This is a genomic window from Arthrobacter sp. R3-55, assembly GCF_054161505.1.
The window spans coordinates 1,478,872-1,709,557 of the sequence record NZ_CP096423.1 but is presented as its reverse complement, the minus strand read 5'-3'; the positions used below and the strand labels follow the sequence as shown (position 1 = coordinate 1,709,557).

The following is a 230,686-nucleotide window of genomic DNA, read 5'->3' as shown; positions in this document are numbered from 1 at the left end:
ATGGGCGGCGCGCAAAGTCTCCAGCACCGACTCAGGGATTTCCTGGTCCCGGCCGAATGGCGCCATGATGACGAGGTCTGCATCGGCAGCTGCGTCGAGGCCGAGGTTCACATGGAGGGAGAGGCCGGACTTCATGCGGATATCGCCGGGTTCCGGTGCAACCACCCGGAAGTCGAAAGCCGGAACGCCGGCACCCCTGTCCGTCCGGTCGATGCCGAAGACTTCGAAAGCCGTGCCGAATTCGAAGACCGAGAAGTTGGGAACCACGATCACCGCCACTGATTTCAACATATCTCCAGTGTGGCAGAAAATTATCTAAATGGGGCATTTCTGCCACTGTTTCTTGGCCTTCCACAGGAGCAGGCTTGAGGCATGGAAATCTTCGGAATCATCCTCTTCATCGTCCTTATCACCGCCGTCGCAGCCACCGTCTCAGCCTTGTTGAAGGACGGCCGCGGCCACAACCCGCCTATTGAATCCAAGGAAGCGTGGACCGCTTTCGACGCTCCCAGCACCCCGTACTGGAACCCCCGCATCTACTAGGAGATGCCAGGCAACTGCATCGCTTCGATGACCCATCACCCACCCAACGCCCGCCGTTCCCGGAATTCTGCGCAGATTCCCCGAACGGCGGGTGTTCCTTCGCCGGCCCACGCGGCGGGGGTTCACCATCCTGCATATGGACTAGATTCACTTGCATGATCCAAACCTCTGCCCGCCTCCTCCAGCTCTTGTCTCTGTTGCAGGTACGCAGGGAATGGACGGGTCCGGCCCTCGCGGAGCGCATGGGCGTGACCGAGAGGACCGTGCGGCGCGATATCGACAAGCTGCGAAACCTGGGATATCCCATCCATGCATCCCCGGGGATAGCAGGCGGTTACCAACTGGGGGCGGGAGCACAACTGCCACCATTGCTACTGGACGACAACGAAGCCCTGGCGGTTGCACTGGGTTTGAATTCCGTGGCCGCGGGGCCGGTGGCCGGGATTGGCGAGGCCTCTGTACGCGCCTTGGCAAAACTGGAACAGGTCCTGCCATCAAGGCTGCGCCCCAAGTTCGCCATGCTGAAAGCAGCGGTGACCACCTTGCCCAGCAATGCGGCCACGGTTGATCCGCAACAGCTGACGGTGGTTTCAGCGGCGATCTCGGACCGGCGCCAAATCTCCTTTGACTACGTCACCTCCGAAGGCGAGGCTGCGCGTCGGCTCGTGGAACCCTACAGATTGGTGGACACCGGCAGGCGCTGGTATCTGGTGGCCTGGGATGTGGAACGGGAGGACTGGCGGACCTTCCGCGCCGACCGCTTCGCGTCCCTGCCCTCTGAACGGAAGAAATTCACGGCGCGCACCTTGCCGGCCGAGGACCTGGCAGCGTATGTACAGCAATCCATCACCCGCTCCCCTTATAGGTTCGACGTCGTGGTGCGGCTCCGCGAGCCGCTCGCGGAAGTGGCCGCCGTCGTCAGCTCGCAGTACGCAACCCTGACCGCCGATGGTCCGGCAGCAACCATCCTGCGCTCCGGATGGGACAACCTCGCTGCCCCGGCGGCGTATCTTGCCGCCCTCGATATGGACTTTGAGATCCTGGAACCGGAAGAATTCAGGTCCTTTGCCCGGCACCTGTCCCGCCGGCTATCGGCGGCAGCGGGGACTGTGACGGAGGTAGCGGACGAGGAACCGCAGCCACAGTAGACTGGCACCAGCCATGACACTTCATATTTCCTACCCCGCCGAGCTGCCCGTCTCCGAGCGCCGCGAGGATCTGATGGCGGCCATAGCCGCAAACCAGGTGACCATCATCGCCGGCGAGACCGGCTCGGGCAAGACCACCCAAATCCCCAAGATGTGCCTCGAACTAGGCCTTGGAGACCAGGGCCTGATCGGGCATACCCAACCGCGCCGCCTCGCGGCCCGCACTGTCGCAGAACGCATTGCCTCGGAACTGGACGTTGAGATCGGCCAGGAAGTGGGCTTCCAGGTCCGCTTCACCGGTGAGGTCAGCGCGGCCACCAAGATCAAACTGATGACCGACGGCATCCTCCTGGCTGAGATCCAGCGGGACAAGCTGTTGCGCAAATACAGCACCATCATCATCGACGAGGCGCACGAACGCAGCCTCAACATCGATTTCATCCTGGGCTACCTCAAGCGCATCCTCCCCCAGCGCCCGGACCTGAAGATCATCATCACCTCGGCCACCATCGATCCCCAGCGCTTCGCCAAGCACTTCGGGAGCGAAGAAGAGCCTGCCCCCATTATCGAAGTCTCCGGACGCACCTATCCGGTGGAAATCCGCTACCGGCCCTTGTCCCAGCCCGCCGGCGGGGACGAGGACACCTCGGATGATGAACTGGAAGAGGACCGGGATCCCCTGGATGCGGTGTGCGACGCCGTGGACGAACTCGCCAAGGAAGCTCCCGGCGATATCCTCATCTTCTTCTCCGGTGAACGCGAAATCCGCGACGCCGCGGAGGCTATCAACGGGCGAATCCAAAGCAACCGTCGTCTCGCCGGCACCGAAGTCCTGCCACTCTTTGCACGGCTCAGCCTGCAGGAACAACACAGGGTCTTCAACCCGGGCGGCAAACGGCGCATCATTCTGGCAACCAACGTTGCCGAGACGTCGTTGACCGTCCCGGGTATCAAATACGTGATCGACACCGGCACCGCACGTATTTCGCGCTATTCCCACCGGACCAAGGTCCAACGGCTGCCGATCGAACGGGTTTCCCAAGCCTCCGCCAACCAACGTTCGGGCCGTTGCGGGCGCGTGTCCGAGGGCATCGCCATCCGCTTGTACTCCGAGGAGGACTTCGAGTCACGTCCGCAGTTCACGGACCCGGAAATCCTGCGGACCAACCTCGCCGCGGTCATCCTCCAGATGACCGCCATGGGTGTTGCCCGCAGTCCCAAGGACGTGGAGAACTTCCCCTTTGTGGAGCCACCGGACTCCAGGGCCATCAACGACGGCGTCACCCTCCTGCGCGAACTCGGCGCGTTGAGTCCGCCCACGTCGGGGGACGGAGCACGAGGCGGTCGCAGCGGCAGCGGCCTCACCGCCGTCGGGCAGAAACTTGCCCAACTGCCGGTGGACCCCCGGCTTGGCCGCATGATTGTTGAAGCAGGCAAACGCGGCTGCGTCCGCGAAGTCATGATCCTGGCGGCTGCCCTCACCATCCAGGACCCCCGTGAACGGCCAACCGACAAGCAACAGCTTGCCTCGGAAAAGCACGCGCGTTTCCGCGACGAGATCTCGGATTTCACCGGCTTCCTCAACTTGTGGAACTACATCCAGGAGAAGCAGCGCGAGCTGTCCTCCACCCAGTTCCGGAAGCTGTGCCGTAACGAGTTCATCAATTATCTGCGGGTGCGGGAGTGGCAGGACCTGTTCACGCAGCTCAGGCAATTGGCGAAGCCCTTGGGCATCGCGCTGGACAACAAACGCGAAGCCGATCCCGTGGGCAACTACGAGGGTATCCACATCAGCCTGCTCTCGGGGCTGCTGAGCCACATAGGGCTCCTGGATGAGCGCAAGCGTGAATACGCCGGCGCGCGTGGCAGCCGTTTCGCCATCTTCCCGGGCTCGGCGTTGTTCAAGAAGTCGCCGGCTTTCGTCATGGCAGCCGAACTGGTGGAAACCAGCAGGCTGTGGGCCAGGGTGGCCGCCAAGTTCGATCCCCTGTGGGCAGAGCAGGTAGCTCCAGACCTGGTCAAGCGGTCCTACAGCGAACCCCATTGGTCCTCGCGGCAAGGTGCCGTCATGGCCCATGAGAAGGTCACCCTCTATGGCGTCCCGATCATTCCGAACCGCCGGGTCAACTACGGGCGGGTGGATCCTGAGCTCTCGCGCGAACTGTTCATCCGCCATGCCCTGGTGGAAGGCGAGTGGAAGACCCACCACAAGTTCTTCCACCGCAACCGTGCCCTGCTTCAGGAGATTGAAGAACTCGAGACCCGCATGCGGCGCAGGGACATCCTGGTGGACGATCAAACGCTGTTCGAGTTCTACGACGCACGCGTGGGCAGGGACGTCGTGTCCGAGAGGCACTTTGACAAGTGGTGGAAGGACGCCCGCCAGGCTGATCCCACGCTCTTGGACTTCGACCAGTCCCTGCTGATCAGCGAAGACGCCGAGGCCCTTGACGACTCCGCCTATCCGAAAACCTGGCTGCACAAGGGCTTCGAACTCCCCTTGAGCTACGAATTCCATCCTGTGGCGCCGGGTTCGGCCCCCAACCCCTCGGACGGCGTCACTGCCGAAGTTCCCGTGCTGTTCCTCAACCAGCTGGACGATGCCCCGTTCCGTTGGCAAATTCCGGGCCAGCGGGTGGAACTGGTTACGGCGTTGATCAAGTCGCTGCCCAAACAGGTGCGGAAGAACTTTGTCCCTGCCCCTGATGTAGCCCGTCAGGCAACTGCGGCCCTTGAAGCGGACTTTGACCCGGCCACCGATGAGTTGGAACCCTCGTTGGAGTTGGTGCTCCGAAGGCTCCGCGGGCATGTTATTCCCCCCGGTTCCTGGAACTGGGATGCTGTGCCCTCGCATCTGCGGGTGAGTTTCAAAGTAGTTGACAGCAAGGGCAAAGTCCTGGATGAAGGCAAGAACCTGGCCGAACTCCAGGAAAAGCTTGCCCCTGCCACTCGGCGTGCCATCGCCGAATCACTCGGTGCCACCCCTGCCACCACAGCACCCGCCAAGACCGGTAAGGCCGCCGGAGCGGCGGGCACATCAACCGATCCGGCCTCCGGCATCTCTGCGGTGTCCGGCGGCGGGGCTGATGCTGCAGTGGCCGAACGCAGCGGTATCACCGATTGGGACTTCGGGACTGTGGAGCGGCAGGTGACACGCACTGTCAAGGGCCACGCCGTCACCGGCTTCCCGGCGGTGGTTGATGAAGGAAAGTCAGTTGCCCTCCGGGTATTCCAAACCAAGGCTGAACAAGAAGCTGCCATGCGCGGGGGCGTCATCAGGCTGCTGGCACTGCGGATTCCACCTCCTGACCGTTATGTGCTCGAACACCTCAGCAATATGGAGAAGCTGACCTTCAGCCAGAACCCGCATGGATCAGTCAGCGCCCTGATCGCGGACTGCGCGCTGGCTGCCATCGACAAGCTGACACCGCAGGAGCTGCCGTGGGACAGGAAGTCTTTCGATGCCTTGTATGAAGTAGTCCGCGCGGAACTGATCGATACCGTCTTTACGGTGACTGCCGTCGTCGAACGCGTTTTGGCCAGTACGCGGCGCATCCAGAAGGCCCTGAAGTCCAACGCCAGCCTGCCGCTCATCAGCGCCCTGAACGACATGAAATCACAGTTGGAGCAACTGGTGTTCCCCGGCTTTGTGGCACAGACGGGCTATGCCCAGCTCAGCCAGTTGCCGCGGTACTTGCAGGCGATCGAGAAGCGGTTGGAGAAGCTTCCGGGCAATGTGCAGCGGGATGCCTTGAATATGGCGATCGTGCAGGGGCTGGAGGATGATTACGACGACGCCGTATCCGCACTTCTCCCGGGGCGGCGTGCCGGCACTGAGTTAACCCGGGTGCGCTGGATGATCGAAGAGCTGCGGGTAAGCCTCTTCGCCGTAGAACTGGGAACCGCTTACTCGGTCTCGGAAAAGCGTATCCGAACGGTCCTGAACCAGGCCTTGGCTCCTGCCTAGGAGCAACAAAAGACCCGGCGGTGCTGATTCAGCACCGCCGGGTTAAATGTTCGTTGAAGGCTTCAGTCCTGCGGAACAACGTCTCCATGCCCGGCCGAGCGCAAGGCAGCACGAAGCTTCACGGCAGTAGCGTCCATCACTGCCGGATCCGGATTGTGGTCCACGTTGTGGATTTCAAAGTCCGCCGTTGAGTACGCCGGCCACACATGGACATGCAGGTGGTCCACTTCAAAGCCTTCCATCAGGACGCCCACTCGCTTGGCATCGAACAGCTCTTCCTGGACCTTACCGATGCTCTGGGCAACATCCATGACCTTGGCCAGCAGTTGCGGGCTCGCGTGCGTCCATGAATCCACCTCTTCACGAGGCACCACCAGCGCATGCCCCTGGGTGATGGGAGCGATGGTCAGGAACGCCACCACGTCCTCGTCCTTCCAGACAAACCGCCCCGGAATCTCCCCGTTGATGATCTTGGTGAACAGTGTGCTCATGCGTCTGCCCTTTCGGATGGTTCCTGAAGTGTCGAAGTGTCCAGCACAAAACGGTACTTCACATCGCCGGCCACCATGCGGTCATAAGCCTCGTTAAGCTGTTCGGCACCCACAATTTCGATGTCGCTGGCAACTCCATGTTCAGCACAGAAGTCCAGCATTTCCTGTGTTTCCTCAATGCCCCCGATCAAAGAGCCCGCGTAGGCAAGCCGGCGGCGGATGAGCAATCCCGGGCTGACAGGGGGCATGTCATCGGCGGGGAGACCCAGCTGGAAAAGGGCCCCGTCCAGGCGAAGCGTGCGGAAATAGGGGTTGAGGTCATGCGGTGCCGCGACAGTGTCAATGATGACGTCAATGCTCCGGTTGGCGGCTTCCATGGCATCGGCGTCCTTGGACAGGACCACGTGATCGGCCCCCAACTCCCTGGCAGCGTCAAACTTGGACTCAGAGGTAGTGAAAACCGTGACCTCGGCTCCCATGGCCTTGGCAATCTTGACTGCCATATGCCCCAAGCCGCCCAAGCCCACCACGCCCACGGAATCACCTTCTTCAACATCGAAATACCGCAGCGGCGAATAGGTGGTGATCCCGGCGCACAGCAAAGGCGCCGCCGCTGCGGGGTCGAGTTTTTCCGGGACACGCAGCACGAAGCGCTTGTCCACCACAATCGACGTCGAGTAACCGCCCTGGGTGATGGTGTCACCTTGCCGCGGGTCCGGGGCCCCGTAGGTGCCTATGTTGCCCCGTTCGCAGTACTGCTCCAAGCCCTCCAAACAGCTCTCGCATTCACGGCAGGAGTCCACCATGCATCCGACTCCCACGTGGTCGCCGGGGGCGAACTCTTGGACGTTGGAGCCCACGCGGGTCACGCGGCCGACGATTTCATGGCCTGGAACCAGCGGGTAGGGAGGAACGCGCCATTCTCCCCGCGTCGCATGGACGTCGGAATGGCACAGTCCGCAAAACTCAATGGCGATCTCTACGTCATCCGCCGTGGGTTCCCGCCGGGCAAGGGTCAGGGGCACCAAGCCGCTGTCCGGGGACGTGGCACCGTACGCAGCGGCGAGAGTGGCACTTCCGGCCGTACCGGTATCCAGGGTGATCGGTTTGGCCAGGGGCGGGGGTACAGGGCGTCCGGGAGTCATGATCCGACGCTACTCCCGGTGACGGTGCTTGTGCCACTTGGTCCGCCGCCGTCACCATCCGCGGGCTCCTCCAACGGCTCAGCGCCCACAGCCACAGGGTTATCAGGGTTGTTGGACCACTGCGAGAAGGATCCGGGGTACAAAGCCGCTGTGAAACCTGCAATGTGCAGGGCAGCAATTTCATGGCTCGCCGTCACACCGGATCCGCAATAGACAGCCACAGTCGAGGCCTCGTCCAAGCCCAATGCTTCAAAGCGGCGACGAAGTTCTTCGGCGGGCAGGAACGTTCCATCGGCAGAGACGTTCTGAGTGGTGGGCGCGCTGACAGCACCGGGAATATGACCCGCCCTGGGGTCGATCGGCTCCACCTCACCCCGGTAGCGCTCCCCCGCCCTGGCATCGAGCAGTATGCCCTGGTGGTGCCACCGCGCGGCTTGGCCCTCGTTGATGGCCGGCATGCCACCCTCTCCGAGGAAAACATTTCCGACGACGGGCCTTACCTCGCCCGTCTCTACGGGGTAACCGGCCGCAGCCCAGGCGGCCAGGCCGCCGTCGAGCAGGTACACGGAGTCCACGCCGGCATTCCGCAGCATCCACCAAACACGGGCGGCTGCCATGCTCCCGCTGTTGTCGTAGGCAACTACGGTGTCGCCGTCGTTGATCCCCCATTGCCGCGCAGCATCCTGGAACCGTTCCCGCGATGGCAAAGGGTGCCGGCCGAGCCCGGCCTGTGCGTGGTCGGCAAGCTCGGTGGGAAGGTCCACGAACACGGCGCCGGGAAGGTGCGCGGCCAGGTACTCACTATGTCCATCGGTCCGGCCGAGGACCCAGCGGACATCCAGGAGCCCAGTGCGCTCCCCGGAATCGAGGCGATTGCGCAGTTCAGGGACACTTATCAGCGTGGCCATCTTCTCTCCTTCGTTCCTGCGCCAGGGGCTCCTTTGCTGCCGATGCCCGGTTTCCAGCCTAGGCTTATCCGGTGAGCAATTCGTGCATTCAGGACAGGGCATGGGCCAGCGAGGCCATCCGTAAAATCGAGGCTGAGAACAACCGTTCGGCTGACACGCACCTTTATGCGGTGCCACTGCCCGAACATTGGGGCGTCCAGTTGTACTTGAAAGACGAATCAACGCACCGCTCCGGGAGCCTCAAGCACCGGCTGGCGCGGTCCTTGTTCCTCTACGGCCTGGTCAACGGCTGGATCACCAAGGGAACCACCATCGTTGAGGCCTCGAGCGGCAGCACGGCCGTCTCCGAAGCCTATTTCGCCAGGCTCATCGGTTTGCCCTTCATCGCGGTGATGACAAAAACCACCAGCCCCGAAAAGATCGCCCTGATTGAGGAGTTCGGGGGCGCGTGCCTGCTGGTGGACCATGCCTCAGAGGTCTACGCGGTGGCCGAAGAGACCGCAAAAACTTCCGGCGGTTACTACATGGACCAGTTCACTCACGCCGAACGCGCCACCGATTGGCGGGGCAACAACAACATCGCGGAATCCATCTTCGACCAGCTCTCCCTTGAGGAACACCCCATCCCGGAGTGGATCGTGGTGGGGGCGGGCACCGGTGGAACCAGTGCAACCATCGGCCGCTACCTGCGATACAACCGCCACTCAACCCGACTCGCAGTGGTAGACCCTGAAAACTCGGCCTTCTACCCCGCATGGCGCGATGGCGATGCCGCGGCAGCAACCGGCTTGCCGTCACGGATCGAGGGCATTGGCCGGCCGCGATCCGAGCCAAGCTTTGTGCCGGCGGTCATCGACCACATGATCCAAGTTCCGGACGCCGCGTCCGTGGCAGCCATGCGCCACCTCCGCAAACTCACCGGGCTGCACGCAGGGCCCTCCACGGGCACCAACCTGTGGGGCGTCTGGCAGGTGGTGGCCGGGATGGTGGCTGAGGGGCGCCAGGGCAGCATCGTGTCGCTGATGTGCGACGGCGGCGACCGTTACGCGGGCAGCTACTACGACGCCGGGTGGCTGGCTGCGAAGGGCCTGGACCCCGCGCCGCACGAGGCAGTCCTGGAACAGTTCCAGCGCTCAGGGGTGTGGACGGGCTAAACCTCCACCGAATCCCGTGGAGCAAGGCGCTCATAGCGGGTCCCATAGCGGGCCCCGATGCGGGTCACGTGGCCTTCAACAATGCCACGCCCCGATTCGTTAAGCAGGGCATCGTGGACCGGGAACGCCCGGGGTGCCCGGACCGAAATGACGAAGTCAATAACCTCCCCCACCTTGGACCATGGAGCATGGATGGGCACCAGGAGCGTTTTGACATCGATTCCGTCCGGGACCACAAAGGAGTCCCCGGGGTGAAACACATTCTCATCCACGAGGTAGCCGATGTTGGCCACAACCGGGATCTGCGCATGGATCACCGCGTGCTGGCCGCCGAACGTACGCACACTGAATCCCGCGGCTTCGAAGTCGACGCCCGGTTCAGCTGTGTGGACTCGGGCGGCGACCTCGTTATCCTCCCTGAGGGTCCCGGCTACCCCTTCGGGGGCGTGGACCTCCAGCCCGGGGTTGTTCCGAAGCGCGGCGAGCAGGGCGGGCCGGTCGATGTGGTCATTGTGCTCGTGAGTAATGAGGACAGCCTGGGCATCGGCCAAAGCCTCCCCGGATTCAGAGAAGGTCCCGGGATCGATCACCAGGACATTTCCGTCTTTCTCCAAACGGACACAGGCGTGGGTGTATTTGGTGAGCAACATGACCAAAGCCTAGGACCATCGGCTGACAGTTTCCAAGCCTGCCCTGCTGGTAAAATTGGGGTTTGCCAGCATCCCCAGGGAAGTGAGTCCTTCAATGCCACACGGCACCAATTCCGCCACGACCGGCCCTTCGGCGCCGGCCACCAGCGGCGTTAAGGAGCAGCGCGTCACCAAGCAGCGCTTGGCCGTCAGCGCAGCACTGGACGAACTCGATGACTTCGTCAGCACCCAGGAACTGTACCGCCTGCTGCAGAACAAGGGCATTTCAGTGTCCCTTGCCACCGCATACCGCATCCTTCAATCGTTGGCCGACGACGGCCTCATTGACGTCCTCCGCAACGGTGAAGGCGAAGCGGTCTACCGGAGGTGCAACGTCACGGGTCACCACCATCACCTGCTGTGCCGCAACTGCGGCAAGGCCGTTGAAGTGGAGGCGCCCGCCGTCGAGACCTGGGCGGCACGAACTGCCGCCGAACACGGCTTCACTGAAGTGGCCCACACGGTGGAAATCTTCGGGCTGTGCCCGGAGTGCACAGCCAAGAAGGCAACCGGAAGTCTCTAGAGCGCCCCTGCGGGTTGGTCCCGGGATACCCTGCCGTTGAGGCCTTTGTTCGCCCTGACCCGCCCAATCACTCGGCAGAGAACGTAGATCAGGAATGACAACGTGGTGACGTACGGGCTGATGGGGATCCTGCTGCCGAGCGCCAGCAGGATGCCGCCCACGGTAGCCGTCATCGCGAAGACCACGCTCAGCAACACCACCAACCGCGGCGAGGTAGTGACCCGCAGAGCTGCTGCAGCAGGGGTAATCAAGAGCGCAAGTACCAGCAGTGCGCCAACAATTTGGATGGACAGCGCCACGCTGACACCGAGCAGAACCATGAACCCTATGGCCAGCCCACGGACCGGAACTCCCCTGGCCTCCGCCATTTCGGGGTCCACACTGGCAAAGCTCAGGGGTCGCCAGATGGCCGCCAAAGCAATCATTACCAACACTGCGGTTCCGGCAAGGACCTGCAACTGCACCGAGTCAACTGAAACAATCTGTCCGGTCAGCAATCCGAACTTGTTGGCTGCCCGGCCCTCATAGAGGGCCAGGAAAAGGATGCCAAGGCCCAGTCCGAACGGCATGATCACACCGATGATGGAGTTCTTGTCGCGCGCCCGGACGCCCATGAAGCCCAGCAGCACAGCGGCGGCCACAGAGCCGATCAAGGAGCCAAAGATGATGTCTGCTCCCACCAGCAAGGCAAACGCAGCACCGGCAAAGGACAGTTCGGAAATGCCGTGGACGGCAAATGCAAGGTCCCGCTTCATCACGAATGTGCCCACCAGGCCGCCCAGCAGTCCCAGCACGGCTCCTGCCCAGATGGAGTTCTGGACGAGTACCAGTAGCTCGCCGTAGTTCTCGAAGTTGAAAATGGTCTGCAGAATGCTCTCGAGGTCCATCTAGAATTCCTCTCCGGCGGCTGCGTGGGCATCGTCATGGAAGTGCGTGGTTGCATCCGGAAGACCGACGACGACGATCCTTCCGTTGGTGTGGATGACCTCCACATGGCTGTCGTAAAGCTCGGAAAGGACTTCGGTGGTCATGACTTCCCGGGGCGTCCCTACCCGGAACTGGCCGCCGGCAAGGTAGAGGACACGGTCAACATAATCGATCACAGGATTGATCTCGTGGGTCACAAAAACCACGGCGCTGTTCCGCTCATGGCATTGCTTGTTGATCAGCGAGCTGACTCCCTGCTGGTGATGCAGGTCCAGGGACAGGAGCGGCTCATCGCACAGGAGCACCTGGGGTTCGGTGGCCAGTGCTTGGGCCACCCTGAGCCGTTGCTGCTCACCGCCGGACAGTTGGCCAACAGGGACCTTTGCGTAATCGGAGGCCCCCACCTGCTCCATCAACTCCTCGATCCTCTGGTTCACCTTTCCGCCGGAGAACCGCATGCCCCATCGATGCCCGTCAATGCCGAGGCCCACCAGATCCCGCGCCCGCAAGGGCGTGTCCGGTGCAAACGACTTCTGTTGCGGGATGTAGCCGATCCGCTTGCTGCCCCGTTCCACGGGATGCCCGCCCAGGGAAACAGTCCCTGAATGCAGTTCCTGCAGGCCAAGAAGAACTTTCAGGAAGCTGGTCTTACCACTGCCGTTGGGGCCCAGGACAGCGAAAAACTCGCCGGGGTTGATGTCGAGGTCGAGATCCCGCCAGAGCGTCCTTTTGCCGAACTGAAGGCTCGCTCCGCGGAGGCTCACTACCGGTGTCAAAAGTTGTCCTCAATCCATGCGCTGCTGGGAACGCATTCAGTTGTGCCGCTGGTATTGGCGGCCGTGCTGGTGGCAGGCAAAAGGCCCCGCAGCCATCCTGAATATCTTAGGACGTTGGCAGGGCCCTTCACCGCATACCTGGTTCCAGGAAACGCTACTTCTTTAGTGCGGACGAGACTGATTCCACGTTGTCAGACATCCACTGAAGGTAATCCTTGCCATCAGGCAGTGTCTCAGTGAAGTTCACCACCGGCACGCCGGCAGCCTCCGCGGCCCTCTTGACGGATTCTGTTTGAGGCCCTTCGGTTTGCTCGTTATAGGCGAGGAAACGAACTGATTTGGCGCTCACGAGGTCCGTGGTTTCCTTCAGCACAGCGGCCGGAACATCAGTTTCTTCTTCAATGGCAGCGCTGTAAGCCTCAGGGGTCTTGTTTTCCAGGCCGGCAGCTTCCAGGAGATACAAAGGCACGGGCTCCGTCACAGCCACCGGGGCGTGATCGTTGGCGGCCTTGAGGGCGTCGAGCTTGCCAGTGAGGTCGGCGAGTTTGGCTTTGAAGGCCTCGGCGTTGGCCGTGAACGTGCCGGCTGATCCTGCGTCCAATCCGCCCAGCTTGGTGGCAACCGCATCGGCAAGCTTGCCCATGGCGTCCAGGCTGTACCAGACATGCTCATTGAATTCACCGTGCTCGTGGGCGTGCTCATCCTCGCCGGCTGTTGCCTGGCTCTCCTCCCCGTGGCCCTCTTCCTCCGGGGCGAGCCCGGAGATTTCCACGGCGCTGATCATGTTCTCGTGACCGACCTTGGTCTCATCAGCAATTTTGTGGAGGAAATCGTCGTAGCCTCCGCCATTTTCCACTACGAGCTTTGCCTTGGAAATGGTCAGCTTGTCCTGGGCACTCGCCTCATAGGAATGCGGGTCCTGGCTGGTCTTTGTGATGATGGCATTGACGTTGACTTTGTCCCCGCCAATGGCCTTCACGACGTCACCATAGACGTTGGTGGAGGTGACTACCTCTATGGCACCCGATGACGACGCCGGGCTCTCCGCGCCGGCGGTACCGGCACAAGAAGAAAGCAGCAGGGCAGCAAGACCTGCGGAGGCGGCGATGGACAGGCGGGCGGCGGATCGACGCACGGGAACCTCGGATCTAGTCAAAATGAGAATCAAACACAATTACTCATCCCAGTGTATCCCTTGATGGGAATGATTCCTATTTAGGAAGGGCGGCACACATCGGAGGAGATGCGTGCCGGCCCCTTCCTCGCGTTACTTCGCTTGCTGGTCTCCATAGCGGCGAATACCTGTGGCCTGCGTGGCGTCGCGGATCTCCCCCACCAACTGCTCAATGACGTCCTCCAGGAACAGGACACCCTGGGTCTCTCCGCCGGCGCCGATCACGCGGGCCAGATGCGAGCCGGTACGCTGCATCACTGACATGGCCTGCTCAATCTCATCATCAGGGGCAAGGTTGGCAAAGGAACGGATGCGGCCTTCGGCGATGGGATGCTTACGGCCCTCATCCGGGATGGAGAGGATGTCCTTCACATGCAGGTAACCGGCGAGTTCGCCGTCGTCGTCCACCATCGGGAAACGGGAGAATCCCGTGCGGCTGACCGCTTTCTCCAGGTCCACCGGAGTGGACGCGGTTTTCAGCACTACCAGCTTGTCCAAGGGAACCATGATGTGCGATGCCGTATGCTCCGAGAACTCCAAGGCGCCGCTCAACAAGCCCGCCTCATCATCCACCAAGCCGTGTCGCGTGGATTCCTGCACGATCGATTGCACCTCCTCCAGCGTGAACGAGGAAGACACTTCATCCTTGGGCTCAATCTTCATTAGCCGCAGGATGTGGTTGGCCAGCCAGTTCAGCGTCCAGATGATCGGATTGACCAACCGCGCAATAAACATCAACGGTGGCGCCAGCAGGAGCGCAGCCTTATCCGCTACGGAAACCGAAATGTTCTTGGGAACCATCTCACCAAAGGTGACATGCAGGAACGTGACGAACAGCAAGGCAATCGCAAACGCAATAATGTCCGCCAGTTCCACGGGAACACCCACCAGCTCGAGGGGTTCCGCGAGTAAATGGTGGATGGCCGGCTCGGCCACCTGCAGTATCAGGAGCGAGCAAACCGTGATGCCCAGTTGAGCACAGGCAAGCATGAGCGAAACATTCTCCATGGCCCGCAGTGTGGTCTGCGCGCGCTTGGATCCAGCTTCGGCCAAGGGCTCTATCTGACTGCGGCGTGCCGACATGACGGCGAACTCGGCTCCAACGAAGAAGGCGTTACCTATCAGGAGAACGACGAGCCAGACAATACCTACCCAGTCGCTCATACCGCACCCGCTTCATGACGCGGATTCGCGTCCTCGGGAGAGGTTTCGCCGAGCTCCACATGATGGAAACATATCCGGTCGATCCTTCGACCATCCATCCGTGTCACCGTGAGCGTTCCGCCTGGCGTCTCCACGACGTCTCCTGTCCTGGCAATCCGCCCAAGCTGGCTCATGACGTAACCGCCCACCGTTTCATAGGCGGATTCATCAGGAACGGTGAGGTTGGGTATCTGCTCGGATACTTCATCCGGCCTCAGGAGTCCGGGGAAGTACCAGTCGCCGGACGCGCTCTGCAGCACTCCCGGGCGGACTTTGTCGTGCTCGTCAGCTACCTCGCCGACGATCTCTTCCACCAGGTCCTCCAGGGTGGCGATGCCCGCCGTTCCCCCGTACTCATCCAGCACGACCGCCAGCTGAAGGTTGCCCTCACGCAATTCAGAAAGAAGTGCATCAAGGTGGATGGTCTCAGGCACCTGCAGGACGTCGGTCATGATGGCCCCGGCCTCCAGTTTGGCCCGCCGCTCAGCCGGGACGGCCACGGCCTTCTTGACGTGCACGACGCCCCGGATATCGTCCGTGGAATCACCAATCACAGGGAACCGCGAATATCCGGTGCGCCGGGCGGCGTCGAGGATATCCGATACCGGTTGGTCCGCATCGATGGTTTCCATACGGATACGCGGTGTCATGACATCAGCCGCCGTACGCCCTGAGAAGTTCAACGTACGGGCAACAAAGTTGGCGGTTCCGGCATCCAAGGTACCCAGCTCGGCGGAGCGCCTCACCAGGGAAGCAAGCTCTGCGGGGGTTCTCGCCCCGGAAATCTCTTCCTTGGCTTCAAGACCGAAAAGATTCAATACCTTGTTCGAGAACCCGTTCAGCACCACGATCGCCGGCTTGAAGACGGCCGTAAACATCAGCTGCGGGCGGGCCAGCCGCTTACCCAGGGGGAAGGCCAGGGCAATGGCCATGTTCTTGGGTACCAGTTCACCGATCAGCATCGACAACAGGGTGGCAACGGCCATCGCCAGTATCAACGCCACCGAATGTGCGGCCTCGGAGCTCAGGCCCAGAGACGCAAGCGGACCCCCAAGAAGCTGCCCCAGTGAGGGCTCCATGACGAAGCCCGTCAGCAGCGTGGTCAGCGTAATGCCGAGTTGGCAACTTGAAAGCTGTGTGGACAGCGACTTGAGGCATTTCAGCAGTGGCGCGGCAGCGTGGTCACCGTTATCAACGGCGCGCTGAACACTCGCTTGGTCCAAGGCAACCAGGGAAAACTCAACTGCTACAAAGAAGCCGGTGCCCAGAATCAGGGCAAATCCGGCGAGAAGAAGAATCCATTCCACTTAGCGCATCACTCCATGAGTGGTGGTGTGCAGAAGGGCGGGGGCCTTCAGCAGGGGGATTCGCCCCGGCGGAGGCTGGTCGGGTCCAGCGGACGCAGGGTCCGAGGGACCACCGGCGCTAAGCGCCGGCGCGTGATGGGCATGTGAACGGGTATTGCCGGCTCGACGGGCGCGCTGTGCGGAGTTGCCAGGTTGGCTCCCCCGACAGTTCCCAGGCCGGCACCTAGATTTACTGTCCATAAGAGTTCCAGTCTACAGTCCAGCCCGGAGGCGGCTCCAACGGCGGGCTTGGATACGCGACTAAAAAGCAGGGGCACCACACTAAGTCAGCCGCAACATGATTTAGGTCACCACTATTGGCAGTTAACCAACGATCCTAACTAGACTGTCAGGGGTCTGAGTTCGCGGGACCCGGACCCTGTCCCATCGTTGCGGAAAAGCAACTTTGGCCAGCGGGAAAACAACACTCATGGAAGAGGCGTATTTCAAGTGCCAGAGCAGCCCAGCCACCGTCTACCAGAGGAATTTGGCGGAAACGAGTGGCTCGTTGACGAACTGTACGAGCGGTACCAACAGGACAAGAATTCGGTCGACACCAAGTGGTGGCCGCTCTTTGAATCCTTTGCTTCTGCTGACGGCACTTCTTCCAACGGAACCTCCGCAGCGCCTTCAGCTGCCAATCCCCCTACCCAAGTACTTCCCGTGGTAGCTCCGGCTGCAGCGGCTCCGGCACCGGCGCCGGCCGCTCCTGCCGCTGCCCCGGAAGCAGCTGCACCGGCGGCACCGGCCCCGGCCAAGAAAGCACCGGCCACTGTTGCCCGGGACGGAGCAAAGAAGCCCGCAGCCGGAACCACGGCCCAGCCCATTCCTGCCCAGCTGCCCAAGAGCACCAAGGCGCCCACAGCACCTGAGGAAGATGTAGTTTCCGTCCTCCGGGGACCGGCCAAGGCCATTGCCACCAACATGGTGACCAGCCTTGAAGTACCTACCGCCACCAGTGTCCGCGCTGTTCCCGCCAAGCTGCTCATCGACAACCGGGTGGTTATCAACTCCAACCTTGCCCGAGCCCGCGGTGGCAAGGTCTCCTTCACGCACCTCATCGGCTACGCCGTTGTCCGCGCGTTGTCCCAGTTCCCGTCGATGAACGTTTACTACGACGAAATCGATGGCAAGCCCAGTGCCGTGCAGCCCGCACACGTCAACTTCGGCATCGCCATTGACATGCCCAAGCCCGATGGCACGCGCCTCCTGATGGTTCCCAACATCAAGAAGGCCGAGACCATGGACTTCGCCGAGTTCTGGCACACCTACGAGGACCTGATCAAGCGTGCCCGCAATGGCAAGCTCACGGCAGACGACCACGCCGGCACCACGGTCTCCCTGACCAATCCCGGTGGCATCGGCACGGTGCACTCCGTTCCTCGCCTTTCCAAGGGGCAGGCCGCCATCATCGGCGTCGGCGCCCTTGACTACCCCGCTGAATTCCAGGGCGCCAGCGAGAAGATCATCGCCCAGAATGCCATCAGCAAGATCCTCACGCTGACATCGACCTATGACCACCGGGTCATCCAGGGTGCAGGCAGCGGCGAGTTCCTCAAGCTGGTCCACCAGCTCCTGCTGGGTGCGCAGAACTTCTACGACGAAATCTTCGAAGCCCTGCGTATCCCGTACGAGCCCGTGCGTTGGAGCCCGGACCTTCAGGTGGATCCTGCCGATGAGATCAACAAGGTTGCCCGCATCCAGCAGCTGATCCACTCCTACCGGGTGCGCGGACACTTGATGGCGGACACCGATCCCCTGGAGTACGTCCAGCGCAAGCACCCGGACCTGGACGTCCTGACCTATGGCCTGACCCTGTGGGACCTGGACCGCGAATGGCCCACCGGCGGATTCGGCGGCAAGCCGCAGCTCAAGTTCCGTGACATCCTCGGAGTCCTGCGTGACGCGTACTGCCGCACCACCGGCATCGAATACATGCACATCCAGGAACCTGCAGAACGCAAATGGTTCCAGGACCAGTTGGAGCACCCGTACTCCAAGCCGAGCCGTGAAGAGCAGCTCCGCATCGTCTCCAAGCTCAACGCCGCAGAGGCATTCGAAACATTCCTGCAGACCAAGTTCGTGGGCCAGAAGCGCTTCTCCCTTGAAGGCGGCGAGTCGCTGATTCCGCTCCTCGACGCCGTCATCTCCGACGCGGCCGACGACGGACTGGACGAGGTTGCCATCGGCATGGCACACCGCGGCCGCCTCAATGTGCTGACCAACATCGCCGGTAAGACCTACGCACAGGTCTTCCGCGAATTCGAAGGTACCCAGGACCCCCGTTCGGTCCAGGGCTCCGGCGACGTCAAGTACCACCTCGGCACCGAAGGCACCTTCACTTCGGACAACGGCAAGCAGACCAAGGTCTACCTCGCAGCCAACCCGTCCCACCTCGAAGCCGTGGACTCCGTGCTGGAGGGCATTGTCCGTGCCAAGCAGGACAGGCTGGATCAGGGCGAATCGTTCCCGGTCCTGCCCATCATGGTTCACGGTGACGCCGCATTTGCCGGCCAGGGTGTTGTGGCTGAAACCCTCAACCTCTCGCAGCTGCGTGGTTACCGCACCGGCGGCACCATCCACGTCATTGTCAACAACCAGGTTGGCTTCACCACCGCGCCGTCGTCATCGCGTTCGTCCACGTACTCCACGGACGTTGCCAAGATGATCCAGGCACCGGTGTTCCACGTGAACGGTGACGACCCCGAGGCCGTAGTGCGTGTTGCACAGCTCGCCTACGAGTTCCGCCAGCGTTTCCACAAGGACGTTGTCATCGACATGGTCTGCTACCGCCGCCGCGGCCACAACGAGGGCGACGACCCCTCGATGACGCAGCCGCTCATGTACAACCTGATCGAAGCCAAGCGCTCCGTCCGCAAGCTGTACACCGAGTCGCTCATCGGCCGTGGAGACATCACCGAAGAAGAAGCAGAGCAGTTGCTCCGCGACTACCAGGAACGCCTCGAGCGCGTCTTCGCAGAAACGCACGCCGCGCAGACCTCGCCGATCCCCATCATCACGGCGGACTCCGCGGCCGTCTCGGACATCGAGCGTCCCATCGCCCAGCAGTCCGATTTCGGCACTAACTCCCCGGCATCCACTGCAATTTCCGCTGAGACCCTTGCCCGCATCGGCAAGGCACACCTGGAAATTCCGGATGGCTTCACCGTCCACTCCAAGCTCAAGCAGCTCTTGGAGAAGCGTGAGCAGATGTCCCGTGAAGGCGGCATTGACTGGGGCTTCGGCGAGATCGCAGCCTTCGGCTCGCTGATCATGGAGGGTGTACCGGTTCGTTTGGCCGGCCAGGACTCCCGCCGCGGCACGTTCGTGCAGCGTCACGCCGTCTTCCACGACCGCGCCAACGGCAACGAGTGGCTGCCCCTGGGCAACCTCTCCGATGACCAGGCCAAGCTGTGGATCTACGATTCCCTGCTGTCCGAATACGCAGCCATGGGCTTCGAATACGGTTACTCGGTAGAGCGCCCGGATGCCCTGGTCCTGTGGGAAGCCCAGTTTGGCGACTTCGTCAACGGTGCGCAGACCATCATTGACGAGTTCATTTCCTCGGCAGAACAGAAGTGGGGTCAGCGTTCCTCACTGGTACTCATGCTTCCCCACGGCTATGAAGGCCAGGGACCGGACCATTCCTCGGCCCGCATTGAGCGCTTCCTGCAGATGTGCGCCGAGGACAACATGATCGTGGCCAACCCCACCACTGCGGCCTCGCACTTCCACCTGTTGCGCCGCCAGGCTTACAGCCGTCCGCGCAAGCCGTTGATCATCTTCACGCCGAAGCAGCTGCTCCGCCTCAAGGGCGCCGCATCCGCCGTCGAAGACTTCACTACGGGTGGTTTCCGGCCGGTCATTGCCGATCCTGAGGTCGAGCCTGCCAACGTGGACCGCGTCATCCTGGTCTCGGGTCGCCTGTACTACGACCTCCTGTCCAACCGACAGAAGTCCGGGGACACCTCCACCGCCATCATCCGCGTTGAGCAGCTGTACCCGCTGCCCAAGGCCGAGATTGACGCCGAGCTGGCCAAGTACCCGAACGCTGACATCGTTTGGGCACAGGACGAGCCCGCCAACCAGGGTCCGTGGCCGTTCATGGGCTTGAACCTGGCGCCTGAGCTTGACCGCAAGCTCCGCCTGGTCTCACGTCCGGCGTCGGCCTCCACGGCTGCCGGTTCCATGAAGCGCCACGCCGCTGAACAGGATGCCCTGATCAAGCAGGCGTTCGAACGCAAGTAAGCGAAACTGCCCGGTCTGAGGAGCGAATGCGCCCCTCAGGCCGGGCAGTTCTGTTTAATGGGACAGGTATCAGGTTCCAGAACCGGCAAACCGTGCAAGGACCGTAACGAGTGTGAAGAGGTAACCGTGGAAGACAGGAAGCTGCGTATCGCAGCTGTAGGAGATGAACTGCTCGCGGGCCTGGGGGATCCCCGCGCATTGGGTTGGCTCGGAAGAGTCCTGGCCCGTACGCCCCAGGACTCCGTCGTGGTGGAGAGTTTCCCGCTCCCCTGCCCCATGGAAGGCACGGAGGGCTTGGCCGCGCGGTGGCAGGACGAGGCCGGGAGGCGCTTCAGCGACACCCACGAGAACCGCCTGGTGATCGGGCTTTCGGGCCGCGACCTCGAGTTCGGATTGTCCACGGCGCGAAGCCGGCTGAACCTGGCCAATATCCTCGATGGCGCTTCGCACAGCAGTGTAGAGGTCTTCGTGGTCGGTCCGCCCCCTACCTTGGATCCGGTCAGGAACAAGCGGCTCGCAGAACTGAACACTGCCTTTGCCGACGTCACCACCAGGCGCAACCACCACTATGTGGACACGTTCTCTCCTTTGCTCAACCATGAGCAGTGGAGGACGGATCTGGCGGCCAATGGGGGAACACCGGGCCAGGCCGGCTACGGATTGATTGCGTGGCTGGTCCTGCACCGCGGCTGGTTCCAGTGGCTCAATATCGCCCAACCGGAGTAGCTGGACCGGCTTCACCACACATCCCCGCCAAAAGTCCTTGCTTCGGGATGATTCGCGATATATCGTGAACTCATCGACGCGATATATCGCATTTGGAGGGGTTATGTCTGAGGAACTTTGGACCGTGACGGGTCCCCAAACCATCGAAGTGGACGGCGTCCGTTCCCTCAAGCTGGGAATCGTCAAAGGCCGCTTTGATGTCATGACCCATGACGAGGCGTTCGTCAGCATCGAAATCAGCGAAATCACGGGCGATCCCCTGACGGTGACGCTGGTGGACGGGCGCCTGGAGGTCCGCCATCAGCTGCAAGGCCCGCAGGGCTGGTTCCGCAACCTGATGGGGACCGTCAATAACACCAGCGCCAACTCAGTGGTTGTCGGCATCGCCCTCCCGCCCGGCGTCGACGTGGAGGCCGGAACGGTCAGCGGCGACGGTTTGGTCTCCGGAATTAGCGGCCGGACGCGCCTGAACACCGTCTCCGGCTCCGTCATGGCAGACGGCACCAGCGGCGAACTGCATGTAAACACCGTCAGCGGTGAAGTCATCGCCAGAAACCACGACGGCGTCCTGACCGCCAAGAGCGTCTCAGGCGAGGTCACCGCTTCGGGCACGTTCAAGAACGTCCGGGCCAGCACCGTCAGCGGCGACCTTAGTTTCGATCTTCAGGACTACACCAACGACCTCGGCGCCAACTCCGTCTCCGGCGACCTGACCATCAGGCTGCCACACGACGTAGGCCTGGACATCGTGGCGAAATCCGCCAGCGGAACTGTGGTGATCGACGACCAACTTTATGCCCAGCCCGGCAGTAACGTGCACACGATCGTAGGCCCTGACGAGAAGCTCATGTTGGTGCGCACCAACACGGTCTCCGGCAAGACGTACATCATGCACGGCTCGGCCCCTGAACCGGAGAACAACCACCAGGTCCCCGGGGAAGCGGGCCTCTGATGCCTCCCGTCTTTGCCCATGGAGCGCTACGCCTCTACCTGCTGGCCCTACTCGAGGCCGGCCCCAAACACGGATACGAACTGATCAAGGCTCTCAGCGACCGGTTCGGAGGCACCTACTCCCCCAGCGCCGGAACCATCTACCCGCGCCTGAGCAAGCTCGAAGAAGAGGGGCTGGTGGCCACCGGAACGGAGGGGCGCCGGACGAAGTACTTCATCACCGATGCGGGCCGCGCTGAACTTGATGGACGGCGGGAGGAACTGGCGGGCGTCGAGGACACCATCTCGGCTTCGGTCAGGCGGCTCGCCGACAACCTTCGGGAAGACATCAGGACCAATATGCGTGGCCTGCGGGCAGACCTGGCTGCCACCGCGGAGGCGGCGCGCACCAATGCGACCTCCGCCGCTTTCCGTAGCCGTGCCTCCGGCTACACTCCGGAGGGCCAGCGCATGTTGAAGGAAGCCGAGCTGATGGTTCAGGCTTTCAGGGATGACATACGTGTCGAGCTGCGCCAACACGGGGCCACACATCCATTGACGCCGGTGGCACTCGAAACGGTGCGCACGGTGCTGGATCAGGCCCGCATCTCGATCAGGAATTCGTTGCAGAACTGATCTCCAGCCGGACCGGATCTACGCAGAGCCGTTCCCGGTTCGCGAGCCGGCACCCTGATGTGCGAAACTGGAGGGCAGCTCTATTGAGTATCAATCATTGAAGGAGGCCAGCTATGAGCAAGCGTGCACGTAAGCGTCGTGACCGTAAGCGCGGCGGCGCGAACCACGGCAAGCGTCCCAACACCTAAGCCAGCGGCTTAGTGTCACAGGCTTAAGAGCGAGGGCCCCGGAAACCATGCGGTTTCCGGGGCCCTTGGCGTTTCACGCCCATTTTTGCCCAGCGGTTTTGATCAGGCTTCTACCGGCTTGATGGAGTGGATCCTGTCCAGAATTGAGTTCTTAAGGTTCTCCGGCGCTGATTCAGTGCACGAGCGCTTCACCATGGTACGGATGAGGCATTCAAGGTCATACTGCTCTGAGCATTCCTCGCAAGTATCCAAGTGCTGCTTGATCTCGCCGAGGTCCTCGCGGGTCAACGCGCCGTCGAGGTACTCGTAGATCCGCTGCATTCGCGTATCGTCGCAATCGCCCAATCCCTGGCAGTCGCTCATTTCTCTTTCTCCTGATTGTTGCTTCCGGCCGCGGCCTGATCTTCGGTTTGGGCCCTGAAGCCCCGTTCGGTGGCGTAGTCCGCCAGCATGTCCCGCAGCATCTTCCTGCCGCGGTGCAACCGTGACATGACCGTGCCGATGGGAGTATTCATGATTTCTGATATCTGCTTATACGCATAGCCCTCGACGTCCGCGAAATAAACAGCCAGCCGGAATTCCTCCGGAATGGACTGCAAGGCGTTTTTGACATCAGAGTCCGGCAAGTGGTCCAGCGCCTCGGTTTCCGCGGACCTCAGGCCAGCGGAAGTGTGGGACTCCGCCTTGGCCAGCTGCCAATCCTCGATCGTGTCCGAGTTGGACTGCAACGGCTCGCGCTGCCGCTTCCGATAAAGGTTGATATAGGTGTTGGTCAGAATGCGGTACAGCCATGCTTTGAGGTTGGTTCCCGGCTTGTATTGATGGAAAGCCGAAAATGCCTTGGTGTACGCCTCCTGGACCAGGTCCTCCGCATCGGAAGGGTTCCGGGCCATTCTCATGGCTGCCGAATACAACTGGTCCACATACTGCATGGCGTCGCGCTCGAAACGCGCCCGCCGTTGCTCGGGACTCTCCGAAGCGACGTCGACGTCGGGTGCGGCGGCTGCGTCTTCCGCGCCGGCCGCCTGGTGCATGGCCGCTGCGGCCGGTTCCGTGGTGCTCATCGTTGCCAAGTCTACTGTCAGCTGCGGGGAATCCGGCTGCGTGCCGTACCCGTGCTCCGGTAGAACCACACGGTCCTTAACCAAAGTCAAAAAATCAACTCCGTTCACCAAGCGGCAACACCTTGCCGCGGCACGGTCTCCACCGCACCACTAGTTCACAACGGCCGCCGCTGGGTAAATATTCCGCAAAGGTGCAAGACTAGAGCAGACTGCACCCGCTGAACCCAAAACTCACTGACATAGTGTGGCAAGCCATCCAGGAGGCAAGACATGTCTGTTATCCGTTTTCTCGCGCGGCCCATGCTCGCGTCCAGCTTCGTCGTAGCAGGTCTGGACAAGCTCAGGAACGCGGACGACACCGCAAGGCAGCTTTCGCCCGTCCTTCGCCGGGCCTCGGAATCACTGCCTTTCAAGACCGATGAGAAGACCCTGGCGCGGGTCATCGGCGGCGCCCAGCTGGGGGCCGGCGCATTGCTCGGCCTGGGAAAGCTCTCCCGTTTCGCCGCAACGGTCCTGGCTATCACCTCCGCCCTGAACTCCTACGTCGAGTGGCGCTCCGCGGACATCAGTTCCAAGGAAGGCCGCAGCGCCCGCAAGGCCCAGCTGCTGAAGAACATTTCGCTGACGGGCGGAGTCCTGCTTGCCGCAGTTGACACCGCCGGACGTCCCAGCATTGCCTGGCGCGCAGAACACCTGGCCGCGGATGCCAAAAAGGTGACGGGCAAGCAGATCAAGCGGGCAGATAAAGCAGTACGCAAGGCCGTAGACAACGCAGTTGGAGCATAAGGAAGCATGACAGGTACCACCGCCGAAAACACCGGATCAACCGAGGCCACCGCACTGCCACTCTGGCCGGCCCCCTACGCCAGCGGGCCCGTGGACGCCACGGTGACGGTACCTGGTTCAAAGTCGCTGACCAACCGGTTCCTGGTGTTGGCCGCTTTGGCGGATGGTCCCTCACGGCTTCGGGCTCCCCTGCATTCCCGTGACTCCGCACTCATGATCCAAGCCTTGCGGCAGCTGGGCGCCACGGTCAGCGAAGTCCCCGGCGACGGCGACTACGGCCCCGACCTTCACATCGCACCGATGGACCCCGGTGCAACAGGGGCCGAAACGGCCATTGATTGCGGCTTGGCCGGCACCGTCATGCGGTTCGTTCCTCCGCTGGCTGCACTGCGGAATGGAACTACGGTCTTCGACGGAGACCCGCATGCACGCAACAGGCCCATGGGAACCATCATCGAGGCGTTGATCGCCCTCGGCGTTCCGGTGGCGGCAGAAGGCGGCAGGACGCCGTCGGCCCTTCCTTTTGCTGTGGACGGTACGGGCGAAGTCCGGGGCGGCCACCTGGTGATCGATGCCAGTGCTTCATCGCAGTTTGTATCCGCCCTGCTGTTGGTGGGTGCGCGGTTCGCCGAAGGACTCCATCTGGAGCACGTCGGCAAGCCCGTCCCCAGCCTGGACCACATCACCATGACCGTGGAGGTACTCCGCAGTGTGGGTGTCCAGGTGGACGACTCCGTGCCCAATCACTGGGTGGTCTCTCCCGGCCCCATCCGGGCCTTTGACCAGAGGATTGAGCAGGACCTTTCCAACGCCGGGCCCTTCCTGGCCGCCGCCCTGGCAACACAAGGCACAGTGCGGGTCACCAATTGGCCGGCGGGCACCACGCAGGTTGGCGATATGTGGCGGACCATCCTCGCCACCATGGGGGCCACGGTTACCTTGGAGGAAGGGACACTCTCGGTAACCGGCGGGCCCGTCATCAAGGGCGCCGACTTCGACGAAACCAGCGAACTCGCACCCACGGTGGCAGCCTTGTGCGCTCTGGCTGACAGCCCGTCCCGACTCACCGGAATTGCCCATCTCCGGGGTCATGAGACAGACCGGCTCGCGGCACTTGTCCATGAAATCAACTCGCTGGGAGGCGACGCCGAGGAGACTGCCGACGGCCTCATCATCCGCCCCGCCGCCCTGCGTGCAGGGGTGGTCCACAGCTACGCCGACCACCGGATGGCCACTGCCGGGGCCATCCTGGGCCTCGCCGTCAAAGGCGTCCAGGTCGAAGACATCGCCACCACTTCCAAGACCATGCCTGAGTTCCCTGAAATGTGGGCCCGAATGGTGGGAACCATCTCCAACACGGACGGGGCAAACAACTGACCATGGGCCGTGACGCACGCTCCTGGGACGAATCCGACGTCCGGATACGACCCAACAAAAAAGGTTCCAGGCCGAGGACCAAGGACAGGCCCAGCCATGATGACGCCGTCATCGGCCGGATCATCACCGTGGACCGAGGACGCTACAGGGCAATTGTGGATGAGGATTTCTCGAACGCCCGTGTTGTCATCGCTGCACGTGCCCGCGAACTGCGGCGAAACCCGGTAGTCCCCGGGGACTTCGTGGCGCTGGTGGGGGACGTCACCGGCTCACCGGACACGCTGGCACGGCTGGTGCGGGTGGAAGAGCGGCGAACCCTCCTGCGCCGCAGTGCCGACGATACCGACCCCATCGAACGGGTAGTGGTAGCCAACGCCGATCAGTTGGTCATTGTTGTTGCCGCCGCCAACCCTGAACCCCGCACCGGATTCATCGACCGCGCCCTTGTGGCAGCCTACGACGCCGGCATTGAGCCGTTGCTGCTCATCACCAAGGCGGACGTCAAGGATCCGGCGGAACTCCTCGCCAACTACCTCAGCCTGGACTTCCCGGTGATCATCAGCCGCACGGCGGACTCCGAAGCAGGTGGCATCGACGCCCGCTCGGATGACGGGCTGTCGGCACGTTTGGACAGGGACGCCGTAGCCCAGTTGCGCTCCCACCTCGGCGGCAAGGTCACCGTGATGCTCGGCCACTCGGGCGTGGGCAAGTCCACCATGGTCAATGCCCTGACAGGGGCAGAGCGGGCAACCGGCGGAGTCAACGCCGTGACGGGTCGGGGACGGCATACGTCCTCCTCCGCTTTGGCCTTGAAACTTGCCGACGCCCCGGCCGGCAGTTGGATCATCGACACCCCGGGCATCAGGTCCTTTGGCCTCGCCCACGTGGATCCGGATCGGATTCTGCATTCTTTCCCTGATCTTGAGCCCGGAACTCAAGCCTGCGAACGCGGCTGCAAGCACGACGCCACTGCCATCAACTGCGGGCTGGATCCCTGGGTGAACGAAGGTCACGCCGGACCTTCAGGAGTGGCCCGGCTGGCTTCGCTGCGCCGGCTGCTCGGCGCAGACCCGCGGCTGGAAGCCAAAGAGGCCAAGGAACTGGGCACTGTCAACTGATCGCTGCGGCTTCACCTCCCCACTGCAGGGAATGTTTCAGGATAGTTTGGTGCCATGACCCATCCCGTTTCCACCTACAACGATGACCTGCGCCTGGCCCATGTCCTCGCTGATTCCGTCGATGCCCAGACCATGGATCGCTTCAAGGCCCTGGACCTCAAGATCGAAACCAAGCCCGACCTCACTCCCGTCACGGACGCTGACAAGGCTGCGGAGGAAGCCATCCGCGGCCAACTCTCACGCTCGCGGCCCAGGGACGCTGTTCTTGGCGAGGAATTTGGCAGCAGCGGACACGGCTCACGCCGTTGGATCATCGATCCCATCGATGGAACCAAGAACTTCGTCCGGGGTGTACCGGTGTGGGCGACGCTGATCGCACTGGTTGACGAGGGTGAACCTGTAGTAGGCGTCGTCAGCGCCCCCGCTTTGGGCAAACGCTGGTGGGCGGCCAAGGACATGGGCGCCTACATGGGGCGGTCCCTTGCCGCTGCTACCCGCTTGAAGGTCTCCAACGTCACCAATCTGGCCGATGCCTCGCTGTCTTACTCCAGCCTGTCCGGGTGGAAGGAACGCGGGAACCTGGACGAGTTCCTGGGACTGACCGAGGACGTTTGGCGGACCCGGGCCTATGGCGACTTTTGGTCCTACTGCCTGGTGGCAGAAGGGGCAGTGGACATCGCTTGCGAGCCTGAGTTGAACTTGTACGACATGGCTGCACTGGTCCCGATCGTGACGGAGGCCGGTGGCCGCTTTACTTCGCTGGAAGGCGACGACGGACCCTTCGGCGGCAATGCCTTGGCCACTAACTCGATCCTCCACTCAGAGGTGCTCAAGCGCCTCAACCCAGGCTTGGACGATCTCCTTTAGTTCCGGCCTCCTCCAGCTCCGGGCCCGTGGGACCAGGGCGATTTAGCGAATATTCGACGGCGGTTGCCTCCTTTTGGAGGCAGCTGCCGTCTTTTATTCGCCAAACTCCCGCTTTACAAGCCTGACGTAACAAAGCGCTTAACAAAGCGCAGTGACTTTGGAGTGGCCGCTGGAGGTGCCCTAACCTTTTTTACAGGTCACGAGTGCCAGCGCTAAACCCCGGTTTGCTGGCCGGCAACCCTCCATTCGCGGTGGGGTGCCCCGGGTGACGACCCGGCCGGTCCGGAACGGATGCGGCAAGCGCGGATCCCCCCCATGGGGGTCCCTCTTGAATGAGGTCCCATGAGTACTGTCACGTTCGATTCAAACGCCATTCCTTCTTTTGTCGAAGAAACCCCTGCACAGGCAGCTGCAGCAGCCCGGCCCCTCGCCGCAGTGACTGGTGCCGAACTGCAGGCCCCACTGATTCAGGGCGGCCACGTCCGCTACGCCAATCTGGACTATGGAGCTTCGGCTCCGGCGCTGACCATCGTCTCGGCCTATCTCAACGAGGTCCTGCCCTACTACGCCAGCGTCCACCGCGGTGCCGGATATGCCTCACAGATCAGCACCTCCGTCTATGAGAATTCACGGAACATCGTGCGTGACTTCGTCGGTGGGCGCCCGGATGATTCCGTCATTTTCACGCGAAACACCACGGACTCCTTGAACCTCCTGGCCGGTTGCCTTCCCCAGGCCGAGGGCCGGTTCTCCGGTGAAGTCCTTTACCTGGACATCGAACACCACGCCAACCTGCTCCCCTGGCAAGGAGTCCCGCACCGCAGCGTCGTGGCAGCCTCCACCCTCGCCGCGACGTTCGACAAACTCCGCGATGAGTTGGCCCAGGGCGGGGTCAGCCTGCTCGCGATCACCGGTGCCTCGAACGTTACTGGTGAAATCCTGCCGATCGCCGAGCTCGCTTCATTGGCTCACGAATTCGGTGCCAGGATCGTGGTGGATGCAGCCCAGCTCGCACCCCACCGTAGGATCAACATCACCGAAGCTGACGTGGATTACGTTGTCTTCTCCGGGCACAAGCTCTACGCGCCTTTCGGTGCCGGCGTAGTGGTGGGCCGTCCGGACTGGCTCGACGCCGGGATTCCACACCTGGCTGGTGGCGGCGCCGTCCGGGAAGCCCGTTTGGACTCCGTCAGCTGGGCAACCGGTCCCGCCCGCCACGAGGGCGGCTCCCCCAACGTCCTTGGCGCAGCCACCCTCGCCCGCGCTACTCAAGTTCTCGCTGCACTGGACCAGGAGGCCTGGCACAACCACGAGGCGTCGATCCGCTCCTACCTGGTGGACGGCTTGGAGGCCATCGACGGCGTGACAGTCCACCGGATCTTCTCCGACTCCGAAGACACCATCGGTGTGGTCAATTTCTCCGTAGAAGGATTCGACGCCGGATTGGTGGCAGCGTACCTGGCCGCCGAGCACGGCGTTGGCCTCCGGGATGGCCGCTTCTGCGCACACCCACTGCTCAAGCGGCTAGGACTCCCCTCGGGCTCCTTGCGTGCAAGTTTTGGCGTCGGCTCCCGGTTGGAGGACGCCACGAGGCTGCTGGCAGGCATTGAGGGCCTCAAGCGCAACGGCCTTGGCTGGGACTACGTAGTGGATGAGGGCCGCTGGGTACCTGCCAACGACCACCGCACCTACCCCGAGTGGGCTCCCAATACTCCGGGCACGGCGGGCGCAGCCCCCTGCACTGTGGACTAATACCGGGTCTCGGTTTCCGGCCGCTGGGGTAAATTCGTAGTGTATCTCTTTTGCCGACCCTGGAAGGAGTCCTTGGTGGCGATGCGTTCTCAGGCTGCCTCAAGTGGACAGCCAGCCATCCCCGGACCTGCCGGACCACGCGGGCCCAAGCTCCACGCTGACCTCCGCAGTGAGTTCGGCCAGAGTTTCCAGGACGGCGGAGAGCACTATGATCGGGTGCGCCCCGGTTATCCCTTGGACTCTGTGGAATGGCTGGTCCCGGAAGGGACCCGGATAGCTGCGGACCTGGGCGCAGGGACCGGCAAGTTCACGGCGCGCCTCGTCCAGTACGGGCTGGACGTGACCGCCGTCGATCCTTCCGTGGACATGCTTGATCAGCTGCGGAAGTCCCACCCACAAGTCCTCGCGCTGGAGGGAACTGCCGAAGCAACTGGACTGACGGACTCAGCATTCGACGTCGTCAGTGTCGCCCAGGCCTGGCATTGGTGCGACCCACTCGCGGCGAGCACCGAGATAGCTCGTATCCTGCGGCCGCAGGGGACCCTGGGTTTGATCTGGAACCAGTTGGATACCGCGGTGCCCTGGGTTCACAGGTTATCGCGCATCATGCATGCCGGAGACGTCCACAAGCCAGGCTTCCGGCCAGTGATCGGTCCGGAATTCACCCGCTTGGAAAGCCACTTCACCCGGTGGGAGGACGCCTTGACGCCGGGAGACATCATGGAACTGACCAAGTCCCGCAGCTACTACCTCCGTGCCAACGACGCCACCAGGGCCAAAGTCATGGGAAACCTGGAATGGTACCTCCATGAGCACCTCGGGTACGAGCCAGGCGATACCGTTCACGTGCCGTACGTGACGCAGACGTGGCGGGCAGTCAAAGTCCACAACACCGGGCCACGGTAGGCTTGGAGTGTGAAGACCAGTACGCCCTCCTCCTCGATTGAGGACTACGTCAAGGTCATCTACTCCTACACGGAGTGGCAGGACAAACCCATTACGTCCTCCCAACTGGCCATGCGCCTGGGAGTGGCCAATTCTTCGGTGTCCGAGATGGTGCGCAAACTCAAGGACCAGGGCCTGGTTGACCACCAACCGTACAGCGCCATCAGGCTGACCCCCCAGGGCATGCGGCTTGCGCTGTCCATGGTGCGGCGTCACCGCCTCATTGAGACTTACCTGGTGGAAGAACTCGGGTACAGCTGGGACGAGGTCCACGACGAAGCCGAGATGCTGGAACATGCGGTGTCCGATACCTTCATTGAACGCATGTCCGCCAAGCTGGGGCATCCCGTCCGGGACCCTCACGGCGATCCCATTCCCTCGGCCGATGGCTCCGTCCAGTTGCCGCACGCGTACCGCATGATTGAACTGGATCAAGGCCACTCAGGCCGCATCACCAGGATCAGTGACGAGAACCCTGACCTCCTCCGGTATCTGGCTGCCGAAGAAATCGCACTTGATGCCCCGGTTGAAGTAGTAGGACGCAAACCGTTCGGCGGAGCTTTGGTAGTCCGGATCGGCACCGGAGCCCAAGGCCGCGAATTTGATCTCGCCGATGAAGTAACTTCTGCGTTGTGGGTTCAAAGCGCGGGAATTCACGAGGGCTGTGTTCTTCCGGCCCGCTGACCCAGGCCCGGAGTAAGGTCAGTCGCGCTGCCCGGCCGCTTCGTCGTCGTCGGACGCCGCCTCTGTTTTCCCGCCTTCGGCGGCCACCGTCTCCTTTGCGGGGTTCCGGATCCCGACGGCGGAAGCCACCGCCCCTGTCAGGAACAGTGCCGCCGTGACCAATAGGGCGTTGTACAAGCCCTCCCGGCTGAAGACCGGTCCTACAATCAACCCGGCAAAGGCGATGGTGATCAGCCCTGCAATGCGGGCTACGGCGTTGTTCACCGCCGAACCGATGCCCGCTTCCTCGGGCGGGACTGCGCCGAGGATGGCGGCCGTCAGCGGCGCCACAAGAATGGCCAATCCCAGTCCGAAGACAATTTGACCCGGAAGCACCTGAGTCCAGTAATTCAGCGGCTCCTGGATGGCCAGAGACATCAGAAAACCGACAGCACACAACAGCGGGCCTGCAGTCATGAACCATCGGGGACCGTATTTGCCCGCCAGTCCACCAAAATACGACGCACTGAGCATCAGGATTACCGTGCCAGGGAGCAAAGCAATGCCAGCTATGGTTGCCACCATGCCGCCCACCTGTTGAAGATAGATTCCCAGGACAAAGAAGCCAAGGGAAATTCCGCCGTAAATGGCAAGCGTTGCAAGGTTGCCCCACCCAAAATTGCGGATCGCGAACAACCTCAGGGGCAGCATGGGCTCAGCAGTTCTTGACTCATGAACCAGGAACAGTGCCATGGCTGCAATGCCCGCCATCAAAGGCACCCACACTTGCGCGCTCCCCCACCCCATGCGGCCCTGCTCGATGAACGCAAACACCGGGCCGCCCAGGCCAACCATGGCCAGGAACGCCCCGAGGTAGTCGATCCGCTTGCTTTTGTCCCTCGCGGCGTCGGATGCCCGGAGCCCGGCCAGCATGGGCCAAATGGCAACAGCGGGAATGACGTTGATAAAGAAGATGACACGCCAGGAGAGCAGGTCTACAGCCAGGCCGCCGATCAGCGGGCCAACGATCGCCGCCGCGCTGGTCCAGCCCGACCATTGGCCTATGGCCTTGGATTGGGCCGGTCCGCTAAACGACGTGATGATCATGGCCAGGGAGCTTGGAACCAACAGGGCGCCGGCAATTCCCTGGAGTGCCCGCGCGACCACCAGGACTTCCCCCGTCCAGGCCAGGCCACACAAGACCGAGGTCACGGCAAAACCTGCCAGCCCCCATTCCAGTATTCGTGCCCTGCCGAAATGATCTGACAAGGAGCCCGCCACCAGGATCAAGGCGCCCAGTGTCAGGAGGTAAGCATCCACCACCCATTGCTGGATGACCAGGCCGCCGCCCAGTTCCCGCCCGATGGCAGGGAGTGCGAGATTCACCACAAATCCGTCAAGGATGGCGATGAATGACGCCACAATAGCCACCGCCAACACGCGCTTTTGGAGCGGAGTACTGGGTAGCAAGGCCGCTGCGTCAGTCATGAGCACAGCCTACGCCGGGTAAGTCCCGTATCGTTGAATGGTGATTAGCAGACGTGATGCCGCATTGGCCCTTGATATTTCGATGGAAATGGCCCAACGTCACGGTATTCCGTCCCGGCTCTCCGAGGCCGAACTCCGCGATATGCAGGACAATCCGCCGGCTTGGCTGGTACAGTCCCGGGCCAACCGCACCGGTAAACGCCCTGTCTGGGTACACCTGACCTGTGCTGTTTGCGGCTATTCCGAGGCCATTCGCCCGAAAAAGTGGTGGCCGGACTTTTCCTTCGTGTACTGCGGCACCCACCGGAACAGTGACCTCCCCAAGCTCTTCCTGGGCGAAGTACGCAGTGAATACGAAGGCGTCGGCAGCCGCTTCGTTGGCGTCGTTGATGTTCCGGAGAGCAAAGCCTAGCCTCAGGCCTACTGCTGCTGTTCCATTTCCGACGGCACCGCTAGGAGCTCAACGGCCCGGCCATCCCGAAGGACCGTCAGCGGGAACGGATCCCCGATTGCTTCCTCGAAAAGCAGCTTCTGGAGACTCTCTGCGCTCGATACTGCCCGGCCGTTGGCGCGAAGCACTATGTCGCCGGGCTCTAGTCCTGAAAGCTCGGCCGGCGACCTCGGAAGCACCTCCACCACGCGCAACCCTTCCTTTTGCCCGGTCCGGACCACCGCACTGGCGTCCAGCGGGATGGGAGTACTCACCAACCCCAAGTACGCACGATGCACCCGGCCATCCCTCAGCAAGGAGGCGATGATGCGCCGGGTGGTGGTATTGATGGGGACCGCCAAGCCGAGTCCCAGTCCTGCCACGGCGGTGTTGATGCCTACGATGTGTCCGCGCGTATCCGCCAACGCTCCACCGGAATTCCCCGGATTGAGAGCGGCGTCGGTTTGGATCACATCTTCAATGACGCTCCGGTGATCCCCTGCCCTGACGGGAATGGACCTGCCCAGACCGCTGACCACGCCTGCAGTGACCGAGCCTGCCAAACCAAGCGGGTTGCCCACGGCGATCACCAACTGGCCCACCCGCAAGGTATCGGCATTGCCTAAAACTGCCGGTGGTGGCGCTGACTTCAGGCCGCGGATTACAGCGAGGTCGGACAAAGGATCGGCGCCCACCAACTCCACGTCGGAGTGCTTGCCATCGGCGAACACAGCCCTTCCGGTCCTAATGCCGGACACCACATGGGCGTTGGTGAGCATGTATCCCTCGGCAGTAAAGACCACGGCAGACCCGCTGCCCCTCAGGATCCGGCCACGACGGCCGGTGCTGGTCATCTCAATGGCTGCAACATGGGGTGTCACCGACTCCGCAACGTCGATCACAATCTTTGAGTAGGCATCCAGTGCAGGCACGTCGTCAGAGTTGATGGGTTCAAATTCAGGCCCAGTGCTCACCGCATGCCTCCTGCCACCGCTGCTCCCGGTTTGGGCGCTTACCCACTTCAACTGTGAATTCTCTGCCGGTAGTCCTCAGCGCAGTACGCCGTGGGTGAACGGGGTCACGGGGACCCTGCAGGGTCGGCAGCGGACCCGGCTTTTCCCGCCGGGCTTTCCCGGACATAAAAAGCTCCGGACATGGGAAAACCCCCGGATCACGAGGATCCGAGGGCTTTCCTGGGGTGGAGATGGGGGGAATTGAACCCCCGTCCGATGTCGTTTTGTCAGGGCTTCTCCGGGCGCAGTTCGCGTCGGATTTTCTCGGCCCCAGCCATCCTGCGAACAGGTGGCTGATCCGGGCCCAGTCATCTAAAAGTCCCGTTTACCTCAATGACGAAGGCAAACAGCAGTGGCTATCTAAATGACGCCAGGAACCGGGGCGATAGCAACCCCGGGCTGACGGACTGTCTTACTGCTTAGGCAGCGAGAGCGAAGTCAGTGCGCTTAGATTCGGCACTTATTGGTTTGCAGACAGCGTTTACGAGATAATTCTGCATCCTCGGCCCGCTTCACCTGTCGCGACTAACATCGTCGAAACCGATCATCCCCGTATTTTGTTACCAAACCCGATGGGAGCCTCGATTACTTCGAGTTCCCTTCGGACTATCCATCATAACGCATTCAAACGGTGGAACATTCCCTACCGGCGGTTGCGTTCCCGCAGCTCACGCAACGATTCACGCTTGTCCTGCTGTTCACGCAGGGTTTGACGTTTGTCGTAGTCCTTCTTGCCGCGGGCAATGGCGATTTCCACCTTGGCCCGGCCGTCCAGGAAGTAAAGCTGGAGCGGCACCACGGTGAAACCGGACTCGCGGATCTTCTGCGAGATTTTGTCCAGTTCCTCGCGATGCAGCAAGAGCTTACGACGGCGGCGCGCGGCGTGGTTGGTCCAGCTCCCTTGGTGGTACTCAGGGATATGGATGCCTTCCATCCACAACTCGTCGTTGTAGAAGGTGCAAAAACCGTCCACCATGGAAGCGTGCCCCTCGCGGAGGGACTTCACCTCGGTTCCCATGAGGGCGATGCCGGCCTCATAGGTGTCCAAGACATGGTAGTTATGCCGGGCCTTCCGATTGGTGGCCACTACCTTACGGCCACTTTCCTTGGGCACGGTAGAACTCCTTGTTAGATGCGGATTTCAACTAGTGTACGCCAGCGACGGGGCAGTCCCGCGCCGTTGCGCGCCTTAGAGAAGGTTCATGGGATCCACGGCGGAACCGTTCAGCCACGTTTCGAAGTGGGCGTGGCATCCTGTCGAGTTACCGGTGCTTCCCGAATAGGCGATCAGTTGGCCGGCCGAGACGCGCTGGCCGTTCGAAACCACAATGCTGCTGTTGTGGTAATAAATGGTGGTCAGCGAATTTCCCTGAACCACGCCATGGGAAAGTTTCACTCGCCATCCACCGCCATCGGCGGAGTTCCATCCTGAGTTGAAGACCTCCCCTGCAGCCGCTGCGTAAACCGGAGTGCCACAGGCCGCTCCGAAGTCGATGCCAGTGTGCATGTAGCCACCCGTGCCGTAGAAGTCGATGGTTCCAGGCGGCGTTGCGCGCCACCCGAATCCGGACGTGATGGGAACGTAACTGGCAAAGGGATGACGCAGTCCGAAGGCGGACGGGGAACCTGCCGCCGGCGGAACATACGGCTGTTCCGGCGGCGCGGGACGGCCTTGGGCTGCAGCCGCAGCCGCCGCGGCAGCAGCAGCTTCTTCAGCGAGGCGGCGCTGCTCGGCTTCCCATGCTTCCCTGAGTTTCCGGTCGCGCTCTACGATCTCAGCGGCAACGGTGTTCTGCTCAGCCTTCACCCGGGCCAGGTTGGCCTCGATACCGGGCTTGGCTGCCTGAAGTTGCCCGTTAAGCCGGGTAGTGTCTTCGATGAGTTTGTCGACTTCGGCTTTCTTGTTCGCAGCCTCGTCCCTTGCCGATTTCTCCCGCTCAAGCGCAGCGTCCGCTTTCGCTTTGAGGTCCTGGATCTCTTCCTCGACGGCTACGAGCCTCGCCTGGGAATTCACATTGGTGGCGTTCTGCTGCGTCAGCTTGGTCATGGCGGCGTTCTGGCTGCGCATGGCTTGGTCCGCCAGGTCCATGGACTCGGTCAGGTTGCCTGATTCGCTGGACCCGAACAGAAGGGCGATATTTGTGGGGACGCCTCCCGACTTGTACGCCTGGGACGCTATCTGGCCGATCAGTTTCTTGGTGTCCGTGATCTTTTGCTTATCACTTTCCAACTGCTCGGTGATCTTGGCCTTGTTCTGCTGGGCAAGTTCAACCCTGGCCGACAAAGCTTCAACTTCCTTGACCGCGCTTGCAACGCGCCCCTGCGCCTCAAGCAGTGCCTGCTGGGCGCCAGGAAGGCGGCCTTGGTAGATGACGAGGTCGCCGGCAGCTTTGGCGATGTTGGCATCGACAAATTCGAGGGAAGCCTGAACCCTGGCGGCTTCAGCTTCAAGCGCGGCTTGCTGGTCTTCAAGGTTGTCGGCCCGGGCAGCGGGAGCGCCCGACAGGAGACTGATTGCCAGACCCACTGCGAGCACGGCACCCATGATCCGAGCATTGCCCGACGCGAGTCGCCGGCGCAGGGAGATTGGGTCCAACGCGGTCATCAGGAGTCCTTTTCGATTGTCAGCATGAAGGGTGATCGGGCTTTAGCGGTCATCGCTAAACCTTCAAGTATCGCCGGAGGGTCAAGAGCGAGGATATCCCGGCCAGGCCCGCACCCAAGGCAATCAGCACCGGCGCTATTACCAGTACTTGGGCAGAGGAAATAAAGGGCGTGTTGAGGAACTGTGTCGAGAGTTCACCGTTGAGCCAGAAGTGCGCCATCAACCAGAGCGTCACCGAAGCCAGGACTGCCCCCACCACGGCAGCGATAACGCCCTCCAGGATGAAGGGCAGTTGGATCACTGTCTTGGAAGCACCGACAAGCCGCATGATCCCGGTTTCCCGCCGTCGGCTGAAGGCAGAGAGCCGGATGGTTGTGGTGATCAGCAGGACCGCGCAGAATATCATCACCACTGCTACGCCCATCGCAGCCACAGACGCACCGTTCATCCAGGAGAAGATGCGTTCCAGAACCTGCCGTTGGTCGCTCACCGTCTCGACGCCGGGCTGTGAGGAGAACGTCTCACTGATGATCTGGTACTTTTCCGGGTTCTTCATGTTGATGCGGAACGAGGCCGGCAGTTGGTCCTCGGAAACTGAATCAACAATCGGGGAATTGGAGAACTGTTCCTTGAAGTGTGTGTAGGCCTCAGCCTGGGATTCAAACTGGAAATCGTTGATGTATTGCTTGACGGCCGGGGATTCGAGCATTGCCTGCAGGTTCTCCTGCTGCTCCTTGGTCGCCGGACCGGAAGCGCAGCCGACCGCCGTCGAACCGTCGTTACAGAGGAAAACAGCCACCTGGACTTTGTCGTACCAGTAGCCCTTCATCTGGTTGATCTGCATCTGCAGCATTCCCGCAGCGCCTACGAACGTGAGGGAAACAAAAGTCACCAACACTACGGAGATGACCATGGAAAGGTTTCGGCGCAGTCCACTGCCGATTTCCCCGAGGATAAACAGGAGCCTCACAGCTGCGCCCCCTGAGCACGGTTGAGTTCCTCGCCGCTGGCATCGCGCAGGCGGCGTGATTCACCAACCACCGGAATCATGGAGGTGTAGAGCGCCTTGGCTTCGTCTCTGATGACCTTGCCGTTCTTGAGCTCAACTACGCGACGGCGCATTTCATTGACGATGTCGTCGTCGTGGGTTGCCATGACTACTGTGGTGCCATTCTGATTGATCTTGTCCAGGACCCCCATGATGCCCATCGAGGTAATGGGGTCCAGGTTGCCGGTGGGTTCGTCGGCCAGCAGGATGCCGGGACGGTTCACGACGGCGCGGGCGATCGCCACGCGCTGCTGCTCACCACCTGACAACTCATGGGGCATGCGGCGTTCCTTGCCCTCCAGTCCCACGGTCTTCAGCACTTCGGGAACGGTTTCGCGGATGATCGAGCGGCTCTTGCCAATGACCTGCATCGCGAAGGCAACGTTGGCAAAAACATTCTTCTGCGGGAGCAAGCGGAAATCCTGGAAGACAACGCCGATGCCACGACGAAGTTTGGGTACACGCCAGCTCGAAATGTTCGCAACGTTCTGTCCGGCAACATAGACAGATCCGGACGAGGCTTTGTCTTCCTTCAGGATCAAGCGAAGAAAAGTGGACTTACCCGAGCCCGACGCACCTACGAGGAAGGTGAATTCGCCGCGGTTGATCTCAAGGCTGACAGAGTCGAGCGCCGGTCGGGCATTCTGCTCGTAGACCTTGGTGACATTCTCAAATCTGATCATGGCCCTTTAGAACCCCGCCGGACATGACGTAGTCGCCCAGTCCAACAGCCGGAGCGCGGGCTTTCGATGGGGGAAGTGAGAGCACCGGCCACTCGACTATACGCACGCGCAGGCTGGGTTTAGCTGGCTTTGGCGGGCGTGTCGCAGAATCCGGTTGGTTGCCGGGGTCCTAGTTGGCGGCCGCGTTGCGGTTGCCGGTGCGCCAGCGGATCCCTGCGTCGATGAAGTCGTCGATGTCGCCATCGAGCACAGCTGACGTGTTGCCCACTTCGTGTTCCGTTCGCAGATCCTTGACCATCTGGTATGGGTTCAGGACGTAGGAACGCATCTGGTCTCCCCAAGAAGCTTTGACGTCCCCGGCCAAGGCCTTCTTTTCGGCGTCCTGTTGTTCCTTCTTGACCAGGAGAAGGCGTGACTGAAGTACGCGCATGGCGGCCGCCCGGTTCTGCAGCTGCGATTTTTCATTCTGCATCGAGACCACAATGCCCGTGGGGATATGGGTCAGGCGCACCGCGGAGTCAGTGGTGTTGACCGACTGCCCGCCCGGCCCTGAGGATCGGAAGACATCTACGCGAATTTCGTTGTCCGGGATTTCGATGGAGTCCGTCTGTTCGATCAGCGGAATAACCTCGACTGCCGCGAAGGACGTTTGCCGACGCCCCTGGTTATCGAAGGGGCTGATGCGGACCAAGCGGTGGGTTCCTGCCTCGACGCTCAACGTGCCGAACGCGTACGGCGCCTTGACCTCGAATGTGGCGGATTTAAGTCCAGCCTCCTCGGCATAGGACGTATCCATCACGGTGGTCGGGTACCCGTGGCGTTCGGCCCAGCGCAGGTACATCCGCATCAGCATTTCGGCGAAATCTGCTGCATCCACACCCCCGGCGCCCGCCCGGATGGTCACCACGGCTTCGCGTTCGTCGTACTCGCCTGACAACAGCGTGGTGATTTCGAGTTCCGCCAGTGCTTTGCGTATGGACGACAATTCCTTTGCAGCTTCCGCCATGGAGTCGTCGTCGCCCTCGTCCTGGCCCAGTTCCACCAGGACTTCGAGATCATCGATCCGGGAAGCGAGCTTGGAAAGACGCTCAACTTCGGACTGGCGGTGCGACAACCGCGAGGTGATCACTTGGGCGGAAGCCGGATCGTCCCAAAGGTCCGGGGCTCCGGCTTGCTCGCTCAGTTCAGCGATCTCAGCTTTAAGTGCTTCAACATCGGTGACATTCTCGATGGAGCTGTAAGTTGCGCGAAGTGCGCGGATTTCTGCGGGAAAATCTATCTCAGCCATGGTCATCCCAGCGTACGCTATGGATCACGCTCCCCCGACGGCCCCCTTCTTTCATGCCGGACCATGACCCGGACCGTTACTGGGTCAAGGTGGACCGGGCTACCGAACGGGCCTCCACCAGGATTCCGTCAGGTAAGAGGAAACTGATCACCGGAGGATGGGCCACCGCGGATAGGACCACCACGGCCGTACCTCCGGTTTCACTGCCCGTACCGGCTGCCAAGGTGAGCCGATCGTGTTGTGAATAGGCGCCACTGCCTGCGAGGTAGGACGCTGCCCCGATGTGCACACGCTCATCCACCAATGCAGGACGCGGCTGGCTCCCGCCCCCGATATCGCCCACCAAGAAGGTGTCGGCAGCGGCCAGTGCTGCTCCGTCTGCCAAGGACAACAGTTTCTTGTGCTCAAGGTAAACCGCCGAGGCCGCCATGACCACAGTTGCCAGGAGAAGCGCAAGGACAACGAAGCCAATAATGAGAACGGCGATCTGGCCCTCTTCGCGTGCCTGACCACAGGGACGCGACTGTGTCACAGGAAGCGTCCTACGACTTGAGTTGCCGAAGCGCTCAACCGTGCGGCGGTCAAACCCGGCGAGTTCCCAGAGGGCATCAAGGGCAAATGAACATCCAAGGAGACCGTGACCGTCACCTTGGATCCTGCCGACAAGCAATCGGCTCTGTCACACGCCACCTCCACCGTGGCTTGTTCCGGAACGTGGCCGTAGTCCCCCAGTGCAAGGAGGACAGCCCGCTCGGCCGCAGCCCTGGCACCGGAAACATCATTCCCGGCTACGAAAACCTTGGCGGCTTGGTCGGCGGCCCCGACGACGGCAAAGGACCCACCTTGGATTTGACCGACGGTCACCACGAAATACACCACCGGAACCATGAGCAGTACGGCCAGGAAGGTAAATTCCACCACAGCGCTGCCTTTCTCGCTCTCCGCACCGTTGGGCCTTCGTTCGCATCCTCCGGCCGGACCTCCGGCAGCAGGTTCCGTCGCGAGGCACAAGGCCTCCCGAGTCCGTTGCCATACGGCAAACAGCAATTGGGGAAGCGGCCTAGAGTGCGGCATGCCCCTTCACCTCCAGCAACCCGCCAGGGCCAATCAGTCCCACCACGGGCAAGGGGGCCTTCACCGTCACTTCCAAGGTGCGGGCCCCATCCACCACGACGTCGCTACATACGATGTCCCGGGCGAAGTCGCTGTTCAACGCAGAGTGGATCAACTCCTCAGTACGGGCACGTGCATCCGCCGGAGTGCGGTCCGCCAAGGCTCCATAACGCGCACCGGAGGCGGCAGCATCAATCAAGGTATTCCGTACATGCAGCACCAACGTGAGCTGAACGATCGCCATAAAGAAGAGCGTCAACAGCGCACCAATCAGGACAAAGTCAACGACGGCGGAGCCACATTCTTCTGAGCCGCTGCGTCGTTGATTGTGACGGGAATTTGGAACAACGGCGCCGAGTTCCGGCCGCATCCCCTACTGGCCCACGTTCTCTATCGCCTGATCGAACAGGCCCTCCAGCGCAGGGGTGGCCATGGCGAGGAGGCCGGCAACCAGCACAGCCGACATCAACGTGATCATGACCCAGCCAGGTACATCACCACGCTCACGATCCTCGGCACGGGACTGCCTCCTCAACGGGACCGTGATCCACGTGATGCTGACAAGGATCAGGAAAATTGCGGCTGACAGTTTGCTTGCAATACGGTTCATGGTTCTCCCCAGGATGAATAGTTCGGTGTACGACCGTGGCGTGAAGTGCAAGATGTTGCGATGGACCGGCTTGCTGCCACGGCATGGTTGGTTTGGACGGACTGGTTGGCTTGGACGGACTGGTTGGCTTGGACGGACTGGTTGGTTTGGACGGACTGGTTGGTTTGGACGGACTGGTTGGTTTGGGACCGGCCGGGCTGCTCCATGGTTGGAGCGGCCCAGCGGCAGTAGGTGCTGCAGGACTACAGGCTGATTTGCAACGCGGCCATCGCAGGGAAGGCGGCAAAGATGACAGTCAGCGGAAGCACTCCGAAAACGAGCGGCACCATCATGGCAATCTCCTTCCTGCCGGCAGACTCCATGAGCTCGCGTTTTGCGGCGTCCCTGACATCTGCAGCCTGTGCCCGGAGGACATCGGCCAAAGGTGTCCCCCGCTCAACTGCGACCACCAACCCGTCAAAGAACCTGATTAAGGGAGGAAGATCGGATCTGGCAGCAAAAGCTTGGAGTGCCTCGGACAGTGACTTGCCGGACCGGGCGTCGGCCAGGACCAGGGCAAATTCTGCAGACAGCTCGCCGCTTGAACTGCGGCTCACCCTGTCCATGGCGCCCATGGCACTTTCGCCCGCAGCAACGGCGAGCGCCATCAGCTCTGCGAGGCTCGGAAATTCGGACAGCATCGCGGACTCCCGCTTCTTGATCCGTTGGCCCAGCACATAGTCGCGCAGCAGGTAACCTCCCGCTGCCCCCGAGATGACACAAACCACAAGGAAAGCCGGGCTGAACTGCCCGGCGGTGGCACCGATCACGACGACGAGAACTGCCGCTATGAAACCGCCACCTGCCCAGAGGAGTTGCTCGGCACGGAAATCCAAGGTGGTCTTGGAAGAGCCAGCACGTGCCAGCCTCTTCCCCAGTGCGGCAGATCCGACTTTAAACCGGGAGAGGTAGGTGATGGCGTCACCAATGATGGGGCGCAATATCCGCTCCAGTGGTCCGAACGGCGTGAGGTTGTGGGTTGGTGTACGCAGAAGCCGCGATTCCAGGTTTCGGGATCTGAGCTGGGCTTCGATGCGGTCCGAGAACGTGTTCCCGCGCATGAACGGCAGGCGCACCAGGATCAACCAGCAGCCCGCCCCAAGAAGCAGGCCGCAGAGCACAGCGAGCGCAGTAGCAGGTGTCATCGAAGCACCCGCTGATCCTCGGGCAAAGCACCAACCCGCAACATCACCGAATAACTGAGAACGGACACTAGCAGCCCACCGAGCAGGACCATGGCACCTGTACCCGTGTTGTAGGCCAGCATCGCTTCAGGCCGGCCCGCCATGACGACCAGCACGATCCAGGGCGCGGCTACAGCCAGCCGTGCTGCGTTGATGGTCCATGACTGGCGGGCTTCGAGCTCACTCCGCGTGCGGGCGCTGTCCCTCAGGAATTCCGCGAGAGTGCCCAGCATTCGGCCAAGGTCCGAGCCGCCTACCTCCCGGGTCATTCTGAGTGCCTCGATAATGCGGTCTGCCACGGGATCAGCCAGCCGTGCTTTGAGCCTGTTCAAGGCGGCCTCGAACTGTCCGCCGGATCTGTAATCCGCCCCAAAATCCAGGAAGAGTGTGCGAAGTTCTTCAGGTCCCTTGTATCCCAATTGAATGAGTGCCTCCGGCAAGGCGAGACCAGCGCGTATGGCGGAGCGCAGGTGGTCCACGACATCCGGCCACAGTTGTCGAAGTGCGGCCCGCCGCTTGTGCGCACGCCAACGGACAGCTGCGAAGGGAACCCAAGCACCAAAGAGGGAAAAGCAGGCGGCCACCGGTGGCGATCCTGTCACAACGAAGAACACCAGCAGTGCGAAAAGGCCGAAACCTGCACATGTAAGGAGCAGGCCCCCGCCCGTCACTTTTTCAATACCCGCTGAGGTAAGAAGGAGGTCCAGGCGCCCGGGGCGCGGTTCCTTTGCTTCTGCATCAGGCTGGACCCAGGCCGACCACCAGATGAGGAAGACCCCCAAGCCGCAGAGTATGCCGAGGAGGGCCACCATCAGTTCAGTTCCAATAGTGCGGCGACGTCAAAACCTGCCCGGGCAAACTTCTCCGCAGCGGGCATGGAGTTGGCCCGTGGCAGCAACTGAGTACCTACCATGCCAAAGACACTTGAGGACTCGATGATTCCGTTTTCGACCCTCCGTCCGAGAGACAGGATTTCGGTCACTTGCCTTTGTCCCGTCGAGTGGCGGCTGCAGTGAACTACGAGGTCGATGCAGGATGCGACGGTGGGTACCACGAAAGAACTGGAGATATTGGCCCCTGCCAGGAGCGGGAGCGTGCAGATCTTGGTCACGGCGTCATGCGCGGAATTGGCATGGACAGTGCACATACCGGGCAGGCCCGAATTCAGCGCTATCAACATGTCGAGGCTCTCGGCTTCGCGCACTTCTCCCACCACCAGCCGGTCCGGCCTCATCCTTAATGCTTCCTTGACCAACCGTCGCAACGGAATTTCGCCTTCTCCTTCAAGGTTGGGTTGTCTGCACTGCAATCCGACGACGTCGCGTAGCGGGAGTTGCAGTTCGAAGATCTCTTCCACCGTGATGACACGTTCACGGGAACCAATGTGCGCTGCGAGGCAATTCAACATGGTTGTCTTCCCTGCTTGGGTGGCCCCGGAAACGAGGACATTGAGACCACTGGCCACAGCTGCTCCCAGGAAACGCGCAGCCTGTGGAGTAAGGGTGCCAAGCTCGACCAAATGTTCGAGGCGGCTCGCGCGGGCGATGAACTTCCGGATGTTGACTGCCCAGTGTTTTCGGGTGATGTCCGGGATGGCCACGTGCAACCTTGAACCGTCCGGAAGCGCAGCGTCGACGAACGGGGACGAAAGGTCCAGCCTGCGCCCCGAACTCTTGAGCATTCGTTCCACCAGGTCCCGGACCTGTTGTTCAGTTAGGCTGATGGCCGTCAGTTCCGATTCACCATTGCGGGCAACGTAAATTTGGTTCGGCGCATTGATCCAGACCTCTTCAATGGCGGCATCGTCCAGGAGCGGTTGCAGCGGTCCGAAGCCCGCCACGGCATCAAAGATGTGCCGTCGGGCGGTCTCAAGGTGGCCGAGGGCGGGAAGTGGACCGAGGAGCGCGCGCTCATCGTAGTCATTCACTGCTGCTTCCACCAGGAGCCTGACGTCCGAAGCTTGCTCGAGTGGATCCAGTCCCCGTCGGCGAATAAGCTCCCTGACTTCTCCTTCGACGATCCTTACAGCTTCCACTTCTTCCCCAACCAACCATGAATTCGGTAAACGAGAGGAATATCTCGCCTTATTCACGCTAGGCGAGCACCAACACCCCATCAAGCCGCTGGAAACGCCATGTGGATAACCGGGAATCACTAGTCACGTCAGCAACCTCATTCCCACTAGTCACTCCAGTTTCAGGATGTTAGGGTAAAGCCCGTTAGGAGCTGGCCTTTGGTCTCATGCGCAGGCGCCCGCCCCGGAGCTTGTCCGCAAGCCACCCATGCGCCGCTGAGCCGCGGTACAGGGCCGGAAATGAAGATGAATAGACGTTCAAGTGCACCGTCCCGCCGCACGCCGCTGGCTCGGGTCGGGCTAGCGTTGACGATCGCCTTGGTAGCAGGCTCTTGCCTGGGATCGACTGCCTGGGCAGAGACAGAAGGACCACGTCCAGCTCCATCTCCGGCGGCTCAATCGGGAAGTCCCGCGCAGGGGCCGCAACCCGCACCTGATGAGGCCCCCGCCACCACTCCGGGCAGTGAACCTCCCGCCATCCAGCAGGCGCCGGAGCAGCAACAGCCGCTGCCCGCCGTCGAACCCTCACCCGCGGCCGGTTCCGGCAGCGTTTCCGGGGAGCAGCCGGCCAGGAAACAGGCCATGCCTGGCAACGCCCCTGATGCTGAGGCCATGAAGGCAGCGATGCGGGCTGCCATCCCTGCCGGCGGCGCGGAAATGGGGCAAAGGTCTCCCCGTGTCCTGGCAGCAAAGCAGGGCAAAGAGGCATCGGGGGCCTCGGGCTCGCGGGCGGCGGGGTCCGCAATCGGCACCGCCGTGCCCATGGCGGCCGACCCCAGCCACTGGCGGCCTACCATCGGGGTCGCCGGCCAGGATGTCAGCGCCCACCAAGGAAACGTGAACTGGCAAAGCCAGTGGAACCAGGGGTCGCGCTGGGCATACGTTAAGGCATCCGAAGGCAATTACTACCTCAACGAGAATTACACCCAGCAGTACAACGGTTCCCGCAACGTGGGTATGGTGCGCGGCGCGTATCACTTCGCCATCCCCAACTGGTCATCAGGTGCGGACCAAGCCCGCTATTTCGTCGCCAACGGTGGAGGATGGACGGATGACGGCTATACCCTCCCGCCCGTCCTGGACATCGAATACAACCCCTACGCGGGGCGAACCATCAACGGGTTCTATTTCGGCAATACCTGCTATGACATGTCGAAAGCACAGTTGGGCCAATGGGCAGCCGACTTTGGCAATACCGTCAAGGCCCTGACCGGCCGCTTCCCTGTCATCTACAGCACCACTGACTGGTGGAACACCTGCGTTGGCAACACGACGTTCGGCAGTTATCCCCTCTGGATCGCCTCATATTGGAACAACCCCACCAACTCACCTGGCTCCATGCCGGTCAGTTGGGGCAACTACACCATGTGGCAGTACAGCAGCACCGGCCCCTTTGAGGGCGATTCCAACATTTTCAACGGCAGCTACGACCAGCTGCGGACCTTCGCCCGAGGAGTTTCCACCCCTTCAAACCCCTCCATCAAATCGGCTGCCGACATCCTGACCACCAGCGCGGCAGGGCGTTTGGACGCCTTCCCGGCGAACGGGGCCGGCAGGATCACCGGACCTGTCAACATAGGCTCAGGATGGGCCGGCGCGAAGGCACTCTACGTGGTGGACTGGAACCAGGACGGCGTCCAGGACATCCTCTCCCAATGGTCCGATGGAACGCTGAAGGTCTTCCGTGGCGCTCCCGGCGGCTCCTTCTACCCACCCATCCAAGTCGGCTCCGGATGGCAGGAAATGTCCCTCACCGTAGGTTGGTGGAACTTCAAGGATTCCTATCCCGGTGTGATCGGACAGGACTACCGCGGGAACCTCTACAGATACTCGAACAGCGGTGGCGGCGGACTAGGTAGCGGCGTCCTGATAGGAACCGGATTCAGCGGCCACCAACTGAACCAGATCGACTTCGACGGCGACGGCAACCAGGACATCGTCACACGCACCACCGACGGCACCCTACGATTGTTCCGATCCAATGGCGTGGGCAGCTTCATCAGTGAGCCGGGCCGGGTCATTGGTTCCGGTTGGGGTGGCATGACAGCAGTGAGCTCCTCAGTTAATTTCAAGGGAGCTGACTCACAAGGACTTCATGCCAGGGCATCCAACGGCGACCTCTACTACTACCCGGCCGGTTCCGGAACATGGGGCACCCGCAGCCTCGTCGGGGTGGGGTGGAACGACGCGAGCCTCATCAGCGGAGCGCCACTGGACGTCGAGTCCACCCTTGGCATCGACCAAGAGGACATCCTGGCAGTCCGGCCCGATGCAAACCTCTACCGATACCCTGGCACCGGCACCACTGCGTTGTTGCCGGAAGACCTGATCGGAACGGGTTGGGCAGGCTTGAAGGCAGGCTTCGTCACAGACTGGAACGGGGACGGCGCCCTGGACATCGTGGCGCAATGGTCTGACGGCCGCTTGAACGTCTACCCCGGCAGGAACGGCAGTGGCTTTGGAGCCGCGATCTCCCTCGGAAGCAACTGGAAGAGCTGGACCCTGAGTGTCGGCACCTGGAAGAAGGCAGACGCACATCCCGGAATCGTTGGATATGACTCCACCGGCCGGTTGTACTACTTCAACAACCCCAGCGGAAAAACAGTTTCCACCGGCGTAGCCATCGGTGCCGGCTGGACGGGGCTGGAGATTACGCAGGTGGACTTCGATAAGGACTCAAACGCCGATCTCCTCGTCAAGACGGACACCGGCGATCTCAAGCTGTACCGTTCGAACGGCACGGGCAACTTCGTTCAGGAAACAGCTTCCGTTGTGGGCACGGGGTGGAACGTGATTACGGGGTTCGGAGCGGTCCGTGGTTTCGCTGGTGCCGGTTCATTGGGCATCGTCGCACGGACCACCGGCGGTGAACTGCGGTATTACCCCGTCGGCTCCAACCGATCATGGGGAACACCGTCAAGGATCGGCACGGGCTGGAGCAACCTGACAATTTTGTCGCCGGCTGCCAAGTAACAGCCGGCGCCGTCAGTGCGGCCGGTCCGAGGAGTCCCTGGGCCGGCCTGCACCAGCAACCCACCAATCCCCTTAGGCAAGCAGGGCATTCATGGCATTGACCAGAGTTGTCTCCACACCGTTGGTGCCCGCCTTGAAATGAGCCAAATGGCCATACACCGTCATTGAACCACCGGCAATTCCCGGGAAATCCGGTTCCCACCCGCCCTCGTAGCTGCCAAGCGGCATGAAAGGCGGAAAGAATTCATTGCTGGGGATGTAACAGCATGATTCATTGGCGTACCCGCCAACAATAATTCCATTGTTCCCGCCATTCCTCCCGCGGAAATAGGCCGCATATCCGCTGACGAGTTCGCCGCCGATCATCGCGATTTTCAATTGGGGGCTTCCGTTGAATTTCCAGACCTGGAAGGGCGCCGGCACCGCCGTCTCAAAACTGTTGCTGTCGATCCGTCCGATCATGACCTGGGCATGCCGCTGATACCACTGGGGCTGGCCGTTGGGGTTTCCCAGACGGGCTACGTAGGCGGCACGCACGGCAGCGAGGTTGCCCGCCGTCGGGGTGATATCCAAAGGCAACTGGACCTCCTGGTAGCGCGTGACCATAGGGCCGCTGAGGGCACGCCCGGCTGACTGCATGGACGAGTGCACCGTGGCACCCAGCGCATCCCCGTGCCTGTCCCTCAATTCCCAGCCGCGGACTCCACCGGGGTCCTGGTCACCGGCCGGGCCCTGGACGAACATGGCAAAACAGTTCGGGTTCCGGTTTTCAATGTAATTGCAGGCCCCTGCTGCGAAATCTCCGTCAAAAAGTGTCCTCAAGCCGGCACTGATCGGGTGACAGCCGTAGCTGAAAATCACTGCCGCCGGCGTCCCATTGCCCCGCCTGGCCACAAGAATCGGCACGGCCGTTTCGGTGTAAGGCAGCCCTACACGGTTGGCTGAAAAGTTCTGGGTTGAAACCTTGTAGTCGAAGGTCACCGCCGTTTCGTCGGCATCAAGTGCTTCCTGCGCAAGGTTCACAATGGTGTCTTCGAGATCGTCACTGTAGGAACGCACCAAACCCAGATCTGCGAGCCCGTACGCCATGAAGGGATGAAGGGTGTCAATCAGTGCGGGACCATTATGAGTATGTGTGGCCTGAATCAGAATGTCGCTGCTGGACCACGCAGCTAGGCCGATGATCCTGTTACGGATCCTTTGATGCATGGCCCGAGGCAGGGCCAGGACATCCAAACTGATGATGATATGGGGGTGGGCGTCTTCCCAGATAAGAATCGCCCGTGCATACAACGGTTCAAATGGCGAACTGCTGGTGGCCTCGCGTCCACCGTCGGTTGAACCATATCCTGCCATGTAGGGATTGGTGCTCAGCGACGGCGTTATGTCAGCGCTTGCAGTTCCAATTCTGAACGCCATGAAGATCACTCCTTGATTGTGCGCAACGGGTAATGCTTGTTTTATTTCAACAAATTTCTTTTTCCCGCTTACGCTGAACAGCCAATACGTGAGACCACTTTCATTAGACCATGTGATCCCGCAGTTTTGTGTGGTTGAAAGGGACCGATATGAGCAGCCCCGGGGTCGGACTACAGGGCTATTGAGGCACTGCGGTCTTAAGCCATCTGGTGAGCTGTGCAGCCTGCGGAGCCAAGGGCGCCAAAGTCAAAGCACCCTTGACTACGGGTATCCCGTAAGCCGCAAGTGATGTAGCAAGCGTCCTGTGGTCCGTTCGGGTGCACGCCCTGATAATGAGCAGGCACAATGCGGAGTCCTGTCCGGAAGCCGCTCCGGCCGCAATGGCCGCGTTGACAGCTGCCCGTTCTTCGGGAGTCAGAAGGTGCGGGCCGTTTCCCACGTAGGCCACCTGGCAGTCAGTGACATGCATGTAGCGGGTGGAAGCCCAGACTTCTTCAAGGCTCGAGAACTTTCCAATGAGGCTGCCAACGGCAGCTGTACACGTGAACTGATACCGGATCAGAGGCTCCGGCCGTTCAATGGGGACCTTGTCATCGTTTGCGATCACAGGAGCCATGTCGAGTCCGGCTGGTTGGGACGTATCTACTTTGGTTCCTGAACAACCGGCCAGGGCAAGACCTGCCACACCGAGTTGAAGAACACTGCGCCTGCGCATGTTCACCGAGGGATCCCCACTTCATTCGGATGCTCCCCAGCTCCGCATGCATTGGTTATTCGCCCCAAGCCGTTTCCGGCTGCGTCTTAGTACATCTTCCCCCAAATTCCGCATTTGTCACTAGTGAGCTTTTGTCCCGGCTTCAGTTCGATCCTGTTGCCGGCCTCGGCGAACCCTCCGCCGGCAACCAAGGAGCCGTCCTGGCCGGTGACGGACCAGCTGCATCCGCCCGCCCCGTCCGCCGGTTTGACCAACTGCAATCCCCCTGGTTCCAGGTCTTCGCCCGCCACGTGGGTGCCATCCCCCACCCGGGTGCCTTCGGCCCATGCCGCGATGATCCTTCCCTGTGGAGCCTCCGGACAGAACTCCGCAGCCGCCAGCAAAGTCTCCTTGCCGGCTTCGGCAAATCCCCCTGGCCCCGCTTCATCGCTGATTCTTGTGCAGAGGCGAAGGATCTCCAGCATGGTCGGCAGCTGATCAGCAGCTGCGACTCCTTGCGGCGCGGCTGTTGAAATGGCCTCAGCTTCACGAGGCGTGGGCTCAAACGGCTCTTCCCCTGCAAAAACGACGTCACAAGAATCCAGGCGTGTGTAATTGGTAGCTGCCCAGACTTCGGCCAAACTCGACAACTGGACGTCGGGCGACGCGTCAAGGCTCGTGCAAGAGTAAGAAAAGCGGCCCGGTTCGTAGTCGCCTGCAGGGGCCTCGCCGCGGGGTTCCCTGCCACTTGAAGCAGGTTCGCTGCCACCCGGCGCGGACGACGTCGGCTGGCCGGGTCCGGCAGTAGCGCCGGCACTGCTGGTGGGCGGCGCACTGCTTCCGTTGGCGGGCCCGGTGGACGGCACGGGTGACGGCACAGTGCACGCGGCCAGCACCATCATCATCGGCACTGCCATCAGGTACAGTCTGCGCATTGTGGCCTCCACCTCAATCGTGCGGTGCAACAGTTGTGTGGTCAAGATGGGCCGGTCACGAGCTTCCATCGGTACTTCTTCAGGCCTTTAGTAGTGACAAATGTGAAAATTGGTGGAAGATGTACGTAGACGCAGCCGGAAACGGCTTGGGGCGAATAACCAATGCATGCGGAGCTGGGGAGCATCCGAATGAAGTGGGGATCCCTCGGTGGACACGCGCAATCGCAGTGTTCTTCAGCTTGGTTTGGCATGTCTTGCCTTCGCCGGTCGCTCAAGAACCTCTCATAAGAATCCCCGCCACCTTGCACCAGGCAAGGCGGCCGGAAGCCGGCAACGCCACAAATTCACTGCTGTCCTGGCTACTGCCAGCCTGGCAACGGCAGCGCTTACGGGCGTGCTGACAGCCGGCCCCGCTTTTGCAGACCAAGCCCGGCAAACCGTGGCTACTGGTCTCACCAAAGCTGCGGGCACAGTGGTGGACCCGGACGGGCGGCTGTGGGTTTCCGATGCGCGCGCAGGATTCTGTCGAGTAACCGAGGCCTCCGGCGCAACGGCGGGTGGCTTGGAAACAAACACGTGCCTGGGCGGGACCCTGCCCGGACACGGTAGCGGTCCGGCTCTGGCCGGTACGCCGGCCATGATCGATCCCTCGCCTGCCAGCCACGGCGATGGTGACGAAATCGCGTTCATTCCGGATGCCGCCGTCGGAAGTTCCGACGTCGTACGCGCTTTGTGGAACCCCGGCAGCGGTGTCTTCGAATACGACGGTGCCCTGACCATTCTCGACGGAGACCTGCGGCCCAATGCAGTCAGCGACGGCCCGGACGGCAACATCTATCTGTCGTTTGCCAACGCGAGGTCAATCATCAAGATTGTGAACCCCACAGCCCTCCATCCGAGCATCGAGTCCATCGCCTCTGTCAACTCCAGTTCGCTCAGCCTTGCCGCGACGCACCGCAACAGTGCTGGCAGGGTAGTGGTGTACGTGGCCGAGACCTCCGGCCTCACCGTTTTTACGGCCCCCGAGGACGGTGTCTTGGCCAACGTGGTCCCGGCACCCCTCTATAACGTCGGCAAGCCGACGGCCATCTACTACGACTGGCAGTCGCCCATGGTCCTCTACACAGGAACCGGAGGCGGAACCACCACAGCCGACACCGGCAAGGACACCATCACCAGGATTGACCTGAGCACAGACACCGTCAACAACCAATGGGCCCTTGGCTTCAGCAAGATCGGCGGCCTGGCTATGCGCGACGGCAAACTCCTGGTCGCCGAAGACCCCGGCCAACTGGATCCCGCCAAGCCCACCCAGCGCGGAAGGCTGCTCACCCTGGGAGGGGTTGTTCCCTCCATCGTCAGCGGTCCGACGGCGGCAAACGGAACCCAGGCAACCAACCCGGCCTTCACCAACGATTCCACTCCGACCTTCACGGTTGCCTCGACGCCGCCGGGCGGCGCCCTTGAGTGCAGTCTTCAACTGAGCACTGCGACGCCGGTTTGGCAAGTGTGCACCGGCGGAACCTTCACCCCGTCTACGGCCTTGGCCAACGGCGCCTACACGTTCTCCGTCAGGGCGGCACCAACAGGTCTCCCCGTTTCACGGGCCTTCACCATCGATATCACGGCACCCGCGGCCCCGGTCATCACATCACCCGCTGCCGGCGCAACCGTCAACGGCTCCCCTGTCCTGGGCGTCACGTCAGATCCCGGCTCAACCCTGTCCTGCTCGGTGGACTCCACCACCACGTTTACAAGCTGCTCCAATGGACAAGTGCTCAATCTGACAACCGCAGGGCAACACGTACTGCGGGTCCGGGCTACGGACATGGCCGGCAACGTCAGCCCGGTCGCTTCGGTTACGGTAACCGCCGATCTGACAGCACCACAGGTATCCATCAGTTCGCCGGCAGAAGGAGCTACCGTAGGCATCTCGCCGTCGTTTACCTTCGCATCAACGGCCACGGATATCGCAGGTTTCCGGTGCAAGCTCGGCTCCAACGCCTACACAGCATGCACCTCCCCCAAGGCTTACACGAACGTTCCCAGTGGTCCCGTCACTTTCACTGTGGAAGCAAGGGACAACGCAGGAAACACCTCTACTGCCACACGGAGCGTGACGGTTTTCGCCCCTGACACGGCTCCTCCGGTAGTCTCGGTGGACCCGGCGGCAGGCACGTACGGGCCCGGCAAGTCCGTTGCGTTGTCAGTCAATGAAGCAGCCACGGTTTACGTCACCACCGATGGCACGGCGCCCACGGCGTCAAGCCCGGTGTACTCAGGCCCGATTCCCTTGACGTCGATGACCTTGAAGTACTTCGCCCGGGATGCGGCAGGAAATTCATCTGCTGTAGCGACGCAGACCTACGTACTGGACAACACTGCCCCGACTCTTACCGTGGCGCCCGCTGCGGGAGGATATGCCTCGGGACAGCTGGTCACCATGTCTGCGAGTGAACCAGGCAGCATCTTCTACACCACCGATGGCACCACCCCAGCCACCAGTGCCACGGGAAGCACCAAAGCCTACACAGCTGCCTTTGCACTCACCGGCAACACCACTGTGAAGACCATTGCTGTTGACGCTTACGGAAACGCCTCCACCGTCATCACGCGGGCCTACACCGTATTGGACTCAACACCTCCAGTGGTCACCGTGACTCCGCCTGCGGGCAGCTATCCGGCCAACCAGCAGATCACGCTGACGGCCAATGAGGTGGGTGCCAGCATCTACTTCACCACCAACGGCACCAATCCAACAGCTACAGCCGCCAACAAGTACTCCACGGCCATCACCCTGACCGCTGCCATGACACTGAAGTACTTTGCAGTGGACACGTCCAACAACAGTTCGGCCATCGTCACCCAGACCTACACCGTGACAGCACCGCCGTCGAACACTTGGAAGGACTACACCGGTGATGCGAAGAACGACGTCGTGGCACGCGACAACGCCGGAACGCTATGGCTTTACCCCGGAAATGGAAGTGGAGCCTGGTTGACCCAACGCTCGCTCGGCGCCGGCTGGAACTCGCTAAATGCCATCGTCCCCACCAAGGACTTCAACGGAGACGGACGCAGCGACATCCTGGCACGTGATACCAACGGCGTACTGTGGCTTTACCCCGGAAACGGATCCGGCGGCCTCCAAACCCGTGTCCAGGCCGGCACGGCTTGGTCCAGCATGACGCTGATCCTGGCACCGGGCGACTTCAGCGGTGACGGCAAAGCAGATGTCCTGGCAAGGGACTCCGCCGGGGTCCTGTGGCTCTACAGGGGCAACGGCACTGGAGGGTTCATCTCAAGCGTCCAAGTGGGTACTGGTTGGAACTCCATGAATGCCATCCTGAGCACCGGGGATTTCAACGGCGACGCCAAGACCGATGTCCTGGCCAGGGACACGTCAGGCATCCTCTGGCTCTATCCCGGCAACGGCACGGGAGGCTGGCTCAGCCGGGTCCAGGTGGGAAGCGGTTGGAGTGGAATGACCGCCATCCTCGGGCCGGGCGACTTCAACGGCGACGGGAAGAACGACGTCCTTGCCCGGGACTCCGGTGGCAACCTGTTCCTGTATCCCGGCAACGGAACTTCCGGATGGCTCTCCCGGAGCCAGGTCGGTTGGGGCTGGGGAGGGTTCACTTCCCTGCCATAACGAGGTGAAACAGCGGAGGGGCCCGGACGCCAATGCGTCCGGGCCCCTCCGCTGTTCAGCACGTGCTAGGTGCGTTCCTTCATGGGATGCATGGTGGGCCTGTTCGGGCTCGCCTGAATATCCAACTGCAGGGATACCAGCAGCATCTGGACGCCCAGGACAAAGGGAACCACAGCGAGCATCACCGAACCCGCCGTCGGTGATCCGACGCTTGCGGCCAGTACCCAGATCCCGGCCACCAAGCCCATGACAATCAGGGCGATGCCTGCGATCAGCAAGAGGGCAACAGCTGAGAAGGACCACACCATGTACTTCCACCAGACACGGCGCCAGAAGCCTCCAAAGAGCATCGCAAGCAGCTCAGGAATGACCTTGCGAAGCTTGATGCTGGAAACCTCATTGCCGTACACAGCTGGAATCGGCACATCAACAATCGGAACATCAAGAATGTTGAGGTGGATCAGGAGGTCGTTTTCGAAGCTGTATCGTGCAGCGACCTTGTTCATGGGAAGGCGGCGGAGTACCTCCGTGCGAATGGCCGTATAACCGTTCTGCGGATCGAAGATGTGCCAGTATCCGGAGGCAAGCTTGGTCATGAAGGACAACACAATGTTGCCGAAGATCCTGTAACCGGGCATGCCCGCGAACGACTCACCCGAAAAGAAGCGGTTGGCCTTGGCAAACCCGTAGCCATCAACCACCGGATCAAGAAGCTGCGGCAGGTAGTCAGGATCCATCTGGGCATCGCCCGCCATGACCACATTGATGTCCGAGCCCAGTTCCATCGCGGCTTTGTGGGCCGTCAGGACTGCGCCTCCCACGCCTTGGTTGACTTCATGCCGGATCAAGGTGACCCTGCCGTCGTCGGCACGACGCGCCGCCCCCGACGTGTCATCCGGGCTGCAGTCGTCAACAATGACAATGTCATCAACAAAATCAGGCATCGTTTCAATGACCTGTGCGATGTGGTTTTCTTCTTTGTAGGCCGGTACTACCGCGGCAATTCGAACGCCTCGATACATCGATTATCCTTCGCTGCTGTTTGGTGTGAGTTTCTGTGTTGGCGTGTCGGTGCCCGACTGGCCATCTGACTGTTCGTTGCCGCTGTCCGGTTGCTTCTTTTGCGGGAAGACCCAGTGCTTGTAAATGAAGTAGTTCCATCCCATGGTCACAATGGTCGCAACCACTTTACCTACCACGTAGCCGGCACCGATGAACTGGAATAGCTCAACAATGCCCATCACGGCCAGCGTGTTGAAAACCAGGAGACCTGAATAGCGGAGGACGCCACCCAATGCGGTGCCACCGCCGTTGAACGCAAAGTGGCGCTGCAGGAAGTAGTTGAAGAAGAAGCTGCCCCAAAAGCCCGCACCGGTCGCCAGCCACAACGGCCATCCGAAGACCTGGAAGCACAGGGCCAACAGACCGAGGTCCAACAGGAAGCTCAGGCCGCCGATCAGCAGGAACTTGAACAAACTGGACGCCAGGAACTTGGAGATAAATGCCTTCATGATCAGCAGATCCTTCCTAGCGGTGCTATGCCATCGGGATTCCGGTTTTCAAGGATTCCGGATACGCCGTCCAATTGGACCCGGTCCTTGGCAGCAGCATCGAATGCTTCCTTGCCTCCCGGAAGCTGCGACCAGTCGATCTTGTACAGCGCAGCATTTCCTTCCCGCACCACCAGCTGGAGGTAGGGAATGGAGTCAGGCTGGGTCAGCCCGGCCTTGGGCTCGTCCCACGCCCGGATTCGACCATCAGCGATGTAGACCCATTCAATGCCCAGTTCAGCAGCAGCCTCACGCACCTCGGTATCCGTGGCAAGCTCCGGGAGTTTTTGGAGGACCAACAACTGACGGTTCGTTGGAAGAATTTCAAAATGCCGGATCATGGGCATGCGGTTGCCCAGTGCATACATCCAGACTGAACCGTCGCAGGAGTCATTGAGGACAGTGGCGTCCTGGGGCACGTACTGATCAATCTTGCTGAGGAGCCCAACTTCGGACGCGCTCAACGTGGCACCGTCAACTTTGGTATTGATGTTGATGCGCTGGGCATTTTGCTTGAAGTACGGGATGGCCGCAATACCGCTGACCAGGAGCACCGCGGCGGCTGCGACTGCAGTCACCACATGGCTGGGCCGGCGGCCGGTTTTCGTTTCGTCCGTCGTGGAGTCCTCGGACTTGCTCCGTATCTTTGCCACCAGCCAGGCGATGCCTTCGGCCAACTGTGCCACTCCCAAGCCCGCCAGCGGTACCAGAAGCATCACCAGGATGCCGAATATACGCCACTGGTCATCGTAAAACGGGGCCGTCAAAGTCATGAAGCGCGGGTTGTCGGTACCCATGGTGTAAACCGAGAGGAAGGCGAAGGCGAGGACCGGACCGAAGTACCACCACATCCGGATCCTCAGGACTACGGCCAGGCAGCCAAGCGCTACAAGGGCCGTCAGAATCGGCATTGCCATGGACCCGTGATTCAGGAAAATGATGTTCTGGATTGCGCCATTGCGGTCAGTGTCCGCGGCCCAGACCTGCTTGGAGACCCGCTCGGATTCCTTCAGCATCTGGGCGATGATCGGCCAGCCCAGGACCACGGCCAGAGCACCTGAGACTGCAAGGTAAACGGTGATTCCGAGGATCCTGCCCTTGCGGCGGACCAGCGCGGAAAGCAGCCAGAAGATCAGCACAGGAAGCACCACGAAGGCCAGCGAGGGATGGACGGCAATCAGTCCTACCGCACCAAAGGCAATGCCTGGAATCCAAAACTTCTGCCGCTCCACCGCACCCTTCACTGCAAGCAGGGCGAAGGGGCCCACCAGGAGCATGCCGGCGAAGAATGGAATCAGCGGGCCACGCCACAGGAGATCGTAGGGGTAGACCGTGAACCATCCGGCAACCGCCGCAGCAGCAGCCAAAGCAATCGGACGACGCGTCACCAGCATGGTCAAAGCCATAGTGCTCAACGGCAGCTGAACGGCCATCATCACCAGGACAAAGACGTTAAGGAACACCGGGATGCTGACACCGCTCATCGGCCAGAACAGCGACAACACCGCGTGGAAGGCAATGGGGTAACTCCGGATGGGAGCTTCTGGAATGGTGGTGTCGTAGTAGGCAAAGTTGCCTGCGATGCTCGGATCCCACTCGTGGTTAACGGAGATCAGCCGGATCATGTTGGCGTGCCAAGGTATGTCCCAGTCCTGGTTGATCCCTTGGAGCCCTTCGGTCCCCACGATCCACGAAACGGCCGCAACGGCTCCGCCTGCCACGAGTCCGGCCAGGAGGATCCACCATGAGCCGGCAAACCGCTGCTTGCCGAAGACGGGCGGCTGTTCAGCGGCCCCGAACTTGTCCGGGAAATAACGCCGAAGAGCAAGCCGCAGCGCAAAAAGGAGTGCGCACAGCACCAAAAGGACAGCCGTCACCGGGAGCAACTGCCAGCTCAGGCCCAGTGCATTTCCCATGACGCCGATGACGGTCAGGACGCCCATTCCAAGCAGCGGGGCCACAACAGGCAGCAGAACCCGGCGAACGCCCAAGGCTTCTCCCAGGATCCAGCCCGGGCCCCACCACAACACAACGATCAGGAGTACACACAACAGCAGCGGGCCGATACCCATTCCTACGATCGCCTTTCTTAGATGCTTCCACCAGCCATCCGTTGACAGACGACTCTTTGCAATTGTGCGGGTTAGTTACGTTCCCGCAGCCACGCCACAGCTTGGTCAGCCGGGCCCTCGAACTGGACCGTGCCCGAAGACAACACCACTCCCCGATCGCAAATCCGCGAAATCATATCGAGGTCATGACTGACAACCACCAAGGTCCGGCCCTCGTCAGAGAGCTGCTTGATTTTGGCCAGGCACTTCCTCTGGAACGGCTCATCGCCCACCGCGAGGATCTCATCCACGAGGAAAATATCCGGTTGGGTGTGGACCGCCACTGCAAAGGCCAGCCGAAGGAACATACCCGAGGAGTAGAACTTCACCTCAGTGTCAATAAACTGTTCGATTTCGGAGAAGGCGACGATGTCGTCGAACTTTTCCTGGATCTCCTGCTCGGTCATCCCAAGGATGGCCGCATTCAGGTAGACGTTCTCGCGGCCGGACAAGTCCGGGTGGAAGCCTGCCCCGACCTCGATCAGGCCTGCAACCCGCCCTTTGGTGCGAACGGTCCCTTGATCCGGCAGGATGACGCCCGAGATCAGCTTCAGAAGCGTGGACTTGCCTGAGCCGTTGAAGCCCAGCAATGCCACGGTTTCCCCTGGCTGGATCTCAAAGCTGACGTCATGCAAGGCATCGAACTTCTTGGTGAGATCCCCTTTTCGCCCTTTGGCGAGCCACACCAGCGTTTCTTTCATGGAATGCGAGTGGCGGAGATTGAAGGTTTTCTTCAGGCCTTTGACGATTACTGCTGCACCCATTTAGACCTCCTGCGCAAAGTGGCCCTCGAGCCGTCGGAAGACGATCTGGCCAATAACAAGGAACAGCGCTGCCATGCCCAGTCCGATAAAGCCTGTCACCAGGAGGTGCGGGGGCAACTCGACAGGCTGGTTGACCGTTGGATACCAAAATGCCCAGTGGAACAGTTCCACCGCAACCGTAATGGGGTTGAGCTGGTAGATAGTCAAAACCCAAGGCGCAGCCAAGCGGCGAATCATGGTCCAGTCGTACAGGACCGGCGAGGTCCATGTCACGATCATCATCAACATGTCCACGATGTTTTCGGCGTCGCGGAAGAACACGTTGATAGCGCCGGCCAGCAGGCCAAGACCCGTTGCCGTTACGGCCACAATGACGAAACCTAGAAGGGCACCGAAAAGCTGCATGATGTCCGGATGCCAACCGCTCAGCAAAGCCGCGGCCAGCAGGACAATCAATTGCGGGAGGAAGTGGACTGCAGCCACCCATACGGAGGCCACCGGGAACAGCTCACGCGGAAGATAGATCTTCTTGACCAACGCCGCATTGGAGACGATGGATCGGGTGGCATTCGAGAACGCCTCCGAGAAGAAGTTGATGACAATAACGCCGGAGAACATGTACAGCGCGTAGTTGGGAATTTGATCGCCAACCCTTAGCACTATGCCCAACGCGAAGAACAGGACCACGTACTGGACCAGCGGTTTGACGTAGGACCACGCCAAACCCAGTACCGAACCCCGGTAGCGGACCCGGAGTTCCTTGCGGACAATCAGCTTAAGGAGGTACCGCCGGCGGTAGACGTCCAGGAGTCCGGCGCCCACCCCCGGAACAGCATACGTATCAGTGGAGTTCGACATCGCTACTTGCTGGGCTCCGATGCTTCAAAGGTTTCCCGCCAGGAGTCCATCGAAGTGATTTCGGGAAGGGCTTCACGATACTGGGCCCGCAGGGTCTCCCAGTTGGAGAAGAGCTGGGCGTGCAGCTTTGCCGATTCCACCACGAGCTGGCGGGCCAGCTTGGGGTCACGCAAGTGCCAGGAAGCTCCTGTGCCATCGGCGTTGGAGACGACGGCGCTGTCCAAATGCGCAAGGCTCCACCATTTGCCATCCTGGTGTGCCACCTGCGCCTCGGGGTTCGCCTTTGCAGAGTCACGTACCGGCGCCAACGTTTGCTTCAGGACGGTCTTTACAGCCCAGGGAAGCAGGCCCAGAGCACCGGGCTGCTTGTAGGACTGGGGCTTCTTGGGCGGCCGCTTACGGAAGACCTCCGGGAAGGCTCCGGGATCCGTCTTGACCTGGGAGTCCTGGAATTCCTCGCGCATGGCCCGGAGCTTGGGCATCGTGGTGGGCAGTTGCTGATGCAGTTTGCCCGGCCCCTCAAGGACATCACGAAGGGCCATGATCCGGGCCTGCTCCGGGTAGTACTGCATGGACACCAAGTGCTTGACGTCCGTGTTCAGGCTTTCGCGCAGGATGCGCCCGCCCTTGGGGAACGGCGAATGCAGGAGCGTCGCGATAAGCCTGTTGCGCTCGTGGTAGTAGGCCTGCCAGTCGACGGAGTCATCCTTGTCGGCCCATGAGACATGCCATACTGCTGCCCCGGGAAGAGTGACCGTAGGGAAGCCGGCTGCACGGGCGCGCAGTGAATACTCTGCGTCATCCCACTTGATGAACACAGGAAGGGAAAGACCAATGGTCTCCACCACGGACTTCGGGATGAGGCACATCCACCAGCCGTTGTAGTCAGCATCCCAACGCCTGTGCAGCTGTGGGGTGGACCGCAGTCCCGCAGAGGAGAAGTCATGGTTGCCCAGGCCTTCCACGGGTCCCCACAGGAAACGGTAGAAGTTGACGACCTCCGAGTAAGCATGGAGAACGGACTTGTTGTACATGTCAAACATGTGCCCGCCAACAATGGTGGGTTTGCGGCAGAGGTCAGCAAACGCCACTGCGCGCATGACGCCCTCGGTCTCAAGCTCGATATCGTCGTCCAGCAGCATGACGTAGTCACTCTTGTCGGAAACGACCATCTCATACATGTTGCGGGCGAAGCCGCCCGAGCCGCCCAGGTTTCCCTGGTCGATGACGCGCAACTGCTCACCCATCGACTCTGCGACTACATCAAATCCGGCTTCGTCGGCAACCTTCTTGTTTCCCTGGTCCACAATGATCAGCTCGGCAAGAATCTCCCTCAGGCCGGCATCGGCGTCGATCGACTTGATCGTCTCGAGGCAGTAGTCTGCACGGTTGAACGTGGTGACGCCCAGCGTCACGCGGCCTTGGGGGCGTCCCTCATCCGGAACCGACCAGTGGGCACTGTTCAGTGTCATGCCATCACCGCCGGCGATGAGGTCGAACCAGTACCAGCCGCCGTCACCGAAGGGCGCGAGGGTCAACTCAAAGTCGTTGCTGGCCGTGCCCTCAACGAGGATGGAGTCAACACGCTGCGAGGCGCCGCGTGCGTTGGAGCGGTAAACAATGACCGTTCCCTCGCCCTCTGTTTCAAGGTGCAGGACTGTCTTGGTGGCAACGGTCCATTTCCGCCAGTAACTGGCCGGAAAAGCGTTGAAATAGGAGCCGAAGGAGAGCCGCTCGCCTCGGCGGACCTGCACGGAACCACGGCCGAGGATGTCCTCTGGGTGCAGCTTCCGCGTCATGCCAACGGCCTGCACGACGGCGCTGCTGTCGCCGTCGTCCTTTTTCACCTTGCTGGTGTCCGGGTCGACATACAGGGGAAGGGTGTCGAGGTCGCGGTTGGCAGGGAAAACAACACGCTGAACTATGCGCAGGTTTTCCTTGGCCGGTGCCAGGTCATCCGTGGTGGTCATCGCAGTCTTCTGACTTTCGTTCGTAGTAGCCGTCATGCGTCCACTCCCCCGCTTTCAAGCTTGGCGCCGCCAGTGAAGTGCGGCTTGATCTTGTTGTCGTACATGGAAAGGGCAGAGCCAATGGCCATGTGCATGTCGAGGTACTTGTAGGTTCCCAAGCGGCCGCCGAAGAGGACGGACTTCTCACCACGGGCAAGGTCACGGTAGGCGAGCAGCTTCTGGCGGTCATCAGAGGTGTTGACCGGGTAGTACGGCTCATCGCCCTTTTCAGCGAAGCGTGAGAACTCGCGCATGATGACCGTTGCGTCCTTGGTGTAGTCACGCTCAGGGTGGAAGTGGCGGAACTCGTGGATGCGAGTGAAAGCTGCATCGGCGTCCGGGTAGTTCATCACAGAACAGCCTTGGAAGTCCTCAATAGGAAGTACTTCTTCTTCGAGGTCGATGGTGCGCCACGACAGATCGCCCTCGACGTAGTCGAAGTAGCGGTCCACCGGCCCGGTGTAAATGACCGGCACCTGGCCAAGAACGGAAGACCGGCCATATTCGCCGTCGTCGAAGAAGTCCGTGTTCAGGACAACCTCGATGTTGGGGTGGTCCGCCATCCGCTCAATCCAAGCTGTGTAACCGTCAACCGGCAGACCTTCATAGGCATCGTTGAAGTACCGGTTGTCATAGTTGTACCGCACAGGGAGCCGGGAGATGATCTCGGCCGGCAGGTCCTTGGGATCCGTCTGCCACTGCTTGCCTGTGTAGTGCTTGATGAAGGCCTCGTACAAGGGGCGGCCAATCAACTGGATGCCCTTGTCGTTGAGGTTCTGCGGATCGGTCCCGGCCAGTTCACCGGCCTGTTCGGCAATGAGCGCCTTCGCTTCGGTGGGGCTCATGGCCGAGCGGAAGAACTGGTTGATGGTGCCCAGGTTGATGGGCATCGGGTACACCTCACCCTTATGGCTGGTGTACACCTTGTGCTGGTAGCTCGTGAACTTGGTGAAGCGGTTCACATATTCCCAAACGCGTTCGTTCGACGTGTGGAAGAGGTGGGCACCGTAGCGGTGTACCTCGATTCCCGTCTGCGCTTCGTTCTCGCTGTAGGCGTTTCCTCCAATATGGTGGCGGCGATCAAGCACCGCGACCTTCAGCCCCAACTCGGTAGCGGCGCGTTCTGCAATGGTCAGGCCAAAGAAACCCGAGCCGACGACGACGAGATCAGCGTTCACAAACTCTCCTGTGTATTGGCGTGCGGGCACAGAAATGCCCACGTCTACTGGTCAAGGCTACCCGACATGACGCGGGTTCCCCGTATCCGGGGCGGCGCACGGTAGTGACGGGCCGCCGCGGGAAACGGCAAGGGGAGGGTGGCCAGTGGCCAGCCTCCCCTTGGTGCCTTGCTTGATCTGAAGTGCTCAGAGAGTGATGACCGAGCCCGATTTCGCGGAATCCAAAACAGCCTCAGCGACCCTCAGTGTCTCGAGCCCCTCTGCCATGGTGACGATGGTCAGTGACTTTCCGAGAACTGCATCCCTGAAAGCCTCATGCTCCATCTTGAGGGGTTCACGCTTTGCCAAGGCAAAGCGCGTCGATGACCCCTCGGAAACACCGCGGAACGCCGCCACGGAATCCCAGTCGGTCTGGAACGTTCCGTTCTCAACAAAGGTGAGGTCGGCGGAGATGGTGTCAGCGATGAACGCCCCTCGTTCGCCGAGGACCACGGTGGTCCGTTCCTTCATAGGTGACAACCAGTTGACGATGTGATTTGTCACAACGCCGCTCTTGAGATGTCCGATGGCTGTGACCATATCCTCATGCTCACGGCCACTGCGGGACGTGGTGTGGGCAACGACATTGACGAAGTTGCTCTGGGCCAACCAGGCCGTGAGGTCAATGTCATGCGTTGCCAGGTCCTTGACCACCCCGACGTCGGCAATGCGGGCCGGGAACGGCCCCTGCCGCCTCGTGCTGATCTGGTATACCTCGCCCAGGTCACCGTTCTCCAACCGATCCCGCAGGCTCTGCAACGAGGGGTTGAACCGTTCAATGTGCCCGACGGCGCCGATGAGCCCCTTCGATTCAAAGGCTTGGGCGATGCGTCGGCCGGATTCGGAATCATTGGCGATCGGCTTCTCGACCAGGCAGTGGACTCCAGCCTCGGCGAGCTGCAGTGCCACTTCCTCATGCAGGATGGTAGGAACTGCCGCCACAGCCATGTCGATGCCCTGCGCGATGAGTTCTTCCACCGTGTTGAAAACAGTCAGGCCGTCGGCAACGTTGTGTGGGTCGCCGAACGAATCGGCAACAGCAACCAGATCAACGCCTTCAAGCTCACGGATGACGCGGGCATGGTGGCGCCCCATCATTCCCAGTCCGATGAGGCCTGCTCGAAGATTTGCCACTAGCTACCCGCCTTGGCGACGGCATTGACAGCTGCAACAATGCGGTCAAGGTCATCCTGGCTCAGTGACGGGTGCACGGGAAGCGAAAGCACGCTTGCTGCAGCCTCTTCCGTAACGGGAAGGTCATCGGAAGTCTGGAAAGGCGCAAGACGGTGGTTGGGGATCGGGTAGTAGACCCCGCAGCCAACGTTGTATTCTTCGCGCAGTGCCTTGGCGAAACCATCACGGTCCTCAGCAATGCGGATCGTGTACTGGTGGTAAACGTGCTCATAGCCTTCGGCGACCTTCGGCGTGACAACGCCTTCGATGTTCGCATCAAAGAAGGCAGCGTTTTCCTGGCGGGTCTTCGTCCAACCATTCACCTTGGTCAGCTGGACGCGCCCAATGGCTGCGTGGATGTTGGTCATGCGGCAGTTAAAGCCGACCAACTCGTTTTCATACTGGCGTTCCATACCCTGGTTGCGGAGCAACCGGAGGCGACGCTCCACATCGGCCAGACCGGTGCTGACCATGCCACCCTCACCAGAGGTCATGTTCTTGGTGGGGTACAGGCTGAACATGGCAAAGTCGCCGAAGGTGCCAACCTTGCGTCCGTTGACTGCTGCGCCATGGGCCTGTGCCGCGTCCTCGAAGACCTTGACGCCATGCTTGGAGGCAAGCGCGCCGATCGCATCGACGTTGAACGGGTGTCCGTAAAGGTGCACCGGCATGATGGCCGCGGTACGGTCCGTAATTTTCGCTTCGACGGAAGCCGGGTCCAACGTGTAGTGGTCAGGATCAACGTCAGCGAATACGGGAGTAGCACCCGTCAAAGCCACGGAGTTGGCTGTAGCCGCGAAGGTAAACGAAGGAACAATGACCTCGTCTCCGGCGCCGATGCCGGCAGCCAACAGACCCAGGTGCAGGCCCGAGGTTCCGGAGTTCACGGCGACGGCGGCCCTGCCATCAAGTAGGACCTGGGAGAACTCCTGCTCGAAAGAGGCTACCTCCGTGCCCTGGGCGAGCTGGCCGGAAGCCAACACGGCATCAACGGCCTTGCGCTCTTCATCGCCGATGATGGGTTTGGCGGGGGGAATGAATTCGGGGCTCATGCCTCTACCTCTCGAAGGGTCTCGTTCTGTTCAACATACGTTGCGCCGGTTTCCGGACACACCCAGTTCTCTCCGCTGCGCTGCAGCGGGAAACCAGCTTTGCCGACCCACCCGTGACGCTTGGCCGGAACTCCGACCATCAGGGCAAAATCCGGGACATCTTTAGCCACGACCGCTCCGGCGGCAACTGTGGCCCACCGGCCTATGGTCACGGGCGCAACGCATACGGCGCGGGCACCGATTGATGCGCCCTCGCGAATGGTGACGCCTACAGGCTCCCAATCGTGGGCACTCTTCAAGCTTCCATCAGGGCCGACAGCACGGGGGTAGGTGTCGTTGGTCAGCACAACTGCCGGGCCAATGAACACACCGGCTTCAAGTTCCGCGGGCTCGTAGACAAGTGCATAGTTCTGGACTTTGCAGTTGTCTCCCATCTTTACCCCGGTGCCGATATAGGCACCTCGTCCCACGATGCAATTAACGCCCAACTCGGCCTGCTCGCGGACTTGGGCAAGATGCCAAATCTTTGATCCATCACCAATTACCGCCTTGTCTGACACATCGGCGCTCTCCGCAACCACTATCACCGGTGAAGGTCCTTCCTCATTGAGCACACGCGACAACGAGATTCATCTTAGCTGAGACACCATGCCGCAGCGTCAAGGGCTGTCCGCGAAGATCGCCTCCGGTTTGTCCACATACGCCTGACCGGGCGCTGCGGTACCTCGCGAACGCCTCTAGCGTCAGGTGTAGCCGGACACCATGAAGAGCCGGCGCGTTACAGAACACGGGAAAGACGGAAGCCATGACTTTGGAGTGCACCTTGGTAAGGGGGCCGGCAGCCGCGCAGTTTTCGGCACCGGAGGAACTGACCATCAAGGTATCCCCGGGGACGTCCGGAGCCCATCTACAGTCGATTCTTAGGCAAGAGCGCGGGACTGGATTATTGGCGGTGGACGGGCAGAACATAACAGCTCTAACCGTCGGCAGCCCTCCACTGGTGGCCGGCGCTGTCATCGTCGATGGGCCCGCCCCGCACCATGTCTCTGATCCGGAGCCAGCGCCACTCATGCTGCTCACTCATTCGGGTCCCGGCGCCGGCTTGGTTTACCGTGTTCATCGAGGCCGGTTCCGGCTAGGCCGCGGAAAAGTTGAGGTTTCCATCCCGGATCCCGGTATGTCCAGGGAGCACGCTGTACTGGATGTTTCCAGCACGGCCATGACCCTGACCGGCGTCGGGGCCGGCAACCCGGTCCTGGTCGATGGACGGCCGGCCCGAAGAGCGTCCGTGACCTCGGCATCAAGAATTCTTTGCGGCAACAGTGTGTTCTCCGTGGTCACGGAGCGGGGTCCAGTTCCGGAAATTTCGCGGGATGCCGGTCGTTCTGTGGAAGAACCCCTAGAGGTGCCGCACGCTGGGCGGCAAGGAAACCGTGCGGCGATCATCCTGACCGCCGGGCTGCCGTTGATTGCCGGCGTCGGATTGGCCCTTGCCACGGGGATGTGGATGTACCTGGGTTTCACCGTCATTTCTGCGGTCAGCCTCCTGGTCCCCTTTATGACCGGACGCAAGAGCCGCCGCGAACGGGGATTGGCCGTGGCACACGCCGTCAAGGAAGACCTGATCCGCCGCCAACGATGCTCTCCCTCAGCTGCAGAACTGGCTGTGGCTGCGTCCGGCAGATCAGTAGCGCTGGCCCGCTACTCAGCACAGGGTCAATCCGATTTGCCTTCTTCCCAATCTCTTGGAGGTTTACCCGGCGGAACCGTCACCGAAGCTTCCAGCAGCTGGATCCGGCTGGGCACGGCGAATGCGTCGGCAAACATCCGGCTGGTACCCGATGACCCGATATTCCGTGCACCGGAGATCGGATCAGTGGCAGTGGCTTTAGACCCGCAACTTCCTGTGGTGGCCCTTGGCGGGCCTCCAGACCACGTTGATTCCTTGCTGCGTTTCGTGATGATGCAAATGGCCGCCTTCCCATGCGCCGTGCAGACACACGTCGTCGTAGTCGGGAGCGTCGGAAGGTTGCCTTTAAGTGCCAGGTTCCTCCCGAGGGTAACTCTTGCGGCGACGCACAGGGCGGCCATCACAGCCATTGGCCAATTGAGCGGCAGTGTCCATGGGAGGCTGCTCATCGTCGATGAACCGGCGGGTGAAGACGAGGGCGCCTTGTCGTTGACTCTGGACGCCGCACACCACAGTGGGTGGCAGGTGCTTCAATGCGGCACGCCTGCTGAACAATCCGGCCCCTCGATCGAACTTTCCCAGTCAGGAACTACAGGAACACTGAACGTGCACGGCCAGCGCAGGATTTTTGTGCCGGACCTCGTCCCGGTCAGCGTTTTCGACGCATTCTGCCGGTCCATGGCGCAAACCCACCAAGTCGGCGCCGAAAAACAGCAATCTGTTCCTGAACAGTGCGCACTGAATGCACTGCTTCCGTATGGGACACGAAGGGTTGCCCTCCGCTGGGAGGAGACTGCCAAGGTGCTCGGGCTCAGGGCGGTTTTGGGCCAGGGTCCGCAGGGAGCCGTGGTCTTCGACTTCAAGCGCGACGGCCCGCATCTCCTGGTGGCCGGTACCACGGGCTCTGGAAAGTCGGAGCTCCTGAGGACCCTCGTTGCTTCCATGGCCTTGACGTACTCCCCGGAGCAAGCAATCTTTCTCTTCGTTGATTTCAAAGGCGGCTCGGGTTTACGGCCGCTAGCAGGCCTGCCCCACTGCGTCGGCCTCCTGACCGACCTTGGCGGGCACCACTTGGATCGCGCTCTGGCATCGCTCCGGGGCGAGATCAGGTACCGCGAGGAGCTTTTCGCTGCTGCTGACGCGACGGATCTGGACGAATACCACCGCGCTGCATCGAGGACGTATCCGGCAGTTCCACACTTGGTGTTGGTCATCGACGAGTTCCGAATGCTCATTGACGAGGCTCCCGGCGCCCTTCGTGAGCTCATGAGGATCGCCACCATCGGCCGCTCACTGGGAATCCACCTCGTGATGGCGACACAGAGGCCTCAAGGGGCATTGACTGCCGACATCCGGGCAAACGTTGCCTCCAGTATCGCCCTGAGGGTGCAATCTGCAGCAGAATCAGTGGATATCATCAATTCCAAGGTGGCTGCCTCCATACGTCCGGATACCCCGGGAAGAGCCTTTCTGGTCCGGGCCCCAAGCGAACCGGAGGAATTCCAGGCCGCGTCCTTGACGATATCCAATGATCCCAATGCCATTGATGGCCCTGCCGTCGGCTCCCCGCAGCTCGTCCTGGGCACCACCCAGGCACTGACCACCGGTTCAAGCCATCAGGGCTCGCCGCCCCACGAGATGGCCAAACAACAGGTTGCCCACCGCGATGACGGTGTCAGGCGACTTGTTATGGCTGTACAGGATGCCTGGCAGCGGCAGGGCAGCCATCTCCCCCGCTACCCCGTGGCCCCTCCCCTGCCGTCCGCAATTCCCTGGACCACCGGACTTTTTCCGCTGGACGCCCCTTCCCCCGTCACTGGAACAGCGGCATGGAGTGTTGGACCGCTGGCATTGGCCGACAAACCCACGCGGCAAACCGTAGAGAACCTGCAATGGGTGCCGGCAGAACAAGGACACCTTGCCATGATCGGCAGCGCTTCGAGCGGCATGCACTCCTGCTTCCGGGCAGTTTCGGCCATGCTGGCGGCCCAAGGTCCCCAGCCTCATCCCTACGTCCTGGACGCGGCCGGAATACTGGGCGATCTCGCAGGACACGAAAGGATGGGAGCCCTCGTCGGCCTGCACCAATTGCCCCTTGCGGCGCGTGTCTTGAAACGCCTTGCCGAGGAGATGGATCGGCGACGCACCAGCAGCGACGCTGCCAACGCCGCTGAACCCCTGGCTTTGATCATTACAGGGTGGTGCTCCTGGGCGACGTCCTTCCGCGCAGGGCCCCTGGGCTGGGCAGAAAGCCTCGTGCAGGACATCGTGCGGGATGGCCGGTCGCTCGGCATCGCGGTTTTGATCTGCGGCGGGCGGGAATTGGTCAGTTCGCGCTTCTTTGCCGCGATTCAGAACCGGGCCTATTTTCCTGCAGGCTCTACGGACGAGGCCCGGTTCCATTGGCCGCGTCTTCCGGAGGTGGAAGCCATTGCAGGGCGCGCCGTCGCCACAGGGAACTTCGTCGGCGGAGATGTTGTGGTCACGCAGTTCCGCGCAGCGCCCGAAACGGGACGCTGGCCTTTCGTGCCCTTCCCACTCCGAAAACCGCCTTTCAGCCTGCGACCCCTGCCTGATCGGCTGGATGAACAGGAATTCAGCAAGGGACTCATGTCATCGTCGGTGACGGAAGCTGCCCGACAGCAAGCAGGCGGCCCTCTCTGGGTCGGTGTTGGAGGGGATGAAGCGCAGCCTGTTTCGCTGCCCCTCCAACTTCACGGTGCCAGCATCATCCTCGGCAGCCATCGATCCGGAAAGAGTGCCGCTTTGGCATCACTCCGCCGCCTGAATCCTTCTGTTTCCTGGGTTTTCCCGCCAGCTGGAACGTCTGCGGACCGTTTCTGGTCCTCGGCTGCGCAGGATGCAGGAGATCTGGACCCGGAGAGCGTCCTGCTGGTGGACGACGCTGATTCGCTGGAGGCCCCGGGGCGCCAAGCACTCACTGCATTGCTTGGAAGGGTCCGGGGCGTCGTCATGACAGCCACTCCCGGTCCGGCGCTGATCCAGCAATTGCCGCTGGCACGGGAAGTCCAGACTTCAAGGATGGGCTTGATCCTGGCACCGGGAACACCGCACGATGGCGATCTCCTCGGAGTGCGCCTGGAAACAGAGCGCCCAACGCGCCCCGGGCGCGGCTATCTGATAGACGGAGGAGAAGTTCTGCCTTTTCAAGCGGTTCTCACAACGGGGATCCCTGCCCGTGATGACCTCAGTTCCGCGTCAGAGCCCGACAGTTCCCCTTTAGAGGCCGACTAGAGTACCCCGGTGGTGCCGCCCGTGCGTGAGGCGTAAGCAATGACGTCCTTGTGGAAAAGGAAAACGATCGCCGCAACGGCAGGGATGATCATTGCCAGGCCCGGCAGTACAAGCCCGCCCGTCATCGTCGGAAAGCCGATGGTCAAAACGAATAACTGCGCCACCAACGCAGCCGCCCGGGTCCATCTGTATCCGCGGAACAGGTAATGCCCCACCGCGAACAACCACAGTGAGAATGCCAGGAGCAGCCCCAGCGTGAAAACGGCGCCCCAGAAGGTCAGCACCGGCGCACCGGTAAGCAACTGGTACGCGTACCAGGCAGCGGCCGCCATCAGCGCGAGGGCTTCGAGCAGGACAACAGCCGAAATCACGGCGACACCTCGGGGCCTGCGATCGCCGGCAGTGCCACTGGTTTCCTTGTGCGCCTGCGCGTCGGATTCTTCTCCCCGCTCCGGTCCGGAGGCGGGTTGGGCTGGGTTTACGGGAGGTCTTGACACACTGGCACACTACCGGACATAGTCATCTAGCAGTGAGGGCACTGGCGGCTGATGTGATGCATCGCTCACGGATTCCGGGCATTTCGACCACTAACACCCCTTGTTTACAAGGCGTTAACATGAAACGCTTGACTCAGACGACCAAGGGGGCCCATGCGGGCCCCTTTCCTTTGGAGCCTCTCGTGAATGTTTTCACAAAAGGCCCTATCTAGTTCTCACGAATGGAGTGACTGATCAGCATGGATTGGCGTAATCGCGCAGCCTGCCTCGACAAGGACCCGGAGCTCTTCTTCCCAGTCGGCAATACGGGACCAGCACTTCTGCAAATCGAGGAAGCAAAGAGCGTCTGCCGCCGCTGCCCCGTAGTGGACACTTGCCTGCAGTGGGCTTTGGAGTCCGGGCAAGACGCCGGCGTGTGGGGCGGTATGAGTGAAGACGAGCGTCGGGCTCTCAAGCGTCGCGCTGCCCGCGCACGCCGCGCTTCCTAGTTCTCGGAATTAAAGAAGGCCGCAGACCAATTGGTCTGCGGCCTTCTTTGTTAAGCCATGGATTGTGGCGCTCTCCCCGGCCCCACCCGGTCAAGCACAGCGAACGCCTAAGCGCGGGCCAGGTTCAGCACAATTTCGACGGCGGTTCCCCCTCCGTCGCGGGGGCTCCACTGAATTGATCCTCCGAGCTCGCTCGTCACCAGCGTGCGGACAATCTGCAAGCCCAAGCCTTCGGTGTACTGACCATCCGGCAGGCCAACGCCGTCATCAGCAATGGTGACCGTCAGGAATTCGTCGTTTCCGTCTCCGTCGGCCCGGTCGGCCAACAGCCAGACAGTTCCAGTCCGTCCCTCGAGGCCGTGCTCCACGGCGTTGGTCACCAATTCGTTGATGACCAAGGCCAAGGGTGTGGCGAAATCACTGGGCAACTCGCCGAACAACCCTGAACGTTCTGTTCGCACTTGTTGGGACGGCGACGCCACCTCGGCAGAGAGCCGGAACTGCCGTCCGATCAGCTCGTCAAAATCAACGCTCTGCGTCAGCCCTTGGGACAGGGTTTCATGGACGAGTGCGATGGTTGCCACGCGCCGCATGGCTTGTTCCAAGCCCTGCTTCGCTTCGTCACTGACCATTCGGCGCGACTGCATCCGCAGCAGCGCCGCCACAGTTTGAAGGTTGTTCTTCACCCGGTGATGGATCTCCCGGATGGTGGCATCCTTGGTGACGAGTTCCATTTCCCGGCGGCGTAGTTCCGAGACGTCCCGGCATAGGACCAGGGCACCGAAACGGTGTTGCTCGTCGCGCAAGGGGATCGCTCGGAGGGAAAGGCTGACGCCCCGTGACTCAATCTCGCTACGCCACGGCATTCGTCCTGTGACCACCAGAGGCAGTGTCTCGTCCACCATGCGGCGGTCCTTGAGGAGACCGGCCGTCACCTCCGCCAAGGACCTGCCCTCCAGCGATTCGACTTCGCCGAGGCGCCTGAAGGCTGACACGCCGTTGGGGCTCGCATATTGAACGATGCCTTCGGCATCGAGCCTGATAAGTCCGTCCCCCACACGCGGTGCTCCGCGGCGTGATCCCGTGGGGGAAGCGAAGTCGGGCCACAGTCCCAGGGTTCCCATACGCAGGAGGTCGTAGGCACATTGTCGATACGTCAGTTCCAGCCTGGAGGGCATGCGGGAGCTGGAGAGATCCATGTGGGACGTTACTACGGCCAGCGTCCTGCCGTTCCGAACCATGGGCACAGCTTCCACCCGCAGCGCCATCTCGCTGCTCCAGCTCGTTTCGCTGGATCGTTCGATCGAGCGGCTGTTCCATGCCTTATCCACCAGCGGACGAAGATCGGAACGGATGCCCTCCCCCACGAAGTCCGCGTGAAACACCGTATGTGATGTCGACGGACGGACGTGGGCGAGGGCGATATAACCGAACTCCGGATGCGGGAACCAAAGAGCGAGGTCCGCGAATGCCAAGTCGGCGACCATCTGCCAGTCACCGACGAGGAGGTGCAGCCATTCGGCATCTCCAGGCCCGAAATCAGCGTGTTCCCTGATGGGGTCTGTAAAGATTGCCACTGCACCTCCATTTGCGACGCCGGGATTGCCCCTAGCGTCGAACGATTGACCTCAAGAGCCTTAATGCTACCGACAGTGAAGCCATGTCGTCGGCTTCAAGCGCGTTGACCTCGTCAAACATGGTCTTGGCCCTGCCCAATTGCTCGGCATTCTGCCCTTCCCAGGCCTTCAGGCGATCTTCCGCCGAGGTTCCGGACTCCGTCGACTCCAACACCGACGTCGTCATATCCGCAACGGTTGAATAGAGGTCATCGCGAAGGGCAGCCCTGGCCAATGCCTGCCACCGATCATCACGCGGGAGGGAACTGATCCGCTCCAGCAGCGAATCGACGTGGAAGCGGTTGAACACCGTGTAGTAGACGTGTGCAACCTCTTCGACGCTGCCGCCGCCGGTCTGGGCAATCCTCGCGATATCCAACAGCGCGTAACTTTCGAACAGTTCCGCCCACCTGTGGGCAAGGTGCTCCGGCAGTTCCCAGCTGCGCGCCTTCTCAAGCCAGCCTGAGATGCGGGTCTTGTCCTCGCCACGGAGGTAATCCAACAGCTTGGCCCGCAAGGGTGCCATCATCGGCTTGAACGATTCCACCACCGCGGAAATCGGCTGCGACGCCATCCCTTGCCCCAGGACCCAACGCACAGCCCTGTCGAGCAACCGGCGGATGTCCAGGTGGACTTCACTCCAGTGTTCCGTCGGGAACGACGCAGGGAGTGCGTTCAACTCCTCCACCATGGGGTCGAGGTCGTATATTTCGCGCAAGGCCACGAAAGCTTTGGCAACCGCCACCTCATTTGCCGAGGTTTCTTCGATTGCCCGGAAGGCAAAGGTGATACCACCAAGGTTGATGATGTCGTTGGCCACTACCGTGGCGATGATTTCGCGCCGCAGCGGGTGTGTGTCGAGTTCGGCGTCGAATTTCTCGCGCAACTGCTTCGGGAAGTAGTTGCGGATGGTGTCGGCAAACCAAGGATCGTCTGCCAGGTTGCTCTCACGCAGCGCCGCACCAAGTTCGATCTTGGCGTAGGCCGCCAGCACTGCGAGCTCCGGCGACGTCAAACCCTGGCCCTGCTCCAGCCTTGCCCGAAGTGTCTCCGTGGTGGGCAAGGCTTCGAGATCACGCTTGAGGTCGGCGGACTTCTCCAACCAATCCATCAGTCTTTCGTAGCTTGGGCTCCATTCCGCCACCCGCGTCCGATCATTCAGGAGCAGGATATTCTGGTCGATGTTGTCCTGGAGGACGAGTCGCCCCACCTCATCGGTCATAGCGGCCAGGAAATCGGCCCGCTCTGCTGACTCAAGCTTGCCGGCAGCCACCATTCGATCCACGAAGATCTTGATGTTCACCTCATGGTCGGAACAGTCCACCCCGGCCGAGTTGTCGATCGCATCGGTATTGAGGATGACGCCTTGGAGGGCGGCTTCGATGCGCCCACGCTGCGTCAAACCGAGGTTCCCGCCTTCGCCCACAACCTTGACCCGCAGGTCCCGTCCGTCCACACGGATGGCATCGTTTGCCTTATCGCCAACAGCTGCGTGGGTCTCGGTGCTGGCCTTGACGTAGGTGCCGATACCGCCGTTGTAAAGGAGGTCGGCCGGAGCCAGCAAAATGGCACGAAGGAGTTCCGGCGGGCTCAACTGCGTGGTGCCCTCTGGCAGGCCCAGCGCCTTACGGACTTGGTCGGAGACCGGGATGGTCTTCGCTTGGCGCGCGTAGACGCCTCCACCTTCACTGATGAGTGACCGGTCGTAGTCATCCCAGGAGGACCGGGGCAGCTCGAAAAGCCGCTGCCGTTCCGTGAAGGATGCCGCGGCATCAGGTGCCGGATCGAGGAAGATGTGGCGGTGGTCGAACGCGGCCAGGAGTCGGATGTGCCGGGAGAGCAGCATTCCGTTGCCAAAGACGTCGCCGGACATGTCGCCCACGCCAACTACGGTGAACTCTTCGGTCTGCGTGTCCAGATCAAGTTCGCTGAAGTGCCTCTTGACCGATTCCCACGCTCCTCGGGCCGTAATGCCCATCGCTTTGTGGTCGTAGCCCACGGAACCACCGGAGGCAAAGGCATCGCCCAACCAGAAACCGTACTCGGCCGCGAGCCCGTTGGCGGTGTCGGAGAACGTGGCTGTTCCCTTGTCGGCTGCCACCACCAAGTAGGAATCATCACCGTCGTGACGGACAACGTCCGACGGCGGGACCAGCCTTTCGCCGTCCGCTGAGGTCACGAGGTTGTCCGTGATATCCAGCAGGCCCCTGATAAAGGTCTTGTAGCTCTCGATGCCTTCGGCCATCCACGCTGCACGGTCAACTGCCGGGTTGGGCAACTTCTTCGCGAAGAACCCACCCTTGGCACCTGTCGGCACGATCACGGCGTTCTTGACTGTCTGGGCCTTGACCAGTCCAAGGATTTCAGTGCGGAAGTCCTCCCGGCGGTCGGACCAGCGCAGACCGCCTCGGGCTACCTTTCCGAAGCGCAGATGTACGCCTTCAACCCTGGGTGAGTAGACCCAGATCTCGTACATCGGGCGGGGGAAGGGCAGCCCGTCGATCGAGGTTGGATCCAGCTTGAAGCTGAGGTATTCCTTGTTCTGGAAGTAGTTGGTCCGCAGGGTGGACTCAATCAGGTTCACGAAGGTACGCAGCACACGGTCAGCGTCCAACGTTGCCACCTGTTCGATGGACTCGGCCAGGTTTGCCCTCGCCGCAGCCTGCCGTTCGGGCCGAAGATCCTCCGGCACAGCGGGATCAAAGCGCGCAGAGAAAAGTGCATTCAGGCCACGAGCGACATCGGGGTTGCCCAGAAGGGTGTCAGCGATGAAACCAAACGAGTTGGTATTGCCCATTTGCCGCATGTATTTGGCGTAAGCCCTGAGGACCACTACCTGGCGCCAGTGCATGCCTTCACGCAGTACAAGCCGGTCAAAGTTATCCGACTCCACGGCTCCGGTGACGGCGGCTCCGAAGGAATCACTCAGGAGTTCCCCCGTAGCAAGGGGGTCCACGCCGGCAGGGTATTTGAGCCCGAGGTCGTAGAGGAAGAAGTCACGGTGATCGGAGGTTTCGATCTCGAAGGGGCGTTCGTCCAAAACCTCGAGACCAAGATTGTGGAAGTACGGGAGGATCTGGCTCAAGCTCTTGGGCTCCATGAGGTAGAGCTTGACCCGAGCGTCCTCCTCGAGAGCCTCACCGGCACCTTCAGGAAGATATACGTGAACCCCGGGCTTGACCTGCTTGGTTGTTTCCCCGGCCCTCTCAGCCTGGGCCCCGTACTTTTCGAAACGTTCGATGTCCTCCAGGGCGTCTTCGACCTCATAGTCCACCCGATACCCGGCCGGGAATGCCTCAGCCCACAACGCCGACAAGACATCGGCACTTCCTGCCGGGCGGTGCTCGCGGAGGACCTCAGCAACCCCTTCGCTCCAGGAGCGCGACGCCCTCATGAGCCGGTGTTCAAGTTCGGCAACGTTGACTTCTGCCAGCTCAGCCGTACGCGGAAGCCGGATCCTGAAGAAAACACGGGCCAAGGCAGATTCAGTGATCCGAGCCTCGTAATCAATGCTCTCGGCCTGAAAGGTCTCCCGAAGTTCCTGTTCGATCCGGAGGCGGACGCTGGTGGTGTAACGGTCGCGGGGCAAGTACACCACGGCCGACATGAAGCGGCCGTAAATGTCGGGCCGCAGGAACAACTTTGTACGGCGTCGTTCCTGGAGACGTTGGATCCCGGTTGCGGTAGCGGCAAGGTCCGGAATCTCGATTTGGAACAGCTCGTCGCGAGGATACGTCTCGAGGATACCCAGGAGGTCCTTACCGGAGTGGGAATCGATCGGGAATCCCGCGTTCCGCAGCACGGCGTCCACTTTGTCGCGAACAATGGGAATGTTGCGCACAGAACCGGTGTAGGCACTCGTTGCGAACAGCCCGATGAAACGCCGTTCCCCATTGACGTTGCCCTGGGCGTCGAAGCTCTTGACGCCGATGTAGTCGAGGTAGGCCGGCCGGTGCACTGTCGACCGGGAGTTGGCTTTGGTGATGACCAAGGCCCGCTTTTCACGGGCGCGCTTACGCCCGGCGTCTGTGAGGTGCTGCACCTGACGTGTCGTATCCCCTGCCCGCAAAAGGCCCAGGCCGCTGTCTTCGCGTAGTTGGAGGACGTCCTCGCCGTCCTGCTCCACGAGGTCGTACTCGCGGTATCCGAGGAAAGTGAAGTTGCCGTTGTCCAGCCAGCGCAGAAGATCCTGTGCTTGCCGGAGTTCGGCAATTTGCTCGGGATGGGAGATGCCGCCAAGGGCTTCCGCCAGTTCCAATGCTTTGCTGCGCATCTTGGGCCAGTCCTCGACTGCTGCCCTGACATCGCCGAGGACGCGTTGCAGTCCCTCGATCAGTTCCGCGCGGGCGTCATCGTTCACGCGGTCGATTTCAACAGCTATCCACGACTCCATGTGCGAGGAGTTGTTATCGTCGCCCAGGAGGTGGGCCACGCTTGGCAGCGCAGCGGTATCACCGCTGGATATCCCGACGTTGGAAGGAACCCTGGAAATATTCCGCAGTTCCCCGGACACGCGGTCGCGGGTGATGACGAACAAGGGGTGCATGACCAGCCGGATGGCACAGTTCTGGCGAACGAGTTCGGCGTTGACCGAGTCCACAAGGAACGGCATGTCGTCCGTGACAATGTAAACGACGCTTCGGTCCGTTTCGCCTGCAATTTCGACGACGGCATTTCCGGGCGTGCGGGATTGCGCGACTTTCTTGTGATTCGTTGCCCGCGATATCAGCAGCTCGGGCGAATATGCGCGGGCGTCCTCCTCTGCGAGGTGTTCATAGTAGTCACCGAAGAACCCTTCACGGACAACTGTTGCTTCGGACCGATCCTCCACGCTGGATCCTGACGACATCTACAAACGCCTCCATCACATGTTGATTGCTGCGACTCTGCAGCCCACATTTTGAGCCTAGCGCTTAAGCAGGCGTGCGGCTCTGGTGTTTCGGCCAAAGGATTTCCTTTTTTGCTGGTCAGGCGCACAGACCAGATTGGCGATGGCGAGCCGCAGTGCGGACTCGGGCGCAATTTCCAGGAGGACTGAGCCGGAAAGCAAGGCAGCATCGCATGCCACTGGGTCGGCAGGAAGGTAGGCATCGATCCTCAGGCCCGGGCCGAACCGATCCCAGGCTTCTGCCAGTTGCTGCTCGGGCGCATGGCCGATGGCAGCCCGCTTGACCTTATTGAGCACCACACGAAGGGACGCTCCTGGAACAACGGCTTCAATCTCAGCCAAGCCCCTTATCAGCCGGGGTATTCCCACTGCATCGGCTGCTCCCACAGCGAAGACAACGTCAGCCATTTCCAAGCTCCTCAGAGTTGCTGCGTTCCGCCTTGGAGCCATGGTGTCGAAGCTCAACTCCTCATCGGATTCGAGGCAGAATCCGGTATCGATCACCACGACATCGGTCACTTCTTTGGCTCGCTCAAGAACGTGCGAGAGCGCAGCCGCCCTCAATTCCGTCCATCGATCGGCGCGGGTGGTCCCACTGAGCACCCGAAAGGAGCCGTCTTTGGTAAAGACGGGGGTCGCCGCAGCCTTCAGGGCGTTGGTATCAAGCATCCCTTGGTCCGCAAGCCTGCAGGCCTGGGCCAGTCCTGCAGCTTCGTCCAACAGCCCAAGCACAGCAGATACGCTGGCACCATAGCTGTCGGCATCCACCAGGATGACGGATTTACCCTCCGCTGCCAGTTCAGCAGCTATGTTGACCGCCAGTAGAGTCCTGCCGGGCGAACCAATAGGCCCCCATACGGCATAAACCTGGCCCAAATCTACCGGAGAAGGGTCCGCCGGAGGTTCGGGAAGATGGACTAAAAGCCCACCACCTCCAACGTCAGCGAAACCTGCGTCCTGGCCCGCGCCGAGGCGGCCGCGCGCGTCCTCACGACCTACAGCCTCGGATATTTTTGTCGCGAGGGCGGACGGCTCTATCCCGGAAGCCGCCACAACCACTCCGATGGAGTGCAGCCGTACCGCTTCGGACGGGTCATCCGTCAGGGCCACGATCGAGACCCCTACTGCGCCAAGGCGATCCACCAAAGTTGTGGTCAGTTCCTCACAGCCCTCCGCCACAACGGCCGCCATGGCAAGACCGCTTTGGCAGGCGGCCATCAGCTCAGCAAGTTCTGAACAGCGGCGAACCACCGTCACCGGCCCGTGCAGGCCCTCAAGCCCACCCACTACAGCCTCCTGCGCAGGGCCCACGGTAACTACGGGAATGCTCATGGGTTACGGCCCGCAGGATTCCACACGACGGAGATATTGGCCTTATTCGCTTGAGCACCCAGCAACTTGGGCATCTGCTCATCGGTGACGAGCACCAGTACCTGAGTTGTCTTGGAGGCCCCCAAAGCCGCCGAGCCCGCAACTACCTCGGCAATTTCCGCGCCAGGCAACAACAATTGCGGCTCATCAAAAGCACTGCTGGTACCCGGTAAGGCAACCCAGACATCGACGCGCGCACCACCGACAGCCTGGGCAGGGAGTTCTCCTTCCATGGAAATGGCGACCGGCTTCCTGTTCAGGGCATCAGCTTTTCCCAGGCTTCCCTTGGGAACGAGCTCGCTTTTCGCCACCCGCTGCAGGGCGACCTGATCTTCGTCCAGCCCACCCTCTACGGTGATGTATCCGGACTCAATATCATCCAGGCGCACATTGACAATCGAGACGTCAGCTTCGGTAACTACCTGGCCAACGGCAATGTCTTCGCGCGCACTATAGACCTGCGTAGTTCTGTCCGCCGACCCAACCAAGGCCACGACGCCGCCAATGGACACAAACATCAGCAGCATCCCAATGAGAAGCCGTGGGTCCTTCCACGATGGCTTCTTCAATCTGGCTGCAGCAACCGCTGCCACTTGATCCATGTTCCTGCTACCCCCGGTGAGCTCAAGGCATGGTCGTCGGACCCGCCCCCTTATTCTTACCGTCCGCTCGCATTCGACAAAGGCCAACTACCTCAAACTGACTAAAACTGTGGATAAACGCACCAAAAGACGCCAGCGGTGGCAAAATGGTGCCATGCCCCGATTCCTGACTCTGGCGGATGTCGCCGAACAACTCCAAATCAATTCACCGCAGGCTTATGCCTTGGTGCGTAGCGGGGAGTTGAAAGCCATTCAGGTCGGCGGACGCGGCCAATGGCGCATCGAGGAGACAATGCTGGAACAGTACATCCAGGAGCGTTACGCCGAAGCGAACCGCATGATTCAGGAAGCAAAAACCAAGGCGAACCAACCGGCTGCTGCTGAATAACTACTGCCCTGCTGCTGAACATAGGGCTGCAACAGCACTGAACGGGAGTGTCATGACTGAGGCTACGTTGCCCGCCCGCCTCACTTCGCCGTCCCGGACCACAGCCAGATCGAAATGGTCCCGGCCGACCCTGTCTATGACGCCCGCGATCTTCATGCCGTTGCCGGACCGCGTGCTGAGATAAACAACAAGGGGGGCCCGGTCCCTCGCAAGCGCCCTTAATGCTGAGGCGATCCCTGGCAGTTGCATGAGCGTCGATGCAGGCTTGAGGGCCAGCCTCCCCAAACCTTCGAAGCTGAGCACTGCCGCGAAAGGCACCAGCCACTGCCGCGGGCCCTCCGACAACACCAACCATTCGGTGCCTACACGCCCCACGAGGCCTTGAACGATGCTGCTGTCCACCAGAACGAGCTTGACCACAGAGCCGGCTGCACCTCGGAGCCGATCCCCCAGAGCCACGCCGGCAAGCTCCACCCTGGAGCGCTCGGCGATCTCGGATTCCGCTTCCAGAGCACGTTCAGCAGAAAATTGTGCTTCCAAGTCGTCAAAGAGAGAGTCCCATCTCATGTGAGAAGACTAGGCTGCAAGATGTAGGCACGGCGAATAAGGCGCCACCATGTATCCCGGATTGGACAGAAAGCCCCAGACGTGACCACAATGGGCCTAACGATGCCAAAACGCATCAAACTGCATCAATCTAAGCTTGGGGGCTTTGATGGCAAGACAATTACGCAGCGACGCATGTCTCGCTGCAACGATCCTGGGCCTTGGGCTGCTGCTGGTTTTCGTTGGCACCAAGCTCCTGGAGCAATGGCGGTCAGCGGGCCATCATCACCAGAGCTTTTCGTTTGAGAACCTGCTCGGTCTTCTAGCGACCGGTTCCGGCTTGGCATTGGTGGCGTGGTGGAGCCTCTCGTTGCTGCTCGCCTTTTTAGCATCCCTGCTACACCTGGGCGGACGCAAAAGAGGGGCCAAGGCCCTCGCCAAATTCAGCCCTGCCTTTATGCTGCGGCTCGCTGTAGCCATGGTGGGCTTGAATCTCTTGGGTGGCCCCATGGCGCAAGCAGCGCCTCCTACGCCCGACCCGGGTTGGGGAACCGCGATGGCGAATGTTGCGCCGTCTCCTCACCCGGCCTGGACCCCAACGTCCGTTGCGGGGCCTGCGCCGGCATCACCGAGGTCCATGGCCGAGACGCCGCCGGAAGCGCGCGACCCACGCTGGAAGCCGAAATCGCCTTCGACCGATCCCGGGCTTCTAAGCCGGCCATCGACCAGGCAAGAGAACTCTCCGAAGGAAAACGGCGTCGTCGTGAAGGTGGGAGACTCCCTTTGGTCTATTGCAGCAGCGAGGCTGGGGCCCCTTGCCACGGACGTAGATGTCGCATTGATGTGGCCCAAGTGGTACGCCGCAAACCGCTCAGCCATCGGTGTGGATCCTTCAGTGTTGATCCCGGGCCAGATCCTGCGGCCACCCCTACCCGGCTAACAGTCCAGGGGTAGGCAACCCCCAATTATTTGGCCCACTCAGGGGCCGTATCTGCCACATAAGCAGCAAGTTCAGCGTCATCCCAGCAGAAGCCACCAGAACAGGTCGTCCCCACGACCCCGTTCATGCAGTGAATGCCTGAGGTATGACCATGACCGTTGTCACCGCTAGCCGGCCCACCGGCCGACCAAGCACCCAACGAACTTTTGCGGGCCACGGTTCGAGCAGTAGGGACATCGACGTTCGGTTGGTTGCCCGCAGTATTGCGCAAGCAGCGCTGGAGGTCCTGGCCGGCACACGCGCCATCAGCCAGCTCTCCCGTTCCTTGGACCCTGACTGCTACACATCACTGCAACACAGGGCAGCACTCACCCGCAAACACGCCGCAAGGGTCCGTGGAAACCAGCATCCACACAGCAGCCCCATGGTCCGCTCTGTTAGAACCTGCTCTATTTCCGACGACATTTGTGAGGCAAGCATTGTTGTCGCGGAAGAACAACGATGCCGCGCGGTGGCCATGAGGTTGGAGCGCCTGGATGGCGTCTGGAAGGTTACGGCATTGGAGATCGGATAGCCCGAACCCACCAATCGCAGGCAAACGCCCAGAGGGCAGCAAAAAGGGCGAACCCCGGAGCTTGAATCCGGGGTTCGCCCTTTTGACTGAACACTGTCAGTACTTGGCCCGCCAGCCGATCAGGCTATAGACCTGACGGGCAGTACTGAATCAGCGACGCTTCTTCTTTGCCGGCTTTCGCTGTTCTTGGCCTGCAGCCTTGGCCGGGTTGCCGGACCGACCGGAAGCACGGCCCTCAATACGCGTTTGGGTTGCACCATCTTCACCTGGAGCGGTGTACTGCAACTGCGCCGGCTTCTCCGGTGCCTGCAGACCCGCAGCCCGGATCTGCGGTTCATGATGTTCAGTGTGCGTGCCCTCGGGGGTGTCGTCCGTAACCACTACATCTTCGGCGGGTGTGACCTCAACCTCAAGGTTGTACAGGAATCCGATGCTCTCCTCGCGGATGGCTTCCATCATCGACTGGAACATCACGAAGCCTTCACGCTGGTACTCCACCAGGGGATCGCGCTGAGCCATCGCCCGAAGACCGATGCCTTCCTTGAGGTAGTCCATCTCGTAGAGATGTTCCTGCCACTTACGCCCAAGGACGGAGAGGACAACACGGCGCTCGAGCTCGCGCATGCTCTCAGAGCCGATAGCCTCTTCGCGGGCTTGATAGACAAGTCTGGCATCCGAGAGGATCTCATCCTTCAGGAAGTCAGCGGTGACCCTGGACCTGCCACCTGCTTCCTCGATGATCTCGTCAGCGGTAACAGTTGCGGGATAGAGGGTCTTCAGGTTGGTCCACAGTTGGTTGAAGTCCCAATCGTCACCAGTTCCCTCAGCAGTGGCCGCGTCGATGAGTGCATTGATGGTGTCTTCCAGGAAGTACTGGACCTTTTCGTGAAGGTCATCACCTTCAAGAATCCGGCGACGGTCCCCGTAGATAGCTTCGCGTTGGCGGTTAAGGACGTCATCGTACTTGAGGACGTTCTTTCGCTGCTCGGCGTTGCGGCCCTCCACTTGGCCCTGGGCCGATGCGATGGCGCGCGAGACGAGCTTGGATTCAAGGGCAACGTCGTCCGGTACGGAGCTGTTCATGAGGCGTTCGGCAGCACCTGAGTTGAACAACCTCATGAGGTCATCCGTCAGGGAAAGATAGAAGCGGGATTCGCCGGGGTCGCCTTGACGTCCTGAACGGCCTCGCAGCTGGTTATCGATCCGACGGGATTCGTGGCGCTCGGTACCCAGGACGTACAGTCCGCCGAGGTCCAGAACCTCTTCGTGTTCGTCTTTGACCGCTTGCTTTGCCGCAGAAAGCGCCTCGGGCCAAGCTGCCTCGTACTCTTTGGAGTTCTCCTCGGGATCGAGCCCGCGCTTTGCCAGCTCTGCGATGGCAGTAAATTCCGCGTTGCCGCCGAGCATGATGTCAGTACCGCGGCCGGCCATGTTCGTGGCAACGGTAACGGCGCCTTTTCGTCCAGCCTGGGCCACGATGGATGCTTCACGTGCATGGTTCTTGGCGTTAAGAACCTCGTGCCGGATGCCTTCCTTGGCAAGCAGCTTCGAGAGGTACTCGCTCTTTTCAACACTGGTGGTGCCCACCAACACCGGCTGGCCTTTCTCGTGCCGCTCGGCGATGTCCTGGACGACGGCGTCGAACTTTACGACTTCGTTTTTGTAGACGAGGTCCGGCTGGTCGATCCGCTGCATGTCGCGGTTGGTGGGGATGGGGACGACACCCAGCTTGTAGGTGCTCATGAACTCTGCGGCCTCAGTCTCGGCCGTACCGGTCATGCCGGCGAGCTTCGAGTACATGCGGAAGTAGTTCTGCAGGGTCACCGTGGCCAGGGTCTGGTTCTCGGCCTTGATCTCGACATTTTCCTTGGCCTCAATGGCCTGGTGCATGCCTTCGTTGTACCGGCGTCCGGCCAGGATACGGCCGGTGTGCTCATCAACAATCAGGACCTCGCCATCGAGGATGACGTAATCTTTGTCCCGCTTGAACAGTTCTTTGGCTTTGATGGCGTTGTTAAGGAATCCGATCAACGGCGTGTTTGCCGATTCGTAGAGATTTTGGATTCCGAGGTAGTCCTCGACCTTTTCAATGCCGGCTTCAAGGACGCCTACGGTGCGCTTCTTTTCATCGACCTCGTAGTCGACTTCAGGCTGCAGGCGCACTACGACCTTCGCGAATTCGCTGTACCAGCGGTTGGTGTCTCCCTGAGCGGGACCGGAAATGATGAGCGGCGTACGGGCTTCATCGATCAGGATGGAGTCGACCTCATCCACGATCGCGAAGTTGTGGCCGCGCTGAACAAGTTCACTGGCGTCCCAGGCCATGTTGTCACGCAGGTAATCGAAGCCGAACTCGTTGTTGGTTCCGTACGTGATGTCTGCAGCGTACTGCTGGCGCCGGACTGCGGGATCCTGGTTGGACAGGATGCAACCGCTGGTCAGTCCCAGGAACCTGTAAACGCGGCCCATCAATTCGGACTGGTATTCCGCGAGATAGTCATTGACCGTCACAACGTGGACACCCTTGCCGGCCAGCGCGTTCAAATACGCCGGGGCGGTTGCCACGAGGGTCTTGCCTTCACCAGTTTTCATTTCCGCAATGTTGCCCAGGTGGAGGGCTGCGCCGCCCATCAACTGGACATCGAAGTGGCGCATGCCCAAGGTGCGGGAAGAAGCCTCCCGCACAGCGGCGAATGCTTCGGGGAGGAGCGCTTCCAGGGTCTCGCCGTCCTGGTGACGAGTCCGGAGATGGTCCGTCTCCTCGCGGAGTTCGGCGTCCGTGAAGGACTTGAAGGAGTCTTCCAGGGCATTGATGGAATCGGCATAGTTCCGCAATTGCTTGAGTGTCTTTTTGTCACCCGTGCGGAGAAGTTTTTCGATTAGTGATGCCACGTGAAATTGCTCCCAGTCTCATGCTGCCGAATTCTGGCTGTTTCAGTCTACGGGAGAGACCAGTGCCACGTTGCCGCGTTCACCTATCAGCGGACTGTCCGGCTGCAGCAATCCATCACGGCCCTCAGCACGATCCGCCACGGCTTCGGCGAGGACCCCGGCGAGATCCCCCACCGGCCACACCACGACGTCCTGCAACTTGAGCCACGAGGCCATAAGTTCCAGTTCGGCGGCAAGTTCGACGGCGGTATCTGCCGGAGCTCCGAGCTCAGCGAACGCCGAGCGCACCAGGAGCCGGCCGGACGCCCGATCGGCTTTCAGGTCCACCCTGGCCACGATTCCGTCCCTCAGAAGGAACGGCAGGACGTAATAGCCGTACTGGCGCTTGGCCGCTGGCGTATAAATCTCTATCCGGTAATGGAAGCCAAAGAGTTCCTCGAGGCGCCGCCTCTCAAAGACCAGTGAATCGAACGGGCTCAGCAGGGCACGGCCCTCCGCCTTTCGTGGCACCGTGGCAGTGACATGCCGGTAGGTTTCCCTCTCCCAACCCTTCACTGTCACTGGAAGAAGGCGCCCCGCGCGGACCAATCGCCGAACAGACTCCGCGCCGGCTTTGAGGGGTGTGCGGAAGTAGTCGGAAAAGCAGCGGGCAGTTCCTACCCCATGCGCCTGGGCGGCAGCATCCATCAGGCGGTCAAGCGAGTCTTCGGGCGTGCCCCCTGGCTGTGTCACGAAAGGAACCACCCTGGAGGTCAACGTGTACTTTCGCTCGAATTGCTGTGTCCGTGAGGCGGCGGAAATCCGTCCTTCTTCAAACAGGTGTTCCAGGACCCGTTTGACGATGTTCCAGTTCCATCCCCAGTTGCCTCGGTCAGCTTCTTCGTCATGTCCGAGCTCTGCCGTAAGTTCCGAAGCCGTCATGGGTTGTCCCGCTGTGAGTGCGGTAAGAATACGCTCTTCCATATCCTGGCGGACATGGGGTTCCAAGTGGTGGGCGCCAACCCAAGCCCGCTTTTGCCACACCATGAGGTCTTGAAAGTGCTCAGGGCGGATAAAGCTTGCCTCGTGTGCCCAATACTCCATCATGCGGCGCGGTTTCCGTCCGGCCATCGTGTGAAGGATATGGGGGTCGTAACTACCAAGCCGGGAAAAGAACGGAAGGTAATGGCTTCGTGCCACCACGTTCACGGAATCGATCTGGACAAGCTGGAGTTGGGCAAAGGTCCGGCCCACCGCCCGTGCTGTCACGGGGCCGGCGGGCCGGGTCCTTGCCAATCCTTGAGCTGCCAATGCGATCCGCCGTGCCTGTGAGAGGCTCAGCGAAGCGGTCATGGAAGTCCCTTCATGCAGGAGATGTTGCCTTACTTGGCTGTGGACGCCTGATCATCGGAACGGTAGGCGTGTATTTTCTCTTCCACAGCTTCCTCGCCGGGTTCGCAGCTGGAGTCGAGCGTGATCACGCCATAAGTCCAGCCGTTGCGACGATAGACGACTGACGGCGCATTGGTTTCCTTGTCCAGGAAGAGATAGAAGTTGTGGCCCACAAGCTCCATATTGTCCACGGCGTCATCCAGCGTCAGTGAGGCTGCCGGGAAGACTTTCCGACGGATCAGGACAGGTGAATCACCTGCGGGAATGTCGTTCTCGATCTCGTAGGGAGAACGCTCGTCTACCGGTGGGGCAGCTTCCTGGTGGTTGCCGGCCTCGACGTAGAGCGGTTCGCTCGCACTGGCTGGCTCGAGTGTTGCTGTGGCCTCCCGCACGGCTTTCGGCGTGTGGCGTCCGTGGTGCACCTTTTTCCGGTCCTTTGCACGGCGAAGCCTCTCCAGAAGCTTGCTGTACGCGAGATCGAAGGCAGCGAATTTGTCAGCGGCTGTAGCCTCGGCACGGATGACGGGGCCGCGGCCCAGGACTGTCACTTCAACGGTGAGCTGGCCCGGTGTCTGCCGAGGGTTGGTTTCCTTCGAAACCTTGGCGTCGACTCGCTGGACCTTATCCCCCAGCGACTCAATCTTAGAGATTTTCTCGCCGGCGTATTCGCGAAAGCGGTCAGAAACTGTGAGATTTCGTCCGCTGATCATGAACTCCATGGTGCCCTCCAAATAACTCAGGTGACACGACAACGACTCTGTTGGGGGCTTGTCTGACGGACAGTCGAGCCCCTTTCCGAGCCGCTATCGACAGGTACATCTGTTCTTGGTACCCACAACCGACGTTAGTTCATCGCCACGCGTTATTCATCCTTTAGTCACTTATTTTTTGATTGAGTCTCGAGGACTTCATAGGGATCGCCCTCGACCGGGTGGGAAGCGTAGGCTGGTGGCCTCGTGGCCGCAAGAACAACGGCGCCGCAGACCACACCTCCCGCTGCTTCCACGGCACGCATAGCTTCGGCAAGGGTGGCGCCGGTAGTGAGGACGTCATCGACGAGAATGCATTTCCTGCCCTTGATTTCCCTAAGTCTCCGGCTTCTTACGCGCATGGATCCGCGGACTCTTTTAGCCCGGGCGCCCCGCCCCAATCCTTTTTGCCCCGCGCCGGATGCCCATATCCCATCACCGACAAACAGATCGGCTGCCCTGTCCAAAAGACTCCCGGGTGATTGCCAGCTGATACGGGTGGGACCGCGTCTTTTCTCCAGCGCATCAATGGTTGGGCACGCCGGCACCATGCCTCGCATCCGCACGACGAAGAGCAAAAGATGTACCGGACTGAATCCCCTCTTCCGGTAAGCCCGGCCGCTTGTCGGGATTGGCACCAGGCAGAAACCCGGCTCACCCCCAATGGCACGTTCCACCGCTTTGCCCAGGCACGATGCCAGCACCCCGGCCAAGCGCCATTGGCCAAAGCGCTTGAAGGACAAGAGGCACTGTGCAAGTTCATCCCGGTATGGACCCGCGGCTACCACCCCCAGCTTCACTGTGCCGTCCGTCAGAACCAACCCGGGGGACTCCTGTTCTGCCCGGAAAGGTTGCCTGCAGAGTTGGCGAACGTGCTTGGCGCAGTTTCCGCACAACACTGTGTCCTCCGCTGAACAGCAAACGCACTCCACCGGAACCAGCATTCCAAGGAGGTCGAGCACCGTTCCCTGGAGCACCGCAAGAAGCCGGCCGAGGCGCCGTTTATCCGGACCACGACGACGACCGCGGACCGGATCAATCGGTTGGAGGTCTGGGTCCCGGCCCCTGAGGCGCCTGTGGGTACCAACATCAGTGACACGAATCCTGCCTGGGGCAGTGCCTGTGCCGACGGCGCACCGGACCCCGCTGGGAGCGGCGGTCCCAGGAGGAACTGCGGTGCTAATAAGAGCTGCGGTGCCTGTGACAGGTGCAGTGCCACTAAGGAGTGCTGTCCCGATGCCTGGTGGTGAAGTCTGCCCGACTGCTGCGATCATGGTGCCAGCCTGGACGGGTACGGGCGTCATTGGAAGGCACGCTCAAAGCTATGTGGACAATCGGTAGATCCCGACCGGCGCTCAGCCGGGGAATGCCGGCTCCGTGGGTCCCTTGAGCTGGAGTTCCCACCCGTTGCCGACCCGTTGGAACACACCGGCCTCGGATTGCCCGTAAATCTGTTCCGAACCGTTTCCGGCACTCAGGCTGGTCAGGCCGTCCCAGGGAGCCAACTGTTGCGGCTCACCGGATTCGAGGGACAGCAACTCAGGCACCACGGTTCCTGTGGGCGATCCGGACATCACCGCCACTGTTGAACTGTTAACCCAGACTCCCTGGTCAGCCGAACCGGTACTGACCAGCGTGATGGGCGCGGTGAGATCTTTGGGAACGCCATCTGCGTTGCGCACTATTCCGGTGATCTGCGCCGTTGACTTACCGTTGGCTACAGAAATGACCAGCGCCCTGGTCCCCTCCCTGGAAACCCTGAAGTCCTTGACGGTTCGTCCGGATAGCCAGGAGGGCGTCATGGTGACACTGGGGATGGCCATACCCGGAGCGACGCCAGTAGGTTTGAACGCCACCACTTCGGCAGCGCCGTTGGCGCCCGGCCCTGCAGTCCATACCCAGTCGTGCGGACTGAATGAAGGACCGGTGAGCGTGCTCCTGGTAGTCAGCTGGCGTGCGGGCTGCCCGGGTTCAATGGCATACAGAGTTGTCTTGTCACCGTTGAGGAATGCGGCCGTTTGGGAAACCGGCGACTCAGCCGGCGCATGGGGTCCCAAACCGGACACGGACTGTATGTCCGGAAGCGGAGTCACCCGGTTGTTCTCGTACCTCACCAAATCGCCGTTGCTCACGGCAATCTGGCGGGCCGGAACGCTCTTATCCACCACGGGTGGCAGTACCGTCCCGTTGTCCTCAACCCTTACCAGGTCCTGGTCAGCCCGCAGTTGGACATTGATGACATCAGGTTGGTCCCTGAAGGTCAAAGCCAACTGGTTTTGCATCCGCTGGCGGTCCTCCGCCGAGGCATCAAACAGTTCTTTGGCAGACAGGTCCACCTGCGCGGAGCCGGACACAACCGGCACGGACTCCCGTGCAAGTTTCATGCCGGACGGGAAGGCGCTAACCACTGCACCACGAAGATAAGGTGCCGGCCCGGCCAGCACGGCGGACGTCATGGACTTGACCGTGTTCTTCTTGATGAACCAACGGTAGTCGGGCACGGCATAGGTAAACGTAGGGTCATAGAAATATATGGGGAATGCCCCGTATATGACCTTGAACGTCTCCTCCGGTATGGCCGTGCCATCAGGCACTTTGGAAATGCGCCATTGGCCTTCCACTTGCTCAAGGGTCAGCGGAATCGTCTCTTTGGTGCCAGGCGGAAACTGTGTAGCCACACCATCGGCGTCCACCGAATAGGCGAGGTCCAGTTCGTAAAGGTATTCGTTCTCCCCCGCTGCCTTGACTACCTGCGCTTCACGGAAAACGATGGCCCGTTTGTCTGGCTTCCAGGTAACGGACTGGGCCTGCGTGAGGTACTGGCGTGCCACAGGGTAATCATCCTCATAGCCGCTGCCGGCCATGTAGAAATCCTCAATCACGGTCTCCGGGCTTGAGCCAGCGCGCGGTGCTGCCGGAAAGAAGACCGGCGCGTTGGGGTTTCCGGCGCCCTCATCCTTGCTTTTACCAACCGGGCCGGATCGTGGAATTTGCGCACAGGAGGCCAGCAGCACCATCAGGACGGCCATCACCGCCACGATCGCACGTGATCTCCGGAAGCGCGCCATGGTCATGCTCCCCGTCCTGTTTCAGTGTCAGGCGCCGGTTTGCCGGCTCCGGGATGGGAGCGCTGTTGGCCCGTCCCGGACTCTGTGCCCAGGATGAGCATGCGCCGGTCACCCACCGCCCCGGGGAACTCAATGTCCGCTGGCTCAAGCTGAAGCGGAGATTTCACGATAGTGCCTCCCTGCCGAAGGGGAAGTGTCAACCGGAAATTGGAACCGGATCCCTTGCTGCCCCACGCCTGAAGCCAACCGTTGTGCAGTTTGGTGTCTTCCGCTGCGATGGACAGGCCAAGACCACTGCCACCAGTGGTCCGGGCGCGGGCAGGATCTGCACGCCAGAATCGATCGAACACCCTGGCCGCTTCTGCCTGGCTCATCCCGATGCCGTGGTCCCTGACCGAAACAGCAACAGCTTCATGGTTGGCTGCTACTGAAATATGGATCGGCTTTCCTTCTCCATGCTCCAAGGCATTGAGCAGCAAATTGCGGAGGATCCGGTCGATCCGCCGGGAGTCCATCTCCACCACGATGCTCTTCTGCCGGGCGTTGAGGCGGACCTCTGAGCCGTATTCAGCTGCAACAGGTGCTGCACCCTCCATGACATGGGAGATTACTTGGAAAATGTCTTGGGGTTCTGCATCCAGAACGGCTGCGCCGGCGTCGAAGCGGGAGATCTCCAACAAATCAGAGAGCAGAGACTGGAAACGCTCTACCTGGTGGTACAGCAGTTCGGCGGACCTCTTATTCATGGGATCAAAGTCTTCACGGGCGTCGAAGAGGACCTCGGCGGCCATTCGGACCGTGGTCAGCGGGGTGCGAAGCTCATGGGATACATCGGAAACGAATCGTTGCTGCATTTGCGACAAAGTAGCCAGCTGGGTGATTTGTTCCTGGAGGCTCGCCGCCATGTGGTTGAACGAAGCACCGAGTCGTGCCACCTCATCCTCGCCCTTAACCACCATGCGCTCCTGCAGTTGACCGGCCGCAAGCTTTTCCGAGACCACGGCAGCATGGCTGACAGGACTGACTACGTTGCGCGTCACATACCAGGCAATGGCCCCGATCATAAGGACCAGGGCAGCTCCACCCGCCCAGAGGACGTTCTGAATTTCGTCCAACGTTTGCTGGGCAGTATTGAGGTCGTAAATCAGGTACAGCTCATAGGACGTGCCATTGAACGTGACCATGTTTCCCACGGCGATGCCTGGGCGGTCCTCATTTCCGACAGGAAATTGTGTGGAAGCCCAGAATTGCTGCTTGCCGCCTTCCTGAACAGCCTTCCGGAGCTCCGGCGGTATCACCCGGACCGTCAACTGATCGGAGGCCCTCGACTCAACCCAGCGGTTGCGCGGCTTGGTCTGCTCAGGCTTCGCCTCGAAAACATAGCGGCGTTGGATCACCGAGCCACGGCCCTCCACGGCCGTCAGGGTGTCATAGACCAACGTGATGACGCTGGACTGATCGGTGACCTGAGCGCCGTCGAACGTGTCCTGGACCTGCTTGACGTTATAGCGCGACTCGGACTCGGCCTGGGCCAGACGCTCCTGGAAAAGGTTATTGGCTATCTGATTGGACAAGTAAGCGCCCACAATGGCAAAGGATGTCACTGCCAGCAACAGGGTGGTGAGAACTGTCCGGAATTCCAGGGAACGCCGCCAGCGCTTCAACAATGAGCGCCAAAGATGACGCAGCCCCGGTCTGATCTGCCGCACGCCAAGGGACACCAGACGCGAAACCCGCAGCACCAGGATAAGTCCGCGCCGTGTCCAGATTCGCGCCCGGGAAAGGAGCCATGGCACTGTCCGAGTGTTCTGCCGCGGTTGGGCTGCAGTTGACGGTAAAGACTCCCCGGGGGATGAATCAGAAGTGGTGCCGGGGGTCGCTGACGAAGCCGGGGTCACTTGCTGGACACCGGCCGCCTCCGGACCTTGGGGCCTAAGGTCACCTTCGGCCGCGCCGGCTTTACCGGCCGGAGACTCAGGAACCTGCTTTATATCCGACACCACGCACCGTCAGAACGACCTCGGGCGCCTCAGGGTCGCGTTCGATCTTGGACCGCAGACGCTGGACGTGGACGTTGACCAAACGTGTATCCGCGGCGTGACGGTAGCCCCAGACCTGCTCGAGGAGCAGCTCGCGGGTGAAGACCTGCCAGGGTTTGCGTGCCAGCGCCACCAGGAGATCGAACTCCAAAGGGGTCAATGAAATGCGGTCACCGCCACGGGTGACCAAGTGGCCCGCGACGTCGATGGTCACGTCAGCGATGCGCAGGGTTTCGGGGGCCTTTTGGTCCCCTGGACGGAGTCGGGCACGAACGCGTGCCACGAGCTCGGCGGGTTTGAAGGGCTTCGGCACGTAATCGTCCGCGCCGGATTCCAGGCCGCGGACCACATCGGAGGTGTCCGACTTTGCCGTCAGCATGACGATCGGCACATCGGATTCGCCGCGGATCTGCCGGCAGACCTCGATGCCGTCGGACCCAGGCAGCATCAGGTCCAACAAGACCAGATCCGGCTTGGACGAACGGAAGATCTCCAAGGCCTTGCCGCCATCTGCGCAGAACACCGGCTCGAAACCATCATTGCGCAGGACGATGCCAATCATCTCTGCGAGCGCTTCGTCGTCGTCAACTACCAGAATGCGTGCCTTCATAGTTATATATTCCCTTATCACCAAGTCTTTGTCCCGTTGGGCACAGCGCACGGCATGGCGCCCCAAGGGCAGTTCCACCGTACTGCACAACTGCGCGAGCCTGCCTGCTGCGGCTGCCCGGGCGTCGGGCTATGAGGGACGACGGCGGGACTATAGGCTGGGTGCCAAGGTCCGTTTGGGGGACGTCGAAGGTCGGCGGGCCGGGTCTTATGGGGAGGATAACGTGTCACAACCAGAGCACGGCCGGGAACCACAACCGGGCAACCAACCCGCGTGGGGCAACCAACCACAACCGGGCAACCAACCCGCGTGGGGCAACCAACCACAATGGGGCGGTCCTTCTGCGTGGGCGCCCCCGCAAGGCGGCGGGCAGTATGGCCAACCGTCTCCGGGTTGGCCACCCGGCCCACCCTACGGGCAGCCCCTTTACGTCGCTCCCCCGAAGCCGGGAGTCATCCCGCTGCGGCCTTTGCAGTTCGGCGAGATCCTGGACGGATCATTCCAGACGATCCGTCGCAACGCTGCTTCCATGTTCGGTTCTGCACTCATAGTGCAGGCCATCGGCGCAATCTTCATCGGCATTGTCACGGTGGGAATGTTCCAACTGACCGCCTCTTTTGAATCGGTCAACTCTGAAGCGGATTTCAATGAAGCCATGGGTCCCTTCCTCGCCATTATGGCAAGTACTTTGGGTGTCTCGGTGCTGATCGGTTTTCTGGGCTCGGTCCTTCAAGGCGTCCTGGTGGTGCCGGTGGCGCGGTCGGTCCTTAACCGGCGTACGGGTTTCAAGCAGATGTGGAAGTTGGCCGGCAGAAGGATCTGGCCGCTGCTGGGCGTCGCGGTTCTGCTGACTATCGGCGGGCTGCTGGCAGCCGCGGCAGTGGTGGGTGTTGCCGTTCTGCTCTTTACCGCCATCGGGCCCGGGGCGTTGTTGCTTGTCCTGCCCCTGGGGCTTGGTTCGGCGGTGCTTTTTGTCTGGATCGGGTTGAAGTTGATGCTGGCGCCGGCCGCGATCGTCGTTGAGCGGACAGGTGTTTACGACGGACTCCTGAGGTCCTGGCAGCTGACCAGGAACAACTGGTGGCGCATCTTCGGCATTACGTTGGTGGTTGCGATCATGGTGGGCGTCATTGCCCAGATCGTCCAGATCCCCGCGTCCTTGGCGGCTACTGCCATTGGCGGAGTGGTTACTCCCCACCCTGATGCGGAGTCTGTTACTTCCACCCTGGTTGTCACCACGATCATTTCTTCAGTGATCGGGGCTTTGGTGGGGTCGGTAACGTTCGCCTTTCAGGCCTCCGTGTTTGGCTTGATCTACATGGACCTGCGCATGCGCCGTGATGGCCTGGACGTGGAGCTGATGCGGCTGATGGAAACGGGTGCCGATCCCGATGGAGTGCCCGGCAGCCCCTCGACTCCAAGCCCGGATGCTTCACTCCAAGCTCCAAACCAGCCGCCGCAAGGCGGACAGTTTCCGGCTTCGCCTCCCGGGCCACGGCCTCCGGCATGACGGTCATCCCCTTGGATGCAGCCACCACGTTGGCGGCCATGGAGCCGCCGGTAACCCCGGACCGCGAAGAGGCGCGGCGCTGGGCGGCTGAAGAACTTTCCAATCCCCGGTATCCTGATGCCCAACCCGGCTGGCTGGACCAATTGTGGCGTGACTTTCTCGACTGGTTGTCGTCGCTGGAGGGTGAGGGATTGGGCCAAGGACCGGACCTTGGAATTCCGTTGATGATAGCTGTGGCCCTTGCGCTCATTGTCGCCGCGGTGATTGTGGTCCGGCCCCGGCTGAACGCGCGTCGTAAAGCTGCTGGAGTCGATATCTACGGCGACGACGCCAGTGTCGATTCCGAGGGCTACAGGAAGCGCGCGGCAACCGCAGCCGACGACGGCGACTGGCCATCCGCCGTCGTCGATCAGTTCAGGGCACTTGTCCGCTCCGCGGAAGAGCGCGACATCATCGACGTGCGTGCAGGGCGGACAGCCGATGAAGTGGCGAATCAGTTGGGGCAGGTATTTGGTTCAGCACAGGCCCGGCTGGATGCGGCAGCCCGCCTTTTCGATGCCGTGCGCTACGGCGAACAGGGGGCAACTGCCTCGGACTACGAGTCCATTCGCTTGCTTGATACAGATCTCCTGGACATGAAGCCTGACTTCGCTGGACAGGCACACGCCGGATTCGCGGTGCCCGGATGACAACCCCCACGCTCAAAGAGAACACGGTCCAAGGTGAAGCTGATTCAAAGACGCCATCCGGTGGGAGTACTTTCCGCACCTGGTTCCGAAAGCACCTGGCCTGGATCATGATCGGCGCCCTCCTGGCTGGTTTGGTGGCCTATCTGGCAGTCTCCAGTGTCTCGGGCGCCAAGGATCCCCGGCCACTGTCTTCCCGCAACCCGGCCCCGGACGGCGCAATGGCTGCAGCTGAAATCCTCGGGCGTCACGGTGTCTCGGTCACACCGACCGATACGTTGGCAGACACCATGGATGCCTTGGCCGAATCTAACGAGACCACTGTTCTCATCTACGACCCCCGTGGCTTCCTCGACCGGACGCAGCTCGAAGACATAACGGACACCGCAAACCACGTAGTGCTGGTCAATCCGCGACTGAGGACCCTCAATGCGCTGGAGCAGGAATTCCGCCCCGGGGGCGTGGTTCCTGATGGAACAAAGGTTCTTGAACCCCGATGCGAGCTGGAAGACGCCCTCGTGGCAGGCAAAATCTCCGCCCAGGGCTTTATCTATTCGGGCCCTGTGGTGTGCTACCCGGCAACAGGTCAGGGGTCCGGCCTCTACGCGGCATCGGCGGACGGCCGGGTGGTGGTCATGGGCAGCACGGATTTGCTGAACAACCAGCATCTGGCTTCCGAGGGAAATGCAGCCCTCGCGCTCCGCACCTTGGGCAAGGACCGGAAACTGGTCTGGTACCTGCCCGGAGCAGGAGACCTCGCCGCAACCGACTCAACACCTACTCTCAATGAACTGGCACCCCGCTGGCTCGCTTTCGTGGGACCGTGGCTCGCAATCGTGGTGCTCCTGGCAATCGCCTGGCGCGGCCGACGCATGGGGCCCCTGGTCTTCGAGCCGCTTCCAGTGGTGGTGAAAGCTGCCGAAACGGCCGAAGGCAGGGCAAGGCTCTACCAGGACTCGCGGGCAGTGGACCGTGCGGCGGAGAACTTGCGGGCAGGCACGCTGGCCCGTTTGGCGCGGCACTTCAACCTTGGGATGGACGCCACCCCGGAGGCAATCGTGGACGCCTCTTCCAGACACGTGGAGCGGCCGGTTACGGATCTCAGATCGGTGCTCCTCGACTTCAGGCCTGACAACGAAGGACAACTGGTGCAATGGGCACAACAGATCGAACGAATCGAACAGGAGGCGACCACCCGATGAGCAGCCAGCCGAACAGCTACACGGAGAGCACCAGCCAGCAGACCGGTGGTGTCCCGCCTCAACAGAATGTTCCCCAACCGGATGTCGCGCCTCAGGCCATGCCTCAGCAATACGCGCCGCAAGGAGGGGATCCCTCCGGAAACGGCCACCGTTCCGCAAACGAAGACCCTGCCCGGCAGTCCCTGCTGAATGTCCGAACTGAGGTGGGCAAAGCCGTTGTGGGGCAGGATCCCACCGTCACGGGCATGCTTATCGCCTTGCTCTGCGGGGGTCACGTCCTGTTGGAAGGGGTGCCCGGAGTGGCCAAGACCCTGCTGGTGAGGGCACTGTCCACCGCTTTGAGCCTGGACACCAAACGTGTCCAGTTCACCCCTGACCTCATGCCCGGTGATGTCACCGGCTCACTGGTCTATGACTCCCATTCCTCGGAGTTCACCTTCCGCGAAGGCCCGGTGTTCACCAACATCATGCTCGCGGACGAAATCAACCGCACTCCGCCCAAGACCCAGGCATCGCTCTTGGAAGCTATGGAAGAACGCCAGGTTTCCGTCGACGGCGTCTCCCGCCCGCTGCCGAGCCCGTTCATCGTAGCCGCAACGCAGAACCCGGTGGAGTATGAGGGCACGTATCCCCTCCCCGAGGCCCAGCTGGACCGGTTCCTCCTCAAACTGACCATGCCTTTGCCGGGCCGTGCCGAGGAAATCGAGGTCATCCGGCGCCATGCCAGCGGCTTCGATCCGAGGGACCTCGCTGCAGCAGGCGTGCGTCCAGTGGCCGGCGCGGCAGAACTCGCAGCCGCCCAGGCCGCAGTAGCCCACGTAGCGGTGGCCCCGGAAATCCTTGCGTACATCGTTGACGTTGTCCGTGCCACCCGGTCTGCGCCGTCGTTCCAGCTGGGAGTCTCTCCGCGCGGTGCAACGGCGCTGCTCAATACTTCCAAGGCCTGGGCCTGGCTGTCCGGACGGACCTTTGTGACACCGGACGATGTCAAGGCGTTGTCTTTGCCGTGCCTGCGGCATCGTGTGGGGCTTCGGCCCGAAGCCCAAATGGACGGCATCCAGGTGGACGATGTCCTGGGCAGCATTCTGGCGTCCGTTCCGGTGCCGCGGTGACTTCCCGTACTGCCTTGTATTCCAGTACCGCGGCGGCTTCCAGTACCGGGGCGACGTCCAGTACCGCGGCGATTTGCGGGGCCCCCGTAACGTCCGCCCCGGTGAGTTCCGACCCGCAAACCCGCTCCGCTGCGACCTGGCTAAGGCGGCCTGAATGGCGGTGACGGGTCGTTTCGTGCTGCTTGCACTGGCCGGGTTGGTCCCGCTGGTGCTGATTCCGGAATGGAGCACCGTCCTGTTTGTCGCCTTGGGCCTGTTGCTGTTACTGGTTTTGGACCTGCTCCTGGCTGCTTCGCCCGCACGCCTTGGTTTGGCCCGCCAGCACCCGGGAAACGTGACGCTGGAGGGCCGGGCGGAGACTGTGGTGGCGGTTGCCAATCCCACCCGGCGGACGGTGCGGGCAACCATCAGGGATGCGTGGCAGCCTTCGGCCGGAGCCATCGAGAACATCCAGTCGTTGACTGTGCCCCCGGGTGAGCGTCGACGCATGAGGGTGGCGTTGGTCCCCCGGCGCCGTGGTGACCTGGAAAGTCCGCACATCACCATCCGGTCCAAGGGTCCGCTTGGCCTGGCAGCCAGGCAACGGACGCGGGTGCTCCCCGGGCAGCTGAGGGTCCTGCCTCCCTTCCACTCAAAACGGCACCTGCCGTCCAAGCTTCGCAAGCTCCGGGAACTTGATGGCAGGGCCGCCGTGCAGATCCGCGGGGCAGGCACGGAATTCGATTCCCTCCGCGATTACGTACGCGGTGATGACGTCCGCTCCATCGATTGGCGGGCCACGGCACGCCGCTCTTCCGTGGTGGTCCGGACCTGGCGCCCGGAACGCGACAGGCGCGTGGTCATCGTCCTGGATACCTCCCGCACGGCCGCCGCCAGGATCGAGGACGAGCCGCGCCTCGATACAGGAATTGAAGCGGCGCTGCTGCTCTCGGTCCTTGCAGAGCGCGGCGGGGACCGGGTTGACTTCCTCGCTTACGACCGCAGGTTGCGTGCCCGGGTGGAGTCTGCATCCAAAGGGAACATGCTGGGCCAGTTGGTCCAGGCGATGGCCCCGCTGGAGGCAGAGCTGATCGAGCTGGATTGGCAGCAAATCCCGGGACAGGTCAGGGCCGTATCAGCGCACCGGTCGCTGGTGGTGCTATTGACAGCGCTCGACGGCGGCGCCCCCGAAGAGGGCCTGTTGCCCACCGTGGCGCAGTTGTCGCGTCAACACGTAGTGGTGGTGGCCTCAGTCAGGGATCCGCTTCTGGCAGCCATGAAGGAGGAAAGGACCACCGCGAGCCAGGTGTTCCGCGCCGCAGCCGCCGAACGCGCCCTGTTGGAACGCGCCGCGGTGACGGCCCAACTACGGCAACTCGGCGCCGAAGTGGTGGACGCCGAACCGCTTGACGTCCCACCCCTGCTTGCGGACACCTACATCCGGCTCAAAGCGGCCGGACGACTCTAGATCCCGGTTCTTGAAAGGACTGCCATGAATTCCCCCATATACCAGCTGGCACTCGGCGATGACTTCACCAAGCTGACTCCCGAACTTCAGGAGTACTTTTCATTGGCAGCCGGTTCGGGCTCCTATGGCATAGGCGAAGGCGTCTTTGACGTGGTGGGCTGCCGGCAGAAATGGCTGCGTCCCCTGCTCGCCCTCACCGGCAGCGAGGAAGCCTTCTTCCCTGAATACGGTGAAGGTATCCGGTTCAGGATCGAGAACCACGCGCACGTGGATCCGTTCGGGCGTCCGGCATTGACAGCCCGGCGGGAAATCTATTTCCCCACGGGTACCAGGCTGTTTCACGACACCACGAGTGCCATTGTTCCGGGTCCCGGCGCGGGTGGCGGGAATAACCGTGCGCGCCTGGTTGACCATGTGGGCCGGTATCGGCGGCTGGTGACGGACCTGGATGTCAGCGTTACTGCGGAGGGGCGGCTTCGTGGTGTCTCCAATGCGAGCCGGCTGTTGCTGGGGCCCCTACGCATACCCCTGCCGGCTGCCTTGGACGCTAGAGCCTACGCTGAGCAGTGGTGGGACAGCGCCGAAGGCAAACATCGTATTCAGGTCAAGGTCATCCAGCCGCAGATTGGATTGGTTCTGGTCTATGCAGGACGCTTCGATTACCGGCTGGCACCGTATTTGCCGGGAACAGCACCGGGCACGGCGCTTCCCCGATATGCAGAACCGGATCGTTGGGAACAACGAGTCTGACACGACCGACGGGCACTGGTGTCCCGTTCGGCCCGCTTCCCGGCAGTTCTCCTCAGCCTTGGGCCAACTGGTCCAGCCCGTCAGCTACCTGGGTGAGCTTTGCCAGCACCGATGTGGCCGCCGCGGGCTTGTAGCCGGCGAGTCCTGTCGCGGGAGTGACCCGGAGACCTGCCAGACCCGATGCCGGCAGCCCAAGCTGGCGCCATGGCTTCCAAATGCTCTCCACGATCTCCGAGGTGCGCGGCAGTTCCGCCCGTGGATCGTAGGTGGGGACGGCGCCGGCCCAGACGCGCTTTCCGTTTTCCACGGCACCTGCCAACTCCTCCCATTGACGGGTTGTAAGAGCCCTCAGGGGAAGTGCTATGCCGTCCGCCCCTGCCGCAAGGACCCGCTCGATCGGTGCTTCGATCTCCGGTACGGACACCACGGTCTCAACCACACCGGAGGCTTTGAGTGCCTCAACCAGCAACCGCCAGGACCCTGTAATTTCTTCACCGGAGACCGACCTCAGCGTCCTGTACCCACTGGCTGTCGGGATGGTTCCGGCCATCACCGAAGCGATGTCCGGTTCGTCCACCTGGACCACAATGCCTGCCCCGGGTGCTGCAGCAGAGACCCGGCGGATGTGCTCGGCGACACCGGCAGCCAAAGATTCGGCGATGTCGCGGCGGGCACCGTAGTCCAGGAGCGCGCGTTCCCCGTTGTGCAGGTAGAGGTTGGCGGCAAGGCTTAGGGGGCCAACCAAGTGAATCTTCAGTTCTGTTGCCGAAACGTCTTCGGTGCCGGCGATATCGGCCAGGACGTTGATATCGGTGGACATTGCAGAGCGGGCCCGCTGGGCATCTTTCCCCGGCCTGTCCACCAACCGCCAACCATGCGGCTGAACATCGAGGGCCAGGTCCACCAGCAAGGAACCGGAACGGCCCACGGCATCCGAACCCACGCCGCGGTCCGGAAGTTCGGGAAGGAACGGAAGATGGGGATCGCCCAGTTCCCCCCGGATAATCCGGGTGGCCTCGGCGGGGTCGGTGCCCGGCCACGGTCCCAAGGCGGTTGCGCTGGCCCGCGAGTCATTCACTGACGGCATCGTTTATGCCTGCTGGCTTGAAATCTGGTGATCTTCTGCGATTGCCTCGTGATGGCGGATCACTTCGCTGATGATGAAGTTCAGGAACTTCTCTGCAAACGCCGGATCCAGGTGCGCGTCTTCGGCGAGCCTGCGCAGGCGTGCAATCTGGGCTGATTCACGGCCCGGGTCTCCGGCGGGAAGCTTGTGGGTGGCCTTGAGGATTCCTACCTTTTGGGTGGCTTTGAAGCGCTCAGCGAGCAGGAAGACCAAGGTTGCGTCGATGTTGTCAATGCTGGACCGGATGGACAGCAACTCATCCATGACGGCACGGTCCACTTGGCCGGCCAGGGAACTCGCTGCCGGGTTGAAGGAATCGGCGGCATCGGGAAGGGCGTTGTTCTGCTCGGTCATGCATCCCAGTCTATGGTGCCCAAAGGTGCCGACGCGGGTGTTACCTTTGCCCCCGGAATGAGGGAAAGGCACGCACCGTGCAACGGCGCGTGCCTTTCCCCGACCTCCACGTTCTCCGGAGCTAGCCGCCCAAGAGGGCGCGGTGGGCTTCCCGCCGTCGTGCTTGTTCGTCAGGGTCGGGCACAGGCAAGGAGGCGATGAGCCGTTTTGTGTAGTCGTGCTGCGGTGAGCCCATCACGTGGTTGCCGATTCCCTGCTCCACGAGTTGCCCTTTGTACAGCACTCCCACCCAGTGGGACAACATGTCCACCACTGCGAGGTCGTGGCTGATGAAGAGGGCGGCAAAACCAAACTGTTCCTGGATGTCCTTGAACAGGTCCAGGACCTTGGCCTGGACCGAAACATCCAGTGCGGACGTCGGCTCGTCGGCAATCAGGAGGCGGGGGTTGAGCGCCAGCGACCTCGCCAGGGACGCACGCTGCCGCTGTCCGCCGGAGAGTTCGTGCGGGTACCGTTGCGCGTACGACGCCGGCAGCTGGACTGACTCGAGCAACTCGCCGACCTTTTTACGCGCCTCAGCCGCGCTCGGTTTGGTGTGGATGATCAACGGTTCGGCGACGCATTCCCCGATGGTGAGGTGGGGGTTGAACGAGGCCGCCGGATCCTGGAAGACGAAACCGATCTCCTTGCGGAGCGGACGGAAGGTGCGCTCCTTGAAGTCCAGCATCTCGTAGCCAAGCACCTTCAGGCTGCCGCCCGTGGTCCGGTTCAAGCCCGCGATGGCCCGCCCGATAGTGGACTTCCCCGAGCCGGACTCACCGACGAGCCCAAAAACCTCATTCTCCGAGACAGTAAAGCTGACGTTGTCCACGGCCTTGAAGCCATTCCGGCCAAAGCGGCCGGGGTACTCGATGGTGAGGTTCTTCGCTTCCACCAGGATTTCGCCGTCCTGATGGAGTCGGCCACGGGCACCTTCGGAGGCCGAATGACGTCCCAGGTGCGGAACGGCCGCCAGCAGTTTCTTGGTGTACTCCATCTTTGGCTCAGCGAAGAGGACCCGGGAAGAAGCCTCCTCCACTACATCGCCCTGGTACATGACCACTACCCGGTCCGCCAGATCGGCCACCACACCCATGTTGTGGGTGATGAGGACAATCGAGGTGCCGTAGTTATCCCTCAGGTCCCGCAGGAGCTGCAGGATTTCGGCTTGGACCGTGACATCCAAGGCAGTGGTGGGCTCATCTGCCACGATGAGGCCCGGATTCAAGGCAAGGGCAGCTGCGATGACAACGCGTTGTTTCTGGCCGCCGGAAAACTGGTGCGGGTAGTAGTTGACCCGTGTTTCGGGATCAGGAATACCCACCTTGCGGAGGGCATCAGTAGCCCGCAGCTTGGCCTCTTTGGCCGAGACACGCCTACCGTCCGTGGCGTGAGCCCGGATTCCTTCCGCGATTTGCCAGCCCACGGTAAATACCGGGTTCAAGGCGGTGGAGGGCTCTTGGAACACCATGGCAACATCACGGCCACGGATCTTGCGCAGCGTGGATTTGCTGACGCTGATCACATTGTTGCCATTGATCAGCACGGCACCGGAACTGATGGCCGTTTCAGGGAGCAGGCCCAGGATGGTCTTGGCGGTGACGGTCTTTCCCGATCCCGACTCCCCCACGATCGCAACCACCTCGCCGGATTTCACGTCGAGGCTGACATCCTTAACTGCGTGAACATCCCCGCCGTCGGTGGCGAACGTTACTTGGAGCCGATCAATGCTGAGGACAGGTTCAGCGTTGCCGGCGCGGTCTGAGATATGTCCAAGGTTGGTGGTCATGGCTTCCCTGCCTCTTCGGGCTCTGAGGCCGCCGTTGTTGGTACTGCCGGGGTTGTTGGCGCTGTGGGTGCGCCTGCCCGCTTGCGTCCGCGGATTCGGGGGTCGTTGAGATCGTTGATGCTCTCCCCTACCAAGGTCAGGCCCAGGACGGTGAGCACGATGGCGATGCCCGGGAAGACACCGGTCCACCAAATACCGGACGAGGTATCGGCCAGTGCCTTGTTCAGGTCAAAACCCCACTCCGCAGCGGAAGTAGGTTCAATACCGAACCCCAGGAAGCCCAGCCCCGCGAGAGTGAGGATCGCCTCTGAGGCGTTGAGGGTGAACATCAGTGGCAGGGTCCGTGTGGCGTTCTTGAAGATGTGGCGCCCAATGATGCGCATGCTGGAGGCGCCCAGAACCTTGGCCGATTCGACGAACGGTTCTGCTTTGAGCCGGATGGTCTCGGCGCGGATGACCCGAAAGTACTGTGGCACGAAGACCACGGTGATGGAGAACGCGCAAGAGAAGATTCCGCCCCAGAAACTGGATTGGCCTTTGCTGATGACGATCGAGATGACGATGGCCAGGAGCAAGGTGGGGAAAGCGTAGATGGCGTCAGCCACGACCACCAGGATCCGGTCCAGCCAGCCGCCGAAGTAGCCGCTCAGGAGGCCCAGCGCGACGCCGAGGAAAATTGACATGGCCACGGACACGACGATGACCGTCACCGCCGTCTGCGATCCCCAGATGACCCGGGACAGTACGTCATAACCGCTGACGGTGGTTCCCAGCAGATGCTTGGCGCCAGGGGCTTCCTGGGTGGGGAAGGAACCTGAGGCGTCGCTGAGTTGCGAGTAGCCGTAGGGGGCAAGCAGTGGAGCGAAGATACTGGTCAGGATCAGTAGGCCGGTGAGAACCAGGCCCACCATCAACATGCCGCGTTGGAGGCCAACACTTTTCTTGAAGTGGGACACTACGGGCAACCGGGAGAACAACGGCTGTTTGGGTGCGGTCAGCGCAGGTGTGCTCATGGTCAGTACCTCACTCGGGGATCGATGAGCGCGGCAATAATGTCCACGATGAAGTTGGTGACGGCAACAATAATGGCCAGCAATACGACGATTCCTTGGACGGCCACAAAGTCACGGGCGTTCAGATACTGCACCAGCTGATACCCCAGCCCTTTCCATTCGAACGTGGTTTCCGTCAGGATTGCGCCGCCGAGCATCAGGGCAATCTGCAGGCCCATAACGGTGATGATGGGGATCAATGCCGGCTTGTAGGCGTGTTTGGTCACCAACCGGAACTCGCTGACGCCTCTGGAACGTCCCGCCTCTACGTAGTCTTTTCCCAACGTGCCGATGACGTTGGTACGCACCAAGCGAAGGAAGACGCCGGCCGTCAGCAGGCCCAGGGCAAGGGCCGGGAGGACTGCATGGGAAGCGATATCCCCCAGGGCATTGAAGTTGCCGCTGCGGAGCGCATCGAGCCAATAGATCCCTGAAGGCGCCGCCAGGCCGCTCATGGTCAGCTCCGTCCGGGTGGAGGCGCGCCCGGCAACCGGGAACCATCCCAGCCACACGGAGAATGTCAGTTTGAGGAGCAAGCCCGCGAAAAAGACGGGCGTGGCGTAGCAGAGGATTGCAAAGAACCTCAGCAGGGCATCCGGTGTCTTGTCCCGGTGCCGGGCAGCGATAAGGCCGAAGGGGATGCCTACCAGCAGGGCGACGATCAGTGCATTGATGGACAGTTCAAGGGTGGCTGCCCCAAAGGTGGTAAGCACTTCCACCACTGGACGCCGGTCCGTGATGGTGGTTCCGAAGTTGCCCGTGAGCAGTTGGCCGAGGTATTCGAAGTATTGGATAAGGATGGGGCGGTCGTAGCCGGCATCGTGGATGCGCTGGGCCAGGACGTCCGGAGGGAGCCGGCCGCCTTGTGATGCCGTAATGGGATCTCCAATGACCCTCATCAGGAAGAACACCAGCGTCACCAAAATGAAGACGGTGGGAATGATCAGGAAGAACCTGATGACGATGTATCTGCCAAGCCCTCCCCCGGCTTTGGACTTGCTCTTGGGAGCAACGATCCCGGGCTCGGCCTCGGGTACCTCTATAAGTGTTGTCATTATTACCTGTATTTCCTGCCCGTGGATTGCGCAGATTGGGCTCATGCGTGCCGGCCAATGTGGTGGTCAGCAAAGGAGGCGGGACACCGGATCAGTGTCCCGCCTGCCTTCTGGTCACAATGGTGCGGTTACTTGGAAATGACTCCAAGACGGAACTTGAAGGACGGATCCAGCGTCTTGTCCACACCGTTCACGCCGCTTCCGACCACCGCGACCTGCGCACCCTGGAGCAGCGGCAACGTAGAGATGTCCTTGGCAAGCGCGTTCTGGACATCCTTGATGGCCGACTCCCGGCTGGTCTTGTCTGCATCAACAAGTTGCTTGGCGATCAGTTCGTTCACGGCAGGGTTGTTGTAGTGGTTCTTCAGGAAGCCGCCCTCCGGGAAGAACGGAGTGAGGTAGTTGTCGGCGTCGCTGAAGTCGGGGAACCAGCCAAACTGGAACAACGGGTATTCATCGGCGCGGCTGGCCTTGCTGTAGGTGACCCACTCGGTGGACTGCAGGTTTACCGTGAAGAGGCCGGACTTCTCCAACTGTTCCTTGACCATGGCGTACTCGTCTCCGGAGGATCCGCCGTAGTGGTCAGGATTGTACTGCAGGTTCAGGGCTACGGGCCCCGTGATCCCGGCGTCGGCCAGGACCTTCTTGGCCTTGTCCAGGCTCGGCTTTCCGTCATCGCCGTAGGCGTCCTTGAAGGACTCATTGGCACCGAGGAATCCGCTCGGAACGTTCGAGTACAGAGGGAGGTAGGTGCCCTTGTAGACCTGATCGGCAATGGCCTGGCGGTCAACGAGGTTGGCCACGGCCTGGCGTACTGCCAGTGCCTTGGCCGGGTCCGCGCCCTCAGCCTTGGTCCCGTATGGCATGGTGTCGAAGTTGAATGTGATGTAGCGGATCTCGCCACCTGGTCCGGTAAGGACTTTAACCTTGGAGTCCTTGCGGAGGTCGTCGATGTCCGTGGCGCTCAGGCTGCGGAAGGCAACGTCAATAGCCCCCTGCTGTATTTCCAATTTCAGGTTGGTGGGGCTGGCGTAGTACTTGATGGTGGCCGCGTCGTTGGCGGGCTTGCCCAGAACGCCCTGGTAGTCCGCGAAAGCCTTGAAGCTGACAAGTTCGTTCTTCTTGTAGCTGTCAATCGTGTACTGGCCATGGAATGCGTTGGCCTTGATGATCTCGTCGTCGGAAAGCACTTTGTCTGCCGGGAAGACTTCATCGTCCACGATCGGAGCGGCAGGGCTGCTGAGGATCTGGCTGAATGTTTGATCGTTGGCGTTCTTGAGCTTGAACACCACAGTGGTGGCGTCCGGGGCCGTGACGCTTTCGATGTTGGTCAGCAAGGATGCCGGACCGGCGGGATCGTTAATGGCTACCTGGCGGTCGAAGGAGAACTTGACGTCCTTCGAATCCAAGGTGTGGCCGTTGGCCCACTTCAGTCCGGACTTGAGCTTGACTGTGTACTCCGACGGCGAGGTGAACGACGACGATTCCGCGAGGTCGGGCACGGGCTCCGCGCCACCGGGCTTGGAGTTCAAGAGGAAGGAGTAGATCTGGTTCATCACCATGAATGAACCGTTGTCATAGGATCCGGCAGGGTCAAGCGATGTGACCTTGTCTGTGGTGCCGTAGGCGATGGGGCCGGCGGCAGCCGGGGCGGACGAGGAGCCGCCGCCGGAGGGTCCCGTGCATGCCGTCAAGGCGAGCGCGGAGATGCCCGCCAGCGCGATAGCGCCGTGGAGGGCCTTCTTGTTCAGTGCCATCTGGTGAACCTTCTGTTCGATGGATTCGGCGCGCCGCCGTGGGATATTTGTGACGGCGCACACTCTTAGTGCCTCGATTCAACCAGACTTCGCAGGTCATAAAGCGTCATTTTAGTGATTTGAGACACAAAATTTACTTTCCAGTAGCTTTGATCGCGTTCCTTGGGCCATTGCTCCGTGAGATGTGCCGGAATATCGTTGTTTCGGAGTCTCACTCACTGAAGGACCGCCCAAAGGACAAAGCAGATGAGCAAGGCAGCACTCTGTGTAGGGATCAACAAGTTCAAGTTTCTCCCCCAGGCCAGTTGGCTTAACGGCTGCGTCAACGATGCCGAAGACCTTGCTTCGCTGCTTGAAAAACAGTATGGCTTCGACGGTTCCAGCATTACCGTCCTGCGGGATGCCAAGGCAGTGAAGAAAACGGTCATGGCAGCGCTCAACGCACTGGTCGACGCCGCAGTTGCGGGCACCGCCACCCACATCGTCTTCACCTTTTCGAGCCACGGCACGCAAGTGCCGGACACCAGTGGGGATGAAAGCGACCGCCTGGATGAGGCTTTTGCCTGCTACGACATCAATAACTCGGGTGAAGATTGGGATGTGGACACGGTAATCACCGACGACGAGCTGGCCACCCTGTTCGCACGCCTGCCTGAGGGCGTCTTGATGGATGTTGTGCTGGACACCTGCCACAGCGGAACGGGGCTGAAGTCCTTGGACCTCCTTCCGGGACGCCGCCCCCGTTTCCTTCCGGCTCCAACGCCCCGGGCGGTGATTGCCAATGAATCCAAGGACATCCGCAGCCTGCGGGACATGGTTAAGACAGCCAGGCTCTCCGCACCGGTACTGATGGCGGCCTGCCGCTCCGACCAGACGGCTGCCGATGCCTTCATCGAGGGCCGGTACAACGGTGCGTTCACCTACAACTTTGTGAAGTCCCTCCAGGGTGACGGCACCGTGGGGCGGGCCGAGATCCTCAAAAAGGTCAGTAAAGGCCTCAAGGCCGGGGGCTTCGATCAGATCGCCCAACTGGAAGGCACGACGGCGGCACGCAAGGCGGCGTGGGGCGCCTGAACCCTGTGGAGCACCTGGCTGCTCCCCGCGGAGTGATCCGCCGCGGAGTGATCCGGCGCGGAGTGATCCGGTCAGTCCCCGGTGCCATGGAACTTATCCCGGACACCCGATGACGCGGCCTCTTCGGCGTCATGATGCTGGTCCGAGCCAAACATCTGCCCTTGCCGGTCCCTGTCCATCACCGGTTTGAGCGCTGCGTACACGAGCCGGCCGCCGGCATCAAAGCGCAACAGCCCTCCCCCACGGATGTCCACGAAGTCCCTGCGGGTTTTCAAGCCCAAGCGGACATAAGCCTCCCGCCGGCTCATCCGGACCGTCTGGATGAATGAAGCACCAATCTCGGAGATGACGAATCCGTCCGGGGATACACGTTCGGAAGTACGGACCCGGGTGGAACTGAGGGGCGTGCGGCGCTCCAGCCTGGCAGCTTCCAGGAGCCGGGGGTTCTCCCAGACAAAACGCTGCACCTCCTGGGGATCGGAGCCCAGGGCTGAAAGCCGGACGGGATAACGAAGCCCCTGGTAATTGTCCACCCCGCTGATGTTGTTCATGGAAACCCGACGGATTCCGATGGCGGAAAACTCTGCTTGGAGGGCCTCGCGGTATCCGTAGTTGTCTTCGGGAACCATGTCCAGGTCAGCGGCGATGATGCCTCTGAGCAGATCCCGCCACGAAACATCGACCGGGGGCATATAGGAGAGTCCACGGATCACCATCCTTAGGACCCGAAGAGCCACGATTGAGCCGGACTCGGCCTTCTGTTGCAGGCTCTGGCCGTCCCCGAACCGTGCGTTCCGCTCCGACCACAGCCTCTGGACGGACCGAAGCACGGCCCCCACCACCACGGCTCCCCGCGCATGGGGCTCCGGCAGCGACTGCCAGTCTTCGGGCACCTTGCCAACGAAAGGCTCCCGCAGTGGGCCGCGAGCGAAGAGGTCACGTGCAAAATCGAAGAGGGAACGCATCAGGACCGCATCATCGACCACTTGGCCGGCCTCAAAGCCACCGGCGGCGGCGTCAAGTTGCCGCGCCACGACGTCGCGGGAAGAAAACACGGACAGGATGGCAACAATGTCGGCCAACGCCTCGTGCATGGCCAACTGTTCCATGGTGGCCATCTGGTCAGCCCATGCCGGCCGGAACCCGTCCAGGATCGCATGTGTCACTTCGTGGGCCACGATGTCCCGGTAGAGGGCCGTGGGGACTTTGTATCCCATCCGATCCACCGAACCGAAGCGGATGATGTTGGTGCCGCGCTCGTAGCCGGTGTCCGTGGCGGTGATCAGGTCACGGGCCTTGAGGACCACTCGGCCTTCCGGATTCCATGGCATGCGTCTGCCAAGGGTCGTTTCAAAGATGTCCAGAGTGTTCATTGCCACGCCATAGACGTGTTGGGCCAGGAACCGGGTGTCATCGAGGAGTTCACGCAAACCGGCCGGCGGAGGTTCGGAGATCAGCTGCCAGGGATCCCCTTGCTGCGTCAGGGTGACCGGGGAGACTGTGGTGCCGCGCCACTTCCTGATATGGATCGCGTAGCGGTGCCCCGTAGGACCTCGTCTGAGGCGTTCCACCGGGATGCGGACCTGTGTTGTCAGTGGAGGTGCCCCCGCAGTGCCAAGGGGACCCTCCGCCAGAACGGTAACGGAGACCATCTGCCCGGCTTTGATGTCTCCAGGGCTCTTTTTTGGAAATGCCACAGCCATCGCCATCCCGAATGCGGACCCCAAACACCGCAGCGGAAGCGCTGCTTAGCCCAGTATGGAGGCGCAACATTGCCGAGGCAATGGCTCGTGGAGGGATTGGCGCCAGAGGCGACGGACCTTAGAGTGCCACGCGCTGGAGCGAACGGGCGGCGTCGATGGTGGCCTGCCCCAGAACCCGGCTGCCCTGGTAGAGGACTACCGTCTGCCCCGGAGCCACTCCGCGGAGCGGATCGGTCAGGGTGACTACGAGTTCGTCCCGCTCCACACCGGAATCGTCCTGGACGGATTCCACGTGTGCACGCGCCGGAACGGGATCCCCGTGTGCCCGTACTTGGGCATGGCAGTCAAACTCTGCACCGGTAGCAACTTCGGCGATGGGCAGGCCTGCCCATGAAACCTTGATGCCGCGGATTTCGTCGATGGCAAGCAGTGCTTCGGGGCCCACTACCACTTTGTTTTCCTTGGGACGGATCTCCAGGACAAAGCGCGGCTTGCCGTCAGCGGCAGGGGTTCCCAGCTTCAGTCCGCGGCGCTGTCCCACCGTGAACGCGTTGGCGCCAGGATGTTCGCCAACCTTGGTCCCGGTCTCGTCAACGATGTCGCCGGTGGTCATGTCGATCTTTTCAGCCAACCACCCGCGGGTGTCGCCGTCGGAGATGAAGCAAATATCGTGGCTGTCCGGCTTGTTGGCCACCGAAAGGCCCCGCCGCTCCGCTTCCGCGCGCACCTCTGCCTTTGAAGGCGTGTCCGCCAGCGGGAACATGGAGTGCTTGAGTTGCTCGTGGGTCAGGACGCCCAGGACGTAGCTCTGGTCCTTGGCCCAATCGGCTGCGCGGTGCAGTTCACGGTTGCCGTCGGCGTCTTCGATCACCTTGGCGTAGTGTCCGGTGCAAACTGCGTCAAAGCCGAGCGCAATGGCCTTCTCCAGAAGTGCAGCGAACTTGATGCGTTCGTTGCAGCGCATGCAGGGGTTCGGCGTCCTGCCTGCGGCGTATTCGTCAATGAAGTCCTGGACGACGTCTTCCTTGAAGCGCTCCGAGAAGTCCCACACGTAGTAAGGGATCCCCAGGACGTCGCAAGCCCGCCAAGCATCACGGGAGTCCTCAATGGTGCAGCAGCCCCGGCTTCCGGTGCGCAGGGTGCCGGGCATGCGCGACAACGCGAGGTGGACTCCGACGACGTCGTGTCCGGCCTCTACGGCGCGGGCGGCGGCCACGGCGGAGTCTACTCCACCGCTCATTGCTGCAAGTACTCGCATGCTGGCTTTCTGTGTTGGGGGCTGTGGCACCTGTTCCGACTCAGAACAGTCGGCGTGCCCATCCATTCTAGCTTGCAGTACAACGCCTGTGCTAAATCCCGTGATCGGTGGCTGCCGTCTCCTCGGATACCCACGTGCCTGTGGAAGAACCGGCCCGCACTTATCGCGCTCGGATCAGGAAGCCGAAGATGCTTGCCGCGCCACTGTTGCCGCTGTTTGGATGCTGGACTCGTGACCGGCCATGCCGGCCTGCCGGGCCCTTGAACAGGCTTCGGGCAGAGCCTTCAGCAGCGCGTCCACATCAGCGTCCGTGGAGCTGTGACCCAGAGTGAAGCGTTGCGCCCCGCGTGCGGCGTCCTCGTCCAGGCCCATGGCCAACAGAACGTGCGATGGACGCGGAACTCCTGCCGTGCAGGCAGAGCCTGTGGATGATTCAACGCCTGCCAGGTCCAGGAGGAAAAGCAGTGAGTCGCCTTCGCAGCCGGGGAAGGTGAAGTGGGCATTTCCGGGCAGCCGCCGCTCTCCCCCGGCACCCCGAAGCACTGCCTCGGGCACTGCAGCACGGACACCTTCGATCAAACGGTCACGTAACGCGCTCAACCGCGTCCGCTCGTCCAACAGGTTCGCGGTGACTGCCTCGGCCGCGGCGGCAAAAGCGGCAATGGCCGGCGTATCCAACGTTCCTGAACGAACATCGCGTTCCTGGCCGCCACCGTGCTGGACTGGCGTCAGCTTCACGGACCTCCCCAGGAAGAGTGCACCCACACCCACCGGACCGCCCAACTTGTGCCCGGATACTGACATCGCTGCCAAGCCGCTCCCCCGGAAATCCACTGGGACCGAACCGAAAGCCTGCACAGCATCGGAATGGACCGGTATTCCATGGGGCTTTGCCAGCCCCACGATCTCCTCCACCGGCTGGATGGTGCCCACCTCATTGTTGGCCCACATGACAGTGACGAGTGCGATTGCTCCGGGATCCCGGTCAATCTCCCGCTGAAGAGCCTCAAGCTGCACGGTGCCGGAGTCATCGACCGGAAGCCACACCACATCCGCACCTTCGTGCCGCTCCAGCCACTCCACGGTGTCAAGGACTGCGTGATGTTCGACGGCGGAACAAAGGATCCGCGTCCGGCGGGGGTCCTCGTCCCGTCGGGACCAAAACAAGCCCTTGACCGCCAGGTTGTCAGCCTCGGTTCCGCCTGAGGTGAAAATGACCTCCGAAGGGTGCGCGCCGGCTGCTGCGGCCAGCGTTTCGCGGGCATCCTCCACGGCGCGTCGGGCACGACGACCCGCCCCATGCAGAGAAGACGGATTTCCGGTTCGCGCAAGCTCCCGTGTCATCACGGCGAGCGCTTCGGCCGACAGGGGTGTGGTGGCAGCGTGATCGAGGTATACAGGCACCTTGCCATTCTACCGATGGGGGGTCCACCGATGGGGGTCCAGGACGCTTATCCCGGCGGGACCACCACAAGCTGGGCTGCCGCTTCGGCACGTGCTTTGTCCAAGGACCCGTCATCCGGGCATGCCACCGAGATATAAACCGACGATGCCGGCGCGCTGAACAACCGGGCCATCACCACAGCAGCGTTCCCGCCTTTCGCGGCCGAAGACTCCAGGGCGAGGAGCTCCACGTTGTGCTGGGGCTTATCCGAATCCTGCCCCCACCGCAGCGACACCGGCTTCAAGCTATCCAACGCAATGCCCGGATCAAGGTAACGGAAGAGTTCTTTGGTGGAGGCCGCGTCATCACCGGCAACCGCCAAGGGTCCCTGGTTGACGCTGACGCGGACTGCCAAGTTGCAGCCGTCATCCTTCCGATAACGCACCTCACCTTGGAGGCCGGAGTGAATTACGGTCCACCCCGGAACTTCCTCCAACCGGGTTGAAACCGTCACAGGATCCCCGGGAGCCAACGTGTTGCCGGCGGCCAGGGGCAGGTCCTTCGCCGCGACGGCAGCAGCATCGTGCCCGGGCGTGATGGTGGGCGTCGCCAACGAAGACTGCGACGGCGTCGGTTTCGGCGCCGTCGGATCAGGAACATTAACGGTGCAGCCAGATGCCACGGCACCAACTGCTGCCAGGGCAGCAATCCCAGCCACCCGTCGTCGAACGTTTCGCGCCACCCTCGCTCCTTGTCGCCATGCCGTGTCAGATGGCAGGGCATCTGCCGCGATCGAGTCTATCCGGCAGGCCCGCCTAGGCGAGGACCCGCAGGGCGTTCGGAACAACATCGACGTCCACCGGCAACGAGCCAATGCGCTCGCCGTCCGCGTATGCCACCACGCCCTCCGCCTCCAGCCGGACGGTGCGGACACGTTGGATCTCCACGGCGGGGTGGCTGGTGTGCTTGCCGGCAAACACTTTCGGAAAGACCATCAGGAACCGCATCCGTGACAACGGCTTGACCACAAAAAGATCCAAGAGACCGTCGTCGGGCGAAGCATCCGGGGTAATCCGCATGCCGCCGCCAATGTATTGCCCGTTCGCCACCGAAATCAGCAACGCAGGCTGGCGCCACGTCACGTCATCGGCAGTGACCACGTAGTCGATCCTTCGGAAGGAACCCAACTCCTTGAGCATGGCGAGGTTGTAGCGGCTCTTTCCCCGCGGCCACCTCCATGAGTTGGCCCGTTCGTTGACCGCGGCATCGAACCCGGCCGAGAGAACCCCGACGAAAAAAGTGCCCTGCCCATCCGCCGTAACCCGCCCGGCGTCGATTCTCCGTCCGCCTGAGGCCATCGCGCCAAGGATCAAGCGGCAGGCGGCAGGCGTGTCATGAAGGGGCAAACCCAGGAGCCTGGCCACATCGTTTCCCGTTCCGCTGGGCACTATTCCCAGCGGAACTTCTCCTCCGGCGAGCGCATTGACCCCCAAATGGACCATGCCATCGCCTCCTACCACCCAGCGCGGCCACTGCCGCGCCGGCCAACGTTTGGTCAACAAGGCGCCTCAAGTTGAGGTAATTGCCCGCTTGGAGGACGACGACGTCCCGTCCGGCGGCGCGGAACTGTGCCGCGGCGTGGTCCCCGGCATGGCGGGTCCGGCCAAAGGAGGCGGCCGGGTTGATGGCCATGACGATCACTCCCGGCTTACTGGAGGGGTTGACGGCTGCCGGTGGGGTCACATCGTGAATTATGCCAGCCGGGAACCACACACCCCGATGCCAACGTTCACATAGTGGCTGGATAAACTTGCCACTACCGCGCCTCTTTCAGAGCGCATCGACTTTTAGAGAAGGGCCCGTGCTTGGCCGAGGGCAGCAGTTCGCACTATCAGGTTCTCCGTGTTTCCGTCACTGCGACGGACAAGGAGATCAAGGTTGCCTACCGTAAGGCTGCCCGGAAAGCGCACCCCGATCACGGCGGGGAAGCGGAGATGTTCCGGCGGGTAACGCTGGCCTATGAAACCCTGATAGACCCCCGGCGCAGGGCCGAGTACGACCGCCGATACGCCCGCGGAGCATCCGGCGTAAGCCAGCCGCGGCCGGGCGACTACACAGGCACGGCCGCCCCGGGACCTTTCGCCACCGGCAGTGTCCGGCGACCTCAAACCCAGCGCAACACCGCCGGTGATCCCCCGGTCTATGTACCTGCCTTTGACGATCCGGACGAAGTCCCGCTCATTTCTGCGGCGGAAGCGGCGCAGCAGGTCCATGGACTCCCCCGGAAGCGGGGCATCTTCGGCGCCGAGGCGCGCATCCAACGTGAAATGCGAACCGTCCAACTGATCAGCCGCCAGGTGCTGCCCGCCCTGCCCGCTGCCCGGCTCATCAACGGCCTCCGCTCGCCGTCGGACAACAACCACATCGACCATGCCGTACTCTCCGGCTACCGGCTGGCCCTGGTGGGCTCCATGCTGCTCCCCAAAGGAGCGTACGCCTGGGACGGTCACTCGCTGCGCCACGGCGGCCGTTCTGTTGCTCCTCCGCAGCTGGCCCACATCGTCCGGCACATGCAGGACATCTTCCCTGAACTCAACGTCACCGGCTGGGTGGTCCTGCACAGCCCCGATGGCAACCTGCACGAGCCGGTGATCGACCAGTACGGCAAGGGCCAGTCCAGCCACAATGCTGTGGAAGTAGTCAATGCAGCAGGGCTGGTGAGGGGCCTCAAGCAGTTCCTCAGCTCAGGGCCGGCTCCGAACACGGTGGTGGTTCCGGTTCTGGCGCGCCTGCTGCGGGGAATGCACTAGCGGCGCCGCAGCCATTGGTAAAGGACCTGCCCGCTGACCTGTCCGCCACAGACTGGCCACTAAGATGGAACGGTGTTCCGCATCCTCTTCCACACTCCAGAAATCCCGGGTAATACGGGCAACGCCATCCGTTTGGCCGCCATCACCGGAGCTGAACTCCATCTGGTGGAGCCCCTCGGCTTCGACTTTTCCGACGCCAAGCTTCGCCGCGCCGGCCTGGATTACCACGATCTCGCCGTCGTCACTGTCCACAAGGACATCGATGCAGCGTGGGCGGCCCTGCAGCCGGAACGCGTCTTTGCCTACACTTCCGACGGCGAGACCTCCTATACGGACATCAGTTACCGCCAAGGCGATGTCCTCATGTTCGGTCCCGAATCCGTGGGCCTGCCGGATTGGCTCAAACAGGATCCACACGTTACCGCCCGGGTCCGGCTTCCGATGAAGCCATCCCTCCGCTCGCTTAACCTCGCCAATGCTGCGTCGATCGCCGTCTTCGAGGCGTGGCGGCAGAACGGTTTTGCCGGCGCCAAGGTCTAGCCCATCCAACGGCGCCTCAGCACCGAATACCTTTTGCAGGACAACTCCTGCCTTGGAGATTCGTTGAGGGAGCCTACGTGAGCGTGCTGCAGACCCAGGTGAAGACGGCAAGCCGCTGCACCGGCGCGCCCTCGACGCAAACCCGTGATGCTGACGGTTTCAAACGGGACGGCATATGCTGGACGGTGATGGACATCCCCAACAATCCCGGCCCCACGGTCTTCGAAGCTACCGGCCCTGCGACTGATCTGAATTCGCAACTGGCTGGCTTGCTCGAACTCGTGGCAGCAGGCAACCAACAGGCTTTCGCCGAGTTCTACCAATTGACCTCCCGGCGCGTCTTTGGCATGGCCAAACGCGTCCTGATAGACCCTGACCTCAGTGAGGACGCCACCCAGGAAGTCTTCATACAGGTGTGGCAAGGAGCGGCAAAGTTCGACCGCTCCGCCGGAACTCCGCTGGCTTGGTTGATGACCATTGCGCATCGCCGGGCCATTGACCGCGTCCGGGCCGTGCAGGCAGCAACGGACCGCGAAGCCAGATATGGTGCCGCGAGCCAAGATCCGGACCGTGACTTGGTGGCCGAAGAAGCCGACACCAACCTCGAAGCCGAAGCTGTGAGCCGATGCCTCGGGACCCTGACGGACACCCAGCGGGAATCGGTCCGCCTGGCTTACTACGGCGGGCTGACCTACCGCGAGGTCGCCGAGCACCTGGGCGCCGCCGTCCCCACCATCAAGTCACGCATCCGTGATGGATTGCTGCGCTTGAAGACCTGCCTGGGGGTGGGTTGATATGAGTGAAAACACCAGTGGAGGCTTTATCCGCAGAATGTTTGCCAACGACATCGCTACCGACCTCGCTGAGGGCCGCGTCCTCGAACTGGCGGAGATCTATGCCTTGGATGCCCTGAGCGAGGACGAACGGGCCATGATCGATGCCCACGTCAAGGACGCCCCTGAAGGTCCTGAGTTCCGTGACAGGGTCCGTGAAGCCCGCGAGACCCTCGCAGTGAGCTTCGCGCCCGAAGAAGCACCTCCTGCCGGGCTCTTCGACAACATCATGGAACGCATTACCACCGATGCTGCCGTCCAATCCCCTGCCGTGCCCGCAGCCCCTCCGGTAGTGAGTCCCGCCGTCGACGACCTCGCGGCAGCACGGGCCAAACGTGAAGAGCGCACACGGGCCGGCGGCGCACGCAGATGGATCGTGGGGGCAGCCGCTGCAGCGGTGATTGCCCTTGGCAGCATCGGAGTCGGCACCTACGTTTCGGGGCAAAACGACCCCGTCAACCAGGTACTTCAAGCCCAGGACGTCCAGAAGAAGTCCGCACCTGTGCCCGGAGGCGGTACAGCCACCATCTCCGCGTCATCGGCCAAGGATTCTTTCGTGGTGCTGATGGATGGGGTTGCACCGGCCCCCGAAGGCAAGGTCTACCAGCTGTGGACCCTGCCCAAGGACGGCTCTGCCCCTGTACCGCAGGGCACCATGGATGCTGAGACCCTGTCCAAGCCGGCCGTGGTGAAGGGCCTGTCCTCCGCCTCGTCCGTAGCGATCACCGTGGAACCCACAGGCGGATCAAGCGCCCCCACCACTGAGCCGGTACTGGTGGTCGGGCTCAGCGCCTGACTCCAACCCAGTGACCAACGACGGCGGCCGCCCCCTTGAGTGGGACGGCCGCCGTCGTGCGTTGGTCAGTTCCGCATGGTCAGCACAGCGACGTCAGAAACCGGCGATGGTGCTCGATCCGTTGACGGCCACCACGTGGAAGCCCTCAGCACTGGTCCCGGCAGGCATTCCGGCGCGCTGACCGTTCGCCAGCATCTGGCCCCTGACTACACGATCCATGCCTTCAATGTCTGGATGCTGGCTCGCATGGACGCGGATGGCATCCAACTTCGCAGTGACGTGGGCTGAGACGTCCACAAAATGATTCTCCCGGGCGTCGGGGCTGCAAATGAACCACAGCCACGGCAGCTTGTAGGCATCCAGCCCCGCCTCAGCCAGTTCCGGGTAGGCAAAGGGATTCTCCACCGCAGGGTAGACCGCACGGGTGACAGCCTCGCCGGCAGCGAGGTGGTCCGGGTGGCTCTTCTGGAGACGATCCCAGTTTCGCTCAGGGTGCATGGTCAATACGATGTCGGGGCGGATTTCCCGGATCAGTTTCACCACCTGCTTGATGACACCATGGGTCGGCTCAAGGTAGCCATCAAGCTCGTGCAGGTAATGGATATCCTTGACGCCCACCAGGGCGGCTGCCCGCTGTTGTTCCTCGGCTCGGAGTTCGGTGATCCGTTCCCTGTCCACCGGGTCAAAGCCTCCCGCGTCGCCGTCGGTCATGATGCAGTAGCTGACCTCGACGCCGGCCGCCGTCCACGCCGCAATGGTGCCGGCTGCGCCGAAGTCGATGTCGTCAGGATGAGCTGTAAAACAAAGCACCCGCTCAACACGCTCCGTGGAGGCATCGAACGGGCTCTTTGCTGACGTGAAGTCAGTAGGCAAAGGGATCAGCCTTTCCGCTTCTTGATCTCGGCAGTGGCCTGCGGAAGAACCTTGAAGAGGTCACCCACAATGCCGTAATCGGCGATCTCGAATACCGGTGATTCCGCGTCCTTATTGATGGCCACGATCACCTTTGAGGTCTGCATGCCGGCCTTCTGCTGAATAGCACCCGAAATGCCCGCAGAGATATACAACTGGGGCGAAACCGTGACTCCTGTCTGGCCCACCTGCGCGTCGTGACCGATCCAGCCCGCATCCGTGGCCGCACGGGATGCGCCCACTGCCGCTCCGAGCGCATCTGCAAGTTCCTCGACGGGACCGAAGTCACCGTCCACGCCGCGGCCTCCGGCCACCACGATCCGTGCTTCGCTGAGGTCCGGCCTGCCGCTGACCGGTTTCTCGGACCGCGAGGCGATGCGGGCAGAGTTCACCAAGGCATCTGCCGGGAGATCAATCCTGGCTACCGCAGGAGTTCCCGCAGCTCCGGACGGTGCCGGCTCAACGTTGTTGGCCTTGACCGAAAGAACGGTCACCGGGGTGGTGGCTTTCGCCGTGGTGTTGTAGGAGCCAGCAAGAACCGATTTGTGCGCGGTGCCGTCAGCCTCCACGCCCACGACGTCGGTAATGACGCCCGCGTTGAGCTTGATACCCAGCCTGCCCGCAATTTCCTTGCCCTCGGGCGAGTTGTCCAGGAGGACAGCCGTGGCGCCTGCGCTTTGCACGGCGGCGGCGAGATAGGCCGCCTTCGGGCCCACCAGGTAGCTATCCAGATCGTCCGAGGAGGGCTGGTAAACCGTGGCGACGCCGTAGGCGCCCAAGGCTGCTGCGACGTCGTCGGTAAGCTCACCTGTCAATGCGACGGCGGTCTCCCCCAGCGAGCGGGCGATGGTCAGGAGCTCCAAGCTGCTCTTCTTCAGAGCTGCTCCCGGGTTGTCAATGAAAACAAGTGCATTTGCCATGGTTGCGATCCCCTTTAGAGCAGCTTCTGTGCGGCGAGGAAGTCGACCAGCTTGATGCCGGCGTCGCCGTCGTCGGTGATGATGGTGCCGGCGGTCCGCGGCGGACGGGCCTCTGCGGATTCCACCACTGTCCAGGAGCCTGCCAAGCCCACCTGCGAGGCATCCACACCGATATCGGCTAGTGACAGGGCTGCAATCTTCTTCTTCTTTGCCGCAAGGATGCCCTTGAAGTTGGGGTAGCGCGGTTCATTGATTTGGTCGGTCACCGAAACCACTGCAGGAAGCTGCGCTTCAACGGTTTCAGAAAAGACGCCGGCATCGCGGCGGGCGGTGACCTGGTTGCCCGCAACTTCCAGGCTGGAAGCAAAGGTGACCTGCGGGAACTGCAAACGTTCGGCCAGCTGCGCCGGAATCAGCGACGTCTCACCGTCCGTGGATGCCATGCCGGTCAGGACCAGGTCCACCGGGCGGCCGTCAGCCGAAAGGTGCCTGATGGCAGCTGCCAATGCCAGCGAGGTAGCCGCTGCATCGGACCCGGCCAAAGCGTCATCGCTGAGGTGGACGCCCGAATACGCACCGATCTGCAGCGACTTCTTGACGGCATTGACTGCCCCTGCCGGCCCCATGCTCAAAGCAATGACCTCGTTGCCGGCCTTGGGCCCGCCGCGTTCCTCGGCCAGCTGCAGGGCTGCCTCAAGTGCGTACTCATCCAGCTCGGACAAGATGCTCTCATCACGGTCGGTTGTGTTGTCAGGTCCGGTGATGTGCCGGTCGAACTGCGCGTCCGGGACGTGCTTAACCAGAACGACAATCTTCAATGTCTCTTCCACTGTCTTCGAAGCAGCCTTCCATGCTTGTGGACGGCCAACCGCAAAAGCGTGGCCGCGAATTGCCCAGCGCGTGGGCTGGTCCTAGCTAAGCATATTGCCCGCCGAAAACCACTCCCAGCGTTAACCCCTGTTTCAGCCCCTGTCTGCTTTCTATTGCTCCGTCCGGCTTTCTATTGCCCCGTCCGGCCGGAGCCACGCCGGGGACGGCAGAACGGCGGGCGGCACCAAAGAGGTGACGTCCGCCGTCGTGCGTTGTTCCCCGCCCGCTGTTGGGGCCGCTTATGACTGCGCGGCGTCGAGGGTAACTTCTACTTCTTGAGTCTGGCCGCCGCGCTCAATGGTGACCTTGACCTTGGCACCTGCCGGCTGCTCACGGACAGCAGCCGTCAACTGGTTGGGGTCGCTGACTGTGTAGTTGCCGAACTTGGTGACGACATCGCCCACTTTGAGGCCTGCCTTCGCGGCAGCCGATCCGGTGGTCACTGCGGCAACCTCGGCGCCCACGGAGAAGCCCGAATCGCTGCCGGAGGACGACTTGGGGCGAACCGAAACGCCAAACTGTCCGTGGCTGGCCTTGCCGGACTCGATGATTTCCTGAGCCACGCGCTTGGCATGGTTGATGGGGACGCTGAAACCAACGCCGATGTTGCCGGTGGAGGAATCGGAAGTCCCGCTCCCGGCAGAGGCGATGGCAACATTGACGCCAATGACCTCGCCCTTGCTGTTCACCAGCGCGCCGCCCGAGTTGCCCGGGTTGATGGCCGCGTCAGTCTGGATGACATTGATGGCGATGGAGCCTTCATTGGCAGGGCGCTGGCTCTGGCCGCCGTTAGGGGGCGCGAACTGGAAGCCCTCGTCATCGCCCTGACTCTCATCAGGGGTGCCTTCCGGCACGGCCGAGGACGCAACGCTGATGGTCCGGTTGAGCGTGGAGACGATTCCGTCGGTCACCGTGCCCGTCAGGCCCAGCGGAGAACCGATAGCGACGGCGGTGTCCCCCACATTGATCTTGGAAGAGTCTCCGAGTGTTGCCGGAACCAATCCGGAGGCGTCGCTGACCTTGATCACAGCGAGGTCGGACAACGGATCCGTGCCAACGACGGTGGCTTTGAGAACCTTGCCATCGCTGGTCCGAACCTCGATCGCGGCGTTGGCCGTGGCGCCGTCGAGCGTCACCACGTGCGTGTTGGTCAGGATGTGGCCCTCATCATCGAGGATGATGCCGGAGCCGGTTCCCCCCTCGTTGCCGCTGGTTGCCTTAATGGTCACCACGCTGGGTGAGGCCTTGGCAGCTGCCGCCGTAATGACGTTCACGTCATCCTTGTTGTTCACAATGACGGTGCTGGATTGTCCGCTCGTTGAGGCTGCCGGAGCCGGCTGGTCCCAGAGCACATTGCTCCCGGCCACCACGCCACCACCAATCAGGCCTGCAGCGAGCATGCTGGCTACGAGGGTTCCTACACCGAAAGCAGGCTTACGCTTCGAATGGCCCTCCGAATTAGCAGGAGCCTGCTGACTTCCGGGACCATGCGGGCCCTGGGGGCTGGCGCCTCCGCCGTAGAACGGCTGGTGCTGCGGGTAGCTGGGGCGGTGCGCCGGGTCCTGCTGCGGCACGCCGTAATACTGCGGCTGCTGCGTGCTGGTGTTGTGCTGGCCGGTAGGCGCTGCGTGCTGCCCTCCATGCTGCGCCCCGTAATGCTGGGGGGCGTTCTGTGCCGGGGCGGCGTGCTGGCTGGCGTGATGCGTCGGGGCGCCCTCTTGGGACTGATGGAGCTGCTCCTGGGACTGATGCACCGGAGCGGAATCCTGCGTCGACCCTGCAGGCGGCTGGAAGGCCGGCAAAGGCGTGGTGGCATGTACGTCCCGCGCGTCCTCGCGTCCTGGATTCTCTTGCCCTGAAGTCCAGGCGGGCTGCTGCTGGGTGGCCGTGGCATCATTTTGCTCGCCGTTTGTGTTCCGCGGGCCGGATGGCTCGCGGTTCTCCGGTGCGGTGCCCTGCGCTGGGTTCTCCGTCATGGGTCTTCCTTTCGTCCTCGTCTCCAACAACTATGTACCCAATAACTGGAACAAAAGCGGACGTTCGCTGGGAGCTTCCTGAAAGGTTCGGCCCACCCTCGAGCGGGCCATCCGAAATCTCCTCAACGCCCCAACAATCCTGGCCTCTCCTATATTTCGCTGGTGGCATATTCACCCCTGTGGACGGGCCATGGGGTGCACCATAGAATCAAGAGGAATTGCCACAGCGACCTGCGGCTTTACACCATGCGTGGGGGCGCTGAGCATTCTGTGACGATTGGTACGCCTTGTTCCAGTCGCAGACGTGCTGAAGGGTTGCACATGCGGTCAATAGTTAAACGCGTACTCGCCGGAATCGGCCTGGCTGGAATGTTGGCCTTCCCGGCCACAGCTGCCTGGGCCGCCGATCCGGTGACCATTCCGTCCGGCCAGAACATCGTGGACGACGCCAACGTCCTGGGAAGCCGAAAAGGTGAAGTCCAGGAAGCGATCCAAAAGACGCTCAAGGACCACAAATACAACCTGTACGTAGTGACGGTTGACTCCTTTACGAATCCGTCGTCCCCGGTTGAGTGGACCAAGGCCGTAGCCGAGAAAAGGGGTATGGGCAAGCCGGATGCCATTTTGGCGATTTCCACTGCTGGCCAGTACAACTTTGCCCTTAACTCGGGCAGCTCCATTTACTCGAAGCAGTCAGCGATCGCACAGAACGCCGTCGTTGCCAATCTGGCAGGCGGCAAAAAGGACTACGCCCAAGCAGCCATCGACACAGCTGCTGCCATTGGCGACGCTGCAGGCGGCGGAAGCGGAACGGTACCCAGCGGGAATGCCGGCGTCGGCGTTCTTGTAGGCGTAGGCGTAGTGGCAGCTGGCGGCGCCGGCACGTACCTCTACCTCCGGAACCGGCGCAAGAAGAGCGGCACCAAGGCCGTCAGTGCCAGCTACGGGCCCCAGGGTGAACAGCTTGACCCACTGGCCGGGCTGACTATCCCTGAGCTGCGCCAGAAAAGCGGCTCACTGCTGATCGAGGCGGATGACGCCATCAAGTCCAGTGAGCAGGAGCTCGGATTCGCCCAGGCACAGTATGGTGATGCCGCAATCGGTAATTTCACCAAGGCTTTGGAAGAAGCCAAGGGCCACATGACAGAGTCCTTCAAGCTGCAGCAGCAGCTGGATGACCATATTCCTGACACCGAAGAACAGCAGCGCAGCTGGCTCGGGGAGATCATCCGCCGGTCGGAGGCTGCCCTCGCCTCACTGCGTGATCAAAAGGCCGATTTCGACTCCTTGCGTGAGTTGGAAAAGAACGCACCGCAAGCTCTCGCCGCTGTGGCGGCAGGAGCGAAGGACGCGGATTCAAAGATCGCCAACGCCGAGCAATCCCTCGAAGGCCTGCGGGCCAAGTACGCCGAATCTGCGTTGACCCAAGTCTCGGACAACATCCTGCAGGCGAAAGAGCGCCTTGCATTCGTGCAGAATGCAGTCACCGCCGCTCAGGAGAAGCTGGCCGTCGGGGAGAACAGCATGGCGGCTGTGGCAGTTCGGGCAGCGGAGGAAAGCCTGCACCAGACCAACGTGCTGATCGATGCCATTTCAAAGACTGCCGGCAGCCTGGATGAAGCCCGGGCGTCCCTGGAAGGTGCCGTGGCAGAGACCAGCCAGGACCTTGCCCAGGCACGGGCCATGATCCAATCAGGTGAGCACCCTGAGCTTGCCGGCCCCGTTGCCGGTGTTGAGGCGGCCTTGGCGCAGGTGAAAACCGAAATTCAGGGCGGAAAGATCGACCCCATCGCTACGCTGAGCCGCGTGGAGTCGGCCCACCAAGCCCTGGACCAGTCGTTGTCCGGCATTCGCGACCAGCAGGAGCAGGCCCGCCGGGCACAGGCTTCCCTGCAACAAACCATCATGGCTGCCCAAGCCCAGATCAGTGCTACCTCTGATTACATCACTGCCCGTCGCGGTGGCGTGGGTACGGAAGCCCGGACCAGGTTGGCCGAAGCTCAGCGGAACCTCGATTACGCCCTGTCAATCTCCCGCAACGATCCCGTGACGGCATTGACCTACGCCCAGCAGGCTCACTCACTTGCCGCCCAGGCAGCCCAGCTTGCCCAGTCCGACGTCGACCAGTTTGGCTATGCGGACCAAGGGCAGGGCTACGGACGCGGTGGAATGTTCGGAGGAGGTGGCGGCGGAGGCGGTCTCGGCGGTGCCATCCTCGGTGGCATCCTCATCAACTCCATCCTCAACGGCGGCGGAGGCGGCTGGGGTGGCGGTAACAACGACGGCGGAGGCGGCGGCGGCTTCTTCGGCGGCGATTCCGGTGGCGGCGGGGACTGGGGTGGCGGCGGAGGCGACTTCGGCGGCGGAGACTCCGGCAGCTTCTAGCCAGACAGACTAAGTGGGGTCAATGCCCCGCATAGAAGCGGTACAACAACTGATCACTGATTTCAGTGGCACCACTGAGCAGGACGAAAGGCAACACCATGGTTAAGCAGTCCATTTTCGGTCGGATCTCACAGCTCGCCAAGGCAAACATCAACGCCTTGCTGGACCAGGCTGAGGACCCGCAGAAGATGCTGGACCAGATGGTCCGCGACTACACGAACAACATTGCCGAGGCCGAATCAGCCGTGGCCCAGACCATCGGTAATCTCCGGATGCTGCAGGCGGACTACAACGAGGACATCAAGAACGCCCAGGACTGGGGCAATAAGGCCCTCGCAGCGTCCAGGAAGGCCGACGAATACCGGTCCGCCGGCGACTCCGTCGATGCCCAGAAGTTCGATAACCTGGCCAAGGTCGCCATCCAGCGCCAGATGACCGCAGAGTCCGAGGCAAAGGCCGCTGAGCCCAGCATCGCGTCCCAGACCGAGGTAGTGGACAAGCTCAAGACCGGGCTTGACCAGATGAAGAACAAGCTCAACCAGCTGACCGCCAAGCGCAACGAGCTCGTAGCACGCTCCAAGACCGCCGCAGCACAGTCCCAGGTCCACGATGCCCTCAAGAGCATCGACATCATGGATCCCACCAGCGAGGTTGGCCGCTTCGAAGAGAAGATCCGCCGTGAAGAGGCCAAGGTCCTGGGCCAGCAGGAACTCGCAAGCTCCAGCCTTGACGCTCAGTTCAACCAGCTCGAGGACCTCGGAGAGCAGACGGAAATCGAAGCCCGCCTTGCTGCACTGAAGTCCGGTGGTTCCAAGCCGGCCATCGGCGCGGGCGCACCTGCTTCAAGCGGCGCAACCGTCGACGAAGCCGACTTCGACAAGCTCTAGGACGCAGCGGGCCATCTGCCCGGAGCATACTGCTGAATAAGCCAATGGGCCGGATCCTGAAAAGGGTCCGGCCCATTGTGTTGGGGCTACTTTTTGGCTGGGGTTCCCCTATGAAGAATGCACTGCGGCATTCTGCCCGGGACTGACATCCGTTGCCACTTCAGCGCGGATCTCGAACCCTTTGGGGTGGAAGTACGTCACCGTGCACTCGAGGACCTCCCCATGTGGGCCCAGAGTGGTCCGTTCCAGCCGGGGCACCATGGCGAAGCCACGGACGTTAAGAGCGTCCGCGAGGTGTTCCGGGGGCTCATGCATGGTGACGGTGATTTCGGCGCGTTGGAGGGGCTTCAGCGTCCTGTCCTGGATGACCTGGTAGATGGAGTTTCGCTCGGCGTCCGCAAGGCTGATGTGGCGACCAATATGAGACGGAATGAAGATCTCCGCAATAGCGTACGGCCAGCCAGCGCTTGAATATGATCGGCGGATCACCAGGACAAGGTTGTCATCAGAGACCAGCTTTGCCGGCACTGTCTTGTCCTTCTCCATCCACTTGTACTCAATGAGGCCTTTGACAGTCTTCATGCCGGCCGCCGTGAACGTCTCCATGAAGGGCGCCAGCCGATTGAGCATTTTCACAGGACGTTGGGCCATCACAAAAGTACCTTTGCCCTGCCTGCGGACCAGCAGGCCCTTCACAACCAAAGTCTCGATCGCTTTCCGGACAGTCGTCCGGCTGATGCCGTAAGCATCCATCAAGGACTCTTCCGTCGGTATCCGGGACCCCGGCTCGAGTCGGCTGACTTGGTCCGTCAGGACGTCTGCTACCTGCTGGTAAACAGCGACGGGACTGTCTCTCTGAAGCACTTCCCGCTTATGGCCTAATTTGTAGTCTCCATTGACCATAGGGTGTTCCATCCATTTCCTGCTTCAGCACATCCGGGTTTGATGCTAACACCAGCCGTACAGGGACTGGTTAAACAAAAGATCCGGATCAGTTGTTACTGATCCGGATCTTTTCTCCAGTTGCGGGGACAGGATTTGAACCTGTGACCTCTGGGTTATGAGCCCAGCGAGCTACCGAACTGCTCCACCCCGCGTCGCAAGAACAACTCTACCGTACCCCCGGGGCGCTTCTGACCATATGGCATCCAAGGTGCCGCAGATCACTATCGCATGCCTCAAGGCCACCTCCGCATCGGTGCCGGGGATCACTCCCGCGCCCCAGGAGGCCGGCAAATCCTCCACCACCGGCGGTCCGCGTCCACCTGCGAACCGCTAGCCCTGATGGAAGCGAGGATCAGGGGCGAGGGACATGAAAGAGGGTCGCGCCCAAACCCGAGGGACCTGAAAGATGGTCGCAATCAAACCCGGAGGACCTGAGACAGGGTCGCGCACAAACCCGAGGGACCTGACAGAGGGTCGCGCACAAACCCGGAGGACATGAGACAGGGTCAAAGCTTTGAGGGTAAACAAAAGGTCCGGATCAGTGAATACTGATCCGGACCTTTTCTCCAGTTGCGGGGACAGGATTTGAACCTGTGACCTCTGGGTTATGAGCCCAGCGAGCTACCGAACTGCTCCACCCCGCGTCGCAAGAACAACATTACCGTTAGGTGAATGGGAGACCAAATCCTGACTGCGTGATGTGCGTCTCCCCGTAGTAAAAAGGCCGGTACCCGCCCCCGTCAGGGAGTGGGCACCGGCCTTTGAACCTATGTTGCCGCTAGCTGCTCGGCGAGGGCGACGGCGTGGCGCTCGGCGTAGCTTCAGGCGTTGCCGTTGGAGTTGATGCGGCACCCAGACGCGTTTCCGCGTCCAAGGCCTTCTTCAAAGCTTCGGAGAGCTTGGTTTGCTGCTGGCCATAGGCGGCAAAGTCGCCCTTGGCCAACGCGGCCTGGCCGTCGGTGATCGCTTTGTTGGCCTCGTCCAATGCTGCCTTCAGCTCCGCCTTCGCGTCGGTGGGTCCAGCAGGCGGCGTTGTGGTGCCCGGAGGCGCAGTGGGCGTTTGGCCGTTGTTGTCGGCGTCTCCGGCTGTGGCACCGGAATTGCCGCCGAACAGTTGGTCCAGTGCCTCATCCAGGGTCGGAGCAAAGCCGATCTTGTCACCGAAGGCCACCAGCACGCGCTGCAACGTGGGGTAGGATGTTTCGCCAGTGGACTTCAGATAGACCGGCTGGACGTACAGCAGGCCACCACCGACGGGCAACGTCAACAGGTTTCCGTTCAAGACATCCGAGGCACCCTGCCGGAGCAGGTTCAACGCCTGGGAGACTGTGGGATCGGAGTTGAACTTGTTCTGTGCCTGGCCAGGCCCAGGTACCTGGGTATCGGTGGGGAGCTCAAGAAGCCGAAGCTTCCCGTAGCTCTCCCCCTTCACACCCTTCACGTTTCCAGCGTCAGAGTCGGCAGCGAGGAAGCCGTACAGGATATTCCTCGCGCTGCCGTTGACCGTCTGCGGAATGAAGGACGAGGTCAGCTGGAAGGCCGGCTTCTCCTGGTCGGGCATCTGCAGCGACATGTAGAACGGCGGCTGCTTGACGGCTTCCGAAACTGTGGGATCGTTCGGAACGCTCCAAGCATCGTTGTTCTGGTAGAAGCTGTCCGGGTCTGTCACGTGGTAGCGGCCGAGAAGTTCGCGCTGGACTTTGAAGAGGTCTTCCGGGTACCGAACGTGGCTCATGAGGTCGCCGGACATTTCCGAGTATGGCTTGATGACAGTCGGGAAGACCTTCTGCCACGCTTTCAGAATGGGGTCCTGATCGTCCCAGGCGTACAGGTTGACCGAACCGTCGTACGCATCCACGGTGGCCTTGACCGAGTTGCGGATGTAGTTGACCGAGCTGTTCGGCAAGGCCACAGTGCGGCCTGCGCTTGTCTGCGAGTCGGCCGTGGCGTTCTGCAACTGCTGCGGCTGGGAGTAAGGGAAATACTGGCTGGTGGTGTATCCGTCAACAATCCACTTCACGCGTCCATCAACAACGGCCGGGTAGGCGTTGCCGTCAACAGTCAGGTACGGAGCCAGCTTCTCCACGCGTTCGCGCGGATTGCGTTCGTAAAGGATCTGGGACTCGGCGTTGACACCATCGGACAGCAGCAGGTCCGACGACTGGAACTTGATGGAGTAGAGGATCCGGTTGAGCCAGTTGCCAACGTTGGGTCCTCCGTTACCGCTGAAGGTGTACTGGGTCTCTCCCCCACCCTCCCTGCCTGCAGGTCGGTCCTGTTCACGGTTCGGAGCACCATCAGGTGCACCCACGATGGAGTACTCAGGAGAGTTTTCGCCGAAGTAGATACGGGGCTCGTACGTGGTGTCATTGCCGAGGACGCCGTTGGACGGGATGCCTGACTGCAGGAACTCCGGCTTTCCATCGGCAGTGAACTTATTACCCTTGGCAGCCACCACACCGTAACCGTGGGTGTAGACGATGTGCCTGTTCACCCACGTCTGCTGGTTGGCACTCAAGCCATCCGGGTTCAGCTCGCGAACAGCGATCACGGTGTCCTGGACCTTGCCGTCAACCATGTAACGGTCAACGTTCAGGGTCTGCGGGAACTGGTAGTACGGGCGGTACTGTTCCAGCTGGGCAAACGCTGAGGATATAAGGTTCGGATCCAAAAGGCGGATGTTCGCCGTGGTTTGCGCATCTGCGGCGAGTGCGCCGGTTGTGGCGGTGGTGGTTGCGTTGTAGGCCGAAACATCAATCTTGTCCAAGCCATAAGCGGCCCGGGTCATCTTGATGTTCCGGTCGATAAATTCCTTCTCCAAGGTGTTTTCGGAAGGACGAACCTGGAACTGCTGGATAACCCACGGATAAACTCCACCGGCAAGGATGGCTGTGATGACCAACATCGCGGTACCGATCACCGGCAGGCGCCAGCGTCCGATGATCGCGGCAATGATGAACAGAATGGCCACAAGGCCCGCGGCAACCGCCAGGATGGCCTTAGTGGGAACAACGGCATTGACATCCGTGTAGAGAGCACCGGCCCAGCGGCCCGAATTGCTCTGAACCGTGGTGTACCGGTCAAGCCAGAAATTGATGCCCAGCAAGACCAGGAAAAGAGCACCGGTCACAGCGATGTGGATCTGCGCGGCACGGCTGGTGAAGATGCCGCGTTCCATCAACCGGATGCTGCCGTAAAGGTAATGGGTCAGGATTCCGGCAATGCCGGCAACGACGGCGATGCTGATCAGGAATCCGGTGACGAAGCCCAGGAACGGAAGCGACATCAAGTAGAAGCTGATGTCGAGGTTGAACAGCGGGTCCGTCTGGCCGAACGGCTCCTGGTTGAAGAAGAGCAAGGCCTTCTGCCACTGGCTGGCTGCCGCGCTGCCGGCGAACAGGCCGAACAGGATGGGCAGGCCGATCATGACAACCCGGCGTACAGGCTCAAGCTGGGCCTGGTAACGGTTGAGGTTGTCCCGCGACTCGGCGTCCGGAGCATAAACGGGGCGGGAGCGATACGCGATCCTGATGGCAAAGAAAACAGCGGCGAACATCATGGCGAAACCGATCAGGAAAGTAATGATCCTGGCCAGGTTCTCGCGTATGTACACTTCGAAGAAACCAAGCTGCTGGTACCAGAGGACGTCGGTCCACACATTGGCGAAGAAAATGAACCCGACGACGGCCACTGCCACGACAATGAGTGTCGGCGTCAGGGCACCTCGTCTCAGCGGTGATCTTCCGGGCGGGTTGGAGCTGGCGGGACGGGACAAACTCTGTACCTCATTGGTGTCAGTGAACAGTCGGTATGCGAGTGGTTGACATTCTCTGCCGCTGGGATATGGCGGAGGCCGTCACATATGCCACGAGTGGCGGTGGAGCTAAGTTCCACCGCCAGTCTAGTTGTTTGTGCAGGTGGGAAGGCTCGTCGTGTCTTCTCCTGACCCGAGCCGCTTCACCGCCGAGGTGGCATCGGCCAGTGTTTCCACCTTCACAACCTGTAAACCGTCGGGAACATGGCCTACGACGTCAGCGCAATTGGCAGCCGGCGCCAGGAACATTGTGGCCCCCTGCTGCCGGGCTCCGATCATTTTCTGGGCAATCCCTCCGATGGGACCCACTGCGCCGTCGGCTGTAATTGTTCCCGTACCAGCCACGTGTTTGCCCCCTGTCAGGTCACCGGGCTCGAGGTTGTCGATAATACCCAGGGCGAACATCATTCCAGCGCTGGGTCCACCCACGTTCTCCAAGGAAATGCTGACATCGAAAGGGAAAGTGAAGTCGCTGGCCAGCAGTACGCCCAGGACATAGCGGTCAGCGGAATTCCGGGTCGGGGTAACTGTTTCCGTGACAGCAGCACCCTTCCGCTCTACCACCACGGCAGCTGGCGCCCCTGCGCCGGCAGCCAACTCGGCTTGGATGACGCTCATTGAAGTGATGGCCTTGCCGTTGATGGACTTCAGGAGGTCGCCTTCCTGAATCTTCCCGGCCGAGGGCGACCCTTCCGAGAGGCCCGCTACGTTCAATTTCTGCTCGAACGGGATATCCAACTCGCGCAACGCCGCTGCGAATGCATTCTCCTGGGACGTCTCCATGGCGATTTCGCCCTCTTGCACCGTCTGTTCCGCGGTGGTGCCCTTGGGATAGATCAGTTCCTCGGGATAAATGGCCTTGGAACTGTCCAGCCAGGCGCGGAAGACGTCAAAAATGGTGGCAGGGCTCTTGGGACCGCCGGTCATGACCACGGTGGTGAGATCCAGGTTGCCGTTGGCCGGAAAGGACTCCCGTCCGGAAATGCTGATGACCGGCTTGTCGCCGTCCTTGCCCAAGGTATTGAACGTGGGCCCGGCTGATTCGATGACGTAGGGAACGGGGAGCGCCGCAGCGCCAATGCCGAGCCCCAGTGCCAGCAGGCCCGAGATCACCATGATCATGTACCTGGTGTCGCGAGGCGGTGCCGGTGGCACTGGGGAGGGATCGGCGTCGGAGGTTTGACGCGGATCCAATGAGCCCTCGGGGCTGGGCGAAGTAAGCATTGAGGCCTCTCTATGCCGGCATTGGGTGACCGGTTCCTTGGCTGGTGCCGCCGCGGAAGGCAGCGGCACATACCAAACATCAACACTACGCGGTCCGACGTTGGCGGACTGCTTTGCCTACAGCGAACGGCGCCACATGCAGGCAGACAGCGTTCCGGCCGCGGGGTACGGTGAAAGAGATCACCAGCCAGTTCGACGATCGGCGGCACCATGACATCCAACCCCAACAACCCGTCCAACGACGACGACACTCCCAAGGATCCGCTGGCAGAAATGCTGCAGAACCTGATGGGCGGCCAGGGCATGGGCAACATCGATCCCGCCGAGCTCGCCAAAGCCGCCGGCCTGCCCAACGATCCCCAACTGCTCCAGCAGATGTTCGCGCAAGTCCAGGCCATGATGAGTTCCACCTCCGAGGGACCCGTGAACTGGCAGCTCGCCCATGAGAATGCCCGGCGCGTTGCAGCAGCCGGCAACGATCCCTCAGTGAGCGCCGTGCAGGCCCGGGAGATCGACGAAGCCCTCAGGCTTGCGGAATTGTGGCTTGACCCTGTGACTGATCTTTCCGCGACCGGCCTGATCGGCCGTGCGTGGTCGCGCGCAGAATGGGTGGAAGCGACCCTCGGCACCTGGAAGCGTTTGACCGAACCCGTTGCCAACAGCGTCGCCAATGCGCTGTCCAACGCCCTCACCCAGCAGATGCCCGAGGAAATGAAATCCATGATGGGGGGCGCCTCTTCCATGCTCCAGAACATGGGTGGCGCAATCTTCGGTATGCAACTGGGGCAGGCCATCGGGGCGCTTTCAGCCGAGGTTGTCAGCTCCACCGATATCGGTGTTCCTTTGGCCGATTTGGAAATGGCACTGTTGCCCGCCAACGTTGCCAAATTCGGTGAAGGCCTCAGCCTCCCGGAGAATGACGTCCGCCTGTTCCTTGCCGTACGGGAAGCGGCTCACGCAAGGCTGTTCGTTCAGGTCCCGTGGTTGCGCGGACACCTCCTGGGCGCCATTGAGGCATACGCCCGCGGCATCCACATTGATATGTCGCGCATAGAGGACCTTGCCCGGGATCTTGATCCCAGCAACCCCGAGGGCATTCAGGAAGCACTCTCGCAGGGCGTCTTTACCCCTGAGCGCACACCGGTTCAGACGGCCGCATTGGAGAAGCTTGAAACCGCCCTGGCGCTGGTTGAGGGCTGGGTAGACGAACTCACCGCAGAAGCCACAGACAAGGTCCTCCCTTCCGCCACCGCGCTCCGCGAGACGGTACGTCGGCGCCGCGCCACCGGCGGCCCTGCTGAACATGCGTTCTCATCACTGGTCGGTCTGGAACTGCGCCCCCGCAGGCTCCGGGAAGCGGCCACGCTGTGGGCGACACTGAAGGAAGAACGAGGCATTGCCGGCCGGGACGCGATCTGGCATCACCCGGATTTGCTGCCTACCGGTGAAGACCTTGACGATCCCAAGGGCTTCTCCGAACGCCGTCGCTTGGCCGAAGCAAGCGACAGCGAGGTTGATGACGCCCTGCAGAAGCTGCTCAGTGGCGGCTATGACGCCAAGGAATCGGAAGAACCTGACGCCGGTGAAGGGACCTCCGCAACCAATACCGACGGAGAAAACCCCGGAAGCGAAGCGGAACAGGACAACACCGACACGGAAGGCCCTGCCAAGTAGGCAGGCCGGAAACAGAGAGGAACGGCCGCCATGTTTTTGGCGGCCGTTCCTTCGTTAAGCACCTTAATCCGTCACCGGGTCTGAATCCGGGGAAAGACCCCTTGAGGTGGCAAACGCCACGCCTTCCAGGAAGGCCTTGGCACGCTGGGTCTCGGGATACGCCTCCACAAGCCTCCAGAAATCGGCGTTGTGCCCCGCTACCAGCAAGTGAGCGAGCTCGTGAACCAGGACGTAATCGATGACCCACTGCGGCATGGACTGCAGCTTGTTGGACAGCCTGATGGTGCCGTCCGCCGGCGTGGCTGAACCCCATCGCGAATTCTGGTTGCTGACCCAGCGCACGGACGTCGGGACGGCCCGTCCATCCAAGTATGTCCGGGACAGATGCGCGGCATGCTCAGCGAGGACTTCGTCGGTAGCCGGGCGGCGCCTGCCCTGGCCTGACCGCCGTTCACCCTGCGTCTTCAGCTTCGCCAGCATGCGGTGAACCCACTCCCGTTCCTGGGATTTGGTGAAGCTGGCCGGGATGGCCACCACGGCTTTGCCATCCTCCCAGAACGCGGCAACCGTCCTGCGCCGTCTGGCCGAGCGGCGCACCACTACTGGAGCGCCATCGTCTGTAACGAGGGGAATGCCGGAGTCCGCAGCCGATCGGCGCGACATCAGAGTTCCGTGCTCTCGGCCAGGACCGTCAGGACCGCTTCACCGTAGCGTTCGAGCTTGGAGGGTCCGATTCCCGCCAAACCGGCCAGTTCCTCCAAGGAAGATGGCTTGGCCTCGGCGATGGCAGTAAGCGTTGCGTCAGTGAAAACAACATAGGCCGGGACATCGGCTGACTTTGCTTCGTCCTTGCGCCACTGCCTCAGCGCATCAAAGGTTTGCTCCTCATAGGACGGCGGGCACTGGTTGCAGCGTCCCACCTTGCGTTCGGCACCGCTGGCCAGCATGCTTCCGCACACCCTGCACGACGCCGGCGCTGCAGCTTTCCGACGCGTGGGACCTGTTTTGCTGCGGGCGTTCGCGGACGCCACCGAGTTGGGCCGGAGTCCGTCAAGAAACCGCGATGGCTTGCGGTTGGCGCGGCCACCGGGCGTCCGGGCCGTGGACCAGGACAAATTGAGGTGTTCCCGTGCCCTGGTGATTCCGACGTACAGCAGCCGCCGTTCCTCATCAACGTCTTCAGGCGTATCCGCAAAGGAGATGGGCATGAGACCTTCACTGAGACCCACCAGGAACACCGCGTCCCATTCCAGCCCTTTGGCCGCGTGAAGGGACGCCAGCGTTACTCCCTGGACGGTGGGCGCGTGCTGGGCTACTGAGCGTTCCTGGAGTTCGTTAACGAACTCTGCCAGCGTGAAGGTTTCGCCACGGCTTACGGCCAGCTCATCAGCCAAGGCGACCAATGCTGCCAACGACTCCCAGCGCTCACGGAGGGCTCCCCCGTTGTGCGGTGGGGCGTCTGTGTAGCCAAGCGATGCCACGATGTCCCGCACGATTTGTCCCAGTGGTTCCTGGGGACCCTCGGCCACGGCCCGGGTGGCGGCCCTGAGTTGGAGGATGGCATCACGGACTTCCTTGCGGGCGAAGAACCTCTCACCACCGCGAAGCTGGTACCCAATACCGGCTGATGCCAGTGCTTGTTCATAGGCCTCGGACTGGCCGTTGGTGCGGAACAGGATGGCGATCTCGCTGGCCTTGACCCCGGTATCCAGCAGCTCCTGAATACGGCCTGCCACCACCGCCGCCTCGGCTTCGTCATCAGGGCATTCCATGAAGCGGGGTTCAGGACCGCTTGGCCTTTGCGCGATGAGTTTGAGCGGAGGCGCCCAAGCAGCATCAGCAACGGGGCCACCGCTGCGCCGGGACCCAAGGAGTTCGTTGGCCAACTTAACCACTTGCGGGGTGGACCTGTAATCGCGAACCAACTTCACCACGGTGGCTTCCGGGAACTGCGCCTTGAACCCGAGGAGATGCTTGGGTGATGCACCTGTAAAGGAGTAAATCGTCTGGCTGGCGTCACCAACCACGCAGAGCTCATTCCTGCCGCCCAGCCACAGATCCAGAAGCCGCTGTTGCAAAGGTGAAACGTCCTGGTACTCGTCCACGACGAAATGGCGGTACTGTTCCCGGACTGTTGCAGCCACCTTCGGGTCCTCTTGGAGGATGCCTACTGTGATGAGGAGGACATCTTCGAAGTCGATGACATTCCGGTCAGTCTTGATGTCCTCGTAAGCCTGGAAAACCCTGGAGACAGCGGTGAGGTCAAAACCACCCGGCGTCCCGCGGTCCTGGGCGTTCTCAAGATAATTGGCCGGCGTCAGCATGGACACTTTGGCCCATTCAATTTCCGCGGCCAGGTCCCTGATGGTGGCGCGGTCGGTGCTGAGCCGGAGCCTGCGGGAGGCCTCCGCGATCATGTTGGCCTTGTGATCCAACAGATTCGGCAACGTACCCCCAATGGCCTGGGGCCAGAAGAACTGCAACTGCCTCAGGGCTGCTGCATGGAAAGTCCGGGCCTGGACATTCGCCACACCAAGGTCGCGAAGCCTGCTGCGCATTTCCGCTGCAGCCCTGGCTGTGAACGTCACGGCCAGCAGACGCTGCGGGCTATAGACGCCGGAGTGGACTCCGTACGCAATGCGGTGGGTGATGGCACGTGTCTTTCCCGTGCCCGCTCCCGCGAGAACACACAGTGGCCCCGTCAGGGTACTTGCTACTTCGCGCTGCTCTTCATCCAAGCCGCCGAGGATGCGCTCCTCAAGTGAACCACCGGCGTCAAAAATGTCTTCTGTCACGGCTGGAGGTCTTCGATGACGCCGCCGTACCAGTGTTCAATGAGGGAACGCGCAATGGACAGTCGCGTGGAAATGGTGATCTCACCGCTCGAAACGGCTGCCTGCAGCTCTTCGCGGCTGAACCACCGCGCCCTGGTGACTTCCACGCCGTCGGGCCTGGCAACTGAGTCTTCGGTAGTGGCGGTGAACCCCAGCATCAGGGACGCGGGGAACGGCCAGGACTGAGAGCCAAGGTACTGGCAGGCCGAGACGCGCACGCCCACTTCTTCCCCGATTTCCCGAACGACGGCCTGCTCCAGAGATTCACCGGGCTCGACGAAACCGGCAAGCGTGGAGTAATTCTTGGCGTCAGTGGGTCCACCACCGCCCAGAAGAAGGCGGCCGTCCGGACCCACCACGGTGACTATGATCGCAGGATCCGTCCGCGGGTAATGCTCAGAGTTGTCTCGTGGGCACCGACGTACCCATCCACCGGACTCAATGTCCGTGGGACTTCCACACTGCGGGCAGTGTGTGTGCGTCGCGTGCCAGTTCGAGATGGCGCTGGCCTCAATGAACAGCGCAGTATCGCTGGCATCCAATCGCCCGGCAACTTCCCGGAAACCTGCCCACTGGGCATCTGCGGGTATCCCGACGGTGTCCGGCGCGGGAGGCTCAGTTGCCGTAAACAGCAGAACCGGCGTACCGGCAGGCAAGGAAGAAGATTCCAAGGTGATGCCCAGGTATATAGCCGAGATAACGCCGTAATCTGTTCCGTTGAGGGCATTCCACAGGGAAGTGGCATCCCCGAACCACAGGCCCTGAGCGGTCACCAGTGCCTTGCGCTGGGAGATAACCATGGCCTTGGCCGTGCCCGAAGCGATCAGATCCTCCACCATGCCCGGCTTCATCCGGACACCGGAGCCCCGATCAACCATGGCAGGGCGCACTGGAAGAACAGTATCCATCAGGTGGTTGGCCAGCGCCGGTGACTCCCTATAGCTCATGTATCTACCGTACTGACTCATACCGACAAAAAACATTTTGGTGGGTGCCACCTTGTGGATGCATCCCTGCCCGGCGTCCATGGCTGGGAGAATTGCCATGTTTCACAGCGGATCTGAAGACTCGCCGCACTGCATCATGGCCACAGGCCACACTCAATCTACCGTTGAGAAGGTGAGAAGAACACCGCTCGAACTGGCCGCTATAGCAACTGCGGCGGTGCCTGGCCTGGCACCGACGGCTACAGCCTTTTCCCCCGACGACGACGCCGACTTTGACTCGGCGCTGCTGCTGGACCCGGATGGCAAACGCTGGCGCGTCCGTTCGCCGCGCCATCCCGAGGCCAGCACCCGGCTGGAAACCGAATTCATGGTTCTGCGCGCCTTCACTCCGGCCATCCGTGCCGAACTGCCGTTCCACGTGCCCACCATTGCCGGAACTGTGCGTCAAGGCGACCTCACTACCTTTGTCTACACCCACCTGCAGGGTGCAATGCTCTCCATTGAGGAACTCTCTGCCGGGAGCCCTGCCCTTGCACGGGAAATCGGCACTGCGCTGGCCGCCGTCCACGACCTCCCCTTGACCTTGGTAACCAATGCGGACCTACCAAGCTACTCAGCCAACGAGTTCCGGCAGCGCAAGCTCAATGAGCTGGACCAGGCGGCAACCACTGGCAAAATTCCGGCTACCCTGCTCCGACGCTGGGAGCATGCCCTGGAGGACGTTGCTCTGTGGCGGTTCAACTCTTCGGTGGTCCACGGCGATCTGCACGAAGACAACCTCATGGTGCAGGGCGACTCCGTCACCGCCCTGACCGGGTGGACCGATCTGCGAATCGGTGATCCGGCCGATGACTTCGCTTGGCTGGTGGCATCCAATGAAGCATCCTTCGTAGATGCGGTGCTGAACAGCTACACTCAGGCGCGCCGCGAGACGCCGGATATTCACTTGCTCCGGCGGGCAGCCCTGTTGGCCGAGTTCGCCCTCGCCCAATACTTGGTCAAGGCTCTGGCTGCCGGGCACCAAAGCATGACGGCGGAGGCGGAGTCCATGCTTCGGACGCTCGCCGATGACATAGACGAGCAAGCGCGGCGGGAAGAAGAGGCAGCACAGTCCGCCGAGGACGAGGCCGCTGAATTGCAGGCTGCCGAACTGCAGGGTGCCGGCATTCCGTCAAGCCCGAAGCCGCCCGTCACCGTTGTGGCAATTCCCGACGCCGGACCCACGGTTACGGTGGCCACCATACCGCCCGCTGTGGAGTCGGAGACCCCGGCCAGTGGAGCGTTGGACCCATCGCCGGAGGGAACCGCCGCAGCACCAGCCGATGACGCCAAGGACGAGGAAACGAAAACAGGGGCCGAGGCCGGCGACTCCCATGGAACTGGAAACGCCGACGACACCTCTACGGCCGCCATCAGCGTGGTCAAGGTGACGCCGCTTCATACTGCCAACCGGTTCTAGTACCAACTGGTCCAGTACCAACTAGTCCTGGCGCCCTGCGGCAACATGTCCAAGCGGTGTTATTGCCAGGCGGCGCTAACGCCCCCCACCCTCGGTCTTCAACGCCCTGGCAACGATTTGCTCCAGCTCCTCGGCGGTGCCCAGATCGTGCGGTTTGACCACTGAGTCATCCGCAACGTAGTAGAAAGCTGCGCTGACCTCTTCAAGGGGCACGTCCTTCAGCCGGGACCAAGCCAGCCGGTAAACGGCCAACTGCACTGCGCGAGTGGCCAATTGCCGACCAGCCGGGCGTCGTCCTGTCTTCCAGTCGATCAACTGCCACCGGCCATCGGCATCGCGGAACACGGCATCAATACGCCCTCGGACAACGACGTCGCCAATCCGTGTCTCGACAGGCACCTCGACGAAAGCGGGGGCCCGCTGAGCCCACTCGGACTTCTTGAACGCGGCCACCATTTCGTCCAGCCCGTAGGCCTCATCGATGTGGGAATCCGAGCCCGGAGCCTCATCAAGGTCAAGCATGCCCGTAGTCCCGAAGTACTCTTCCACCCACGCATGGAAGGCCGTGCCCTTGCGCGCCGAAATACCAGGTTCACGAGGTACAGGCCTGCGAAGCTGGGACAGCACTGTGGCCGGGTCGGCACCGAGGTCCACGAAGAGTGAGGCTGAAATGTGGCTCGGCAGGTGGACGTCCTGGGTGGTCTTGCGTTGCTGTTGACGATCCAGGAGAAGCTCTGCTTCCTTGGACCATTTGGCCGCCAAGCCTGTGGACTCAGGTACCAGTGCCTGATACGAAGCGTCGGCGATGAAGGCACGGACGTTTGCTGCTGCCTGGTCCATGGCGACCCTGCGGCCGGGAACCAGCCTGAGGCGGGCTCCTGTCCGGGGATCGGAGGGACCTTCAAGGGGGTCATAGGGGAAACCGGCTATTTCAAGTGTTGCCGTCAACGGGCTTTCGTCAGGGAGTGCTTCCTCAGCCACGGATTCAGGATGAACCACCGCCGAACCTGCCCGGCCCCCGGGAGTGCCGCTGCCTTCACCGGCAGCAACTCCGGCAAGTGGTGCCAGTTCGGAGAGAAATGCGGACATGCCGGCCATTCCGGACCGCGAGCCGTTCCAGGCAGCGCTTGACGCCCACAGGATGAACTTCGCCCGCGTGTAGGCCACGTAAGCAAGCCGCCGTTCCTCGGCTTCACCGTGATGCTGGACCTCGGACTTGAAATCCTTCTCCGCGTCCAGCCATCCCTTTTGGTCAGGTTGGTCCAGGTCCCACTGCGGCAGGTCTGCACGGTCACCCCGCAACGGCCAGGGCAAGGCAGCAGCTCCACTGGACCACCGTGAATCCCTGGTACTGGGGAATGATCCCGCGTTAAGACCAGGGACGAAGACAACATCCCACTCCAAGCCTTTGGAGGCGTGAACCGTCAACAACTGCACTGCTTCCCGATTGGTCTCCACGGGGGCCAGATCCAATCCGCCTTCTTCGGATGCCGCCGCTTCCAACCAGGCCAGGAATGCCAGCAGATCAATGCGCTGGGATGTCTGCAGGAACCCGGCCGCTGCATCCTGGAAAGCATCCAGGTTCCTGCGCGCCTGGTGAATGCTGATTCCAGGTTTGGCGGCCACCTCAATGTCCAGGAGCATGGCACGCTCAACCTCGCCAAGGAGCGTGGTGAGATCATCCCCGATGTAGCTCCTCAGCGAACGAAGTTCTGAAGAAAGTCGGGACAGTCTTTCCAGGGCTGTTGCGCTTAGGGTCCGGCCATGGCCGGATATCCAGCCGGGCTTGGGCAGGAAATCCAGGGCCTCCACCAGGCTGGAGGCATCGGTGATGTCACTTTCAACAACTACCGACGGTTCCTCGTTGTCATCCATGGATTCGGCTGCGGTGCCCGGGTGCGAGCGGCGGCGGGCCAGGAAGCGCGACCAGTCATTGAAAGCCATCAGGTCTGCCGGGCCGATACGCCATCGGGCCCCGGCCAGCAGCCTCATCAGGGCATCGGACCGTCCTGGGTCAGCCAAGACGCGCAGGGTAGCGACCAGGTCTACAATTTCCGGGGTATCCAGCAACCCCCCAAGACCCACGATCTCGTAGGCGATTCCCTGCAGCTCGAATTCCCGGCGGAGACACTCCATCTGTGCACGACGCCGGCACAGGACCGCCATTGTGGGCTTAACGGGCGTTCCGTCACTCTCTTCCTCGAAGACAGTCCTCTGATAGCGGCGGACGTCGCGGGCTATGACTGCTGCTTCATCCTCGTCGGTGCTGAAACGACCGATAACCACGCTGCCATCCACCGCTCCCGGACTCGGGACCAGCGCCGGAACCGGGACGTTGCCTGCTGCAGCCCTCTCCCCGGCAGGGCCATCCGCTGCCGCCGCTTTGTTCAAGGGAGCGGCGATGGTGTTGGCTGCCTCAAGGATATTCCTGCCGTTCCGCCAAGCGGTGGTCAGATACGAGGTTGGGGCCACTGAATAGGTCTCAGAGCCATCCTTTGTATCTACATGCCTCACGGGAAACTCCTGCACAAAATGGAAGAGCTGTCCGGCTGAGGCACCGCGGAAGCCGTAGATGGACTGGTTGGGATCGCCCACTGCAGTAACGGCGTGACCCCGGCCGAACAGACGCGAGAAAAGCACCAGTTGGGCATGGGAGGTGTCCTGGAACTCGTCCAGAAGAACCACTTTGTACCGGGCCCTCTCTGTAGACGCCGCGAGCGGGATGTCGCTGGCGATCCGGGCAGCAAGGGCCACAAGGTCGCCGAAATCAAGGACTCCGCGGTGCCGCTTCGCTTCCTGGTAGCGCACCACCATATCTGCCACGCTGGCACGGGTCCTGAGCATGGCCGCCAAGGAAGCTGCTGCCTGGGTGGGATTCTTGTTGGCTCCAGCTGCGTAGGGAAGTTGTTCGAACGCCTCAACCCGCTCCAGCACCCAATTCCGGACCGAAGCTGGATCCTGAAGGTGTTCGGCGCACTCCCCCGCCAACTGGATCACGGCATTGACCAATGTGGACTTGGCTGCCGTGAAGTGCTGGTAGTCGCCGTCGTAGGCCTCCACTACTTCGCTGGCCAACTGCCAGGACTGTGCCCCGCCCAGCAGGACCACATCCCGCTCGATCCCCAGCCGCAGCCCGTAATCGGACACGATGCCGCTTGCATACGAGTGATACGTGGAGACTTTTGGTTCGAGGTCGTCGGCCCCCAAGAGACCCTCCGGGAAGCCGATGCTGCCATCATCCTCTGCTGCGATGCGCTGAAGAGTGGCCAGTTTGTTCCGGATCCGACTGGCGAGTTCGCCGGCAGCCTTGCGCGTGAAGGTCACACCAAGCACTTCTTCCGGGCGTACCCACCCGTTGGCGACGAGCCACACCACCCGGTCCGCCATGGTTGCTGTTTTTCCTGACCCGGCTCCGGCGATCACCAGCCGGGGAGAGAGCGAAGAGGCAATGATGTTCGACTGTTCGGCAGTGGGGTGGTTCTTCTCGCCGAGGATGCCAGCCAGCTCCGCGGGAGAAAACCGGGGCTCAGGAACATCCGCCCCGTCAAGGGCAGTGGGAAGGGAGGCGGCAATTCCGTCCAGGAGCTCAATTGTCATTCGGTGACCTGCTTTCCTCTGGCACACAACGGGCAAACATCCGGAAGGCGGCACCCATGGCCGCCGTGCCCGCTCTTACCGGGATCGTGACGTGCTTCGAATGAGGCTCCGGCCATCAAGGCCGCAGCCTCGTTGACCAGTTCCTCCGCCCAGTTCACAGCCGGATCCAGAGGATCCTGCTGCTGCACTGCCGGCGTCTTTGTTTTGGTGCCAAGGTGGGCCAGTACTGCACCGCCCGGGGCAAAGCCGAGCGCGGTGCGTGATCCGGCGTCGGGTACTTCATCCCCGGTTCCGGCGTCCTGGAAGGCGCCCTTGAGCACCGCCGCCTGATAGGCGCCAAGTTGCGGGTGCCTGGCTACTTCGGCCTTGCCCGGCTGGCGTTTGCCGGTCTTGAGGTCAACCACCACAAGCCGGCCCTGGGAATCTACCTCCAGGCGATCCACCTGCCCCCGGAGTACGGCGTGCCGGGTGGAGACCGCTTCAGGATCTGACGGCTCTGCGATATCCAGGCAGACATCGGGAAGCTGGACTTCGAAGTCGTGCTCCACGGCGAGGAGGCTCCGTCCCTCGCTGCGCATAATGAGGATGTACTGGGCCAGCTTGCGCACCATCTGCTCTGCGCGTTGGAAATCGAGCTTCCCTTCCCAGTTATCCTTCATGCCCAGCGTGGGCCACCTGCGGACCAGCTCAGCTACATATTCCGATCCCGAGGCCTCGGGCAGTTCCTGGGCGATGCTATGAACCAAAGTACCGAGGCTGCGTGCGAAGTCGGTGGCAGCCTCACCCCCGGCTGCTTGGACGAACCAGTCCAGCGGCGACTTATGGACGGCTTCAACTTTGGAAGGCGAGACGGAGACCGTAGCCCCGGGAGGGACAACTGGTTCCGATGAGCTGAGCGGGGCCAAGCCCCACCACGAATCGGGGTGGGCTCCCGGAACGGGTGGATCCGCGGTGGCGAGGCGGGCGAGTATCCGTGCGGCTTCCAATCCCGGTCCGCCGCCACTGGCGTCTTCGGAGACGGATTCAGCCGATTGGGCATGCTGCCTCAGCTCCGCAACAAGGGCCCTCAGCGTCATGGGACGGTCCACCGCGGTGTAATCGCGCTTGTACTGCCCGGATCCCAAAGGGGCAACATAATCCAAGAAAGCAGAGGGCTGTTCATCCTCCGAAGACACCGCCGTGCAGATCAGTATCTCCCTGGCCCGCGAAACTGCCGTGGAGAAACTCCTGAGTTCGTCATAGCGGATATCGCGGAGCCTGCTCAGGGGTCCCCGACGCACGGCGTAGTCCACCCCATGTTCCACGGCATCGGCATAGACAGTGCTTCCGAGCAGTTCGCCGCGCAGCCGCGTGTTCGGCCAGACGCCCTCCTGCAGACCGGCAACAATGACCATGGGCCATTCACGACCCGCTGCACTGGCCGGCGTCATGATCTCAACGCACGCCTCAAGCTGGGCACGTGCCGCAAGGGTGTCCATGGGAAGTTCCTGGTTCAGCAGGTAGTCCAGGAATTGCTCGGGACCGGATCCCGGCAACTGGTCCACGAAGCGTTCGGCGGTATGGAACAGTGCCATCATGGCATCGAGGTCACGATCCGCACGTGCACCGGCGTTGCCACCTTCCAGCGCCGTTTCCGCCCAGCGTGACGACAAACCGGTAGCCTGCCACAGAGCCCACAACACTGACTCAGCATTGGCACCTGGCTCAGCAGCGGCCTTGGATCCTGCCGCAATCATCCGGGCAAGCCGACGAGCCGAACTGCCTTCAATTCCAAGCGATGCCAGTGCCCCGGGTTCCAACAGCGCTTCGACCAGAAGGGCATCACTGGACCTGCCGCCGGCCCCCAGGAGTTCCTCACGCCGGAGTGATTGCCTGAGCCTGCGCAATTCGATCGCGGTGGCTCCGCCGATGCGCGATGTCAGCAATGAAACGGCCGTTTCCGGGGTCAGCTTGGCCGGGTCCAGGACAATGGCAAAAGCCTCCAGCAATGGACGCACGGCCACTTCATCGCGCACAGCTGTATCCGCCACTGGAACGCGCACAGGTATGCCCTGACCGCCCAGGTAACGCTGCATCTGCGAAATCTGGCCACCATTGCGAACAATCACGGCTATGTCGCTGAATTCCCGCCCTTCCCTCAGCTGCGCTTCCAGAATGCGCTGGGCAACGTACCTAAGTTCATGCACGGATGAGGGCAGCACGTGCCCTTCCACCCTGCCCTCGCTGTCCGGTGACTGTCCCTCATTGGCTGCGCTTGGCGGTTGCTCCAGCCGCCTCGCCAGCTGACCGCCGGAGCGCTGGGATATACGTGCCGCGACGCGCGTCCAGGCCTCGGCCACCACAGGCCGGTGCCGGTGGGTGAACCACAGAGGACGTTCATGGACCGCACCCTGTATCCCGCCCACCAAGGAAGGCAGCTCAGCAACAAGGTCCGGACGGGCACCGCGGAAGCCCTGCACAACGGTATCCGGAGAGTAGGTGACCACCACGTCCTTGCCCTCGGAAATATCGGCGAGAAGTTCAAAGACTGCAGGGTTGGACTCCTGGGCGTCATCGACCAAAATCAGTTGGAGGCGTTCGCGTTCGGCGGCCAGGAAGGCCGGCGAGTCCTGGAAGATCTGGCGGGCCGTGGTGATGATCCCTGCGGGGTCGAAGGCTTCCGGCATACGGAGGTCCAGGACGTCACGGTATTCGCTGTACAGCTCCGCTGCTGCCATCCAATCAGGACGTCCGCACTCGTAGGCGAGCCCCACCAGGTCTTCCGCGGTTCGGCCGGACTCAATGATGCGGTCGAACAACTGGCGGATCTCATGGCGGAAGCCGCGGGTGGGAAGGGCCGCGCTGAGGTCTTCCGGCCACGGCAACTCGAAGCCCGGCCGCGCATGCCCTTCAAGAAGTTCCTTGATGATGAGGTCCTGCTCCGGACCTGAGAGAAGCTTCGGCGGCCGGGCAAGCGGTATCACGCCCTCGGCCTTGGCCCTGCGGATAACGTCAAAGGCGTAAGACGCCCAAGTCCGTGCCGGCGTCGTACTGAGGCTGCGGTCCAGCCGTCCGGTGAAGGTATCCCGCAACGCCGCGGCGGCGTGCCTTCCAGGGGCAAGGATCAGGATCCGCTCAGGATCCACGCCGTCCTCACGAACGCGCCGTACCGCCGATTCGACGAGCACGGTGGACTTTCCCGTTCCGGGACCACCGGGGACCAGGACAGGGCCGCTTCCTTGCGGGAGGGAAACGATTGCGTTTTGGTCCGGAGATAAAACGGGGGCCGCGTAGTGGGTCTCGCGCGGAGGCAACAGGCGAAGAGTTGCCGATGCTTGGCGGGGTTTGGCAGGAGTGGCGGTCACACAGTCATTTCATCATCGGGCACCGACAATTTATGGAGTTGACGCTCCAACTGGTCCGAGATCACATCAAGTTGATCGAAGTCCGCGTCCGAAGGCGCCCATCGCGCTGCAACCAGGTCCACCCGCCACCGGCCTTCCCCTGTCCTGAGGAAAGCCTCATAGGCGCCATGCAGAGGGGTGGATTCTTCCAGGTAATGCTTCAGGGCATCGACCTCGTGACCGGGAGGTGCTTCCCCGCTGGCCCGCAGGACACGCCACCAGGCGACTGAACTGCCGTAGTGGCTCATCACTGCACCTACCTGCCGCGGCCCGCCTGCACCCAGCAGCTCTGCAACGTCACCATAGGAGACCACTGAACCCGATGGAACAAGGTCCACAACGGCCAGAACCGCCGTCACATACTCCATCTTCATGTGTTCAGCGTAACGGCAGGAGTGTCGTGCCTAAAGAGTGTCGGACCCAGCCGGTAGCTTGAAGACATGAGCTCCTGGAACACCCTCTCCCGCGCCGCCTTCGACCTCGAGACCACCGGGAAGAACTCGCGGTCGGCGCGAATCGTTACCGCGTCCATCACCGTTGTGGACGCCCACGGGGAGCTCATTGCAGAGCACGAATGGCTGGCGGATCCCGGCGTTGAGATTCCCCTTGAAGCCAGTGAAGTGCACGGTGTAACCACAGAGAAGGCTCGTGCGGAAGGCCGCCCGGCGGCAGAGGTCACCCGCGAGGTCGCCGGCGTACTGCAAGGACTGTTCGACGACGGCACTCCGGTCATCGCTTTCAACGCAAGTTACGACTTCACGGTCCTGGCTGCAGAATCCGCCCGCTATGGAGTGCCACAACTGAGCCGTTTCCCGGTGCTGGACCCGTACGTGATGAATAAGCAGGTGGACCGCTATCGCAAGGGCAAGCGCACTCTCACTGCCCTGTGCGAGGAATACGGCGTTGACCTGACCAACGCACACACCTCCGCGGCGGACGCTCTCGCTACGCTGCGCGTGTTGGATGCCATGGCCGGCAAATTTCCCAAGCTGCAGATGCCGGCACCCGCGCTGCACCAGCTGCAAGTAGACTGGGCAGCATCCCAAGCCGCAGATTTCCAGCAGTATTTGCGGCGCAGCAAGCCCACGGCCGTGATCGAGGGCGAGTGGCCGGTTTTGCCGCCTGAGGATGCGAGCCGCGGCGGTTTCTAGACCCGGAGAATCCACCGGCCTGCTGTGTGCGACGCAAGTCACAGCACTTTTCGGGAACCCCAATTTCCGGCTTCTCCGCGTACGGATTCCCCGCGAGGTGCCGTCGTCGGAATAGTCCGGCGCCCGAAGGAGTCTTGATAGGAACTTCGTTCGGCATAACAGAGTGCAAGCAACCATTTATTCGATTCAACGTGCGCCTGTGGCCTGGTGACATAATTAAGTTTGGCGGGTTGAAGTCTGCTAGGGCAGTCAACCTTCGTATTGCTGCCGCATTCCCCGCCCACTGCGAAACGTCTCCGTGACTCGATGAAAGTGATTTCTTCATGAAATTTAAAGCCCCCAAGTGGCTGTCTGTTGCCCCAGTGGCTGCAGCCTTGGTGATTTCCCTGGCAGCATGCGGCGGAGGAACCTCCGAGCCGAGCGGCTCGCCCACCGATGCCCTCGCAGGCAGCGACCAGAAGTCACTGGACACGTTCACCACCGCTGACGTGACGCCCCTGGACAAGATCGACAAGTCCAAGCTGGGCCTCGCCACCGACGGCACCTTGCGCGTTGGCACCCTCTCCGACGCTCCGCCCAACATCTTCATTGATCCTTCCGGCAACTTCACCGGCTACGACAATGAACTCCTGCGCGCCATTGGCGAGAAGCTGGGCCTGAAGGTGGAGTTCGCATCCACCGACTTCTCGGCGCTCCTTTCCCAGGTGGGCAACAAGCAGTTCGACGTCGGATCCTCCTCGATCTCCACCACCGACGCCCGTCGCAAGACCGTTGGCTTCACCAACGGTTACGACTTCGGCTACATGGCCATTGTGACCAAGAGCGACTCCAAGGTCACAGGCTTCGCCGACGTCAAGGAAGGCCTCCGCATCGGCGTCGTCCAGGGCACCGTCCAGGATGACTACATGACGAACACGCTCAAAATCGAGCCGGTACGTTTCCCTGACTACAACACGGTCTACGGCAACGTGAAGAACGGCCAGATCGACGCGTGGGTTGCTCCGTCCCAGCAGGCCGAAGGCCAGGTCAAGGAAGGCGACAACACCAAGATCGCCGAGAAAGTTGTCAACACCCAGAACTTCACCGCGTACGCCGTGAACAAAGACAACCAGCCGCTGATCGACGCCTTGAACTCCGGCTTGGATGCTGTCATTGCTGATGGCACCTGGGCCAAGCTCACGGCCGAGTGGTACAAGGACCGTCCGACTGCTGCCGAGCAGACCCCCCAGGGTTGGAAGCCGGGCAGCAAGGCCGTCCAGCTCCCCGCCAAGTAAACAAGGCGTTCCATGGATATCCTCAATCAATTAGCCGAGACCTTCTTTGACTGGGAGGCAATGGGCGAAGTCCTTCCCAAGATGTTCGCCGTCGGCCTGCCAAATACCATCGTCCTGGCCGTCGTCTCGGGCATCATCGGGACCGCGATCGGAATGCTGCTCGCCCTGATGGGGATTTCCCGGAACGCAGCAGCACGGTGGATAGCCCGCATTTACACGGACATTCTCCGCGGGCTTCCTCCGGTGCTGACCATTCTGGTGATCGGGTTCGGTTTTGGCCCCATCATTCGTGAGCTGACAGGCTCCACCAGCCCGTACCCCATGGCCATCGCGGCGTTGTCCTTGATGTCCGGTGCATACATTGGCGAAATTTTCCGTTCCGGCATCCAAAGCGTGGACAAGGGGCAGCTCGAAGCAACCCGTGCCCTCGGGTTCAGTTACGGCTCGTCCATGCGCCTGGTGGTAGTACCCCAAGGAATCCGAAGGGTCCTTCCTGCCTTGGTCAACCAGTTCATTGCGTTGATCAAGGAATCCTCGTTGGTGTTCATGCTTGGCCTCCTGGCAACAGAGCGTGAGATTTTCCAGATCGGCAAGGACGCAGCCGCCAACAGCGGCAACTTGTCCCCCTACGTGGCAGCAGCCATCTTCTATCTGGCGCTGACCATTCCGCTCACGCACTTCGTGAACTTTATTGACGCCCGCATGCGCGCCGGTCGCCCCGAGAAGAAGGAACCGGACGAGGCAGCGGCCGTCGTTGGAAAAGGAGCGCAGGCATGAGTGAATTCGCATCAGGATCGTTGACGGCGAAGAACATCCACCTGTCTTTCGGCAGCAATCACGTACTGCGTGGGATCGACCTGCACGTGGAGAAGGGCACCACGGCTTCGGTGATCGGCCCTTCAGGCTCGGGCAAGTCGACGCTGCTGCGCGTGATGAACCGCCTCATCGAGCCGGACCAGGGCGACATCCTGCTGGACGGCCGGTCTGTGCTCAAGGACAACCCCGACGAATTGCGCCGCCGCATAGGCATGGTGTTCCAGCAGTTCAACCTGTTCCCCCACAAGACCGTGGCGGAGAACATTTCGCTGGCACTGCGCAAACTCCGTGGCATGTCCAAGGAGCAGGCACGCGAGGAAGCCTTGGCCCAGCTGGACCTGGTGGGCTTGAAGCACAAAGCTGACTCGCGTCCGGCAAACCTCTCCGGTGGCCAGCAGCAGCGTGTGGCAATTGCCCGCGCCTTGGCCATGAAGCCCGAGGTGATGTTCTTTGATGAAGCCACCTCAGCCCTCGACCCGGAGCTCGTGAAGGGCGTCCTTGCCCTCATGGCGGATCTGGCCCAAGGCGGAATGACCATGGTGGTGGTGACCCACGAGATGGGCTTCTCGCGCAACGTTTCCGATGTTGTGACCTTCATGGACGCCGGCGTGGTGGTGGAATCCGGTCCTCCGGAACAACTCTTCACCAATCCGCAGACGGCACGCCTGCAGGGCTTCCTGTCGGACGTTCTCTAGCCGGAACCGACCAAGCCTTGAGAACCCCGCCTTCGCGTTGCGAAGGCGGGGTTCTTTGCTGTGCTCAGTGTCCCGCCAGGATCACTGCCCGGCTTTGACCCGTAGCACGGTCAGAGCTGCGGCATCGACTTTGGCCCTGAAGGAGGCATCCTCTGTGGCCTTCTTCACCACTGCCTGGTGCATGGCAGGAATACTCCCGGGGTCCGCGCACACCAGCATGGTTCCACCGGCACCAAAGAAGTTCAGGGCGCGGTCAGCATCGGACCAGGACTCCAGTTGCGCTGCGCTGCAGAGATCGTCCGAAAGAACGATCCCCGTGAAACCGGCATCAGCGCGCAGCATGGTGTCCATCACCGTAGGCGAGAACGGTGCGATGTTGGCGGGATCAATCTTGTCATAGTAGGCGTTCGACACCATGACCCACCGCGTACCGGAGTTGATGGCAGCCTGGAACGGTTCCAGTGCGGGATCGTCGCGGGTGGTGGAGGTATCCCTGACATCACTGGTGACATCAGTGTTGGGAACAACCCTGCCCAAGCCTGGGAAGTGCTTCACTACGGGCGCCACGCCCGCGTCCTTCATGCCGTCAGCGAAGGCATTGCCCAGGGTTGAGACGGTTCCGGGGGCGTAACCGTACTCCCGTTGGAAGTGGCCGATGGGTGAATTGGACGGAGCAAACTCCGCACTGGTGACGGTGTCCAGAACGGGAGCAAGGTTGACGTTGATACCGGCGCTCCGCAGTTCCTTGCCCCACACAGCAGCGTCAGCCCGAAGCTTCGCCTGCCCGGCCCCTGCTTGAACCAAGGCAGTGGGAATGGTCGAGAACCCCGGACCGGAAAGAACCTGCACATACCCGCCTTCCTGGTCGGTGGCCACGAAGAGTGGCACACCACCGGTGGTCCCGGCGGAGACCGTGCCCGTCAGGGAAGACACCACCGAAGCGGTGGCGGCGCTGCCTGCTTTGCTGCGACCGCTCAGGTAGACATTGCCGGCGTGGTACTCCTTCAATGCCTGCATGGTTCCCGGCTCAGCGCCTGTAGCCTTGGCTGCCACCATGAACAGCTGACCCACCCGTTGCTCAAGGCTCAGGGCCGCCAGCTGCTGCTCAACAGCCGTGGCAGTGCTGGTGGCAGGGGCGGCAGACGGGGCAGGATCCCCGGATGGCTCGGATGTTGGCGACGCGGTGCCGGGTGCCGGGGTTGCCGGCTGCGGAGAGCTTGGTGGCGGAGAAGCAGAGGCCGACGCCGTCCCTTCCGTTGGCGAGGCGTCGGTGCTTCCGCCGCCGCTTGAGCAGCCGGACGCGACGGCGAGCAAAGCTCCAGCCGCTGCGATGCTTACACCGAAGGATGCGATTCTCTGGGTCTTGCGCATGGTAAACCGTTAGTTCGTTGGGGGTGGGTTTCCATCTACGAGCCTACCCCGTGCGGACGCAACAATGCCCCGGCCACGTGCTTTTGGCACCTGGCCGGGGGCATCGGCAAGATCAGGCCGTGGCGCCTGCAGCAGCCCGGGCAGCTGCAGGAAGAGCCTCAAAAATACGGTTCATGGCTGCGTCGTCGTGAGCGGCAGACAGGAACCAGGCTTCGAAGACGGAGGGCGGAAGGTAAACGCCTGAGTCCAGCATGGAGTGGAAGAACGGTGCGTAGCGGTAGCTCTCCTGGGCCTGGGCGTCGTCGTAATTGTGCACGCCGTGGGCCGAGGTACCAAAGGCCACCGAGAAGAGGTTCCCGGCCCGCTGGATGGAGTGGTCAACGCCGGCGGCATCAAGGGCTGAGGACAACGCCGCGGAGAGTTCCAGCGAGCGGGCATCAACGTAGGCGTAGACCTCGGGTGTGGCATTGGTCAGTGTTGCCACGCCGGCGGCCATGGCCACAGGGTTTCCGGACAACGTGCCCGCCTGGTAAACCGGGCCAACAGGGGCGAGGTAGTCCATGACGTCGGCACGGCCGCCAAGGGCCGCCGTCGGCATTCCGCCACCGATGACCTTACCGAAGGTGAGCAGGTCAGGGGCCCACCCTTCCTGGCGACCCGTCAAGCCCCAATAGCCTGAGTAGCCCGTACGGAAACCGGTGAGGACTTCGTCCACGATCAGGAGGGCACCGTGTTCCTTGGTGATACGGGACAGTCCTGCGTTGAAGCCTTCTCCCGGGGTGACGACGCCCATGTTGGCAGGAGCCGCTTCGGTGATGACGGCGGCAATATGGTTCCCGTGTGTGGCGAAGGCAGCCTCTACGGCAGCGAGATCGTTGTAGGGCAGCACCAGGGTTTCAGCAGCTGTAGCTTCAGTGACGCCAGCGGACCCGGGAAGGGCGAGGGTGGCAACGCCTGAACCTGCCGCTGCCAGCAAGCCGTCCAGGTGGCCGTGGTAGCAGCCTGCGAACTTGATGATCAGGTTGCGGCCGGTGAAGCCACGGGCCAGGCGTACGGCGGTCATGGTGGCTTCCGTGCCGGTGGACACCATGCGCAGACGCTCGACGGCGGACACGCGCTCCTTGACGATCTGGGCGAGGTTGGCCTCATCCGGAGTGGAAGCACCGAAGGACAGTCCCCGATCCACGGCTGCGTGCACGGCGTCGAGCACAGCAGGGTGTGCATGGCCGAGCAAGGCAGGTCCCCAGGAACACACCAGGTCCACGTACTCCTTGCCGTCGGCATCCGTGAGGTAGGCGCCCTTGGCCGAAACCATGAACTTCGGGGTGCCGCCTACGGATCCGAAGGCGCGGACCGGGGAGTTCACGCCGCCGGGCATCAGGGACCGGGCGCGGTCGAAGAGCTGATCGGACACAGGGGTGTTGGAAGTCATGATTCCTATTCTTTCAGTGATTCAGGAGCAGCAGGTCTGCGGTAGGTGCTCTAGGCGGAGGCCAGCAGCTCAGCGACCCGCGGGGCCACCTCGGTGCCGTAGAGCTCGATGCAACGCATCATGGACTGGTGCGGCAGGGTCCCATTGCTGTATTTGAGGTCGAAGCGGTCTACGCCCAGGTTGCGTTTGAGCAGGACGATCTTTTGCGCCACAGTCTCCGGGGATCCCACATACAGTGCGCCTTCGGGACCGCACATGGCGTCGAATTCGCTGCGGTTGCCGGGGCCCCAGCCGCGTTCGGCACCGATCCTGTTCCGTTGGTCAAGCCAATGCGGGAAGAGCTCCTCCCGCGCAGCCGCGTCAGTATCGGCGATGAAACCGGGCGAATGTGTTGCGATCTGCCGCATGGGGTGCCCGTACTTTGCCATCGCCTCACGGTAAAGGTTGACCAGGGGGGCAAAGCGGCGGGGTTCTCCCCCGATGATGGCGAAAATGATCGGATAGCCGTATTCCGCGCAACGAAGGACGGACTCCGGTGTTCCGCCCACACCAATCCAGGTGGGCAGCAGGTGATGCTGCAATTTCGGGTACACCTGCAGCCCGTTGACGTTGGGACGGGTGCGGCCTTCCCAGTGAACCGGCTTCTGCGCACGGACCTTGTCGAAGAGCTCCAGCTTTTCCTCGAAAAGGACTTCGTAGTCTGCCAGGTCAAGGCCGAACAGCGGGAAGGATTCGACGAACGAACCCCTTCCGAGCATCACCTCGGCCCTGCCGTTGGATAGCGCATCCACGGTGGAGAATCGCTGGAAAACGCGAATGGGATCATCTGAGCTCAGCACTGTGACGGCTGAGCCCAGTCTGATTCGGGAGGTCACTGCGGCGGCGGCTGCGAGGAAGACCTCCGGCGCGGATACTGCGAAGTCCCGGCGATGGTGCTCTCCCACCCCGAAGGCATGGATACCGACGGCATCAGCCAGTTTTGCTTCCTCGAGCAGCTCGCGCAGTACGCGGGCGTGTTCCTTGGGGTTTCCGTCGGAGTCGACCCCGGCGTCACCAAAGGTGTTCAGGCCCAGGAGAATCTCATTGGCTGCTACCGGCGCCGCGGGATCGGAGGGAACGGATGTCATCAGGACTCCTTCAGCCAGCCCGCCAGTTCGGAGGCCCAGTAGGTCAGCACGGTATCGGCTCCGGCACGCTTGATCCCCAGGACGGACTCGGTGATGGCACCGCGCCTGTCGATCCAGCCGTTGGCTGCAGCCGCTTCGATCATGGCGTACTCACCGGAGATTTGGTAGGCCGAGACGGGCACGGGGCTCATGGCCGCCACGTCGGCAAGGATGTCGAGGTAGCTCATGGCGGGTTTGACCATGACCATGTCGGCGCCTTCTTCGAGGTCCAGTTCCACTTCCAGGATGGCTTCGCGGCGGTTCGCTGCATCCATCTGGTATGTCCGGCGGTCCCCCTTGAGTTGGGAATCAACCGCCTCACGGAACGGGCCGTAGAAGGCTGACGCGTATTTGGCAGCGTAGGCAAGGACAGCGGTGTTCTTGTGGCCGGATTCTTCCAACGCCTGGCGAATGACGGCGATCTGGCCGTCCATCATTCCCGACGGTCCCAGCACGTGCGCTCCGGCATCTGCCTGGGCCACGGCCATCCGGCCGTAGATCTCCAGGGTGGCATCGTTGTCCACATAGCCTTCGGAGTCGAGGACTCCACAGTGTCCATGATCGGTGAACTCGTCCAGGCAGACGTCGCCCATGATGACCAGGTCGTCTCCTACCTCCGCCTTGACGTCGCGGATGGCCTTGTTCAGGACACCTTCCGGGTCCAGCGAAGCGGTGCCTTGGGCATCGCGCACGGCGGGCACACCGAACAGCATGATGCCGCCCACTCCGAGCTCCACAGCTTCGGCGGCAGCGCGTTTCAGGGAGTCAGTGGTGTGTTGGACGACTCCCGGCATGGAGCTGATGGGGCTCGGCTCGGTGAGGCCCTCCCGGATGAAGGCCGGGAGGATGAGGTCGGCAGGTGCCAGCCGGTTCTCAGCGGTGAGCCTGCGCATGGCGGGAGTGGTGCGCAGACGGCGGGGACGATGGTTCGGAAAGCTCATTGCGGGTTCCCTTCGTTGGCGAAAACAGTTTCCAGGGCGGCCACTATGCCGTCCGGGGTGGGGTCTTTGGCGACTGCAGCTACGGTGAGCCCCAAGCGGGAAGCTTCAGCCGCCGTCGGACGTCCTATGGCGATCAGCCTGCACGTGCCCAGTGGCAACAAGGATTCGGCGATGCGGCGCGCAGCGCTGGGAGAGGCAGCCACCACGGCGTCCAGCGTTCCGGTGTCCAGCGCGGACCGCGCCTCTTCCGGGCTGAGCGTGGGCGGCACGCCGTTCCCGGAAGGCACGACGACGTCCGGCAGTTCCGCTCTCAGGCGCAGTTCCGCCCGGGCCGGGTAGTCCACTGTGTGGTAGGCGATGACGGAGGTTACGTCTGCGCCTTTGGCGGCCAGGCCTTCACGAAGCCCCGGTGCAGCGATGTCGGCCTGAGGCAGGAGGACCCGTTCCGGCGCTGGTTCCCACAGCTCCACCAGGCCATCGGCGGACTGACGTTCGGTGGGTGCAAGGTGGACGGAGAGCCCGATGGATTCGAGCACCTTGACCGATGACGGCCCGATGGCGGCCACGCGTGTAGCGGCCGGGACCAGCCCGGCCGGCGTGGTTCCCCTCTCGGCAGCCTTCTCAAGAAGGACCCTGGTGCTGGTAATGCTGCTGATGACCAGCCAATCGAAGCCGCCGGTTGCCAACCGGTCAAGAACGGCATCCAGGGTTGCCTGGTCCTTGGCCCGTTCAAAATCGATCAGTGGCAGCACCAAGGGTGCGGCGCCGAGGTTGTTGAGGAGTGACACCAGCGGCTGTGCCCGATCGGCGCTCCTGGTGATCAGGATGCGCCGACCGGTCAACCTCTGGCGATCATGCTGTTCAGGATGCGGCAAGGTCCGCGATCTCCGCGGCGCCGGCAGCGAGCAACAGCTCAGCCACTTCGATGCCGAGCAAGGTGGCGCCCACTTCGGTGAGGCCGTCGGTGGCCTTCTTCTCGCGGACGGTCTTGGTGCCATCCACGGCACAGACCACTGCTTCGAGGTACAGCATGCTGCCCTTGCGGAAAGCGTAGGCGCCTACCGGAGCAGCGCAGCCCGCTTCGAGCCTGGCCAGTACGGCGCGCTCGGCCGTCACGGCCAAGCGGGTGTCGTCGTCGTCAAGTGCTGCCAGGGCCTGGGCCAGGACGCCATTGGAGCCATCCGTGCGGGGAGCGTCTTCCGTACGGCACTCAATGGCCAAAGCCCCCTGCCCGGGGGCAGGCAACATGACGTCGGATTCGAAGAACTCGCTAACAGTGTCCAGCCGGTCCATGCGCTGCAAGCCCGCAGCGGCCAACACCACGGCATCGAGGTCGCAGGACTTGCCCGGGACTACTTCATGGGTGGTGTTTCCCGGCAAGCCCGGGACGCGGCCAAGGCGTGTGTCCACATTCCCACGGATATCCAGTACCTCTATGTCCGGACGTGCCGCACGAAGCTGAGCGGCACGCCTGGGTGAGCCTGTGCCTACTTTGGCTCCGCCCGGCAGCTCGGCGAGCGTCAGTCCATCGCGTGCACAGAGGACGTCACGGACATCCACCCGCTTGGGTGTTGCGGCAATGCTGAGCCCGGGTGCAGCCCCCGTGGGCAGGTCCTTCAAGGAGTGCACGGCGACATCGCACGTCTGAGCGAGCAAGGCGTCCCGCAAGGCCGCAACGAACACGCCCGTGCCGCCCATTTGGGAGAGGGAACCTGTTTTGACGTCGCCCTCGGTCTTGATGTGCACCAGCTCCACCGGGAAGCCGCCAACCGCGGACAACTTGTCCGCCGTCTGCTGCGTCTGCGTCAGGGCCAGCTTGCTGGCCCTGGTGCCGATGCGTACGGTCACTTGGCAGCCTCCGTAGCCGGGTAGGGGTCGTGGCCGATACCCACTGTGGTGCCAACTTCGGAGATAACGGGTTTGGCCCCGCGGAAGTTCTCGCAGCAGTTGGGACGGCAGACGTCATACCAAGCTCCGAGGTCCGTGACGTGGGGACGCTCGGCGATGTTGTTTTCCACCGTGCGTTCGCAGATCAGGTCCACCAGTCCCGAGACAAACGCCGCATGCGGACCCGGGGTGGGAACACGGGTTGCTTCGACACCCAGGTTCTTGCAGGTTTCCAGTGCCTCGGTGTCGAGGTCCCAGGCAACTTCCATGTGATCACTGACGAAACCGAGGGGAACTATCACCACACCACGGACGCCTTGAGGGGCAATTTCCTCGAGGTGGTCATTGATGTCCGGCTCGAGCCAGGGAATGTGCGGGGCGCCGGAACGCGACTGGTACACCAGGTCCCAGGCAACGTTGGGGGCCACGACATCCATGATGGCTTTGGCGTTGGCCAAATGCTGCGCGGCATAAGCGGAACCCTCGGCAAATTCGCGGGGCTCGTCCTCGGACCGTCCAGCTGCCTCAGCGTCCCGGGTAGGGATGGAGTGCGTAGCGAAAAGGACACGGATCTTGGAATCCGGGTCAGCCTCACCGGCGTCAGCGAGCTTGCCACGGATCTCTTCCAAGCCCGCAGAGGTACCCTCCAGGAAGGGCTGGACCACACCGGGGTGGTCGAAGTATTGGCGGATCTTGTCCACTTGGAGCTTGCCGTCCAGCCCGGTCTCCGTCAGGGCAACGCCAATGTCCTCGCGGTACTGGCGGCAGCTGGAGTAACAGGAGTAGATGCTGGTGGTGAGCATCAACAGCCGGCGGTGTCCGGCGTCGTAGGCGTCCTGGAGGACCGGGGCGATGTACGGATCCCAGTTCCGGTTGCCCCAAAGAACCGGCAGTTCAATGCCGCGTCGGGCCAGTTCGGCCTCGATGGCGGCCTTCAAATCACGGTTCTGCTGGTTGATGGGGCTGATTCCACCAAAGGCGCGGTAGTGGTGCGAGACCTCTTCGAGCCGCTCATCGGGGATGCCGCGGCCGCGGGTGACGTTGCGCAGGAACGGAATGACGTCATCCTGGCCTTCGGGACCACCGAAGGACGCCAGCAGTACGGCGTCGTAGCGCTTGGGCTCCTGGCGCCCGCGCTCAGTGATGGCGTTCGGTGCTGTGGAGATAACGGGCTGGATCATGCGAGCACCTCGGCAATTTCGGCGGCCGTGACACGGCGTCCGGTGTAGAAGGGGATTTCTTCGCGAACGTGGTGGCGCGCTTCGGTGGCACGCAAGTGGCGCATCAGGTCCACCAGGTCCACCAGTTCCGGCGCTTCGAGACCAAGGATCCATTCCCAGTCACCCAGTGCGAAGGAGGAAACAGTATTGGAGATGACCTGCGGGAATTCCCGTCCCAGCAAACCGTGGTCACGGAGCATCTTCCCGCGCTCGTCCGTCGGTAGCAGGTACCACTCATAGGAGCGGACAAAGGGGTAGACGCAGAGCCAGGTGCTCGGCTCGACGCCCCTCGCGTACGCAGGTACGTGGCTCTTGGAGAACTCGGCCTCGCGGTGCACGCCCATCGCTGACCATACGATCTCGGTTCCTGCAAAGAGCTTGCTGCGGCGGATGGACCGCACGGCTGCCTGCAGATCCTCCGGCTTGGGTCCGTGGAGCCACACCATGATGTCTGCATCCGAACGCATGGCCGAGACGTCGTAGCTACCGCGGAGGATCACTCCACCGTCAGCGAGCTTCTCCGCGAGGGCTTCGAATTCCTGGGCGGCATCTCCGCTGCGCAGGACGTCGGCCGAGCGCTTGAAGACCGTCCACAGCGTGTAGAACTGTTCTTCGGTTTCAGCAGTTTTAGTGACAGATTCGGCAGAAGTGTGGCTCATGGTTCAAGTTTGCCCCGTGCCAGCCGCTAAGTCGAAACGGATATGTTCTACAGGGCGTAGAAGTGATGCAAATCACAAAGAATGCTGATCGTCGGACCCCACAAGAGCGAGCTGCGCCTTGGTGTCAGCCACTACTGCGGCGAGGCCGTTTCCGGCGAGCCAGCCACCCACCACGGAGAGTCCTTCCACCCCGGCGCACACCTTCCGCACTTGCTCCACGCGCTGTTTATGACCGACGGCGGCAAAGGGCAAAGCTCCAGCCCACCGCACCACATCCCAATCAACGATGTCCGCCCGGGAAACCGGCACCGTCAGCAATGCGGAGGCATCCTCCAAGGCCGCAGCCAGGAGTGACTGGTCATCCAGGACGAGATCCGCTCCCCCACCGGCCTCTTCACGCCTGCCATAGGAGAGGCGCAAAACGTGCGTACCCGGACCGGCCTCACCGGCCAGCCAATCCCACTTCGCCGTTGCATGCGTCAGTGCCTTGGCCTTGATCCCCGGAGTTTGGGGCGCCACCAATATCCCGGTTCCACGGGGCCTGCCATCGAGTTGCGGCAAGTCCACCACCAAGGTCACCAAACTCACCAGAGGCCCGGGAGAGGGGCGCAATTCCGACAATTCCGGCAACGACTGCTCAAGAAGCCCGACGGCGGCCGGGCCGTCGAGCGCCACCACCAGCCGGCCGGCGTCGTACGTGGAACCGCCCGCGGCGACCTGCCAGCCGTCCGGAGTTTTCACCACGGCGTCGGCGCGCATTCCGGTGACCAATCGGACTCCGCGTTCGCGCAGGTTCTCCACGAGCGCCGATACCAGCGAGTTCATGCCGCCTTTCAGGCCGGCGACGGCGGAGCCCGCTTTGGACGGGCGGGAAGTGGCTCCGGCAGCGGCCTTGCGCTGGGCCGCCACAGCGGCGGCAAGTGAACCATGCTGACGGATGCCCGCCCGCAGCCCGGGCGCAACCATGTCCACATCCAGGAGACCGGGATCGGCCGAATGCACACCGCCCACCACTGGGGAAACAAGCCGCTCAAGGACCCTTTTGCCCATGCGGGCACGGACCAGGGCAGAAACGCTGGTCACCTCCGAGGATGTCCCCACGGATGCAGGAAGCCATCTGTCCACCGAGGCACGAAGGGCTCCAGCGAGTCCCAGGGAGCGTCGGACTTCCGGATCCCAGGGATTGGCCGGAATGCCCAGGACACCTGTTTTAGGTAGTTCCCGGGGCCCATCGGGCAACTGAACCCAGGCACCTCCGGGGTGCGGTGCAACAATCCTGTCCGCCAGGCCAAGTTCACCGGCGAGGTCGGCAACAGCCGGGGACCGGGTGGCAAACGACTCCGCCCCGCTGTCCAACTGCAGCCCCGCCACAACGTGGCTGCCGACGCAGCCACCCCAGGCTTCTTTCGCTTCCAGGACTGTGACGGCAAAGCCGGCAATCGCCAGTTCACGGGCAGCGATCAGGCCGGAGACACCGCCACCCACCACAAGGGCGGACGGAGCGTCGGACGGCGTCCCGGGCGTTGCGTGCACCCCGCGCATCGGCACTACTCCGTGGGGATGGAGTGGATGAGTTCCACAACGCGGGTCAGGACGGTGGGATCCGTTTCCGGAGGTACTCCATGGCCCAGGTTCAATACATGGCCCGGCGCGTGGGAACCGGCGGCGATAACGCCGCGGACGTGGGCTTCAAGGACCTCCCAAGGGGCCGACAGAAGTGCTGGGTCGATGTTCCCCTGCAGCGGCACGGTGCCACCGAGACGGCGATTGGCTTCATCCAGGGGCAGCCGGTAGTCCACGCCCACCACATCCACTCCAACATCGCGCATGGCGACCAGGAGCTCGGAGGTGCCGGTTCCAAAGTGGATCAAGGGTGCTCCCAGTCCGCGGACATGGTCCAGTGCACGGGATGAGGCCGGAGCCACATACTTTTGGTAGTCAGCCAGGCCCAGGGAACCTGCCCAGGAGTCAAAGAGCTGCGCTGCCGAAGCGCCTGCCTCAAGCTGGGCCTGAAGGAACATTCCCGAGGTATCGGCAGCCCAGTTGGCCAATGCGGACCAGGTTTCAGGATCGGCATGCATCATCGTCCGCGGGCCGAGGTGATCCCGGGAAGGCCTGCCTTCAACCATGTACGCCGCCAAGGTAAACGGGGCACCGGCGAATCCGATGAGCGGGGTCTTGCCAAGTTCGGCAACAGTCAGCCGTATGGCTTCGCGAATGGGTTCCAGCGCTTCCCACGTCAGCGTGGGAAGGGCAGCCACATCAGCTGCCGTGCGCACAGGCTTGTCCAAGACCGGCCCGACGCCCGGGACGATGTCCACGCCGACGCCGGCGAGCTTCAGCGGAATGACGATGTCAGAGAAGAAGATGGCCGCATCCACATCGTGGCGGCGAACCGGCTGGAGGGTAATTTCCGCGGCGAGCTCCGGGCGCAGGCAGGAGTCCAGCATCCCGATCCCTTCGCGGACCTTCATGTACTCGGGAAGGGAACGGCCGGCCTGGCGCATGAACCACACGGGCCTGCGGGATGGCGTGCCGCCGCGGTAGGCCGTGATCAACGGCGAGTCCGAGGTGCGGCCGTCCTTCAGCGGGTGATTGGCGTCAAGGGTTCCCGCCGGGGCGTTGGAGGCCGTACTGTTGGATGCTGCCGCGCTAGAAGTCATGCCTTCGATTGTGCCGAAAATCCGGGGCAAAAGATAACGACAAGCTGTCACGTCGCGCCCCGCCCGGGCCGTTGTGGCCGGGATCACCCGCCTGCGTGTGGATCACCACGGCGCCACATTGTTCTACCGGGCTACGAAAAAGCTATGATTGGGGTGCTGTGGTTCTTTTCTCATTGGTGGCTACACACGCCGACATCGACCTCGAAACTGTCGCTCAGTTGAGCAACGGTTCCTCTGAGCTTGCCTCGACAGCCCTGACGGACTCCCAAGTGGTCTCCGGCGCCGTGGTCCTGGCGACGTGCAACCGATACGAGGTTTACGGCGAAACCGCCAACGGCGGCGACCTTGAAGCAGCCCGATCCGCCCTGGTATCCCGGATCAGTGAACTGAGCGGACTGAATGAGCAACTCGTTTCGCGCTCCTTCGCCACGCATACCGGCCCCGAAGTTACCCGGCACCTCTTTGCCGTCAGCGCCGGACTGGATTCCGCCGTCGTGGGTGAACGCGAGATCGCCGGGCAGGTCCGCCGCGCACTGATCACAGCCCAGCAGGAAGGCACTGCCAGCTCCGGCCTGGTCCGCCTTTTCCAGGCTGCGTCCAAGACCGCCAAGGACGTCGGCGCGCAAACTGCCCTCGGCTCGCGCGGGCTGTCCATTGTCTCCGTTGCCTTGGACCTGGCCACCGATCTTGCCGAGAACGACGATTGGTCCACCAAGAAGGTTGTGGTCTTTGGAACCGGGGCTTACGCCGGGGCTACCATGTCCCTCCTCCGGGACCGCGGCTGCACCGATGTTTCCGTTTATTCTTCCTCCGGCCGTGCCGAGGGTTTTGTCGCCACACGCGGCGGAACAGCGCTCGACGCCGACACCCTTCCCGCGGCTGTAGCCGCAGCGGACGTCATGATCGGCTGCAGCGGATCGGACAACCGGGTGGAAGCAGCAGACCTTGCACGTGTCAGGGCACATGCGGGCAAGCCCTTGATCGCGATTGACCTCGCCCTCACCCATGATTTCGACCCCGCTGTGGGCGAACTGGACGGCGTGGAGCTTTTGACCCTGGAATCCGTGCGGCTTGCCGCACCGCAGGAACAAGCCGAGTCGTTGTCCCAAGCCAGTGCGATCGTTACCGGCGCGGCCGCGTCCTTCGAGTCCGAGCGCGAAGCCCGCTCCGTGGACACGGCAATTGTGGCCCTCCGCCGCCACACCATGAACGTGCTGGACGCCGAGATGGAAAAGGTCCGTGCCCGTCATGGATGCACAGCTGCCGCCGAAGAGGTGGAGTTTGCCCTCCGCCGCATGGTCAAGCAGCTCCTGCACATTCCCACCGTGCGGGCGCGCGAGCTTGCCGCCAACGGACAGCAGGACGATTACGTCGCCGCGCTCGAGGCTCTTTACGGCATCCAGGTGGAACAGCCCCAGGCGGCGGTTCCGGCCGCTGAATGCCCTGTGGACCACCAGCAGCTTCGCTCAGAGAGCGCCTGAAAAAACCGGAGCACACCACCCCGGCCGCCCGCCAAGGCATCGCGCTTGGTTGAGCTGCCCGGACGAAGGAAGCGCCGGGCAACGTCCTAGTACACGGGTTTCTGCGGTTCCACATCCCGCACCCAGGCGAGAATACCGCCGTCGAGATGGCTGACGCGGGTATAACCGGCCTTTTGCGCCGCTTCCAGGACAGCAGCCGAGCGTGTTCCGGCCTTGCAATGGAAGACGATGTCCTTATCCTGCGGCAGCTCCACCCACGCCTCGCCGGAAAGAATACGGCCCTGCGGAATGAGGACCGAACCGTCAATACTGACAATGCTGTGCTCACCGGACTCACGGACATCCACCAGCTCAAAGTCCCGCTCCCCCAACTCCCGTTCGGCGAGCATCCGGGCAAGGTCCTTGGCCGAAAGGGTGTGGTCCTGGTCCGTTGCCGCTGGCGGCGCCACGCCGCAGAAGGCTTCGTAGTCGGTCAGTTCCGTAATGGGCCCGGCTTCCGGATCCTTGGAAACCTTGATCTCCCGCCAGCTTCCGCCCAAAGCGTCGAAGAGGGCCACCCGGCCCAGCAATGAACGCCCGACGCCGGTAATCAGCTTCACGGCCTCAGTGACCATGAGCGATCCAACAGCTGCGCAGAGCATCCCGAACACTCCGCCCTCACCGCAGGACGGCACGGACCCGGCCGGCGGCGCTTCCGGATAAAGGTCCCGGTACGTGGGGCCGTGTTCGGCCCAGAAAACACTGACCTGGCCGTCGAACCGGAAGATGGACCCCCAAACGTACGGCTTACCGAGGATGGCCGCGGCATCGTTGACCAGGTACCGCGTGGCGAAGTTGTCCGCGCCGTCCAAAATGAGGTCATACTGCGCAAACAACTCAAGAGCGTTGGAGGAGTCCAGCCGGATATTGTGCAGGACGACGTTGACCAGCGGGTTCAGTTCCTTGATGGCATCCCGGGCGGATTCGATCTTGGGGGTGCCAACGTCTTTGACTCCGTGGATGACCTGACGCTGCAGATTGCTGAGGTCCACCACATCGTCATCGACGATTCCGAGGGTGCCAACACCGGCCGCCGCCAAGTACAACAGGGCCGGAGAACCCAGCCCACCGGCACCAATGACGAGCACTTTGGCATTCTTGAGCCTGCGTTGGCCCAAGGCGCCGATTTCGGGAATGATGAGATGCCGGGAGTATCGCTCCACCTCGGCCGTCGTGAGTTCGGCGGCCGGTTCAACAAGGGGCGGCAGGACAGCGGGCGCAGCAGGGCGGGCAGCAACAATTGAGGCCATACCCCAATGTATGCCTGCCGATGCCGCCCGGTCATATTACCCACCGGTAGAGTGGTCATAACTGCAAAGGAAAGGCGGCAGACTGTGGCTGACGGCACAAGGGCACACGATGGGGCGCAGGCCAAGCAGGAACGGGCCGTGCCAACACGTTCACCAAGGTTGCCGCGCGACGAACGCCGCGCGCAGTTGTTGAATGCGGCGTTGGAAGTCTTCGTCTCCAACGGTTTCCATGGCGCGGCCATGGACGAAATCGCCGAGGCCGCCCATGTGAGCAAACCGGTGCTGTACCAGCACTTTCCGTCCAAACGCGAGCTTTATATGGCGCTCCTGGACAGCCACCTGGCCACCCTGACGGAGCTGATGCTCAGCGCCTTGAACTCCACCACGGACAACAAGGAGCGCGTCAAGGCCGTCATGCGGGCCTATTACCGGTTCATCGCCGATGATGACCAAGCCCACCGTTTGGTCTTCGAATCGGACCTCATCAACGATCCCGACGTCAGCTCCCGTTTGGAGACCTTCAACAAAACGTTCGCTGATGCGGTGGCCCATGTCATTGCCGAGGACACCAAGTTGCCACCTTTGGAAGCCCAGCTCCTGGGCCGCGGCCTGGCCGGCATGGCGCAAGTCAGCGCCCGCTATTGGCTCGAAACGGACGGGAACCTTGACCTCGATGTGGCCAGTGATCTGATCTATCGTTTAGCTTGGCGCGGAATCAGTCGATTCCCCAAAGAGTCCTAGGCTACAAATAGAGGACTGACTTACAACTTGATTGGCTTGGAGGCCTTGCTGTGGAAGTAAAGATCGGCATTCAGAACGTTGGCCGTGAAATCGTGCTCGAATCCGCTTTGGATGCAGACGCCGTGGCCAAAATCGTGGCAGAGGCCGTGTCAAAGGGCTCGGAACTGCGCTTGACCGATGAAAAGGGCCGCCAGATCATTGTTCCCGGCAGCGTTCTGGGCTACGTGGAAATCGGTGCCGAGGAAGTTCGTCGCGTCGGTTTCGGCGCCCTCTAAGGCCTGTCCCGCTGACGCAGTCCGCTAAGGAGTCTTCATGCTTTCACTCGTTGTGGTGGTTCTGGCTACCGTAGCCACCGGTTTCATCGTGTGGGCCAACGACAAAAGACACGGCAAGTACGGCATCGCCTTACCTGCGGGTGTTTCGGTGGCTGTGGGCACCCTGAGCTGGATTGCGTTCATCAGCGCCGGCCTGGGTTATCAGCCCGGGGCAACCTGGATTCCCTGGCTCTTGCCGATCGTTCTGGGAACTGCCGCCGCCGCAGGCGTCGTGGTTTTCCTGGGCCGGATACGCACTCAGCATGATACTGCCGCGCTCACCAAGGCACTGCGGCTCTGAGTCGCCAAGGCCCTGAGGCGCCAAGACTCAAGCAGCTTTTTAGACAGCAGTGACCGCCGCCCCTCGGGCGACGGTCACTGCTGTTTAACGAAACTGTTCACGATCCCGGATAACGCTCCGGCTGAGCCATTGCACCGAGCCCTGCTGCCGCTTCACTCACAGAGGTTGCAGCGGCGACATCGCGTGAGGTGACCTGCCCACCTGCATCGTGGGACACATACCGGACGTGGACCCTGTTGTAGCGCCATTCCAGATCGGGATGGTGGTTCTGTTGTTCAGCGATGTCTCCCACCGCGGCAATAAGTGCCAGCGCCTTGGCCGCCGTCGGGGTTTTGTAGACGGTCACCAGGCCGTCCTGGTATTTCCAATCGGGAAGCCGCAGGAGGGCGGCGTCGATTTCTGCTTGTGTCAGGTGGTCCTTGCTTCCAGCCACGTCCGCTCCTTCGCCCGAAGATCCTGCCAGGCGCTAGAGGAACTCTGCCCGGCCCTCCATGGCCGATGACGCCAAAGCGTGCTCACGCCGCGGAATCCGTCCTGCCTGCCTGGCCAGCCTACCGGCGATCACAGCGTGCTTGAAGGCCTCGCCCATCTGCACCGGATTCTGCGCCCGTGTCACTGCGGTGGCCAGCAGCACTGCGTCGCAGCCCAGTTCCATGGCAAGGGCGGCATCGGAGGCGGTCCCGATTCCTGCGTCGAGCACCACGGGGACTGAGGCCCGGGAGACGATGAGTTCAATGTTGTGCGGGTTCAAGATACCCAGGCCTGTTCCGATCGGCGAGCCAAGTGGCATCACCGCGGCGGCCCCCAGATTTTCCAGGCGCAAAGCCAGAACGGGGTCGTCATTGGTGTAGGCGAAGACTTTGAATCCGCGGTTGACCAGTTGCTCTGTTGCCTCAACCAGTTCCACGGCGTCGGGAAGGAGCGTGTGTTCGTCGGCGATGACTTCCAGCTTCACCCAATCAGTTTCCAAGGCTTCCCGGGCCAGTTCCGCAGTCATCACTGCGTCCTTGGCTGTGAAGCAGCCTGCGGTGTTGGGCAGCACGCGGATGCCGTGGTCCACCAGCAGCTGGAAAAGCGATCCCGTTTCCGCCGGTGAGTAGCGGCGCATGGCAACGGTGGTGAGCTCAGTCCCCGAGGCCAGGAGCGCCGCGCCCAGCCCATCCAGGCTGGGGGCTCCCCCGGTGCCCATGATCAACCGGGAGCCGAGGACGACGTCGTCGATCACCAGGGCGTCCGTGCGGACCTCTGTATTTGCTGTTGTCATGATTCAGCCTCCTTGGACTGCTGTTACCAGTTCGAGTTCGTCTCCGTCGGCGAGCGCCGTTGCAGCCCATTGGCTCCGCGGCACCACTTCGGAGTTACGGGCGACGGCGACACCCAGCTTGCCGCCGTCGGCCGCCTGTCCGCGGTGGTCCAGGACCCGGCCCGTGACGGCGGTGACCACGGTGCTGACCGATGCGTCATCGGCCACTGCGTGATCGGATCCGTTGAGTTTGATGTTCATGCTGTTTCCTTGTTCTCGAGATTAGGGCGGCGCAGGTTCATTGATGGCCCATCAATGAACCCGCGCTGCACTGAAACGGTCCGGGCGGAAAGCTGCCCACCGGTGGTCTGACGAGCCGTTAATCAGCTCACCCACGATCCGTGCCGCTGCGGGCGTCAGGAGGACTCCGTGCCGGAAGAACCCCGTGGCGATCACCAGGCCGTCAACATCCCCGGTGGGACCGGCTGCCCGCCCCAGCAACGGAGCGTTGTCCGGTGTTCCGGGGCGTGCCCGGGCTGTTGCTTCGAGCAGTTCGAGTTCGGCCACTGCGGGGACCAGTACTTGGGCGTCCCGCAGCAGCTGGTAGACGCCGCCTGCTGAGACCGCCTGGGAGGACGCTGACAATCCGTCCTCGCGCTGGGTGGCCCCGATGACCACGGTGCCGTCGTCGCGGGGCACGATGTAGACGGGCACTCCACGGACCATTCCGCGGACCGTGGAGCTGAGGAGCGGCTGAAGGTGTTTAGGAACCCGAAGCCTCAGGATGTCGCCGTACACCGGGCGCACGGGCAGGGTCAGACCGTCCGGGAGTCCGGCCAGTCCGGCCGCTCCCAGCCCGTTTGCCACCACCGTTTCCGCGGCGAGGACAGTGCCATCACCCTCGATTTCCACTCCTGCTACGCGATCTCCGTCCCACAGCAAGCTGTTTGCCTTGGCAGTTACGGCATAACCGCCCGCGGCACCGTGGACCCATGTGGAGTCACCGGCGCAGTGGGCTGCCAACCCCGACAGGAGGCATGAGGCCAGCTTCCGGGGATCCACCTGGTGGTCCGCGGGAATATCGAAGGCGCTGGAGATCTGTGGACTGAGGAGTGGCTCGCGATCGCGGGCGTCGCGCAGGGACAACGGCTCAACCTCCAGGCCGGCAGCAAGCTGTACTGCCCGAAGATCTGCCAACGCCCGGCGGTCCGCGGCGTCGGCACCCACGGCAAGCGTCGGCGTCGTGCGGTATCCGGTGTCTTGCCCTCTGCTACCCAGGTTGGCCGCAAACGCCGGCCACAACCGGGACGACTCGAGCATCAGCTCCAGGAGGTCTTCCTCCTGGTAGTGCAGTTCGCTGACGGGGGCCAGCATTCCGGCGGCCGCGAACGTGGCTCCGGTAGCCGGTGCGGGATCGATCACCACCACTGAGCGGCCCAGCCGCCGGGCTTCGTCAGCGACGCCCAAGCCGATGACGCCGCCACCAATGACGGCAACATCGGCATGCATGGTGGTGTGGCGGGAATCTGCCATTCCGGTTTCCTTCCCTACGCCGGTACTAGCCGGATCAGGTCAAGCGGTCGGCGCTGAAGCCCTCTCAGCCGGACAGTCATATAACGGACGTCGCGGCTCCCGCAGTACGTGCCCAGTTTAGAGGAACTACTCTGGTTTCCATGACCCCGACTGACGCCCTCGCCACCGCCCGCCTGTATCTATGCACTGATGCCCGGAGACGGCAAGGCGATTTTGAAGACTTCGTTGATGCCGCCTTCGAAGGCGGAGTGGACATCATCCAGCTGCGCGACAAAACCTTGGAAGCTGCCGAAGAGTTGGAGTTGCTGGCGGTCCTGCGCGGAGTTGCCGAACGTCACGGACGGCTATGGGCCGTCAATGACCGCGCCGATGTTGCCAGTGTTTCCGGGGCTCCGGTGTTCCACATCGGGCAAAAGGACTTGCCTTTGGGGGTGGCTCGAACGTTGCTGCCGCAGCCCGCCATCGGCCTGTCCACCCACTCCCCTGAGCAGGTCAATGCGGCCATCGCAGCCTCCCCGGGCGATGGAGGCCTGGACTATTTCTGCGTTGGTCCCCTCTGGGCGACACCCACCAAACCCGGCCGTGAAGCTGTGGGATTGGACTTGGTCACATATGCCGCAGAAGCCAGCAAGCGTGCGGAGGAGACCACCGACGGCGCCGTGCACCTGCCGTGGTTTGCCATCGGAGGGATTGATCTCAGCAACGTCGAGCAGGTAGTGGCTGCCGGGGCCGGCAGGATCGTGGTGGTCCGTGCCATCACCGAAGCCACGGACCCGACGACGGCAGCGAAGTCGTTGCTGGAGGCGCTGGACGCCGCCTGATACAGGCAGTTCAGGCTTAGTCCCCGCCACGCCGCTATGCGGTGAGGCCCAGTCCCGTCATCCGGCGCGAGTGCCGCTCGGCCAGCTCGCCTGTCATTCTCTTGACTGACGCACGGGCGTCACCACCGCTTTTCAGTGTCGGGCCCAACTGTGGGTGCTCCATGCCCACCCTTTGCGCCTGCGTGAGCGCTTCCCCCACCAACCGGCGCCCCCACAACGCCAAGCGTGAAGCCAGCCGCGGGTCATCGGCCAAGGCCCGCCGCAGCAGGACACGAAGCACTTCCGTTGCTTGGTCAGGTGAAGCCACCCGCTCCACGAATTGCTGTGTTGCGGGGTCAAGGAAGGTGGCTACAGCGCGGTAGAAGTCCGAGGAGACGGTGTCGATGACGTAGGCCTTCATCACGGATTCGAACCAGTCCGCGGGTTTGGTGCGTTCATGGAAGTGGTCAAAGGAGCGTTGGAAGGGCATCATGGCCTCTTCAGGATCGAGGCCCATCTCTGTGAGCCGATCACTCAACAACGCGAAGTTTCCGTAGGCTCCGACCGCAATTTTGGCCAGCACCGATCTGTCGTGGAGGGTTGGAGCGAATCGGGAGTCGGATGAAAGCCGGCCGAAAGCGGACAATTCTCCGTAAGCCATGGCGCCCAGCAGTTCAGGCGCGAGTTGTCCCGCAGAATCTGCGACGTCCCGGGAAGTGCCCATGGTCCAAGAGTATCCCTGGCTATCCACAAGCCTCCCTGATGGTTTGCCGGCAGAGACGGGGGTGCTACTAGGCTTACTGGAAGTGAGTTGACCGTCCGGCCTGCCTGCGGGCCATGTGTCCTCCTCCTCGCACCCATTCCCTGAAGGATGATTCATGAGTAACCCCAGCTACCCGCCCATGCCCGACAACGGGAACGGAACTCCCCCAGTACCGCCTGCATCAGGTGCCTACGGCAACCAGGGCCAGTATCAGGGCGGACCGCCGTCCCCGTATCAGCCAGGGATCTCTTCCAGCCCTTACGGTGCACCCGGCACGGGCACCCCCGCCAAGTCCTTCATGGTCACCTGGCTCCTGTCCTTGCTTCTGGGTGGCCTCGGTGTCGACCGCTTCTACTTGGGCAAGATCGGCACCGGCATTGCCAAGCTGCTCACGGCGGGCGGGCTCGGCATCTGGTCCATCGTGGACCTCATCATCACGCTGACCGGCAATGCGCGGGACAAGGAAGGCCGCCCGCTGCAGGGCTATCCGGAAAATAAGAAGAAGGCGTGGATCATCACGCTCGTTGTCTGGCTCGTCGGCCTGATTCTTGGAATCGTGTCCACCGTGTTGTCCCTGACTTTGATGGCCGCTGCGGTCCAAGGACAGGCCAAGCCCGTCCCCGCCGCACCGTCGGCTTCGCAGGAAGCCCCGGCCCCGTCACAGGGCCCTGCCGGTGACGGCAACTCCTTCGAGGTCACGGTGTCCGAGGGCAACACCGTCAACGTCACCATCCTTAACACCGGGTACACCACCGAAATCCCGGAAATGGCTTACATGAAGCCGCTCAACGGCGGGTTCCTCCTGCTGGAGGTTTCCTGGGAGACCACCGCCGGCTCCAGCTTCGTCGCGCCCAGCAACTTCGACGCCTTCGACGCTGAGGGCAAAGAAGGCGACCGGATCTTCCTTGACGACAGTCTGGGCGGTCTTCTCTCCGGCGATGTCGCCGCAGGAGACATACAGCAGGGCGTCATCGCCTTCGACATCAAAAACGGTCCCACCACAGTGGTCATCAAAAATGACGTTGGTGACAAAGCAGCCAGCTTTACCCTGACCCCGGCAGGCTAAGTCCTTACCAGGTCAAACAGCTGTGCCAAGAGCCCGTTGCCCTCCGGTGGCAGCGGGCTTTTGCGTGCGGCTGCGAAGACTATCCGCCGTTTTCGGGCTAACCTGATTTTCGTGTCACATCATCGGATAGCGCCCAACGTCGACGACTCCTCGGACCAGCTCGCTGCAGCCCTTGCGGCCCTAAGGACGGAGTTGGAACTCCCCTCTGCGTACCCGGCCGAGGCGGTGGCGGAAGCTCAGCAGGCCGTGGAAAACCTCAGGTTGCCGGAGCAAGACCTGCGGGATGTCCCTTTTGTCACCATTGACCCTGCCACCTCCACAGACCTGGACCAGGCCCTGTTCATTGATCGCGCAGGAGAGGGTTACAAGGTCCTGTATGCGATCGCCGATGTGCCATCCTTCGTAGCTCCGGGCGGGGCTCTCGATGCCGAGACCCGGCAGCGCGGACAGACTTTCTATGCCCCCGACGGCCGCATCCCCCTGCACCCCGAGGTCATCAGCGAAAACGCCGGAAGCCTGCTGGCTGACCAGGACTGTGCTGCCTTCGTGTGGGACTTCGACCTCAACGCCGATGCTGAAGTGATGTCCGTGAGCGTCGCCCGGGCTGCAGTCCGGAGCCGGGCGAAACTGAGCTACAAGGGCGCCCAGCAACAAATCGACGACGGTACGGCCCCTCCGGTCCTGCAGCTCCTTAAGGAAGTGGGACTGAAACGGGTTGAACTGGAAAGGCAGCGTGGCGGCGCGAGCCTGAACATGCCGGAACAGGAAATCGTGCAGGCGACCGACGGCGGCGGGTACAGAATCGTCGCAGCTCCCTCCCTGCCGGTGGAGGACTGGAACGCCCAGATCTCCCTGATGACGGGGATGGCGGCCGCCCAACTGATGCTCGAAGGAAAGGTGGGCATCCTTCGCACCATGCCCGCCCCGGACGAACGTTCCCTACAGCACTTCAAACGGCAGACCGCCGCCTTGGGCAAACCGTGGGACGGCCACGTCACCTACGGCGAATACTTGAGGACTTTGGATGCCTCCGACCCCCGGCAACTGGCCATCCTGCACTCGGCCGGAACACTGTTCCGGGGTGCAGGCTACACGCCTTTTGACGGTGAAGTGCCTGACACCGTCATCCAGGCAGCCATTGGAGCTCCCTACGCCCACACCACAGCACCGTTGCGGCGACTCATCGATAGATTTGTCCTGGTGATTTGCGAGGCCCTGAGCAACAACAAGGACATACCGCGTTGGGCCCGCGAAGCACTGCCCTCCTTGCCGGAGATCATGGCAGCCTCGGACCAAATGGCCGGACGGCTTGAACGTGCGGCCTTGGACACTGTGGAAGCGGCACTGGTGGCCAATCACGTCGGCCGGGAATTCGATGCGGTGGTGATTTCGGGGTCCAAGCCTTCCAACGGAAACAGCAACGGCACCAGATCCAATGGGAATGGCAACGGAAGCGGCCCCTATGGATTCATCCAAATCGCGGAACCGGCTGTCACCGCGCGCTGTGACGGCGAACTGGAGTCCGGAACCAAGGTGCGGGTGCGCCTGGTCAAGGCCGATATTGCCAGCCGGGAAATCAGGTTCGAGCTTCAGCAATGACGCCGGCAAACCGGTGATCCCGGCTTTAAGGCTCCCAGAGGATAGACTGGGCCTGTAGTAATGGATGCCCGGTCGTTGATTCAGTTAATTTTTGAACTCAACAAGCCCGCCCCTACGCGATCTTGAGATGTACCAACTGGTCACCAGTGCCAGTACTTAGATAGCCCGCGATCGGCTTCCACTGGACTTGCTTGCGCGCCCGTTCGTGCTCCGGTACGGCTCCGCCGCCGCCGTTGAGCATGCAGCGCCAATGCCCAAATGAATAAGGAAACTCCCTGTGAGTGAATTGCATACCCACCAGGTCCTGACGGACTCCACCGGAACCGAATCCATCGAACCCGAGGAAACGATCATCTCGGATGAGACGCCCCACGAGATCGAAGAGAAGTCGTTCGCCGACTACAACGTCCGCGCAGACATTGTTGAGTCCCTGGCGGACGCCGGCATCACGCATCCCTTCCCCATCCAGGCAATGACCTTGCCGGTTGCCTTGAGCGGCCACGACATCATCGGACAGGCCAAGACCGGTACCGGCAAGACGCTGGGCTTCGGCATCCCTGCCCTTCAGCGCGTTGCCGGCCGCGACGACGCCGGCTATGAAAAGCTTGCCGTCCCGGGTGCACCCCAGGCTTTGGTAATCGTCCCCACGCGCGAGCTCGCGGTGCAGGTCGCCAACGATCTCCAGACCGCCTCACGCAAACGCAACGCCCGCATTGCCACCATCTACGGCGGCCGTGCCTACGAGCCTCAGATCGATGCCCTGCAGAAGGGCGTCGAAATCGTGGTCGGCACCCCGGGTCGTTTGATCGACCTCTACAAGCAGAAGCATTTGAGCTTGAAGAACGTCAAGATGGTGATTCTTGACGAGGCTGACGAAATGCTGGACCTTGGCTTCCTCCCGGACGTCGAGACCCTGATCGCCGGTACCCCCGCCGTTCGGCAGACGCTGCTCTTCTCGGCGACGATGCCGGGCCCGGTGATCGCGATGGCGCGCCGCTACATGACGCAGCCAACCCACATCCGCGCCGCCGACCCGAACGATGAAGGCCTCACCAAGCGCGACATCCGCCAGCTCATTTACCGTGCGCACAGCATGGACAAGACCGAGGTTGTGGCCCGTATCCTCCAGGCCCGCGGACGTGGCCGGACCATCATCTTCACCAAGACCAAGCGCACCGCTGCCAAGGTGGCCGAGGAACTTGTTGACCGCGGTTTTGCTGCGGCAGCCATCCATGGCGACCTCGGCCAAGGTGCCCGCGAGCAGGCCCTCCGCGCCTTCCGCAACAACAAGGTCGATGTCCTGGTGGCCACGGACGTTGCCGCCCGCGGCATCGATGTTGATGACGTCACCCACGTCATCAACTACCAGTGCGTGGAAGACGAAAAGATCTACCTGCACCGTGTAGGCCGCACCGGCCGCGCCGGTAACAAGGGCACCGCAGTTACGTTTGTGGACTGGGACGACATGCCTCGATGGGGCCTGATCAACAAGGCACTGGGGCTGAGCGTTCCCGAACCCGTTGAGACGTACTCGTCCTCGCCGCACCTTTACAGCGACCTCGACATTCCCGAGGGCACCAAGGGCCGCCTGCCCCGCAACAAGCGTGTCCTTGCCGGCGTCGACGCGGAGGTCCTGGAGGACCTCGGCGAGACCGGCAAGAAGAACGCCCGTTCAGGGTCAAACCGCGACGGCGGTCGCGATGGCGGCCGTGGCCGCGACGCCGGACGTGACGGCGGACGCGGACGGCAAGCCAAGTCCAACGACTCGGACTCCAGCGAATCCAAGGGCGAGGGTGGACGCAACCGTACGCGCCGCCGTCGTACCTCCGATGCCGAAGCAGCTCCCGCTGCCGGTGCTTCTGAAACACGCACGGCCACGGCGGACAGCTCAGAGAAGCCTGCCCGGACGCGTCGTACGCGCACGCGCCGCCGCAACGGCGAAGTCGTTTCCGGTGAAACGGCAGCTGCCCAGTCCGGCAGCGCCGAGGCCTAAAAACCTCAATGACTGAAACTGTTTGGGCGCCGGACGGCGGCAATTTGGTGGTGCACGCGGACAACGCGGAATTCCTCCCTACGCTGCCGGACGGCGCCTTCACACTCATCTATGTGGACCCGCCCTTCAACACGGGCCGGGTACAGCGCCGCCAGGAAACCCGCATGGTCCGCAACGCGGACGGCGACGGCGACCGCGTTGGCTTCAAGGGCCGCTCCTACGACACCATCAAGGGCGCCCTGCACAGTTACGATGACGCCTTCAGCGACTACTGGTCCTTCCTGGAACCCAAACTGGTCGAGGCCTGGCGGCTGTTGTCCGACGACGGCACCCTGTACCTGCACCTGGACTACCGCGAAGTGCACTACGCCAAGGTGATGCTCGACGCCATCTTCGGCAGGGAATGCTTCCTCAACGAGATCATCTGGGCCTACGACTACGGCGCACGTGCCAAAAACCGCTGGCCCACCAAGCACGACAACATCCTGGTGTACGTGAAGAACCCCGCCAAGTACCACTTCGACAACGCCGAGGTGGACCGGGAACCGTACATGGCCCCCGGCCTGGTAACACCTGCCAAGCGCGAACTCGGCAAGCTGCCAACTGACGTTTGGTGGCACACCATCGTCTCCCCCACGGGACGTGAGAAGACCGGCTACCCAACCCAGAAACCCGAAGGCCTGGTACGCAGGATCGTTTCTGCCTCCAGCCGCGAGGGTGACTGGTGCCTGGACTTCTTCGCCGGGTCAGGGACCTTGGGAGCCGTTGCAGCGAAGCTGGGCCGCAACTTTGTGTGTGTGGATCAGAACGAACAAGCCATCGAGGTCATGCGGAAACGGCTGGGCAGCAAGGCCGTGTTCCACGAGATCCAGCCCACCAGCCTCTAGCCCGCACTGCCAGGCGTGCTCAGGCGACGCCCTTCACGAAGGCCGTCACGGAGTCCGCAATCATCTGCACGGCAATGGCCGACAAAAGCAGACCGGCAATCCGGGTGACAAGCTCCACGCCGTTTTCGCCCAGCACACGCTGCACCACGCCCGCGAAGCGCATCGCCAGGTACAACGAGCCCAGCACCACGGCAATCCCCAGCCCCACGGCCAAGTACTCGGACAGCTGGCTGGACTGCTGAACGAAGACCATCACGGCAACGATCGCACCAGGTCCAGCCATGAGCGGGGTCCCCAACGGAACGAACGCCACATTCTTGTACTTGCCCGCATTTTCCTCGCCGCTGGTGGAACCGGTCAGCAGTTGCAGGGCAATAAGGACCAGCAGCAGGCCACCCGCGCCCTGCAAGGCCGCCAGCGAGATATGCATGTAATTGAGGATGGACTGGCCAAAGATGGCGAACACCACAATGACGCCGGTGGCCACCAGCAGTGCTTGGAATGCGGAGCGGTTCCGGTCCTTGGCCGCCATCTGGGCCGTCAAGGACATGAAGATCGGGACGGTACCAGGCGGGTCCATGATCACGAACAAGGTGACGATCACCGAGGCGAGCAGCTGCAAATCCATTAACGAACCACCGTGCTGCCCGTTGCCAACTCCTCAATCCTGGCCAACACAGCGGGCGAGGTGGTGTTCTCGCCCAACAGATTCGGCTTGCCCGCACCGTGGTAGTCGGAAGAGCCTGTCATGAGCAGGCCATGCTCGGCCGCCAGCGTCCGCAGGAATGCCCGCCCGTCCTCCGGGTTGTCCCGGTGGTCAACTTCAACGCCCAGCAGCCCGGCGTCAATCATGTCCAGGTAGGTCCGCTCCCCCACGATTCTTCCCCGTGATGACGCCACCGGATGGGCAAAAACAGGAACGCCGCCTGCAGCACGGACGAGCTCGACGGCGACCGCCGGGTTGGGCGCATAGTGCTGCACGAAGTACCGCGAGTGGGAGGTAAGGATGGAGGTGAAGGCTTCGGTTCGATCCGCGACAACACCGGCAGCCACCAGGGCGTCGGCGATGTGGGGGCGGCCCACGGTGGCGCCCGGCGCAACGTGATGGATGACGTCGTCCCACGTCAGGGGATAATCCTCCGATAACAAGGTGACCATGTGCTCGGCACGGGTCAGCCGGGCGTCCTTGGACTTGGTGATTTCTTCCAGGAGGCCCACGTGCGCGGGATCATGCAGGTAGCTCAACAAGTGCACGCTGATGCCCTGCTCGGTCCGGCAGGAGATTTCCATCCCGGGAACAAAGGCAATGCCGTGTTCACGGGCTGCCGCTGCTGCCGGCTCCCAGCCATCAGTGGAATCGTGATCGGTCAAAGCCACCACGTCCAGGCCCGCCGCCACAGCGGAAATGATCACCCCCGCGGGTGTCTCGGTTCCGTCGGAAACGTTGGAGTGCGCATGCAGGTCTATCCTCACTTTCCCAGCCTAGGCGATGCGGGGCTCCTTGGCCGGTTGCGCCGTTGGCCTCCTCAACGAACTGGTGGGACGATGTAACGGTGAACGATGCCGAAAACACCCAAAACCTGGACTCCTCAAATTCCCAGCCCCTGCAGGAGCGCGTCAACAACCGCTCACAGAGGCCCACGTCCGATGCCTTCAAGGCATTCATGGCCAGCAACTGGGCGCCCGCCCCGCAGGTGACCCCTGCGCGTGACGCCGTTGCAGACCATGCTGCACGCCGCCGTCGTACCGTCTCCGAACTGTTCAAAGGCGAACGGCTTGTTATCCCCGCCGGTCCGTTGAAGGTCCGCTCCAACGACTGCGACTACCGTTTCCGTCCCCACTCCGGGTTCGCCCACCTGACTGGTTTGGGCCTGGACCACGAGCCCGACGCCGTCCTCATCCTGGAACCGGTGGCTGAAGGAAAGGGCGACGACGGCGGTCACCACACTGCCACGCTGTACTTCCGTCCGCTGGCCGGCCGCGATACAGAGCAGTTCTATGCGGACTCCCGCGCAGGCGAGTTCTGGATCGGTGCGCGACCCACGCTGGCTGAGTTTCAAGCACGGCTGGGCTTGCCCACCGCACACATCTCCGAGCTGGAAATGGCCATCACCAAGAACGTCGGCGCCCCGGAAATCGGCGGCATCTCGATCCGATTGGTCCGCAAGGTGGACGAGAACATTGACGCCTTGGTGGACACTGCCCGCTACAACACGGCTAAAGACCCCGAAAACCTGGACCTCGGCGAACTCGACGCCTTGGATGAGAAGCTCAGCGAAGCACTCTCCGAGCTGCGCTTGATCAAGGATGACTGGGAAATCGAGCAGATGAAGATTGCCGTCGCGGCAACGGTGGAGGGCTTCGCCGATGTTGTCCGCGCCCTTCCGCGTGCCCTGACCCACAAGCGCGGCGAACGTGTTGTTGAAGGTGCGTTCTTTGCCCGTGCCCGTGAAGAAGGCAACGAGCTCGGCTATGACACCATTGCGGCGTCCGGCAACAACGCCACGGTCCTGCACTGGAACCGCAACTCCGGAACCGTCAACGCCGGCGAACTGCTGCTCCTGGACGCAGGCGTGGAAGCCGATTCCCTGTACACGGCCGATGTCACCCGAACGTTGCCTGCCACCGGCACGTTCACCGATGTCCAGCGCAAGATCTACGAGGCCGTCCTGGACGCCGCTGATGCCGGATTCGCAGCTGCCCAACCAGGCGTGAAGTTCCGTGACATCCACACCGCTGCCACCACCGTCCTGGCCGAACGCCTGGCTGATTGGGGCTTGCTCCCCGTTTCCGTGGAGGAAGCCATCAGCCCGGAGGGCCAGCAGCACCGCCGGTGGATGCCCCACGGCACCAGCCACCACCTTGGCCTTGACGTCCACGACTGCGCCCAGGCCAAGCGCGAACTCTACCTGGACGGGGTCCTCACCGAGGGAATGGTCTTCACGATCGAACCCGGCCTGTACTTCAAGAACGAGGACCTCGCCATTCCCGAGGAATACCGAGGAATCGGAGTCCGGATCGAAGATGACATCCTCATGACGGCCGACGGCCCTGTCAACCTCAGCGCCACCCTGCCCCGCAAGGCCGACGACGTCGAGTCCTGGATGGCAGGCATCTACCAGGAAGCCCAGGGCTAAGCAGCACTGCTGTACATGCAAAAGGAAGGCCACCGGAGATCGATCCGGTGGCCTTCCTTTTTGGTCTGCGTTTCCCGTTACTGCTTGGCGGAACTTTCGGGCCCGGACTCCTGTCCGTCCTCCCGGGGCGCGTTCTGCGGCGCGTTCTGGGGTGTGTTCTGCCCTTCAGTGACCCGGACTCCGTACTGCGGACGACCATCAGGGAGGTCCGGGTAGCGGACGGCTGCGGGCGTCGGGTTCTGCACGGGCTGCTGGGCAGGGGCCGGTGTCGCTGCCGGCGGGTTCTGTCCCTGCGGAGCGCCTGCGGTGGACTCCGGACCACGCTGGCCGTAGGGATCGTTCCAGGTGGAAGGCCGCTCGGGCGCCTGTCCTGGTTGCTGCAGCGGGGTGTTCTGGGGGTTGTAATGCGAGGCCTGCACGGTAGCCGCCTGTGAGGGGTTCATGGGCAGCTGCTGGAGCAGCCGTCGGGCCTCGTGGGCCGCTTCCACGGCCACAATGACGTCGTAATTGGTGGCCACTACCTGGCTGGTGGAGGTGAAGTCACGCTTGCCGCGCTGCATGGCGTAGGTGACGATTCCGAACAGCATGAAGAAGGCGGCGCCCATCAGCACGGAGGTGATGATGGAGAACGGACCGCCCGCCGGGGTGAAGAAGGACAGCATCACACCCACGAAAAGACCGAACCACATGCCGCTCAAGGCACCGGACAGGGCCACCCGGGGGTAGCTGAGGCGACCGGTCACCCGTTCAACCATTTTGAGGTCGTTGCCCACGATCGACACCAACTGCACCGGGAACTGCTGGTCCGCAAGGTAATCCACCGCCTTCTGGGCGTCCAAATACGAGGTGTATGAGCCCACAGTGTCACCCTGGGGGACGGTGCGGGATTCCTCAACGGCTTTGGGACCACCAAAAATGTTTGACATAGCCCCATTGTGTCTCATGGACATGTGAACAGGCTGGAATTCAGCTAAAAGAGAGCAGACTCGGTAGCCTGTAAACATGAGCACACATCCTTCCCGCGTCTTTGTCGCGCGCCTGCTCGGCTTGGACGTCTTCGACCCCCTGGGCGATCGTCTGGGCCGCCTGCGCGACGTCGTGGTGCTCTCCCGCGGGACCCGCGGCGCTCCGCACGTTGTGGGCATCGTGGTGGAGGTACCGGGAAAGAAGCGTGTCTTCGTCCCCATGACGCGCATTACTTCCATCGACCAGACACAGATCATCTGCACCGGCCTGGTCAATCTGCGCCGCTTCGAGCAACGGGGCGCAGAAACACTGGTGGTTGCCGAGATGTTCGACCGCCGCGTTACCCTCGCGGATGGTTCCGGTGACGCCACCATCGAGGACATCGCCATGGACCAGCACCGGTCCAAGGACTGGTTCGTCAGCAAGCTCTTTGTACGCCGCGGCCATTCCTTGTCTCCCTTGAGCAGGCTCCGCCGGAACGAAACGCTGATCATTGATTGGGCCGACGCCCAGACCGGGGCCCACAACGAGCCGCAGGCTGCAACCCAGTTTGTTGCGACCCACGAGGACCTCAAGCCCGCAGACTTCGCCGAGGCCCTCCAGGAGATGAGCGACAAGCGCCGGTTCGAAGTGGCCAGCGAACTCCAGGACGAGCGCCTCGCAGACGTCCTCCAGGAACTCCCGGAAGACGATCAAGTGGAGATCCTTTCCGCGCTGGATGTTGAGCGTGCCGCCGACGTCCTGGAAGAGATGGACCCCGACGACGCCGCCGACCTCCTGGCCGAGCTTCCGTCCGCCCAGGCCGAGGAACTGCTTCAGCTCATGGAACCGCAGGAAGCAGAAGACGTCCGCCGGCTCTTGGAGTATGACGAAGACACCGCCGGCGGTTTGATGACCCCTGTCCCGGTCATTCTCCCTCCGGAAGCCACCGTGGCCGAAGCATTGGCCCATGTCCGCCGTGAAGAACTTTCCCCGGCGTTGGCCTCCTCCATCTTCATTGCACGTCCGCCGCTGGAGACCCCCACGGGCCGTTTCCTGGGCGTAGTGCACATCCAGCAGCTTTTGCGCTTCCCGCCCCCGGAACCGCTGGGCAACCTGGTGGACAAAAACCTTGAACCGCTTTCGGATCAGGCCCACATCAGCGAAGTCGCACGGACCCTGGCCACGTACAACCTCAATTCCCTTCCAGTCGTTGACGACGACGGCCGCCTCGTGGGGGCGGTGACTGTTGATGACGTGCTGGATCACCTGTTACCCGATGACTGGCGCGCTCACGAGGACGACGCCCCTATAAGGAAACTTGGAGGCCGCATTGGCTGATAACAACGCCACCCGATCCCCCAAGTCGTCAGGACGCTCCAGCAGCAGCCTGGACACTCCCCTGAGCGGCCGCCAACGGATACTGCCCAAGTTCTCCCCCAACCCCGACGCGTTCGGCAACGCGACGGAGGGCTTCGCCCGTTTCATGGGGACGCCGACCTTCCTTGTCTACATGACGGTCTTTTGCGTCTTCTGGCTCGTCTGGAACACGTTCGCGCCCACGGCCTGGCAGTTCGACAGGATGGAGCTGGGCTTCACCCTGCTGACGCTGATGTTGTCACTCCAGGCCTCCTACGCCGCTCCCCTGCTTCTTCTCGCCCAGAACCGGCAGGATGACCGGGACCGGGTCTCCCTCCAGCAGGACCGCCAGCGCGCCGAACGGAACCTGTCCGATACCGAGTACCTGACCCGGGAACTGGCGTCACTTCGCATTGCCCTGCGTGAAGTTGCCACCCGTGACTACGTCCGCGCCGAGCTGAGGAGCCTGCTGGAGGACATCATCGATGCCCAGGAAGAGCTCCGGGAAAATGATGCCGCGGCCGATGGTACGGATTCGCCGGGCGAGAAGGTCAAAGAGAAGCTCAAAGACAAACGTGACAAGTCGCGCGGTCCCCGCACCCAGCAGATCCCCAAGGTCCGCCAGCCGCGCGCCACAGGACCGCAGCACTCCACGGCAAAACCGTCGCCTGAAACCCCTGAAAGCCGGGCCTGACCCTATGATCACCCCATCTGCCGAGGCGTTGAATGCTGCCCTGGCAACCGTCATCGATCCCGAGCTCCGCCGCCCCATCACGGAGCTCGGGATGGTGGAATCGGTATCCTCCGACGACGCCGGGACGGTCCACGTAGCCGTCCTGTTGACCATTGCGGGCTGCCCCCTTCGGGAGACCATCACCCAGGATGCCACTGCCGCTTTGTCGCAAGTGGAGGGCGTCAGCGCCGTGGACGTGGAATTGAAAGTCATGACCCCTGCCCAGCGCGAGGCCCTCAAGGAACAGCTGCGCGGTCCGGGCGGCCAGCGCGGCATACCCTTCACCAAGCCGGGCTCCCTCACCAAGGTGTACGCCGTGGCCAGCGGAAAGGGCGGCGTGGGCAAGTCCTCCGTCACGGTCAACCTGGCCTGCGCTTTGGCGGCCCAGGGCCTCCGGGTGGGAATTGTCGACGCCGATGTCCACGGCTTCTCGGTGCCGGCCCTGATGGGCATCACCCAAAAGCCCACACAGGTGGATGACATGATCCTTCCACCGGTGGCCTACGGAGTGAAGGTCATCTCCATCGGGATGTTCGTGGCGGGCAACCAGCCGGTGGCCTGGCGCGGTCCCATGCTGCACAGGGCACTGGAACAGTTCCTCACCGACGTCTATTTTGGGGACCTTGACGCGTTGTTCCTGGATCTTCCACCAGGGACGGGCGACATCGCCATTTCGGTAGCCCAGCTCTTGCCCAACGCCGAGATCCTGGTAGTGACCACGCCCCAGGCTGCTGCCGCCGACGTCGCCGAACGCGCGGGGACCATTGCCACGCAAACCGGACAGAAAGTGGCTGGCGTGATCGAGAATATGTCGTTCCTGGACATGCCCGACGGCGGCAGGATGGAATTGTTCGGAAGTGGCGGTGGTGCCATCCTGGCTGAGCGTCTGAGCGCTGCCGTTGGCAACGACGTTCCCTTGCTGGGGCAGATTCCGCTGGATATCCGGCTACGGGAAGGCGGCGACGCCGGGAAGCCCGTGGTTCTGGCAGCACCGGAAGCAGCCGCAGCGAAGGCCATGCAAGAGGTGGCCTCGGCCCTGGCATCGCGGCCCCGCGGGTTGTCAGGGTTGTCGTTGGGAATCGAACCCCGTTAGCGCTCCACCGTTGGCTGCGGCAGCGCCTTTCCGATCAGGTTGCTTCGGAATCGAAGGGTGCGGCTTCGCCCTCGGCCAGCCGCTCGATGACCCGGGTGGGGGCTTTCGGCTTGGTCTCCACTGATGCGGTGGCGGCAGCAGCGGTTGCAGCGACGGCAGGGGCTCCGGCGCTCACGGGCTTGGTATCGTCATCCAACAGTGCATCCTTGATGATGCGCCGGGGATCGTACTGGCGGGGATCGTACTTCTTCCAGTCGACTTCATCGATATCGATGCCGACTTCTTCCTTGATTTGCTCACGGGCACCGGAAGCCATGCGCCGGACTTCCTTGACCAGATTGGCGAGCTTTTGCGTGTATTCGGGCAAACGGCTGGGACCGATGACGAGTACGCCGATAATCAGAAGGAGTATGAACTCCGGGCCGTTGATTCCAAACACGCTACGAAGATTACCTTGTCTGTGGTGTCGCTCATAAACCGGCGGGACGGAGGAGGGTCTGGAGCCCGCGCAGCAGCCGTGCGGACCAGTCCTCGGTTCCGTTGTCCGGTGGGACGGACCCCATGGATTCGCCGGCCCGGACGATCTCCGGCACTGCGTCATCCGCAGTCTCGGCAGGCAGGTCCGAGGTGTAGCTGATCACTGCTGCCGGCATGGTGTACACGGCCTTCCACGGGCTCCCCTGCGTGACAGAAAGCCGCGCCGACGTCGTTGCTCCGTGACCGGACTGATCGGCCGGCAGGTGCTCTTCCACGATAGTGGCGTAGTGACCGTTGCTCTCCAGCCTCATCTCCACGGCCGGGTGCCCGTTATACATGGTGCTGTGGGCTGAAACCACTGTGAAGCCCATTCCTGCAAGCTCAGGGCAAGCCCACCCGTCTTCCCGCAGCGCGTCCAATTGGGCAGCACTCAAACTGACTGTGCTGCCGGCCCGGAACATCGGGGCCATCATGCTTTCCACCGGACTTCCTGTCCACGCTCCGGCAAGAGCACCGACGTCGCTGCTTCCGGCCTGTAGCTGCTGGACATCGTCCCCGGCCACGACATAGGCGGACACCGCCAGGGCACCGGCACTGACAGCCAACGTGCCCGCTGCGACGCCCGCGAGGCGAAGTCCGCGGCGCATGCCTCCGGATGAAGGCTTGGTGTCCAAGGGCTGGACAGGCTCGTTGGCAAGCCGCTCGGTGTGCTGAATCAGCCGCGCGGCAAGGTCCTGGCTGGCTTCGGGCACGGAAGCACCCCGGAGTCGTTCAAGGTACTGCCGTTCCCGGTTAAGGGCATTGCGGCAGTCGATGCATTGATGAACGTGATCCGGGCTGCGCGAATGGCGCAGGGCAGCCAGTTTGCGCCGGGACAACGATCCCGGACGAAGAGGGTGTCGAGGCATCGACGTCCTAAAGGATGCTGGCGATGCGCGGCATTTTCAGGCGCGGCTTGCGGGCCTCTGCCGGACGGGGATCGCGGTGGGCGAGCTTCTCCCGGAGCATGGTCCTGCCGCGGTGGATGCGGGACCTGACGGTCCCGAGCTTGACGCCAAGCGCCTCGGCAACCTCGTCATAGGAGAGGCCTTCGAGATCGCACAGCACGACGGCGGCGCGGAAGTCAGGCGGCAGTTCTTCCAACGCACGCTGGACGTCCAGGTCGAGATTGTTGTGTTCGAAGCTCTGCTCCGGGCCGGGTTCGCGGCCGGGCAAGCGGGACTCGGCATCCTCGGCGAGGGCATCGAAGCGGATCCTGCTCTTTCGCCGGGCCTGGTCCAGGAACAGGTTGGTGGTGATGCGGTGCAACCAGCCGTCAAGTGTCCCCGGCTTGAAGTTTTCCAGCGAACGGAACACCCTGACGAAGACCTCCTGGGTGAGGTCCTCGGCGTCGAATTTGTTGCCGGTCAAGCGATAAGCCAGACGATATACCTTGGCGGAGTGGTTGGCAACCACTTCCTCCCAGCTGGGCATGACCCAGTCGGTAACGCCCTCAATGCTTTCCGATGTCTGGACTGGCGCAGCATGCGATGCCGGCATCGTCCACTCCCCTCAAACTGTGGTTCGCCGAGTCGCTCGGCGCCGGCCGCCTCATGGGTGACCGGAGCATTATCATCCCAAGGTTGTCTGGGAATTTCCTGACTGGCATGGGGTTTTTCCCGCTGGGCAGAAAGAGCCTCCGGACACAGCCGCCGGACGGCCCCCCAACAGCGGGTTTCGCGGTGCTTACACAGTAGTCTTGGTACAAACACCCCTACCCGCGGAAAGCGAACCCCTTCATGAGTGCCGACAAGTCAAGCAGCTGGTCCTATGCAGAAGATCTGCCTGCTGAGGATGACGTCTTGTTGCGCGCCCGGGAACGGTCTTTCGAGCTGGGAGTCACCCCCATCAGCCCTGGCGTGGGTGCCGTACTGACGGTCCTCGCCGCCGCGTCCAAGGCGCAAACAGTGGTTGAGGTCGGTTCCGGAGCCGGGGTGTCCGGCGTTTGCCTGCTCCGGGGTTTGAGCCCCCACGCAGTCCTCACCACCATCGACGTAGATGTCGAACACCTCAAAGCAGCCAGGGAAGCATTCCTTGAATCCGGCAGCCCTGCCAACCGCACCCGCACCATTTCCGGCCGGGCCGCAGACGTCCTTCCACGCTTGACGGACTCCGCCTATGACCTCGTCTTCATTGATGCCGACAAGCCGAACTTCCCCAAGTACGTGGAACAGGCCATCCGCCTCCTCAAGACCGGCGGCACGCTGGTGATCAACGACGCCCTGGACAAGGACCGCGTGGCCAATCCGGCAGCACGCGATTCCACCACTGTGGTGCTGCGCCAGATCGGCAAGGCAATCCGCGACGACGACCGGCTGGCTTCGGCAATGCTGCCTACCGGCGATGGACTGCTGGTGGCCGTCAAGAGGTAGGGTCACAGCTTTCCTTGTGAGCGGCCCTTAAACCAAAAAGCAGGGCCCCGGCTCAGCCGGGCCCTGCTTGGTAGATCTATTCGGTCACGCCTACGAGGCATTCCTTGAGGTTCTCCGCTTCAGCGGCATTGAGTTCGACCACAAGCCGTCCCCCGCCTTCGAGCGGCACACGCATGATCAGGCTGCGTCCCTCTTTGGTAACTTCCATCGGGCCGTCGCCAGTACGTGGTTTCATCGCCGCCATTAGGAAAATCCCCTCCATTTGTCCCAAGTCACGCCCAACCCGGCCGGGCTGGATCCGCATCGCAATTGCAGCCGGCGGCAACGCTTGGGAGGCCGCCTTGGCCGGGCACTGTTAGGTGCTTTGTCCTTGCTCGTAGACCATTATCCCGTACTTACCCGTCCGTAGCGAATCAGCGCGCCATTTGTCCGGGCTTTGTATATATTGCCATTCCCCGGCAAAGCTGCACGTCAGGGCGGATAGTCGCCTCCACCGGGCAGTTGGGCCCATGCCCACAGCCATACCACCCAGACAATCTGCAGCAGGATGAACATTGCAACTACGGTTCCCCGGTATGCCTTGGATTTGGATAGCAGGGCTGCTCCGAGCGCCAAGGGGAACAGCGGCAGGAGCATACGGAACGTGCTGGTCTGGGGGTGCAGGAAAACCAGCAGGTAGCCCATGTAGCACGCACACCACAGCCGCAGTTCCGGTCCGATGGCCCGGACCGGTTTGGACACCATTACCAGGACAAAGACGCCGGCGAAAACAAAGGGCGCCAGTACTCCCAGCACCGGCCCGAACAACATCCGGCCGGTATCGAACCACGGCTTGAAGGGGACCAGGTCATGACCACGCCAGGCCGTTTCAGTCCGGGTGTAGGCTGCCGGGTCCCCTGTGACCGCCCAGGCGATGGCGGGCCAGGCCAGGGCGGCGAGCCCAGTTGCGAACACGAGGACAGCCAGTGATACCAGGCTGCGCGTGGACGTCGTCTCCGTTGCCCTGCCGGAAACCCCTGCCGAACCATCCGCCGGCAGCGTTGTTGGCGCTTGCCGGAACCGTTGCCATATCCGGTACAGGAACAGCAAGCCCACCATGGCGGCAAACGGCACTCCGGTGGGCCTGGACAGACACATCAGGAGCACCACGGGAATGGCGGCCAGATAATGACGCCTGACCACCAGTAACAGTGACGCTGCCAGCAACAGCAGGTTCAGGGACTCCGCGTACGGAACCTGGAGGATGGGAGACACCGGGAAGGTGGAGACGAAGATGACGCCCCACATGGCCGTCCGCCGTCCCGTGAACTCCCGGAACAGCAGGTAGATGACCAGGGCCGCCCCGAGGCCTGCCAGCATCGCGATGGCCGTGAGGGCCGGCAGCGTCCCCATCCCGGTCATGGCAGATAAGCCCCTGCCCAAGAGGGGGAAAAGTGCGTAGAAGGCCCAGGCGTTTTCCTTGACCACACCGTTGGCATCCACGGGAAGAACCGCAGGATAGCCTTTCTCTGCCGCCTCCTGGTACCAGCGCCCGTCCCAGATGGTGATGAAGTTCCAGTAGTCCGGTGCAGGCGGGAACCACGGGTTGGTGCCCTGGTGGATGGCGGCGGCCATGAAGATGCAGGCGCTGACCAGCCTGGCCACCACGAAAACCAAGGAAACCTGGAGCCACCACGGCCACGCTGCCATCCTTGCGGTCATGGCTGATGCAGAGCGCGAGATCCGTTCAGTGGGCCCTTGACCGGTATTGCTCCGGCTCTGTGGACTCACGGCTTGATCCGGCCGGTTTCGCCATCCTCAAGTCGTGGCTGTGCCAGTGTGACGAGTCGTTCGATCTCGCGGTCCTTGGCCTGTAGCTGGTCCCGGAGGTCATCAAGGACCTGGTCAACCTGGTCCATGCGGTATCCCCTCAGCCCGAGGCCGAAGCGCAGGGAATCGACGTCGGACGGCTTGGCCTGGGCCGGCAGTACCACCGGAGGCAGGTTCGGTACGGGGTCATCAAGGCCGGCGCCGATGGAGCGTCCCCGGACAATCCCGGCTCCGAGGTACAGCACTGCGCCAACGAGGACAATCGCGAGAAACACCAGGAAAAAGCTCACAGGTCCATCGTGCCAGAAAGGGAGGACTATTCCGGGCGCTGGTTTCCGTTGGGAGTGGGCGGGAGCGGCGCACCGTGCAAAACGCGGTGGACGGCGTCCGCGGGGTCATCCACCAGTTGGATCAGGTCCAGGTCCTTTTCGGACACCATGCCCTCCGCAACCAAGGTCTCGCGGATCCACTCGATCATGGGCCCCCAGAATCCGACCCCCAGGAGAACGATCGGGAACGAGGTCACCTTGCGGGTCTGTACCAGCACCATGGCTTCGAAAAGCTCATCCAAAGTGCCGAGGCCGCCAGGCAGGACCACGAAGCCCTGGGCGTACTTGACGAACATCGTTTTACGGGCGAAGAAGTACCGGAAGTTGATGCCCAGGTCCACCCATTGGTTGAGTCCCTGCTCGAAAGGAAGTTCGATGCCCAGGCCCACGGAGACGCCGTTGCCTTCCACAGCGCCCTTGTTGGCTGCTTCCATGGAGCCGGGACCACCGCCGGTGATCACAGCTACGCCCGCTTCAGCGAGCTTGCGTCCCACGTCCACAGCCATCTCGTAGTACTCGGTCCCCGGCTTTGTCCGCGCGGAGCCGAACACACTGACGGCCGGGCCCAGGTCCGCAAGCGCTCCGAAGCCCTCAACGAACTCACTTTGGATTCTCAGGACTCGCCAGGGGTCGGTGTGGATGAATTGCCCGGCGCCGCTCGTATCCAGCAAATGTTGGTCCGACATCCCCGTGTCCGCTTGTTTGCGGCGCAGCTCCAAGGAGCCTTTGTGCTTGGCCGGCGCAATCTCCGAGGGCAGGGGCACATGGGCGGCCCTGACCTGGCCGTTGGCATCCGGGTGGGGTACTGGGTGCTGGCTGATGCTCATTGCCCAAGGCTAGCGCTTAGAGCTGCCTGCTCCATTGCTGCGACTCGGTTGTTGCATTGCAGTCTGGTATATCGCTGTGGGGCAGGTTTCTGTTCAGTCACGATCTTGGAGAAGTTGCCGTGACCGTGGTCATATTTGCTTCTTTGTTCGCTAGATTCGTCGTATGACTACTCAAGCGTCCGGCGATGCCCTCGTCTCCCTGAACGGCGTCAACAAGCATTACGGTCAACTCCACGTCCTCAAGGACATCAACCTTCAGGTCAAGAAGGGTGAAGTGGTAGTGGTAATCGGACCCTCCGGTTCCGGTAAGTCCACGCTGTGCCGTGCCATCAACCGTTTGGAAACCATCGACGACGGTGACATCGCCATCGACGGGAAGAAGCTTCCCGAAGAAGGCAAGGACCTCGCGCACCTGCGTGCCGACGTCGGAATGGTCTTCCAGTCCTTCAACCTGTTCGCCCACAAGACGATTCTTGAGAACGTCACGTTGGGTCCCATCAAGGTCAAGGGTGTGGCCAAGGGTACGGCCGACAAGGAAGCCATGGCTCTCCTGGAGCGCGTTGGGGTGGGACACCAGGCCCCCAAGCTTCCTGCCCAGCTCTCCGGCGGCCAGCAGCAGCGCGTGGCCATCGCACGAGCTCTTGCCATGAAGCCCAAGGTCATGTTGTTCGACGAGCCGACATCCGCGTTGGACCCCGAAATGATCAACGAAGTCCTTGACGTCATGATCCAGTTGGCCAAAGAAGGCATGACCATGATCGTGGTTACCCACGAGATGGGCTTTGCCCGCAAGGCTGCCGACCGCGTGGTGTTCATGGCTGACGGCCAGATCGTGGAAGACGCTACTCCCGAGGAATTCTTCACCAACCCGAAGAGCACCCGAGCCAAGGACTTCCTGTCCAAGCTTTTGACCCACTAGCTCTTTACCGCCCGTACCCAGGCCGTAAAGACCGCACCCAGGCCGTAAGACGGCCAATCTATGAAAGGAATGTCATGAAGGCTTTCATTACCCGGAGGAAGTCACTCCTGGTGGCCGCTTCCGCAGCCCTCGCCCTGTCACTGAGCGCATGCGGCGGCGGCAGCACCACCACCACCCCTGTTGCTTCGGCCAGCTTCGAAGCCGGCACCACGATGGAGAAGCTGAACAAGGCGCAGAAGATCACCATCGGCACCAAGTTTGACCAGCCCCTGTTCGGCCAGAAGGGCCTGGATGGCAAGCCTGTCGGTTTCGACGTCGAAATGGGCAAGGCAATCGCCGCCAAGCTGGGCATTCCCGCCGACAAGATCGAATGGGTGGAAACCGTCTCCCAGAACCGCGAATCGTTCATCGAGCAGGGCCGCGTTGACTTGGTCATCGCCACCTACACCATCAACGACGCCCGCAAGGAAAAGGTCGCCTTCGCCGGACCTTACTACGAAGCAGGCCAGGCGCTGCTGGTGAACAAGGACGACAACTCCATCACCAAGCCTGAAGATGTCAAGGGCAAGAAGGTCTGTTCCGTCACCGGGTCCACCCCCGCCAAGACCATCGCCGAGAAGTACGGCGCCGAAGTTGTTCCCGCTGCAACCTACACCGCTTGCCTGGAGCCGCTGCGCAACAAGCAGGTAGTTGCTGTCACCACGGACAACGTGATCCTCGCCGGCTACGTCGACAAGGAACCGGACGCCTTCAAGCTCGCTTCGGATGAAACCTTCACCAAGGAGCCTTACGGCATCGGCCTGAAGAAGGACGACACCGTCTTCCGCAACTGGATCAACGACCAGCTCGAGGCCTTCCAGAAGGACGGCGATTACAAGAAGGCTTGGGAAGCCACTGCCGGCAAGGTCATCAAGACCACTCCTGAACTTCCTGCGATCAACCGCTACTAGTCGGGATCCGTTGACTGCCGCCGCCCGGACGGGCGGCGGCAGTTGACGACTCCAGGACCCTGTTCCCTGATTAGCTGCAGCCAAAGGAAGCCATGGACGCCGTCATAGCAAGCCTCCCCGAATACTGGGACGGATTTCTCCGAACCCTCTATCTCTCCGTAATTTCAGGAATCATTGCCCTCATCGTCGGCACACTCCTGGCGGCCATGAGGGTTTCCCCCGTGGCTGCACTCCGCGGTTTCAGCATGTTCTATGTTGAAGTCGCACGTAACACCCCCTTGACCATCATCTTCTTCTTCGCAGCCATCGTTCTCCCCCGGCTGGGCGTCAAATTCGAGCAATTCGAAGTCGCCGCCATCATCGCGCTGAGCAGCTACACGGCAGCCTTCATCGCCGAAGCAGTCCGTTCAGGTGTCAACAGCGTGCCCGTGGGCCAAGCAGAAGCTGCCCGCAGTATCGGCATGACCTTTACCCAGGTCCTGGGCTTCATTGTCCTGCCCCAAGCCGTCCGTACCGTCATACCCCCGTTGATCAACATCCTGATCGCGTTGGTCAAGAACTCTTCGGTGGCCGGCGCGTTCTTCGTCCTCGAGCTTTTCGGCTACGGCCGCCAGCTCTCCAACGACTACGGTGACCAAGTCCTTTGGATCCTGCTCGGGGTGGCGTTCTTCTACCTCCTGATCACGGTGCCCCTGGGCCTGCTGGCGCACTTTGTTGAACGAAAGGTGGCGATTGCCCGATGACCTCGGTCCTGTACGACGTCCCCGGGCCCAAAGCCCGCCTGTACTCTCTCCTGGGATCCGCAGCCGGAATCCTGATCATCCTCGGCGTCCTTGCCATTGCCGTGACCACACTGGCACAGCAGGGCATTTTCGATGCCGACCGTTGGGAAATCTTCTACGGCCCCATGGCACCGGATGTCTGGAACCTGATCGGCCAAGGCATCCTTTCGACGCTGGCTGCAGCCGCAGTGGCAGCAATCATCGCGTTCCCCTTGGGCATTGCGCTCTGCCTGCTGAGGATCTCGCTGATTCCCTGGGTCCGCATTCCTACCCAGGTGGTGCTTGAGTTCCTCCGCGGCATGCCCGTGGTCCTCATGATGTTGTTCGTCCTGCTGGTCTTCGCCACGGGACAGTTCCAGGCCGTGGTTGTTGGCTTGGTTCTCTACAACGCCGCCATCTTCGCCGAGATCCTCCGTGCAGGCATCCAGTCCCTGCCCAAGGGGCAACGCGAGGCCGGTCTGGCCATTGGGCTCCGGAGCTTCCAGTCGCGGATGTCCATCGAGTTCCCGCAGGCCGTTCGCCGGATGCTTCCGTCATTGGTTGCCCAGCTGGTGGTTCTGCTCAAGGACACCTCGCTCGGCTACATCGTCGGTTACGAGGAACTCCTCCGGAAGATCCAGATCATGGCCGACTTCCTGGGCCCGGACTTCCTGTTCCCTGCGTTCTTCGTGGGTGCTGCGATCTACATCCTGATCAACCTGACGGTGTCGCGGATTGCCATCATGATTGAGCGCCGCGGTTCCAAGAAGGCCGCCGGCGGCGTGGCCCCGCCCAGTCTCCGGACCGGGCTCGTGGTGGGCGGCAACGATCCCATCGCGAAGGACTCCATCGAAGGCCCCAACAAGGCATAGTCCTGAACCACATAAAGAAGGTCCGCAGCTACGCAGCTGCGGACCTTCTTTATTGGCCGTGCGGGAACCCTGGCTACGGCGTCAACCACGTCCTCAGTGCCCGCAGGCACTCACGGATGGCATCGGCGTCGACGTGCTCGTTGTCCTTGTGCGCCAGCAACGGATCGCCGGGGCCGAAGTTCACCGCCGGGATTCCCAGCTCACTGAAGCGCGCGACGTCGGTCCAGCCGTACTTGGGCTTGGGCTCGGCACCCACTGCGGCTACGAACGACGCGGCAGCGGGATGGTTCAACCCGGGCCTGGCACCGGCAGCAGCGTCGGTACGGACGACGTCGAATCCTTCCAGAAGGTCACGGACGTGTGCCTCGGCCTGGTCCGGAGTCTTATCCGGAGCGAACCGGTAGTTGATCTCCACCACGCAGCGGTCAGGAATGACATTGCCTGCGGTTCCACCGTTGATCTTTACCGCATTGAGGCTCTCGCGGTAATCGAGGCCGTCAACGTTGATGGTCTGCGGCTGGTAGTCGGCGAGCCGGGCCAGGATCGGCGCAGCGGCGTGGATGGCGTTAACGCCCATCCATGCACGCGCCGAGTGCGCCGTTTCACCCAGTGTGGTGGCTTCGAAACGGCTGGTCCCGTTGCAGCCGCCTTCCACCGTTCCGTGCGTCGGCTCCAAGAGAATTGCGAAATCGCCCGTCAGCAGATCGCCGTGGTTCCGGACCAGCCTGCCCAGGCCGCTCTTGACCGCTTCCACTTCCTCATGATCGTAGAAGACGAAGGTGACGTCCTTGTCCGGCTGGCGGTCGTCGTCGAACAGCGTTGCCGCAAGCGCGAGTTGCACCGCGACGCCGCCTTTCATGTCCGTGGTTCCACGGCCATACAACACGCCTTCGCCGGGAATACCGGATTCCCACGTGGCCGGAACAGTGCCCAAAGAGCCGGCTACGGTGGGCAAGGGCACCGTGTCCAGGTGTCCGGCCAGGATGACGCGCTCGGAGCGGCCAAGTTCGGTGCGCGCAATGATGGCGTCACCGTCACGGATCACCGTATAGGCAGGAATGGCACGCAGCGCCGCCTCAACGGCGTCGGCGAGCTCTGTCTCGTTACCGGAGACGCTGTTGAAGTCGATGATCGCGGCCGTCAGCAAGGCAACGTCCTGGCGCAGGTCAAGGAGGGCGGGAGCAGGGTTCAGGGTCACCAGTCCACAATATCTACCATTCTTGGTCATTCGGGCCACCAAGTTGCACCCGTATTGCGACCTCTCTGGCATGAGACGGGTTTTAACCGACCTCTGCCTGCTGGATAGACTTGCCCCATGACTGAAACTGCTTCCTCTGCTGCGCCCGCAAACGCGTCCGACAACCACCGATCGGCCTACGGCTTCGGCCTGGCCACCATCGCCACCTCGGCTTCCGGGGAAGCAACCGTGCTGGACGTCTGGTACCCCGCACCTGCCCTGGGTGTTGCCGCCGAGTCCTTGCGCGACGTCGGGAACGCTGATCCCGCGCTCACCGCACTTGCCGAGGAAGGCCAGGATGCTGACCGCGGTACGGAGCAGAAGGTTGTCTTCGCGCAGATCGACCTCGACGCCGCCCCGGCAGACACTGCCGATGCGTACCTGCGTCTGCACCTCCTCTCGCACCGACTGGTCAAGCCCAACAGCATCAACCTCGACGGCGTCTTCGGCAAGCTTCCCAACGTGGTCTGGACCAATTTCGGCCCGGCCGCCGTGGACGGGTTCGAATTGACCCGCGCCCGTTTGCGCAAGCGCGGCAACGTGGTGGTTTACGGCGTGGACAAGTTCCCGCGCATGGTTGACTACGTGGTTCCCACCGGCGTCCGCATCGCCGACGCCGACCGCGTCCGCTTGGGTGCGCACCTCGCCGAGGGCACCACCGTCATGCACGAAGGCTTCGTGAACTTCAACGCCGGCACCTTGGGCACCTCCATGGTGGAAGGCCGCATCTCTGCCGGCGTCGTAGCCGGCGACGGCACCGACGTTGGCGGCGGAGCGTCCATCATGGGCACGCTCTCCGGTGGCGGCAAGGAAAAGATTGCCCTGGGCGAGCGGGTCCTGCTCGGCGCCAACTCCGGCGTGGGGATCAGCATCGGAGATGACTCCGTAGTGGAGGCCGGTTTGTACGTCACCGCCGGCACCCGCGTCCGCGTTCCCGGCCCCAAGGACGAGAACGGCGAGGACACCAGCAAAATCATCAAGGCCGTAGAACTCTCCGGCGTCCCCAACCTGCTGTTCCGCCGCAACTCCACCACCGGCGGCGTTGAAGTCCTTCCGCGCAAGGGCCAGACGGTGGAGTTGAACGAGGCTCTCCACGCCAACTAGCAGGAGAAAATCAATGCGCCGGTTCCGCCGCATCATCGTTGCGGTGCTGGCTTTGGCCCTCGTAGCAGGTGCCATCTACGCGATCGTTGCTGTACTGCAGCGCTCCGAGACCATGGTCACGGAGCGCTGCATCGCCGTCGCCGGCTCTGAAAGCCATGAGCTCGCCACGGACCAGGCCGCGAACGCTTCCCTCATCGCCGCCATCTCCGTCCAGCGCGGGCTACCGCCACGGGCTGCGAGCATTGCCCTTGCCACGGCGATGCAGGAATCCCGGCTCCGCAACATCAACTACGGCGACCAAGCGGGCCCCGACTCCCGTGGGCTATTCCAGCAGCGGCCATCACAAGGCTGGGGCACGGAGGCCCAAGTCATGGATCCCGTTTATGCCAGCAACGCGTTCTTTGACGGGTTGGTCAAAGTTCCGGGCTACGAATCCATGGAGATCACCCAGGCCGCTCAAGCGGTCCAACGCTCGGCTTTCCCACGCGCCTACGCCCAGCACGAGGGCATGGGCAGGGCCTTCGCTTCTGCGCTCACAGGGCACTCCGAAGCGGCACTGAACTGCGAATTGCGCATGCCCGAAGCAGCAGGTGACCCTGCCGCCGTCGTCGATGAACTCACGACCGCGTTCGGTACCCAAGCGGCTACAGTCCAGGGCCGCTCGGTGCAGCTGGACATCACTGGCACACAAGCCTGGGCCGTGGCGCACTGGGCCGTGGCGAATGCCAAGACTCTGTCCATCACCCAGGTGGATGTTGGCGGCCGGGCCTGGAACCGGGAGAAGCGGGACGGCTGGCAATCCTCGGCGGCTCCCGCCGAAACCGTCACTATCACTGTTTCGGCCCCCGCCACGTGAGTTTTCAGGCGAGGATCTCCACCACCGGCTGGACGTAGCTGCGGAAGACATCGGGCTCGGACAACAGCCTGTGACTCATGATCATGGTGTTCGGTTCCAAGTACCAGGCGCGTGGCTCGTTCAGGGGTAGCTCAATGATGGTCAACTCGAAGTTGCGGGAACTCCGGCCGACTTCCAGCAGCCGGTCCTCCACCATTTCATTGAGTACTTGGGTTAGCCCGTTGGCTTCGCGGGACGCCTCGAGATCGGCGTACTCGTCAATCCTGTCGGTAGCCCATCCAAGGGCAGAGCCAAAGTGGGCCTGCAGCACGCGTTGGAGTGCCGGTGAGTTGCCAAAGGCTTTGAAACTTGGTGGCGCCAGTTCCGAAGCAGGGTGCGGATAGGCCTTCACCAGGCTTTCCCACCACGCTTCCCACTCGGTTTTGAGCGCGTGGATTCCGCCGACATCAGAGGTCAAGTGGCTGTGGTCCGCATGCCGGACTTTGGGATCCGCGTGGGACAGGCTGGGTCTGCCGGCACCATCCAGTCCGGCAACGTCCCGTAAGTACAGGGCAATGAGCATCGGCCCGGACGTATCCATAGTGATGCGCCAACCCGGGCCGCCTGACTCGTGCATCCGAAAATCCTCCCTTGGCAGGGTGCCGACATCTTCCAGTCTATTCCCGTTGGGCCCGGAGGGTAGGGGTGCGGTTCATTGCTTTATGGAGGCGTTCTGCCGAGGGAACAGGCCCTACGAAGCGGCAGGCGCGGCGGTCAGCGACCGCAGATGGGCCGTGAGGACGTCGCTGCACATCTCGGCCGTCATCCACTCGGGCTGCAAGAGGGCGTGCATGCACAAGCCGTCCATGGTAGCCAGGAGCCGCTCCGCCTCCGTGACCAGGGTTTCTTGGGCATCCCGTTCCCCGGGGCTCAGGAGCATGATCAAGCGCCCGACGACGGCGGCTACAGTGCGGTGGCTGCGTTCGGCTTCGGCAGCCAGGACAGGTTTGATCCGGGCGGCATGCCTGAACGCCATCCAGACGCATGCATCTACTGCCAGGTCCTCGTCCAAGGGCAGGAACTGGCCCAGGAGGTTCAAGACTGCGGCATCCTGTTCCGGGCTGCCTGCCGATGCTTGCCCGACCACTGCCAGCGCCGACTCCAGCCTGGCTGCAATCCGGTCGATGACGGTACCGAAGGAGAACACCAGGAGGTCGTCGCTGCTGGCAAAATAATGCCGGACCGAGCCCACTGCCAGGCCGGCCTCGTCCGCTACTTCCCGCAGGGACGCGCGTTCCAGGCCATCGCTGGCAATGATCCGGAAAACAGCTTGGACAACTTCCTGGCGCCGGGCTTCGGCATCAACAATTTTGGGCACTAATTGTTTTTAGCACGAACGTGCTTCAACACCGCTCAACACAGAGCGGCGTGGCTCCAATTTCCGCTAGCGTAGAGACCATGAAAATTCTTGTCACGGGTGGCACCGGCTACATCGGTTCCCACACCGTTTTGTCCCTTCAGGAAGCCGGCCATGACGTCGTCGTGCTTGATAATCTGGTGAACTCCAGCGAGGAATCCCTCCGCCGTGTCTCCGAGCTCACCGGCAAGACCGCCGTGTTCCACAAGGTTGACCTGGTGGATGAGCCCGCAGTCGAGGCCGTGTTCGATCAACACGAGATCGACGCCGTGATCCACTTCGCTGGCTTGAAGGCCGTTGGCGAGTCCGTCCAGGAGCCCCTCGCCTACTACTACAACAACATCGTTGGCACCCTGAACCTGCTCCGGGCCATGGACAAGCACAACGTGCGCTCCATCGTCTTCAGCTCTTCGGCGACGGTGTACGGCGAGCACAACCCCATCCCGTACATCGAAAAGATGGAAATCGGTGCCAACAACCCCTATGGCCGCACCAAGGAACAGATCGAGGACATCCTCTCTGACCTCGGCAACGCGGACGACCGCTGGCATATCGCACTGCTGCGCTATTTCAACCCGGTGGGCGCACACCCGTCCGGCCGCATCGGCGAGGACCCCCAGGGCATTCCCAACAACCTCGTGCCGTTCATCGCGCAGGTGGCTGTGGGACGCCGCGAGAAGCTCATGGTCTTCGGCGGCGACTACGACACCCCGGATGGCACCGCCCAGCGCGACTACATCCACGTGGTGGACCTGGCCGACGGCCACGTAGCAGCCCTGAATTACATCGCCGGGCGCGCAGGCGTTCGTCGCTGGAACCTCGGCTCCGGCCGTGGATCCTCAGTGCTGGAAGTACTGCGCTCCTTCGAGAAGGCAGTCGGCCAGCCGATTCCTTACGAAATCACGGGCCGGCGCGCAGGCGACCTTCCCGCGTTCTGGGCCGATGCTTCCTCCGCCCTGGCCGACCTCGGCTGGTCCACCACCAAGACCGTGGACCAGATGTGCGAGGACCACTGGCGCTGGCAGAAGAACAACCCGTACGGCTACAACGCTTCTGCTGCGACGTCCGCGGCGAACAACGCCTAGGCTGCAGGAGCCTCCGGTACCAACGACGACGGCCGCTCACCTCGCGCGAGGTGAGCGGCCGTCGTCGTTACTGCCTTGGTGCTAGTTGGCCGGGTAGTTGCGCTCCGGCTCCCCTGTGTAGAGCTGCCGCGGGCGGCCGATCTTGGTCTGGGGATCGTTGATCATTTCGCGCCACTGGGCAATCCAGCCCGGGAGGCGTCCAATGGCGAACAGTACGGTGAACATCTTCTCCGGGAAGCCCATGGCCTTGTAGATGAGGCCGGTGTAGAAGTCGACGTTCGGGTACAGCTTGCGCTGGATGAAGTAGTCATCAGCCAAAGCCTTCTCTTCGAGGCGCATGGCAATGTCCAGCAGTTCGTCGTTGCCGCCGAGCTTGCCGAGAACTTCGTGGGCCGTTGCCTTGATGATCTTGGCGCGGGGATCGTAGTTCTTGTACACGCGGTGTCCGAAGCCCATGAGGCGGACGCCGTCTTCCTTGTTCTTGACCTTCTCCATGTAGTCCTCGGGCTTGATGCCGTCGGCCTGGATCTGGCGGAGCATCTTCAGCACGGCCTCGTTGGCGCCACCGTGGGCAGGGCCGAAGAGGGCGTTGATGCCTGCGGACACCGAAGCGAAGAGGTTCGCGTTGGAGGAACCCACCAGTCGCACGGTGGACGTGGAACAGTTTTGCTCGTGGTCAGCGTGCAGGATGAGCAGCAGATCCAGCGCCTTGACGATCACCGGGTCCATTTCGTACTGCTCAGCCGGGAGGCCAAAGCTCAGGCGCAGGAAGTTCTCCACCAGGTTCATGGAGTTATCCGGGTACAGCATCGGCTGGCCGATGGACTTCTTGTGGGCGTAGGCAGCGATCACCGGCAGCTTGGCCATCAGGCGGATGGTGGAAACTTCCACATGCTCCGCGTTGAAGGGATCCAGCGAGTCCTGGTAGAACGTGGACAGCGCCGAAACAGCCGAGGAGAGCACCGGCATGGGGTGGGCGTCACGCGGGAAGCCGCCGAAGAAGCCCTTGAGCTCTTCGTGCAGGAGCGTGTGACGACGGATCTTCTGGTCAAACTCTTCCAGCTCCGTGGGAGTGGGGAGGTTGCCGTAGATCAGCAAGTAGGAAACTTCGAGGAAGCTCGAGTGCTGTGCGAGCTGCTCAATGGGGTAACCGCGGTAGCGCAGGATGCCTGCGTCGCCGTCGATGTAAGTGATGGCCGAGGTGGTGGCCGCTGTGTTCATGAAGCCGGGGTCATAGGCAACGGCGCCCGTCTGCTTCAGCAGCTTGGAAACGTCGTAGCCTTCGTTTCCTTCTACAACCTTGATGCGCGGCAGTTCGAGTTCGCCGCCGGCATGGCGCAGTGTTGCGCTGGTGGTCTCAGTCATGGAGTCCCCTTCATGAGGCCTTTGGGCCTCTATCGAACGCTTGTCCAACCAACTTCTGGTGCCGCCGCCCTCGGCCCTACTGTTGCAGGGCTCCAACGGCCGAAGTGCTTTCTTAGAGAAGGCCACCATTGATAGTCAGTTAAAAGCTACCGCCAGTAACCCCCCGGAACTAATCCGGGTTGTCGGGTTACTGGCGGAATGACGCCGTTAGTGGCGCATGTCACAGCATTGTTATGGGGCTGTGGCAAGCCGGTCTACTGCTGCGTCAATGCGTTCGTCAGTTCCGGTAAGAGCCACGCGGATGAAACCATTGCCGGCGTCGCCGTAAAATACTCCCGGACCCACCACGATGCCAAGATCGGCAAACCGTGCCACCGTGTCCCAGGTGGCTTCGCCGGCGGTGGACCAAAGGTACAGCCCAGCCTTGGATTCGTGGATGTCCAGCCCGAACTTCTCCAGCGCTGGTACCAGCCGCTCGCGGCGCCCTCGGTAAAGATCCTTCTGGGCCAGGACATGCCCGGCATCCCCCAAGGCCACACGCATGGCTTCCTGCACGGGGTAGGGAACAATCATTCCTGCGTGCTTCCGGCTGTTGACCAGGTTGGCCACGATGGCAGAATCTCCGGCGACAAAAGCTGCCCGGTAGCCAGCCAGGTTGGACTGCTTGCTCAAGGAGTACACGCACAACAAGCCATCGGTGGAACCGCCGGTCACGCGGGGATCAAGAATGCTGGGGACAGCTTCTCCCCCACGCTGGACATCCCATTCGCCCCAGCCCAGCTCGGCATAGCACTCGTCCGAGGCCACTACCGCTCCGATCTCGCGGGCCTGGCCCACGATTCGCTGGAGCGATTCAACGTCCCGGACGCTGCCCGTCGGATTCCCCGGCGAGTTGATCCAGATCAGGCGGACCTTGGCGCGGGTTTCTGCGTCAAGCTCATCGAGATCGTCGGCAGCAACGGCTGTGGCGCCTGCCAATGAGGCGCCGATGTCGTAGGTCGGGTAAGCAACAGTAGGCCGTACAACGACGTCTCCGGCGTTCAGGCCGAGCAGGAATGGCAGCCACGCGACAAGCTCTTTTGAGCCCACGGTTGGCATGACGTCCTTGGGATCCAGGCCCGGAACTCCGCGGCGGCCGGCGAACCAGTCCACCACGGCCTGGCGCAGGGCTTCCGTACCGTGCACCGTGGGATAGCCATGGGCGTCTGCAGCTGCTGACAAGGCATTCCGGATCAGCGCCGGAGTGGGGTCCACCGGCGTTCCAATGGAAAGATTGACTGCGCCACCGGGGTGCTTCGAAGCCGTGGCCACAAACGGAGCCATGGCCTCCCAAGGGTAGTCAGGCAGGTTCAGGCCGAAAGCCGGCGCCGCTGAAATCAACGAAAATACCGCCCTTAGTGGTCTTGGTTCTGCGGGGGCAGCGCAGCGATGAACGGGTGATCCTTACCCGTGTTGCCGATCTTGGCTGCTCCACCCGGGGAACCGAGGTCGTCGAAGAACTCAACGTTGGCCTTGTAGTAGTCGGCCCATTCTTCCGGGGTGTCATCCTCGTAGTAAATGGCCTCTACGGGGCACACGGGTTCGCAGGCACCACAGTCGACGCATTCATCGGGGTGGATATAGAGGGAACGCTCACCTTCGTAAATGCAATCAACAGGGCACTCTTCAATACATGCCTTGTCCTTGACATCCACACACGGCTGCGCGATTACGTACGTCACGTCCCAGACCTCTCCACGGTTTGTCCCGGCAATGACCGGGGTAATACGGCCGGCATCATGCCGGGCACTCAACTTCCGAGCCTATTATCCAACAGTGCAATGACGCCAACCTAGCCCGCGTCTTAGTATGAAACGGTGACTCCCCCGCATTTGCCGCCCAGACAATTCCTACTCACTGCGGAGCCGGGCATCCGGGTGGTGGTCCGGTACAGGATCGACGACGGCCTGACGGACGCCCTCGGCTACCTGCTGGACACCAGCGAGAACAGTTGCACGGTACGGACCCGTACATCCGACGTCGAAATTCCCTTGGCCATGGTCATCGCCGCGAAAGAGGTTCCGCCGCCACCGCCGCGGCGGCAGGGCGTCCGGTCCGCAGGCGGCTGGCTGCCACCAGCATGACCAAAGAGACCGCAGCGATGCCGAAGACCCACACGTTGCCTACGGCATCGCCGAGGACCAGCTGCTTGGCAGGTCCGGCCGAAGACAGGACCCCGACGACGGCGTAGCTCACCACGCCTGCCACCGCCGTGGGGATGACCGAGCGTGACCAGGCGGCAAGCCACAGTTGCACCGATGCCAGCAGCATCAGTGCCGCTGCAACACCCCAAGGGACCTCGACGCCGGCCAAGGGCAGCACCTGGCGGTGCAGGCCTGTTCCTGCCATAGCAACGAAAAGAGCCGCCAGTACGGCCGCGGCAATGCCACGAACCGTACCGACGGCTCCATTCTTCATTCAGCTGCCTTTGACTGTGTCAGTCAGTGCAGGCTAGGACTTGGCGCGGGCGCGGTTGGCCTTGGCGCGCTCGTTGGAGTCCAGGATGACCTTGCGGATACGGATGGATTCCGGGGTTACCTCGACGCACTCGTCTTCGCGGGCGAATTCGAGGGACTCTTCGAGGGTGAGATCGCGCGGCGGCGTCAGGTTTTCGAAGGTGTCCGAGGAAGCGGCACGCATGTTGGTGAGCTTCTTTTCCTTGGTGATGTTGACGTCCATGTCATCTGCGCGGGAGTTCTCGCCAACAATCATGCCTTCGTAAACCTCGGAGGTGGGCTTGACGAAGAAGGAACCGCGCTCCTGCAGGTTGATCATGGCGAACGGCGTCACAACACCGGCGCGGTCGGCGATCATGGAACCGTTGGTACGGTATTCGATCGGGCCGGCCCACGGCTCGTAGCCTTCGGAGATGGAGGCAGCGATGCCGGCGCCACGGGTGTCCGTCAGGAACCGGGTACGGAAACCGATCAGGCCACGCGCAGGGACGATGAACTCCATGCGGCACCAGCCGGTACCGTGGTTTGCCATGTTGGTCATGCGGCCCTTGCGGGCGGCCATGAGCTGGGTGACAGCGCCGAGGTATTCCTCGGGTACGTCGATGGTCATGTGTTCCATCGGCTCGTGCAGCTTGCCGTCGATGGTCCTGGTGACAACCTGCGGCTTGCCCACCGTCAGCTCGAAGCCTTCGCGACGCATCTGCTCAACCAGGATGGCCAGCGCGAGCTCGCCACGGCCCTGGACTTCCCAGGCGTCAGGACGCTCGGTGGGGAGGACCTTGATGGAGACGTTACCGATCAGTTCCTTGTCCAGGCGATCCTTCACCTGGCGGGCTGTGACCTTGGCGCCCTTGACCTTGCCGGCCAGCGGCGAGGTGTTGATACCGATCGTCATGGAGATCGCGGGATCATCCACGGTGATCAGCGGCAGCGGCTGCGGGTTCTCGGCATCCGTGAGTGTTTCACCAATGGTGATCTCCTCGATGCCTGCAACTGCGACGATTTCGCCCGGTCCGGCAGACTCGGCAGGAACGCGGGTCAGTGCCTTGGTGGCGAGCAGTTCGGTGATCTTGACGTTCTTGAGCTCACCGTTGGCGCGGGCCCAGGCAACGGTCTGGCCCTTGCGGAGCGTGCCGTTGTAGATGCGGAGCAGGGCGAGGCGGCCAAGGAACGGCGACGCGTCCAGGTTGGTCACGTGTGCCTGCAGCACGCCGTCCGGGTTGTACGTGGGAGCCGGGATGTGCTCAATGATGGTCTTGAAGAGGGGCTCGAGGTCCTCGTTCTCCGGAGCCGAGCCGTTGGCCGGCTGGTCCAGGGACGCACGGCCAACCTTGGCAGCAGCGTAGACGACGGGAACTTCGAGGACCTTGTCCAGGTCCAGGTCCGGAACTTCGTCGGCGAGGTCCGAGGCGAGGCCGAGGAGCAGGTCCATGGACTCGTGGACAACTTCGTCGATGCGGGCGTCGGGACGGTCGGTCTTGTTGACCAGGAGGATGACCGGCAGGTGCGCGGCAAGGGCCTTGCGGAGCACGAAGCGGGTCTGGGGCAGCGGGCCCTCGGAGGAGTCGACCAGCAGGACGACGCCGTCAACCATGGACAGGCCGCGCTCTACCTCGCCACCGAAGTCGGCGTGGCCGGGGGTGTCGATGACGTTGATGGTGATGGTCTCGCCGTTGGACGACGGGCCGTTGTAGGCAACCGTGGTGTTCTTCGCGAGGATGGTGATGCCCTTTTCGCGCTCCAGGTCACCGGAGTCCATGACACGGTCCTCAACCTCACCATGGGAAGCGAAGGAGTTGGTCTGCTTGAGCATGGCGTCGACCAGGGTGGTCTTGCCGTGGTCAACGTGTGCGACGATCGCGACGTTGCGCAGATCGCTCCGCGACGCAGTGTTGGTGATGGTTTCAGACATGCGTTAATGACTCGTTTCAGTGGTGAAGTCAGCTGTTTGTATCCGCGCGCATACCTGATCGACTTGATCGGAACACACAGCGAAAAGACCCCGGGACACAGGGCACCTGCATCCAGTCTAAACGCAGTTGCATTTCCCAGCCTAAAAAGCAAGCCATTCGCCATCCAGATGTGGCACTGCTCACATGACGTCACGCTTTAGTAACCGCTACTCCAGATGCTGGATTTTCTGTTCTCCGTGCCCCATGATTGCTCCAGAACCAGTGCCACACGGAGACCCATCGATGCGACAATCTTCGGCCGCGTTCCGCCTGCTCGCACCATTGATCGCCGTCGGCGTTCTGGCAGTGGGATGCGGACCCAGCCCCATTACCCCGGCTTCCACCCCTACGCGCTCCGTCGCGCCGGGGCCGGCTCAAACTGCCGCCGCCCCGCCGCTCAGGACCGCCCAGGCGCCCAGCGCCCTGGACCTGCCGGTTGGCTCGTTGTACAAGAACCCGGCTAACAACCGCAATGAAGTGGTTCTGGCCGATGTGCGCCACACCGCCGTCCTGATCGGAGACTCCCAGGCCATGCCCAAGGACTCCTGGCCGCAGCAGGGCATCGCGGCTCTGGGGTACAAGTTGCACGTTGTGGGCATGGGCGGCACGGGGTTTGTGGCAGCCAATGGCAAGACCGGCAATTACATCGATGCCCTGCAGCGCGGGGATTGGACACTCCCCTACGGAGATCCACCGTTGATTGTGGTCCAAGGCGGCGGCAACGATGCTTCGCAAAAGGCCACGGATGCCCAGATCACCAGCAATGCCGAGCGGCTCCTCGCTGCTCTGAAGAAGCGTTACCCTGGTGCATCCCTCGCCATGATCGGAACCTTGGCACGCGGGGCGGAGAATGGCGGCGGACGTCGCACCGAAGTGGACGCACTGTTGGGGCGCATTGCCGCCAAACACGGCATTCCCTTCGTCAGCACGGGCAACTGGCTCACCCGTTACAACGCCGTAGGTGATCTTCAGGACGGGGTGCACCTGAAGCCTTCAGGGCACGTCAAGCTTGGCGCGGTCCTGGCCCGCGAGCTTGCAGCGCTTGGCCTGACGGCCCGCCCGGACAGCGCCGCCCCGACGAAGTAGCCCTCGGCGCCGTCGTCCGCTTCTGACGTTGTGAGGCCCGCTCTGCGTGCTTCGTGAGTGTTGTGAGGCCCGCTCTGCGTGCTTCGGGGGCGATTTGGCGCGCAGAGCAGGCCCCGCAACGCGCACGTTATACGGCGAGAGCCGGTGGTTTCCTTTCGGGAACCACCGGCTCTTCTGCTATCCAGCGATCAAATGTTCGACGCCGGTCAGGCCACCGCGGGCGGCAGCAGGAGCGATCCACCCGGGATGGCATCCAGGAGTGCCTGGGTGTAAGCCTCACGGGGGTTGTCGAAGACGTCGTCAGTGCTGCCCGTCTCCACAAGCTTGCCCTTCTCCATGACGCAGACGTGGTCCGCGATCTGGCGGACCACGGCGAGGTCGTGGGTGATGAACAGGTACGTCAGGCCAAGGTTGTCCTGAAGATCAGCCAGCAGGTTCAGGACCTGGGCCTGCACCAGCACGTCCAGGGCGGAGACTGCTTCATCGCAAATGATGACTTCGGGATCCAGTGCCAGGGCTCGCGCGATCGCAATACGCTGCCGCTGGCCACCCGAGAGCTCGTTGGGGTAACGCTGCATCATGGACTGCGGCAGAGCCACCTGGTCCAACAGCTCGCGAACCTTTTTCTCACGGCTGGCCGCATTACCGATTTTGTGCACGCGCAACGGCTCTTCAATGGTCCTGAAGATGTTGTACATCGGATCCAAGGAACCATAGGGGTCCTGGAAGATGGGCTGCACCCGGCGACGGAACTTGAAGAGTTCCCTGCCCTTGAGCCCAGCCGTGTCCACACCATCGAAGATGATCTGACCCTCAGTGGGCTTCTCAAGCTGAAGGACCATCTTGGCAACAGTGGACTTGCCGGAACCGGACTCGCCCACAATCGCCGTAGTAGTCCCGCGTTTTACGGCGAAACTGACATCGTCCACGGCCGCGAAGTCGGACGTCTGTCCCAGTCCCTGACGCAGTTTGTAGATCTTGCGCAGGTTCTTGATCTGGAGGACCTCGTCCTGGGCACGATCCTTCGCAGCCGCTACAGGAGCCAGAAGATCCTCAGACTCCACACCCTGCTCCTTGGCCACCTGGATGCGGCGTGACGCCAGGGAAGGCGCCGACTCAACCAGGCGACGGGTGTAAGGGTGCTGGGGGTTGCGCAGGAGCTCCAAGGAAGGACCAGCCTCAACCACGTTGCCCTGGTACATAACGATCACTTTGTCGGCGCGTTCAGCAGCAAGACCGAGGTCGTGGGTGATCAGCAGTACCGAGGTGCCAAGTTCAGTGGTCATGGTGTCCAGGTGATCCAGGATCCTGCGCTGAACCGTGACATCAAGTGCCGATGTTGGCTCATCGGCGATGAGGAGCTTGGGCTGGCAGCTCAAGCCAATCGCGATCAGCGCGCGCTGGCGCATACCGCCGGAAAACTCATGCGGATACTGCTTGGCACGCCGGGCAGCGTCCGGAAGACCGGCTTCAGCGAGGACGCGGGCAACGTCCTCAGGGCCATCAGGGCGACCATTCGCCTTCAGGGTTTCCCGCACCTGGTAACCGATCTTCCAGACCGGGTTCAGGTTGGACATGGGGTCCTGGGGAACCATGCCGATGTGGCTGCCACGAAGCTCGATCATGCGCTTTTCCGAGGCGTGGGCGATATCTTCGCCGTCGAGCAGGATCTGCCCTGCCGAAACGCGACCGTTGTTGGGCAGAAGGCCGATGGCGGCCAGCGCCGTCGTCGACTTTCCAGAGCCCGACTCCCCCACAATGGCGACCGTTTCGCCCGGCATGATGGAAAGGTGGGCGTTCTTTACCGCCTTGACCTCACCAGAACCTGTCTTGAAGGTAATGGCCAGGTCCTTGATCTCCAGGATGGGCCGAACTGGTGCCGTGGCTTCATCAATTCTGATGTTCGCAGAAGTCATGGTCGCCTCCTTAGCGCTGACGGCTCTTGGGATCAAGAGCATCGCGGACGGCGTCGCCAAGCATGATGAAGCTCAGGACGGTGATGGACAGGGCGGCTGCCGGGTAGAGCAGGATTCCCGGGTTGGTACGGATGGAAGCGTTGGCCGCTGAGATGTCGTTACCCCACGACATCACGCTGCCGGGCAACCCGACACCCAGGAAGGACAGAGTGGCTTCGAGGACAATGAAGACGCCCAGCTCCAAGGTGGCAAGCACGATGACAGGTGCCAGTGCGTTGGGCAGCGCATGCTTGACCAATGCCCCGAACTTGGAAACACCCAGTGAGCGTGCCGCCGTGACGAAGTCCGCGTTGCGAACCTCAATGACGGCACCTCTGGTAATTCGCGCCATTTGGGGCCACGCGAGCAGGGATATTGTCAGGACCACTGTCCAGACACTCCGGTTCTCGCGGAACAGCGGCAGCTGCGTGATGACCAAAGCGCCGAGGATGATCGGCAAGGCAAAGAAGATGTCGCCGAGACGGGCAAGGACGGAGTCAAGCCAGCCACCGTAGTAGCCGGCCAAAGCGCCAAGGGTGACGCCAATGATGACGACGGCGAGGACCGACAGGACGCCGACTGACAACGAAGCCTGTGTGCCGTGGATGACGCGCGAGTAGACATCGCAGCCTTGCAAGGTGAATCCCAACGGGTGGCCCGCAGTGGGACCGCCCTCGGAGTTAGCCAGCTGGCAGTCGTTGTCCGGTGCAACGCTGGTGAAGAGGCCCGGGAACAGCGCAACGACCACAAGCAGCAGGATCAGCAGCGAGGAAACGATGAACATAGGGCGGCGCCGAAGCTTGCGCCACGCGTCTGCCCAAAGGCTGAGCGGCGCCTGATCTGTTTTCACAGCATCAGTAGCCAGAAGGGGTGTCTCCTCGACGGGAGCTACGAAGTGTTCAGTATTACTGGTCATAGCGGATCCTCGGGTCAAGCCAGGCGTACAGGAGGTCAACCAGGAGGTTGGTGATGACGAAAACAAGAACCAGGACACTCACGATGGCGACGATGGTAGGACCCTCGCTTCGCTGGATGGCTTGGAAGAGCTTGTTTCCCACTCCGGGAACGTTGAAGATGCCCTCGGTAACGATGGCGCCGCCCATAAGCCCGCCAAGGTTCGCTCCCAAGTAGGTCACCACGGGGATCAGCGAGTTCCTGAGGATGTGCGCCATCACGACGCGCGGACGGGAAAGTCCCTTAGCGGTGGCCGTTCGCACGTAGTCGGCGTTCATGTTCTCACTGACCGAGGCGCGGGTCAGGCGTAGAACGTATGCGAAGGACACCAAGCCAAGCACAACGGCCGGAAGGATCAGGTTGCCCCAGTCGGCGTTTGCGCCCACCGTGGGTTTGGCCCAACCAAGCTGGACACCGAACACCAGCTGGAAGACGAAGCCCAGAACGAAGGTGGGAACTGCGATCACCAGGAGCGAAACCACCAGAACGGTGGAGTCGAACAGCTTGCCCTTCTTCAGGCCTGCAAACACGCCGAAGGCGATGCCGAATACAGCCTGGATAATCAGGGCTTCAATGGCGAGCATTGCCGTGACGGGGAAGGCCCTGGCAAGTGAGTCGGCAATGGGCTGCTGGGTGAAGTCAACGCCAAGGTTGAAGGTGAACAAATTCTTGATGAAAAGCCCGTACTGAACCCAGAACGGCTGGTCCAGGTTGTACTGGGCCCGCAAGGCGTCGATGACGCTCTGCGGTGGCTGGCGATCCCCGAAGAGGGCGGCAATGGGGTCGCCGGGTAGTGCGAAGACCATGTAATAGACGAGGAGCGTGGTCCCCAGGAATACCGGGATGACCTGGAGGAGCCTACGGAAAATGAAGCGAACCACGGGTCACCCCTCTCCGGTGGTCGGGCATTGGTGTGTCATGTGTGCCTTCCTGCCAAGCAAGCAAGGGGGGCCCGGCGCATTGGCCGGACCCCCTCTGCCCTAAGGCAAGTTCAGATCCTGAGGACTACTTGGCCTCGATGTCGAAGTAACGGACGCCGCCATTCCAGCCGGTTTCGGCTGAGACAACGTTGTTGCTCCAAACGATCGGGGTTGCCCGGTACCACAGGGGCAAGCCCGGGAGCTCCTTGAACAGGATCTCCTGTGCCTCGTTGAACTTCTTGTTGGCATCTTCCGGAGTCTTGGCTGCAAGGCCTTCCTTCAGAAGCTTGTCGAACTCGGGGTTCGAGTACTTCTCGTAGTTGGACGATGCGTTGGTTGCCCACACCGGTCCAAGGAAGTTGTACAGCGACGGGTAGTCGCCCTGCCAGCCGGCGCGGGTAAGACCCGGGAGGGACTGCGACTTGCGCAGGTCCAGAACTTCAGCGAACTTGGCGAAGGGCTGGATTTCGGCCTGGATACCAAGGTTGTTCTTGAAGGCGTTGGCTACGGCGTCGATCCATTCCTTGTTGCCACCGTCAGTGTTGGAGGCAATGAGGAGCGGCTTGGAACCGTCGTACGGCTTGATCTTTTCGGCCTCGGCCCAGAGATCCTTGGCCTTCTGAGCATCGAACTTCAGGACATCGCTGCCGGGGATGGCGTCGTTGTAGCCGTCCAGGACCGGAGCCGTGAACTCAGTTGCCGGGGTACGCGTGCCATTGAAGATGACCTTGGTGATCTCTTCGCGGTTGATGGCGTGCGACAGGGCCTGGCGGCGCAACAGACCAGCTTCACCCTGGAAGTTCGGGTTGTAGCCCGGGATGTTCAGGGTTGCGTTGTTGGCGTTGGGGCGCGTGGAGTTACGGTCCGGGAAGTCCGTGGTGTAGGTCTTCAGCGCGTTCGACGGAACAACGTCAGTGATGTCGAGGTTGTCGGCCTGGAGATCCGTGTATGCGGGGCCCGGATCGGTGTAGAACTTGAAGGTCACGCCACCGTTCTTGGCAGCACGCGGACCGGTGTAGTCAGGGTTCTTGACCAGGGAGATGGACTGGTCGTGTACCCAGGCACCTTCCTTCTCGAACTTGTACGGGCCGTTGCCGATCGGGTTTTCGCCGAACTTCTTCGGATCCTTGAGAGCCTCGGAAGGAAGCGGGTAGAAGGCGGAGTAGCCAAGGCGCAGCGACCAGTCAGCTTCAGGCTGGCCGAGCTTGACCGTGATGGTCTGGTCGTCAGTAGCGGCCAGGCCGGACATGGTCTGGGCCGTAGGAGCCGGCGTGGAGGTCTTCTTGCCATCGGCACCGGTGGTCTCAGTGACGGCGCTGACGTCGGCGTAGCCTTCGATGGACTCGAAGAAGAAGCCGTTGTTCTGGAGGTTGGTGCTCAGCGCAGCGAAGTTCCAGGAGTCAACGAACGTTTTGGCCGTGATGGCCTCGCCGTTGGTGAACTTTGCGCCGGACTTGACCTTGATGGTCCAGTTCTGCGAGTCAGTGGTCTCAATCGACTCCGCGAGAGCGTTGACGGGCTTGCCGTCGGAGTCGTAGGCGCGAAGGCCTTCGAACAGCAGCTCGACGACGCGGCCACCGTACACCTCGTTGGTGTTGGCCGGAAGCAGCGGGTTCTGCGGTTCGTTGCTGTATGCGGAAATGACCTTGTTCGGGTCAACTGCGGCGGAGCTATTGGTGCTGGTGCCGCCACCGCCGCCGCAACCGGTCACTGCGAGGGCGATGATCGCCGCTACGCCTAGAGCTTTGGAAGTGCGCGAGAAACGCATTCCGCCTCCTATGAGTCGTGGAGTTGAGCAGGAGGAATTCGTGATTCCCCCCAGGCACAGGCACAGTTTCCTACTGTGACGTTGCCTACATGTGTGTGTAAGCCTACCCACATTGTGTCCGGATGTTGGGACTTGCTGGCCAAACTGTAACCGTTCCGCAACCTACACATGCCTAAATTGACGGGAATTTCAAGTCAAACCCTACTCGGTGGTAGCATTCGCTGTCCGACAGCAGGACAGGACGGTTTAACCGCAAAAAAGGACCCCGGTTCTGTCGAACCAGGGTCCTTTGAGATACCGCGTGCCTTAGGTTGCGAATGCCGTGTCAGTTGTGCTGTTCCGGCTCCGGTCAGATGAGCCGGTACTCCCGAACCGACTGAACCCCGCTCCTGTAGAACGTGCGGCTATACCAACCGATATCGAAGCCATAGGTCGCGCCAATAGTGAAACTCGACGCCACCTCGTCCCGGTTCTCGAAAGTAACGCCGCGCGATACTCCTAGCGTCCCGCAGTTGGACGTCTTCACCAGAACGGAGGCCGTCGAGGCTCCCCCTCTGGTCCCGCCCGAACTCGTTACCGGCTCTACGGCCACAACCTCGCACTCCAACGTCTGGACATCCTTCGAGTCCAACCAGGGACCAAGAAGAATGAAGATCAGGAGTGCGGGCATGAGAAGGGCGAGCCCAAGACCAACCCGACCCATCCATGACGGCTTCCTGCGCGGCCGAGGCGTCATGGGACCCGGAGGCTGCGCAGGGGCCAACCCGGGTCCGCGGAGACGGGAATTGAGCCTAAGAGCGGCCGCCTCCTGCTTTTGAAGCGAGTACGCGGACCGGCACTCGGTGGTGGTCCAACCCGCTCGCCGGTAAGCAGCCCACTGCCGACGGGCAGGCCTCCCCAAGACAAAGGCAATCAAGGCAACCACGAAGGCAACGATCTGGCTAAGGCATCCGAACATGAGGCCGAACATGCCAATGTTGGCCACCATCTCCGCATCCGTGTGTAGCTCGTAGCCGGTGCTGTCCAAGTACCCGAAGAACATTCCCATAGCACTGCCGGGCATGCATATGCGCAGGGAATACCGCCACAAATATGACCAGAACCACCAGTGCGCTGGAGGCAATGTAGTCACCGCTGGCAGGGCAGCGCCTGTTGCGGAGCTCCCACGGAAGGCCCAGCCAGCTACTTCATCGGTGCCCGAAGAGTGCTGGCGGCGGCCACCCGCGGATCGGGGATTCATGTCGCGGCTCATGACCTTAGACGTTGAAGCGGAACTCCACCACGTCGCCGTCGGCCATCACATACTCTTTGCCTTCGATCCGGACCTTGCCGCGGGACTTTGCCTCTGCCATGGAACCGGCGTCGATGAGGTCATCGAAGGAGACAACCTCGGCCTTGATGAAGCCACGCTGGAAATCGGAGTGGATCACGCCGGCGGCCTGCGGCGCGGTGTCGCCCTGGCGGATGGTCCACGCACGGGTTTCCTTGGGGCCGGCCGTTAGGTAGGTCTGCAGCCCAAGGGTGTGGAAGCCGACGCGTGCCAACTGGTCCAGGCCGGATTCGCTCTGGCCGTTCATCTCCAGCATCTCGCGGGCTTCTTCCTCGTCCAGTTCCACGAGGTCGGCTTCGAGCTTGGCATCAAGGAACACAGCATCTGCCGGCGCAACGAGGGCGCGCAGCTCATCCTGCTTCTCCTGGTCGCCCAGGATGCCTTCGTCAGCATTGAAGACATAGATGAAAGGCTTGGCAGTGAGAAGTCCAAGCTCCTTGAGGTGCCCCATCTCCAGCTTGTCGCTCTTGATCGAGGAGAAGATGGTGTCACCGCGTTCCAGCACTGCCTGGGCAGCCTTGATGGCGGCGAGCTCGGCAGCTTCGCGCTTCTTGATCTTGACTTCTTTTTCGATGCGCGGAATGGCGTTTTCGATGGTTTGAAGGTCGGCCAGGATCAGCTCGGTGTTGATGGTCTCCATGTCGGAGCGCGGGTCCACTTTGCCGTCAACGTGGATGACATCGGGGTCATCGAACACGCGGACAACCTGTGCAATGGCTTCGGCCTCGCGGATATTTGCCAGGAACTTATTGCCCAGGCCTTCACCCTCGGAGGCACCTTTGACGATGCCGGCGATGTCCACGAAGGACACCGGAGCGGGCAGCAACTTCTGGGAACCGAAGATCTCAGCCAGCTTCGCCAGGCGGGGATCCGGAAGGTTCACGACTCCGACGTTGGGTTCGATCGTCGCGAACGGATAGTTCGCTGCGAGCACCTGATTGCGGGTCAGTGCGTTGAAAAGAGTTGATTTGCCGACGTTGGGCAGTCCGACGATGCCAATAGTAAGAGCCACGAGCATTGATTCTACCCGTTGGAACCTTATCTTTGCGTGTCGGCGCCCGTGGCAGGTGGCCACCCCGGCGGCCTCACTAAAACTGTCGTACCCCTGTGACAGGGTTGCCTCATGGATGGATTTGGATTGGTTTTGGCCCTGCTGATGCTCTTGATCGGCGCCGCCGTAGGCCTGGCAGCGGGCTACGTTGTCTTTCGACGCCGGGGCGCGGGGTTGGAGGAAGACTTCGACGCCGTTTCGGCGCGCCTCTCGGAGGTGACCGCGCAGCTTGCAGCGGCCGACGCCGAGCGGCGGCTTCTGTTCTCACAGAACCGCGAGTTGACCGCGTCCAGGAACTCGGACGGCAGTGTTCTGCGGGCGCTCGCTCCGGTTGCGGAGAAGCTGACGGCCGTTCAGCAACAGGTATCACTGCTTGAACGGGACCGGGTGGAGCAATACGGCCAGCTTGCCCAGCAACTGCAGGATGCCCGGCTGTCCGATGAACAACTCCTGCGGTCAACGCATGCTTTGGCTTCGGCCCTTCGCTCCAACAGTGCCCGTGGCCAGTGGGGCGAAGTGCAGCTCCGCAGGGTGGTAGAGGCTTCCGGAATGCTGAGGCACGTGGATTTCCACGAGCAAGTCCATTCGGGCCGGACCGAGAATACGCTGCGACCGGACTTGGTGGTCCAATTGCCGGGCGGCAAGCAACTGGTGGTGGACGCCAAGGTCCCGCTGGCTTCATACCTCGCTGCGCAGGAACAACTGCACGGAGACGGTTCCTTTGGGGAGTCCGTAGCGCCCGCCAGTAACCATGATTCAAAGACCCTGCTGGCCCAGCACGCCAAAGCCTTGAAGTCCCACATTGATGCTTTGGCTGGCAAAAAGTACTGGGACATCCCCGGCAACTCCCCCGAACTGGTGATCTGTTTCCTTCCAGCGGAGTCCATCCTTGCCTCAGCCCTCGAGGCAGACCCTGCCCTCCTGGAATATGCCCTGTCCCGGAATGTGGTGCTGGCGTCGCCGGGCACCCTGCTGGCAGTCCTGAAATCCGTGGCCTTCACCTGGCGCCAGGATGTCCTCACGGACAGCGCCCACGAACTGTTCGAGCTCGCAAAGCAACTCTATGAACGCATGGGTACGCTGGGCGAAAACGTCAGCAAGCTGGGAAGTTCCCTGAAAACGTCCGTGGACCGCTACAACGCGATGGTGGGAACGCTTGAGGCACGGGTTCTCCCAACAGCCCGCAAGCTCAACACCATGGACGATGCCGGACTTGCCGCGCCAATGTCGGTTGAGGCAGTCCCCCGCGCCCTGGCGGCCCCGGAGCTTCTCGCCGACGAGGCTGAGGACGCCGAAGAGTCTGCAGCTTAACAAACCGGCCCGCAGGGTTCGCCTTCCCTAGGGAGGCGACCCCTGCGGGCCGGTTTTTGCAAGTTCTGTTGTTGACAGGAAACGCTAGGACGTGGAGCGGTTTCCGCGCCCGCCGAGCGCACGCGTTACGTCGCCGGCTTTCTTCAGCGTGGCCCGCAGTTCCTTGGGAAGTGAGAACAACAGGTCTTCCTCAGCCGTTACTACTTCCTGGACCTCGCCGTAGCCGTAGTCAGCCAGCAACCGCAGGACATCCTGAACCAGTACTTCCGGAACAGAGGCACCGGAGGTGACGCCAACTGTGGCGACACCCTCGAACCAGGCTTCGTCTACCTCGTTGGCGAAGTCCACGCGGTAGGAGCTCTTGGCACCGTACTCCAGGGCAACCTCAACCAGCCGCACGGAGTTGGACGAATTGGCTGAACCCACCACGATCACGAGGTCCGCCTGGGGCGCAATCTTCTTGATAGCCACTTGGCGGTTGGTGGTGGCGTAGCAAATATCGTCGCTGGGCGGATCCTGGAGGGTGGGGAACCTGTCCTTCAGGAGTCGGACCGTCTCCATGGTTTCATCCACGCTCAGGGTTGTCTGGGAAAGCCAGATCGTCTTCTCTGGGTCGCGCACGGTGACCTTGTCTACTTCGTGCGGGCCGTTGATGATCTGGATGTGTTCCGGTGCTTCACCGGCAGTTCCTTCGACTTCCTCGTGGCCTTCGTGGCCAATCAGCAGGATGTCGTAGTCGTCCTTGGCGAAGCGCACGGCTTCCTTGTGGACCTTGGTCACCAGCGGGCACGTGGCATCGATGGTGCGAAGGCCACGGTCCTCGGCGGACTGGACCACGGCCGGAGATACGCCGTGGGCGGAGAAAATGACCAAGGCCCCTTCCGGGACCTCGTCTGTTTCCTCGACGAAGATGGCTCCCTGTTCTTCGAGGGAACTGACCACGTGGACGTTGTGCACGATCTGTTTGCGGACGTAGACCGGAGGCCCGTAGTGCTCCAAGGCCTTCTCAACAGCAATGACTGCCCTGTCCACGCCGGCACAATACCCTCGCGGGGCGGCCAGCAGAACCTTCTTGGGACCCGTCACGGGCGCCGCTGCCTGTACCTCTTCCGGAGATCGCCGTCTGCGGGGCACCGTGGGCATAGGAATGGAAACTGCTGTGCTGGTCATGCTTCCATGCTACCGGCCCAGCCTTTAGCTTCGGGCCGAACGTGACCCTTGTCGCCCTGAGACCACCGCCGCTATGACGCCCGCCACCAGGACAGCCCCGGACACCACCGCGGCGATCCCTACCCACTGGCCGAAGCCGTCGCGGGCTGTAGTGAGGAACTCATTCTTGAAAAGTTCCGCTACACCGTTGGCGCTGGCAAGGCTTCCGATCATGCCGCCTGCGAGATCTGCCCCAACCGTCCAGAGCGCGGCCAGGGCCAAGCCCCCCAGCCCGAGGAAAACCAAGGCCAAGTAGCGTCGCCGTGCAGCAGCCAGGGCCAGAAGGGCCGAGACCAGCGCGCCTGCGGCAGCCAGCCACCACAGTGGCGCAAATGCTGCCACGCGTTCCACCAGCTGCCTGTGTGACGGCTCCCCCAAGGACACGAGGCTTTCCGCGGGAACATCAAGCCGGATCCGCGTCGCTTCGGCGAAATGGTCTCGAATCAGCCGGACAAGGGGCCCAATGTCCAGGACCAGTGCCGTGGACGCCGCCGATTCATCAGCTGGGGCGGCCGTCCCGAAGTTGAGCCGGTGGCTGTTCCGGACTGTTTCCTCCCAGGCTTGAGGGTAGTCACTCCAGGACTGCATCCCCGTGGCCGCGTTCCGGAGGGCACCGGCTGCCAGGGATTGAAGAGGTCCCGGCAGATCAACCGAAGACTCAAAGGTTCCTACAGCCGCGGCAGCCAACCGGCTTTGGAATTCGGGGTCGCTACCCAACGTTCCGGCGATTGCGACGAAACCCTCTTCCTTAACAATGTTCTGGTCCACCCAGGCCGCGGGGACAGCGACAGCTGTCAGAAGGACGGCGAGGATCACTCCCACTGCTGAAACGAAAGTACGCAAGGTCATCCTCAGGGTCGTCGGCTGTGCCACCATCCTAGGTCTGTCCACATGATAGGAAAAATGTCGGAAGCGGCTGGGAAGCTATGGATAGAGTTGGAACGCGGCCGGCAGCCACGCCGCATCCCGGAGCGAGGACACATCATGCAGCAACAGACACGGAGACCGGAACAGGCACGGACCGCCCATGTCCGCTGAAGCCACGCCTGAATCCACCTTGCCGGGAACGGCCGCTGAAACAAGCCCGGACAATCCGTGGCCTCTGCAACTGCTCTCGCGCAAGCTCAAAGCCCACATAGAGCGGGCACCGGCGGCGTGGATTGAGGGCCAGGTCATTGAACTGAACCGCCGGGGCGGCAACGCCTTTCTGACCCTCCGGGATGTTGACGCCGAAATTTCCCTTCCGGCATCGGTTTGGTCCACAGTGCTGGACCGCCAAAAGGTTCCCCTCGAACGCGGTTCCCGCGTGGTTGCTTTGGTCAAAGCGGATTTCTGGGTCAAAACGGGCCGGCTGAACATGTCCGTCAAGGACATCCGTCCGGTGGGCCTGGGCGATTTGCTGGCCAGGATCGAGCGGCTGAGGCAGGCCCTGGCGGCCGAAGGCCTGTTTGCGGACTCCCGGAAACGCAAGCTGCCCCTGCTTCCCCACCGCATCGGGCTCATCACCGGCCGGGACTCGGACGCCAAAAAGGATGTCCTGCGCAATGCTGCGCTGCGTTGGCCGGCTGTTGAGTTCGACGTCCGCGAGGTTGCCGTACAGGGCAACACCGCGGTCTCGCAGATCATCGCAGCATTGAAGAAGCTCGACGCCGATCCCCACGTTGACGTCATTGTCCTGGCACGCGGGGGCGGGGCGTTGGAAGATCTCCTCCCGTTCAGCAACGAGGACCTCATCCGCGCAGTGTCGGCCGCCACCACTCCTGTGGTGAGCGCCATTGGCCACGAAGCAGACCGTCCCATCCTGGACGACGTCGCGGATCTTCGCGCATCAACGCCCACGGACGCGGCAAAGCGCATCGTCCCGGATGTAGCCGAGGAACTGGCCATGGTGAGGCAAGCAAGGGATCACCTGCGCCGGAGCATCGGCAGGATGGTTGACCGCGAGACAGACCGGCTGCATGCTTTGAAGTCACGCCCTGTGTTGGCCTTTCCCACCTCAATGGTGGATGCCCGGGCCGATGACATCCATCGCCTGCAACGGCGTTCCCATGCTGCGGTCAGCTCCGCTGTTGCCCGCGCCCTGGACCAAGTGCATCACCTGCGCGCACAGGTCAGGGCCCTGTCGCCGCAGAAGACACTGGACCGTGGCTACGCCGTAGTCCAGATTGTCGGCGAGGATCAGGCCGGGCACACAGTAGTGAGCAGCCCGGAGGAAGCCCCGAACGGAACCGCACTGGCCATTCGCGTAGCAGAAGGTCGCTTCAGGGCAGTTTCCACAGGCCAAGGACAGATCGTGGACCGTTGATGAATCGGTCACCATCATCACTAGTGAACACAAAGGACATCATGACCGAGAACAACACAGCCGTACCTTCAGCGGACTCCCTCGATTCCTTGAGCTACGAGGAAGCCCGCGAACAGCTCATGGGCGTCGTTAGCCGCCTGGAAGCCGGCGGTGCCAGCCTGGAAGAATCCCTGGCACTCTGGGAGCGGGGCGAAGCCCTGGCCAAACGTTGCGAGGACTGGCTGGAGGGCGCCCGCAAACGCCTGGCCACAGCCCGGGACGCAAGCAACGACACCGGTACTGCCGCCCAGTAACGCCCAAGCAGCACCGTACCGTGCAGCCCCCGGAGCGGATTCCTAGGAAGCCACCACAAGGGCCCGTTCGGCAGCGACATCAAAGTCTGCCTTGGGCCAGTCCAGCTGAAGGCGTTCAAGGGCATCGATCAGCAACTGTTGGACGGCGATGCGTGCGTACCACTTCTTGTTGGCCGGGACCACGTGCCAGGGCGCTATGTCCGTTGACGTCTTCTCGAACGCCATGCTGTAGGCATCCATGTAGTCGTCCCAGAACGCGCGTTCGGCCAAGTCTCCACTGCTGTACTTCCAGTGTTTGCTTGGATCGTCCAGACGGGCGATCAGCCGTTCCTTTTGCTCGTCCTTGCTGATGTTGAGCATCACCTTAACAATGGTGGTGCCCTGATCGGCAAGCCGGGACTCGAAGTCGTTGATGGCGTTGTAGCGGCGTTCCAACTCCGAAGCGTCCGCCCACCCATGAACACGGTGAATCAGGACGTCCTCGTAGTGGGAGCGGTCAAAGACACCGACCATTCCGGCAGCGGGAGCTTCTTTCTCGATCCGCCAGAGGAAGTCGTGGGATTTTTCCTCATCTGTGGGTGCTTTGAAGGCACGCAGTTGGACACCCTGCGGATCCATGGCACCCACCACGTGGCTGACAATGCCACCCTTGCCTGCGGTATCCATGGCCTGCAGGATCAGCAGCAGCCGTTTGGTGCTGCCGAACCGGCCCTGGGCAAAGAGCTTCTCCTGCAGTTCTGCCAGCCGTGCGTCCTGGGCTCCCAACAGCGCCTTGCCGTCAGCTTTGGCACCTGGGTATCCCGGGGTCGAGTCCGGGTCAACACTGGCAAGCGTGAACCCGGATCCGACCCTCAGGACCTCAGCAGGACTCTTGGCGAATTCAACTGCAACAGCCATGGGGTGTGCCTTTCCGCAGGGCCGCGCCCTCGTGGAACGGCCATGGACCTCAGGCTAGTTGCCCGGGTACCTCGACAGGAAGTCCGCCATGCGACCAATGGCCTCCTCGATGTCCTTGACGTTTGGCAGGGTGACCATGCGGAAGTGGTCCGGGCGCACCCAGTTGAAGGCCCGGCCATGGGAGACCAGGATTTTCTGTTCCTTCAACAGGTCCAGGACAAATTTCTCGTCGTCGCGGATGTGATAGACCTCAGGGTCCAGCTTGGGGAACAGGTATAAGGCTCCCCGCGCCTGCTGGGTGCTGACCCCGGGAATGGCGTTCAGGAGATCGTAGGCCTTATTGCGCTGTTCCAGGAGCCTGCCACCGGGCAGGATGAGATCGTTGATGCTCTGGTACCCGCCCAAAGCTGTCTGGATGGCGTGCTGCGCGGGAACGTTGGCGCACAAGCGCATGTTGGCAAGGAGATTGATTCCTTCAAGGTAGTCCGCAGCGTCCTTCTTTGGCCCCGAGATAGCCATCCATCCGGCCCGGTAACCACAAACCCGGTAGGCCTTGGACAAACCGCTGAATGTCAGGCACAGGACGTCGTCGCCGGTGAGCCCGGCAAGGTTGATGTGGACCGCGTCTTCGTAGAGGATTTTCTCGTAGATTTCATCGGCAAAGAGCACCAGGCCGTGTTTCTCGGCGAGGGCGACGATCTTCTTGAGCGTCTCCTCCGGATACACCGCACCGGTGGGATTGTTGGGGTTGATCACCACAATGCCCTTGGTCCGCGGCGTGATCTTCGCTTCCATGTCTTCGAGGTCAGGCTGCCAGCCGGAGTCCTCGTCACAGAGGTAGTGCACGGGGCGGCCGCCGGCCAGGGCAACGGAAGCAGTCCACAACGGATAGTCCGGCGTGGGAATCAGGACCTCGTCGCCGTCCTCCAAAAGGGCCATCAGGGACATGGTGATAAGTTCGCTGACACCGTTGCCGAGATAGATGTCATCAACGTGGATGTTCTGGATGCCGCGGGTCTGGTAGTACTGCGAGACGGCGGTCCGGGCCGAGAAGATCCCGCGCGAATCGCTGTAACCCTGGGCGTTGGGCAGGTGGCGGATCATGTCCACCAAAATGGCGTCGGGCGCTTCAAAACCGAAAGGAGCCGGGTTTCCGATGTTCAGTTTGAGGATCCTGTGACCCTCCGCCTCCATCTGCTGGGCGGCCTGAAGAATCGGTCCACGGATGTCGTAAAGGACATTATGAAGCTTGGTGGACTGCTTGAATTTCGCCATCCCTCAAATATGCCACAAGGGTGATGGGGTTCAGCTGAGACTTAACTCACATATACGACGACGGCGGTGACGGACCCGCGTGGGTCCGTCACCGCCGTCGTGCGTGCTGTTGATCAGGCGTTACTTGACGATGCCCTTGTCTTTCAGCCACGCGGCGGCTGCGTCCTTGGGCGCCTGCTTCTGGTCGCCGCTGACGGCACGGTTGAGGTTGATCAGGTCATCGGTGGTCAGGATCTTGGAGACGTTGTTGAGCGCTTCCTTGGCCTTGTCCGTCATCTTGGCTTCCTTGACCAACGGCAGGACCTGCTGGGCCTTGAAGTTGTTCTTGGGGTCTTCGAGGACCACGAGGTCGTTGTCAGCGATGGAGGGCGTGGTGGTGTAGATGTCGGCTACCTGGACCTTGTCCTCCAGCAGGGCCTGGAGCGTCAGGTTCCCACCGCCGTCGCTGAACGGCTGGAGTCCTTTGAGCTCGCAACCGTAGTTGGCTTTAAGCCCCGGGAAGCCATAGGCGCGCGTCTCAAAGGTAGCCGGTGCTGCCATGGTGAAGTCCTTGCAGACCTTGGCCAGGTCCTCGATGGACTTCAGCTGGTACTTCTCTGCGGTAGCTTTGGTCACCACCATGGCGTCCTTGGACTCTGCCTTTGCCGGTTCCAGGACGGCGAGGCCATCCGGAAGTTTGCCCGGGAGGGCCTTGTAGACGTCCTCTGCGGAAACTTCCTTGGCCTCGGTGTCCACATAGGACAAAAGGTTGCCGGAGTAGTCCGGGACGAGGTCGACGGATCCGTCCTGAACTGCCTTGAAGTAGATTTCGCGTGAACCGATGTTCGGCTTGGAGGTGGCCGTCAGACCGGCTGCGTTGAGGGCACCGACATAGATTTCGGCGATGACCTGGCTCTCGGGGAAGTCGGCCGAACCGACTACCAGCGAACCACCGGCCGCGGATCCGCTGGGTGCCGAGGTGGAAGGTGTGGCCAGGGGGCTTCCTCCACACGCGCTCAACGCAAGGGCCACACCCAGTCCGGCTGCGAGGCCGCCGAGACCACGGCGTGTAAGGGTCATGGGGACGGGGTTCTTCATGGTGTACCTCCTTGAACGGCAGCCCCGGCAGGAGCCGCGGCTGTGAGATCGTCGGCTGCCTTCTGGCGGCCGCTTGAGTCGAGGGTCAGGCCGGGCGAGATGACTAGCCTCTGCACTCCGGCCAGGATCAGGTCCACGGCGATGGCGAGCCCGGCGATGAGCAGTGAACCGCCCAGCATCCGGGGGAAGTCCTGCAGGACCAGGCCATCAAACAGGTAGCGTCCCAGCCCGCCGAGTGGCAGGTAGGCCACCACGGAAACAGTGGCAATGACCTGGAGGACCGCGGTACGGATGCCACCAAACATCACCTGCAATCCGTTGGGCACTTCCACTCGGAAGAGGATCTGGAGCTCGGTCATGCCCATGGCCCGGGCGGCGTCCACCACGGTGGAGTCAACGCTGGAGATACCGGCGTACGTGCCGGCAAGCAGTGGCGGGACCGTGAGGATGACGAGGGCCCACACCGGTGGCATCAGACCACTGCCGGCAAGCAAAGCGAACAAGACCAGCAGCCCGAGTGTGGGAAGGGCACGCAGCGCACCGGCAACAGCCACCGCCACCACGCGGCCGCGCCCGGTGTGCCCGATGTAAAGACCGATGGGCACAGCGATCGCAGCAGCAATCAGCAGAACCAGCGCACTGTATTGCAGGTGCTCCAGCAGCCGGGTGGGGATGCCACCGGTTCCGGTCCAGTTTTTAGGGCTCGTCAGCCAGGCAATGGTCTCGGCAAAGATATTCACGCGGAGGCCCCCGGATCCGGTCGAAGAGCCGCATGCGGTGCTGCCGGCCCGGACTTGGTTTCGGTAAGAAGCGCAGTACCGTCCTGGCGTGGCGTCTTTCCGCCAGCAGCACGTGTCCAGGGAGTCAGGAGCCGCTCAAGGACCACCAGCACGGCATCCATCAACAGCGCCAAGACCAGAATGGCAATAATGCCCACCACCACTACCGTGATGAACGTACGCTGCAGGCCGTCCGTGAACAGGACGCCGAGGTTGCCCACGCCGAGGAGCGCTGCGACGCTGACCAGCGAAATGTTGCTGACCGACACCACACGCAATCCTGCGAACAGCACCGGCAAGGACAAGGGCAAGTCCACCTGGAAGAACCGTGCCAGCGGTTTGAAGCCCATGGCGACGGCCGCGTTGCGGAGGTCATCGTCCACGGAGTCGAAGGCATCAATGGCGGCACGGACCAGAAGTGCCACCGCATAGATGGTCAAGGCCACCACTACGTTCAACGGGTCCAGGATCCTGGTGCCAAGGATGGTGGGAAGAATGATGAAAAGTGCCAGCGAGGGAATGGTGTACAGCAACGAGGTAGCGGTGGTCACGATCGACCTGAGGGTGCTGTTGCGCCTGGCCAGCTGGGCCAGCGGAATGGAAATCAGCAGGCCCAGGATCATGGGGATGACGGCCAGCACCATATGTTGGCCCGCCAACCCGAAAACCAGGTCAGTGTTGTCGAGGAACCACTCCATCAGGTGGCGTCCTCCCGGTGATGGCGGACTTCCTCAATGAGTGCCAGGACTTCCGGCGCCTTCAAAACCCCGGCAACGCGGCCGTCGTCGTCCACTGCTACGCCAAGGCCCGACGGCGAGGACAACGCCGCGTCCAAGGCGCGGCGCAGGGTGTCGCCCTTACGGAACAGCGATCCACCCGGGATCAAACCCGCACCATCGCGCGGCGAGGACCAACCCAAGGGGCGGGAATCGGCGTCGACCACCAGTGCCCACTCCCCCGACGCGCGGCCGGCGTGATGACCGTCGGAGGGACTGACCATGGTGACCGGGTGCAGGGTCACTGCGTCCGCCGGGTTGAACGCCAGGTGCCTGAAGCCGCGGTCGCGTCCCACGAAGGAGGCAACGAAGTCGTTGGCCGGGGCCCGAAGGATTTCTTCCGGCGCAGCGTACTGGGCCAGCTTCCCTCCAACGGCGAAGACCGCAACCTTGTCACCAAGAACCGTCGCTTCGTCGATGTCGTGTGTCACGAAAACAATGGTCTTGGCCAGTTCCCGCTGCAAGCGCAGAAGTTCCTGCTGCAGTTCGTCACGGACCACAGGGTCCACGGCGCTGAAGGGTTCGTCCATCAGCAGGACCGGAGGATCAGCAGCGAGCGCCCGGGCAACCCCGACGCGCTGCTGCTGACCACCTGAGAGTTGGGACGGGTACCGCTTGCCCAGAACCGAAGCCAGCCCGACGACGTCGAGCAGTTCCTCCGCGCGTTTCCGCGCGTCAGCCTTGGAAACACCGTTGAGCCGCGGAACGGTGGCGATGTTGTCCAGGACGGAGCGGTGCGGCAAGAGGCCGGATGACTGCATGACGTAGCCCATGGAGCGGCGGAGTTCCGGAGCAGGAACCTGCGAAACGTCCTTGCCCGCCACGGTGATGGTCCCGCTGGTGGGTTCCACCATCCGGTTGATCATGCGCAGGGAAGTGGTCTTCCCGCAGCCCGAAGGCCCGACGAACACCGTGATGGAGCCTTTGTCGATGGACATGCTCAGGGCGTCCACCGCCGGCTGCCCGCCCTGGTATTGCTTGGTGACGCTCTGGAACTCAATCATGGCTTCGGCCATACCCGGGCTTACCTATCTGTGGTTGAGAACATCGGTAGAGCCACACGATCATATGCACTCTTATTACTTGGCTGCAAAGCAATCTTCACCCAGCCTAACCAGCACCACGGGCGATGTCAGCGCCGCCACGTTTTCCGTAATGAATCGGCAATGTTCAGCGTTTGCGTCGTTTACCGCCTTTTCCTGCACGCTCCTGGGCTTGATCGTGCTTGTAGCGTTCCGCGGCACGCTGGCCCCGCTCCGCGGCCACCACCTTTTGATGCCACTCACGCTGGTAGGCGCGGCGGGCCGCGGCATCATGTTTCCTGGCCAGGGCAGCCAACTCACGCTGCAGTTTCAGGTAGCTGGCCCACCGCCGGGGATCGAGTGTTTCCTCTGCGAGGGCCTCCTGCACCGCACATCCCGGCTCGGCCTGGTGGGCACAGTCGGCGAAACGGCATTCGGTGAAAAGTTCTTCCAGATCCCCGAACATCTCTTCCATGCCGTCATCTGCATCAAACAGGCCGAACCCCCGGACTCCTGGGGTGTCCATCAGCACGGCACCACCTGGCAGGGGCACCAGTTCACGTGACGTCGTGGTGTGCTTGCCTTTGCCGTCGCCGGCCCGGACCTCGCCAGTCTGCTGTACCTCACGCCCGGCGAGCGCGTTGATCAGCGTTGATTTGCCGGCGCCGGAAGGACCCAACAGCACCAGGGTTGCACCCGCAGGAATGTGTTGCATGAGTTCGTCGAGGCCGTCCCCCTGCTCTGCCGATGTGGTAACTACGTCCACACCGGCCGCCTGCAGGATGACCTCCCCGACGACGTCGTCGGCCAGGTAGGCCAGGTCCGCCTTAGTGATGACCACCAGGGGCGTGGCGCCGGAGTCCCACGCGGCAACCAAGGTCCGTTCCAGACGATTGTGGGTCAGCGGACGGTCCACGGGCACCACCACTGCCACGATATCGATGTTGCTGCCCAGAATTTGCTCCTCGGAGGAGGCCTCAAAGGCGCGTTTGCGGCTGAGCGCCGAACGGCGGGGCAGAACCTCGACGACGGAGGGCTCCCCGGCGCCGTTATGGCCGAGCCATACCCAGTCTCCGGTGGCCGGCACCAGGCCGTGGGCAGGATAGGGCAGATGGAGCAGGCCGTCGGCTGAAGCTACCAGGACGCGGTTCCGGTCAAGGCGGACTACCCGGCCCGGGGCGGGATCTTCCTGCCACCGGGTTGTGGAGTGTTCACGGAACAGTTGGGCGGTTGCCTCGGTGAAGCCGTATTCAACGGGGCCACGGAGTTGCGCGGTGGAACTGATGGAAGGGTTGCTTGAAGAAGCGAAAGAATTCAAGGGAAGCCTCTGATGAGGCCCGGCCGCCTAGCTCTGGCAGGCGGATGCCGGGACAGGAATGATGGGCTGATGACGGCGCTCCGTAACTGAGAACGGGGCGCGCAAGATCGCTGCAATCATCAAATCCACCTCCTCGGCATCCAGGCCGGCAACCAAAAAGCCGGCAACGGTGTTCAGCGTAGCCAAGCAGCGCAGCTTTGGCTAGCCCCAGGCTCTGCGGTTCTAGTCGAGCTTCCCGTTTACCGGGCGCTCCCGGTGAAGCCGCAAGGCAGTGTCAACCAAGGAAACCCGGTTGAGTTTGCCGACGTCGTCCAGCGGAACCCAAGCAGCATGGGTGGTGCTTCCATCTACCTCGTGCGTCAGTTCACCGCCCACCACCGTGGCCTCATAGACCAGGCGCAAGGCCTGGAAATCCCTGACTGAGCCATCCGGGCGGACATCGCCGGGCCAGTGGCCGACGTCGATACCCAGCATGCGGTCAATACGCGCTTCGTAGCCGGTTTCCTCGAAAACTTCGCGCCGGCAGCCGTCCACAGGATGTTCAGCGAGGTCCAACCCTCCGCCGGGAAGGGTCCAACCCTCTTTGCCGTCCTGCTTCCAATAGGCCAGCAGGATCTTTCCTTCTCGGATCATCACGGCGTACGCGGCTGGGCGGGTGTCGAACTGCAGGGTCATGGTGCCAGCATAATTGCCTGTCCGGCTGCCTTACGGAAGTTCGGCCGCCTCGATGGGGCCGGCCTCCACCGGGCCCAGATCCGGCGCCTCGCGAAGTTCGACGACGGTCCCCGGCTTTTCGAGCTCCAGCACCTTGATGGTGTTGCGACCACGCTTAAGCAGTGGAGCCGGCGCGTAGAGGGTCACTTGGGGACCCCTTTCCCAGTACCTGCCGAGCAGGAAGCCGTTGAGCCATACGAAGCCCTTCCCGGAATCGGGCAAAGCGATGTAAGTATCCGCCGTTTCGCCGATCCCGAAGTCAGCGCCGGGCAGGACTTCGAGGTGGTCCTGTGTCCATTCGGCCAGGGGCACCGGGGTCTGCACCCAGTGGAAGGTGTAGCGCTGGTTGATGAGGACTCCGCCCAGGATGCCCTTTCCATGTCCTGTCAGTGGCCCGTAGTTGATGCGTCCCAGGTTCTCTACGAGGATCTCGAGCTTCGCAGGTGCTCCGGTGCCGGTTACAACCAATCCTTCGGCGCCGGTGACGTCATCAAGGACACCGGCAAAGTCGCCATCCACCCATACGTAGGCCCGGTCGTTGAGGCCGGTGATCTTGAGCCGGCTTTCGGCGGGCGCCCCTGTTTGCCCGGGCAGGATGGCATCCGCGCTGTACAGCACCAGACCGGCGTCGAGTCCCAATTGCTCGAAGCTGAGGGGCTTGACGCTGCTAACGGCCTCTCCCGAATTCCGGACGAGTGCGGGCAGGCCCTGCCCGCCGCCGAGCGGCAGGGATCGGGCCGGAAGCACGGGAGCATCAGCGAGTAACTCCACGGGCAGTTCAGGTAACTCCTCAATGCCCTGCGCACGGTAGAACTCCTTGCGGAAGGCATGGAATTTTGGCGTGAGGGCCCCGTTCTCGGCGATTGGAGCATCGGAATCGTAACTGGTGACCGTGGGCTGGAGCTTGGTACCGTCATGGTTGCTGCCGGAGGTGAGGCCGAAGTTGGTCCCGCCATGGGCCATGTACGCGCACAGCGATCCGCCAAGGTCAAGCATCTTGCGGGCTTCCCGTGCTGCATCATCGGCGTCGCGACGATGGTGCAGTTCGCCCCAGTGATCGAACCAGCCGCCCCAGAACTCAACGTTGAAGAACGGCTCTGCGGGCCGGCGCCGCTGCCAGGTGGCTACGGCTTCGTCTCCCCGGCTTCCCAGCGTTGCGGTAGCCCATGTCCCCTCGATCGAACCGCCGTCGAGGAAGTAGTCGGTGCCCCCGTCGGCCGTAAAGAGCATCTCGGTGATGCCACGCTCTTCCAGGGCCCGCCGGTTCCACCGGATGTATTCGTGGTCGTCACCGTAGCTGCCGTATTCGTTTTCTATCTGCACGGCCACCACAGGGCCTCCTGCCGAGGCCTGTCGAGCGGCCACGATCGGCAGGAGGTGGTCAAACCATTCCTCTATTGCGCCGGTGAACACCGGATCCATGCATCGCAAGCCGATGCCCGGGGTCCCGGTCAGCCATGCGGGAAAGCCTCCGTTGTCCCACTCGGCACAGATGTAGGGGCCGGGCCGGAGAATGACATCCAGTCCTTCCTCCGCTGCGAGGTCAATGAACCGTCCCAGGTCCCGCCAGCCGCTGAAGTCCGGGGCCTGATCGCGCTTAGGCTGGTGGAAGTTCCAAGCGACATAAGTGTCAACAGTGTTGGCGCCCATCGCCTTGAGGCGACGCAGGCGGTCCTGCCACAAATCCGGGTGGACCCGGAAGTAGTGGATGGCTCCGGCGAGGATGCGATACGGTTCACCCGAACGGTAAAGGACGGCGTCGTGGTAGCTCAAGAGCGCGTTGTTCACACGGAACAGATTAGCTCAATATCCAACATTTATGCACAGGTGATGAACACATGACCAATCTTGATACTTCTCCGGCGCAAGAGGTCTGCCCGGCGGCCCATGAAGGTCAGGGGCCATGCGTTCAGCTATGGCCTGAACGGGAAGTTCCCCTCGGCGGCGTCCGCGCCATGAACGTTTTCCGGACCTTGCCCCAACGTGGATTGCCCACCGTGGGCGCGTGGTGCTTCCTGGACAGCTTCGGCCCGGACAGGGTTGCCATGAGCGTCCTCCCCCACCCGCACAGCGGCTTGCAAACGGTGACGTGGCCCCTTGAAGGCGCAGTGCGGCATCGCGACAGCGTGGGCAGCGATGTGGTGGTCCGGCCGGGCGAGCTGAACATCATGACCGCCGGCCACGGAATCTCCCACTCGGAGTTCTCCGTCCTCGCCGCCCCAACCAGCGAGGACTCGAGCCCGCTGGTGGAGGAAATCCCGGTATCGCGCGGTTTGCAGTTGTGGGTTGCCTTGCCCGACGAGCACCGTCACCGCGCGCCGTCGTTCGAACAAGTACGGGACCTGCCTGTCGCCGTGGGCCAGGGCTTCACAGCCACTGTCATGGTGGGTGAATTTGCCGGCCAGCGCTCCCCCGCCACCATGTTCAGCCCCATCCTGGGCGCCGATATCACCGGCACGGGAACCCTTGAACTGCCCGTGCAACCGGAGTTTGAACACGCCGTGTTGGTTCTGGACGGCCATGTGGTGATCGACGGCCAGGACATAGAAGCCGGGCCTTTGGCCTATCTCGGGGCCGGAAGGTCCAGCCTCACGGTGGAAGCAGAACCGGACACCCGATTCATGCTCCTTGGCGGTGAACCGTTCGGTGAAGACCTGCTGATGTGGTGGAACTTCGTAGGGCGGACCCACGAAGAAGTAGAAAAGGCCCGCGAGGAGTGGGAGGCGGAGGGATTGCTCGACGACGCTGCTGCCGCCGCCTCACGCTTCGGCTTCGTCCAGGGCCACGGTCCCGACGCCGGACCGGAAGCAGGCCGCATCCCTGCTCCTCCGCTGCCCGGGGTCAAGCTGCGCCCGAGAACCCGGGGTTGAGCTATCGGCGCCGCTCAGCTACCAGCCGCGGAACGCCGAAGACAGGATCCTGCTGAAGAATGCGCACATCAGTGATCCCGTCTGCAGCCAGTTTGGCCTTGAACGCCTCCTGCAACCGGGGGACGTTCATGCCAAGGCCGCTGCCGAGAATCACTGGACCGTTAAGGCCCAGTTGTCGGACGGCCTGTTCGGCGAGATCAGCCAGGTCGCGGCCCGCTTGCTCCACCAGCGCCCTGCTGGTTGGGTCTCCGGCATCGGCCGCTTCCACCACCAGCCGGGCCTGCTGCGCCCAGTAACGGCGGCCGGTGTCAGGTGAATGGAACAACGCGATCAGCTTGCCGGGTTCCTCCACGCCGACGGAATCCAACAGGGCACGGCTGAGCTGATCAGGCTCCAAACCTTGGTTCATCCGGCGCAGGCTGTGGCGGACAGCTTCCCGCCCCAACCAGTATCCGCTTCCTTCATCGCCCAGGAGATAGCCCCAGCCGCCCGCCCGGGCTTCCTCGCCGGCGTCGTTCTTTCCCCACGCTGCCGAGCCCGTGCCGGCTATGACCGCAACTCCTGTGCTCGCTCCACCGGCCGCCAGCAGCAGGCGTGAATCGTGAACCACCGTGATGCGCGCACCGGGGGCATGGGGTGCAATGAGGTCCGCGAGCGCCCGGGCATCCTCATCGGTATCAATTCCGCCTGCACCGGCGTATACCTCGTCAACGTGGCCGCCGCCGATCTTCCCCAACAGTTCAGCGAGGTTTGCCGCAGCCACTTCCCGGGTGACGTTTTGGACATTGGAGCTGCCCGCGCTCTCGTCCCGGACCGGAGATCCGTTCTCGAACCGTACGCCGCGGGTTTTGGTGCCGCCGATGTCGAGCCCGATGACGGTGCCGTCCACGGCTTCCGGGCCGGCATGGGAATGCTGGGCAGAGTCAGGATTGTTCACCGTGAAAGACTAGCTTGGACCGTCCGGAGGAGAAACTGCCCATGCCACATTCCCTGTTTGGTACGCCGTTTGTTGCAGCCCCCATGGCGGGCGGAACGTCAACACCGGAGTTGATTCGGGCCGTTCACGAGGGCGGCGGCCTGGGATTCCTTGCCGCCGGCTACAAAACGCCGGAGGCCATGGCTGCCGAGATCACGGCGACCAGGGCCCTGGGCATTCCTTTCGGGATGAACGTTTTTGTCCCGGACCCCCGGCAGCTCCCGCCGGGGCCTGCGGCCGTGTCACGGCTTGAGGCATACCGTGCGGAACTGGAGCCCGAGGCGGCCCGTTACGGCGTAACGCTGCCTCCCCTTCGCCTCGATGACGACGACGCCTGGCAGGAGAAGATCGACGCACTCCTGGCGGACCCTGTGGAGTTTGTGAGCTTCGCTTTCGGCCTTCCCGGAAAGCCGGTGGTCCAGGCGCTGCGCAAAGCAGGCAGCCGGGTCATTTCCAGTGTTACCAGTGTTGAGGAAGCGCTGGCGGCTGCAGAGGAGGGCCCGGATGCGATCGCAGTGCAGCACAGCTCGGCGGGCGGACACACGGCGTCTTTCCTGCCGGGGCGGGGACAAGCAGCCCGCACGACGGCGGAGCTGGTCGCCCGGGTGCGTGGCGTCGTCGGACTTCCCCTTATTGCGGCAGGAGCCGTGATGGACGGCGCAGCCCTGCGCGAAGTGCTGGCCGCAGGAGCATCGGCCGCCCAAATCGGTACCGCGCTGGTTCCCACTGACCAGAGCGGTGCACGGCAGCTGCACAAGGACGCCTTGGGTGATCCGGCATTTACTGAGACGGCAATGACCCGGGCTTTCACGGGACGCTGGGCGAGATCTTTGGTCAACGAATTTGTCCTTGACCACCGGGAAGCACCGGATGGCTATCCGGCCATCCACCACCTCACCGCCCCGGTCCGGGCTGCATCGTCCGCGGCCGGTGATCCGCACCGCCTCAACCTGTGGGCGGGGTCGGGCTGGCAGCAGGCAAGGGAAGGATCCGCCACGGATGTGGTCAGGGAGTTCCTGAACGGGCTCTGACAAGTTCGGCGAGCAGGTCCCCGCCCTCGGAGACCACCAGTTCCCGGAACAGCCTGACGGCGTCCGGCTCGAAGCTCCGCTCCCGCCAGGCGATGCCGATCTGCCGGAAGGCCAGATCCGATTCGATGGCCACTTCAACGAGCCCGAGCTCGGCCTCGGGAAGGAACTGGCCTGTTCCCGATCCCGGCCCTGCCGGCGGAAGAATGCTGTAGCCCAGGCCGGCGGAGACCAGGCCGCGGGCAGAGGTGGACTCCTGGACTTCAAAAGCGATCCGGGGCCGGAACCCGGCTTCGCGAAGGAGCGCCTCGCCCAGTGCCCGCAAACCCACCCCTTCGGGGAGCGTGATGTAGGGGTCATGGCGGAGCTCGGAGAGGTGCACGCCGGCCCGTCCTGCCAGGGGGTGACGGTAGTGCAGCACCGCCCGCAGTGGCTCGCGGTACAGCGGCAGGGCGTGAATGCCACGCCCCTCCGGCGCAATGGGCGCCGTCAGGGCGAAATCCATCTCCCCGCCGGCCAACTGCTTCAGGCAGTCATCGCGTGGCCCCTGCCAGAGTTCGAACACCGTGTGTGGGTGAAGACTCCGGAACGCACTGATGAGCAGCGGAAGCGTCGCTTCCCCGAACGTGTGTTGGAACGAGACTCCAATCCGGCCCCTCACGACGTCCGACTCCTGCCGGACCCTGTCCAGCCCGGCTTGGAAATCCTCCAAGGCTGCCTCGATGTAGGGCAGCAGCGTCCTCGCAGCCGGTGTCAGGCGGATACCGCGGCCCTCCCGGATCAATAGATCCATCCCCACAATGGCACTCGCCCGTGCCACGGCCCTGCTCACGGTCGACTGGGGTACCCCCAGGATCTGGGCGGTTTCGGTCATGTGTTCAGTCCGCCCCAGCTCGGCCAAAACGGGCAGCAAAGGAAGGAGCTGGATGAGCTGGTGGTGGTCGGGCTCCATGGCGCTCCATCGCTGGGAAGGGTGATTCATGCACTAATGCATCAATCCTAAGAGATCCATGCATTGGAAAGCTGAGTCCGGACCGCCTTAACCTTGCCGGGTGACCAACACCATCGCCACCGGCAGCACAGGAACATGGGACGGCCATGCCAAGGGTTCCCGCGGATATAACCGGGTCCTCGCGGCGTTGGCACTTGCCGGCGTCGCAACTTTTGCCCAACTGTATTCGACCCAGGCAGTACTTCCCCTGATGGCCGGCGAGCTCAAAATCACCGCAGCCGAAGCCGCCCTCAGCATTTCGCTGGCCACCGTTGGCCTCGCCATGACAGTGCTGCCGTGGTCATTCGCGGCGGACAGGATAGGCCGTGTGCGGGCGATGACGATCGGCATTGCCGTGGCGACACTCCTGGGGCTGCTGGTTCCCTTGGCGCCCAACGTACCGATGTTGCTGGCACTACG

The 230,686-nt window shown here is 62.2% G+C and carries 204 protein-coding genes, 2 tRNA genes, 1 other RNA gene and 2 riboswitches (2 of these 209 running past the window's edge); of the genes, 74 read left to right on the top strand and 133 right to left on the bottom strand.

Annotated features, from left to right (window positions below; all coding sequences use genetic code 11):
* A protein-coding gene (locus M1D51_RS07985; RefSeq protein ID WP_172322255.1) for a GlxA family transcriptional regulator crosses the window boundary here: on the bottom strand, nucleotides 1-291 show its beginning. 678 nt of this gene lie to the left of the window's left edge; only the first 291 of its 969 coding nucleotides appear in the window; the start codon lies at nucleotides 289-291; its stop codon lies off the left edge, out of view.
* 81 nt (nucleotides 292-372) lie between these two features.
* Here M1D51_RS07985 and M1D51_RS07980 point away from each other — a divergent pair, with 81 nt between their 5' ends.
* The 3 genes from M1D51_RS07980 to hrpA all read left to right on the top strand — a co-directional run bounded on the left by M1D51_RS07980 (nucleotide 373) and on the right by hrpA (nucleotide 5,658).
* Nucleotides 373-543 (top strand): hypothetical protein, encoded by a 171-nt coding sequence (locus tag M1D51_RS07980; RefSeq protein ID WP_172322256.1) that lies wholly within the window; start codon nucleotides 373-375, stop codon nucleotides 541-543.
* Between the two features lie 155 nt (nucleotides 544-698).
* Nucleotides 699-1,691 (top strand): helix-turn-helix transcriptional regulator, encoded by a 993-nt coding sequence (locus tag M1D51_RS07975; RefSeq protein ID WP_458109146.1) that lies wholly within the window; start codon nucleotides 699-701, stop codon nucleotides 1,689-1,691.
* Nucleotides 1,692-1,704: 13 nt separating this feature from the next.
* Nucleotides 1,705-5,658: an ATP-dependent RNA helicase HrpA gene (gene hrpA, locus M1D51_RS07970; protein ID WP_458109145.1), complete on the top strand. Its 3,954-nt coding sequence runs from the start codon at nucleotides 1,705-1,707 to the stop codon at nucleotides 5,656-5,658.
* 62 nt (nucleotides 5,659-5,720) lie between these two features.
* Here the strand turns inward: hrpA and M1D51_RS07965 are convergent, their stop codons facing one another.
* The 3 genes from M1D51_RS07965 to M1D51_RS07955 are packed head-to-tail and all read right to left on the bottom strand — an operon-like array spanning nucleotide 5,721 to nucleotide 8,202.
* Entirely contained in the window at nucleotides 5,721-6,149 is a 429-nt protein-coding gene (locus tag M1D51_RS07965) for an HIT family protein (RefSeq protein ID WP_458109144.1), read from the bottom strand.
* Complete coding sequence (locus M1D51_RS07960; protein ID WP_458109143.1) at nucleotides 6,146-7,294, bottom strand: NAD(P)-dependent alcohol dehydrogenase; 1,149 nt, start codon at nucleotides 7,292-7,294, stop codon at nucleotides 6,146-6,148. Before M1D51_RS07960 ends, M1D51_RS07965 begins: the two co-directional genes overlap by 4 nt.
* Nucleotides 7,291-8,202, bottom strand: a complete 912-nt coding sequence (locus M1D51_RS07955) for a sulfurtransferase (protein WP_458109142.1) — start codon at nucleotides 8,200-8,202, stop codon at nucleotides 7,291-7,293. Before M1D51_RS07955 ends, M1D51_RS07960 begins: the two co-directional genes overlap by 4 nt.
* A gap of 71 nt (nucleotides 8,203-8,273) precedes the next feature.
* Between M1D51_RS07955 and cds1 the strand changes: the two genes are divergently transcribed.
* Entirely contained in the window at nucleotides 8,274-9,356 is a 1,083-nt protein-coding gene (gene cds1 / locus M1D51_RS07950; RefSeq protein ID WP_458109141.1) for an L-cysteine desulfhydrase Cds1, read from the top strand.
* Here the strand turns inward: cds1 and M1D51_RS07945 are convergent.
* A complete protein-coding gene (locus M1D51_RS07945; RefSeq protein WP_458109140.1) occupies nucleotides 9,353-10,006 on the bottom strand; it encodes an MBL fold metallo-hydrolase in 654 nt (217 codons plus the stop codon). The two genes, cds1 and M1D51_RS07945, sit on opposite strands and share 4 nt — an antisense overlap.
* 94 nt (nucleotides 10,007-10,100) lie before the next feature.
* Here M1D51_RS07945 and M1D51_RS07940 point away from each other — a divergent pair, with 94 nt between their 5' ends.
* Nucleotides 10,101-10,568 (top strand): Fur family transcriptional regulator, encoded by a 468-nt coding sequence (locus M1D51_RS07940; protein ID WP_172324438.1) that lies wholly within the window; start codon nucleotides 10,101-10,103, stop codon nucleotides 10,566-10,568.
* Here M1D51_RS07940 and M1D51_RS07935 read toward each other — a convergent pair.
* The 5 genes from M1D51_RS07935 to M1D51_RS07915 form a co-directional block, all read right to left on the bottom strand.
* A complete protein-coding gene (locus M1D51_RS07935) occupies nucleotides 10,565-11,455 on the bottom strand; it encodes a metal ABC transporter permease (RefSeq protein ID WP_172324437.1) in 891 nt (296 codons plus the stop codon). The two genes, M1D51_RS07940 and M1D51_RS07935, sit on opposite strands and share 4 nt — an antisense overlap.
* Complete coding sequence (locus M1D51_RS07930; protein WP_309138385.1) at nucleotides 11,456-12,259, bottom strand: metal ABC transporter ATP-binding protein; 804 nt, start codon at nucleotides 12,257-12,259, stop codon at nucleotides 11,456-11,458.
* A gap of 166 nt (nucleotides 12,260-12,425) precedes the next feature.
* Complete coding sequence (locus M1D51_RS07925; RefSeq protein WP_172324435.1) at nucleotides 12,426-13,439, bottom strand: metal ABC transporter solute-binding protein, Zn/Mn family; 1,014 nt, start codon at nucleotides 13,437-13,439, stop codon at nucleotides 12,426-12,428.
* 99 nt (nucleotides 13,440-13,538) lie between these two features.
* Complete coding sequence (locus M1D51_RS07920) at nucleotides 13,539-14,609, bottom strand: hemolysin family protein (RefSeq protein ID WP_172324434.1); 1,071 nt, start codon at nucleotides 14,607-14,609, stop codon at nucleotides 13,539-13,541.
* Nucleotides 14,606-15,955, bottom strand: a complete 1,350-nt coding sequence (locus tag M1D51_RS07915) for a hemolysin family protein (protein ID WP_172324433.1) — start codon at nucleotides 15,953-15,955, stop codon at nucleotides 14,606-14,608. Before M1D51_RS07915 ends, M1D51_RS07920 begins: the two co-directional genes overlap by 4 nt.
* A 489-nt stretch (nucleotides 15,956-16,444) precedes the next feature.
* Here M1D51_RS07915 and M1D51_RS07910 point away from each other — a divergent pair, with 489 nt between their 5' ends.
* From M1D51_RS07910 to M1D51_RS07890, 5 genes are all read left to right on the top strand, one after another.
* The gene (locus M1D51_RS07910) at nucleotides 16,445-20,242 is read left to right on the top strand and encodes a multifunctional oxoglutarate decarboxylase/oxoglutarate dehydrogenase thiamine pyrophosphate-binding subunit/dihydrolipoyllysine-residue succinyltransferase subunit (RefSeq protein WP_458109139.1); all 3,798 of its coding nucleotides are present in this window, start codon (nucleotides 16,445-16,447) and stop codon (nucleotides 20,240-20,242) included.
* Between the two features lie 126 nt (nucleotides 20,243-20,368).
* Complete coding sequence (locus M1D51_RS07905; protein ID WP_026540104.1) at nucleotides 20,369-20,968, top strand: GDSL-type esterase/lipase family protein; 600 nt, start codon at nucleotides 20,369-20,371, stop codon at nucleotides 20,966-20,968.
* A gap of 103 nt (nucleotides 20,969-21,071) precedes the next feature.
* On the top strand, nucleotides 21,072-21,920 hold the full coding sequence (locus M1D51_RS07900) for a DUF4097 family beta strand repeat-containing protein (protein WP_458109138.1): 849 nt from the start codon (nucleotides 21,072-21,074) through the stop codon (nucleotides 21,918-21,920).
* The gene (locus M1D51_RS07895) at nucleotides 21,920-22,534 is read left to right on the top strand and encodes a PadR family transcriptional regulator (protein ID WP_172326150.1); all 615 of its coding nucleotides are present in this window, start codon (nucleotides 21,920-21,922) and stop codon (nucleotides 22,532-22,534) included. Before M1D51_RS07900 ends, M1D51_RS07895 begins: the two co-directional genes overlap by 1 nt.
* A 113-nt stretch (nucleotides 22,535-22,647) precedes the next feature.
* On the top strand, nucleotides 22,648-22,722 hold the full coding sequence (locus M1D51_RS07890; RefSeq protein WP_369299106.1) for a 50S ribosomal protein bL37: 75 nt from the start codon (nucleotides 22,648-22,650) through the stop codon (nucleotides 22,720-22,722).
* Between the two features lie 102 nt (nucleotides 22,723-22,824).
* On the opposite strand, the gene rsrA is transcribed toward M1D51_RS07890, so the two are convergent.
* On the bottom strand, nucleotides 22,825-23,085 hold the full coding sequence (gene rsrA, locus M1D51_RS07885) for a mycothiol system anti-sigma-R factor (protein ID WP_026540100.1): 261 nt from the start codon (nucleotides 23,083-23,085) through the stop codon (nucleotides 22,825-22,827).
* Nucleotides 23,082-23,876 (bottom strand): sigma-70 family RNA polymerase sigma factor, encoded by a 795-nt coding sequence (locus tag M1D51_RS07880; protein WP_305849759.1) that lies wholly within the window; start codon nucleotides 23,874-23,876, stop codon nucleotides 23,082-23,084. Before M1D51_RS07880 ends, rsrA begins: the two co-directional genes overlap by 4 nt.
* 180 nt (nucleotides 23,877-24,056) lie before the next feature.
* On the opposite strand from M1D51_RS07880, the gene M1D51_RS07875 reads away from it, so the two are divergent.
* The 7 genes from M1D51_RS07875 to M1D51_RS07845 all read left to right on the top strand — a co-directional run bounded on the left by M1D51_RS07875 (nucleotide 24,057) and on the right by M1D51_RS07845 (nucleotide 31,315).
* The gene (locus M1D51_RS07875; RefSeq protein WP_458109137.1) at nucleotides 24,057-24,572 is read left to right on the top strand and encodes a DoxX family membrane protein; all 516 of its coding nucleotides are present in this window, start codon (nucleotides 24,057-24,059) and stop codon (nucleotides 24,570-24,572) included.
* Nucleotides 24,573-24,578: 6 nt separating this feature from the next.
* A complete protein-coding gene (gene aroA / locus M1D51_RS07870; protein ID WP_458109136.1) occupies nucleotides 24,579-25,949 on the top strand; it encodes a 3-phosphoshikimate 1-carboxyvinyltransferase in 1,371 nt (456 codons plus the stop codon).
* A gap of 2 nt (nucleotides 25,950-25,951) precedes the next feature.
* Entirely contained in the window at nucleotides 25,952-27,067 is a 1,116-nt protein-coding gene (rsgA, locus tag M1D51_RS07865) for a ribosome small subunit-dependent GTPase A (RefSeq protein ID WP_458109135.1), read from the top strand.
* A gap of 54 nt (nucleotides 27,068-27,121) precedes the next feature.
* A complete protein-coding gene (gene hisN, locus M1D51_RS07860; RefSeq protein WP_172323170.1) occupies nucleotides 27,122-27,934 on the top strand; it encodes a histidinol-phosphatase in 813 nt (270 codons plus the stop codon).
* Nucleotides 27,935-28,129: 195 nt separating this feature from the next.
* Nucleotides 28,130-28,243, top strand: a riboswitch (SAM riboswitch).
* Between the two features lie 33 nt (nucleotides 28,244-28,276).
* Nucleotides 28,277-29,686: an aminotransferase class V-fold PLP-dependent enzyme gene (locus M1D51_RS07855; RefSeq protein WP_458109134.1), complete on the top strand. Its 1,410-nt coding sequence runs from the start codon at nucleotides 28,277-28,279 to the stop codon at nucleotides 29,684-29,686.
* An 81-nt stretch (nucleotides 29,687-29,767) separates the two neighbouring features.
* A complete protein-coding gene (locus M1D51_RS07850) occupies nucleotides 29,768-30,592 on the top strand; it encodes a class I SAM-dependent methyltransferase (RefSeq protein ID WP_458109562.1) in 825 nt (274 codons plus the stop codon).
* 9 nt (nucleotides 30,593-30,601) lie between these two features.
* The gene (locus M1D51_RS07845) at nucleotides 30,602-31,315 is read left to right on the top strand and encodes a metal-dependent transcriptional regulator (protein ID WP_172323174.1); all 714 of its coding nucleotides are present in this window, start codon (nucleotides 30,602-30,604) and stop codon (nucleotides 31,313-31,315) included.
* Between the two features lie 18 nt (nucleotides 31,316-31,333).
* On the opposite strand, the gene M1D51_RS07840 is transcribed toward M1D51_RS07845, so the two are convergent.
* Nucleotides 31,334-32,782: an MFS transporter gene (locus M1D51_RS07840; RefSeq protein ID WP_458109133.1), complete on the bottom strand. Its 1,449-nt coding sequence runs from the start codon at nucleotides 32,780-32,782 to the stop codon at nucleotides 31,334-31,336.
* 37 nt (nucleotides 32,783-32,819) lie between these two features.
* Between M1D51_RS07840 and M1D51_RS07835 the strand changes: the two genes are divergently transcribed.
* Nucleotides 32,820-33,194, top strand: a complete 375-nt coding sequence (locus tag M1D51_RS07835) for a hypothetical protein (protein WP_223943345.1) — start codon at nucleotides 32,820-32,822, stop codon at nucleotides 33,192-33,194.
* A gap of 8 nt (nucleotides 33,195-33,202) precedes the next feature.
* On the opposite strand, the gene M1D51_RS07830 is transcribed toward M1D51_RS07835, so the two are convergent.
* The 14 genes from M1D51_RS07830 to M1D51_RS07765 form a co-directional block, all read right to left on the bottom strand.
* Nucleotides 33,203-34,186 (bottom strand): S1C family serine protease, encoded by a 984-nt coding sequence (locus M1D51_RS07830; protein WP_458109132.1) that lies wholly within the window; start codon nucleotides 34,184-34,186, stop codon nucleotides 33,203-33,205.
* Between the two features lie 222 nt (nucleotides 34,187-34,408).
* Nucleotides 34,409-34,777, bottom strand: a transfer-messenger RNA (tmRNA) gene (gene ssrA, locus M1D51_RS07825).
* Between the two features lie 91 nt (nucleotides 34,778-34,868).
* Complete coding sequence (gene smpB / locus M1D51_RS07820; RefSeq protein WP_026540087.1) at nucleotides 34,869-35,339, bottom strand: SsrA-binding protein SmpB; 471 nt, start codon at nucleotides 35,337-35,339, stop codon at nucleotides 34,869-34,871.
* Between the two features lie 75 nt (nucleotides 35,340-35,414).
* Nucleotides 35,415-36,830, bottom strand: coding sequence for a peptidoglycan DD-metalloendopeptidase family protein (locus tag M1D51_RS07815; protein WP_458109131.1), 1,416 nt, complete (start codon nucleotides 36,828-36,830; stop codon nucleotides 35,415-35,417).
* A gap of 55 nt (nucleotides 36,831-36,885) precedes the next feature.
* The gene (gene ftsX / locus M1D51_RS07810) at nucleotides 36,886-37,800 is read right to left on the bottom strand and encodes a permease-like cell division protein FtsX (RefSeq protein WP_172323183.1); all 915 of its coding nucleotides are present in this window, start codon (nucleotides 37,798-37,800) and stop codon (nucleotides 36,886-36,888) included.
* On the bottom strand, nucleotides 37,797-38,561 hold the full coding sequence (ftsE, locus tag M1D51_RS07805) for a cell division ATP-binding protein FtsE (protein ID WP_017198501.1): 765 nt from the start codon (nucleotides 38,559-38,561) through the stop codon (nucleotides 37,797-37,799). The genes ftsX and ftsE overlap by 4 nt, the downstream gene beginning before the upstream one ends.
* 169 nt (nucleotides 38,562-38,730) lie before the next feature.
* Nucleotides 38,731-39,849 (bottom strand): peptide chain release factor 2, encoded by a 1,119-nt coding sequence (gene prfB, locus M1D51_RS07800; RefSeq protein ID WP_172323184.1) that lies wholly within the window; start codon nucleotides 39,847-39,849, stop codon nucleotides 38,731-38,733.
* 76 nt (nucleotides 39,850-39,925) lie between these two features.
* On the bottom strand, nucleotides 39,926-40,381 hold the full coding sequence (locus M1D51_RS07795) for a pilus assembly protein TadG-related protein (protein ID WP_458109130.1): 456 nt from the start codon (nucleotides 40,379-40,381) through the stop codon (nucleotides 39,926-39,928).
* On the bottom strand, nucleotides 40,378-40,770 hold the full coding sequence (locus M1D51_RS07790) for a hypothetical protein (protein WP_458109129.1): 393 nt from the start codon (nucleotides 40,768-40,770) through the stop codon (nucleotides 40,378-40,380). The genes M1D51_RS07795 and M1D51_RS07790 overlap by 4 nt, the downstream gene beginning before the upstream one ends.
* 139 nt (nucleotides 40,771-40,909) lie before the next feature.
* The gene (locus tag M1D51_RS07785; RefSeq protein ID WP_458109128.1) at nucleotides 40,910-41,332 is read right to left on the bottom strand and encodes a TadE family protein; all 423 of its coding nucleotides are present in this window, start codon (nucleotides 41,330-41,332) and stop codon (nucleotides 40,910-40,912) included.
* A gap of 3 nt (nucleotides 41,333-41,335) precedes the next feature.
* Nucleotides 41,336-41,572: a hypothetical protein gene (locus tag M1D51_RS07780; RefSeq protein WP_458109127.1), complete on the bottom strand. Its 237-nt coding sequence runs from the start codon at nucleotides 41,570-41,572 to the stop codon at nucleotides 41,336-41,338.
* Between the two features lie 242 nt (nucleotides 41,573-41,814).
* Nucleotides 41,815-42,756: a type II secretion system F family protein gene (locus M1D51_RS07775; protein ID WP_458109126.1), complete on the bottom strand. Its 942-nt coding sequence runs from the start codon at nucleotides 42,754-42,756 to the stop codon at nucleotides 41,815-41,817.
* The gene (locus M1D51_RS07770) at nucleotides 42,753-43,607 is read right to left on the bottom strand and encodes a type II secretion system F family protein (RefSeq protein ID WP_172323189.1); all 855 of its coding nucleotides are present in this window, start codon (nucleotides 43,605-43,607) and stop codon (nucleotides 42,753-42,755) included. Before M1D51_RS07770 ends, M1D51_RS07775 begins: the two co-directional genes overlap by 4 nt.
* Nucleotides 43,607-44,830, bottom strand: a complete 1,224-nt coding sequence (locus M1D51_RS07765; RefSeq protein WP_172323194.1) for a CpaF family protein — start codon at nucleotides 44,828-44,830, stop codon at nucleotides 43,607-43,609. Before M1D51_RS07765 ends, M1D51_RS07770 begins: the two co-directional genes overlap by 1 nt.
* 621 nt (nucleotides 44,831-45,451) lie before the next feature.
* Between M1D51_RS07765 and M1D51_RS07760 the strand changes: the two genes are divergently transcribed.
* Entirely contained in the window at nucleotides 45,452-47,842 is a 2,391-nt protein-coding gene (locus tag M1D51_RS07760; protein WP_458109125.1) for a GH25 family lysozyme, read from the top strand.
* Nucleotides 47,843-47,914: 72 nt separating this feature from the next.
* Here the strand turns inward: M1D51_RS07760 and M1D51_RS07755 are convergent, their stop codons facing one another.
* From M1D51_RS07755 to M1D51_RS07745, 3 genes are all read right to left on the bottom strand, one after another.
* Nucleotides 47,915-49,261: a neutral/alkaline non-lysosomal ceramidase N-terminal domain-containing protein gene (locus M1D51_RS07755; protein ID WP_458109124.1), complete on the bottom strand. Its 1,347-nt coding sequence runs from the start codon at nucleotides 49,259-49,261 to the stop codon at nucleotides 47,915-47,917.
* A gap of 178 nt (nucleotides 49,262-49,439) precedes the next feature.
* On the bottom strand, nucleotides 49,440-49,976 hold the full coding sequence (locus M1D51_RS07750; RefSeq protein ID WP_458109561.1) for a hypothetical protein: 537 nt from the start codon (nucleotides 49,974-49,976) through the stop codon (nucleotides 49,440-49,442).
* An 86-nt stretch (nucleotides 49,977-50,062) separates the two neighbouring features.
* Entirely contained in the window at nucleotides 50,063-50,890 is an 828-nt protein-coding gene (locus tag M1D51_RS07745) for a hypothetical protein (protein ID WP_458109123.1), read from the bottom strand.
* Nucleotides 50,891-51,098: 208 nt separating this feature from the next.
* Between M1D51_RS07745 and M1D51_RS07740 the strand changes: the two genes are divergently transcribed.
* Nucleotides 51,099-54,542, top strand: a complete 3,444-nt coding sequence (locus tag M1D51_RS07740; RefSeq protein ID WP_458109122.1) for a chitobiase/beta-hexosaminidase C-terminal domain-containing protein — start codon at nucleotides 51,099-51,101, stop codon at nucleotides 54,540-54,542.
* Nucleotides 54,543-54,607: 65 nt separating this feature from the next.
* On the opposite strand, the gene M1D51_RS07735 is transcribed toward M1D51_RS07740, so the two are convergent.
* The 10 genes from M1D51_RS07735 to M1D51_RS07690 all read right to left on the bottom strand — a co-directional run bounded on the left by M1D51_RS07735 (nucleotide 54,608) and on the right by M1D51_RS07690 (nucleotide 65,890).
* A complete protein-coding gene (locus M1D51_RS07735; RefSeq protein WP_172324334.1) occupies nucleotides 54,608-55,564 on the bottom strand; it encodes a glycosyltransferase family 2 protein in 957 nt (318 codons plus the stop codon).
* Nucleotides 55,565-55,567: 3 nt separating this feature from the next.
* Entirely contained in the window at nucleotides 55,568-56,053 is a 486-nt protein-coding gene (locus M1D51_RS07730) for a GtrA family protein (protein ID WP_458109121.1), read from the bottom strand.
* Between the two features lie 2 nt (nucleotides 56,054-56,055).
* On the bottom strand, nucleotides 56,056-58,164 hold the full coding sequence (locus M1D51_RS07725) for a DUF6541 family protein (protein WP_458109120.1): 2,109 nt from the start codon (nucleotides 58,162-58,164) through the stop codon (nucleotides 56,056-56,058).
* Between the two features lie 71 nt (nucleotides 58,165-58,235).
* Nucleotides 58,236-58,967, bottom strand: coding sequence for an ABC transporter ATP-binding protein (locus M1D51_RS07720; protein WP_089595598.1), 732 nt, complete (start codon nucleotides 58,965-58,967; stop codon nucleotides 58,236-58,238).
* Complete coding sequence (locus M1D51_RS07715; RefSeq protein ID WP_172324331.1) at nucleotides 58,968-59,825, bottom strand: ABC transporter permease; 858 nt, start codon at nucleotides 59,823-59,825, stop codon at nucleotides 58,968-58,970.
* Nucleotides 59,826-59,827: 2 nt separating this feature from the next.
* Nucleotides 59,828-61,831, bottom strand: a complete 2,004-nt coding sequence (locus tag M1D51_RS07710; protein ID WP_172324330.1) for a glycosyltransferase — start codon at nucleotides 61,829-61,831, stop codon at nucleotides 59,828-59,830.
* Nucleotides 61,828-63,012 (bottom strand): UDP-galactopyranose mutase, encoded by a 1,185-nt coding sequence (glf, locus tag M1D51_RS07705; protein ID WP_458109119.1) that lies wholly within the window; start codon nucleotides 63,010-63,012, stop codon nucleotides 61,828-61,830. Before glf ends, M1D51_RS07710 begins: the two co-directional genes overlap by 4 nt.
* A gap of 186 nt (nucleotides 63,013-63,198) precedes the next feature.
* The gene (locus M1D51_RS07700; protein WP_458109118.1) at nucleotides 63,199-64,185 is read right to left on the bottom strand and encodes a Gfo/Idh/MocA family oxidoreductase; all 987 of its coding nucleotides are present in this window, start codon (nucleotides 64,183-64,185) and stop codon (nucleotides 63,199-63,201) included.
* Complete coding sequence (locus M1D51_RS07695) at nucleotides 64,185-65,276, bottom strand: DegT/DnrJ/EryC1/StrS family aminotransferase (protein ID WP_172324765.1); 1,092 nt, start codon at nucleotides 65,274-65,276, stop codon at nucleotides 64,185-64,187. The genes M1D51_RS07700 and M1D51_RS07695 overlap by 1 nt, the downstream gene beginning before the upstream one ends.
* Nucleotides 65,273-65,890: an acyltransferase gene (locus M1D51_RS07690; RefSeq protein WP_026540062.1), complete on the bottom strand. Its 618-nt coding sequence runs from the start codon at nucleotides 65,888-65,890 to the stop codon at nucleotides 65,273-65,275. Before M1D51_RS07690 ends, M1D51_RS07695 begins: the two co-directional genes overlap by 4 nt.
* A gap of 191 nt (nucleotides 65,891-66,081) precedes the next feature.
* Between M1D51_RS07690 and M1D51_RS07685 the strand changes: the two genes are divergently transcribed.
* Complete coding sequence (locus tag M1D51_RS07685) at nucleotides 66,082-70,221, top strand: FtsK/SpoIIIE domain-containing protein (protein ID WP_458109117.1); 4,140 nt, start codon at nucleotides 66,082-66,084, stop codon at nucleotides 70,219-70,221.
* Here M1D51_RS07685 and M1D51_RS07680 read toward each other — a convergent pair.
* The gene (locus M1D51_RS07680) at nucleotides 70,218-70,718 is read right to left on the bottom strand and encodes a hypothetical protein (RefSeq protein ID WP_458109116.1); all 501 of its coding nucleotides are present in this window, start codon (nucleotides 70,716-70,718) and stop codon (nucleotides 70,218-70,220) included. The genes M1D51_RS07685 and M1D51_RS07680 overlap by 4 nt on opposite strands.
* Nucleotides 70,719-70,957: 239 nt before the next feature.
* Here M1D51_RS07680 and M1D51_RS07675 point away from each other — a divergent pair, with 239 nt between their 5' ends.
* Complete coding sequence (locus tag M1D51_RS07675; RefSeq protein ID WP_003804966.1) at nucleotides 70,958-71,206, top strand: WhiB family transcriptional regulator; 249 nt, start codon at nucleotides 70,958-70,960, stop codon at nucleotides 71,204-71,206.
* A 107-nt stretch (nucleotides 71,207-71,313) separates the two neighbouring features.
* Here the strand turns inward: M1D51_RS07675 and M1D51_RS07670 are convergent, their stop codons facing one another.
* The 4 genes from M1D51_RS07670 to M1D51_RS07655 are packed head-to-tail and all read right to left on the bottom strand — an operon-like array spanning nucleotide 71,314 to nucleotide 79,683.
* Nucleotides 71,314-72,783: a sensor histidine kinase gene (locus M1D51_RS07670; protein WP_026540059.1), complete on the bottom strand. Its 1,470-nt coding sequence runs from the start codon at nucleotides 72,781-72,783 to the stop codon at nucleotides 71,314-71,316.
* Between the two features lie 31 nt (nucleotides 72,784-72,814).
* Nucleotides 72,815-77,671 (bottom strand): NAD-glutamate dehydrogenase, encoded by a 4,857-nt coding sequence (locus M1D51_RS07665; RefSeq protein ID WP_458109115.1) that lies wholly within the window; start codon nucleotides 77,669-77,671, stop codon nucleotides 72,815-72,817.
* Nucleotides 77,672-77,728: 57 nt separating this feature from the next.
* On the bottom strand, nucleotides 77,729-79,042 hold the full coding sequence (locus M1D51_RS07660) for an AAA family ATPase (protein ID WP_172325752.1): 1,314 nt from the start codon (nucleotides 79,040-79,042) through the stop codon (nucleotides 77,729-77,731).
* The gene (locus tag M1D51_RS07655) at nucleotides 79,039-79,683 is read right to left on the bottom strand and encodes an SAF domain-containing protein (RefSeq protein WP_458109114.1); all 645 of its coding nucleotides are present in this window, start codon (nucleotides 79,681-79,683) and stop codon (nucleotides 79,039-79,041) included. The genes M1D51_RS07660 and M1D51_RS07655 overlap by 4 nt, the downstream gene beginning before the upstream one ends.
* 154 nt (nucleotides 79,684-79,837) lie before the next feature.
* Between M1D51_RS07655 and M1D51_RS07650 the strand changes: the two genes are divergently transcribed.
* Nucleotides 79,838-80,071, top strand: a complete 234-nt coding sequence (locus tag M1D51_RS07650; protein ID WP_172326258.1) for a helix-turn-helix domain-containing protein — start codon at nucleotides 79,838-79,840, stop codon at nucleotides 80,069-80,071.
* On the opposite strand, the gene M1D51_RS07645 is transcribed toward M1D51_RS07650, so the two are convergent.
* On the bottom strand, nucleotides 80,072-80,638 hold the full coding sequence (locus M1D51_RS07645; RefSeq protein ID WP_458109113.1) for a hypothetical protein: 567 nt from the start codon (nucleotides 80,636-80,638) through the stop codon (nucleotides 80,072-80,074). It abuts the gene before it with no gap.
* Nucleotides 80,639-80,786: 148 nt separating this feature from the next.
* Between M1D51_RS07645 and M1D51_RS07640 the strand changes: the two genes are divergently transcribed.
* Both M1D51_RS07640 and M1D51_RS07635 read left to right on the top strand, forming a co-directional pair.
* Nucleotides 80,787-81,557 (top strand): LysM peptidoglycan-binding domain-containing protein, encoded by a 771-nt coding sequence (locus M1D51_RS07640; protein ID WP_458109112.1) that lies wholly within the window; start codon nucleotides 80,787-80,789, stop codon nucleotides 81,555-81,557.
* A gap of 151 nt (nucleotides 81,558-81,708) precedes the next feature.
* Nucleotides 81,709-82,131, top strand: a complete 423-nt coding sequence (locus M1D51_RS07635; protein ID WP_253951743.1) for an Rv3235 family protein — start codon at nucleotides 81,709-81,711, stop codon at nucleotides 82,129-82,131.
* A gap of 150 nt (nucleotides 82,132-82,281) precedes the next feature.
* Here the strand turns inward: M1D51_RS07635 and secA are convergent, their stop codons facing one another.
* The 7 genes from secA to mtrA all read right to left on the bottom strand — a co-directional run bounded on the left by secA (nucleotide 82,282) and on the right by mtrA (nucleotide 92,860).
* Nucleotides 82,282-85,023 (bottom strand): preprotein translocase subunit SecA, encoded by a 2,742-nt coding sequence (gene secA, locus M1D51_RS07630; RefSeq protein ID WP_458109111.1) that lies wholly within the window; start codon nucleotides 85,021-85,023, stop codon nucleotides 82,282-82,284.
* Between the two features lie 42 nt (nucleotides 85,024-85,065).
* Nucleotides 85,066-86,355, bottom strand: a complete 1,290-nt coding sequence (locus M1D51_RS07625; protein WP_458109110.1) for a winged helix-turn-helix domain-containing protein — start codon at nucleotides 86,353-86,355, stop codon at nucleotides 85,066-85,068.
* Nucleotides 86,356-86,384: 29 nt separating this feature from the next.
* Entirely contained in the window at nucleotides 86,385-87,113 is a 729-nt protein-coding gene (hpf, locus tag M1D51_RS07620) for a ribosome hibernation-promoting factor, HPF/YfiA family (protein ID WP_458109109.1), read from the bottom strand.
* Between the two features lie 158 nt (nucleotides 87,114-87,271).
* Entirely contained in the window at nucleotides 87,272-87,505 is a 234-nt protein-coding gene (locus M1D51_RS07615; RefSeq protein ID WP_458109108.1) for a ComF family protein, read from the bottom strand.
* Nucleotides 87,506-88,498: 993 nt separating this feature from the next.
* Entirely contained in the window at nucleotides 88,499-90,211 is a 1,713-nt protein-coding gene (locus M1D51_RS07610) for an LpqB family beta-propeller domain-containing protein (protein ID WP_458109560.1), read from the bottom strand.
* 2 nt (nucleotides 90,212-90,213) lie between these two features.
* On the bottom strand, nucleotides 90,214-92,007 hold the full coding sequence (mtrB, locus tag M1D51_RS07605) for an MtrAB system histidine kinase MtrB (protein WP_458109107.1): 1,794 nt from the start codon (nucleotides 92,005-92,007) through the stop codon (nucleotides 90,214-90,216).
* Between the two features lie 178 nt (nucleotides 92,008-92,185).
* Nucleotides 92,186-92,860, bottom strand: a complete 675-nt coding sequence (gene mtrA, locus M1D51_RS07600) for an MtrAB system response regulator MtrA (protein ID WP_172323780.1) — start codon at nucleotides 92,858-92,860, stop codon at nucleotides 92,186-92,188.
* Between the two features lie 529 nt (nucleotides 92,861-93,389).
* Here mtrA and M1D51_RS07595 point away from each other — a divergent pair.
* From M1D51_RS07595 to M1D51_RS07570, 6 genes are all read left to right on the top strand, one after another.
* On the top strand, nucleotides 93,390-94,370 hold the full coding sequence (locus M1D51_RS07595) for a glycerophosphoryl diester phosphodiesterase membrane domain-containing protein (protein WP_458109106.1): 981 nt from the start codon (nucleotides 93,390-93,392) through the stop codon (nucleotides 94,368-94,370).
* On the top strand, nucleotides 94,367-95,059 hold the full coding sequence (locus M1D51_RS07590) for a DUF4129 domain-containing protein (RefSeq protein ID WP_458109105.1): 693 nt from the start codon (nucleotides 94,367-94,369) through the stop codon (nucleotides 95,057-95,059). Before M1D51_RS07595 ends, M1D51_RS07590 begins: the two co-directional genes overlap by 4 nt.
* The gene (locus M1D51_RS07585) at nucleotides 95,056-96,258 is read left to right on the top strand and encodes a DUF4350 domain-containing protein (RefSeq protein ID WP_458109104.1); all 1,203 of its coding nucleotides are present in this window, start codon (nucleotides 95,056-95,058) and stop codon (nucleotides 96,256-96,258) included. Before M1D51_RS07590 ends, M1D51_RS07585 begins: the two co-directional genes overlap by 4 nt.
* Nucleotides 96,255-97,370 (top strand): AAA family ATPase, encoded by a 1,116-nt coding sequence (locus M1D51_RS07580; protein WP_458109103.1) that lies wholly within the window; start codon nucleotides 96,255-96,257, stop codon nucleotides 97,368-97,370. The genes M1D51_RS07585 and M1D51_RS07580 overlap by 4 nt, the downstream gene beginning before the upstream one ends.
* Before the next feature lie 154 nt (nucleotides 97,371-97,524).
* Entirely contained in the window at nucleotides 97,525-98,817 is a 1,293-nt protein-coding gene (locus M1D51_RS07575; RefSeq protein ID WP_458109102.1) for a DUF58 domain-containing protein, read from the top strand.
* Between the two features lie 24 nt (nucleotides 98,818-98,841).
* A complete protein-coding gene (locus tag M1D51_RS07570; protein ID WP_458109101.1) occupies nucleotides 98,842-99,567 on the top strand; it encodes a DUF4166 domain-containing protein in 726 nt (241 codons plus the stop codon).
* Nucleotides 99,568-99,619: 52 nt separating this feature from the next.
* Here M1D51_RS07570 and M1D51_RS07565 read toward each other — a convergent pair whose 3' ends face one another.
* From M1D51_RS07565 to M1D51_RS07540, 6 genes are all read right to left on the bottom strand, one after another.
* Complete coding sequence (locus M1D51_RS07565; protein WP_458109100.1) at nucleotides 99,620-100,654, bottom strand: hypothetical protein; 1,035 nt, start codon at nucleotides 100,652-100,654, stop codon at nucleotides 99,620-99,622.
* Nucleotides 100,655-100,657: 3 nt separating this feature from the next.
* Entirely contained in the window at nucleotides 100,658-101,047 is a 390-nt protein-coding gene (locus tag M1D51_RS07560) for a chorismate mutase (protein WP_172326015.1), read from the bottom strand.
* 121 nt (nucleotides 101,048-101,168) lie between these two features.
* Nucleotides 101,169-102,875 (bottom strand): dipeptide ABC transporter ATP-binding protein, encoded by a 1,707-nt coding sequence (locus tag M1D51_RS07555; protein ID WP_458109099.1) that lies wholly within the window; start codon nucleotides 102,873-102,875, stop codon nucleotides 101,169-101,171.
* Nucleotides 102,872-103,888 carry an ABC transporter permease gene (locus tag M1D51_RS07550; RefSeq protein ID WP_458109098.1) on the bottom strand — a complete coding sequence of 339 codons (1,017 nt, stop codon included), beginning with the start codon at nucleotides 103,886-103,888 and terminating at the stop codon, nucleotides 102,872-102,874. The genes M1D51_RS07555 and M1D51_RS07550 overlap by 4 nt, the downstream gene beginning before the upstream one ends.
* Nucleotides 103,889-103,890: 2 nt before the next feature.
* Complete coding sequence (locus M1D51_RS07545) at nucleotides 103,891-104,982, bottom strand: ABC transporter permease (protein WP_458109097.1); 1,092 nt, start codon at nucleotides 104,980-104,982, stop codon at nucleotides 103,891-103,893.
* Nucleotides 104,983-105,110: 128 nt separating this feature from the next.
* Nucleotides 105,111-106,739, bottom strand: a complete 1,629-nt coding sequence (locus M1D51_RS07540) for an ABC transporter substrate-binding protein (RefSeq protein ID WP_458109096.1) — start codon at nucleotides 106,737-106,739, stop codon at nucleotides 105,111-105,113.
* Nucleotides 106,740-106,985: 246 nt separating this feature from the next.
* Here M1D51_RS07540 and M1D51_RS07535 point away from each other — a divergent pair, with 246 nt between their 5' ends.
* Nucleotides 106,986-107,813 (top strand): caspase family protein, encoded by an 828-nt coding sequence (locus M1D51_RS07535; protein WP_458109095.1) that lies wholly within the window; start codon nucleotides 106,986-106,988, stop codon nucleotides 107,811-107,813.
* A 71-nt stretch (nucleotides 107,814-107,884) separates the two neighbouring features.
* Here the strand turns inward: M1D51_RS07535 and M1D51_RS07530 are convergent, their stop codons facing one another.
* The 5 genes from M1D51_RS07530 to M1D51_RS07510 all read right to left on the bottom strand — a co-directional run bounded on the left by M1D51_RS07530 (nucleotide 107,885) and on the right by M1D51_RS07510 (nucleotide 113,660).
* A complete protein-coding gene (locus tag M1D51_RS07530; RefSeq protein ID WP_458109094.1) occupies nucleotides 107,885-109,510 on the bottom strand; it encodes a hypothetical protein in 1,626 nt (541 codons plus the stop codon).
* A 124-nt stretch (nucleotides 109,511-109,634) separates the two neighbouring features.
* Nucleotides 109,635-110,756, bottom strand: a complete 1,122-nt coding sequence (mnmA, locus tag M1D51_RS07525) for a tRNA 2-thiouridine(34) synthase MnmA (RefSeq protein ID WP_253951462.1) — start codon at nucleotides 110,754-110,756, stop codon at nucleotides 109,635-109,637.
* 192 nt (nucleotides 110,757-110,948) lie between these two features.
* The gene (locus M1D51_RS07520; RefSeq protein ID WP_458109093.1) at nucleotides 110,949-112,178 is read right to left on the bottom strand and encodes a cysteine desulfurase family protein; all 1,230 of its coding nucleotides are present in this window, start codon (nucleotides 112,176-112,178) and stop codon (nucleotides 110,949-110,951) included.
* 47 nt (nucleotides 112,179-112,225) lie between these two features.
* Nucleotides 112,226-112,900 (bottom strand): hypothetical protein, encoded by a 675-nt coding sequence (locus M1D51_RS07515; RefSeq protein WP_458109092.1) that lies wholly within the window; start codon nucleotides 112,898-112,900, stop codon nucleotides 112,226-112,228.
* 73 nt (nucleotides 112,901-112,973) lie between these two features.
* Nucleotides 112,974-113,660 carry a diacylglycerol/lipid kinase family protein gene (locus tag M1D51_RS07510; protein ID WP_458109091.1) on the bottom strand — a complete coding sequence of 229 codons (687 nt, stop codon included), beginning with the start codon at nucleotides 113,658-113,660 and terminating at the stop codon, nucleotides 112,974-112,976.
* Between M1D51_RS07510 and M1D51_RS07505 the strand changes: the two genes are divergently transcribed.
* From M1D51_RS07505 to M1D51_RS07485, 5 genes are all read left to right on the top strand, one after another.
* Nucleotides 113,659-113,955 (top strand): hypothetical protein, encoded by a 297-nt coding sequence (locus M1D51_RS07505; RefSeq protein WP_458109090.1) that lies wholly within the window; start codon nucleotides 113,659-113,661, stop codon nucleotides 113,953-113,955. The genes M1D51_RS07510 and M1D51_RS07505 overlap by 2 nt on opposite strands.
* Nucleotides 113,956-114,023: 68 nt before the next feature.
* A complete protein-coding gene (locus tag M1D51_RS07500) occupies nucleotides 114,024-114,968 on the top strand; it encodes a J domain-containing protein (RefSeq protein ID WP_172323510.1) in 945 nt (314 codons plus the stop codon).
* Nucleotides 114,969-115,040: 72 nt separating this feature from the next.
* Nucleotides 115,041-115,508, top strand: a complete 468-nt coding sequence (locus tag M1D51_RS07495) for a tRNA (cytidine(34)-2'-O)-methyltransferase (RefSeq protein WP_458109089.1) — start codon at nucleotides 115,041-115,043, stop codon at nucleotides 115,506-115,508.
* Nucleotides 115,509-115,696: 188 nt separating this feature from the next.
* The gene (gene sigK, locus M1D51_RS07490) at nucleotides 115,697-116,302 is read left to right on the top strand and encodes an ECF RNA polymerase sigma factor SigK (RefSeq protein WP_458109559.1); all 606 of its coding nucleotides are present in this window, start codon (nucleotides 115,697-115,699) and stop codon (nucleotides 116,300-116,302) included.
* 1 nt (nucleotide 116,303) lies between these two features.
* Nucleotides 116,304-117,137: an anti-sigma factor gene (locus M1D51_RS07485; RefSeq protein WP_458109088.1), complete on the top strand. Its 834-nt coding sequence runs from the start codon at nucleotides 116,304-116,306 to the stop codon at nucleotides 117,135-117,137.
* A 93-nt stretch (nucleotides 117,138-117,230) separates the two neighbouring features.
* Here M1D51_RS07485 and M1D51_RS07480 read toward each other — a convergent pair whose 3' ends face one another.
* The 4 genes from M1D51_RS07480 to M1D51_RS07465 form a co-directional block, all read right to left on the bottom strand.
* Nucleotides 117,231-118,010, bottom strand: coding sequence for a PIG-L deacetylase family protein (locus M1D51_RS07480; protein WP_458109087.1), 780 nt, complete (start codon nucleotides 118,008-118,010; stop codon nucleotides 117,231-117,233).
* Between the two features lie 5 nt (nucleotides 118,011-118,015).
* Entirely contained in the window at nucleotides 118,016-118,969 is a 954-nt protein-coding gene (locus M1D51_RS07475; protein ID WP_458109086.1) for an electron transfer flavoprotein subunit alpha/FixB family protein, read from the bottom strand.
* Nucleotides 118,970-118,983: 14 nt separating this feature from the next.
* Complete coding sequence (locus tag M1D51_RS07470; protein WP_172323520.1) at nucleotides 118,984-119,787, bottom strand: electron transfer flavoprotein subunit beta/FixA family protein; 804 nt, start codon at nucleotides 119,785-119,787, stop codon at nucleotides 118,984-118,986.
* Nucleotides 119,788-120,078: 291 nt separating this feature from the next.
* Nucleotides 120,079-121,815, bottom strand: coding sequence for a trypsin-like peptidase domain-containing protein (locus tag M1D51_RS07465; protein WP_458109085.1), 1,737 nt, complete (start codon nucleotides 121,813-121,815; stop codon nucleotides 120,079-120,081).
* Between the two features lie 321 nt (nucleotides 121,816-122,136).
* Between M1D51_RS07465 and M1D51_RS07460 the strand changes: the two genes are divergently transcribed.
* Both M1D51_RS07460 and M1D51_RS07455 read left to right on the top strand, forming a co-directional pair.
* Nucleotides 122,137-124,200: a TPM domain-containing protein gene (locus tag M1D51_RS07460; RefSeq protein ID WP_458109084.1), complete on the top strand. Its 2,064-nt coding sequence runs from the start codon at nucleotides 122,137-122,139 to the stop codon at nucleotides 124,198-124,200.
* Nucleotides 124,201-124,298: 98 nt separating this feature from the next.
* Nucleotides 124,299-125,087 carry a PspA/IM30 family protein gene (locus M1D51_RS07455; RefSeq protein ID WP_458109083.1) on the top strand — a complete coding sequence of 263 codons (789 nt, stop codon included), beginning with the start codon at nucleotides 124,299-124,301 and terminating at the stop codon, nucleotides 125,085-125,087.
* A gap of 108 nt (nucleotides 125,088-125,195) precedes the next feature.
* On the opposite strand, the gene M1D51_RS07450 is transcribed toward M1D51_RS07455, so the two are convergent.
* The 5 genes from M1D51_RS07450 to M1D51_RS07430 form a co-directional block, all read right to left on the bottom strand.
* Nucleotides 125,196-125,951, bottom strand: a complete 756-nt coding sequence (locus M1D51_RS07450) for a GntR family transcriptional regulator (RefSeq protein WP_458109082.1) — start codon at nucleotides 125,949-125,951, stop codon at nucleotides 125,196-125,198.
* Between the two features lie 159 nt (nucleotides 125,952-126,110).
* A tRNA-Met gene (locus M1D51_RS07445) sits at nucleotides 126,111-126,184 on the bottom strand.
* 418 nt (nucleotides 126,185-126,602) lie between these two features.
* A tRNA-Met gene (locus M1D51_RS07440) sits at nucleotides 126,603-126,676 on the bottom strand.
* Between the two features lie 134 nt (nucleotides 126,677-126,810).
* On the bottom strand, nucleotides 126,811-129,807 hold the full coding sequence (locus M1D51_RS07435; protein WP_458109081.1) for a UPF0182 family membrane protein: 2,997 nt from the start codon (nucleotides 129,805-129,807) through the stop codon (nucleotides 126,811-126,813).
* Nucleotides 129,808-129,933: 126 nt separating this feature from the next.
* Entirely contained in the window at nucleotides 129,934-131,070 is a 1,137-nt protein-coding gene (locus M1D51_RS07430) for a YlbL family protein (protein WP_458109080.1), read from the bottom strand.
* Nucleotides 131,071-131,280: 210 nt separating this feature from the next.
* Between M1D51_RS07430 and M1D51_RS07425 the strand changes: the two genes are divergently transcribed.
* Nucleotides 131,281-132,744 (top strand): zinc-dependent metalloprotease, encoded by a 1,464-nt coding sequence (locus M1D51_RS07425; RefSeq protein ID WP_458109079.1) that lies wholly within the window; start codon nucleotides 131,281-131,283, stop codon nucleotides 132,742-132,744.
* A 63-nt stretch (nucleotides 132,745-132,807) separates the two neighbouring features.
* On the opposite strand, the gene M1D51_RS07420 is transcribed toward M1D51_RS07425, so the two are convergent.
* From M1D51_RS07420 to nudC, 3 genes are read right to left on the bottom strand one after another with little or no spacing between them, the layout of a single operon-like run.
* Nucleotides 132,808-133,407: a M48 metallopeptidase family protein gene (locus M1D51_RS07420; RefSeq protein ID WP_458109078.1), complete on the bottom strand. Its 600-nt coding sequence runs from the start codon at nucleotides 133,405-133,407 to the stop codon at nucleotides 132,808-132,810.
* Nucleotides 133,407-135,539, bottom strand: a complete 2,133-nt coding sequence (locus M1D51_RS07415) for an ATP-dependent DNA helicase UvrD2 (RefSeq protein ID WP_458109077.1) — start codon at nucleotides 135,537-135,539, stop codon at nucleotides 133,407-133,409. The genes M1D51_RS07420 and M1D51_RS07415 overlap by 1 nt, the downstream gene beginning before the upstream one ends.
* On the bottom strand, nucleotides 135,536-136,525 hold the full coding sequence (nudC, locus tag M1D51_RS07410) for an NAD(+) diphosphatase (RefSeq protein WP_458109076.1): 990 nt from the start codon (nucleotides 136,523-136,525) through the stop codon (nucleotides 135,536-135,538). The genes M1D51_RS07415 and nudC overlap by 4 nt, the downstream gene beginning before the upstream one ends.
* A 172-nt stretch (nucleotides 136,526-136,697) precedes the next feature.
* Here nudC and M1D51_RS07405 point away from each other — a divergent pair, with 172 nt between their 5' ends.
* Nucleotides 136,698-137,984 (top strand): macrolide 2'-phosphotransferase, encoded by a 1,287-nt coding sequence (locus tag M1D51_RS07405; RefSeq protein ID WP_458109075.1) that lies wholly within the window; start codon nucleotides 136,698-136,700, stop codon nucleotides 137,982-137,984.
* Nucleotides 137,985-138,059: 75 nt separating this feature from the next.
* Here M1D51_RS07405 and M1D51_RS07400 read toward each other — a convergent pair whose 3' ends face one another.
* The 3 genes from M1D51_RS07400 to M1D51_RS07390 are packed head-to-tail and all read right to left on the bottom strand — an operon-like array spanning nucleotide 138,060 to nucleotide 145,338.
* Nucleotides 138,060-141,581, bottom strand: a complete 3,522-nt coding sequence (locus tag M1D51_RS07400; protein WP_458109074.1) for an ATP-dependent helicase — start codon at nucleotides 141,579-141,581, stop codon at nucleotides 138,060-138,062.
* Nucleotides 141,578-144,925 carry an ATP-dependent helicase gene (locus M1D51_RS07395; RefSeq protein WP_458109073.1) on the bottom strand — a complete coding sequence of 1,116 codons (3,348 nt, stop codon included), beginning with the start codon at nucleotides 144,923-144,925 and terminating at the stop codon, nucleotides 141,578-141,580. The genes M1D51_RS07400 and M1D51_RS07395 overlap by 4 nt, the downstream gene beginning before the upstream one ends.
* Nucleotides 144,922-145,338: an MGMT family protein gene (locus M1D51_RS07390; protein WP_458109072.1), complete on the bottom strand. Its 417-nt coding sequence runs from the start codon at nucleotides 145,336-145,338 to the stop codon at nucleotides 144,922-144,924. The genes M1D51_RS07395 and M1D51_RS07390 overlap by 4 nt, the downstream gene beginning before the upstream one ends.
* Before the next feature lie 66 nt (nucleotides 145,339-145,404).
* On the opposite strand from M1D51_RS07390, the gene M1D51_RS07385 reads away from it, so the two are divergent.
* The 4 genes from M1D51_RS07385 (at nucleotide 145,405) to M1D51_RS07370 (ending at nucleotide 148,900) form a co-directional block, all read left to right on the top strand.
* The gene (locus M1D51_RS07385; RefSeq protein ID WP_172325483.1) at nucleotides 145,405-146,115 is read left to right on the top strand and encodes a 3'-5' exonuclease; all 711 of its coding nucleotides are present in this window, start codon (nucleotides 145,405-145,407) and stop codon (nucleotides 146,113-146,115) included.
* Between the two features lie 323 nt (nucleotides 146,116-146,438).
* Nucleotides 146,439-147,389, top strand: a complete 951-nt coding sequence (locus M1D51_RS07380; protein ID WP_216660121.1) for an ABC transporter substrate-binding protein — start codon at nucleotides 146,439-146,441, stop codon at nucleotides 147,387-147,389.
* 12 nt (nucleotides 147,390-147,401) lie between these two features.
* Nucleotides 147,402-148,166 carry an amino acid ABC transporter permease gene (locus tag M1D51_RS07375; protein WP_216660120.1) on the top strand — a complete coding sequence of 255 codons (765 nt, stop codon included), beginning with the start codon at nucleotides 147,402-147,404 and terminating at the stop codon, nucleotides 148,164-148,166.
* On the top strand, nucleotides 148,163-148,900 hold the full coding sequence (locus M1D51_RS07370) for an amino acid ABC transporter ATP-binding protein (RefSeq protein WP_172325482.1): 738 nt from the start codon (nucleotides 148,163-148,165) through the stop codon (nucleotides 148,898-148,900). Before M1D51_RS07375 ends, M1D51_RS07370 begins: the two co-directional genes overlap by 4 nt.
* A gap of 81 nt (nucleotides 148,901-148,981) precedes the next feature.
* Here the strand turns inward: M1D51_RS07370 and M1D51_RS07365 are convergent, their stop codons facing one another.
* From M1D51_RS07365 to hemE, 10 genes are all read right to left on the bottom strand, one after another.
* The gene (locus M1D51_RS07365) at nucleotides 148,982-150,271 is read right to left on the bottom strand and encodes a glycoside hydrolase family 3 N-terminal domain-containing protein (RefSeq protein WP_458109071.1); all 1,290 of its coding nucleotides are present in this window, start codon (nucleotides 150,269-150,271) and stop codon (nucleotides 148,982-148,984) included.
* A 112-nt stretch (nucleotides 150,272-150,383) separates the two neighbouring features.
* A complete protein-coding gene (hemL, locus tag M1D51_RS07360; RefSeq protein WP_172326365.1) occupies nucleotides 150,384-151,703 on the bottom strand; it encodes a glutamate-1-semialdehyde 2,1-aminomutase in 1,320 nt (439 codons plus the stop codon).
* A gap of 50 nt (nucleotides 151,704-151,753) precedes the next feature.
* Nucleotides 151,754-152,830 (bottom strand): LLM class flavin-dependent oxidoreductase, encoded by a 1,077-nt coding sequence (locus M1D51_RS07355; protein WP_458109070.1) that lies wholly within the window; start codon nucleotides 152,828-152,830, stop codon nucleotides 151,754-151,756.
* A complete protein-coding gene (gene hemB / locus M1D51_RS07350) occupies nucleotides 152,830-153,810 on the bottom strand; it encodes a porphobilinogen synthase (protein WP_172325945.1) in 981 nt (326 codons plus the stop codon). The genes M1D51_RS07355 and hemB overlap by 1 nt, the downstream gene beginning before the upstream one ends.
* Nucleotides 153,807-154,685, bottom strand: coding sequence for a uroporphyrinogen-III synthase (locus M1D51_RS07345; RefSeq protein WP_458109069.1), 879 nt, complete (start codon nucleotides 154,683-154,685; stop codon nucleotides 153,807-153,809). The genes hemB and M1D51_RS07345 overlap by 4 nt, the downstream gene beginning before the upstream one ends.
* On the bottom strand, nucleotides 154,672-155,658 hold the full coding sequence (hemC, locus tag M1D51_RS07340) for a hydroxymethylbilane synthase (protein WP_458109068.1): 987 nt from the start codon (nucleotides 155,656-155,658) through the stop codon (nucleotides 154,672-154,674). The genes M1D51_RS07345 and hemC overlap by 14 nt, the downstream gene beginning before the upstream one ends.
* A complete protein-coding gene (locus M1D51_RS07335) occupies nucleotides 155,655-156,878 on the bottom strand; it encodes a ferrochelatase (protein ID WP_458109067.1) in 1,224 nt (407 codons plus the stop codon). The genes hemC and M1D51_RS07335 overlap by 4 nt, the downstream gene beginning before the upstream one ends.
* Nucleotides 156,875-157,576, bottom strand: a complete 702-nt coding sequence (gene hemQ, locus M1D51_RS07330; RefSeq protein WP_458109066.1) for a hydrogen peroxide-dependent heme synthase — start codon at nucleotides 157,574-157,576, stop codon at nucleotides 156,875-156,877. The genes M1D51_RS07335 and hemQ overlap by 4 nt, the downstream gene beginning before the upstream one ends.
* Nucleotides 157,577-157,648: 72 nt before the next feature.
* Nucleotides 157,649-159,118 carry a protoporphyrinogen oxidase gene (hemG, locus tag M1D51_RS07325; protein WP_458109065.1) on the bottom strand — a complete coding sequence of 490 codons (1,470 nt, stop codon included), beginning with the start codon at nucleotides 159,116-159,118 and terminating at the stop codon, nucleotides 157,649-157,651.
* 5 nt (nucleotides 159,119-159,123) lie between these two features.
* Nucleotides 159,124-160,239 carry a uroporphyrinogen decarboxylase gene (gene hemE, locus M1D51_RS07320; protein WP_458109064.1) on the bottom strand — a complete coding sequence of 372 codons (1,116 nt, stop codon included), beginning with the start codon at nucleotides 160,237-160,239 and terminating at the stop codon, nucleotides 159,124-159,126.
* Nucleotides 160,240-160,397: 158 nt separating this feature from the next.
* On the opposite strand from hemE, the gene M1D51_RS07315 reads away from it, so the two are divergent.
* Nucleotides 160,398-161,720, top strand: coding sequence for a glutamyl-tRNA reductase (locus tag M1D51_RS07315; protein WP_458109063.1), 1,323 nt, complete (start codon nucleotides 160,398-160,400; stop codon nucleotides 161,718-161,720).
* An 86-nt stretch (nucleotides 161,721-161,806) separates the two neighbouring features.
* On the opposite strand, the gene moeB is transcribed toward M1D51_RS07315, so the two are convergent.
* Nucleotides 161,807-163,009 (bottom strand): molybdopterin-synthase adenylyltransferase MoeB, encoded by a 1,203-nt coding sequence (gene moeB, locus M1D51_RS07310; RefSeq protein WP_458109062.1) that lies wholly within the window; start codon nucleotides 163,007-163,009, stop codon nucleotides 161,807-161,809.
* 6 nt (nucleotides 163,010-163,015) lie between these two features.
* Here moeB and M1D51_RS07305 point away from each other — a divergent pair, with 6 nt between their 5' ends.
* The 3 genes from M1D51_RS07305 to M1D51_RS07295 are packed head-to-tail and all read left to right on the top strand — an operon-like array spanning nucleotide 163,016 to nucleotide 164,365.
* Nucleotides 163,016-163,750 carry a TetR/AcrR family transcriptional regulator gene (locus M1D51_RS07305; RefSeq protein WP_172325816.1) on the top strand — a complete coding sequence of 245 codons (735 nt, stop codon included), beginning with the start codon at nucleotides 163,016-163,018 and terminating at the stop codon, nucleotides 163,748-163,750.
* A 50-nt stretch (nucleotides 163,751-163,800) separates the two neighbouring features.
* The gene (locus tag M1D51_RS07300) at nucleotides 163,801-164,025 is read left to right on the top strand and encodes a DUF3107 domain-containing protein (RefSeq protein WP_026539987.1); all 225 of its coding nucleotides are present in this window, start codon (nucleotides 163,801-163,803) and stop codon (nucleotides 164,023-164,025) included.
* 37 nt (nucleotides 164,026-164,062) lie between these two features.
* Nucleotides 164,063-164,365: a hypothetical protein gene (locus M1D51_RS07295; RefSeq protein ID WP_458109061.1), complete on the top strand. Its 303-nt coding sequence runs from the start codon at nucleotides 164,063-164,065 to the stop codon at nucleotides 164,363-164,365.
* A 97-nt stretch (nucleotides 164,366-164,462) separates the two neighbouring features.
* Here M1D51_RS07295 and M1D51_RS07290 read toward each other — a convergent pair whose 3' ends face one another.
* The 4 genes from M1D51_RS07290 to thiO form a co-directional block, all read right to left on the bottom strand.
* Nucleotides 164,463-164,798 (bottom strand): 4a-hydroxytetrahydrobiopterin dehydratase, encoded by a 336-nt coding sequence (locus M1D51_RS07290; protein ID WP_458109060.1) that lies wholly within the window; start codon nucleotides 164,796-164,798, stop codon nucleotides 164,463-164,465.
* A 33-nt stretch (nucleotides 164,799-164,831) separates the two neighbouring features.
* Nucleotides 164,832-165,629 (bottom strand): thiazole synthase, encoded by a 798-nt coding sequence (locus M1D51_RS07285; RefSeq protein WP_172325813.1) that lies wholly within the window; start codon nucleotides 165,627-165,629, stop codon nucleotides 164,832-164,834.
* A gap of 3 nt (nucleotides 165,630-165,632) precedes the next feature.
* The gene (thiS, locus tag M1D51_RS07280) at nucleotides 165,633-165,869 is read right to left on the bottom strand and encodes a sulfur carrier protein ThiS (RefSeq protein ID WP_172325812.1); all 237 of its coding nucleotides are present in this window, start codon (nucleotides 165,867-165,869) and stop codon (nucleotides 165,633-165,635) included.
* A gap of 51 nt (nucleotides 165,870-165,920) precedes the next feature.
* Nucleotides 165,921-167,141, bottom strand: a complete 1,221-nt coding sequence (gene thiO / locus M1D51_RS07275; RefSeq protein ID WP_458109059.1) for a glycine oxidase ThiO — start codon at nucleotides 167,139-167,141, stop codon at nucleotides 165,921-165,923.
* Nucleotides 167,136-167,254, bottom strand: a riboswitch (TPP riboswitch). (Overlaps the previous gene by 6 nt.)
* 27 nt (nucleotides 167,255-167,281) lie before the next feature.
* On the opposite strand from thiO, the gene thiE reads away from it, so the two are divergent.
* On the top strand, nucleotides 167,282-167,962 hold the full coding sequence (thiE, locus tag M1D51_RS07270) for a thiamine phosphate synthase (RefSeq protein ID WP_458109058.1): 681 nt from the start codon (nucleotides 167,282-167,284) through the stop codon (nucleotides 167,960-167,962).
* 34 nt (nucleotides 167,963-167,996) lie between these two features.
* Here the strand turns inward: thiE and M1D51_RS07265 are convergent, their stop codons facing one another.
* Nucleotides 167,997-168,665, bottom strand: a complete 669-nt coding sequence (locus M1D51_RS07265) for a ferritin-like fold-containing protein (RefSeq protein ID WP_458109057.1) — start codon at nucleotides 168,663-168,665, stop codon at nucleotides 167,997-167,999.
* Between the two features lie 154 nt (nucleotides 168,666-168,819).
* Here M1D51_RS07265 and M1D51_RS07260 point away from each other — a divergent pair, with 154 nt between their 5' ends.
* The 4 genes from M1D51_RS07260 (at nucleotide 168,820) to M1D51_RS07245 (ending at nucleotide 174,249) form a co-directional block, all read left to right on the top strand.
* Nucleotides 168,820-169,770, top strand: coding sequence for a TM2 domain-containing protein (locus M1D51_RS07260; protein WP_458109056.1), 951 nt, complete (start codon nucleotides 168,820-168,822; stop codon nucleotides 169,768-169,770).
* Between the two features lie 111 nt (nucleotides 169,771-169,881).
* Nucleotides 169,882-171,369 (top strand): RNB domain-containing ribonuclease, encoded by a 1,488-nt coding sequence (locus M1D51_RS07255; protein WP_458109055.1) that lies wholly within the window; start codon nucleotides 169,882-169,884, stop codon nucleotides 171,367-171,369.
* Nucleotides 171,370-171,646: 277 nt separating this feature from the next.
* On the top strand, nucleotides 171,647-173,362 hold the full coding sequence (locus M1D51_RS07250; RefSeq protein WP_458109054.1) for a DEAD/DEAH box helicase: 1,716 nt from the start codon (nucleotides 171,647-171,649) through the stop codon (nucleotides 173,360-173,362).
* An 8-nt stretch (nucleotides 173,363-173,370) separates the two neighbouring features.
* Nucleotides 173,371-174,249 carry a DNA-methyltransferase gene (locus M1D51_RS07245; RefSeq protein WP_172322956.1) on the top strand — a complete coding sequence of 293 codons (879 nt, stop codon included), beginning with the start codon at nucleotides 173,371-173,373 and terminating at the stop codon, nucleotides 174,247-174,249.
* Between the two features lie 19 nt (nucleotides 174,250-174,268).
* On the opposite strand, the gene M1D51_RS07240 is transcribed toward M1D51_RS07245, so the two are convergent.
* Together M1D51_RS07240 and M1D51_RS07235 are read right to left on the bottom strand one after the other, a co-directional pair.
* A complete protein-coding gene (locus tag M1D51_RS07240; protein ID WP_172322955.1) occupies nucleotides 174,269-174,877 on the bottom strand; it encodes a MarC family protein in 609 nt (202 codons plus the stop codon).
* Entirely contained in the window at nucleotides 174,877-175,722 is an 846-nt protein-coding gene (locus tag M1D51_RS07235; RefSeq protein WP_458109053.1) for a PHP domain-containing protein, read from the bottom strand. The genes M1D51_RS07240 and M1D51_RS07235 overlap by 1 nt, the downstream gene beginning before the upstream one ends.
* Before the next feature lie 80 nt (nucleotides 175,723-175,802).
* Between M1D51_RS07235 and M1D51_RS07230 the strand changes: the two genes are divergently transcribed.
* A complete protein-coding gene (locus M1D51_RS07230) occupies nucleotides 175,803-177,386 on the top strand; it encodes an aminopeptidase P family protein (protein ID WP_458109052.1) in 1,584 nt (527 codons plus the stop codon).
* A 77-nt stretch (nucleotides 177,387-177,463) separates the two neighbouring features.
* Here M1D51_RS07230 and M1D51_RS07225 read toward each other — a convergent pair whose 3' ends face one another.
* A complete protein-coding gene (locus M1D51_RS07225) occupies nucleotides 177,464-178,312 on the bottom strand; it encodes a general stress protein (RefSeq protein WP_458109051.1) in 849 nt (282 codons plus the stop codon).
* A 76-nt stretch (nucleotides 178,313-178,388) separates the two neighbouring features.
* Here M1D51_RS07225 and M1D51_RS07220 point away from each other — a divergent pair, with 76 nt between their 5' ends.
* The 3 genes from M1D51_RS07220 to M1D51_RS07210 are packed head-to-tail and all read left to right on the top strand — an operon-like array spanning nucleotide 178,389 to nucleotide 181,516.
* The gene (locus M1D51_RS07220) at nucleotides 178,389-179,672 is read left to right on the top strand and encodes a magnesium transporter MgtE N-terminal domain-containing protein (protein ID WP_026539974.1); all 1,284 of its coding nucleotides are present in this window, start codon (nucleotides 178,389-178,391) and stop codon (nucleotides 179,670-179,672) included.
* On the top strand, nucleotides 179,653-180,384 hold the full coding sequence (locus M1D51_RS07215) for a DUF1003 domain-containing protein (RefSeq protein ID WP_172322951.1): 732 nt from the start codon (nucleotides 179,653-179,655) through the stop codon (nucleotides 180,382-180,384). Before M1D51_RS07220 ends, M1D51_RS07215 begins: the two co-directional genes overlap by 20 nt.
* Nucleotides 180,385-180,388: 4 nt before the next feature.
* Nucleotides 180,389-181,516 (top strand): Mrp/NBP35 family ATP-binding protein, encoded by a 1,128-nt coding sequence (locus M1D51_RS07210; protein ID WP_458109050.1) that lies wholly within the window; start codon nucleotides 180,389-180,391, stop codon nucleotides 181,514-181,516.
* A gap of 34 nt (nucleotides 181,517-181,550) precedes the next feature.
* Here the strand turns inward: M1D51_RS07210 and M1D51_RS07205 are convergent, their stop codons facing one another.
* The 3 genes from M1D51_RS07205 to sigE are packed head-to-tail and all read right to left on the bottom strand — an operon-like array spanning nucleotide 181,551 to nucleotide 183,532.
* The gene (locus M1D51_RS07205) at nucleotides 181,551-181,955 is read right to left on the bottom strand and encodes a Sec-independent protein translocase family protein (RefSeq protein WP_172322949.1); all 405 of its coding nucleotides are present in this window, start codon (nucleotides 181,953-181,955) and stop codon (nucleotides 181,551-181,553) included.
* A gap of 31 nt (nucleotides 181,956-181,986) precedes the next feature.
* A complete protein-coding gene (locus M1D51_RS07200) occupies nucleotides 181,987-182,901 on the bottom strand; it encodes a hypothetical protein (protein WP_458109049.1) in 915 nt (304 codons plus the stop codon).
* Nucleotides 182,902-182,908: 7 nt separating this feature from the next.
* Nucleotides 182,909-183,532, bottom strand: a complete 624-nt coding sequence (sigE, locus tag M1D51_RS07195) for an RNA polymerase sigma factor SigE (protein ID WP_310209235.1) — start codon at nucleotides 183,530-183,532, stop codon at nucleotides 182,909-182,911.
* Nucleotides 183,533-183,771: 239 nt separating this feature from the next.
* Between sigE and M1D51_RS07190 the strand changes: the two genes are divergently transcribed.
* Nucleotides 183,772-184,404, top strand: a complete 633-nt coding sequence (locus M1D51_RS07190) for an O-methyltransferase (protein ID WP_172322947.1) — start codon at nucleotides 183,772-183,774, stop codon at nucleotides 184,402-184,404.
* Between the two features lie 76 nt (nucleotides 184,405-184,480).
* On the opposite strand, the gene M1D51_RS07185 is transcribed toward M1D51_RS07190, so the two are convergent.
* The 4 genes from M1D51_RS07185 to M1D51_RS07170 all read right to left on the bottom strand — a co-directional run bounded on the left by M1D51_RS07185 (nucleotide 184,481) and on the right by M1D51_RS07170 (nucleotide 187,369).
* Nucleotides 184,481-184,648: a DUF3117 domain-containing protein gene (locus M1D51_RS07185; RefSeq protein ID WP_064721643.1), complete on the bottom strand. Its 168-nt coding sequence runs from the start codon at nucleotides 184,646-184,648 to the stop codon at nucleotides 184,481-184,483.
* Nucleotides 184,649-184,875: 227 nt separating this feature from the next.
* Complete coding sequence (locus M1D51_RS07180; protein ID WP_458109048.1) at nucleotides 184,876-186,105, bottom strand: hypothetical protein; 1,230 nt, start codon at nucleotides 186,103-186,105, stop codon at nucleotides 184,876-184,878.
* Nucleotides 186,106-186,170: 65 nt separating this feature from the next.
* Nucleotides 186,171-186,503, bottom strand: a complete 333-nt coding sequence (locus tag M1D51_RS07175) for a DivIVA domain-containing protein (protein ID WP_458109047.1) — start codon at nucleotides 186,501-186,503, stop codon at nucleotides 186,171-186,173.
* 26 nt (nucleotides 186,504-186,529) lie between these two features.
* Complete coding sequence (locus M1D51_RS07170) at nucleotides 186,530-187,369, bottom strand: LOG family protein (protein ID WP_172322945.1); 840 nt, start codon at nucleotides 187,367-187,369, stop codon at nucleotides 186,530-186,532.
* A 163-nt stretch (nucleotides 187,370-187,532) separates the two neighbouring features.
* Between M1D51_RS07170 and M1D51_RS07165 the strand changes: the two genes are divergently transcribed.
* The 4 genes from M1D51_RS07165 to M1D51_RS07150 all read left to right on the top strand — a co-directional run bounded on the left by M1D51_RS07165 (nucleotide 187,533) and on the right by M1D51_RS07150 (nucleotide 190,871).
* Nucleotides 187,533-188,288, top strand: coding sequence for an amino acid ABC transporter ATP-binding protein (locus M1D51_RS07165; protein WP_026539964.1), 756 nt, complete (start codon nucleotides 187,533-187,535; stop codon nucleotides 188,286-188,288).
* 74 nt (nucleotides 188,289-188,362) lie between these two features.
* A complete protein-coding gene (locus M1D51_RS07160; RefSeq protein WP_172322944.1) occupies nucleotides 188,363-189,238 on the top strand; it encodes a glutamate ABC transporter substrate-binding protein in 876 nt (291 codons plus the stop codon).
* Between the two features lie 92 nt (nucleotides 189,239-189,330).
* The gene (locus M1D51_RS07155; RefSeq protein ID WP_172322943.1) at nucleotides 189,331-189,981 is read left to right on the top strand and encodes an amino acid ABC transporter permease; all 651 of its coding nucleotides are present in this window, start codon (nucleotides 189,331-189,333) and stop codon (nucleotides 189,979-189,981) included.
* The gene (locus M1D51_RS07150; RefSeq protein ID WP_458109046.1) at nucleotides 189,978-190,871 is read left to right on the top strand and encodes an amino acid ABC transporter permease; all 894 of its coding nucleotides are present in this window, start codon (nucleotides 189,978-189,980) and stop codon (nucleotides 190,869-190,871) included. The genes M1D51_RS07155 and M1D51_RS07150 overlap by 4 nt, the downstream gene beginning before the upstream one ends.
* A 73-nt stretch (nucleotides 190,872-190,944) precedes the next feature.
* On the opposite strand, the gene dapE is transcribed toward M1D51_RS07150, so the two are convergent.
* Nucleotides 190,945-192,099, bottom strand: a complete 1,155-nt coding sequence (gene dapE / locus M1D51_RS07145) for a succinyl-diaminopimelate desuccinylase (protein ID WP_458109045.1) — start codon at nucleotides 192,097-192,099, stop codon at nucleotides 190,945-190,947.
* A gap of 87 nt (nucleotides 192,100-192,186) precedes the next feature.
* On the opposite strand from dapE, the gene dapD reads away from it, so the two are divergent.
* Together dapD and M1D51_RS07135 are read left to right on the top strand one after the other, a co-directional pair.
* Entirely contained in the window at nucleotides 192,187-193,212 is a 1,026-nt protein-coding gene (dapD, locus tag M1D51_RS07140; protein ID WP_026546211.1) for a 2,3,4,5-tetrahydropyridine-2,6-dicarboxylate N-succinyltransferase, read from the top strand.
* A gap of 13 nt (nucleotides 193,213-193,225) precedes the next feature.
* Nucleotides 193,226-194,068, top strand: coding sequence for a hypothetical protein (locus M1D51_RS07135; protein ID WP_458109044.1), 843 nt, complete (start codon nucleotides 193,226-193,228; stop codon nucleotides 194,066-194,068).
* A 4-nt stretch (nucleotides 194,069-194,072) separates the two neighbouring features.
* Here the strand turns inward: M1D51_RS07135 and M1D51_RS07130 are convergent, their stop codons facing one another.
* Both M1D51_RS07130 and M1D51_RS07125 read right to left on the bottom strand, forming a co-directional pair.
* Nucleotides 194,073-194,684, bottom strand: a complete 612-nt coding sequence (locus M1D51_RS07130; RefSeq protein ID WP_458109043.1) for a hypothetical protein — start codon at nucleotides 194,682-194,684, stop codon at nucleotides 194,073-194,075.
* Nucleotides 194,685-194,798: 114 nt separating this feature from the next.
* A complete protein-coding gene (locus tag M1D51_RS07125; protein WP_458109042.1) occupies nucleotides 194,799-195,425 on the bottom strand; it encodes a TetR/AcrR family transcriptional regulator in 627 nt (208 codons plus the stop codon).
* Between the two features lie 80 nt (nucleotides 195,426-195,505).
* Here M1D51_RS07125 and galE point away from each other — a divergent pair, with 80 nt between their 5' ends.
* Nucleotides 195,506-196,549, top strand: a complete 1,044-nt coding sequence (gene galE / locus M1D51_RS07120) for a UDP-glucose 4-epimerase GalE (RefSeq protein WP_458109041.1) — start codon at nucleotides 195,506-195,508, stop codon at nucleotides 196,547-196,549.
* An 81-nt stretch (nucleotides 196,550-196,630) separates the two neighbouring features.
* Here galE and M1D51_RS07115 read toward each other — a convergent pair whose 3' ends face one another.
* The 3 genes from M1D51_RS07115 to fdxA all read right to left on the bottom strand — a co-directional run bounded on the left by M1D51_RS07115 (nucleotide 196,631) and on the right by fdxA (nucleotide 199,635).
* Nucleotides 196,631-197,914: a citrate synthase gene (locus tag M1D51_RS07115; RefSeq protein WP_458109040.1), complete on the bottom strand. Its 1,284-nt coding sequence runs from the start codon at nucleotides 197,912-197,914 to the stop codon at nucleotides 196,631-196,633.
* 231 nt (nucleotides 197,915-198,145) lie between these two features.
* Nucleotides 198,146-199,294: a succinyldiaminopimelate transaminase gene (dapC, locus tag M1D51_RS07110; RefSeq protein WP_458109039.1), complete on the bottom strand. Its 1,149-nt coding sequence runs from the start codon at nucleotides 199,292-199,294 to the stop codon at nucleotides 198,146-198,148.
* A gap of 14 nt (nucleotides 199,295-199,308) precedes the next feature.
* On the bottom strand, nucleotides 199,309-199,635 hold the full coding sequence (fdxA, locus tag M1D51_RS07105) for a ferredoxin (RefSeq protein WP_018776555.1): 327 nt from the start codon (nucleotides 199,633-199,635) through the stop codon (nucleotides 199,309-199,311).
* Between the two features lie 135 nt (nucleotides 199,636-199,770).
* On the opposite strand from fdxA, the gene M1D51_RS07100 reads away from it, so the two are divergent.
* The gene (locus tag M1D51_RS07100) at nucleotides 199,771-200,037 is read left to right on the top strand and encodes a putative acetyltransferase (protein WP_458109038.1); all 267 of its coding nucleotides are present in this window, start codon (nucleotides 199,771-199,773) and stop codon (nucleotides 200,035-200,037) included.
* On the opposite strand, the gene M1D51_RS07095 is transcribed toward M1D51_RS07100, so the two are convergent.
* Together M1D51_RS07095 and typA are read right to left on the bottom strand one after the other, a co-directional pair.
* Entirely contained in the window at nucleotides 199,955-200,371 is a 417-nt protein-coding gene (locus M1D51_RS07095) for a hypothetical protein (RefSeq protein WP_458109037.1), read from the bottom strand. The two genes, M1D51_RS07100 and M1D51_RS07095, sit on opposite strands and share 83 nt — an antisense overlap.
* Nucleotides 200,372-200,404: 33 nt before the next feature.
* Nucleotides 200,405-202,321: a translational GTPase TypA gene (gene typA / locus M1D51_RS07090; RefSeq protein WP_354230700.1), complete on the bottom strand. Its 1,917-nt coding sequence runs from the start codon at nucleotides 202,319-202,321 to the stop codon at nucleotides 200,405-200,407.
* Nucleotides 202,322-202,604: 283 nt separating this feature from the next.
* Here typA and M1D51_RS07085 point away from each other — a divergent pair, with 283 nt between their 5' ends.
* Complete coding sequence (locus M1D51_RS07085; RefSeq protein ID WP_253951696.1) at nucleotides 202,605-203,447, top strand: SGNH/GDSL hydrolase family protein; 843 nt, start codon at nucleotides 202,605-202,607, stop codon at nucleotides 203,445-203,447.
* Between the two features lie 206 nt (nucleotides 203,448-203,653).
* Here M1D51_RS07085 and M1D51_RS07080 read toward each other — a convergent pair whose 3' ends face one another.
* The 6 genes from M1D51_RS07080 to ychF form a co-directional block, all read right to left on the bottom strand.
* The gene (locus tag M1D51_RS07080) at nucleotides 203,654-205,363 is read right to left on the bottom strand and encodes a dipeptide ABC transporter ATP-binding protein (protein WP_172325762.1); all 1,710 of its coding nucleotides are present in this window, start codon (nucleotides 205,361-205,363) and stop codon (nucleotides 203,654-203,656) included.
* A 10-nt stretch (nucleotides 205,364-205,373) separates the two neighbouring features.
* Nucleotides 205,374-206,318, bottom strand: a complete 945-nt coding sequence (locus tag M1D51_RS07075) for an ABC transporter permease (RefSeq protein ID WP_024817469.1) — start codon at nucleotides 206,316-206,318, stop codon at nucleotides 205,374-205,376.
* Entirely contained in the window at nucleotides 206,308-207,237 is a 930-nt protein-coding gene (locus tag M1D51_RS07070; RefSeq protein WP_026539948.1) for an ABC transporter permease, read from the bottom strand. Before M1D51_RS07070 ends, M1D51_RS07075 begins: the two co-directional genes overlap by 11 nt.
* 124 nt (nucleotides 207,238-207,361) lie before the next feature.
* Nucleotides 207,362-209,044, bottom strand: coding sequence for a peptide ABC transporter substrate-binding protein (locus M1D51_RS07065; protein ID WP_458109036.1), 1,683 nt, complete (start codon nucleotides 209,042-209,044; stop codon nucleotides 207,362-207,364).
* A gap of 349 nt (nucleotides 209,045-209,393) precedes the next feature.
* Nucleotides 209,394-210,107, bottom strand: coding sequence for a hypothetical protein (locus M1D51_RS07060; protein ID WP_458109035.1), 714 nt, complete (start codon nucleotides 210,105-210,107; stop codon nucleotides 209,394-209,396).
* A gap of 193 nt (nucleotides 210,108-210,300) precedes the next feature.
* A complete protein-coding gene (ychF, locus tag M1D51_RS07055) occupies nucleotides 210,301-211,386 on the bottom strand; it encodes a redox-regulated ATPase YchF (RefSeq protein ID WP_026005753.1) in 1,086 nt (361 codons plus the stop codon).
* A 111-nt stretch (nucleotides 211,387-211,497) separates the two neighbouring features.
* Between ychF and M1D51_RS07050 the strand changes: the two genes are divergently transcribed.
* Nucleotides 211,498-212,736 (top strand): DNA recombination protein RmuC, encoded by a 1,239-nt coding sequence (locus tag M1D51_RS07050; RefSeq protein ID WP_458109034.1) that lies wholly within the window; start codon nucleotides 211,498-211,500, stop codon nucleotides 212,734-212,736.
* Between the two features lie 84 nt (nucleotides 212,737-212,820).
* On the opposite strand, the gene M1D51_RS07045 is transcribed toward M1D51_RS07050, so the two are convergent.
* Both M1D51_RS07045 and M1D51_RS07040 read right to left on the bottom strand, forming a co-directional pair.
* On the bottom strand, nucleotides 212,821-213,906 hold the full coding sequence (locus M1D51_RS07045; RefSeq protein WP_026546225.1) for a 4-hydroxy-3-methylbut-2-enyl diphosphate reductase: 1,086 nt from the start codon (nucleotides 213,904-213,906) through the stop codon (nucleotides 212,821-212,823).
* Nucleotides 213,907-213,930: 24 nt separating this feature from the next.
* Nucleotides 213,931-214,794, bottom strand: coding sequence for a hypothetical protein (locus M1D51_RS07040; protein ID WP_458109033.1), 864 nt, complete (start codon nucleotides 214,792-214,794; stop codon nucleotides 213,931-213,933).
* Nucleotides 214,795-214,972: 178 nt separating this feature from the next.
* On the opposite strand from M1D51_RS07040, the gene xseA reads away from it, so the two are divergent.
* Both xseA and M1D51_RS07030 read left to right on the top strand, forming a co-directional pair.
* Nucleotides 214,973-216,250, top strand: coding sequence for an exodeoxyribonuclease VII large subunit (gene xseA / locus M1D51_RS07035; protein ID WP_458109032.1), 1,278 nt, complete (start codon nucleotides 214,973-214,975; stop codon nucleotides 216,248-216,250).
* Between the two features lie 41 nt (nucleotides 216,251-216,291).
* Entirely contained in the window at nucleotides 216,292-216,543 is a 252-nt protein-coding gene (locus tag M1D51_RS07030) for an exodeoxyribonuclease VII small subunit (protein WP_458109031.1), read from the top strand.
* Between the two features lie 42 nt (nucleotides 216,544-216,585).
* Here the strand turns inward: M1D51_RS07030 and M1D51_RS07025 are convergent, their stop codons facing one another.
* From M1D51_RS07025 to M1D51_RS06980, 10 genes are all read right to left on the bottom strand, one after another.
* Nucleotides 216,586-217,440: a polyphosphate kinase 2 family protein gene (locus M1D51_RS07025; protein ID WP_458109030.1), complete on the bottom strand. Its 855-nt coding sequence runs from the start codon at nucleotides 217,438-217,440 to the stop codon at nucleotides 216,586-216,588.
* Nucleotides 217,441-217,494: 54 nt separating this feature from the next.
* Nucleotides 217,495-218,715, bottom strand: coding sequence for a pyridoxal phosphate-dependent aminotransferase (locus tag M1D51_RS07020; protein WP_026546228.1), 1,221 nt, complete (start codon nucleotides 218,713-218,715; stop codon nucleotides 217,495-217,497).
* 120 nt (nucleotides 218,716-218,835) lie between these two features.
* Nucleotides 218,836-219,792: an ABC transporter substrate-binding protein gene (locus M1D51_RS07015; RefSeq protein ID WP_172322451.1), complete on the bottom strand. Its 957-nt coding sequence runs from the start codon at nucleotides 219,790-219,792 to the stop codon at nucleotides 218,836-218,838.
* On the bottom strand, nucleotides 219,789-220,532 hold the full coding sequence (locus M1D51_RS07010) for an ABC transporter permease (protein ID WP_172322450.1): 744 nt from the start codon (nucleotides 220,530-220,532) through the stop codon (nucleotides 219,789-219,791). Before M1D51_RS07010 ends, M1D51_RS07015 begins: the two co-directional genes overlap by 4 nt.
* Nucleotides 220,529-221,269: an ABC transporter permease gene (locus M1D51_RS07005; RefSeq protein ID WP_172322449.1), complete on the bottom strand. Its 741-nt coding sequence runs from the start codon at nucleotides 221,267-221,269 to the stop codon at nucleotides 220,529-220,531. The genes M1D51_RS07010 and M1D51_RS07005 overlap by 4 nt, the downstream gene beginning before the upstream one ends.
* The gene (locus M1D51_RS07000) at nucleotides 221,269-222,363 is read right to left on the bottom strand and encodes an ABC transporter ATP-binding protein (protein WP_305849732.1); all 1,095 of its coding nucleotides are present in this window, start codon (nucleotides 222,361-222,363) and stop codon (nucleotides 221,269-221,271) included. The genes M1D51_RS07005 and M1D51_RS07000 overlap by 1 nt, the downstream gene beginning before the upstream one ends.
* A gap of 154 nt (nucleotides 222,364-222,517) precedes the next feature.
* Nucleotides 222,518-223,687, bottom strand: coding sequence for a ribosome small subunit-dependent GTPase A (rsgA, locus tag M1D51_RS06995; protein WP_458109029.1), 1,170 nt, complete (start codon nucleotides 223,685-223,687; stop codon nucleotides 222,518-222,520).
* Between the two features lie 27 nt (nucleotides 223,688-223,714).
* Nucleotides 223,715-223,873 (bottom strand): hypothetical protein, encoded by a 159-nt coding sequence (locus M1D51_RS06990; protein ID WP_172322446.1) that lies wholly within the window; start codon nucleotides 223,871-223,873, stop codon nucleotides 223,715-223,717.
* 36 nt (nucleotides 223,874-223,909) lie between these two features.
* Nucleotides 223,910-224,362 (bottom strand): NUDIX hydrolase, encoded by a 453-nt coding sequence (locus tag M1D51_RS06985; protein WP_091550025.1) that lies wholly within the window; start codon nucleotides 224,360-224,362, stop codon nucleotides 223,910-223,912.
* Between the two features lie 30 nt (nucleotides 224,363-224,392).
* The gene (locus tag M1D51_RS06980) at nucleotides 224,393-226,189 is read right to left on the bottom strand and encodes a glycoside hydrolase family 35 protein (RefSeq protein WP_458109028.1); all 1,797 of its coding nucleotides are present in this window, start codon (nucleotides 226,187-226,189) and stop codon (nucleotides 224,393-224,395) included.
* Nucleotides 226,190-226,239: 50 nt separating this feature from the next.
* Between M1D51_RS06980 and M1D51_RS06975 the strand changes: the two genes are divergently transcribed.
* A complete protein-coding gene (locus tag M1D51_RS06975; RefSeq protein WP_172322443.1) occupies nucleotides 226,240-227,271 on the top strand; it encodes a pirin family protein in 1,032 nt (343 codons plus the stop codon).
* A gap of 1 nt (nucleotide 227,272) precedes the next feature.
* Here M1D51_RS06975 and M1D51_RS06970 read toward each other — a convergent pair whose 3' ends face one another.
* Complete coding sequence (locus M1D51_RS06970; protein WP_458109027.1) at nucleotides 227,273-228,208, bottom strand: N-acetylglucosamine kinase; 936 nt, start codon at nucleotides 228,206-228,208, stop codon at nucleotides 227,273-227,275.
* 41 nt (nucleotides 228,209-228,249) lie between these two features.
* On the opposite strand from M1D51_RS06970, the gene M1D51_RS06965 reads away from it, so the two are divergent.
* Entirely contained in the window at nucleotides 228,250-229,278 is a 1,029-nt protein-coding gene (locus tag M1D51_RS06965) for a nitronate monooxygenase (RefSeq protein ID WP_458109026.1), read from the top strand.
* On the opposite strand, the gene M1D51_RS06960 is transcribed toward M1D51_RS06965, so the two are convergent.
* Nucleotides 229,253-230,227 (bottom strand): LysR family transcriptional regulator, encoded by a 975-nt coding sequence (locus tag M1D51_RS06960; protein WP_458109558.1) that lies wholly within the window; start codon nucleotides 230,225-230,227, stop codon nucleotides 229,253-229,255. The genes M1D51_RS06965 and M1D51_RS06960 overlap by 26 nt on opposite strands.
* Nucleotides 230,228-230,327: 100 nt before the next feature.
* Between M1D51_RS06960 and M1D51_RS06955 the strand changes: the two genes are divergently transcribed.
* Nucleotides 230,328-230,686, top strand: partial view of an MFS transporter gene (locus M1D51_RS06955; RefSeq protein WP_458109025.1) — the beginning only. It continues 871 nt past the right edge of the window; the window shows 359 of its 1,230 coding nt (coding positions 1-359); the start codon lies at nucleotides 230,328-230,330; the stop codon falls past the right edge of the window.

Excerpts from the sequence above, each read along its gene's own strand:
- M1D51_RS07635 (WP_253951743.1), top strand. The coding sequence starts at position 81,709 with ATGACCGTTGTCACCGCTAGCCGGCCCACCGGCCGACCAAGCACCCAA.
- M1D51_RS07460 (WP_458109084.1), top strand. The coding sequence starts at position 122,137 with ATGCGGTCAATAGTTAAACGCGTACTCGCCGGAATCGGCCTGGCTGGA.
- M1D51_RS07390 (WP_458109072.1), bottom strand. The coding sequence starts at position 145,338 with ATGAAGATGGAGTATGTGACGGCGGTTCTGGCCGTTGTGGACCTTGTT.
- M1D51_RS07505 (WP_458109090.1), top strand. The coding sequence starts at position 113,659 with ATGCCATCGCCTCCTACCACCCAGCGCGGCCACTGCCGCGCCGGCCAA.
- M1D51_RS07710 (WP_172324330.1), bottom strand. The coding sequence starts at position 61,831 with ATGACGGCTACTACGAACGAAAGTCAGAAGACTGCGATGACCACCACG.
- aroA (WP_458109136.1), top strand. The coding sequence starts at position 24,579 with ATGACAGGTACCACCGCCGAAAACACCGGATCAACCGAGGCCACCGCA.
- M1D51_RS07750 (WP_458109561.1), bottom strand. The coding sequence starts at position 49,976 with ATGCGCAGGCGCAGTGTTCTTCAACTCGGTGTGGCAGGTCTTGCCCTG.
- M1D51_RS07040 (WP_458109033.1), bottom strand. The coding sequence starts at position 214,794 with ATGACCTTGCGTACTTTCGTTTCAGCAGTGGGAGTGATCCTCGCCGTC.
- M1D51_RS07005 (WP_172322449.1), bottom strand. The coding sequence starts at position 221,269 with ATGGAGTGGTTCCTCGACAACACTGACCTGGTTTTCGGGTTGGCGGGC.
- M1D51_RS07570 (WP_458109101.1), top strand. The coding sequence starts at position 98,842 with ATGAATTCCCCCATATACCAGCTGGCACTCGGCGATGACTTCACCAAG.
- prfB (WP_172323184.1), bottom strand. The coding sequence starts at position 39,849 with ATGGCTGAGATAGATTTTCCCGCAGAAATCCGCGCACTTCGCGCAACT.
- M1D51_RS07585 (WP_458109104.1), top strand. The coding sequence starts at position 95,056 with ATGACAACCCCCACGCTCAAAGAGAACACGGTCCAAGGTGAAGCTGAT.
- M1D51_RS06985 (WP_091550025.1), bottom strand. The coding sequence starts at position 224,362 with ATGACCCTGCAGTTCGACACCCGCCCAGCCGCGTACGCCGTGATGATC.
- M1D51_RS07365 (WP_458109071.1), bottom strand. The coding sequence starts at position 150,271 with ATGCGCAAGACCCAGAGAATCGCATCCTTCGGTGTAAGCATCGCAGCG.
- M1D51_RS07265 (WP_458109057.1), bottom strand. The coding sequence starts at position 168,665 with ATGGGCACTTCCCGGGACGTCGCAGATTCTGCGGGACAACTCGCGCCT.
- dapE (WP_458109045.1), bottom strand. The coding sequence starts at position 192,099 with ATGACCAAGAATGGTAGATATTGTGGACTGGTGACCCTGAACCCTGCT.
- M1D51_RS07835 (WP_223943345.1), top strand. The coding sequence starts at position 32,820 with ATGGTGATTAGCAGACGTGATGCCGCATTGGCCCTTGATATTTCGATG.
- M1D51_RS07560 (WP_172326015.1), bottom strand. The coding sequence starts at position 101,047 with ATGACCGAGCAGAACAACGCCCTTCCCGATGCCGCCGATTCCTTCAAC.
- M1D51_RS07210 (WP_458109050.1), top strand. The coding sequence starts at position 180,389 with ATGATCACCCCATCTGCCGAGGCGTTGAATGCTGCCCTGGCAACCGTC.
- moeB (WP_458109062.1), bottom strand. The coding sequence starts at position 163,009 with ATGGCCTCAATTGTTGCTGCCCGCCCTGCTGCGCCCGCTGTCCTGCCG.
- M1D51_RS07975 (WP_458109146.1), top strand. The coding sequence starts at position 699 with ATGATCCAAACCTCTGCCCGCCTCCTCCAGCTCTTGTCTCTGTTGCAG.
- M1D51_RS07920 (WP_172324434.1), bottom strand. The coding sequence starts at position 14,609 with ATGAGCGACTGGGTAGGTATTGTCTGGCTCGTCGTTCTCCTGATAGGT.
- mtrA (WP_172323780.1), bottom strand. The coding sequence starts at position 92,860 with ATGAAGGCACGCATTCTGGTAGTTGACGACGACGAAGCGCTCGCAGAG.
- M1D51_RS07425 (WP_458109079.1), top strand. The coding sequence starts at position 131,281 with ATGACATCCAACCCCAACAACCCGTCCAACGACGACGACACTCCCAAG.
- M1D51_RS07745 (WP_458109123.1), bottom strand. The coding sequence starts at position 50,890 with ATGCGCAGACTGTACCTGATGGCAGTGCCGATGATGATGGTGCTGGCC.
- M1D51_RS07510 (WP_458109091.1), bottom strand. The coding sequence starts at position 113,660 with ATGGTCCATTTGGGGGTCAATGCGCTCGCCGGAGGAGAAGTTCCGCTG.
- M1D51_RS07940 (WP_172324438.1), top strand. The coding sequence starts at position 10,101 with ATGCCACACGGCACCAATTCCGCCACGACCGGCCCTTCGGCGCCGGCC.
- M1D51_RS07535 (WP_458109095.1), top strand. The coding sequence starts at position 106,986 with ATGAGCAAGGCAGCACTCTGTGTAGGGATCAACAAGTTCAAGTTTCTC.
- M1D51_RS07020 (WP_026546228.1), bottom strand. The coding sequence starts at position 218,715 with ATGGCGAAATTCAAGCAGTCCACCAAGCTTCATAATGTCCTTTACGAC.
- M1D51_RS07135 (WP_458109044.1), top strand. The coding sequence starts at position 193,226 with ATGCGCCGGTTCCGCCGCATCATCGTTGCGGTGCTGGCTTTGGCCCTC.
- M1D51_RS07715 (WP_172324331.1), bottom strand. The coding sequence starts at position 59,825 with ATGTCGAACTCCACTGATACGTATGCTGTTCCGGGGGTGGGCGCCGGA.
- M1D51_RS07965 (WP_458109144.1), bottom strand. The coding sequence starts at position 6,149 with ATGAGCACACTGTTCACCAAGATCATCAACGGGGAGATTCCGGGGCGG.
- M1D51_RS07245 (WP_172322956.1), top strand. The coding sequence starts at position 173,371 with ATGACTGAAACTGTTTGGGCGCCGGACGGCGGCAATTTGGTGGTGCAC.
- M1D51_RS07485 (WP_458109088.1), top strand. The coding sequence starts at position 116,304 with ATGAGTGAAAACACCAGTGGAGGCTTTATCCGCAGAATGTTTGCCAAC.
- rsrA (WP_026540100.1), bottom strand. The coding sequence starts at position 23,085 with ATGAGCGACTGCCAGGGATTGGGCGATTGCGACGATACGCGAATGCAG.
- M1D51_RS07475 (WP_458109086.1), bottom strand. The coding sequence starts at position 118,969 with ATGGCAAATGCACTTGTTTTCATTGACAACCCGGGAGCAGCTCTGAAG.
- M1D51_RS07650 (WP_172326258.1), top strand. The coding sequence starts at position 79,838 with ATGCCCCGATTCCTGACTCTGGCGGATGTCGCCGAACAACTCCAAATC.
- M1D51_RS07260 (WP_458109056.1), top strand. The coding sequence starts at position 168,820 with ATGAGTAACCCCAGCTACCCGCCCATGCCCGACAACGGGAACGGAACT.
- M1D51_RS07780 (WP_458109127.1), bottom strand. The coding sequence starts at position 41,572 with ATGAACCGTATTGCAAGCAAACTGTCAGCCGCAATTTTCCTGATCCTT.
- M1D51_RS07190 (WP_172322947.1), top strand. The coding sequence starts at position 183,772 with ATGAGTGCCGACAAGTCAAGCAGCTGGTCCTATGCAGAAGATCTGCCT.
- M1D51_RS07640 (WP_458109112.1), top strand. The coding sequence starts at position 80,787 with ATGGCAAGACAATTACGCAGCGACGCATGTCTCGCTGCAACGATCCTG.
- M1D51_RS07935 (WP_172324437.1), bottom strand. The coding sequence starts at position 11,455 with ATGGACCTCGAGAGCATTCTGCAGACCATTTTCAACTTCGAGAACTAC.
- M1D51_RS07550 (WP_458109098.1), bottom strand. The coding sequence starts at position 103,888 with ATGAGCACACCTGCGCTGACCGCACCCAAACAGCCGTTGTTCTCCCGG.
- M1D51_RS07770 (WP_172323189.1), bottom strand. The coding sequence starts at position 43,607 with ATGGTGGCCCTCCTCGGCATACTCTGCGGCTTGGGGGTCTTCCTCATC.
- thiS (WP_172325812.1), bottom strand. The coding sequence starts at position 165,869 with ATGAACATCAAACTCAACGGATCCGATCACGCAGTGGCCGATGACGCA.
- M1D51_RS07180 (WP_458109048.1), bottom strand. The coding sequence starts at position 186,105 with ATGACCGCAAGGATGGCAGCGTGGCCGTGGTGGCTCCAGGTTTCCTTG.
- M1D51_RS07065 (WP_458109036.1), bottom strand. The coding sequence starts at position 209,044 with ATGCGTTTCTCGCGCACTTCCAAAGCTCTAGGCGTAGCGGCGATCATC.
- M1D51_RS07675 (WP_003804966.1), top strand. The coding sequence starts at position 70,958 with ATGGATTGGCGTAATCGCGCAGCCTGCCTCGACAAGGACCCGGAGCTC.
- M1D51_RS07130 (WP_458109043.1), bottom strand. The coding sequence starts at position 194,684 with ATGCACGAGTCAGGCGGCCCGGGTTGGCGCATCACTATGGATACGTCC.
- M1D51_RS07220 (WP_026539974.1), top strand. The coding sequence starts at position 178,389 with ATGAGCACACATCCTTCCCGCGTCTTTGTCGCGCGCCTGCTCGGCTTG.
- M1D51_RS07150 (WP_458109046.1), top strand. The coding sequence starts at position 189,978 with ATGACCTCGGTCCTGTACGACGTCCCCGGGCCCAAAGCCCGCCTGTAC.
- M1D51_RS07695 (WP_172324765.1), bottom strand. The coding sequence starts at position 65,276 with ATGAGCCCCGAATTCATTCCCCCCGCCAAACCCATCATCGGCGATGAA.
- M1D51_RS07225 (WP_458109051.1), bottom strand. The coding sequence starts at position 178,312 with ATGTCAAACATTTTTGGTGGTCCCAAAGCCGTTGAGGAATCCCGCACC.
- M1D51_RS07400 (WP_458109074.1), bottom strand. The coding sequence starts at position 141,581 with ATGACAATTGAGCTCCTGGACGGAATTGCCGCCTCCCTTCCCACTGCC.
- M1D51_RS07645 (WP_458109113.1), bottom strand. The coding sequence starts at position 80,638 with ATGAGATGGGACTCTCTCTTTGACGACTTGGAAGCACAATTTTCTGCT.
- M1D51_RS07335 (WP_458109067.1), bottom strand. The coding sequence starts at position 156,878 with ATGATCCAGCCCGTTATCTCCACAGCACCGAACGCCATCACTGAGCGC.
- M1D51_RS07850 (WP_458109562.1), top strand. The coding sequence starts at position 29,768 with ATGCGTTCTCAGGCTGCCTCAAGTGGACAGCCAGCCATCCCCGGACCT.
- M1D51_RS07155 (WP_172322943.1), top strand. The coding sequence starts at position 189,331 with ATGGACGCCGTCATAGCAAGCCTCCCCGAATACTGGGACGGATTTCTC.
- M1D51_RS07170 (WP_172322945.1), bottom strand. The coding sequence starts at position 187,369 with ATGAGCATCAGCCAGCACCCAGTACCCCACCCGGATGCCAACGGCCAG.
- M1D51_RS07060 (WP_458109035.1), bottom strand. The coding sequence starts at position 210,107 with ATGCCCGGCAGTGCTATGGGAATGTTCTTCGGGTACTTGGACAGCACC.
- M1D51_RS07660 (WP_172325752.1), bottom strand. The coding sequence starts at position 79,042 with ATGAGCATTCCCGTAGTTACCGTGGGCCCTGCGCAGGAGGCTGTAGTG.
- M1D51_RS07580 (WP_458109103.1), top strand. The coding sequence starts at position 96,255 with ATGAGCAGCCAGCCGAACAGCTACACGGAGAGCACCAGCCAGCAGACC.
- M1D51_RS07855 (WP_458109134.1), top strand. The coding sequence starts at position 28,277 with ATGAGTACTGTCACGTTCGATTCAAACGCCATTCCTTCTTTTGTCGAA.
- M1D51_RS07625 (WP_458109110.1), bottom strand. The coding sequence starts at position 86,355 with ATGACCGCTTCGCTGAGCCTCTCACAGGCACGGCGGATCGCATTGGCA.
- M1D51_RS07720 (WP_089595598.1), bottom strand. The coding sequence starts at position 58,967 with ATGGGTGCAGCAGTAATCGTCAAAGGCCTGAAGAAAACCTTCAATCTC.
- M1D51_RS07730 (WP_458109121.1), bottom strand. The coding sequence starts at position 56,053 with ATGAAGGCATTTATCTCCAAGTTCCTGGCGTCCAGTTTGTTCAAGTTC.
- M1D51_RS07945 (WP_458109140.1), bottom strand. The coding sequence starts at position 10,006 with ATGTTGCTCACCAAATACACCCACGCCTGTGTCCGTTTGGAGAAAGAC.
- M1D51_RS07200 (WP_458109049.1), bottom strand. The coding sequence starts at position 182,901 with ATGCCTCGACACCCTCTTCGTCCGGGATCGTTGTCCCGGCGCAAACTG.
- M1D51_RS07545 (WP_458109097.1), bottom strand. The coding sequence starts at position 104,982 with ATGACAACACTTATAGAGGTACCCGAGGCCGAGCCCGGGATCGTTGCT.
- M1D51_RS07115 (WP_458109040.1), bottom strand. The coding sequence starts at position 197,914 with ATGACTGAGACCACCAGCGCAACACTGCGCCATGCCGGCGGCGAACTC.
- M1D51_RS07595 (WP_458109106.1), top strand. The coding sequence starts at position 93,390 with ATGTTCGGTTCTGCACTCATAGTGCAGGCCATCGGCGCAATCTTCATC.
- M1D51_RS07385 (WP_172325483.1), top strand. The coding sequence starts at position 145,405 with ATGAGCTCCTGGAACACCCTCTCCCGCGCCGCCTTCGACCTCGAGACC.
- M1D51_RS07760 (WP_458109125.1), top strand. The coding sequence starts at position 45,452 with ATGCCTGGCAACGCCCCTGATGCTGAGGCCATGAAGGCAGCGATGCGG.
- M1D51_RS07590 (WP_458109105.1), top strand. The coding sequence starts at position 94,367 with ATGACGGTCATCCCCTTGGATGCAGCCACCACGTTGGCGGCCATGGAG.
- dapD (WP_026546211.1), top strand. The coding sequence starts at position 192,187 with ATGACTGAAACTGCTTCCTCTGCTGCGCCCGCAAACGCGTCCGACAAC.
- thiE (WP_458109058.1), top strand. The coding sequence starts at position 167,282 with ATGACCCCGACTGACGCCCTCGCCACCGCCCGCCTGTATCTATGCACT.
- M1D51_RS07685 (WP_458109117.1), top strand. The coding sequence starts at position 66,082 with ATGACTTTGGAGTGCACCTTGGTAAGGGGGCCGGCAGCCGCGCAGTTT.
- M1D51_RS07000 (WP_305849732.1), bottom strand. The coding sequence starts at position 222,363 with ATGGCCGAAGCCATGATTGAGTTCCAGAGCGTCACCAAGCAATACCAG.
- ftsE (WP_017198501.1), bottom strand. The coding sequence starts at position 38,561 with ATGATCAGATTTGAGAATGTCACCAAGGTCTACGAGCAGAATGCCCGA.
- M1D51_RS07875 (WP_458109137.1), top strand. The coding sequence starts at position 24,057 with ATGTCTGTTATCCGTTTTCTCGCGCGGCCCATGCTCGCGTCCAGCTTC.
- M1D51_RS07455 (WP_458109083.1), top strand. The coding sequence starts at position 124,299 with ATGGTTAAGCAGTCCATTTTCGGTCGGATCTCACAGCTCGCCAAGGCA.
- hrpA (WP_458109145.1), top strand. The coding sequence starts at position 1,705 with ATGACACTTCATATTTCCTACCCCGCCGAGCTGCCCGTCTCCGAGCGC.
- M1D51_RS07555 (WP_458109099.1), bottom strand. The coding sequence starts at position 102,875 with ATGACCACCAACCTTGGACATATCTCAGACCGCGCCGGCAACGCTGAA.
- M1D51_RS07030 (WP_458109031.1), top strand. The coding sequence starts at position 216,292 with ATGACCGAGAACAACACAGCCGTACCTTCAGCGGACTCCCTCGATTCC.
- hemE (WP_458109064.1), bottom strand. The coding sequence starts at position 160,239 with ATGACTTCTAGCGCGGCAGCATCCAACAGTACGGCCTCCAACGCCCCG.
- M1D51_RS07655 (WP_458109114.1), bottom strand. The coding sequence starts at position 79,683 with ATGGATCAAGTGGCAGCGGTTGCTGCAGCCAGATTGAAGAAGCCATCG.
- M1D51_RS07775 (WP_458109126.1), bottom strand. The coding sequence starts at position 42,756 with ATGACACCTGCTACTGCGCTCGCTGTGCTCTGCGGCCTGCTTCTTGGG.
- M1D51_RS07895 (WP_172326150.1), top strand. The coding sequence starts at position 21,920 with ATGCCTCCCGTCTTTGCCCATGGAGCGCTACGCCTCTACCTGCTGGCC.
- M1D51_RS07080 (WP_172325762.1), bottom strand. The coding sequence starts at position 205,363 with ATGACTTCTGCGAACATCAGAATTGATGAAGCCACGGCACCAGTTCGG.
- M1D51_RS07045 (WP_026546225.1), bottom strand. The coding sequence starts at position 213,906 with ATGACCAGCACAGCAGTTTCCATTCCTATGCCCACGGTGCCCCGCAGA.
- M1D51_RS07980 (WP_172322256.1), top strand. The coding sequence starts at position 373 with ATGGAAATCTTCGGAATCATCCTCTTCATCGTCCTTATCACCGCCGTC.
- M1D51_RS07185 (WP_064721643.1), bottom strand. The coding sequence starts at position 184,648 with ATGGCGGCGATGAAACCACGTACTGGCGACGGCCCGATGGAAGTTACC.
- M1D51_RS07285 (WP_172325813.1), bottom strand. The coding sequence starts at position 165,629 with ATGACAACAGCAAATACAGAGGTCCGCACGGACGCCCTGGTGATCGAC.
- M1D51_RS07465 (WP_458109085.1), bottom strand. The coding sequence starts at position 121,815 with ATGACGGAGAACCCAGCGCAGGGCACCGCACCGGAGAACCGCGAGCCA.
- M1D51_RS07295 (WP_458109061.1), top strand. The coding sequence starts at position 164,063 with ATGCTTTCACTCGTTGTGGTGGTTCTGGCTACCGTAGCCACCGGTTTC.
- hisN (WP_172323170.1), top strand. The coding sequence starts at position 27,122 with ATGACCCATCCCGTTTCCACCTACAACGATGACCTGCGCCTGGCCCAT.
- M1D51_RS07305 (WP_172325816.1), top strand. The coding sequence starts at position 163,016 with ATGTATGCCTGCCGATGCCGCCCGGTCATATTACCCACCGGTAGAGTG.
- xseA (WP_458109032.1), top strand. The coding sequence starts at position 214,973 with ATGTCCGCTGAAGCCACGCCTGAATCCACCTTGCCGGGAACGGCCGCT.
- M1D51_RS07575 (WP_458109102.1), top strand. The coding sequence starts at position 97,525 with ATGGCGGTGACGGGTCGTTTCGTGCTGCTTGCACTGGCCGGGTTGGTC.
- M1D51_RS07430 (WP_458109080.1), bottom strand. The coding sequence starts at position 131,070 with ATGCTTACTTCGCCCAGCCCCGAGGGCTCATTGGATCCGCGTCAAACC.
- M1D51_RS07615 (WP_458109108.1), bottom strand. The coding sequence starts at position 87,505 with ATGCGCGTAAGAAGCCGGAGACTTAGGGAAATCAAGGGCAGGAAATGC.
- nudC (WP_458109076.1), bottom strand. The coding sequence starts at position 136,525 with ATGAGCTATAGGGAGTCACCGGCGCTGGCCAACCACCTGATGGATACT.
- M1D51_RS07565 (WP_458109100.1), bottom strand. The coding sequence starts at position 100,654 with ATGCCGTCAGTGAATGACTCGCGGGCCAGCGCAACCGCCTTGGGACCG.
- M1D51_RS07015 (WP_172322451.1), bottom strand. The coding sequence starts at position 219,792 with ATGAAGAACCCCGTCCCCATGACCCTTACACGCCGTGGTCTCGGCGGC.
- M1D51_RS07840 (WP_458109133.1), bottom strand. The coding sequence starts at position 32,782 with ATGACTGACGCAGCGGCCTTGCTACCCAGTACTCCGCTCCAAAAGCGC.
- M1D51_RS07610 (WP_458109560.1), bottom strand. The coding sequence starts at position 90,211 with ATGGCGCGCTTCCGGAGATCACGTGCGATCGTGGCGGTGATGGCCGTC.
- M1D51_RS07375 (WP_216660120.1), top strand. The coding sequence starts at position 147,402 with ATGGATATCCTCAATCAATTAGCCGAGACCTTCTTTGACTGGGAGGCA.
- hemL (WP_172326365.1), bottom strand. The coding sequence starts at position 151,703 with ATGACTTCCAACACCCCTGTGTCCGATCAGCTCTTCGACCGCGCCCGG.
- typA (WP_354230700.1), bottom strand. The coding sequence starts at position 202,321 with ATGTCTGAAACCATCACCAACACTGCGTCGCGGAGCGATCTGCGCAAC.
- M1D51_RS07540 (WP_458109096.1), bottom strand. The coding sequence starts at position 106,739 with ATGGCACTGAACAAGAAGGCCCTCCACGGCGCTATCGCGCTGGCGGGC.
- M1D51_RS07050 (WP_458109034.1), top strand. The coding sequence starts at position 211,498 with ATGGATGGATTTGGATTGGTTTTGGCCCTGCTGATGCTCTTGATCGGC.
- M1D51_RS07095 (WP_458109037.1), bottom strand. The coding sequence starts at position 200,371 with ATGAAGAATGGAGCCGTCGGTACGGTTCGTGGCATTGCCGCGGCCGTA.
- M1D51_RS07160 (WP_172322944.1), top strand. The coding sequence starts at position 188,363 with ATGAAGGCTTTCATTACCCGGAGGAAGTCACTCCTGGTGGCCGCTTCC.
- M1D51_RS07960 (WP_458109143.1), bottom strand. The coding sequence starts at position 7,294 with ATGACTCCCGGACGCCCTGTACCCCCGCCCCTGGCCAAACCGATCACC.
- sigK (WP_458109559.1), top strand. The coding sequence starts at position 115,697 with ATGGACATCCCCAACAATCCCGGCCCCACGGTCTTCGAAGCTACCGGC.
- M1D51_RS07785 (WP_458109128.1), bottom strand. The coding sequence starts at position 41,332 with ATGCGGCCGGAACTCGGCGCCGTTGTTCCAAATTCCCGTCACAATCAA.
- M1D51_RS07755 (WP_458109124.1), bottom strand. The coding sequence starts at position 49,261 with ATGGCGTTCAGAATTGGAACTGCAAGCGCTGACATAACGCCGTCGCTG.
- hemQ (WP_458109066.1), bottom strand. The coding sequence starts at position 157,576 with ATGAGCCACACTTCTGCCGAATCTGTCACTAAAACTGCTGAAACCGAA.
- M1D51_RS07085 (WP_253951696.1), top strand. The coding sequence starts at position 202,605 with ATGCGACAATCTTCGGCCGCGTTCCGCCTGCTCGCACCATTGATCGCC.
- rsgA (WP_458109135.1), top strand. The coding sequence starts at position 25,952 with ATGGGCCGTGACGCACGCTCCTGGGACGAATCCGACGTCCGGATACGA.
- galE (WP_458109041.1), top strand. The coding sequence starts at position 195,506 with ATGAAAATTCTTGTCACGGGTGGCACCGGCTACATCGGTTCCCACACC.
- M1D51_RS07725 (WP_458109120.1), bottom strand. The coding sequence starts at position 58,164 with ATGGGTATCGGCCCGCTGCTGTTGTGTGTACTCCTGATCGTTGTGTTG.
- M1D51_RS06960 (WP_458109558.1), bottom strand. The coding sequence starts at position 230,227 with ATGGAGCCCGACCACCACCAGCTCATCCAGCTCCTTCCTTTGCTGCCC.
- M1D51_RS06965 (WP_458109026.1), top strand. The coding sequence starts at position 228,250 with ATGCCACATTCCCTGTTTGGTACGCCGTTTGTTGCAGCCCCCATGGCG.
- M1D51_RS07815 (WP_458109131.1), bottom strand. The coding sequence starts at position 36,830 with ATGACCGCGTTGGACCCAATCTCCCTGCGCCGGCGACTCGCGTCGGGC.
- M1D51_RS06975 (WP_172322443.1), top strand. The coding sequence starts at position 226,240 with ATGACCAATCTTGATACTTCTCCGGCGCAAGAGGTCTGCCCGGCGGCC.
- M1D51_RS07355 (WP_458109070.1), bottom strand. The coding sequence starts at position 152,830 with ATGACATCCGTTCCCTCCGATCCCGCGGCGCCGGTAGCAGCCAATGAG.
- M1D51_RS07900 (WP_458109138.1), top strand. The coding sequence starts at position 21,072 with ATGTCTGAGGAACTTTGGACCGTGACGGGTCCCCAAACCATCGAAGTG.
- M1D51_RS07370 (WP_172325482.1), top strand. The coding sequence starts at position 148,163 with ATGAGTGAATTCGCATCAGGATCGTTGACGGCGAAGAACATCCACCTG.
- M1D51_RS07165 (WP_026539964.1), top strand. The coding sequence starts at position 187,533 with ATGACTACTCAAGCGTCCGGCGATGCCCTCGTCTCCCTGAACGGCGTC.
- M1D51_RS07955 (WP_458109142.1), bottom strand. The coding sequence starts at position 8,202 with ATGGCCACGCTGATAAGTGTCCCTGAACTGCGCAATCGCCTCGATTCC.
- M1D51_RS07420 (WP_458109078.1), bottom strand. The coding sequence starts at position 133,407 with ATGTCGCGCCGATCGGCTGCGGACTCCGGCATTCCCCTCGTTACAGAC.
- hpf (WP_458109109.1), bottom strand. The coding sequence starts at position 87,113 with ATGGAGTTCATGATCAGCGGACGAAATCTCACAGTTTCTGACCGCTTT.
- hemG (WP_458109065.1), bottom strand. The coding sequence starts at position 159,118 with ATGCGCGGGGTGCACGCAACGCCCGGGACGCCGTCCGACGCTCCGTCC.
- M1D51_RS07075 (WP_024817469.1), bottom strand. The coding sequence starts at position 206,318 with ATGACCAGTAATACTGAACACTTCGTAGCTCCCGTCGAGGAGACACCC.
- M1D51_RS07380 (WP_216660121.1), top strand. The coding sequence starts at position 146,439 with ATGAAATTTAAAGCCCCCAAGTGGCTGTCTGTTGCCCCAGTGGCTGCA.
- M1D51_RS07735 (WP_172324334.1), bottom strand. The coding sequence starts at position 55,564 with ATGTATCGAGGCGTTCGAATTGCCGCGGTAGTACCGGCCTACAAAGAA.
- thiO (WP_458109059.1), bottom strand. The coding sequence starts at position 167,141 with ATGGCAGATTCCCGCCACACCACCATGCATGCCGATGTTGCCGTCATT.
- mnmA (WP_253951462.1), bottom strand. The coding sequence starts at position 110,756 with ATGAGCGGTGGAGTAGACTCCGCCGTGGCCGCCGCCCGCGCCGTAGAG.
- sigE (WP_310209235.1), bottom strand. The coding sequence starts at position 183,532 with ATGCCGGCATCGCATGCTGCGCCAGTCCAGACATCGGAAAGCATTGAG.
- M1D51_RS07025 (WP_458109030.1), bottom strand. The coding sequence starts at position 217,440 with ATGGCTGTTGCAGTTGAATTCGCCAAGAGTCCTGCTGAGGTCCTGAGG.
- M1D51_RS07240 (WP_172322955.1), bottom strand. The coding sequence starts at position 174,877 with ATGGATTTGCAGCTGCTCGCCTCGGTGATCGTCACCTTGTTCGTGATC.
- M1D51_RS07665 (WP_458109115.1), bottom strand. The coding sequence starts at position 77,671 with ATGTCGTCAGGATCCAGCGTGGAGGATCGGTCCGAAGCAACAGTTGTC.
- hemB (WP_172325945.1), bottom strand. The coding sequence starts at position 153,810 with ATGAGCTTTCCGAACCATCGTCCCCGCCGTCTGCGCACCACTCCCGCC.